This is a genomic window from Siphonobacter aquaeclarae, from assembly GCF_900103285.1.
Taxonomy (GTDB): Bacteria; Bacteroidota; Bacteroidia; order Cytophagales; family Spirosomataceae; genus Siphonobacter; species Siphonobacter aquaeclarae.
This window is the reverse complement of sequence record NZ_FNGS01000004.1, coordinates 1-230,686: the sequence shown is the minus strand read 5'-3', so window position 1 is coordinate 230,686 and position 230,686 is coordinate 1. Positions and strand designations below refer to the sequence as shown.

At 54.8% G+C, this 230,686-nt stretch carries 174 protein-coding genes and 3 tRNA genes (1 of these 177 cut by a window edge); 93 read left to right on the top strand and 84 right to left on the bottom strand.

Translation table 11 applies throughout. The features are described 5' to 3' along the window. Positions 1 to 103, bottom strand: partial view of a LutC/YkgG family protein gene (locus BLR09_RS11340; RefSeq protein WP_093202856.1) — the beginning only. The gene continues 485 nt to the left of window position 1, outside the view; the window shows 103 of its 588 coding nt (coding positions 1-103); it begins with the start codon at positions 101 to 103; its stop codon lies off the left edge, out of view. A 5-nt stretch (positions 104 to 108) separates the two neighbouring features. Further along, a complete protein-coding gene (locus BLR09_RS11335) occupies positions 109 to 1,488 on the bottom strand; it encodes a lactate utilization protein B (protein ID WP_093201883.1) in 1,380 nt (459 codons plus the stop codon). Between the two features lie 562 nt (positions 1,489 to 2,050). On the opposite strand from BLR09_RS11335, the gene BLR09_RS11330 reads away from it, so the two are divergent. Beyond that, positions 2,051 to 2,431 carry a hypothetical protein gene (locus BLR09_RS11330; RefSeq protein WP_093201881.1) on the top strand — a complete coding sequence of 127 codons (381 nt, stop codon included), beginning with the start codon at positions 2,051 to 2,053 and terminating at the stop codon, positions 2,429 to 2,431. 135 nt (positions 2,432 to 2,566) lie between these two features. On the opposite strand, the gene BLR09_RS11325 is transcribed toward BLR09_RS11330, so the two are convergent. The 5 genes from BLR09_RS11325 to BLR09_RS11305 form a co-directional block, all read right to left on the bottom strand. Further along, positions 2,567 to 3,301 (bottom strand): (Fe-S)-binding protein, encoded by a 735-nt coding sequence (locus BLR09_RS11325; protein WP_093201878.1) that lies wholly within the window; start codon positions 3,299 to 3,301, stop codon positions 2,567 to 2,569. Between the two features lie 54 nt (positions 3,302 to 3,355). Next, on the bottom strand, positions 3,356 to 4,735 hold the full coding sequence (locus tag BLR09_RS11320; protein WP_093201876.1) for an FGGY-family carbohydrate kinase: 1,380 nt from the start codon (positions 4,733 to 4,735) through the stop codon (positions 3,356 to 3,358). A gap of 57 nt (positions 4,736 to 4,792) precedes the next feature. Beyond that, a complete protein-coding gene (locus BLR09_RS11315; RefSeq protein ID WP_093201873.1) occupies positions 4,793 to 6,070 on the bottom strand; it encodes a sugar isomerase in 1,278 nt (425 codons plus the stop codon). 215 nt (positions 6,071 to 6,285) lie between these two features. After that, complete coding sequence (locus BLR09_RS11310; RefSeq protein WP_093201870.1) at positions 6,286 to 8,391, bottom strand: bifunctional aldolase/short-chain dehydrogenase; 2,106 nt, start codon at positions 8,389 to 8,391, stop codon at positions 6,286 to 6,288. Between the two features lie 89 nt (positions 8,392 to 8,480). Continuing rightward, on the bottom strand, positions 8,481 to 8,810 hold the full coding sequence (locus BLR09_RS11305; RefSeq protein WP_143011077.1) for a hypothetical protein: 330 nt from the start codon (positions 8,808 to 8,810) through the stop codon (positions 8,481 to 8,483). Positions 8,811 to 9,006: 196 nt separating this feature from the next. Here BLR09_RS11305 and BLR09_RS11300 point away from each other — a divergent pair, with 196 nt between their 5' ends. Further along, complete coding sequence (locus BLR09_RS11300) at positions 9,007 to 10,047, top strand: GntR family transcriptional regulator (protein ID WP_245689909.1); 1,041 nt, start codon at positions 9,007 to 9,009, stop codon at positions 10,045 to 10,047. On the opposite strand, the gene rhaT is transcribed toward BLR09_RS11300, so the two are convergent. The 6 genes from rhaT to pdxA all read right to left on the bottom strand — a co-directional run bounded on the left by rhaT (position 10,048) and on the right by pdxA (position 17,009). Next, positions 10,048 to 11,106 (bottom strand): L-rhamnose/proton symporter RhaT, encoded by a 1,059-nt coding sequence (gene rhaT / locus BLR09_RS11295; RefSeq protein ID WP_093201865.1) that lies wholly within the window; start codon positions 11,104 to 11,106, stop codon positions 10,048 to 10,050. It lies immediately after the preceding gene. 389 nt (positions 11,107 to 11,495) lie between these two features. Next, positions 11,496 to 12,674 (bottom strand): acetyl-CoA C-acyltransferase, encoded by a 1,179-nt coding sequence (locus BLR09_RS11290; protein ID WP_093201863.1) that lies wholly within the window; start codon positions 12,672 to 12,674, stop codon positions 11,496 to 11,498. Between the two features lie 110 nt (positions 12,675 to 12,784). Continuing rightward, positions 12,785 to 13,723 carry a GNAT family N-acetyltransferase gene (locus tag BLR09_RS11285; protein ID WP_093201860.1) on the bottom strand — a complete coding sequence of 313 codons (939 nt, stop codon included), beginning with the start codon at positions 13,721 to 13,723 and terminating at the stop codon, positions 12,785 to 12,787. Then, the gene (locus BLR09_RS11280) at positions 13,720 to 14,337 is read right to left on the bottom strand and encodes a DNA-3-methyladenine glycosylase (RefSeq protein ID WP_093201858.1); all 618 of its coding nucleotides are present in this window, start codon (positions 14,335 to 14,337) and stop codon (positions 13,720 to 13,722) included. The genes BLR09_RS11285 and BLR09_RS11280 overlap by 4 nt, the downstream gene beginning before the upstream one ends. 38 nt (positions 14,338 to 14,375) lie before the next feature. Beyond that, complete coding sequence (locus BLR09_RS11275; RefSeq protein WP_093201855.1) at positions 14,376 to 15,254, bottom strand: YicC/YloC family endoribonuclease; 879 nt, start codon at positions 15,252 to 15,254, stop codon at positions 14,376 to 14,378. Between the two features lie 12 nt (positions 15,255 to 15,266). Continuing rightward, positions 15,267 to 17,009, bottom strand: coding sequence for a 4-hydroxythreonine-4-phosphate dehydrogenase PdxA (gene pdxA, locus BLR09_RS11270; protein ID WP_093201851.1), 1,743 nt, complete (start codon positions 17,007 to 17,009; stop codon positions 15,267 to 15,269). Between the two features lie 260 nt (positions 17,010 to 17,269). On the opposite strand from pdxA, the gene BLR09_RS11265 reads away from it, so the two are divergent. The 4 genes from BLR09_RS11265 (at position 17,270) to glgB (ending at position 25,233) form a co-directional block, all read left to right on the top strand. Continuing rightward, positions 17,270 to 18,214, top strand: coding sequence for an NAD(P)-dependent oxidoreductase (locus BLR09_RS11265; protein WP_093201849.1), 945 nt, complete (start codon positions 17,270 to 17,272; stop codon positions 18,212 to 18,214). Positions 18,215 to 18,249: 35 nt separating this feature from the next. Next, a complete protein-coding gene (locus BLR09_RS11260; RefSeq protein WP_093201846.1) occupies positions 18,250 to 20,697 on the top strand; it encodes an endonuclease MutS2 in 2,448 nt (815 codons plus the stop codon). A gap of 298 nt (positions 20,698 to 20,995) precedes the next feature. Next, on the top strand, positions 20,996 to 22,849 hold the full coding sequence (locus tag BLR09_RS11255) for a GEVED domain-containing protein (protein WP_093201844.1): 1,854 nt from the start codon (positions 20,996 to 20,998) through the stop codon (positions 22,847 to 22,849). 401 nt (positions 22,850 to 23,250) lie between these two features. Then, positions 23,251 to 25,233, top strand: a complete 1,983-nt coding sequence (gene glgB / locus BLR09_RS11250; RefSeq protein WP_093201841.1) for a 1,4-alpha-glucan branching protein GlgB — start codon at positions 23,251 to 23,253, stop codon at positions 25,231 to 25,233. Between the two features lie 306 nt (positions 25,234 to 25,539). Here the strand turns inward: glgB and BLR09_RS11245 are convergent, their stop codons facing one another. Together BLR09_RS11245 and BLR09_RS11240 are read right to left on the bottom strand one after the other, a co-directional pair. Continuing rightward, complete coding sequence (locus BLR09_RS11245) at positions 25,540 to 26,988, bottom strand: RagB/SusD family nutrient uptake outer membrane protein (RefSeq protein WP_093201838.1); 1,449 nt, start codon at positions 26,986 to 26,988, stop codon at positions 25,540 to 25,542. 12 nt (positions 26,989 to 27,000) lie between these two features. Further along, entirely contained in the window at positions 27,001 to 29,928 is a 2,928-nt protein-coding gene (locus tag BLR09_RS11240; protein ID WP_093201836.1) for a SusC/RagA family TonB-linked outer membrane protein, read from the bottom strand. A gap of 669 nt (positions 29,929 to 30,597) precedes the next feature. On the opposite strand from BLR09_RS11240, the gene panD reads away from it, so the two are divergent. The 5 genes from panD to BLR09_RS25505 all read left to right on the top strand — a co-directional run bounded on the left by panD (position 30,598) and on the right by BLR09_RS25505 (position 33,572). Continuing rightward, on the top strand, positions 30,598 to 30,948 hold the full coding sequence (gene panD / locus BLR09_RS11235) for an aspartate 1-decarboxylase (protein WP_093202850.1): 351 nt from the start codon (positions 30,598 to 30,600) through the stop codon (positions 30,946 to 30,948). A gap of 76 nt (positions 30,949 to 31,024) precedes the next feature. Continuing rightward, the gene (locus tag BLR09_RS11230; RefSeq protein WP_093201833.1) at positions 31,025 to 32,011 is read left to right on the top strand and encodes a lysylphosphatidylglycerol synthase transmembrane domain-containing protein; all 987 of its coding nucleotides are present in this window, start codon (positions 31,025 to 31,027) and stop codon (positions 32,009 to 32,011) included. Beyond that, the gene (gene rfaE2 / locus BLR09_RS11225; protein WP_093201831.1) at positions 32,008 to 32,490 is read left to right on the top strand and encodes a D-glycero-beta-D-manno-heptose 1-phosphate adenylyltransferase; all 483 of its coding nucleotides are present in this window, start codon (positions 32,008 to 32,010) and stop codon (positions 32,488 to 32,490) included. Before BLR09_RS11230 ends, rfaE2 begins: the two co-directional genes overlap by 4 nt. A 22-nt stretch (positions 32,491 to 32,512) precedes the next feature. Next, positions 32,513 to 33,199, top strand: coding sequence for a zinc metallopeptidase (locus tag BLR09_RS11220; protein ID WP_093201828.1), 687 nt, complete (start codon positions 32,513 to 32,515; stop codon positions 33,197 to 33,199). A 226-nt stretch (positions 33,200 to 33,425) separates the two neighbouring features. Beyond that, a complete protein-coding gene (locus BLR09_RS25505; RefSeq protein WP_176785521.1) occupies positions 33,426 to 33,572 on the top strand; it encodes a hypothetical protein in 147 nt (48 codons plus the stop codon). A 135-nt stretch (positions 33,573 to 33,707) separates the two neighbouring features. Here BLR09_RS25505 and BLR09_RS11215 read toward each other — a convergent pair whose 3' ends face one another. Both BLR09_RS11215 and BLR09_RS11210 read right to left on the bottom strand, forming a co-directional pair. Beyond that, positions 33,708 to 34,148: a Rid family detoxifying hydrolase gene (locus BLR09_RS11215; RefSeq protein ID WP_093201826.1), complete on the bottom strand. Its 441-nt coding sequence runs from the start codon at positions 34,146 to 34,148 to the stop codon at positions 33,708 to 33,710. Positions 34,149 to 34,151: 3 nt separating this feature from the next. After that, on the bottom strand, positions 34,152 to 35,750 hold the full coding sequence (locus tag BLR09_RS11210) for an amino acid permease (RefSeq protein WP_093201823.1): 1,599 nt from the start codon (positions 35,748 to 35,750) through the stop codon (positions 34,152 to 34,154). 290 nt (positions 35,751 to 36,040) lie between these two features. Here BLR09_RS11210 and BLR09_RS11205 point away from each other — a divergent pair, with 290 nt between their 5' ends. From BLR09_RS11205 to BLR09_RS11190, 3 genes are all read left to right on the top strand, one after another. Beyond that, complete coding sequence (locus tag BLR09_RS11205) at positions 36,041 to 36,751, top strand: ATP-binding cassette domain-containing protein (protein WP_093202848.1); 711 nt, start codon at positions 36,041 to 36,043, stop codon at positions 36,749 to 36,751. A 514-nt stretch (positions 36,752 to 37,265) separates the two neighbouring features. After that, entirely contained in the window at positions 37,266 to 40,439 is a 3,174-nt protein-coding gene (locus BLR09_RS11195; protein WP_093201817.1) for a SusC/RagA family TonB-linked outer membrane protein, read from the top strand. Between the two features lie 11 nt (positions 40,440 to 40,450). Beyond that, positions 40,451 to 41,893 (top strand): SusD/RagB family nutrient-binding outer membrane lipoprotein, encoded by a 1,443-nt coding sequence (locus BLR09_RS11190; protein WP_093201814.1) that lies wholly within the window; start codon positions 40,451 to 40,453, stop codon positions 41,891 to 41,893. A gap of 121 nt (positions 41,894 to 42,014) precedes the next feature. On the opposite strand, the gene panC is transcribed toward BLR09_RS11190, so the two are convergent. Further along, positions 42,015 to 42,854 (bottom strand): pantoate--beta-alanine ligase, encoded by an 840-nt coding sequence (gene panC / locus BLR09_RS11185; RefSeq protein ID WP_093201811.1) that lies wholly within the window; start codon positions 42,852 to 42,854, stop codon positions 42,015 to 42,017. 218 nt (positions 42,855 to 43,072) lie between these two features. Between panC and BLR09_RS11180 the strand changes: the two genes are divergently transcribed. The 4 genes from BLR09_RS11180 to BLR09_RS11165 all read left to right on the top strand — a co-directional run bounded on the left by BLR09_RS11180 (position 43,073) and on the right by BLR09_RS11165 (position 49,036). Next, positions 43,073 to 43,882: a glycogen/starch synthase gene (locus tag BLR09_RS11180; protein WP_093201809.1), complete on the top strand. Its 810-nt coding sequence runs from the start codon at positions 43,073 to 43,075 to the stop codon at positions 43,880 to 43,882. Between the two features lie 346 nt (positions 43,883 to 44,228). Further along, positions 44,229 to 45,845, top strand: a complete 1,617-nt coding sequence (locus tag BLR09_RS11175; protein WP_093201806.1) for a M20/M25/M40 family metallo-hydrolase — start codon at positions 44,229 to 44,231, stop codon at positions 45,843 to 45,845. 58 nt (positions 45,846 to 45,903) lie between these two features. Further along, positions 45,904 to 47,343: a hypothetical protein gene (locus BLR09_RS11170; RefSeq protein ID WP_093201804.1), complete on the top strand. Its 1,440-nt coding sequence runs from the start codon at positions 45,904 to 45,906 to the stop codon at positions 47,341 to 47,343. Between the two features lie 73 nt (positions 47,344 to 47,416). Further along, entirely contained in the window at positions 47,417 to 49,036 is a 1,620-nt protein-coding gene (locus BLR09_RS11165) for a Na+/H+ antiporter (protein ID WP_093201801.1), read from the top strand. Positions 49,037 to 49,297: 261 nt separating this feature from the next. Here the strand turns inward: BLR09_RS11165 and BLR09_RS11160 are convergent, their stop codons facing one another. Further along, complete coding sequence (locus BLR09_RS11160; RefSeq protein ID WP_093202845.1) at positions 49,298 to 51,844, bottom strand: TonB-dependent receptor; 2,547 nt, start codon at positions 51,842 to 51,844, stop codon at positions 49,298 to 49,300. 209 nt (positions 51,845 to 52,053) lie between these two features. On the opposite strand from BLR09_RS11160, the gene BLR09_RS11155 reads away from it, so the two are divergent. From BLR09_RS11155 to BLR09_RS11135, 5 genes are all read left to right on the top strand, one after another. Beyond that, the gene (locus BLR09_RS11155) at positions 52,054 to 52,740 is read left to right on the top strand and encodes a response regulator transcription factor (protein ID WP_093201799.1); all 687 of its coding nucleotides are present in this window, start codon (positions 52,054 to 52,056) and stop codon (positions 52,738 to 52,740) included. Further along, entirely contained in the window at positions 52,730 to 54,073 is a 1,344-nt protein-coding gene (locus tag BLR09_RS11150; RefSeq protein WP_093201796.1) for a sensor histidine kinase, read from the top strand. The genes BLR09_RS11155 and BLR09_RS11150 overlap by 11 nt, the downstream gene beginning before the upstream one ends. Positions 54,074 to 54,187: 114 nt before the next feature. Continuing rightward, positions 54,188 to 55,366, top strand: coding sequence for an efflux RND transporter periplasmic adaptor subunit (locus BLR09_RS11145; protein ID WP_093201794.1), 1,179 nt, complete (start codon positions 54,188 to 54,190; stop codon positions 55,364 to 55,366). A 51-nt stretch (positions 55,367 to 55,417) separates the two neighbouring features. Then, positions 55,418 to 58,573, top strand: a complete 3,156-nt coding sequence (locus BLR09_RS11140) for an efflux RND transporter permease subunit (protein WP_093201792.1) — start codon at positions 55,418 to 55,420, stop codon at positions 58,571 to 58,573. Between the two features lie 24 nt (positions 58,574 to 58,597). Then, on the top strand, positions 58,598 to 59,986 hold the full coding sequence (locus BLR09_RS11135) for an efflux transporter outer membrane subunit (protein ID WP_093201789.1): 1,389 nt from the start codon (positions 58,598 to 58,600) through the stop codon (positions 59,984 to 59,986). Between the two features lie 160 nt (positions 59,987 to 60,146). On the opposite strand, the gene BLR09_RS11130 is transcribed toward BLR09_RS11135, so the two are convergent. Further along, positions 60,147 to 60,923, bottom strand: a complete 777-nt coding sequence (locus BLR09_RS11130; RefSeq protein ID WP_093201787.1) for a penicillin-binding transpeptidase domain-containing protein — start codon at positions 60,921 to 60,923, stop codon at positions 60,147 to 60,149. A gap of 130 nt (positions 60,924 to 61,053) precedes the next feature. On the opposite strand from BLR09_RS11130, the gene BLR09_RS11125 reads away from it, so the two are divergent. From BLR09_RS11125 to BLR09_RS11100, 6 genes are all read left to right on the top strand, one after another. Continuing rightward, on the top strand, positions 61,054 to 63,024 hold the full coding sequence (locus BLR09_RS11125) for a patatin-like phospholipase family protein (protein ID WP_093201785.1): 1,971 nt from the start codon (positions 61,054 to 61,056) through the stop codon (positions 63,022 to 63,024). Between the two features lie 122 nt (positions 63,025 to 63,146). Next, the gene (locus tag BLR09_RS11120) at positions 63,147 to 63,818 is read left to right on the top strand and encodes a DUF4386 domain-containing protein (RefSeq protein WP_093201783.1); all 672 of its coding nucleotides are present in this window, start codon (positions 63,147 to 63,149) and stop codon (positions 63,816 to 63,818) included. A 65-nt stretch (positions 63,819 to 63,883) separates the two neighbouring features. Then, complete coding sequence (locus BLR09_RS11115; protein ID WP_317039216.1) at positions 63,884 to 64,438, top strand: RNA polymerase sigma factor; 555 nt, start codon at positions 63,884 to 63,886, stop codon at positions 64,436 to 64,438. Next, positions 64,428 to 65,204, top strand: coding sequence for a HEAT repeat domain-containing protein (locus BLR09_RS11110; RefSeq protein ID WP_093201780.1), 777 nt, complete (start codon positions 64,428 to 64,430; stop codon positions 65,202 to 65,204). The genes BLR09_RS11115 and BLR09_RS11110 overlap by 11 nt, the downstream gene beginning before the upstream one ends. 23 nt (positions 65,205 to 65,227) lie before the next feature. After that, on the top strand, positions 65,228 to 66,082 hold the full coding sequence (locus BLR09_RS11105; RefSeq protein ID WP_093201778.1) for a DUF4097 family beta strand repeat-containing protein: 855 nt from the start codon (positions 65,228 to 65,230) through the stop codon (positions 66,080 to 66,082). Next, entirely contained in the window at positions 66,079 to 66,891 is an 813-nt protein-coding gene (locus BLR09_RS11100) for a DUF4097 family beta strand repeat-containing protein (RefSeq protein ID WP_093201776.1), read from the top strand. The genes BLR09_RS11105 and BLR09_RS11100 overlap by 4 nt, the downstream gene beginning before the upstream one ends. A gap of 58 nt (positions 66,892 to 66,949) precedes the next feature. Here the strand turns inward: BLR09_RS11100 and BLR09_RS11095 are convergent, their stop codons facing one another. The 4 genes from BLR09_RS11095 to BLR09_RS11080 form a co-directional block, all read right to left on the bottom strand. Then, entirely contained in the window at positions 66,950 to 67,702 is a 753-nt protein-coding gene (locus tag BLR09_RS11095; protein ID WP_093201775.1) for a LytR/AlgR family response regulator transcription factor, read from the bottom strand. Continuing rightward, the gene (locus BLR09_RS11090; protein ID WP_093201772.1) at positions 67,699 to 68,802 is read right to left on the bottom strand and encodes a sensor histidine kinase; all 1,104 of its coding nucleotides are present in this window, start codon (positions 68,800 to 68,802) and stop codon (positions 67,699 to 67,701) included. The genes BLR09_RS11095 and BLR09_RS11090 overlap by 4 nt, the downstream gene beginning before the upstream one ends. Positions 68,803 to 68,944: 142 nt before the next feature. Beyond that, the gene (locus BLR09_RS11085; protein WP_093201770.1) at positions 68,945 to 70,144 is read right to left on the bottom strand and encodes a PepSY-associated TM helix domain-containing protein; all 1,200 of its coding nucleotides are present in this window, start codon (positions 70,142 to 70,144) and stop codon (positions 68,945 to 68,947) included. Positions 70,145 to 70,490: 346 nt separating this feature from the next. Beyond that, positions 70,491 to 70,904, bottom strand: a complete 414-nt coding sequence (locus tag BLR09_RS11080) for a DoxX family protein (protein WP_093201767.1) — start codon at positions 70,902 to 70,904, stop codon at positions 70,491 to 70,493. A 415-nt stretch (positions 70,905 to 71,319) separates the two neighbouring features. Here BLR09_RS11080 and BLR09_RS11075 point away from each other — a divergent pair, with 415 nt between their 5' ends. The 6 genes from BLR09_RS11075 to BLR09_RS11050 all read left to right on the top strand — a co-directional run bounded on the left by BLR09_RS11075 (position 71,320) and on the right by BLR09_RS11050 (position 83,113). Continuing rightward, complete coding sequence (locus tag BLR09_RS11075) at positions 71,320 to 74,511, top strand: SusC/RagA family TonB-linked outer membrane protein (protein ID WP_093201765.1); 3,192 nt, start codon at positions 71,320 to 71,322, stop codon at positions 74,509 to 74,511. A gap of 97 nt (positions 74,512 to 74,608) precedes the next feature. After that, positions 74,609 to 76,036 (top strand): SusD/RagB family nutrient-binding outer membrane lipoprotein, encoded by a 1,428-nt coding sequence (locus BLR09_RS11070; RefSeq protein ID WP_093201762.1) that lies wholly within the window; start codon positions 74,609 to 74,611, stop codon positions 76,034 to 76,036. Between the two features lie 343 nt (positions 76,037 to 76,379). Then, a complete protein-coding gene (locus tag BLR09_RS11065; RefSeq protein WP_093201759.1) occupies positions 76,380 to 77,222 on the top strand; it encodes a hypothetical protein in 843 nt (280 codons plus the stop codon). Positions 77,223 to 77,383: 161 nt separating this feature from the next. Beyond that, complete coding sequence (locus BLR09_RS11060) at positions 77,384 to 80,680, top strand: SusC/RagA family TonB-linked outer membrane protein (protein WP_093201757.1); 3,297 nt, start codon at positions 77,384 to 77,386, stop codon at positions 80,678 to 80,680. Between the two features lie 18 nt (positions 80,681 to 80,698). Further along, positions 80,699 to 82,231 (top strand): RagB/SusD family nutrient uptake outer membrane protein, encoded by a 1,533-nt coding sequence (locus BLR09_RS11055; RefSeq protein ID WP_093201754.1) that lies wholly within the window; start codon positions 80,699 to 80,701, stop codon positions 82,229 to 82,231. 243 nt (positions 82,232 to 82,474) lie between these two features. Then, the gene (locus BLR09_RS11050) at positions 82,475 to 83,113 is read left to right on the top strand and encodes an MgtC/SapB family protein (protein WP_093201751.1); all 639 of its coding nucleotides are present in this window, start codon (positions 82,475 to 82,477) and stop codon (positions 83,111 to 83,113) included. Positions 83,114 to 83,119: 6 nt separating this feature from the next. On the opposite strand, the gene BLR09_RS11045 is transcribed toward BLR09_RS11050, so the two are convergent. After that, entirely contained in the window at positions 83,120 to 84,610 is a 1,491-nt protein-coding gene (locus BLR09_RS11045; protein ID WP_093201749.1) for a TlpA family protein disulfide reductase, read from the bottom strand. Positions 84,611 to 84,847: 237 nt separating this feature from the next. On the opposite strand from BLR09_RS11045, the gene BLR09_RS11040 reads away from it, so the two are divergent. Further along, on the top strand, positions 84,848 to 85,639 hold the full coding sequence (locus tag BLR09_RS11040; RefSeq protein ID WP_093201746.1) for a proline and serine-rich protein 1 family protein: 792 nt from the start codon (positions 84,848 to 84,850) through the stop codon (positions 85,637 to 85,639). Between the two features lie 63 nt (positions 85,640 to 85,702). Here BLR09_RS11040 and BLR09_RS11035 read toward each other — a convergent pair whose 3' ends face one another. The 4 genes from BLR09_RS11035 to BLR09_RS11020 form a co-directional block, all read right to left on the bottom strand. Further along, the gene (locus tag BLR09_RS11035) at positions 85,703 to 87,247 is read right to left on the bottom strand and encodes a P-loop NTPase family protein (protein WP_093201744.1); all 1,545 of its coding nucleotides are present in this window, start codon (positions 87,245 to 87,247) and stop codon (positions 85,703 to 85,705) included. A 67-nt stretch (positions 87,248 to 87,314) separates the two neighbouring features. Continuing rightward, the gene (locus BLR09_RS11030) at positions 87,315 to 87,704 is read right to left on the bottom strand and encodes a type II toxin-antitoxin system death-on-curing family toxin (RefSeq protein ID WP_093201742.1); all 390 of its coding nucleotides are present in this window, start codon (positions 87,702 to 87,704) and stop codon (positions 87,315 to 87,317) included. 2 nt (positions 87,705 to 87,706) lie between these two features. Then, a complete protein-coding gene (locus BLR09_RS11025; protein WP_093201740.1) occupies positions 87,707 to 87,904 on the bottom strand; it encodes a hypothetical protein in 198 nt (65 codons plus the stop codon). A gap of 33 nt (positions 87,905 to 87,937) precedes the next feature. Further along, entirely contained in the window at positions 87,938 to 89,047 is a 1,110-nt protein-coding gene (locus BLR09_RS11020) for a vWA domain-containing protein (RefSeq protein ID WP_093201737.1), read from the bottom strand. 254 nt (positions 89,048 to 89,301) lie between these two features. Between BLR09_RS11020 and BLR09_RS11015 the strand changes: the two genes are divergently transcribed. From BLR09_RS11015 to BLR09_RS11000, 4 genes are all read left to right on the top strand, one after another. After that, on the top strand, positions 89,302 to 90,534 hold the full coding sequence (locus BLR09_RS11015) for an alanine dehydrogenase (RefSeq protein ID WP_093201735.1): 1,233 nt from the start codon (positions 89,302 to 89,304) through the stop codon (positions 90,532 to 90,534). Positions 90,535 to 90,554: 20 nt separating this feature from the next. Next, positions 90,555 to 90,956: a hypothetical protein gene (locus BLR09_RS11010; protein WP_093201732.1), complete on the top strand. Its 402-nt coding sequence runs from the start codon at positions 90,555 to 90,557 to the stop codon at positions 90,954 to 90,956. 1 nt (position 90,957) lies between these two features. Then, positions 90,958 to 91,410 (top strand): class I SAM-dependent methyltransferase, encoded by a 453-nt coding sequence (locus BLR09_RS11005; RefSeq protein WP_093201730.1) that lies wholly within the window; start codon positions 90,958 to 90,960, stop codon positions 91,408 to 91,410. 84 nt (positions 91,411 to 91,494) lie between these two features. Then, positions 91,495 to 92,544 carry a saccharopine dehydrogenase family protein gene (locus BLR09_RS11000; protein ID WP_093201727.1) on the top strand — a complete coding sequence of 350 codons (1,050 nt, stop codon included), beginning with the start codon at positions 91,495 to 91,497 and terminating at the stop codon, positions 92,542 to 92,544. A 1-nt stretch (position 92,545) separates the two neighbouring features. Here the strand turns inward: BLR09_RS11000 and BLR09_RS10995 are convergent, their stop codons facing one another. Further along, entirely contained in the window at positions 92,546 to 93,688 is a 1,143-nt protein-coding gene (locus BLR09_RS10995; protein WP_093201725.1) for an aminotransferase class V-fold PLP-dependent enzyme, read from the bottom strand. A 267-nt stretch (positions 93,689 to 93,955) separates the two neighbouring features. On the opposite strand from BLR09_RS10995, the gene gyrB reads away from it, so the two are divergent. From gyrB to BLR09_RS10975, 4 genes are all read left to right on the top strand, one after another. Further along, positions 93,956 to 95,935, top strand: coding sequence for a DNA topoisomerase (ATP-hydrolyzing) subunit B (gene gyrB, locus BLR09_RS10990; RefSeq protein ID WP_093201722.1), 1,980 nt, complete (start codon positions 93,956 to 93,958; stop codon positions 95,933 to 95,935). A gap of 60 nt (positions 95,936 to 95,995) precedes the next feature. After that, positions 95,996 to 96,217 carry a hypothetical protein gene (locus BLR09_RS10985; RefSeq protein ID WP_093201719.1) on the top strand — a complete coding sequence of 74 codons (222 nt, stop codon included), beginning with the start codon at positions 95,996 to 95,998 and terminating at the stop codon, positions 96,215 to 96,217. 167 nt (positions 96,218 to 96,384) lie between these two features. Continuing rightward, positions 96,385 to 98,523, top strand: coding sequence for a polyphosphate kinase 1 (gene ppk1 / locus BLR09_RS10980; RefSeq protein ID WP_093201717.1), 2,139 nt, complete (start codon positions 96,385 to 96,387; stop codon positions 98,521 to 98,523). A 47-nt stretch (positions 98,524 to 98,570) separates the two neighbouring features. Further along, positions 98,571 to 99,086, top strand: a complete 516-nt coding sequence (locus tag BLR09_RS10975) for a hypothetical protein (protein ID WP_093201714.1) — start codon at positions 98,571 to 98,573, stop codon at positions 99,084 to 99,086. 134 nt (positions 99,087 to 99,220) lie between these two features. On the opposite strand, the gene BLR09_RS10970 is transcribed toward BLR09_RS10975, so the two are convergent. Then, positions 99,221 to 100,054, bottom strand: a complete 834-nt coding sequence (locus BLR09_RS10970; RefSeq protein ID WP_093201711.1) for a hypothetical protein — start codon at positions 100,052 to 100,054, stop codon at positions 99,221 to 99,223. A gap of 181 nt (positions 100,055 to 100,235) precedes the next feature. Between BLR09_RS10970 and BLR09_RS10965 the strand changes: the two genes are divergently transcribed. The 5 genes from BLR09_RS10965 (at position 100,236) to BLR09_RS10950 (ending at position 103,208) form a co-directional block, all read left to right on the top strand. Next, the gene (locus tag BLR09_RS10965; RefSeq protein WP_093201709.1) at positions 100,236 to 101,477 is read left to right on the top strand and encodes a NupC/NupG family nucleoside CNT transporter; all 1,242 of its coding nucleotides are present in this window, start codon (positions 100,236 to 100,238) and stop codon (positions 101,475 to 101,477) included. 1 nt (position 101,478) lies between these two features. After that, positions 101,479 to 102,009, top strand: a complete 531-nt coding sequence (locus BLR09_RS10960) for a class I SAM-dependent methyltransferase (RefSeq protein WP_093201706.1) — start codon at positions 101,479 to 101,481, stop codon at positions 102,007 to 102,009. A gap of 1 nt (position 102,010) precedes the next feature. Further along, positions 102,011 to 102,445: a GNAT family N-acetyltransferase gene (locus BLR09_RS10955; protein WP_093201704.1), complete on the top strand. Its 435-nt coding sequence runs from the start codon at positions 102,011 to 102,013 to the stop codon at positions 102,443 to 102,445. 39 nt (positions 102,446 to 102,484) lie between these two features. Next, positions 102,485 to 102,613 (top strand): hypothetical protein, encoded by a 129-nt coding sequence (locus BLR09_RS25860; protein ID WP_262507478.1) that lies wholly within the window; start codon positions 102,485 to 102,487, stop codon positions 102,611 to 102,613. A gap of 187 nt (positions 102,614 to 102,800) precedes the next feature. Then, positions 102,801 to 103,208 carry a helix-turn-helix domain-containing protein gene (locus tag BLR09_RS10950; RefSeq protein ID WP_093201701.1) on the top strand — a complete coding sequence of 136 codons (408 nt, stop codon included), beginning with the start codon at positions 102,801 to 102,803 and terminating at the stop codon, positions 103,206 to 103,208. Between the two features lie 56 nt (positions 103,209 to 103,264). Here the strand turns inward: BLR09_RS10950 and sppA are convergent, their stop codons facing one another. The 6 genes from sppA to BLR09_RS10920 all read right to left on the bottom strand — a co-directional run bounded on the left by sppA (position 103,265) and on the right by BLR09_RS10920 (position 110,081). Further along, the gene (gene sppA, locus BLR09_RS10945; protein WP_093201699.1) at positions 103,265 to 105,034 is read right to left on the bottom strand and encodes a signal peptide peptidase SppA; all 1,770 of its coding nucleotides are present in this window, start codon (positions 105,032 to 105,034) and stop codon (positions 103,265 to 103,267) included. 151 nt (positions 105,035 to 105,185) lie between these two features. Next, positions 105,186 to 105,812 carry an inorganic pyrophosphatase gene (locus BLR09_RS10940; RefSeq protein WP_093201696.1) on the bottom strand — a complete coding sequence of 209 codons (627 nt, stop codon included), beginning with the start codon at positions 105,810 to 105,812 and terminating at the stop codon, positions 105,186 to 105,188. Between the two features lie 59 nt (positions 105,813 to 105,871). Then, on the bottom strand, positions 105,872 to 106,879 hold the full coding sequence (locus BLR09_RS10935) for a glycosyltransferase family 2 protein (RefSeq protein ID WP_093202840.1): 1,008 nt from the start codon (positions 106,877 to 106,879) through the stop codon (positions 105,872 to 105,874). 51 nt (positions 106,880 to 106,930) lie between these two features. After that, complete coding sequence (locus BLR09_RS10930; RefSeq protein WP_093202838.1) at positions 106,931 to 107,593, bottom strand: tRNA1(Val) (adenine(37)-N6)-methyltransferase; 663 nt, start codon at positions 107,591 to 107,593, stop codon at positions 106,931 to 106,933. Positions 107,594 to 107,662: 69 nt separating this feature from the next. Next, entirely contained in the window at positions 107,663 to 108,295 is a 633-nt protein-coding gene (locus BLR09_RS10925) for a ribonuclease H1 domain-containing protein (RefSeq protein WP_093201694.1), read from the bottom strand. A 25-nt stretch (positions 108,296 to 108,320) separates the two neighbouring features. Then, positions 108,321 to 110,081 carry an ABC transporter ATP-binding protein gene (locus tag BLR09_RS10920; RefSeq protein WP_093201691.1) on the bottom strand — a complete coding sequence of 587 codons (1,761 nt, stop codon included), beginning with the start codon at positions 110,079 to 110,081 and terminating at the stop codon, positions 108,321 to 108,323. Positions 110,082 to 110,239: 158 nt separating this feature from the next. Between BLR09_RS10920 and BLR09_RS10915 the strand changes: the two genes are divergently transcribed. The 4 genes from BLR09_RS10915 (at position 110,240) to BLR09_RS10900 (ending at position 113,987) form a co-directional block, all read left to right on the top strand. After that, positions 110,240 to 111,466, top strand: a complete 1,227-nt coding sequence (locus BLR09_RS10915) for a cation:proton antiporter domain-containing protein (protein WP_093201688.1) — start codon at positions 110,240 to 110,242, stop codon at positions 111,464 to 111,466. A 13-nt stretch (positions 111,467 to 111,479) separates the two neighbouring features. Further along, positions 111,480 to 112,058: a DUF4126 domain-containing protein gene (locus tag BLR09_RS10910; RefSeq protein ID WP_093201685.1), complete on the top strand. Its 579-nt coding sequence runs from the start codon at positions 111,480 to 111,482 to the stop codon at positions 112,056 to 112,058. Positions 112,059 to 112,134: 76 nt separating this feature from the next. Next, entirely contained in the window at positions 112,135 to 112,971 is an 837-nt protein-coding gene (gene purU / locus BLR09_RS10905; RefSeq protein ID WP_093201683.1) for a formyltetrahydrofolate deformylase, read from the top strand. Next, positions 112,968 to 113,987 (top strand): threonine aldolase family protein, encoded by a 1,020-nt coding sequence (locus tag BLR09_RS10900; protein ID WP_093201680.1) that lies wholly within the window; start codon positions 112,968 to 112,970, stop codon positions 113,985 to 113,987. The genes purU and BLR09_RS10900 overlap by 4 nt, the downstream gene beginning before the upstream one ends. Positions 113,988 to 114,064: 77 nt before the next feature. Here BLR09_RS10900 and BLR09_RS10895 read toward each other — a convergent pair whose 3' ends face one another. The 16 genes from BLR09_RS10895 to BLR09_RS10820 all read right to left on the bottom strand — a co-directional run bounded on the left by BLR09_RS10895 (position 114,065) and on the right by BLR09_RS10820 (position 144,842). Next, a complete protein-coding gene (locus BLR09_RS10895) occupies positions 114,065 to 115,144 on the bottom strand; it encodes a formylglycine-generating enzyme family protein (RefSeq protein WP_093201677.1) in 1,080 nt (359 codons plus the stop codon). Positions 115,145 to 115,150: 6 nt separating this feature from the next. Further along, positions 115,151 to 116,677: a sulfatase family protein gene (locus BLR09_RS10890; protein ID WP_093201675.1), complete on the bottom strand. Its 1,527-nt coding sequence runs from the start codon at positions 116,675 to 116,677 to the stop codon at positions 115,151 to 115,153. A gap of 66 nt (positions 116,678 to 116,743) precedes the next feature. Further along, positions 116,744 to 118,207 (bottom strand): RagB/SusD family nutrient uptake outer membrane protein, encoded by a 1,464-nt coding sequence (locus BLR09_RS10885; RefSeq protein ID WP_093201673.1) that lies wholly within the window; start codon positions 118,205 to 118,207, stop codon positions 116,744 to 116,746. Between the two features lie 20 nt (positions 118,208 to 118,227). Further along, a complete protein-coding gene (locus BLR09_RS10880) occupies positions 118,228 to 121,281 on the bottom strand; it encodes a SusC/RagA family TonB-linked outer membrane protein (RefSeq protein WP_093201670.1) in 3,054 nt (1,017 codons plus the stop codon). A 681-nt stretch (positions 121,282 to 121,962) separates the two neighbouring features. Then, on the bottom strand, positions 121,963 to 124,380 hold the full coding sequence (locus tag BLR09_RS10875; protein WP_093201667.1) for an ABC transporter permease: 2,418 nt from the start codon (positions 124,378 to 124,380) through the stop codon (positions 121,963 to 121,965). A gap of 25 nt (positions 124,381 to 124,405) precedes the next feature. Beyond that, entirely contained in the window at positions 124,406 to 126,823 is a 2,418-nt protein-coding gene (locus BLR09_RS10870) for an ABC transporter permease (protein WP_093201665.1), read from the bottom strand. Positions 126,824 to 126,886: 63 nt separating this feature from the next. Then, complete coding sequence (locus BLR09_RS10865; protein ID WP_093201662.1) at positions 126,887 to 127,177, bottom strand: hypothetical protein; 291 nt, start codon at positions 127,175 to 127,177, stop codon at positions 126,887 to 126,889. 320 nt (positions 127,178 to 127,497) lie between these two features. Then, complete coding sequence (locus BLR09_RS10860) at positions 127,498 to 129,942, bottom strand: ABC transporter permease (protein WP_093201660.1); 2,445 nt, start codon at positions 129,940 to 129,942, stop codon at positions 127,498 to 127,500. A 144-nt stretch (positions 129,943 to 130,086) separates the two neighbouring features. Next, a complete protein-coding gene (locus BLR09_RS10855; protein WP_093201657.1) occupies positions 130,087 to 132,444 on the bottom strand; it encodes an ABC transporter permease in 2,358 nt (785 codons plus the stop codon). A 1-nt stretch (position 132,445) separates the two neighbouring features. Then, positions 132,446 to 134,782 carry an ABC transporter permease gene (locus BLR09_RS10850; protein ID WP_093201654.1) on the bottom strand — a complete coding sequence of 779 codons (2,337 nt, stop codon included), beginning with the start codon at positions 134,780 to 134,782 and terminating at the stop codon, positions 132,446 to 132,448. A gap of 1 nt (position 134,783) precedes the next feature. After that, positions 134,784 to 137,222, bottom strand: coding sequence for an ABC transporter permease (locus BLR09_RS10845; protein ID WP_093201652.1), 2,439 nt, complete (start codon positions 137,220 to 137,222; stop codon positions 134,784 to 134,786). A gap of 48 nt (positions 137,223 to 137,270) precedes the next feature. After that, complete coding sequence (locus BLR09_RS10840) at positions 137,271 to 139,679, bottom strand: ABC transporter permease (protein WP_176785520.1); 2,409 nt, start codon at positions 139,677 to 139,679, stop codon at positions 137,271 to 137,273. 58 nt (positions 139,680 to 139,737) lie between these two features. Continuing rightward, positions 139,738 to 142,110 (bottom strand): ABC transporter permease, encoded by a 2,373-nt coding sequence (locus BLR09_RS10835; RefSeq protein WP_093201646.1) that lies wholly within the window; start codon positions 142,108 to 142,110, stop codon positions 139,738 to 139,740. 87 nt (positions 142,111 to 142,197) lie between these two features. Beyond that, positions 142,198 to 142,887 carry an ABC transporter ATP-binding protein gene (locus tag BLR09_RS10830; RefSeq protein WP_093201644.1) on the bottom strand — a complete coding sequence of 230 codons (690 nt, stop codon included), beginning with the start codon at positions 142,885 to 142,887 and terminating at the stop codon, positions 142,198 to 142,200. Positions 142,888 to 142,932: 45 nt separating this feature from the next. Continuing rightward, positions 142,933 to 144,198 (bottom strand): efflux RND transporter periplasmic adaptor subunit, encoded by a 1,266-nt coding sequence (locus tag BLR09_RS10825; protein ID WP_093201641.1) that lies wholly within the window; start codon positions 144,196 to 144,198, stop codon positions 142,933 to 142,935. 113 nt (positions 144,199 to 144,311) lie between these two features. After that, the gene (locus tag BLR09_RS10820) at positions 144,312 to 144,842 is read right to left on the bottom strand and encodes an RNA polymerase sigma factor (protein ID WP_093201638.1); all 531 of its coding nucleotides are present in this window, start codon (positions 144,840 to 144,842) and stop codon (positions 144,312 to 144,314) included. Between the two features lie 366 nt (positions 144,843 to 145,208). Here BLR09_RS10820 and BLR09_RS10815 point away from each other — a divergent pair, with 366 nt between their 5' ends. After that, entirely contained in the window at positions 145,209 to 146,603 is a 1,395-nt protein-coding gene (locus BLR09_RS10815; RefSeq protein WP_093201636.1) for a sigma-54-dependent transcriptional regulator, read from the top strand. Between the two features lie 209 nt (positions 146,604 to 146,812). Continuing rightward, entirely contained in the window at positions 146,813 to 148,150 is a 1,338-nt protein-coding gene (locus tag BLR09_RS10810) for a sensor histidine kinase (protein ID WP_093201633.1), read from the top strand. Here BLR09_RS10810 and BLR09_RS10805 read toward each other — a convergent pair whose 3' ends face one another. Then, a complete protein-coding gene (locus BLR09_RS10805; RefSeq protein ID WP_093201630.1) occupies positions 148,151 to 148,762 on the bottom strand; it encodes a trimeric intracellular cation channel family protein in 612 nt (203 codons plus the stop codon). A 166-nt stretch (positions 148,763 to 148,928) separates the two neighbouring features. Between BLR09_RS10805 and BLR09_RS10800 the strand changes: the two genes are divergently transcribed. The 5 genes from BLR09_RS10800 (at position 148,929) to BLR09_RS10775 (ending at position 154,741) form a co-directional block, all read left to right on the top strand. After that, the gene (locus BLR09_RS10800) at positions 148,929 to 149,921 is read left to right on the top strand and encodes a YheT family hydrolase (RefSeq protein ID WP_317039215.1); all 993 of its coding nucleotides are present in this window, start codon (positions 148,929 to 148,931) and stop codon (positions 149,919 to 149,921) included. A 146-nt stretch (positions 149,922 to 150,067) separates the two neighbouring features. Continuing rightward, positions 150,068 to 151,972 (top strand): phosphoglycerate dehydrogenase, encoded by a 1,905-nt coding sequence (serA, locus tag BLR09_RS10795; protein ID WP_093201628.1) that lies wholly within the window; start codon positions 150,068 to 150,070, stop codon positions 151,970 to 151,972. 128 nt (positions 151,973 to 152,100) lie between these two features. Next, the gene (locus BLR09_RS10790; protein ID WP_093201625.1) at positions 152,101 to 153,225 is read left to right on the top strand and encodes an aminotransferase class V-fold PLP-dependent enzyme; all 1,125 of its coding nucleotides are present in this window, start codon (positions 152,101 to 152,103) and stop codon (positions 153,223 to 153,225) included. Positions 153,226 to 153,279: 54 nt separating this feature from the next. Beyond that, a complete protein-coding gene (locus BLR09_RS10785) occupies positions 153,280 to 154,251 on the top strand; it encodes a Gfo/Idh/MocA family protein (protein WP_093201622.1) in 972 nt (323 codons plus the stop codon). Between the two features lie 416 nt (positions 154,252 to 154,667). Next, positions 154,668 to 154,741: transfer RNA gene (locus BLR09_RS10775), tRNA-Asp, on the top strand. 144 nt (positions 154,742 to 154,885) lie between these two features. On the opposite strand, the gene BLR09_RS10770 is transcribed toward BLR09_RS10775, so the two are convergent. Together BLR09_RS10770 and BLR09_RS10765 are read right to left on the bottom strand one after the other, a co-directional pair. Continuing rightward, positions 154,886 to 156,118: an alpha/beta fold hydrolase gene (locus tag BLR09_RS10770; RefSeq protein ID WP_093201617.1), complete on the bottom strand. Its 1,233-nt coding sequence runs from the start codon at positions 156,116 to 156,118 to the stop codon at positions 154,886 to 154,888. A 300-nt stretch (positions 156,119 to 156,418) separates the two neighbouring features. Further along, complete coding sequence (locus BLR09_RS10765) at positions 156,419 to 156,616, bottom strand: hypothetical protein (RefSeq protein ID WP_093201614.1); 198 nt, start codon at positions 156,614 to 156,616, stop codon at positions 156,419 to 156,421. 136 nt (positions 156,617 to 156,752) lie between these two features. Here BLR09_RS10765 and BLR09_RS10760 point away from each other — a divergent pair, with 136 nt between their 5' ends. The 6 genes from BLR09_RS10760 to BLR09_RS10735 all read left to right on the top strand — a co-directional run bounded on the left by BLR09_RS10760 (position 156,753) and on the right by BLR09_RS10735 (position 159,133). Next, positions 156,753 to 156,977 (top strand): helix-turn-helix domain-containing protein, encoded by a 225-nt coding sequence (locus BLR09_RS10760; protein ID WP_093202833.1) that lies wholly within the window; start codon positions 156,753 to 156,755, stop codon positions 156,975 to 156,977. 16 nt (positions 156,978 to 156,993) lie between these two features. Further along, positions 156,994 to 157,200, top strand: coding sequence for a helix-turn-helix transcriptional regulator (locus BLR09_RS10755; RefSeq protein WP_245689908.1), 207 nt, complete (start codon positions 156,994 to 156,996; stop codon positions 157,198 to 157,200). A gap of 304 nt (positions 157,201 to 157,504) precedes the next feature. Then, positions 157,505 to 157,813, top strand: a complete 309-nt coding sequence (locus tag BLR09_RS25305; protein WP_218126645.1) for a hypothetical protein — start codon at positions 157,505 to 157,507, stop codon at positions 157,811 to 157,813. A 30-nt stretch (positions 157,814 to 157,843) separates the two neighbouring features. Next, positions 157,844 to 158,368 (top strand): DUF6705 family protein, encoded by a 525-nt coding sequence (locus tag BLR09_RS10745; RefSeq protein WP_093201607.1) that lies wholly within the window; start codon positions 157,844 to 157,846, stop codon positions 158,366 to 158,368. 169 nt (positions 158,369 to 158,537) lie between these two features. Next, on the top strand, positions 158,538 to 158,735 hold the full coding sequence (locus BLR09_RS10740) for a cysteine-rich CWC family protein (protein ID WP_093201604.1): 198 nt from the start codon (positions 158,538 to 158,540) through the stop codon (positions 158,733 to 158,735). Then, entirely contained in the window at positions 158,732 to 159,133 is a 402-nt protein-coding gene (locus BLR09_RS10735; RefSeq protein ID WP_093201602.1) for an acyl-CoA thioesterase, read from the top strand. The genes BLR09_RS10740 and BLR09_RS10735 overlap by 4 nt, the downstream gene beginning before the upstream one ends. A 26-nt stretch (positions 159,134 to 159,159) precedes the next feature. Here BLR09_RS10735 and BLR09_RS10730 read toward each other — a convergent pair whose 3' ends face one another. From BLR09_RS10730 to BLR09_RS10720, 3 genes are all read right to left on the bottom strand, one after another. Then, positions 159,160 to 160,206, bottom strand: a complete 1,047-nt coding sequence (locus tag BLR09_RS10730) for a sialidase family protein (protein WP_245689907.1) — start codon at positions 160,204 to 160,206, stop codon at positions 159,160 to 159,162. Between the two features lie 258 nt (positions 160,207 to 160,464). Then, positions 160,465 to 160,716, bottom strand: a complete 252-nt coding sequence (locus BLR09_RS10725; protein WP_245689906.1) for a VOC family protein — start codon at positions 160,714 to 160,716, stop codon at positions 160,465 to 160,467. A 53-nt stretch (positions 160,717 to 160,769) separates the two neighbouring features. Next, complete coding sequence (locus BLR09_RS10720) at positions 160,770 to 161,639, bottom strand: sugar phosphate isomerase/epimerase family protein (protein ID WP_093201599.1); 870 nt, start codon at positions 161,637 to 161,639, stop codon at positions 160,770 to 160,772. A gap of 117 nt (positions 161,640 to 161,756) precedes the next feature. Here BLR09_RS10720 and BLR09_RS10715 point away from each other — a divergent pair, with 117 nt between their 5' ends. Next, a complete protein-coding gene (locus tag BLR09_RS10715; protein WP_245689905.1) occupies positions 161,757 to 162,944 on the top strand; it encodes an MFS transporter in 1,188 nt (395 codons plus the stop codon). Beyond that, positions 162,941 to 163,690, top strand: a complete 750-nt coding sequence (locus BLR09_RS10710; RefSeq protein WP_093201597.1) for a DeoR/GlpR family DNA-binding transcription regulator — start codon at positions 162,941 to 162,943, stop codon at positions 163,688 to 163,690. The genes BLR09_RS10715 and BLR09_RS10710 overlap by 4 nt, the downstream gene beginning before the upstream one ends. Positions 163,691 to 163,876: 186 nt before the next feature. Here BLR09_RS10710 and BLR09_RS10705 read toward each other — a convergent pair whose 3' ends face one another. After that, on the bottom strand, positions 163,877 to 164,404 hold the full coding sequence (locus tag BLR09_RS10705) for a hypothetical protein (protein ID WP_093201594.1): 528 nt from the start codon (positions 164,402 to 164,404) through the stop codon (positions 163,877 to 163,879). A 399-nt stretch (positions 164,405 to 164,803) separates the two neighbouring features. Here BLR09_RS10705 and BLR09_RS10700 point away from each other — a divergent pair, with 399 nt between their 5' ends. The 5 genes from BLR09_RS10700 to BLR09_RS10680 all read left to right on the top strand — a co-directional run bounded on the left by BLR09_RS10700 (position 164,804) and on the right by BLR09_RS10680 (position 173,187). Beyond that, positions 164,804 to 166,975 (top strand): alpha-galactosidase, encoded by a 2,172-nt coding sequence (locus tag BLR09_RS10700; RefSeq protein WP_093201591.1) that lies wholly within the window; start codon positions 164,804 to 164,806, stop codon positions 166,973 to 166,975. 12 nt (positions 166,976 to 166,987) lie between these two features. Then, positions 166,988 to 170,305: a DUF5107 domain-containing protein gene (locus tag BLR09_RS10695; RefSeq protein WP_093201589.1), complete on the top strand. Its 3,318-nt coding sequence runs from the start codon at positions 166,988 to 166,990 to the stop codon at positions 170,303 to 170,305. Between the two features lie 10 nt (positions 170,306 to 170,315). Beyond that, complete coding sequence (locus BLR09_RS10690; protein ID WP_093201586.1) at positions 170,316 to 171,644, top strand: sugar porter family MFS transporter; 1,329 nt, start codon at positions 170,316 to 170,318, stop codon at positions 171,642 to 171,644. Positions 171,645 to 171,691: 47 nt separating this feature from the next. Then, a complete protein-coding gene (locus BLR09_RS10685) occupies positions 171,692 to 172,594 on the top strand; it encodes an AraC family transcriptional regulator (RefSeq protein WP_093201583.1) in 903 nt (300 codons plus the stop codon). Between the two features lie 149 nt (positions 172,595 to 172,743). Then, positions 172,744 to 173,187 carry a hypothetical protein gene (locus BLR09_RS10680; RefSeq protein WP_093201581.1) on the top strand — a complete coding sequence of 148 codons (444 nt, stop codon included), beginning with the start codon at positions 172,744 to 172,746 and terminating at the stop codon, positions 173,185 to 173,187. Between the two features lie 144 nt (positions 173,188 to 173,331). Here BLR09_RS10680 and BLR09_RS10675 read toward each other — a convergent pair whose 3' ends face one another. From BLR09_RS10675 to BLR09_RS10660, 4 genes are all read right to left on the bottom strand, one after another. Further along, positions 173,332 to 174,864: a RagB/SusD family nutrient uptake outer membrane protein gene (locus BLR09_RS10675; RefSeq protein WP_093201578.1), complete on the bottom strand. Its 1,533-nt coding sequence runs from the start codon at positions 174,862 to 174,864 to the stop codon at positions 173,332 to 173,334. 12 nt (positions 174,865 to 174,876) lie between these two features. Beyond that, a complete protein-coding gene (locus tag BLR09_RS10670) occupies positions 174,877 to 177,912 on the bottom strand; it encodes a SusC/RagA family TonB-linked outer membrane protein (RefSeq protein WP_176785519.1) in 3,036 nt (1,011 codons plus the stop codon). Positions 177,913 to 178,288: 376 nt separating this feature from the next. After that, positions 178,289 to 180,229, bottom strand: coding sequence for a glycoside hydrolase family 97 protein (locus tag BLR09_RS10665; RefSeq protein ID WP_093201573.1), 1,941 nt, complete (start codon positions 180,227 to 180,229; stop codon positions 178,289 to 178,291). Continuing rightward, complete coding sequence (locus tag BLR09_RS10660; protein WP_093201570.1) at positions 180,226 to 181,200, bottom strand: aldose epimerase family protein; 975 nt, start codon at positions 181,198 to 181,200, stop codon at positions 180,226 to 180,228. The genes BLR09_RS10665 and BLR09_RS10660 overlap by 4 nt, the downstream gene beginning before the upstream one ends. Before the next feature lie 268 nt (positions 181,201 to 181,468). Between BLR09_RS10660 and BLR09_RS10655 the strand changes: the two genes are divergently transcribed. Next, positions 181,469 to 184,423, top strand: coding sequence for a CBM35 domain-containing protein (locus BLR09_RS10655; protein WP_093201568.1), 2,955 nt, complete (start codon positions 181,469 to 181,471; stop codon positions 184,421 to 184,423). A 318-nt stretch (positions 184,424 to 184,741) separates the two neighbouring features. Here BLR09_RS10655 and BLR09_RS10650 read toward each other — a convergent pair whose 3' ends face one another. From BLR09_RS10650 to BLR09_RS10625, 6 genes are all read right to left on the bottom strand, one after another. After that, entirely contained in the window at positions 184,742 to 185,167 is a 426-nt protein-coding gene (locus tag BLR09_RS10650) for a DUF2752 domain-containing protein (protein ID WP_093201565.1), read from the bottom strand. An 11-nt stretch (positions 185,168 to 185,178) separates the two neighbouring features. Further along, positions 185,179 to 185,505: a CD225/dispanin family protein gene (locus tag BLR09_RS10645; RefSeq protein WP_093202823.1), complete on the bottom strand. Its 327-nt coding sequence runs from the start codon at positions 185,503 to 185,505 to the stop codon at positions 185,179 to 185,181. Between the two features lie 272 nt (positions 185,506 to 185,777). Further along, positions 185,778 to 186,896, bottom strand: a complete 1,119-nt coding sequence (locus BLR09_RS10640) for a pyridoxal phosphate-dependent aminotransferase (RefSeq protein WP_093201563.1) — start codon at positions 186,894 to 186,896, stop codon at positions 185,778 to 185,780. An 8-nt stretch (positions 186,897 to 186,904) separates the two neighbouring features. Continuing rightward, positions 186,905 to 187,399, bottom strand: a complete 495-nt coding sequence (locus BLR09_RS10635; RefSeq protein ID WP_093201560.1) for a hypothetical protein — start codon at positions 187,397 to 187,399, stop codon at positions 186,905 to 186,907. Between the two features lie 18 nt (positions 187,400 to 187,417). Continuing rightward, a complete protein-coding gene (locus BLR09_RS10630; protein WP_093202820.1) occupies positions 187,418 to 188,896 on the bottom strand; it encodes a SusD/RagB family nutrient-binding outer membrane lipoprotein in 1,479 nt (492 codons plus the stop codon). 44 nt (positions 188,897 to 188,940) lie between these two features. Beyond that, positions 188,941 to 192,159 carry a SusC/RagA family TonB-linked outer membrane protein gene (locus tag BLR09_RS10625; RefSeq protein WP_093201558.1) on the bottom strand — a complete coding sequence of 1,073 codons (3,219 nt, stop codon included), beginning with the start codon at positions 192,157 to 192,159 and terminating at the stop codon, positions 188,941 to 188,943. An 823-nt stretch (positions 192,160 to 192,982) separates the two neighbouring features. On the opposite strand from BLR09_RS10625, the gene BLR09_RS10620 reads away from it, so the two are divergent. Further along, positions 192,983 to 193,447, top strand: coding sequence for a septal ring lytic transglycosylase RlpA family protein (locus BLR09_RS10620; RefSeq protein ID WP_093202818.1), 465 nt, complete (start codon positions 192,983 to 192,985; stop codon positions 193,445 to 193,447). 86 nt (positions 193,448 to 193,533) lie between these two features. After that, positions 193,534 to 193,962, top strand: coding sequence for a hypothetical protein (locus BLR09_RS10615; protein WP_093201555.1), 429 nt, complete (start codon positions 193,534 to 193,536; stop codon positions 193,960 to 193,962). 84 nt (positions 193,963 to 194,046) lie between these two features. Here BLR09_RS10615 and BLR09_RS10610 read toward each other — a convergent pair whose 3' ends face one another. Next, the gene (locus BLR09_RS10610; RefSeq protein ID WP_093201552.1) at positions 194,047 to 194,955 is read right to left on the bottom strand and encodes a porin family protein; all 909 of its coding nucleotides are present in this window, start codon (positions 194,953 to 194,955) and stop codon (positions 194,047 to 194,049) included. A gap of 188 nt (positions 194,956 to 195,143) precedes the next feature. On the opposite strand from BLR09_RS10610, the gene BLR09_RS10605 reads away from it, so the two are divergent. The 4 genes from BLR09_RS10605 to BLR09_RS10590 all read left to right on the top strand — a co-directional run bounded on the left by BLR09_RS10605 (position 195,144) and on the right by BLR09_RS10590 (position 198,084). Then, the gene (locus tag BLR09_RS10605) at positions 195,144 to 196,058 is read left to right on the top strand and encodes a helix-turn-helix domain-containing protein (RefSeq protein ID WP_093201550.1); all 915 of its coding nucleotides are present in this window, start codon (positions 195,144 to 195,146) and stop codon (positions 196,056 to 196,058) included. A gap of 109 nt (positions 196,059 to 196,167) precedes the next feature. Next, complete coding sequence (locus BLR09_RS10600; protein WP_093201547.1) at positions 196,168 to 196,908, top strand: SDR family oxidoreductase; 741 nt, start codon at positions 196,168 to 196,170, stop codon at positions 196,906 to 196,908. Between the two features lie 29 nt (positions 196,909 to 196,937). Further along, positions 196,938 to 197,690 carry an SDR family oxidoreductase gene (locus tag BLR09_RS10595; protein ID WP_093201545.1) on the top strand — a complete coding sequence of 251 codons (753 nt, stop codon included), beginning with the start codon at positions 196,938 to 196,940 and terminating at the stop codon, positions 197,688 to 197,690. A 76-nt stretch (positions 197,691 to 197,766) separates the two neighbouring features. Next, positions 197,767 to 198,084 carry a Cif family virulence factor gene (locus tag BLR09_RS10590; protein WP_093201542.1) on the top strand — a complete coding sequence of 106 codons (318 nt, stop codon included), beginning with the start codon at positions 197,767 to 197,769 and terminating at the stop codon, positions 198,082 to 198,084. A 67-nt stretch (positions 198,085 to 198,151) separates the two neighbouring features. Here the strand turns inward: BLR09_RS10590 and BLR09_RS10585 are convergent, their stop codons facing one another. Further along, a complete protein-coding gene (locus BLR09_RS10585; RefSeq protein ID WP_093201540.1) occupies positions 198,152 to 199,537 on the bottom strand; it encodes a S8 family peptidase in 1,386 nt (461 codons plus the stop codon). A gap of 635 nt (positions 199,538 to 200,172) precedes the next feature. Between BLR09_RS10585 and BLR09_RS10580 the strand changes: the two genes are divergently transcribed. After that, positions 200,173 to 200,739, top strand: a complete 567-nt coding sequence (locus BLR09_RS10580; protein ID WP_093201537.1) for a dihydrofolate reductase family protein — start codon at positions 200,173 to 200,175, stop codon at positions 200,737 to 200,739. Between the two features lie 65 nt (positions 200,740 to 200,804). Here the strand turns inward: BLR09_RS10580 and BLR09_RS10575 are convergent. The 3 genes from BLR09_RS10575 to BLR09_RS10560 form a co-directional block, all read right to left on the bottom strand. Continuing rightward, positions 200,805 to 200,876: transfer RNA gene (locus BLR09_RS10575), tRNA-Glu, on the bottom strand. A 157-nt stretch (positions 200,877 to 201,033) separates the two neighbouring features. After that, positions 201,034 to 201,189 carry a hypothetical protein gene (locus tag BLR09_RS25500; RefSeq protein ID WP_176785518.1) on the bottom strand — a complete coding sequence of 52 codons (156 nt, stop codon included), beginning with the start codon at positions 201,187 to 201,189 and terminating at the stop codon, positions 201,034 to 201,036. Between the two features lie 839 nt (positions 201,190 to 202,028). Beyond that, positions 202,029 to 202,838 (bottom strand): hypothetical protein, encoded by an 810-nt coding sequence (locus BLR09_RS10560; protein WP_093201531.1) that lies wholly within the window; start codon positions 202,836 to 202,838, stop codon positions 202,029 to 202,031. 1,147 nt (positions 202,839 to 203,985) lie between these two features. Here BLR09_RS10560 and BLR09_RS10555 point away from each other — a divergent pair. Continuing rightward, positions 203,986 to 204,624, top strand: coding sequence for a hypothetical protein (locus BLR09_RS10555; protein WP_143011075.1), 639 nt, complete (start codon positions 203,986 to 203,988; stop codon positions 204,622 to 204,624). A 111-nt stretch (positions 204,625 to 204,735) separates the two neighbouring features. Here the strand turns inward: BLR09_RS10555 and BLR09_RS10550 are convergent. From BLR09_RS10550 to BLR09_RS10520, 7 genes are all read right to left on the bottom strand, one after another. Next, positions 204,736 to 204,807: transfer RNA gene (locus BLR09_RS10550), tRNA-Glu, on the bottom strand. 179 nt (positions 204,808 to 204,986) lie between these two features. Next, on the bottom strand, positions 204,987 to 206,429 hold the full coding sequence (locus BLR09_RS10545; protein ID WP_093201526.1) for a c-type cytochrome domain-containing protein: 1,443 nt from the start codon (positions 206,427 to 206,429) through the stop codon (positions 204,987 to 204,989). Between the two features lie 75 nt (positions 206,430 to 206,504). Next, positions 206,505 to 207,509, bottom strand: coding sequence for an NHL repeat-containing protein (locus tag BLR09_RS10540; protein WP_394331405.1), 1,005 nt, complete (start codon positions 207,507 to 207,509; stop codon positions 206,505 to 206,507). A 62-nt stretch (positions 207,510 to 207,571) separates the two neighbouring features. Further along, positions 207,572 to 208,402 carry an SMP-30/gluconolactonase/LRE family protein gene (locus BLR09_RS10535; RefSeq protein WP_093201521.1) on the bottom strand — a complete coding sequence of 277 codons (831 nt, stop codon included), beginning with the start codon at positions 208,400 to 208,402 and terminating at the stop codon, positions 207,572 to 207,574. Between the two features lie 46 nt (positions 208,403 to 208,448). After that, the gene (locus BLR09_RS10530) at positions 208,449 to 209,930 is read right to left on the bottom strand and encodes a DUF1501 domain-containing protein (protein WP_093201518.1); all 1,482 of its coding nucleotides are present in this window, start codon (positions 209,928 to 209,930) and stop codon (positions 208,449 to 208,451) included. A 95-nt stretch (positions 209,931 to 210,025) separates the two neighbouring features. Then, positions 210,026 to 212,785 carry a DUF1553 domain-containing protein gene (locus BLR09_RS10525; protein ID WP_093201516.1) on the bottom strand — a complete coding sequence of 920 codons (2,760 nt, stop codon included), beginning with the start codon at positions 212,783 to 212,785 and terminating at the stop codon, positions 210,026 to 210,028. 193 nt (positions 212,786 to 212,978) lie between these two features. Beyond that, positions 212,979 to 214,226 carry an MFS transporter gene (locus BLR09_RS10520; protein ID WP_093201513.1) on the bottom strand — a complete coding sequence of 416 codons (1,248 nt, stop codon included), beginning with the start codon at positions 214,224 to 214,226 and terminating at the stop codon, positions 212,979 to 212,981. Positions 214,227 to 214,533: 307 nt separating this feature from the next. Here BLR09_RS10520 and BLR09_RS10515 point away from each other — a divergent pair, with 307 nt between their 5' ends. The 7 genes from BLR09_RS10515 to BLR09_RS10485 all read left to right on the top strand — a co-directional run bounded on the left by BLR09_RS10515 (position 214,534) and on the right by BLR09_RS10485 (position 222,070). Continuing rightward, positions 214,534 to 215,670, top strand: coding sequence for a Gfo/Idh/MocA family protein (locus BLR09_RS10515; protein WP_093202815.1), 1,137 nt, complete (start codon positions 214,534 to 214,536; stop codon positions 215,668 to 215,670). Between the two features lie 48 nt (positions 215,671 to 215,718). Next, positions 215,719 to 216,864, top strand: coding sequence for a Gfo/Idh/MocA family protein (locus tag BLR09_RS10510; protein WP_093201510.1), 1,146 nt, complete (start codon positions 215,719 to 215,721; stop codon positions 216,862 to 216,864). Between the two features lie 63 nt (positions 216,865 to 216,927). Next, positions 216,928 to 217,980 carry a sugar phosphate isomerase/epimerase family protein gene (locus BLR09_RS10505; protein ID WP_093201508.1) on the top strand — a complete coding sequence of 351 codons (1,053 nt, stop codon included), beginning with the start codon at positions 216,928 to 216,930 and terminating at the stop codon, positions 217,978 to 217,980. Between the two features lie 95 nt (positions 217,981 to 218,075). Next, positions 218,076 to 218,510, top strand: coding sequence for a hypothetical protein (locus tag BLR09_RS10500; RefSeq protein ID WP_093201505.1), 435 nt, complete (start codon positions 218,076 to 218,078; stop codon positions 218,508 to 218,510). Further along, positions 218,511 to 219,224, top strand: coding sequence for a 3-keto-disaccharide hydrolase (locus BLR09_RS10495; protein ID WP_093201503.1), 714 nt, complete (start codon positions 218,511 to 218,513; stop codon positions 219,222 to 219,224). Between the two features lie 138 nt (positions 219,225 to 219,362). Beyond that, on the top strand, positions 219,363 to 220,250 hold the full coding sequence (locus BLR09_RS10490) for a TIM barrel protein (protein WP_093201500.1): 888 nt from the start codon (positions 219,363 to 219,365) through the stop codon (positions 220,248 to 220,250). A 329-nt stretch (positions 220,251 to 220,579) separates the two neighbouring features. Then, complete coding sequence (locus tag BLR09_RS10485; RefSeq protein ID WP_093201496.1) at positions 220,580 to 222,070, top strand: succinate CoA transferase; 1,491 nt, start codon at positions 220,580 to 220,582, stop codon at positions 222,068 to 222,070. Between the two features lie 24 nt (positions 222,071 to 222,094). Here the strand turns inward: BLR09_RS10485 and BLR09_RS10480 are convergent, their stop codons facing one another. Further along, on the bottom strand, positions 222,095 to 222,439 hold the full coding sequence (locus BLR09_RS10480; protein ID WP_093201494.1) for a transmembrane 220 family protein: 345 nt from the start codon (positions 222,437 to 222,439) through the stop codon (positions 222,095 to 222,097). A 184-nt stretch (positions 222,440 to 222,623) separates the two neighbouring features. Between BLR09_RS10480 and BLR09_RS10475 the strand changes: the two genes are divergently transcribed. The 4 genes from BLR09_RS10475 to BLR09_RS10460 all read left to right on the top strand — a co-directional run bounded on the left by BLR09_RS10475 (position 222,624) and on the right by BLR09_RS10460 (position 229,546). Beyond that, a complete protein-coding gene (locus BLR09_RS10475; protein WP_093201491.1) occupies positions 222,624 to 223,208 on the top strand; it encodes an RNA polymerase sigma factor in 585 nt (194 codons plus the stop codon). A 130-nt stretch (positions 223,209 to 223,338) separates the two neighbouring features. Then, positions 223,339 to 224,352 carry a FecR family protein gene (locus tag BLR09_RS10470; protein ID WP_093201489.1) on the top strand — a complete coding sequence of 338 codons (1,014 nt, stop codon included), beginning with the start codon at positions 223,339 to 223,341 and terminating at the stop codon, positions 224,350 to 224,352. Positions 224,353 to 224,588: 236 nt separating this feature from the next. Continuing rightward, the gene (locus BLR09_RS10465; protein WP_245689903.1) at positions 224,589 to 228,017 is read left to right on the top strand and encodes a TonB-dependent receptor; all 3,429 of its coding nucleotides are present in this window, start codon (positions 224,589 to 224,591) and stop codon (positions 228,015 to 228,017) included. A gap of 17 nt (positions 228,018 to 228,034) precedes the next feature. Further along, a complete protein-coding gene (locus BLR09_RS10460; protein WP_093201486.1) occupies positions 228,035 to 229,546 on the top strand; it encodes a RagB/SusD family nutrient uptake outer membrane protein in 1,512 nt (503 codons plus the stop codon). Positions 229,547 to 229,656: 110 nt separating this feature from the next. Here BLR09_RS10460 and BLR09_RS10455 read toward each other — a convergent pair whose 3' ends face one another. Continuing rightward, complete coding sequence (locus BLR09_RS10455) at positions 229,657 to 230,376, bottom strand: tetratricopeptide repeat protein (RefSeq protein ID WP_093201484.1); 720 nt, start codon at positions 230,374 to 230,376, stop codon at positions 229,657 to 229,659. Positions 230,377 to 230,686 lie beyond the last annotated feature (310 nt).

The following is a 230,686-nucleotide window of genomic DNA, read 5'->3' as shown; positions in this document are numbered from 1 at the left end:
CGAGATCAGGGTACTCGGTACGGAACGTAAACTGATCGGGGAGGGGCATCGCGGCGGGTTTGTTTTGCCGGATAGCGCCCAGAATTTTATCCCTGCTGCTCATTGTATTCATGGATTGGCCCTGTTCTTTTCCCACCACTGCCGGAAGCTCTCTTTGGGAGCTTCGGGAAGCTCGCGGTGTTTACTCCAGGGGTTCAGCGGATTATTACCGGCCCAGGGGGCGATGCGCAATGCCGTTCGGGCCGTATTGAAACTGAGCCGGAACAGCGTCGGGCTGGCCAGTACTTTGGCAGCTACTGACAGGCTGGCTTTCTTCATGCCGCCGACGTACCCTTCTTTGGCGAGTACCTGCCGCCATTTATATAGCTGATCGTGGATATCGATCTTCACCGGGCAGACGTTCGAACAGCTTCCGCACAAGGTACTGGCAAACGGAAGGTCGGCATTCTTGCGCATGTCGAGGTTCGGCGCCAGAATAGATCCGATCGGCCCTGCTACCGCATTATGGTAGCTGTGCCCGCCGCTTCGGCGGTAAACGGGGCAGGTATTCATACATGCACCGCACCGGATACATTTCAGGGAGTTACGGAAGTCTTCGCGACCCAGCTGGGTACTCCGCCCGTTGTCGACAATGACAATGTGCATTTCCTGGCCGGGCCGCGGCTTGTGGAAATGACTGGAATAGGTAGTAATCGGCTGGCCGGTCGCGCTCCGCGCGAGCAGCCGCAGGTATACGCCCAGGTGTTCAGCCTTCGGAATAATCTTCTCAAAGCCCATACAGGCAATGTGCACATCGGCCAGGTGTGCGCCCATATCGGCATTGCCTTCATTGGTACAGACGACAAAGCCTCCGGTTTCGGCAATGGCGAAATTAACGCCGGTCAGGGCTACCCGCCGGGTCAGGAATTTTTCGCGCAGGTGCTGCCGGGCGGCTTCAGTAAGGTACTGCGGGTCTGTCGCGCCTTTTTCGGTGCCGAGGTGCTCGTGAAAGGTTTCGCCGACGTCCGATTTCTTCAGGTGAATGGCCGGGAGAACGATGTGGCTCGGCGGTTCTTTCCGGAGCTGCACGATGCGCTCGCCGAGGTCGGTATCAATGACTTCGACGCCGTTGGCTGAGAGAAAATCGTTCAGGTGACATTCTTCCGTAAGCATCGACTTGGACTTCACCATTTTGTCGACGCTGTGTTTCCGTAGAATAGAGAGGATAATGGCGTTGTGCTCGGCGGCATCAGCAGCCCAGTGAACCGTCACGCCGTTTTCCTGTGCCTTGCGCTCGAACGATTCGAGCAATTCGTCCATGTGCGAGAGGACGTGGAACTTGATACGGGAGGCAGCCTCCCGCAGGTCCTCCCATTCCGGCAACTGGACGGAAGCCCGGTCCCGTTTCTGGCGTACCCACCAGAGGGTTTCATCGTGCCAGTTGACCCGCGGTTCGTCCCGGTTAAATACCTCAGACGCCGCCGCGTGATCCAGTGCAGGGTGACTCATAGCATTTCAGTTAAAGCGACTCGCTGTGTTAAGAGCGGTAATCTGTTCTCCTAACCGCTTTCCGTCTTGAAAAAACAAAAAAGTATCCATCGCTCCGGGCGGTACTCTACCGGTCTGGTATGGATTGGTACTTTCCGGGGAAGCCTTCCGGGCAGTTGACGGGCGGCGAATTTCCCTGAAAAAGGGCCCTTCTTTATGTTATATAGAAGTGGGGCCGGGGCATTCGCTGCTTAAATTCCTGAATGACAGTACTGCTTAAAATTCAACAATTGAACTTTTCCGTGAAAACCTTAAGACTCTGCCGGCCTCTTCAGGTGTACTTTTTAAAAAACTTTAAAAATTACCGTTGTACTTTTTAAACAACTTTCGGTACGCAACACATAACTATTGTACTTTTCTAATTTATGGGTGGCACCGTAAAAGGAATTTTCGGCTCTTAACATTGGGGTAATTGACTCATAATCAAACTGTGTGCAACTTTGCATCATCCAAACGACGAAACGCAACGCGAAAAAGTCAAGTAGGGTTCTTTTGTATTTTTCCCATTTAAAATCATAAAGCGATGAAAAAGTCAATCAACTTTATCCTGGCCCTCGTTACCCTGTTGACGGTAGGTGCTTCTGCAGCTGTTAATTCTGATCCTGCTAAGGAAACCGTAAAGGCTAATCCTTACAACGCGCAACTCGCACAGGACGCTCAACTGCGTTTCCAACTGACGTTCCAAAATCCCGATAAGCAAAAAGTAACGATCGCGATCAAGGACAAGGAAAACGCCACGCTGTTCGCTGAAACGACGACCAACGCCACCTACCTCCGCCTGTTCGACCTGTCGACCCTGGGTGATGGTAAGTACACGTTCGAGGTACAAGGTGCCAAGAACCGCTATACGCAATCATTCGAGATCTCTACGCAAACCAACCGCGTCGTTCTCGCACGTAACTAGTACATCGGTGGTTTTCCGCCAAACCATCCCGCAGAACGTGAGTTTTGCGGGATTTTTTTTGGTTTTCAGTTTTCAGTCTTCGGTTTTCAGTTGGGGTAAACGGATACGTCCGCCTGTCCAACTGAAAACCGAAGACTACTCCGCATTCAATATCTCCGCAATATGCACCACCTTCACCGGGCTTTGCTGCCGGCGGAGGATGCCTTCGAGGTGCATGAGGCAGGAAACGTCGCCGCCGGTGATGTATTCGGCGCCGTGACGTATGTGATCTTCTACACGATCTTTCCCCATTTTAGAGGACACGGCTTCTTCGGCGACAGCAAACGTCCCTCCAAAGCCACAGCATTCGTCTTTCCGGTCGAGTTCCACCAGTTCAATGTCCTGAACCAGGCTCAGCAGCTGGCCCGGCTTGGAAAAGGCCGGTGCATTGAGCTCGCTCATCTGGGAGGTATGCAGGCCGCGCTGCCCGTGGCAGCTCTGGTGGACACCTACGCGGTGCGGAAATCGCGCCGTTAGCTTGTCGACCTTCAATACATCCGTCAGAAATTCCGTCAGTTCGTAGACGCGGTGGCGGATGGTATCGGCTATGCCCTGATTTTCAGGAAAATGCAGGTGGTCCTTGACGTGCAGTACACAGGAGCCGGAAGGGGAAACGATGTAGTCATACCCCCGGAAATTCCGGACGAAATTGGCGTCGCAGCCGGTTGTCAGATGCTGAAAACCGGAGTTGGCCATCGGCTGCCCGCAGCAGGTCTGATCTTTCGGGAAATCCACTTCACAGCCCAGTTTTTCGAGGAGTTCGAGTGTAGCAATGGCTACCCGGGGATAGAACTGGTCAACGTAACAAGGTACAAAAAGGGCAACTTTCATGGCACACGCTCGCCGGGATGAGCCGGCTTCAGAATTGTCGGAAACAGAGACCGGTCAAAGATACACCGCTTTCTTCAGCGTAAACTGGCTGCCGTCGAACGGCTTTTCCTTGTTCCAGGCATCTTCGATGACCAGTGCCGCGCCAAGTGCCGACGCCTGCGCAATCTCCGATGCCATTACTTCGCATTCCGGAAAGGCCATAGCCAGCAGCTGGAGGTAGATTTCGTTTCGGCTGAAGCCTCCGTCTACAAAAATCCGGCGGATGGCGGTATTACCGCGGGCGAGGCGAACCGACGCTACCTGCTGCGCCATCAGGTCGAGCAGAAGCTGGTGATAGGCCTCCTCATAGCTGCTGAAATCGTTCAGGTTTCGTTCCGAAAACGTTGAATCTTCGAGCGAACCCAGTTTGGCTGTATCGGCGGATGCCTGTTTGAACCGGCTCTTCAACGAAAGAAGAATGCTCTCATCAAAAGATACCCGCTTATAGTAGGAAAGTTCCGTCTGAAAATAGTCGGCCAGGTGACGTACCGCCCGTTCGTGCTCGTTGCCGGCAAAGAGGCGCGACGCCTTGACCGGATCACCCCGGAAGCTGAGGTAGCTCAGGCAATCCTGCCGCAGCTCGTGAATCGTCAGGTTTTCGGTACTGAACGGGTTCATGGTGATGCACCAGGTACCCGTCGAAATCAGCAGAAAAGGCTCATGCCCGAACGCATGCAGGTACGGTACCAATGCCGCCGAGCTGTCGTGAATACCGATGCCGACGGGCATCTGCGGCCGGCTAGCCGACGGCGCCGTTACGAACGACGGCAATACCATCTGGCCCAGCGAATGCAAGCCTTCTTCGAATACCCAGCGGTGGTACTTGCGCTGGGCAAAGTCCCATAGCCCGGTATGGCAGCCGACGCTCGTAATCTCTGATACGGCCCGGCGGGTGAATACAAAACTGAGGTACTGCGGCAGGTGGAGGGAATGCTCAATCTGCCAGAAAAGCGGCGATTTCTCATACTTGATCCAGTACAGCTGCATGCCCGAATTGAGCATACCCAGAATGGGCGAAGCCGTTGTCGCCGCCCATTCCAGTTCAGGGCCGTAGTGCGAGTCGAACCGCTGCCGCAACTCCACCGGAAAGGGCTTGAGGTAATTATACAGCGGCGTCACCGGTGTCCCTTCCTTATCTATGTGTACCAGACTGGCGCCATAGCCCGAGAAATTCAGTGCACGGATGGAAAACCGGTCGTCTGCCAGTACTTCTTCAAAGCTGGCCAGCAGCCAGTCTGACAGCCAGGCCAGGTTATCGCCGTGAAATCCGTCGTCATCCGGAATTTCGTCAAACGTTTCCTGCTTTTCGTATACGATGCGGTAGTCCTGATCAAAAAGCAGGAGCTTCTTGTTCGTTTTCCCGATATCGAAGATGGCTGCACACGGAATCGACATAGTGGCTGGAAGTCAGGTGAAGAGGGGAAAGGAACGGGAATCACTCCCGTTCCTGAATTACAATCCTGTCGCGACGGCTTTCAGGCCGCGCGTTTCGATGAGTTTCCGGCGTATCTGCTGCTCCCGGAAAAGACCGAGGGGCGAAATAGCCGCGCCGGCGCGGAGGCGCGCTTCGGCGAGTAATGGCCGCAGGTCGGTCCGGAAAGCGGCCTGCAAAATCTCCTGCGCGGCAGCTACATCGTTGTTTTCCCGGGCGTTTTCGAGTGCCGTTCGGTCTACGAGCAGCGCTTGTGCATATGCCAGTTTGATGGCTTCGACCGACTGGAGCAGGTCTTCGAGCGGATCTTTGACGTTGTGTGACGCATCGATCATCCAGCCGAGACCGGTGGCGTGATCGAGACCGCGGGCGTCCATTCCGTCAGCCAATTCATTGAAAATCAGGAATAGCTGATACGGTTTGATACTGCCGGCTGTGAGGTCGTCGTCTCCGTATTTCGAGTCGTTGAAATGGAACCCGCCGAGTTTTCCTTCCATGAGCAATAGCGAAACGATCTGCTCAATGTTGGCATTCGGGAGGTGGTGCCCCAGGTCAACCAGCGTATAGGCCTTCGGACCGAGTTTGGAGGCGTACAGGTACGACTGGCCCCAATCGCCCACCGTCGTCGAATAGAAATTCGGCTCAAATGCCTTGTATTCGACGAAGATTTTCCAGTCGGCCGGCAGGGCGGCATAGATTTCCCGAAGACCGTCCAGCGTCCGCTCAAAAGCCTTCCGGAAGCTGAGCTGACCGGGGAAGCTGGATCCGTCGGACAGCCAGACCGTCAGCGATTTGGAGCCGAGGGCTTCCCCGTGACGGATGACGTCGATATTATGCTCCACGGCCTGTTTCCGGACGCGGGCATCGGTATGTTGCAGGGAGCCAAATTTGTAGCTATGCGCCTGTCCGGCCTGGTCCTGAAAGGTATTCGAGTTCATCGCATCGAATACCAGACCGTGGCTGGCGGCGAGTTGCTTGATCGCTTCGCCATCGGACGGGATATCCCAGGGAATATGCAGGGAAATAGCGCCGCTGGATTTGTTCAGGGCATGGAGAAGGCCTACATCGGCGATTTTCTCCTCGAGGCTCCGGGGCTCGCCGCCGCCTGCAAACCGGCCGAAGCGGGTACCGCCCGTTCCCAGCGCCCAGCTCGGAATGGCAATCTGAAAGTCAATCAGGCGGGCGAGGATACGCTCCGCAGTCTCCGAACCCAGCTCTTCTGCGAGAAAGGTAAACTTCCGCTGGTGAGCCGCTTCGTGCTGCGCGTTATGGTGGGATAGTTGATAGGGTTCGATCATCGGAAATCAGTTTACTGTTTTCGGGTAACGGTTTTCGGTTTGCAGTTTACCGTTTTCAGTTTTCGGAATACAGGAAAGTCGTTTCAGAAATGACAGCGAAGTCTCTGTGCAACCCTGTTTTATCTTGAAACTGAAAACCAGTTTACCGATTTCGGTTGACAGGGCTGCTGGATTCCAACAAACTGAAAACAGAAAACGGTAAACCGAAAACCGGCTTACCGATAAAATCCCATCGCAACCCCGCCATCCACGTTCAGCGCGTTGCCGGTGGATTTATTGAGGAGGCCGCCGACGAACGCGAAACAGGCGTTGGCAATGTCGTCGGGGAGGATGACTTCATTGAGGAGTGTGCGCTTGGCGTAGTAAAATGGCAGTTCTTCCACCGTAATGCCATAGGCCTTGGCGCGTCCTTCGGCCCAGGCGCCGGCCCATATCTTGGAATCGGCGATGACGGCATCCGGATTAACCATGTTGACGCGGATTTTTTCCGGTCCGACTTCCGCAGCCAGCAAACGGGTACCATGCGCCTGTGCTGATTTGGCGGAGCCATAGCCCAGGTTATTCGGCCCGCTGACAACGGCATTTTTCGAAACAATATTCAGGATATCTCCACCGATGCCCTGCTTCCGCATGACCTCTACCGCCGCCTGGGAAACCAGGAACTGACCTTTCACGAGAATATCGAACAGCAGGTCCCAGTCTTTCTCCGTGTGATCGGCGATGGGCTTGGAAATGGAAATACCGGCGTTGTTCACGACAATATCCACCCCGCCAAAGGCCAGCGCGCAGGCGTCAAATGCCTTCGCGATGGATTCTGCCGAGGTAACATCCAGCAGTTCGGACGACGAGGCATCCTTGCCATATGCTTTCAGGAATTCTTCCCTGGCGCCGGCAAGGCGGTCTGCATCGTTGTCGTTCAGGAATACCACGGCGCCTTCGGCCTGGAATTTCCTGGCAATAGCCTTGCCGATACCGCCCGCCGAACCCGTAATCAGCGCGATTTTGCCGGAAAGAGGCTTCGGCTTCGGCATGCGTTGCAGCTTGGCTTCTTCGAGGAGCCAGTACTCGATGTCAAACGCTTCCTGGCGGGGAAGCGAAGTGTACTCGGAAATGGCTTCCGCGCCACGCATTACGTTGATGGCGTTGATGTAAAACTCGGCGGCAACGCGCGCGGTCTGCTTGTCTTTCGCAAACGTAAACATACCGACGCCGGGCCAGAGTATGACGACCGGATTCGGGTCGCGCATGGCCGGACTGTTGGCACGCTTGCAGGTCTGGTAGTACTCGGTGTACATCGCCCGGTAGGCTTCGAAGGCCGGGGCGAGGGTTTCTTTCAGGGCTTTCGGGTCAGACAGGTCGGCGTCCGGAGCAAGCTCCAGTACCAGCGGCTGGATTTTGGTCCGGAGGAAGTGGTCGGGGCAGGAGGTACCCAGCGGAGCCAGCTTGTCGAGGTCATGGGAGTTGATAAACTGCAGTACCCGCTCATCGTCGGTAAAATGCCCGATCATCTGCACATAGCTCGAGCAGAACCCGCGGAGTACCGGTGCGAGGCGGGAGGCCCGGGCGGCGCGGTTGTCGATTGACAGAATACGTTGTCCCCCGAAAACAGGGCCTTTTTTACCATAATTTTCTTCGAGGTACTCGGCGCAGCGCTCAATAACCTCGAGGGTATTGACATAGCTTTCGTAAGCCGTGTCGCCCCAGGTAAAGAGGCCGTGACTGCCCAGGAAGATTCCGCGGATACCGGGATTTTCGGCCAGGCAGCGTTCCAGTTGCAGGCCCAGGTCAAAGCCCGGACGTTGCCAGGGTACCCAGCCGAGGGTACCGCCGAAGAGTTCTTTCACGATCTGCTCGCCGTCTTTCGCCGCGGCGATGGCAATGGCGGCGTCCGGGTGGAGGTGATCGACGTGGTTGAAGGGAAGAAACGCGTGAAGCGGTGTATCGATAGACGGCGCCTTGGAATCGAGGTCATAGATGCAGTGGTTGAATAGTTCCACCATTTCATCTTCGAATTCGAGTCCGCGGTACCGGTTTTTGAGCGCGTGAAGGCGGTCGAGGTACAGGGCCGCCAGGCCTGATTTTTTCAGCGTGCCGAGGTCGCCGCCGGAGCCTTTCACCCACATGACGCGCGTCGGCTCTCCGGTCAACGGATCCGGAGCCGCAACTTTACACGATGTATTTCCACCTCCGTAGTTGGTGAGTCGTAAATCCGCTCCCAACAGGTTGGAGCGGTAAATAAGAAGGGCTACTTCGTCGCCCGCCAATTCCGCAGCTTTGGCCTCATCCCAGAGGTAGCTCACGTGTTTGAAAGTCTCAGTCATATTTTCAGGAGAAATAAATCGATGTTGCAAAGCAAAGGCATGAAAAAGTAGCAGCTGTCATGCTCTGTTGGGTTGACCGGCCGGTCTTTTCAACCTGCCGAATTTTGAAACGACAGGTGTCTTCCAAACGTGTAATGGTATTGATTTTCAGCTTTTTTGCTGTCGGACTGAGCCGGTAGTCCGGCTTTCATCTGAAGCTCCGGATCTGTTGTTGTCTTCGGTGAAACAGTAAGGTTCAGGATGGTTTTGCCTTTCGTCTGAAACGATTTTTTTTCGCGGCGCGGCGCATGGCGCTTCACCCGATTGCGCCCTTCTGCCGGCTTCGGCGCCATCCGGCAGGTTTGGAATCCGGGAATACCGGATTCCGGGTAGGTTGGAAGCAAAAAGATACCAGCCCGGGCGGGTTGCTCTGATTTCATAACTGTCAGGTTTTGTTCGCTCAAAAGTCTGTAAATAATCAGGGGCAAGTATCCTGTTCCGTCAGGCCGGAAGGAACGACTCATCCTGAGCGGGTTAGCCTTATTTTTACCGGAATTATCCTCAAAATATCCCATTTTAGAAACGGATTGTCTGGTTTTCTTTGGCTACTTTGCGGGATATACCCGTTTACTCCGCATGATGAAACAGACCGTCCGGCAGGTATTCGAGATCATCCAGATCGACGAATATTCCACTACTCCGAAATACAAGCAGATTGTCAACTCGGTGATTTCCGCCATCGAAAAGGGAGTGGTAAAGAGCAAGCAGGGATTACCCTCGATCAACGAGCTGTCCATGCTCTTCGATATCTCGCGGGATACCGCTGAAAAGGCGTACAACGAGCTGAAAAAACTGGGTATTCTGGGGTCTGTGCCGGGGAAGGGTTTTTACATCGCCAGCGCGAGTTACCGCCAGAAGCGCCGGGTATTTCTGCTTTTCAACAAGCTGAGTCCGCATAAAAAAATCATTTACGATGCCTTTGTGGAAAAGCTCGGTGAAGAAACGGCGATTGATTTTTACGTCTACAACAACAACTTCCGGCTATTCAAAGAACTGATTCAAAACCGGGCCGGGCATTACACGCACTACGCGATCATCGCTCATTTCCTGGAAGGCGGGGAAAATGCGGCCGAGCTGATCCGCCAGTTACCGAAAGACCAGCTGATGATTCTCGACAAGCTTGTTCCCGGTATCGAGGGAGATTATGCCGCGGTTTATCAGGATTTTGAACGGGATATTTTCACCGCGCTGGGCGAGGCGGAAGAGCTGCTTCGGAAGTACAAGATGCTCAAACTGATCTTTCCATCCTATACCTACCATGCCCGCGAAATCCTGATCGGCTTTCAGAAATTCTGCACCGAATACGGGTTTGCCTACAAGATTATTTCGGACGTGCGGCAGGAACCCATGCAGGCGGGAGATGCCTATATCAACCTGATGGAAGACGACCTGGTAGTCCTCGTCAAACAGGCCAAGTCCATCGGTCTGAAAGTAGGGCAGGAGGTCGGAATTATCTCGTACAATGAAAGTCCGCTGAAGGAGATTATTCTGGATGGAATAACGGTACTGTCGACCGATTTCGAAGCAATGGGCCGGAAGGCTGCCGAGCTGATTCTCCGGAATTCCACCGAAAAAATCGCCAACCCCTTCCGGCTCATTGTCCGGAAATCACTTTGATTATTCGCTGAGGTAATTACCGTATCCGACGATCAGTACGGAGAGGATAATCGTGGCTATACCGGTCAGAATGGTCCGGTAAGTGGCCGGTTTTACGCCTTTCCATTCCTTCAGGTACAAGCCCCACAGGTTGGAAATGATGATGATACTGGCCGTATGGAGAATCCAGGAACTCGCGCCGTTACCCAGCTTGCTTTCCCCCATGCCATAGAAGAAAAACTGCAGGAACCAGGTCGTGCCGGCGATCGCTGAAAACAGGTAATTATTGAGCAGCGGGGTTTTCTTATCGACGTAGTTACCAAACGTTTTATTCCGGAAATTGAGCAGCAGCGACCAGATCAGGTTGGTCGTCAGCCCGCCCCAGAGTACGACGACGAAAATTACGTTGTTCTGAAACAGCGGGTTGCAACCTTGCTCCACCGCTACATGGGCCATCGGCTTACCCGCTTCGATACCGAAATTGAAACAGGCGCTGAGAATACCCGACATCGTCGCCACGATGAGGCCTTTCCAGAGGTTGAATTCCTGAATACTGGCTTTCTTTTCTTCTTCTGACAGCTCGCCTTCTTTCATCATACCCGCTTTCCCGCAGATGCAGATCCCGACAACGCAGATCGCAACGCCGAGGAGTACTACCTGCCCACCGGTACTCGCGATCATTTGCGAGATGGTGCCGTGGCTGGCAGAGGTAAACAGGTCCCGGTAAATCGGCGGAATCAACGCGCCGAATACCGAACAAAAGCCCAGTACTACCGACTGACCGAGCGACAGGCCCAGGTACCGGACCGATAGCCCGAAAGTCAGACCGCCGATGCCCCATAGGAGGCCCATCACGTAGGTCCAGAAAAGGGTATCCGAATCTGTCGTCCGGATGATGTGCATGAAATCCGGGATGGTCAGCCAGGCGGCAATATGCGGAGCGATGAGCCAGGAAAACAGCCCGCCGATGATCCAGTAGCTTTCCCAGGCCCAGGCTTTGACCCGTTTGAAGGGGATATAGAAACTGCCGGAAGCGAACCCGCCGACGAAGTGAAAAAAGACACCTAAGAGAGCTTGCATACTGCGCGGATAGAGGGACAGGAAAAGGCCAAATCTAGGAACCGGAGGGGAAAGAGCCCATCCCGTACTGTCCGGGAAAATAGGCTTTTTTAAATGCCGGATAGCATCATTTGAATAGAAAAATGCCACCCGTCAGCGACAGGTGGCATTCCGACGAACCTTCAACCTTTACTTTAATTTAACGCAAAAAACGAGCCTTCCGAACCCGGTAACGATCCGTTGGCGGAAGGGACTCATTCTTAAAACGCCCGGAAAGATAGGGAGGGATATACGGGCGTTCCGGGGAATCGATGGAGGTACACGCTCGTGAGACGAACGGCCCTGAAAAAGAGAAAACCGCTTTCTGTCTTCCGACGGAAAGCGGTTTTTGCAAAAAGAATAAGCCGATATCAGTTCAGCAGCTCATATATGCCGGCTACTCCCTGGCCGCCGCCTACGCAGGCCGTAACCATGCCGTACTTCTGCTTCCGGCGGCGCATTTCGTGGAAAAGCTGAACAGACAGCCGGGCGCCGGTAGATCCCAGCGCATGGCCCAGGGCAATAGCCCCGCCGTTCGGATTGAGAATAGCCGGATCGATGCCCAGCTCGCGTACCACGGCCAGCGACTGAGCGGCGAAGGCTTCGTTGAGCTCCACCTGCTGGATGTCGCCCAGCTTGAGGCCGGCTGCTTTCAATGCCTTGGGTACTGCGGCGACCGGTCCGATACCCATGATACGGGGTTCGACGCCCGCCGTCGCATAGCTCATCATGCGGGCGATGGGCTGAAGACCGAGTTCATTGACCATCCGCTCCGACATCACGATCACAAACGCGGCTCCGTCCGAGGTTTGGGAGGAGTTGCCAGCCGTCACTGTTCCGCCGGCGGCGAAGACGGGTTTCAGCTTGCCGAGTGCTTCCAGGCTGGTATCGGCGCGGGGGCCTTCGTCGGCCGCAACCGTGTACTCACGGGTTTTCTTTTTTCCGCTGGCTGTGTCGAAGTAGGTTTCCTTCACGGCAATCGGGACGATTTCGTCCGCAAAAAGTCCCGTCTGCTGTGCTTTCAGTGCTTTTTGGTGACTGGCGAGCGCAAAGGCATCCTGATCCTCCCGGCTGATGTGGTACTGATTGGCTACCTGCTCGGCGGTGAGGCCCATGCTCAGGTAGTAATCCGCGTGATTTTGTGCGATATCATAATTAAGCGCTGTCTTCCAGCCCATTACAGGCACGAGCGACATGGATTCAGTACCGCCCGCAATCACGCAGTCAGCCCAGCCGGAATGAATCTTCGCCGCCGCGAGGGCGATGGCTTCCAGACCGGAACCGCAGTACCGGTTGATCGTCATGCCCGAAACGGTTTCAGGAAGCGACAACAGCGAAACGTAACGTCCCATCTGCATGCCTTGTTCCGCTTCGGGAACGGCATTGCCGACAATCAGGTCGTCGACCCGCGCCGGATCCAGCTGTGGGACAGTTGAAAGCGCGTGTTTGATAACAGTAGCCGCGAGGTCGTCGGGGCGGGTAAACCGCAGGCCACCTTTGGGCGCCTTTCCGACCGGGCTGCGAAAGCCTGCAACAATGTAAGCGTTCATGGTTTTAGTTTAGAAGTGATGAGAGGGCTTAAAGCCGTAAGTTATAAGCTATAGGCTTTAAGCGAGGGACGAGCTCTATAGCTTAAAGCCTATAGCCTACAGCTTAAAAACTACTGCGTCGTTCCAAGATACATAAATGTGCCCTTTTCCGACTCCGCCGCTCCCAGATTCTTTTTGAAACGGATGAGTCCTTCGTTTCGTTCGCCGCGGTCGGTGGCGATGCCCAGGTCGAGCAGGCCGAAGCCGTTGGCCCGGCACCAGTCGTACACACCGCGGATCAGAAATACGGTTGGGCTGTAGCGGGAATAGTCGCCGTCGTCGGCCAGGTGAAAGGTATATAAGGCATTGCTGTTCAGGCGGATAGTGACGGCAACAGCGATCATGTGCTCCCCGTCAAATACACCGAAGGCATATATGTCTTCCGGAAAATGCTGAAAAAGTCCGGCAAAAAGTCCCGGAAAAAGCGTGATACGATGCCCTTTGCGCTCCCGCGCCCGGATGACAAAGTCCTGCAATATTTCAGGATCGGCCCGGTCAATTTTCCGGAACGCAAAACCCATACGTTCCGCCTTACGCGCTTTCCATCGTTCACCCCGGTGCAGACCATCTTCAAAGGGTGCGTCCGTAACGGGTATATGGTAATTCAAATCTGTATTAGTCAACTGAAAACCAGCTGCCAATAGCGCCTGCCGGATAAAGGGAGAGGTAACAGGTACCAATGCCTCCGGATATTGGGTAATAACGACGGTCGAAAGGTCTTTCAACCGGTCAGTGACGCGCTGTACAAAAGCGATCAGAATTTCAAGAGCAATACCGGCGGCCGCTTCAATACCGCCAAACGTTGCCCGGCGGGGACTAACCGCCCGTTCTTCCGTGATGAAAACGGAAAGCCGGACCAGAATACCTTCCGGAACATGCAGCGTAAACGTCAGTAGCTGATCGCCCGGTTGGCGCTGAACGGCCAGGTGACGGGGTTCATTGAAAAGAAACGGGTCGAAAAGAAGGGGGAATGCCTGGCTTTCCTGTCCTTCGCGGAAATCGAAGGTCATGCGCGTTTACTCACAAAAAGACTGCCGGTTTCATAAAACCGGTACGGCAGGTCGGCTCCCTGGGTAATGCCGATGCGCGTGGTTTGCGTAACCGAATGGTCGGGCAGCGATCCTGCAAGGCAGTACAAAGGTCCGTCCTGGAGATGGCTGAAATTCAAGGATTTATCAATGCCCATCGCATGGACGAGGCTGGCAGGGCCGCGACAGAGGTCGCGTGCTTTAATCGGCGCAGGTGAAAACGGCTTGCCGAATACCTGCTGAATCCGCTGCCGCGCGACGATCCGCCGGGTTTCCATCAACTCCAGGCCTTCGAGCGGCTCCAGTGCGCGGATGAGTACTGCTTCGCCGACGCCTTCCGGCACGGACGTGATGTTGACGCAGTAATATTGTCCGTAAATCTGATACACGTAGACAGTACCCGGAGGCCCGAACATGGGCGCATTACGGGCTGTTTTGCCACGAAAGCCGTGGCAGGCGGGATCATCCCGGAGGTAGGCTTCCGTCTCGACGATGCGCCCCGCTGTTCTGCCATCCGCATGCTCGTGCACCAGCACACAGCCCAGCAGGCTGCGGGCGAAGTCGAGCGTGGGTATGTCATACGCAGTAAGCCGCATCCGGAAATAAAAAGGGAGGTGTTTGCCACCTCCCTGATTTACAAGACGTTTGAGGTCTGTTCCTTGATTTTTTCGAGTTCGTCTTTCATGCCGACGACCAGCCGTTGTATGACGGCGTCGTTGGCTTTCGAACCGATGGTATTGATTTCCCGGCCGATTTCCTGCGCCAGAAAGCCCAGTTTCTTGCCGTTTCCTTCCGTCAGTACTTCCCGGAAATAGTCCAGGTGCGTTTGCAGGCGGACTTTTTCTTCGGAGATATCATATTTCTCGACGTAGTAGACGAGTTCCTGCTCAAAGCGGTTCTTGTCAAAACCTTCTTCGCCGAGGAGATCGGTGATGGACTTAAGCAGTCGCTCGCGGACGGCCGGAATGCGAAGTACGTCCTGTTCGGCTACCTGCTTCAGCCCGTTTTCGATGCGGTTGATGCATTCTCCGAAAATATCGACGAGGACGCCACCCTCCCGTTCCCGGAAATCCTGGCATTCCGCCAAGGCTGTCCGGATGGCCTGAAGGGCGGTTTGCCACTCGGCGTCGGAGGTTTCGGGGACGGTCTCGGTATTCAGGGCATTCGGCCAGCTCATGGCCATTTTGAATATTTCGAGGTCGTCAAACGAATTACTCAGGTGGAAAAAGCTTTCCCGGATATCCTGAAAATACGCTTTTACTAGCGGGCGGTTGACGGACACTGACGCTTCGGCCTGTGCCGTCTTGACCAGAGTCAGGTTGATTTCGATTTTTCCACGCTCCAATTCCGCAGAGAGAAGGTTGCGCAGCTCAATTTCCTTGCTGGACAGGCTTCTCGGAAGGCGGCAAAAGATATCGACTCCCTTGGAGTTGAGCGTTTTGATTTCGGCGGTGACGGACACCCCGTTTGATTCGACGACACCCCGGCCGAAACCGGTCATAGATCTGAGCATACAAATGAAAGGCTATTCCTGGGCCGGCTCATCCGGTTTAGAGGCAGGTGATTCAGTAGTTTTTTCCTCGGAAATACCCATGAGGCCGCGCTGTGCTTCACGCAGGTCGACCAATTCGGGCGACAGCGGCGGTACCGGGCGGGGTTCGTTCCGGTTAGGGCGCTGTTTTTCCCGGCGGGGTTGGTTATTGTCCCGGGGAGCGCCGTCCTCTTTCGGGCGTTCCTGCTGATCACGCGGTTCCCGCGGGGGGCGTTCTTCCCGGGGGGGACGCTCCTGCTGGTTGCGGGGGCCGCGGTCTTCTCTGGGCTGACGCTCGTCTTTCGGGCCACGCTCTTCGCGGGGCGGCCGGTCCTGCTGGTTACGCGGACCGCGTTCTTCGCGGGGTTGGCGTTCTTCCCGCGGACCGCGGTCTTCGCGTTGCTGGCCTTTGGGGCCGCGGTCGTCGCGGCGCGGGGGACGATCTCCCTTTGGTCCGCGCTCCGGCTGCTCCGCTACAGGGGCATCGCCTTCCGGCAGGTCGGTGATGAATGCGGTCTCCGGAATATCGTCCGGTACTTCCGGCAGGGGGATATCTTCGAGGGAAGCTTCGGCCGGTTCGGGAGCGCGTTCCTCGCGTGGCGTCCGTTCAGGGCGTGGGTCGCGGGCGCGTTCCTCGCGTGGCGGACGGTCATCCCGGCGGCCCTGCTTGTCTTCGCGGCCCGGTTTATCGCTGGTTTTTTCGAGGCGGTTGGCTTTCAGGTCTTCCCATTCCTCGCGATTCCGGACAACGTCCAGCGCCGTAAAAATAGCCTGAAGCATGGAGCCCGGGTCGGCAATGTTCTTGCCGGCGATGTCGTAAGCCGTTCCGTGATCGGGGCTGGTCCGGACAGCGGGCAGACCCGCCGTGAAATTCACTCCGTCTTCAAATGCCAGCATCTTGAAAGGCATCAGGCCCTGATCGTGATACATGGCGAGGACGGCGTCAAACTTGCGCCAGCTTCCGGCACCGAAGAAACCGTCGGCAGGAAAGGGTCCGTATACCAGGTGGTTCTTTTTCCGGAATTGCTCGATGACAGGTGTAATGACCTCCTTTTCCTCGTTGCCGAGCAGACCGTCTTCACCGGCATGCGGGTTGAGGCCCAGCACGGCGATCCGGGGTTTCTGAACGCCGAAATCTTCCTGGAGAGACTTGACAATCTGTGTCAGTTTGCGGGAAACGGCGTCCTGATGAATGCCGGAACGGACGCGTCCGAGCGGGACGTGCCCTGTAACAACGCCAATCTTCAGCCGCTCTGATACCATGAACATCAGGTACTCGGTCGACTCAAACCGTTCTGCCAGAAACTCAGTATGTCCCGGAAATTTGAAGGACTCTGACTGGATGGTATGCTTGTTGATCGGAGCGGTAACAAGCGCGGCGATTTTCCCTTCTTTCAGGTCGGTAACCGCCTGCTGAAGGCATTCAAAGGCTGCCTGGCCGGCTTCCGGCGTTACTTTGCCGGGCTCGACGGTCGTCTGGCTGTCGTCAAAACAGGAGATGACATTCACCAGTTTATGATTGACGGCGCCGATGGACGCAATGCCATGCAGCTGCCAGTCTTTCATGTCAAACAAATGCTTGTACCGGTTCAGCACCCGCATCGACCCGTAGATGACCGGGGTGATTTGTTTATTCAGGTGGTTCCCGTGTAAAGCCTTGAGGATCACTTCAGGACCGATGCCGTTGTAATCGCCCAGCGTGATGCCGATAATAGGCTTCTGATGTTGCTCACTCATGGTCGTTCTGCTGCCGGAGAAAACTGGTTCCGGCGAGGGAAATCGGTATAACTTCCGGCTAAGTTACAGCATCGGTCAGGGATTTTGTCGGAAGGCCCTGATTTTTCGGAAATATGCCGGTCTGTAACCGGTTTGCGGCTAACCGTAAGCATACATGCGGTTTTTTTGCAGAAGCTGACGAACTTTGCCGCCTGTTCAGCGGGTTACCCGTCTGACAAGGGAATAAATGCTCCGGCCGCGTACCCGGAGCAAAGGGAAATATGAAACGGATTTTTATCTGCGACGAAATGCACCCCAGCCTCTTCGGTATGCTCGACGAAGCCGGGTTTGAATACAGCTATCAGCCGAAAGCCAGACGGGACGAAATCCTGGCACAGATCGGCGAATACGAAGGCCTGCTCATCCGGAGCAAGACCCTGGTGGACGAGGATTTCCTCGCACACGCGCCACGCCTGGCATTTATCGGCCGGGCAGGCGCCGGGCTCGACCTCATCGACCGCGACGCCTGCGAAGCGCACAATATCCGCCTGTTTGCCGCCAATGCCGGTAACGCCGATGCCGTAGGCGAACATGCTACCGGTATGCTGCTCGCGCTGATGAACCATATCCATACCGCCGACCGGGAGGTACGGGAGAAAATCTGGCGCCGGGAAGCCAACCGCGGTACCGAAATCGGCGGAAAAACCGTCGGCCTGATCGGATACGGCCATAACGGACAGGCCTTTGCACGCCGCCTCAGCGGTTTCGGCGTACAGGTGTTGGCGTACGACAAGTACCGGGATCGCTATTCCGATACCTATGCGCAGGAGGCGACGATGGAAGAGATTTTTGCCGAAGCAGATATCCTCAGCCTCCATATCCCGCTGACGGAAGAAACGGAACACCTTGTCAACACCGCGTTTATCAGCCGGTTTGCGAAGCCGTTTACCCTGATCAACATCTCCCGGGGAGAGATTGTCAGTCTGGCAGATACCCTGGCAGCGCTGCAAAGCGGTGAGGTATCTGGCGCCTGCCTCGATGTCCTCGAGAATGAAAAGCTCCATCAACTGCCCGCCGGCCCCGACGCCGTCTTCGATGCGCTGGCCCAGTTGCCCAACGTCCTCTTTACGCCGCACGTGGCGGGGTGGTCGCACGAGAGCTACATATGTATTAATGAAGTACTGGTCCGGCAGATCGCCCGGGAGTTCGGGAAGGTAAGTCCCTGAACGCCGGCCGCCGGCCCGACCCGCTCAACAGAACCATGCTTTACCCAAAAAACATAGAAGAAAAAATCGGGTTCGACCGTATCCGTCAGTGGCTTAACGAGGCATGCCTCTCGCCGCTGGGACGGTCGTTCGTCGAAAAAATACGTTTCTCAGACCGCCCCGACCTGATCCGGAAGATGACCGGGCAGGTGGCGGAAATGAAAGACATCATCGCCCTCGAACCGGAATTTCCCCAGCAGAATTACATCGACGCAACGGAACAACTGGCCAAGGCACGTATTGAAGGGGCTTTTCTGACAGAAGAGGAATTTTTCGGCCTCAAGCTTTCTCTTCGGACTATTCAAAGTATCGTCCGCTTTTTCGAAGCAAAGGAAGAACCTTCGTTTCCGTATCTGAGAGAGCTGATCGTTCAGGCGTTTCCATCGGAGACGGGTACCAAAAAAGGAGAGGAGCTTTCCGCGCTGCTGAAGGATATTGACCGGATCATTGACGACCGCGGCCGCCTGCGCGACAACGCGTCGCCCGAACTCCAGCATATCCGCCGGGAGCTGATCGCCGAACAGGCCCGCCTTCGGAAAACCCTCGAATCCATGCTCAGAACAGCGGTTTCGAACGGATGGGTACCGGAGGGCGCCTCCATGACAGTCCGGAATGGCCGGATGGTGATTCCCCTCGTCGCCGAACACAAGCGAAAAATCAAAGGCTTTGTCCAGGACGAATCGGATTCGGGGAAGACGGTTTTTCTGGAACCGGCCGACGCCCTGGAAGCCAACAACGAAATCCGTGAACTGGAATCCCGGGAACGCCGCGAAATCATCCGGATTCTGACAGACCTCACCGGCAAAGTTCGTCCTTACGCCGACGAGCTGAAACGTGCCTTTACCTTTCTCGGTCTGGTGGACTTCATCCGGGCCAAAGCCCGCCTGGCTCTTGATCTGGGCGCCAGCGCGCCGTTTTTTGAAGCGAAGCCGCTGGTCGACTGGCGTGAAGCCCGGCACCCGTTGCTCTTTCAGAGCTTCCGCAAGCAAGGGAGATCCGTCGTTCCGCTGAACGTAAAACTGGATGAACCCCGCCGGATTCTCCTCGTTTCCGGGCCGAACGCGGGCGGTAAATCCGTAATGCTCAAGACGATCGGCCTGATTCAGTACATGTTTCAGTGCGGATTGCTGGTGCCGGTAGCCGACCACTCGACGATGGGCCTTTTCCGGAATCTGTTCCTGGATATCGGGGATGAACAAAGCCTGGAAAATGACCTGTCGACGTATTCGTCGCACCTCACGAATATGAAGCACTTTCTGCTTCATGCCGATAAGAAGACGCTTTTCCTGATCGATGAATTCGGAACGGGTACCGAACCCAGCCTGGGTGGCGCCATTGCTGAGAGTATCCTGCAGGAGTTGAATAAATCCGGCGCATATGGCGTCATCAATACGCACTATTCCAACCTGAAGACATTCGCTGACCGGACGGAAGGCCTCGTCAACGGCGCCATGCGGTTTGATGCGGAGCATCTGGAGCCATTATACGAATTGGAAACCGGGAAACCCGGCAGCTCCTTTGCCTTCGAAATCGGGCGGAAAATCGGGCTGCCGAAGGGCGTGCTGGACGCCGCCCGGCAGAAGCTCGACCGGCACCAGGTGAATTTCGAAAAGCTGTCGAAAGAACTTGAAATCGAACGGAAGGTCTTTCAGGACCGTAATAGTCAAAACCTGCAGCGTCAGCAGGAACTGGACCAGCTCACGGCTCAGTACCAGACCCTGAAAACGTATCTCGAAACGGAGAAAAAGCGCCTGCTGAACGAAGCCAAGGTGCAGGCGAAGGAACTTGTTCGGGAGGCGAATGCGAAGATCGAAAACACAATCCGTGAAATCCGGGAGCAGGGCGCTGAGAAGCTCGCTACAAAGGAAATCCGCCAGCAGCTGGTCGACTTTTCCCAGGAAAAACTGAAAGAGGAAAAGATCGAAAAACCCAAACCGGCGAAGAAAGAAGAAGCGGAAATTGAGGTAGTTGGCGGGGAAATTTCCACAGGCTCCCTCGTTCGCGTCAAAGGGCAGTCGACCGTCGGCGAAGTACTCGAAATGAAAGGCAAAGATGCCGTCGTAGCTATCGGCGACCTGCGGACGACCCTCAAAGTCAACCGGCTCGAGAAAGTATCCCGGCGGGAGTTCAAGGCCGCTACCGGCGACGAAAAGCCACGGGCGAAGCTCACCGGCGTAGACTTCAATGAAAAGGCGATTAATTTCTCCTTCAATCTCGATATCCGGGGCAAACGGGGCGAAGAGGCGATGGTGGAAGTCGATCATTTCATGGACGATGCCATCATGCTCGGGTATCCGGAACTGCGGATCGTTCACGGCAAAGGCGACGGTATCCTGCGGCAGCTCATCCGGAACCACCTGCGCGGGTACTCACAGGTAGCAGCGATGACCGACGAACATGCGGATCGGGGCGGCGCCGGTGTGACGGTCGTACGGATGAAGTAATATCTCCTCGTCAGAAAACTTCGGTATTTCCTGAAAACACGAAGAAGCCGGGCAAAAGTCCGGCTTCTTCGTGTTTTCAGGAAACGCAGCCAAATCGATTCCTCCTATATAAAAAGGAGAAGAAAAGTTATCTGGTAATATGATAGTAGTTCATATCTATAAATGAAAATGGCTTTTCTATGTTATTTATTATAAAATGAGTGGTTGTATGTAGTGAATTTTCTCTCCTGTCGTAAGTAATTTGTGATAATTCCGCCGTAGCCTGTGAATTATCCGATCATTACTTCCTTTCATCTCCGTGAGAAAACTTTACTTCTTCGTTGCCGGCTGGCTGGGTATCTGCCAGCCTCTTCTGGCACAATTTCCCACCCTTACTACCTGTAATTTCGAAAGCAGCGCGAGCAGTGTACCGATCAGCGCTGCGAAGACTTCTTCTTTCTCCTTTCAACTTGTTCCGTCGGCGGCTCCGCTGAACATCTATTTCGGGCAGAATGCATCTGCCTCGGCTTCCGGAACGAATGAGTTTGAAGTCGGCGGTGTCAATATCCTGAACAACACCGGCAGCGATGTCGGCAACGTGCTCATTGCCTTGAAAGGCCTGGGTTTCTGGACGCAGAACATTGCTTCCACGCCGTTTCAGTACTTTACCTGGAATCAGGCGACGCAGCGCTGGGAGGGTACCCTTGGATCAGGCCAGCAGGCGCGTTTCGGTATTCTGGATGTAATTGTCAACGGCGTATCGTACACGACTTACGACATCAACCTGATGCCCGTACAGGCGACAGCCGGAGCTTCCGGATACCACCTGGCGGATTTCGACCCGGCCATGAGCGCTTCGTTTACCGACGGCGGCACGGGGACAGTATACACCGCGTCGGCGTCGCTTGCCATGCCGGCTATGGTTCCGGTACTGAACCTGGGCTACCTCGGAAACGGCCAGTCGATTACGGATGTCCGGATACGGATCGGCCTGCAGATCGACGGAAACGCCGATGCCTGGGTGAACTACAACGCCGACGCCGGTGCAGGAGATTACGACTACTATGTCCAGGCAGAAACCGTTTTGATGGGCACCGTATATGACCACGGCGACGCGCCGGCCAGCTATGGCGATGCGGGTCATGGGCCTGTTCTTTGCGGGCCTTCGACCTATCTCGGCGCCACACGGCCGGACTACGAAGTAGCCGTTGCCGGGTCGGCGTCAACCGACGCAGACGATACCAATACGGCAGGTTATGACGACGAGGATATTGTCTTTCCCGACTATATCGCCGGAAATACAACTTACACTGTGTCAGTACCATACGTGAATAATCTGACCGGCGGACAGTCCAATGCGTGGGTTATGGCCTGGGTAGACTGGGACAACGACGGCTCTTTTTCGGATTCGGAAAGGGCTTCCGTTCTGGTAGGTCCCGGCAGCTCGGCTGCAACGCTTCTCTGGACGACTGCTCCGGGTAATTTCGACGGGACGCTTCCGGCATCGGTATCACCGGGAACAAAAACAGTCCGGGTGCGCATCGGACAGGCTTTCAAGTTCATGGAAACCGGCACAGGCCTTGTGCAGGGCGGGGAAGTGGAAGACCTGAAACTTACCGTTACGCCCTCCTCCCTGCCGGTACGGCTGCTGTCGTTCTCGGGTGTCGCAGATGGAGAAAATACCGTTCAGCTATCCTGGACCACTGCCAGTGAGCAAAACAACAGGGGATTTGACGTCATGCGAAGCTATGACGGCCGCGCCTGGGAAACCCTGGGATTCGTAACCTCCCGCGCTGATGGTGGCTTTTCAACCGGAAAACTGACGTACCAGTACCGCGACGGGCAGGTTCTTCAGCCGGTCGCCTATTACCGCCTCCGGCAGGTGGATCTGGATGGGAAATCCGAAAACAGCCCGGTCATCTCCGTAGAAACGGCGAATGGCGCGCAGTACCTGACGGCGCCGAATCCGACGACAGACGCCGTGCGCATCAGCCGGCTGCATGGTGGAGAAAAGATCGTGGTCGCCGATGTACACGGGCGCGTGGTGTGGTCGTCTGTCGCGCAAAAAGAAACCGAAACCGTCCGACTCGGAAACCAGCCGGCGGGCATGTATGTCATCGGAATAGAAACGATCGGCGGTATTCGCCGGTCATTCCGGGTTGTCCGGCAGTGAGAGTATTATCCCGAATAGTCTGATATCCAACCGTCTGGTATGGTTTTTCCGTCGAAGAGGACGATCCGGCTAACGGCCGGCTCCGACCCCGGAAAATACCTGTCATTATCTAGTAAGTTGGATTAGCCGAAAAGAGGAGGTCGCTGACCTCCTTCTTTTTTGGGAAGGAGCAAAGGGTTGGGAAGCAGAGAATATCAGGTGGCGGCGCCTCACTTTTTCCACATTATGGGAAAAAAGCTATTTTGCGAAGGAATTATACTATATTTTTCGGATTGCGTGACCACAGGCAGAGGCGGTGCAGAGATTTCCGGAAGGTTTCGACGGAAAATAGAAAGCGGGCGGTACGCGAACCAAAACAATTCCTTAATTGCAGTTCTCAAACATTTGCTTCTTTTTCGAAAATGGCAGACCGTAAGCCTGTTTCCCAAACCCAGGACGATGCCCCGGAGGGCGCTTCTGCAGCAGTCAACTATCAACCAAAAGCGGTCGAACCATTCAGCCTGTTTACCGAGTTCGATATCCACCTGTTTGCGTCGGGCAAGCATTTCCGGCTTTATGAAAAATTCGGCTCTCATGTCGTGACCCATCAGGGGATTACGGGAACGTACTTCGCCGTCTGGGCGCCGAATGCCAAATACGTGGCGGTAGTCGGAAATTTCAACTACTGGAGCCGCGGCGCCAACCCGCTGTTTGTGCGGCTGGATAGCTCCGGTATCTGGGAAGGCTGGATTCCGAATGTCGGAAACGGCGAAGTGTACAAGTATTTTATCGTTTCCCAATCAGGCGAGGAGCTCGAAAAAGGCGATCCGTATGCGTTGAAGTGGGAAGAGCCGCCGTCGACCGCCAGTGTCGTCTGGGATACCTGGTATGAGTGGAAGGACCAGGAGTGGATGGAAAACCGCCACGCGCACAACAAGCTCAACGCCCCGGTTTCGGTCTACGAAGTACACCTGGGGTCCTGGGTACGTGATCCGGGTAATCCGGAGCGTCGACTGCCGGTATCGGAGTTTGCCGACCGGCTGGTGGAGCACGTCAAACAATGCGGGTTTACGCACGTCGAGTTTATGCCGATCATGCAGCACCCGTATGAGCCGTCGTGGGGCTATCAGATTACCGGCTACTACGCGGCCAATACCAAGTATGGCTCTCCGCAGGACCTGATGCAGCTGTTTGAAAAGCTGCACCAAAACGGTATCGGTGTCCTGCTCGACTGGGTACCGAGCCACTTTCCCGGCGACGCTACCGGCTTGTATCATTTCGACGGTACGCACCTGTTTGAACACGCGGATCCCCGGCAGGGCTATCACCCGGACTGGAAATCCTATATTTTCAATTATGGCCGGAACGAGGTACGCAGCTTCCTGTTGTCCAACGCTGTTTTCTGGCTTGACCGGTACCATGCAGATGGTCTCCGCGTTGACGCGGTGGCATCCATGCTCTACCTCGATTATTCCCGGGAAGAAGGCCAATGGGTACCCAATGCCTACGGTGGCCGGGAAAACCTCGAAGCCATCTCCCTCTTCCGCGAACTCAATGAGATTATTTACCGGGAATATCCGGATACCCAAACCATTGCCGAGGAATCAACGGCGTTTCCGGGGGTATCCCGTCCGGTTTACACCGGCGGTCTTGGCTTCGGTATGAAGTGGATGATGGGCTGGATGAACGATACGCTGAAGTACTTCGAGAAAGATCCCGCGTTCCGGAAGTATCACCAGGACCAGCTGACATTCAGTACGGTATATGCGTTCAGCGAAAACTTTATGCTGCCGTTGTCGCACGATGAGGTTGTTTACGGGAAGAAAGCCCTCGTTTCGAAGATGCCGGGCGATGAATGGCAGCGTTTCGCTAACCTCCGCCTGTTGTATACTTATATGTTTACCCATCCGGGTACGAAACTCCTGTTTATGGGCGGGGAATTCGGGCAGACGTCGGAATGGAATTACCAGGTATCGCTCGACTGGCACCTGCTTCAGTATCCTCCCCACCAGGGCATGAAAGCGTTTGTGAAGCAACTCAACCAGTTGTACCGCACTGAGGCGGCGCTGTTCGACAAGAGCTTCTCGCCCGAAGGTTTTGAGTGGATCGATACCCAGGACAGTGAAAACTCCATCCTGATTTACAGCCGGAAAGGCAACAGCCCGAAGGATACCCTGATCATCGCGCTGAACCTCACGCCCGTTCCGCGGACGAACTACCGGATCGGCGTGCCGATGCAGGGCATGTACACCGAAATCTTCAACTCCGATACCATTGGTTTCTGGGGAACCGGGCAGTACCAGAACGGCACCTACATGACCGACGACAAAGCCTGGCACGGAAAAGCCTACTCCATTGGTATCAGCCTGCCTCCGTTGGCGGGGGTGGTGTTGAAGGTGTGGTGAGGCGGCGGTGGTTTGATGTTTTCAGTTTGGAGTTTAGGGTTTAGAGTTGGGGGCTGGCAGGGATGCCGGCCCCTTTTGCTTTCGGGTATTTACAGTTTTGTTTTTGAGTCGAAGCAAAGATGGTCTGCTGCCAGGTCTTTTGCTTTCGACGCAAACCCAATTACCTGCCGTATAAGGTGTTTGCAATTTTGTTTTCAGAATCGAAGCAAAGACGGTTGCCCGCAAAAAAAGGGCCGGCATCCCTGCCAGCCCCAACTCTAAACCCTAAACTCTAAACTCTAAACTCTAAACTGAAACCCCCAACCCTCACAACGGATTCTGCTTCAAATTCGGATTCAGTACGATTTCAGATTCAGGAATGAGGTGGACGACCTGCTTGTCATTTGCCGGTACCGTCTGTTGCCCGTTCTGGGTGTTGTGGTAGCCGGGGTAGTTCCGGACGAGCGGCAGGTTATTCCGGAAAAGGTCAAAGGCACGGTGGCCTTCAAAGGCCAGTTCCAGGCGACGTTCCTGCAATACTACCTCAAGTACGCTGGCGAGACCTTTCAGGTCTGTAGCAGAGTAAAGGTCGGCGCCGCTCAGACCGGCACGCTTCCGGATGAGGTTGACATCGGCGAGGGCGTCTTCGTTCTGCCCTTTTTTCGCCAGTGCTTCAGCCCGCGTCAGGTACATTTCCGAAAGACGCAGCACTACCGGCGAACTCAGCGTCGCAATACCGCCCTGATTCGAAAACTTCGTGATATACACCTTATTAATACCATTCCGCTTTTCCTGTTCGCCGGTGGACGTCAGTTTTTTGACGAGAAACGAGCGACGCTTGTCGTTGTCGAATTTATTCACCAGGTCCTGGTATGCCTGCGAGGCATATACTTCACCCCAGCCCACACCGCCGGGAGAGGTGTAGTACATCGAGCCGATGGCGCTCCAGCCGCGGTCATCTTTCAGGGTATGTTTGATGGCGAAGATGATTTCCTTGTTGTCTTCGTTGTTAACCGCAAAGAAATCAGGCACTTGTGCCGGCGTAGCCAGCGTATACCTCCCGCTGTTGATGACCTTGTTGGCCTGTTCGATGGCCAGATCGTTCTGGCCCATATACAGATATACGCGGGCGAGCAGGGCGGCTGCGCCTTCCGCGCCGGCATAGCTGCTGTTTTTCTGGACGGTCATCAGCGGCGCTGCCTTTTTCAGCTCCGCGACGATGAAATCGTATACTTCCTTGACCGTAGCGCGTTTGGCGTTGTCGTCGGCCGTGAGATCGGTTTTGATGATAATCCCCGCATTCGCTTCCGGACTCTGGGTATACGGCCGGCCGAAGAGGCGTACGAGGTCAAAGTGGATCATCGCCCGGAGGAAGAGGTTTTCTCCCAGCGCCTGGTCCAGCGCCGCCGAAGTACCCGGCTTGATCGCGTTGATAACCTTGTTGCAGCCGATAACCGCTGCATAAGCCTTCTTGTAGATCTGCAGGGTATTGCCCTGATCGGCAGTGTGGCGGTAGGTATACGTCAGGAAGAGGGGGTCGGTGGTCGTCCCGCTCAGGGTGATGTTGTCGCCCTGATACTCGTTCATGATGTACAGGTTCCGGGTATAGTCGGATTCTTTGATGATGGTATAGTTGCCATCCGTCGCCGCGCGGAGACCGAGTTCCGTTTTCAGAATTTCGGATTCGGGCAGGCCGTCGTACGGGGTCTTCTCGATGCTGCAGGACGCCGCGCCCAGAAGCAGTACGAGGGGAAGGTATTTATGAAAAGGCTTCATACGAAGTACGGATTAAAAGCTGAGTTGAATGCCAAAGACGAATTTCTTGCTGAAGGGATACTTGGTACCCACTTCGCCGCTACCCGGAATGTCCGGGTCAATACCCGAGAAATTGGTGATCGTGAAGAGGTTATCCGCCGATGCTGTCAGACGAATACCGTCCATTTTGGCTTTCTTCACCAGAGCAGACGGCATGTCGTAGCTCAGGCTGACGGTCCGCAGACGGAGGTAGTTGCCGTTTTCGATAAAGCGGGACGACGGCCGCTGCGAGTTATTGTTTCCACCCAAAACATACTTCGGATGTGTAGCGATATCTCCCGCTTTTTCCCAGCGCGTCCAGCCGTTGTGGAGGTTCATGAGGTTGTAGCGGTCATACGCGCCGTCGCTGTCAAACAGCTGGCGATCACCGTTGTAGATCATCGCGCCGGTCTGATACGTGAAGAAGGCGTTCAGCTCCAGGTTTTTCCACGAAAGCACTTCGCGGATGCCGCCGAACAGCTTCGGATTGGCGTTGCTGCCGATAAACTGGAGCGTAGCTTCGTTGTAGTTGGAGGTCGAAGCCGTAGTACCGTCCGCATTGACTTTTTCCCAGAGCGGGTTTCCGTTGGTGGCGTCTACGCCCATCCAGCGCCGCGCATACCAGCTGTTGAGCGGTTTATCCAGCGCAAAGGGGCGAAGACCGTTGGCGACAAACGTCCGGTCGGAGTACAGCTCGGTGACCTTGTTGCGGTTCGTGCCGGCGTTGATGTCCATCGTCCACCTGAAATCCCCTTTGTTTACAATATCAGCCGACAGCGTCACTTCAATCCCCTGGTTACGCACCGCGCCGATGTTTTCGGTGATGAAGGAATAGCCACTCGTGCCCTGCAGCGGGCGGTTGAAGAGCAGGTGGTTGGTGAGGCGATTATACACGTCCACCGTTCCGGACAGTCGCTTCCACAACGTGAAGTCTACGCCGACGTTCGCATTGTTCGATACTTCCCAGGTCAGGTTCGGGTTCTCGATCCGCGACGGGTAGGCCGACGGTACCCCGGCATATTGCTGCGTCAGGTTGTACAGTCCCTGCGCGGCGTAGCTGCTGATGCCGTCGGCGTTTCCGGTGGTACCGTAGCTGGCCCGGAATTTCAAATTGGTCAGCGTTTTACTGTCGATTAGGAAGGGTTCTTTCGACGCGTTCCAGGTCAGACCTACCGCATAAAAGTTGCCATAGCGTTTGTTTCGTCCGAATTTCGACGAGCCATCCCGACGGAAAGACGTCGTAATGAGGTACTTGCCTTCGTAGCCATAATTTGCCTGAAACAGCAGGGATGAGAATGCATTATCGTCTTTTGTCCCGCTTACGCTTTCCGCCTGTGACGTTGCATTCAGGATGTCAAGCCCGGAGAAGATACCCTTGCCGGTTGCACCAATGGATTGATAGTAATACGTCTGGTACTCATAACCCGCCAAACCGGAAATACTGTGTCCGCCCGAAAAATCATGCTGAAAGCGCAACAGGTTGGATGTCAACAGCGTATAGTTGCGGCTGGAGAATTGAGAAAGCCGGCCCTGCACGTCCTTCGCGCTGTTACCCTGCGCATCCTGGCTGGTTTCGCTGGTATAGAAACTGGTTTGGGCCCGGTTGGTAGTCGACAGCGTCAGCCACGGAAGTACTTCATATTCAGCCTTGAAAAGCAGATCTCCACTGTAGGTGTTTTCGCTGAACTTGTCATACTGCTGGTTGTAGATGAAGTTCGCGTTGTCCCGGCCGTACCATTTTTTGGCGCCGGTGATGGGGTTGTACGGCTGCCCGTTGTAGTATGGATCGTCGTAAGGGAGGTAGGTATACGCGCCGTAAAGCGATCCGCCGGTATTGTCGAAGCCGCGGGTGACGGTCCCGGCGCCGTTGAGGGTCAGGTGCAGCTTGTCGTTGACGTCGTGCATGAAGTTAATCCGTCCGCCGAAACGATCCAGTCCTGTTTCTTTCAGAATACCGTCTTCCTTGTAATAATTACCGCTGATAAAGAAGCGGTTAGCGCCGTTTCCGCCGGAAGCGTTCAGTTCGGCCAGTGTATTGGAAGCGGTATGGAAGGCCTTGTCAAACCAGTTGGTGTTAGCATTGTTAGCCGGAGCAGGAAGGAAGTCGTTGACGTTTTGTCCCGGACGGTCCCGCTCAAAGGCCCTTTTCTGGAGGTCATACAGTTGGGCTCCGTTCATGAGTGAAAAATTCCCCAGGCTCAGCATGCCGACGCCCTTGTTGAGGCGCGCCGTGATCCGGGTTTTGCCGGCGGCTCCCTTCCGGGTCGTGACCACGATCACACCGTTGGACGCCCGGGCGCCGTAAAGCGCTGTCGCAGAGGCGTCTTTCAAAACCGTAACCGACTCGATATCACTGGGGTTCGGAATTCCGCCGATGACGCCGTCGACCACATACAACGGGTCAGAGCTCGCCGTCAGCGTACCGATTCCGCGAATGATGATACGCGGTGCACTTCGGGGATCCCCGGAGTTGGTTCCTACCTGCACACCTGCCGCTTTTCCCTGGAGCATCTGGCCGATGCTGTTGGCCGTGACGTCTTTCAGGTTTTTCGGCGTGATGACCTGCGCCGCGCCGGTCATGTTCTGCTGTTTGGTGGAGCTATAACCGAGTACCACTACTTCATCGAGTTCGGTGCTGGATTTTTGAAGGATAATTTCGATTGTCGTGCGGTTGCTCACCGGAACGGTCTGTTTGATAAACCCGATCGACGAGATTTCGAGAATAGCGGAAGGTGCTGCTTTCAGCGTAAAACGCCCTTCGCCGTTGGAGGTGGTTCCGGTCGTGGTGCCTTGAATCACCACGTTGGCGCCCGGAATGGGCTGACCGGCTTCGTCGCGGACGAGTCCCGTGAGGGTCAGCTGCTGGGCATAGCAACAGAAGCCCAGCAACAAGCCAATCAGACTCAGAGAGAAAGATTTCATTGTTTCGGAGTAGATAGTGGATGAAAAGCGAATAGGTATCCCGTTCGGACCGCGCGGCGGTCCGTCAGAGGGTAAACGATAAAGGGAATTCAGGGCCGCGTTCCTGCGAGACAGGACGTTAGAAGCTGATAGTCAGCTCAGATAGGGTCATAATTTCAGCGTTGATAGTGAATGAAAGCAATAGGCAATCAGGCGGACGGGGACGTCTGCGTAGTCGTTGAAAGTATTGATCAGGTTTTGACAAAATGGCGGGAATACCTGTTTCAGGCAGGATTCACCAGCGGGTAAGGGTACTCTGAGCGAACGTTTAGTTTAGTGATGAACGATCTGGACACGGAAACCTCCTCCGCGGCGGGAGGACAAGTAGAAAGCGGAAATTGCGGCGTTCCCGATAATCTGAACGGAAATTACATTCCCCGTACGCTGCAAACAAGGGTTGATACCCGTCGGAAAGAAAGCGGCCTGTATCTTGGCAGATGCGCAAACGTTTGTAAAGGGATGGACAACCGTTTGTGCAAAATGCGTATCCGGGGGCAATTTTTTCCGCCGCCCCGTTGCCTGTGCCGGGTTTCCGCCGGTTTCTGTCTGCCGGAGGTACACAGGGAAGAAAACTTTTCCGAACTTTGCCGGCCCGGAAGTCGTTCCGGGGTTTTGGAAACAGTAATCGACATGTTCCTGACAATCATGAAATCCAAGCTTCACCGTGTCCGCGTGACACAGGCGGAGCTGAATTATGTCGGCAGTATCACCATCGACGAAGACCTGATGGACGCTGCCAACCTCCTTGAGCACGAAAAGGTCCAGGTGGTCAACAACAATAACGGCGAGCGGTTTGAAACGTATGTCATCAAAGGCGAGCGGGGCTCCGGCACCATCTGCCTCAACGGTGCGGCCGCCCGCAGAGCTCAGGTCGGCGACATCGTCATCATCATGGCCTACGCCCTTATGACGCCCGAAGAAGCCAAAGTACATAAGCCTACCGTCGTCTTCCCAGATCACAACAACCGGCTGGTCCTCTGACCCCGCCATACCAACCAGCAGGTGGTTCGGAAACGGACCACCTCTTTTTTATTTTTGCGGGACTGTCTGTTCGTCCATGAAAAAAACCGTTCAATACCTGCTGTTTCTCGGCCTTGCTGCCGGACTTATCTGGTTTGCCGTTCATACCGGTACCATCAACCCTCAGCAACTCTGGAATGACGTTTCCCATGCCGACTTCCGCTGGGTGATTCTGATGGTCGCTCTCACGTTTGTCGCACATGGCAGCCGCGCCGCCCGCTGGCAGATTCTCCTCGAACCGATGGGGTATCACCCGTCTTTTTTACGAACGAACACGGCGGTCTGGCTGGGGTATTTCGCCAATAACCTGGTTCCACGTCTCGGAGAAGTTACCCGTTGCAGTGCGCTGTACAAAAGCGACGAAATACCGATCGAAAAATCACTGGGTACTGTTGTGACGGAGCGAATTTTTGATGTCGTCACGTTGTTCCTCCTGCTGGGTCTGAACCTGTTGCTCGATTTCGACCGGCTCCTCACCTTCATTCAGGGTGCCACGTCGGCTACTCCCCAGGAAGGCAAAGGCGTGCCGGTGCTGATCTGGGTGGTGCTGGCGTTGCTGATTGGCGGCGGGCTGCTCGTCTTTTTTCTCCGGGAGCAACTGCTGCAACTGGCGATTGTCCGGAAGCTGGCGAAAACGGGCAAAGGTCTGCTCGACGGCCTGCTGAGTATCCGCAAACTGCGCCGGCCGGGCCTGTTTCTGTTTTATACGGCGATGATCTGGGGAATGTACTGGGCGATGGGCTATGTCCTGTTTTTCGCGATACCGAAATTTGCGGTGCTGTCGCCCTTGGTGGCGTTGACCGTACTCACTACCGGCGCGCTGGCGATGATTCTGCCTACGCCGGGAGGTGTCGGTTCATTCAATGCGTTTGTGGCTTTTGCGCTTCACTCCATTTATCAAATTCCGGAAACGGACAGCGGAACATTGGCTACCTTTATCCAGAGTTCGCAGATGCTGGCTACGCTGGCTATCGGTTCCCTGTTTTTATTATCCACCTTCCTCGGAAGACGTCGACCTGCATGAATACCGCATCCAAAATAAAATCCCGGACAGAGGCACTGGACGAAATCACGTCCTGGAAAGCCCGCGGAGAGAAAGTAGTTTTTACGAACGGTTGTTTCGATATTGTTCACATGGGGCATGTCGATTACCTTGAAAAGGCCCGCAACCTCGGCGACCGCCTCGTGCTCGGGCTGAATACCGACGCGTCGGTCAGCCGGCTCAAGGGCCCGCTCCGGCCGGTCGTCAACGAAAGTGCCCGCGCCCGGCTTATGGCGGCGCTTTCGTTCGTGGATACTGTCATTTTGTTTGACGAAGACACCCCGAAAGAGCTGATTGAGGCCGTGAAACCTGACATTTTGGTCAAAGGAGACGACTATTCCGTCGAAACGATCGTTGGCTCGGATTTTGTACTGGCCAACGGAGGCGAGGTGAAAACGGTCCCGCTTGTACAGGGTTTTTCGACCACGTCGTTAATAGAAAAGATCAAGAAGAGTTTCTGATCCGAACATAACCACTACCACCATGGCAGGAGCTTATTTAATAGGTTTGATTGTGATGGCTGTCAGCATGTTCATCAGCTGGCGCCTACGCAGTAAGTTCAACGAATATTCCCAGGTAGGGCTTTCCATTGGCCTTTCCGGTAAAGAAATCGCCGAGAAGATGCTCCGTGACAACGGCATCTATGACGTCCGGGTGATCTCGGTGGAAGGGCAACTGACCGACCACTACAATCCGGCCGATAAAACGGTTAACCTCAGCAACGACGTGTATTATGGCCGAAGCGTAGCCGCCGCTGCCGTCGCCGCGCACGAATGCGGGCACGCTGTGCAACATGCGACGGCTTATACCTGGCTGCAGTTCCGGAGTTCGATGGTGCCGTTCCTCAGCATTGCCTCCAGCTGGATGCAGTGGATTATTCTGGCAGGGATTTTCCTGCTCAATACCACGCCCATTCCGCTGGCGATCGGCGTCGCGCTTTTTGCGGTGACGACGGTCTTCAGTTTTGTGACACTTCCTGTTGAATACGACGCTTCCAACCGGGCACTGGCCTGGATTCAGCGTACCGGCGTAGCCAACAACCGCGAATACGACATGGCCGCAGATGCCCTCAAATGGGCCGCGCGCACGTATGTGGTCGCCGCAATCGGCTCGCTGGCCACGCTGCTGTACTACGTGAGTCTGCTGATGGGCGGTCGCCGGAACGACTGATCCGGCTGCCACTTATCTAACGCCTCTCCTGAATACGGAGGGGCTTTTTTTTTGCACCTAATGACCGGCAGATCAGCTTATTGGTATGATTTTTTAACAAAGACTTTACCCTGTTGGAAGAATACTAAACTTTTATACGAATAGTACATTTTTTTTCTTCCTGTGGAACATACCATACGAAAACGCGGTTGCGTTAGTAAGTGAAACACATTTTACCGTGGAAGCCATGAATTATTCTTTTGCCACCCGCCGCTTGCTGATCAAACTTGGTTTGGTCTGGAAGCCCTCTCGCCAGGTCGTCAAAAAGCCGACGCTGCCCAGGAGCGCTTCCGGAGACAAGTTCTTCAACGAATGGAAACTGCTCAACGGCTAGGCCGTTTTGTAGCAACGAAACTGAAAAAAAGCGAGCGGCTGCCCCCATCCGGGGCAGCCGCTCGCTTTTTCTTCTGTGAAGTCTGTGTAGTCTGTGAGAAAAAATCTCTCACAGACTACACAGACTTCACAGACTTTAATATTTCCTTCTGACAGCGATTACGGCTATTTCCACATTTGCGCCAGCCGGCAAATCCGCAACACCCACCGTACTTCTCGCCGGGTATTCTCCCGTAAAATAACTTTCATACAACTTGTTGATCCGGGGAAAGTCCGCCATGTTTTTGACGTAAATCGTCGTGCTTACTATTTCCCGCAGGGTCAGGTTGGCCGCTTTCAGAATGGCCTGTATGTTTTCCATGATCCGGGGTACTTCTGTGTCAATGCCTCCGGCGACGAGCTTCCCGGCTCCCGGAATCAGCCCGATCTGTCCGGAAACATAGACCGTTCCGTTGACGTCAATGGCCTGGCTGTAGGGCCCGATCGGCGCCGGCGCCAGGTCCGATTCGATAACCCGTTTCTGGGCGGTGGCCGCCGTTCCGAACAGGAGGAGGGCAAAGAAAAGCAGTCGCAGCATGGATCAGGAGGCTTTGGCGAGACGGGAATGTTTGTGGCCGTATCCGAAATAAATCACCAGTCCGATGACGAGCCAGGCCGCAAACGCCCCCCAGTTCGAAATACCGAGTTCGGTCATCAGGTACAGATTGGTGAGAATGCCCAGTACAGGCAGCAGGGAGAACTTCAGGCGGAATGCAGCCACCGAAAGCCCCGCCCAGGTAATCCAGAAAACAAAAAGCAGCGGTTTTTCCTCGATGGCAAGAATAAAGTGCCCGCCCTTCAGCGCGAAACCGAAGGCTATCAGAAATCCGAGACCGATGATATACTGCCCGTTGACATACGGTACGCGGAATTTCGAATACTGCGTCAGGCCCTTGTAATCCAGGTACAATACCCCGCTGCATACCAGAATGAAAGCAAAGAATGTTCCTACACTTGTCAGGTCGACAAAGAAGCCCATATCAAAAAACATGGACGGAATAGCTACAACCAGACCCGTCACAATCGTCGCAAACGAAGGGGTATGGTACTTCGGGTGTACTTTGGCGAATTTGGGCCAGAGGAGCCCGTCGCGGCTCATCGTCATCCAGATACGCGGCTGGCCGAGCTGATACACCAGCAGCGCGCTCGTAATCGCGATCACTGCCGACACAGAAATGACACCCGCCACAAAATCAAACCCAACCTTGTGGAAAACATAGGCCAGGGGATCGTCGACATTCAGTTCCTTGTAATGAACCATCCCCGTCAGCACCAGCGTGATTGCTACATACAGCACAGTGCAAATCGCGAGGCAGTAAATCATCGCTTTGGGCAGGTCACGCTGGGGATTGACGCATTCCTCAGCTGTTGTCGAGATCGAATCAAATCCGATAAACGCGAAGAAGACCGCCGCAACACCGCTGAGTACACCGCCTACGCCATTGGGAGCGAAGGGCGACCAGTTTTCCGGCTTCACGTAGAAGACCCCCGCGCCGATGACCAGCAAAATCACCGCCAGTTTCAAGGCTACCAGCAGGTTGGAGGCATTCCGCGATTCCCGGATACCGACGTACACGAGGGCCGTCACCAGGGCTGTGATCAGCCCGGCGGGTAAGTCGCAGATGATGCGGATACCGGCAATGACCGGCGCGGCGGCGCGGACTTCCGGTTTGGCCGAAGCCGGATCAACCGTTAGCCACTCGGGCAGGTGCATGCCGAAACCGGCAAGCATTGATGTAAAGTATTCAGACCAGGAAATGGCCACTACCATATTGGAAACGGCATATTCCAGAATCAGCGCCCAGCCGATAATCCAGGCAAACAATTCACCGAACGAAACGTAGGCATAGGTATAGGCGCTGCCGGACACCGGCACCGTGGAGGCAAACTGCGCATAGCTCAGCGCAGTAAATACACAGGCTATGGCTGTAAAGACGAAAAGAAGAGATACGGCAGGGCCGCCGTCGAAACTGGCGCGGCCGATGGTGCTGAAAATTCCTGCGCCGATGATGGCCGCAATACCGAGGGACGTCAGATCCCGTACTCCGAGTACTTTCGCTAATCCGTGAGACTCGCCGGTGGCGTCGTTGGAGAGGACTTGCGCGATGGATTTTTTACGAAAGAGGGAGTTTTTGGCCACAGGGTATGAGTTTTCGTGAACGACCGAACCGACCGGCCTTGCACCGGAAGCAAAACCTGATTGCCTCAAAAAGGCGGGTTTTCTCCGGGAAGCGGTGGGGAATCGATCCGGTTTGATGAAATGATTGGGTAAAAATAGGGAATCGGCGTGAGGAGTCAACCCGGCCCGTCCTGAAAATAGACAAGCGGGCTTCGCGGTCCAATGTTCGGGCTGGTATGCCGATTTTCGGTTTGTTGGCGTTTATTTTGCGGTCAACAGACTACGAGTCTCCTAAACCCCAGAAGCGCAAGGTGTCGATCATCGTTCGTGAGTTAACCAAGGTGTATGGGCAGCAAAAGGCTGTCGATCAGATCAGTTTTGCCGTCAATCCCGGCGAAATCGTCGGCTTTCTCGGTCCGAACGGCGCCGGTAAATCCACGACGATGAAAATCGCCACGGGGTATCTGCTCCCGACCTCAGGTACGGTCGAAGTAGCCGGATACGACGTAGTGGCGCATTCCCGCGAGGTTCGCAAACGCATCGGATACCTGCCCGAACACAATCCTCTGTACCTCGATTTGTACGTCAAGGAGTTTCTCCGGTTTATCGGCGGACTATATGGCTTGAGCGGACAAACGCTCAGCCGCCGGGTAGACGAGGTCGTCGCACAGGTAGGCCTCGAACCCGAATACCGGAAAAAAATCGGACAGTTATCCAAAGGGTACCGGCAACGCGTAGGCCTTGCGCAGGCATTGATTCATGATCCGGAGGTGCTGATCCTCGATGAGCCGACCACCGGTCTGGATCCCAATCAGCTCGTGGAAATCCGGTCCGTGATCAAATCGATCGGCGCTCAGAAGACCGTCCTGTTTTCGACGCATATCATGCAGGAAGTAGAAGCGATCTGCAGCCGTGCGATCATTCTGAGCAAGGGAACGGTCGTGGCGGATCAGTCGCTGGAGGATCTGCGGAGTACCGGGCAGCCGCTGGAGGCTGTGTTCCGGTCACTCACCAAGGGCTAGCAGCTCTGTGAGACCAAACAGGAAGGCACCGTATGGTGCTTTTTTTTGTATAGTTCAGATGTGAATCTGGTCTTCTTTTTCTGTTATTCAGTATAAATTCTCCTATTTGTCTATTGGTTTTGAATAGTATTTATTGATTTTATCTTAAATTATCATATTGATGATAAAATAAGGTAATGTTAATATTTGGAATATTATTAAATTATTCTGCTTTGTTTGACGAATTTTATACCTAAGTATCTGTATTTCTGGTTATAATATTTTGTATTGTATCGTATTGATAAAATATTCATTTTATTTTCGTTGTGTTTTTGGTAATATTGAATGCTGTTACCGGGCCGGAGCCCGTATTCCGGTCTTTCTTCCCATTTAAAACGAAACGAAAATGACTCTTCAACCGGTAGCCTCCGATTTCCCGTAGGCTGTACTCACCTTCCTTTCTGACAGGTTCTTCCCGCTTTCTTCTCCGAAGCGGGCCGGTCGTGTATTTCATTCACTTAACGGGTTACACATCATGAACAAACTCTTTACACTATTCTTTTTACTGGCAGGTTTCTGGGCGACAGCGCAGGATCGCCCGCTTTCGGGCGTGGTGACGTCGGCCGAGGACGGCCAGCCGCTTCCCGGCGTGTCCATCTCGGTGAAAGGGCAGACGAAGGGCGCTACTACCGACGCCGCCGGCGCGTTCAAGCTGTCTGTTCCATCAGGTAGCGTATTGGTATTCAGCTATGTAGGGTTTACAAGTATGGAAGTGAAGGTGGGAAATGAAAGTACCCTCAATGTGCAGATGGCTGTCAGTGCCAAAAGCCTGACGGAAGTCGTCGTAACGGCCCTCGGCATCGAACGGGACAAAAAAGCATTGGGTTACAGCGTGCAGGAACTTAAAAATTCGGAACTGACGCAAGCCCGCCCGACCAACCTCGTCAACGCGCTTTCCGGTAAAATCGCCGGTATCCAGGTTACCAGTTCTAATGGCCAGCCCGGCGCTTCTTCCCGCATCATGATCCGCGGCGCCAACTCCATCGGCGGAAACAACCAGCCGCTGTTTGTGGTCGACGGTATTCCCATCGACAACGGCAGCTACAATACCGCCGCCAGCGCTTCGGCTACCAATACGAACAACGTGTCGGTCGACTACGGTAACGGCGCCTCTGCCATCAACCCCGACGACATCGACAATATCTCCGTGCTGAAAGGGGCAAATGCCGCTGCGCTGTATGGTTCCCGGGCGGCCAACGGGGTTATCCTCATTACAACAAAGTCAGGAAGGGGATCGAAAGGAGTCGGTATCTCCGTCAACTCCAACATCACCTTCGACAAGCCGTTCCGCCTCCCGGAGTGGCAGAACGGATACGGCCAGGGATTCTCGAAGGTCAATGCAGACGGGACCTATGGAGGGGGCGTATTCGAGTACGTAGACGGAAAAGGCGGCGGTATCAACGACGGGGTCGACGAAAGCTGGGGCCCGAAAATGGACGGCCGCCTCATCGCCCAGTACAACTCGCCGATCGACCCGGCTACCGGCAAGCGTGTGCCTACGCCCTGGATTGCCCATCCTGATAACGTCAAAAACTTCCACCGGACCGGTATGACCACCACCAACAACGTGGCGATCACCGGCGGCAGCGACAAAGGAGACTTCCGCCTGTCATTTACCAACCTGCATCAGGATGGTATGTATCCGAATACCAACTACAAGCGGAAAAACCTGGCTTTCAACGCCAGCTACCACCTGACGCCGAAACTCAACGCCCGGGCGTCGGTCAATTACATCAAGGACGGCTCCGACAACCGCCAGAACCTGAACCTGTACTGGATCTGGTTTGGCCGGCAGGTAGACCTCGCCGATCTCAACCAGGAAGTAGAACCCGGTACTGATCCGAGCCAATGGCCGGTGCAGCGCAACTGGAACTCCAACTACTGGAACAACCCGTATTACGTACTCCGCCACCAGACCTATGGCAACGACAAGGACCGGGTAGTGGGCAATGTGCAAATGACGTATCAGGTGCTGCCGTGGCTGAAGGTAATGGGCCGTTCGGGTACGGATTTCGGGCTGGATCGCCGCATTACCAAACGTGCCAAGGGTGTAGGTCTGGTCAACGGCGAATTTGCTGAAGACAACGTCTATGTCCAGGAAACCAATACAGACTTTCTCGTAACCGGGGATAAGCATTTCGGGGACTTTCAGGCGACAGTAAGCGTCGGCGGAAACCACCGCTACAGCTATTTCCAGCGGGACTACCTCCAGGCGCCGGAACTCAAGATTCCAAACCTGTATAACATCGCCAACTCGGCCGTTCGTCCGAACGTCTACAACCGGAGTACGAAGAAATCGGTCAACTCACTCTATGGATCGGCCTCGTTTTCCTATAGGGATTATTATTACCTGGACGTGACGGCGCGGAACGATTGGTCGTCGACCCTTCCTGCCGGCAACCGGAGCTATTTCTATCCGTCTGTCTCCGGTAGTGCGGTATTGTCGGAAGCGCTTGGTTTTAACAGCGCCACGGTTTCGTACCTGAAAGCCCGCGCAGGCTGGGCACAGGTAGGGAATGATACCGATCCGTATACCACGCAGCAGGTGTATCAGGCGGAAGACGCCTGGGGTTCGGTCACGACATTCTCCGAAAATAACCTGATCTACAACAGCAAACTGAAACCCGAGCAGACGACGGCCTTCGAGGCCGGGATCGAAGCCCGCCTGTTCCGGAACCTGATCAACCTGGAAGTAACCTATTACGACAAGGCTACTTCCAACCAGATTCTCCGCGCCAACGTACCGCTGAGTTCCGGGTACTACAACTCCGTAATTAACGCCGGGAAAATCCGCAACTCCGGTATCGAAGTAGAGCTCTCTGCGACGCCCATCAAACTTGCCAACGGTTTCCGTTGGGATGTAACCCTCAACTATGCCCGCAACCGCTCGGAAGTAGTGGACCTCGGCGGTCTGTCGAACTACCAGATCAATACCGGTTCCCTCCTGCGGAATGTGATCCTGGAAGCGCGCCCCGGCTCGCCGTACGGCAACTTCTACGGTACCTATACCCGCCGCGCGCCGGACGGGCAGATGATTATCGACGCCAGCGGTTATCCGGTGATGTCGTCCGACCGGCGGGTAATCGGCAATATCATGCCGAAATGGACAGGCGGTTTCCAGACGTCGGTATCGTACAAGGGAATTACGCTCAGTACCTTGTTTGACGCACGCTTCGGCGGACAGATTTTCTCCCAGGGGATCAACATCGGCCGGTACACGGGCGTGCTGAAGGAAACGCTTCCGGGCCGGGAGTCGGGAAATATCGTCGCCCCCGGCGTAACCGAAACGAAGAACGCCGACGGCAGCTTCACCTATGCGCCGAATACCAAGGCTGTGTTGCTTCCGGAAAACTACTACCACAACTTCTACAACCGGAACAACAACGAGAACTACATGTTCGACGCTTCCTACGTGAAGTGGCGTGAGCTGCGGGTGAGCTATACCCTGCCGCAGAAATGGTTTGGCCGGACGCCCTTCCGCGGTGTAACGCTCTCGGCAGTAGGCCGCAACCTGGCGCTCCTTTACAAGAACGTCCCGCACATCGATCCGGAAACGAGCTACTACGGCGACGGAAACGTTCAGGGCTTTGAAAACGGCAACCTGCCGTCGGCTCGCAGCATCGGTTTCAACCTGGCTTTCGGCCTTTAACGACAGACAACATGCGACTTCTCCATAAACTTTCCTGTTCGGCGGCGCTTCTTGCCGGGTTGTTCCTGGCGACGGGCTGCGAAAAGAACTTCGACGCCATCAATACCAATCCCAACGATCCGACGGTATTGCCGCCTGAGCTGCTCATGCCCCACGGCATCAAGCTGGCTGTGAATACGACCTGGGGCGGCTCGCTCGGTCAGGACGTAGGCTCCTGCTGGTCGCAGCACTGGGCGCGGATTCAGTACACGGAAATCGACCAGTATAATTTCACGACGGACGTACAGGATTCTCCCTGGCAGGCTTACTACATCGAAGCCAATGCGGATTTCGAAAAGATCATCGACCTGGGCAAGGCCGGCGGCAACGAAAACTACCAGGCCATCGGCCTCATCATGCGGGCGTATACCTTTTCGCAGCTGACGGATATCTATGGCGATATTCCGTATTCCCAGGCGCTTCAGGGAACGAAGGGAACGGTCTATCCGAAGTATGATACACAGAAAGCCGTCTACGCCGGTCTGGTGAAAGACCTCATGACGGCCAGCGATCTCATCACTGCCAAGACCGTCAGCAAGGAGGGCGATATTCTTTTCGCGGGAGATATGACGAAGTGGAAGAAATTCGCCAATACTCTCAGCCTGCGCCTGCTCATCCGCATGCTTGGCAAGGCGGACGCGACGATAGATGCGAAGGCGGAAATCGACCGCATTCTCGGTAATCCGGCAAAGTACCCGGTGATGACGGCCGTTTCGGATAACGCGAAGCTCGTATACCTCACCGACGCGCCCAACAACAACCCGATCAACCAGAACCGGAAAACGCGTGACGATCACCGGGTTTCGAAAACGCTGGTGGATAAGCTGCAGGCGCTGAGCGATCCCCGTCTGGGGGTGTATGCCAATAAGGTGGGTGACAAGTACGTCGGCGTACCGAACGGGCTGTCAAATACCGATGCCGGCGCGCTTGGACTGGCTCAGACGTCGAAAGTAGGGGATTACTTCGTTCAGGCGACGGCCCCCGCCGTGCTGATGACTTTCGCGGAACTGAACTTCATCAAGGCCGAAGCGGCGTTGAAAGGGGTAACATCGGCGGGGACTGCCGCGGCAAACTATGCTGCCGGTATCAAGGCTTCCATGGATCAATATAGCCTGACGCTGCCTGCCGCCTATCCGACGACGCTGCCGGCTGACGCCTCCACGGCGCTGACACAGGTACTGGAGCAGAAATGGCTGGCGCTGTTCGGGCAGGGTATTGAAGCCTGGACGGAGTTCCGGCGGACCGGCGTACCGGCTCTGAAAGCACCGGCGATTAACTACAACGCCGGACAGATCCCGTCCCGCCTGCCGTACCCTTCTTCCGAAGAAAATCTCAACGGTACCAACATGAAAGAAGCCCTCGGCAACATGGGCGGATCGAATAATATGCAGACCAAACTCTGGTGGGCGAAATAACAAAAAGGGCGTTCCGGCCCGGAACGCCCTGTATTTTTTTCTCAGTCAGCTGATCACTTCATCTCAAACAATACACTTCATCTCAGACGATTATGCCCGGTGAAAGCCGGGCTTTTTTTTGTCAGTGAAGAAGGACGTTATCGATCAGCCGGACCTTACCCAGGTGCGCAGCAAGTGTCAGGGCTGCTTCTTGTCCGGGTTGATAGCTTTCGAGGGAAACGAGTCCGGTGGTATCGGCAATGTCGAAGTATTCCAATCGGAATTCAGGCCGGGCGGCGAAGGCCGCTTCGAGCGAGGCTTTGACGTCGTCTACCGGTGTGCCGGCTTTCAGCGATTCCGCGGCGCGTGTCAGCTCCGCATAGAGGAAAGGAGCTGCGGCCCGCTCTTCAGGTGTAAGGTTTCGGTTACGGGACGACATAGCCAGGCCGTCGGCCTCCCGGACCGTCGGAACGATGACCTGCTCTACCGGGAAGCTGAGGTCTTCAATCAGGCGCCGTACCACCAGGCATTGCTGGAGGTCTTTCTGGCCGAAATAAACCCGGTCGGGCGAGACGATGTGCAGGAGTTTGGAAACCACCACGCCGACGCCGCTGAAATGCCCGGGGCGGAAAGCGCCTTCGAGCACCCGCTCCAGCGGCCCGAACTGCATGGTCAGGGCAGGAGGGGTAGGGTACATTTCTTCGACAGACGGAGCGAAGACGGCGTCGCAGCCGACGGTTTCGAGAAGCCTTACGTCGTCTTCCAGTACCCGCGGGTAGCGGGCCAGGTCGTCTGTATTGTTGAACTGAATCGGGTTGACGAAAATACTGCAGACGCAGAGGTCATTGGCGGCGCGGGCGGTGCGGATGAGGGTCAGGTGGCCTTCGTGCAGGGCGCCCATGGTCGGGACAAATCCGACGGATTTTCCGGCGTGCGCCGCCAGGTACGCGCGCAGGTCCTGGATGTGGTTAAAAACGTGCATAGGCAATCAGTCCGGGTGCGTCCAAAGAAGATATAAGTGTTTTGGCGAGATCCCTGATAGAGAGAAACACCCGGGGGCTTTCGAATGGGAAAGTTTTCCGGCAAAATCGTGCAAGTATAGTTTTTTTGAAATTATTTCATGGGAATCGGCTAAATTTTTTATATTTTTGCAACCGATTTTGGAATATCCTTACCCATTCCGTAAACTCTTGATGCCCCATGAGTAAACTCCGGATTTTGTACGTTGCCAGTGAGATCAATCCCTTTTTACAAATCACCGACGTTGCCGAATACGTGCGAAAACTTCCCCAGGCGATGCAGGAGCGGGGAATGGAAATCCGGATCCTTGTACCACGGTTTGGACTGATCAACGAGCGCAAAAACCGCCTCCACGAAGTAGTCCGTCTCTCCGGAATTAACATTTCAGTAGGAGATGACGAAAAACCCCTGGTAATCAAGGTCGCATCCGTTCCCAGCGCCAAGCTGCAGGTGTATTTCATCGACAACGAAGACTATTTCCACCGGAAGTCGGTCTTCTTTGACAAGGATGAGAAGTTCTACGACGACAACGACGAGCGGGCGATCTTCTTCTGTAAAGGCGTGCTGGAAACCGTCCGCAAGCTGGGCTGGTCTCCGGACATCGTCCACTGCAACGACTGGATGACGGCGCTCATTCCCCTGTACCTGAAGACGACCTACCGCAACGACCCGATGTTCAAAGACACAAAGTCGGTGTTTTCGGTCTACAACAATCCCTTCAGCTACAAATTCACGGAAGAGCTGCTCGACAAGGTGAAAGCGATGGACATCAACGATGAGATGTTGCTCAGCCTCAGCTCCCTGGATTACGACGGATTCATCAAAATCGGCGCGCAATACGCCGACGTGGTCGTCAAAGCCGAGGAAGATTACAGCGAAAGCGTGAATCAGATTCTGAATGCCCTTCCCGACAAGAAAGTCGATCTACCCGAAGAGCAGGAACAGATTTCGGATACGTTCTTTTCCCTGTACACTGAACTGATGAGTTAAGAAAGGGATACTCCAGGCAGGAGAGCCCGTCGCATCAGCGGCGGGCTTTTTTTAGTGCTGTAAGCTTTAGGCAGTAAGCTGTAAGCGGAAGCCCGAGCCTGTCTCCCGCAGCCTACTGCCTAAAGCCTATAGCCTACAGCTTTCAGTGCTGTAAGCGATAAGCAGTACGCTGTAAGCGGAAGCCCGAGCCTGTCTCCCGCAGCCTACTGCCTAAAGCCTATAGCTTTTAGTGCTGTAAGCGATAAGCAGTAAGCTGTAAGCGGAAGCCCGAGCCTGTCTCCCGCAGCCTACTGCCTAAAGCGTACTGCCTAAAGCTCTTGTAACCCTACTAACACTATCTCCCTCTATGCGCCGCATTCTCCTGTTTCTGTTCCTTCCTTTCCTGGGTTACAGCCAGGTGCCGGGCGATGTTCTCCGGCACCTCGGCCAGATCGATACCACACGCATTCGCGGCCACGTGGCCTACCTGTCGGACAACCGCCTCCAGGGCCGGAAACCCGGTACGCCGGGGTATCAGATGGCGGTTGATTATGTCACCGGACAATTTGCTGACATGGGGCTTGTACCCGCCGGCGAAAACGGTACCTGGCTGCAGCCGGTATACCTGCGCAAATCCAGACTGAATGCTTCGGATGCCGCAGTAAAGTTTTCGGATGGAACGCAGAAGACGCTCGCTTTTGGCGAAGATGTAATCGTGTATCCCCATCCCGAAAAAAAGGAAATCAGCATAGACGCCCCTCTGGTATTTGTCGGTGCAGGTCTCGATGCGCCGTCCCTGGGCTATGACGACTACAAAAACATAGACGTGAAAGGCAAGGTAGTTATTCTCCTTCGCCGGACGCTCGACCACCTGCCCGCCAATTACAAGCTCCACCTGCAGTACGCCGCAACGCTCCAGGAGTTTGCGGCGAAACATGGCGCGGCCGGGCTCCTGGTCTGTACCTATGCTTCCAACAAAGTATTGTTCAAAGCTTCGGGGACGAATATCCAGCTCAACGGTATCAATGCGGCGTTGTCGAAAGACGGTCGCCGCGTGAGTTGTTCTTCCCATTTCGGCGGACCTATTCAGCTGGCCGGAAGTCTGTCCGTACAGGCGCTGCAGCAGATCATGGATGCCGAAGGGGTTCGCCTGGATAGTCTCTGGCAGGCGCTGGAAAAAGGGCAGTATGTGAGCCGTGCGCTCAAGACCCGGATTCAGGCATCCGTTTCCAGCCGGTTTGAAGACATCGTCAGCTACAACGTTGCAGCGAAACTCGAAGGCTCGGACGCAAAGCGAAAGAAAGAATATGTCATCCATTCCGCACACCTCGACCACCTCGGAATCGGTAAGCCGGTAGCCGGGGATTCGATTTACAACGGCGCGCATGACAATGCCTCGGGTGTTGCCTGCGCCCTGGAAATCGCGCGGATGTATGCAACGCTGAAGAAACGACCGGCACGATCGCTGGTGTTTCTTTTTGTGACAGCGGAAGAAATGGGTCTGCTCGGCTCCGGCTACTTCAACGCGTTTCCGACGGTATCGCCGATTGTTGCGGATGTCAATACCGACATGCCGACGTTACTCACGCCGCTTGAGTCCATCGCGCCGCTGGGCGCCGAACACAGCAGCCTGATGAAAGTGGTGGAGCAGGCGGCCTCGCTGGCGCATTTGCAGGTAGAACCTGACCCGGATCCGGCCGAAGGACGGTTTGTCCGCAGCGATCAGTACAACTTTGTCAAAGCAGGTATTCCGGCGCTTCACATCAAGTACGGCTATGCTAAAGGTACTCCGGGACTTGCCGAGAAGGTAAAAGTCTGGCGGGAAGCACATTACCACAAGCCGTCGGATGAACTGAACGATTCCTTCGTCTGGTCGGCAGCCCAAAAATACGTGGAAGTCAACTTCCTTACCAGCTACCTCATCGCGCAAAACAGCAAGCGCCCTTCCTGGAAAAAAGGCGATCTCTTTGCGGTGAAAAAATAAGCAGGGCCAATAATTCTCTTCCGGGCGACGTTCCGGAAGGGAGTCTTATTCCTTCACTATGAAACGATCCGCCTTCGCCCTGCTCCTGCTGGGGGGACTATGGCCCCGGCTCGACGCCTGCTCGGAAGATACCCGGACGGAGCAGCAGTCCGTTGCCGAAGTCCCGTTCCGGGAAGTAAAAACCATCCGCGTCACCAAACCTTCTCTTGCCGAAATTCCGGACTTTACCATGCCGAAGGGCAGCTTCTGGTCGGGTATGAAGCTCGGCAGCGGACGGTTGAACCTGTCCCGCGACTTTATCCGCAAAGGCAATACCTATTTCCCGATCCGCGACGTGGTGGAAGCCGTGGCAGAGGGGAAAATGTCGAATGCCGAGGCCCTCAGCTTTTTAAAGAGCCTTCCGGCAGGTACCGGCTTTTACGAGATGCTGGGCGATGAAGACCTTAACAAACGGGGAGGAGCGCTGCATGGCCTGTGGACTAACCCTGTGACGGTCAACCCGAAAGACATTGTAACCTTCTTTACCAATCTCTGGAATTCCCGCATTGGTGATTTTCGCCTGGGTACCCCGAAGGTATTGTTCGATCTGGATCTGGAGGGATTTCCTCCGGCGTGGATGAATAATCAGGTACTGGCGGAAGGGGTGCGTCAGTTTCGCCAGCAACATCCGGAAGTCGAATTTGCCATGTACGCGTCAGGGCGGGCCAACCTGTATCCCGGAGGCCCGGGCGGCGTGCAAAACCGCTATGGAAACGTTGGAGGTGATGTACGGCACGAGATTTACGCCAAAGCCGGTTTCACTTATTTCGAAATGATACCTTACGCGCATTTCGAAGAGCCGCTCATCGGCCCTGGTAAGCCCTACGCCGACTTTGCCGACTATGCCCGTAGAAGCAGCCTTCATATCGGCAAAGCCCTGAGCTGGCTGGATGCCCGGGCCAGATTTGCCGGAAAAGGCTACAAAGGCATGAGCTGGATTATGACACGGTACGAAGGCGGCGACTGGAACATGGTAGCACCGCATATCATCGAATCACTACCGCTGTGGTTTCAGGTGACGGGTGCCGGGCGCTCCGGAGGTGGTCTCTGCAATTGGCATCAGGGAGATATTCCGCTCAATGTTTCCGATTTCGCGTTTGAGGCGGGCAAGTGGCGGGTATCCCGTTTCAATCAATTCTGGGAAGATCCTGAAACAGAATACGACATCCGTCCGGAAATTTCGCTGGATGGCGGAAAGACGTGGACGCCGGAAGGCGCTTCGCCCTGGCCCGGCCGGCCGGATGACTGGAGTCCGGCCCGTTTCCGCTGGTTTTACGACGATCCCAAGCCTATCGGCGTTCGTGCCGCCCGGCTGAAAAACCGCCTTATCGTCGTTGCCGCGCACCGGGCAGGACTCGAAGCCGGTGAAAGTCAGACAATCTGGTGCCGCTACGAAGGAAAAGTCTGGAAGCTTGTCATTCCCTACCAGACCGTTGTAGCAGGTACGGTGACACTCTGAGCGGGTTTTCTCCGAAAAAACTTTCCTTCTCCGGCTGAATCGAGTAGTTTCCGAGCCTGACCAAACGACCGCTGTGGAAATACTCGAACCCGTTTTGATACTCATGGCCATTCTGGCCGGGCTGGCAGCCCTTTCTCCACGTCTGCGGGTACCGTATCCGGTGCTGCTGGTGGTGGGAGGGCTGCTGTTCAGTTTTATTCCCGGGCTACCGGACATCCGGCTTGAGCCGGACGTGGTATTCCTCGTATTTCTTCCGCCGCTGCTGTATGAGGCCAGCTGGAAAATCTCCTGGCACGACCTCAAAACCTATCGCCGACCTATATCCCGCCTGGCGATCGGGTTGGTATTTCTGACGACGACAGTTGTGGCGGCAGTCGCCCACTATGTCATTCCCGGCGTGAGCTGGCCGGTGGGGTTTGTACTGGGCGCGATTGTATCTCCGCCGGATGCTGTCGCGGCTACTTCCGCGACCAAGGGCCTCGGCCTGCCGAAACGCGCATCGGCTATTCTGGAAGGAGAAAGCCTGATTAATGACGCCTCGGCATTGATTGCGTACCGGTATGCGGTGGCGGCGGTGGCGAGCGGTACGTTTGTTTTCTGGAAAGCCGGACTGCAGTTTTTACTGGTATCGGTGGGCGGTGCGGCCGCGGGTGTACTTGTCGGGATCGTCTTCGTCAAGGCATTTAAAAAGGTGCAGGGTAATCAAATGGTCGAGGCAAGCCTGAACATTCTCGTACCCTTTATTTCGTATCTCTTTGCGGAACATATCCGGGTATCCGGAGTACTTTCAGTGGTGGCGACGGGACTGTATGTCTCGTGGCGTTCGTCGGAGTTCTTTTCCTATCAGGGTCGTATTCTGACGTCTCATTTCTGGGAACTGATGGGTTTCCTGCTCAATGGTTTTGTATTTATTCTGATTGGTCTGCAACTACCCGTGATCATGGACGCGGCGCCGGACCGCTCGCTCACCCGCTGGATCGGATATGGTCTGCTGGTTAGCGCGGCGGCGATTCTGGTGCGGATGGCGTGGGTATTCCTGATTGCGCACCTGCCGTTCGGAATGAGCTCGCTTAACGGCGAGCCGGTTGCCGACCGCCGGAAGATGCGCCGCGAACTCTTCATTGAAGCCTGGGCGGGTATGCGGGGAGTGGTGTCGCTGGCAACAGCACTGGCTCTGCCGCTGACGCTCCAGAGCGGCCGGCCGTTTCCGCACCGGGAGCTCATCCTGTTTATCACCTTTGTCGTGATTCTGGTGACGCTGGTGTTGCAGGGCCTGTCGCTGCCGTATTTTATCCGTCGCCTGGGTGTGCGGGAGGATCCGGAGAAGATCGCGTCGACAGAACGGCGTTTGCGGTTGCAGATGGCCCGTCATTCCCTGCGGTTTATCGAAACAGAACTGAGTAACAATCTTGATGAACCTGTCGTCCGGCAATTGCGCCAGCGGTTCGAACAGCAGATCAATTACCTGAACGGTTTTCTTCCCGAGAAGAAAGAAGAGTCGAATACGAAGAACATGCGGAAAGCCTTTAAACAGTATCTCTTTGGCGAACTGGAGCTGATTTCAGCCCAGCGGAGCCAGATTGTTTCGCTGCTCAAGGAAGAAAAGTACCCGGAAGAACTGATCCGGAAGATCGAAGGCGAACTGGATCTCTGGAATCTCCAGGTACAGTCCCGCCAGACAGCTGCGAAATAAAAAACGCCTCCGGCATTACCGAAGGCGTTTTCGTATAGTCTACTCAAAAAAATGTGTTGAACCGGGGTCGTGACCCCTTTCCGGAAAGAGGGTACCAGGGAGGATGGCGGAAGGTTACAGTGAGGAGAGGGAATTTTCAGAAATGGCCCACGAAACGCCGAATGAGAAGTGCCGATGGAAGGGTCTTTGCAAAACAAACGGTAAAGGCTTCCGGCATAGCCAGAAGCCTTTGACAAATTAACTCTATTCACTAAAAAAAGCTTATCGGGACCGGCCGCCGCCACTTTGCTGACCACCCTGCTGCTGCTGGTTCTGGTCGCCACCTTCCTTGACGTCGTCGTTGTTGACCGACTTGGTTTTCTTACGGCTTGGTTCCATGCTCATCTTGCCGATTTTGTAGGTAAAGGTGAGCCGGATACCCCGGTTGTACATGTACATGTTGCTGACCTGGGTAAACTGCGGAGAGGTCAGCTCCGTGTGGATGCGAATATTGGAGGTCAGGAAGTTTTCGGCTGCAATACCAATGCTTCCCTTCTTGTTGGCCAGGTCTTTCCGGACACCCACGGAGTAGAAACCGAAGCCGCCCATCCGTCCCTGCAACTGTACCTGAGGTCCTCTCATCATACCAAAGCCCTGGATACCCCATCCGTTTTTGAGCTGAGCGCTGAGCATGCTGCCGAAATCCACGTTTACGCCGGAGTTCTTCGCGTCGATTGAGGTTCCGTCTACACCCGTCGTTTTTCCCTGGAGGGTAGTGTGCAGGATGTTTGAGAACAGGTTCCAGCTAATTTTTGGCGTGAGCGCGATGTTGGCGAAAATATTCGTGCCGAATGCATGCTCGCTTCCGATGTTCTGGTATGTCGTGAGGATAGATCCTGCAAGGGTGTCTATCGGCGTCCGTACCTGTGTAATCAGGTTGTCGGTAAACCGTCCGAAAAACGCCACGTTGAAGAACGTCTTCCCAATGTTTTTACTAAGACCCAGTTCGACGTTGTCTGTCAATTCCGGATTCAGGTACGGGTTACCCATCGAGATATTCTGCGGGTTCGCCGTATTAAAGTTCGGATTGAGTTGCTGAATACCCGGGCGTTGGATACGCCGGTTGTAGGCGAGTTTAAGCGTAGCGCCTTTCAGTTGTTTCGACAGGTTAATACTCGGTACCAGGTTTCCGTAGTTCGGAATGTTGATCTCGGTATGGTTTGCCGTCGCGCTGATGGTCGTATACTCGTACCGCAGACCCGCCTTCAGGGTGTATTTGTTTGCCGTCGTATACGTGTAAGCCGTATACGCGGCGGCAATATTCTGGTTGTAATCGAGGGTACCGGAGGGGTTATTTTCCTGGGGAGAATAGCCGCCCGTCGGGCCTGCGACCAGATACTGATAGTCGCTGTTTACTTTCCGCAGAATGCCTTTTGCTCCGAATTCGATCATCTGGTTTTTCTTGATGGGCGTCTGGTAGTCCGTCTGGAGGGTAAATTCCTGGTTTACGTTGCCGTTCAGGTTACGCTGGCGGCCGGCCAATGACCCGCTTTCGAGGATATTTGCATCGAAATTATTCGTCAGGTCATTGCGGCTGTACAACGTCGAAATACTCCATTCCTGCTGGGGCTTGAACGTGCGAAGGTAATCCACGTTTGCGTCGATGGTATTGGAGTGGTTCTTCGTATCGACGTTCCGATTGGATGCCGATCCCGCGACCGCGTTTGTGTAGATTTGGGTCAGGTAATCCTGCGTCTGGTTCATGTTCCGGAGACCATACCGGACACCGGCCGTCAGGCTCTGGTTCTTCGAAATATCATAGTCGAAACCGAGGTTGTAGCGGCCAAACATGCCGTTGCTGTTACCGGTACCGGTCTGCGAGGTTTTGATGGTATTGCCGTTGACAAGGCTCGTCTGTTCGAGGGATGATTTCGTCGGCGTGTTGTAGTTGGCCCGTCCGAAACCACCCAGGGAGATCCCCATTTTACCTTTCCGGTAGTTGCCGTTGAGGCCGAGCATCGCGCCGCGGTTACCGGCGCCGGTGTCTACGTTCAGGTTAAGCCCCTGAAGGGAATTTTTCTTTGTGATGATGTTGATGATCCCGCCTGAACCTTCTGCGTCATACTTCGCGGAAGGCGAGGTGATAACTTCCACGGTCTGGATCTGGTCGGCCGGAATTTGTTTCAGGGCGTCGGCGACGCTGCTTGCCACGATCGTACTGGGCTTGTTGTTGATCAGCACACGGATGTTGGAACTTCCGCGGAGGGAGACGTTTCCGTCGAGATCCACGGTCAGCATTGGTACTTTCCGCAGGATGTCGGAGGCGTCGCCGCCTTTGGCAGCGATGTCTTTGTCTGCGTTGTAAACCAGGCGGTCGACCTTCTCCTCGATGAGGGCTTTCTGGCCGGTTACGGTCACTTCTTCGAGCGTTTTGGCGGTCGAAACAAGTTTTACCGTTCCCAGGTCGAGTGATTTTCCGTCGGCAACTTCCAGGTTATCAATGGTTTTGGTCTGGAAGCCGAGGAAGGAGATTAACATTTTGTAGGAACCGGCCGGTACTTTGGAAAGGGCAAATTTGCCTTTGTCGTCGGCCGAGGTACCGTCAACCGGCTTTCCGGTTGCTTTGTTGTAAATGGCAACGCTCGCAAACTCCACGGCTTTGCCGGCAGTGGAATCCACGATGATACCGGAAATCCGGCCGGTGCCCTGCGCAACAGAGGCTCCCGCAGGAGCAGTCCCCGAACCCGGGGCGCCTTGCTGAAATTGCGCTTGTGCGCCGAAGGCCAGCAGCAGTAGGAGGAAGGAGAGATATCGCTTCATTGTTTTCATGTCCGTCAGAATGAACGGTACAAAAGTGGCTTCGCCCGACCGGGCCCGGAAACGAATGTTACCGAGTGACGGTTTCGGGTGGACGAATCCCGTGATCCATCCGACGAAATGAAAGGCTCTTTTTCCCCTTCCAACAGATTTTTGACAGAATTGAACCGTTATTTCGTGATTGGCCGGCAGGGGTCCGGTCCTCGTCAACGAAAGAATCCATGAAAATTCTGCTGGTCGAAGACGAAAAGCTGTTGTCCGACAGCATCCGTTCCGCCCTCGTACAGGAAGGTTTTTCGGTCGATACGGCCTTGTCGTTCCGGGAGGCCCGGGACAAGCTGGTGGATAAGATTTACGACGTCGTGGTGCTCGACCTGAACCTGCCCGGCGGGCTCGGATTCGACCTTTTCGGGTATATCCGCGACATGGAATCGCACCCGGGCGTGTTGATTATTTCGGTGCGGGATAGTCTGGACGACAAGCTCCGGGGGCTCAACCTCGGCGCGGATGACTACCTTGTCAAGCCGTTTCACCTGGATGAGCTCACCGCCCGTATCCGGAGTATTATCCGGCGACGGTACCCGACCGACGCGGACGAGCTCGTTTTCTACAACCTTTCCTATGATATGACTTCAGGTCAGGTAAAAGTGAACGGGACCGAAATGCACCTGACACACAGCCAGTCACAGATTTTATACTACCTTTTGATTAATAAGAATCGGACAGTATCGAAGGAATCCCTCTCTGATTATGTGCTGAAAGACGACATTGATATGGTGGATTCCTTTGACTACATCTATACCCATATCAAAAACCTCCGGCAGAAGCTCCGGAAGGAAGGTTCCGAAGTAAGTATTGTGACGGTGTACGGAATGGGGTATTCACTCAAGAAAATGGATGGCAACTAATCAGTACAACAAGCGCTTTATTACCAAAATCCGGAAGGAATATGCCATCGTCCTCCCGGTGATGCTGGTGTTGATCATCCTGTTCAATAACCTGGCGATCGATTTTTACTACAAAGTCATTTACTGGAACCGGTTTCGCAGCGCTGCCGCCGAAGTAGCCGATTATGCCCGCGAGCATCACAGTTTTCCGAACCACCCGGAAGTAACCGTGAAGAAGCTGGCGCCCGGTACGAAATCCTATACCTATTACGGGTATAACTTCCGGGAAATACCCGACCCCGCGCACGAGCCGGGCGTTTTTTCGCGCCTGTTTTTGCGGGACCACCTGCACAACCGGCGGGTGAAGGAGTATGTCACGACGGTTGCCCTGCCCGAAGGCCTGTTTGAAATACGGGTAGCCAAAATTGAGCTCAACGAGCCCGGCGGGCCGGAGCGGGAGGCCGTTCTTTTTGCCGTAGCCTGTTCGCTGGTCCTTTTCCTGTTGCTGAACTGGGGCTTTTTTCAGTTTAACCTCCGGCGGGTATCGTACAACCTCTGGCGGCCGTTCTACAAAAACCTGCGCCGCGTCAATTCCTATCACATCCGCAGTGCGAAGCCCCTGCAATTGGTGGAGACAAATATCCGGGAGTTTGAGCTGTTTAACCATGCCATCCTCGACTTCACCAACAAAACCCAGGCGGCTTACAACCAGTTGCGGGAGTTTACCGAAAACACGGCGCATGAATTGCAAACGCCCCTGAGTATCCTTCTCGCGAAAGTCGAACTGATCCTGAAAAAGAACGACCTCGACGCTGCCAATCGGAAAGAGCTTCTCGAAATCAAGAAGACCATCGTCCGGCTTTCCGGTATTCAGAAGGGCCTGAACCTGCTGTCGCGTATCCGCAGCATTCAGTACGGCGGAAATGTGGAAAAAAAGACGATGCTGATCACCGGCGTGATCCATGACAGTGTTGAGACTTACGAGGAACTGATTGAATACAAGGGTATTACCCTCGAAACGCTGGAAGACGACCCCGAGCCGGTTGCCACCAATGAAGAACTGGTGCGGATACTGGTGGATAATTTGCTTCGCAATGCCGTTCAGCATAATCATACTGACGGGAAAATCCGTATCGCCGTCCAGCCCCGCGGATTTGAAATCGCGAATACCGGCGCCGTGCCGGAATCTCCGGGCGATAATCTTTTTGCCCGCTACCATACCCGCTCGCAGGACAACGGTCGCCTGGGGCTGGGCCTCGCTATTGTGGAGGCGATCTGTGACACCCTGGATTTCAGCTGCCAGTACTATTACCGCGACAATCTTCACTGCATCCGTATCTCCTGGGAACGGTAAGCGTCAGAATCTCGACAGATTCTTTCTGTTGTTTTGGCTCAAACCTGCACGGCAGTCCGGCTTCTGAACCCAACAGAAAAGGCCGTCCGTGCACAAAAGCCATACTCTTCCCTTATGTATTTCTCTCATCGCATTCCGGCCACGTGGGGTTTGTGTGTGTTGTTACTGGCTTCTTCCTGCGGAAAAAATGAAAACAAGCAGCAACAGCAGCAACAGGCAGGCAAGGACCAGCCGAAGGAGTACCCCGTCGTTGTGGTAGCCCGGCACGATACCGAGCTGTATACCGACTACCCGGCTACCCTTCAGGGGCAGCAAAACGTTGAAATCCGCCCGAAAATCGACGGATATGTAGAAAAGATTCTCGTCGACGAAGGAGCGCTCGTCCGCAAGGGCCAGCTCCTCTTCCGCATTCAGGCTCCCCAGTACGAGCAGGAAGTGCGGACAGCCGAAGCCTCCATCAAAATTGCCGAGGCAGAAGTCAACGCCGCCCAGATGCAGGTCAACAAAGTGAAACCGCTCGTACAGAAAGATATTATCAGTCACTACGAGCTGGAATCCGCCGAATACACGCTTCAATCCAAGCAGGCGGCACTTGCGCAGGCGAAGGCTACGCTGGCGAATGCCCGTGTGAACCTCGGCTATACGTCGGTGACCAGTCCGGTAGACGGCGTCATCGGTCTTCTTCCGTACAAACTCGGAAGCCTCGTCAGCAGCAATACAACCCAGCCGCTGACGACCGTCTCGAATATCGGGAACGTCTATGCGTACTTCTCTCTGAACGAAAAGCAACTGCTCGACCTCTTCCGGGACGTAAAAGGCAATACCCTCCAGCAAAAACTGGCGACGCTGCCTAACGTACGCCTCGTACTTGCCGACCGCTCGGTGTATTCCCGTACGGGCCGGGTAGAAACGGCCAGCGGACTCATCAGTACGGAAACCGGTTCCGCCAGTTTCCGGGCGACGTTCCCCAACCCCGACGGATTTCTCCGGAGCGGCAGTACGGGCGCCGTGCGCGTTTCTTCCCACCTGAAAGACGCCCTTATCATCCCGCAGAAAGCGACCTATGAGCTCCAGGGCAAGCGCCTGGTGTACCTCGTCGGAGCCGATAACAAGCTGAAAAGCACGGAAGTAAAGGTGACGCCGACGACCGACGGACAGTCGTTCATCGTACAATCCGGCCTCAAGGACGGCGACAAGATCGTCGTGGAAGGTATTGCGGGCGTACGCGACGGCGCCGAGATCAAGCCGGCGGTAGTGCAGGCCGACAGCGTGCGGAAAATCGACGATAACTAGTCCTCACCTCCGGGAAACATCCGTTTTCCCGGGTTTTCAGGAAGATAGCTCATGTTAAAGAAATTCATCCAGCAGCCGGTATTATCCACGGTGATATCGGTGATCATTGTGATATTGGGGATACTCGGGCTGATTTCGCTGCCCGTCTCCCAATATCCGGAAATTGCGCCGCCGACCGTCCAGGTATCGGCATCTTACACCGGCGCAAACGCCAGCGTTGTGCTCAATTCCGTTGTCGTTCCGCTTGAGGAGCAGATCAACGGGGTGGAGAACATGACGTACATGACCTCTACGGCGGCGAACGACGGCTCGGCCACGATTACCATCTATTTCAAGCTGGGGACCAACCCGGATATGGCGGCGGTAAACGTGCAGAACCGCGTTTCGCGGGCGACGAGCCTCCTGCCTGCGGAAGTAACCCGGGCGGGGGTCATTACGAGCAAGCGGCAGAGTAGTAACGTATTGATTTTTACGCTGTATAGCGAAAATCCGGCGTACGATCAGACGTTTTTGCAGAACTATGCCAACATCAACCTGGTGCCGCAGATCAAGCGGATTACGGGGGTAGGGGATGCCAGTGCATTCGGAACGCGGGATTATTCCATGCGTATCTGGCTCAAGCCCGATGTCATGGCAAACTACGGGTTGATTCCCGACGATATTTCAACAGCGCTTGCCGAGCAGAACATCGAAGCCGCTCCGGGTCAGTTCGGTGAAAACGGCGATCAGTCCTTCCAGTATGTCATCAAATACCCCGGTCGACTGAAGACGCCGGCGGAATTCGAAAACATGATTATCCGGGCGACTGCAGGCGGGCAGGTACTCCGCTTGAAAGACGTAGCCCGTCTCGAACTCGGCGCGCAGAGCTATGCCAGCGTTTCGACTTCGGGCGGGCATCCGTCTGTCGTATTGGCGATTAACCAGACGGCCGGCTCCAACGCCCAGGAGGTTATCGAGAACTCCCTGAAGGTCATTGACGAAGCGTCGAAATCCTTTCCGCCGGGTATCAAATATGCCGAGCTGCTCAATGCCAACGACTTCCTGAACGCCTCCATCGAAAAAGTAATCCACACGCTGGTGGAAGCCTTTATTCTGGTGTTCATCGTTGTGTTTTTGTTTTTACAGGACTTCCGGTCTACCCTCATTCCGGCAATTGCCGTGCCGGTGGCGATTATCGGGACGTTTTTCTTCCTGTATGTCTTCGGATTTACGATCAACCTGCTGACGCTCTTCGCCCTCGTACTCGCGATCGGGATTGTGGTGGATGATGCGATTGTGGTGGTCGAGGCCGTCCATGCCAAGCTCGACATCGGCTATAAATCAGCCCGGAAGGCATCTATCGACGCCATGAGCGAAATCAGCGGCGCGATTGTCTCCATTACCCTCGTCATGGCGGCGGTATTCGTGCCGGTTAGTTTTATCAGCGGGTCGACGGGCGTGTTTTACAAGCAATTCGGTCTGACGCTGGCGGTGTCCATCATCCTCTCGGCGATCAACGCGCTGACGCTCAGTCCGGCGCTGTGTGCATTGTTTCTGAAGCCGCACGACAAAAGTCACGCGTCGAAAAGCTTCCTCCAGCGGTTTTACGCCTCGTTTAACGCCGGCTTTGAGGCTGTAACGGGCAAGTACAAGCGGTCGATCGAGTTTTTGTCGCACCGGAAATGGCTGGCGCTCGCCGGGATCGCCATCTTCGCGCTGATTTTCGGCTGGCTGATGAAGACGACGCCGTCCGGTTTTGTTCCCAACGAAGACCAGGGGACCATCTTCGCGAACATCACGCTGCCTCCGGCTTCCTCACTTGAACGTACGACGGCCATTGCAGACGAAGTAGATAAAATCGCACGGTCGCTGCCTGCTGTCAATATGACCACGCGCATCGCCGGGCGGAGTATCATCTCCGGAGCGGGTAGTTCGTACGCAATGGTTATCATGGAGCTGAAAGACTGGAGTTTACGGAAGGAAGATATCAACGCGGTGATCGGGCAGCTGTTTGCGAAGACGGCGCACCTCAAGGAGGCGCAGATCTTCTTCTTCTCGCCGCCGACGATTCAGGGTTTCGGGACGTCCAACGGGTTTGAATTTCAGTTGCAGGACCGTGCAGGCGGAAGCATCGATGATCTTTTCAAAGTCAATACTACTTTCCTGGAAGCGCTGAACAAGCGGTCGGAGATTCAGTACGCGACGACGTCGTTTAACCCGACCTTCCCGCAGTACCTCATCAACGTAAACGTGGCGCGTACAAAGGAGGCCGGTTTGACGGTCAATTCGGTCCTTAACGCCCTTCAGGGATATTTTGGCGGGGTGTATGCCTCCAACTTCAACCAGTTCGGAAAGCAGTACCGCGTCATGATACAGGCTGATCCGGCATACCGGGCCAATCCGGAGAGCCTCAACGCGATCTATATCCGGAATGCCAACGGAAAAATGGCGCCTATCACGGAGTTCGTGACGATGGAACGGGTATACGGGCCGGAGACGATCTCCCGGTTCAACCTCTTTACCTCGGTATCCATTACCGGTTCTCCCAAGCCGGGCTTCAGTTCCGGGGAGGCGATCAAAGCCATCCAGGAAGTGGCAGCTGAAAAACTGCCGCAGGGGTATGGGTATGAATTCTCGGGTATGACGCGGGAAGAGCTCATCAGCGGCGGGCAGACCGTCTATATCTTCCTGCTCTGTCTGGTGTTTGTGTACTTCCTGTTGAGTGCCCAGTATGAAAGCTATATCCTGCCGTGGGCGGTGTTGTTTTCGCTGCCGGTGGGTTTGGCGGGGACGTTCATATTTGCGAACCTCTTCGACGTCAGCAACAACATCTACCTGCAGATCACGCTGATCATGCTCATCGGGTTGCTGGCGAAAAACGCTATCCTCATTGTGGAGTATGCCGTGGAGCGGAGGCGACGGGGAATGCCCATCGTCCAGGCAGCTATTGAAGGGTCGGTGGCACGTCTGCGCCCGATTCTGATGACCTCCTTTGCCTTTATCCTCGGTCTGGTGCCGCTGATGGTGGCAAGTGGCGCGGGTGCACTTGGAAACCGTTCGATCGGTACCGGGGCCGTCGGCGGGATGCTCATTGGTACGCTGTTCGGGGTATTCGTTATTCCTGTACTGTTTATCCTGTTCCAGACGCTGCACGAAAAGATCAGCGGCCCGCCGAAGGCACATGCTGACGAAGAAATATCTCACTCGGAGCTGATGGCCGGAAACTAGTCCGGCAAAAAGATACGATTCACCATGAATAACATACTGAAACAGGCACTGGGCGCGCTGACGCTCGCCCTGCTCCTGGCCTCCTGTAAAGTGACACAGCCTTATGAGCGTCCGGCTGTCCGGACGCAGGGGCTGTACCGGGATGTTGCGGCGACGGATACGACGTCCCTCGCCGACACGCCCTGGGACCGGCTGTTTCCCGATACCCTTCTGCAACGCCTGATTGCGGAGGGTATCGCCAACAACCTGGACCTGAAAACAGCCATGACCCGCATTCAGGCGGCGGAAGCTAACCTGGCACAGAGTAAGATGGCATTCTTTCCGTCGGTAACGGGTAACGGCGCAACGTCTGTCGCGAAGGTGCCCAATGTACCCAGCGCGGCAACGGGCTTTGCTTCCCGCCAGTATCAGCTCTATGTCAACTCCAGCTGGGAAGCGGATATCTGGGGAAAACTCCGGAGCACAAAGCGCTCGTATGTAGCGGCGCTGCTGCAAAGCGAGTCGTACCGCCGGGCAGTCCAGACCCAGCTTATCGCCAATATTGCCAATGCGTATTACTCCCTGCTGGCCTATGATGCGCAGCTGAAGATCACGCAGCAGAACGTCGATATCTGGATCGAGAATGTCAGTACTATGAAAGAACTGAAGGAAGCGGCGGTAGTTACCGGTGCGGCCGTTGTACAGAGCGAGGCGAGCCGGTATGCCGCTGAAGTGACGATTCCGACGCTGAAACAATCCATCCGGGAAACGGAAAATGCCCTTTCTGTTTTGCTTGGGCGGGTACCCGGACCGATCTCCCGGACCACGATCGAAGCGCAGCAGGTACCGGACAGCCTGACGACGGGCGTGCCGGCACAGTTGCTCAGTCGGCGGCCCGATGTACAGCAGGCGGAATATGGTCTGATCAGTGCATTTGAGCTGACTAACGTGGCGAAAACCTATTTCTATCCGTCGCTCACGCTGACCGCCAACGCCGGGTTTTCGGCAGTAGCCCTCGGAGATCTGTTTAAAAGCGCCTCCATTTTCGGGAACCTGGCGGCTGGGCTGGCGCAGCCGATTTTCAACAAAGGCCTGAATACCCAGCGCCTGAAGGCGGCGCAGGCAACGCAGGAGCAGTCGCTCATCGCGTTTCAGTCGACGCTCCTGACAGCAGGACAGGAGGTATCCAATGCACTTTTTGCGTACCAGACGGCGGGCGACCGAGCGGTATTGCGGACCAGGCAACTGGCCGCTCTCGAAAAATCTGTGGAATACACGAAGGAACTGTTGAAATACAGCTCGGCGAATTACACGGAAGTGCTTGTTGCCCAGCAGAGTATGCTTACGGCTCAGCTGAACAGTGTTGGCGACCGGTTGCAGCAGCTGCAGTCGGTAGTAAACCTGTACCGGGCATTGGGCGGGGGATGGAAGTGATCCTGCGTCTGACAATACCCCCTCCACCGACCCCGAAGGGGTCAAACGTCAATAGCCCCGGGCACCGCCCGGGGCTATTCGTATATAAAACGTCATTCACCCCCGGGCCACGGCCCGGGGCTATTCGGGTTTGACCCCTCCGGGGTCTTTAGGCCGCACATCAAAATCCATTCTCCCCCAATACCTTTCTCGTCACGTCCTTCCGGCAGCGACTGAAATCCGGGTTTTTATCCGTGCGGGGTTTGGTCAGGCGGGTGGCGAAGAAGCAGACATCGCCGTCCTTTTCCACATACCCGATCCACCAGCCGATGTCTTTGCCGTCAATCATCCCCCAGCCGGTTTTGGAGCGGATTACCCGGCCGTCTTTTTCTTCCGTAATCATCACTTTTTTCAGGATGGAAAAGCTGCGTTTGGAGAAGGGTAGCTTTTCTTCGTAGATCTTCACGAGGAGTTCGACCTGGTTGCGCGGTGTAATCTTCAGCGGGCCAAAGTTCCAGAAGTCGCCTTTCTTCACTTCGGCATTCCCGTATCCACAGGCAGTCAGGAACTGGCGGTACCGTTTCGGGCCGATTTTCTTCGCCAGCTCGATGAATACCCATCCTGCCGAAACCTCAAAGGCTTCTTTCACAGACATGTCATGGTAAATATCCGGGCGGTAGCCGTAAATCGTCGTGTCGGTTTTTCCAACCCAGCGGACTACTTCGTTTTCATCCCGGATGACGCCCGTTTCCAGCGCAATCAACAGGTTGATGACTTTGAAAGTGGAGGCCGGCGGCGTCTGTACGCGACTATCCGCGTCGTCGGTAACGACCCATTGCTGGCGCCGGTACTTGTACAGCGTGGTACTGCCGGCAAAACCGCAGCCGGATACGGGAGGAACGGACTGCCCGGACACAAAGCCGGGCAGCAAAAGCAAAAGCAGGGAGAAAAAGCGCATAACGGTTGGTTTGAACTCCTCAAACGCGGTGGCGACTGCCCTTGTTTTGCCGCTTGAGAAAGAATTAGTTAACGGTCAGATTGTCAGGGAGATAATTTGCTATCTTGGAAATCCTGAACCGTTATGCCTTATGCCCGCCTCTACTGAAACGAAAGAACTCCTCCAAAGCCTCCTCAGCGAAGGAGACAAGGTTGTCGAAACCCTTCAGCAAAAAATCCCGACCGATGCGCACGGCCGTATGACGCACAAACGCGTCTCCGACGTGGTCGACAAGGAAGGGTATCAGTACGTCAACCTCGTCCAGCAGGGCGGGGGCGTACTCGGAATAGCCCTCCTGGGCTATACGTATGTCCTCGAACGCATGGGCATCCGCTTCCTGAAGCTCGCCGGTACCAGCGCCGGAGCGATCAACTCGTCTATGCTGGCGTGCGTCCGGCCGGAGTCGGTACATACCTGCAAGTCGCCGGTTATTTTGTATTACCTCGCACAAAAGAACCTGTTTGATCTGGTCGACGGGCACCCCATCGCCCGGACACTCATCCGGAACCTGGTTAAAACCCGGCAGGATGGCGAGCCCGGATACGCTACCCGCCTGGCCGGGTCTGTTCGTTTTCTGCTGCTGGCAAGCCTTCCGCTGATTTTTCTGAGCAGCCTGCTGCTCTGGCAGAACCCGAAAGGAGTAGCGTCGCTGCTGTTCTGGACAGCCGGGGCGTTTGTGATTTCCTGGCTGCTGTATTTGGCTGGGAAGCAACGGAATGCGTACACGTCCGGTGGCGGATTTACGCCCACAGTCCTGTTTTTTCTGGGGACGGCGCTGTTTATCGGAATCGTTTACCTGCTCGGCAGGGTACCTGCGGGCGACAGCCTCCAGCTTTTTCTCGAATTCGCACCGATTGCCGGACTATTTCTATACTCATTATTCCTGATCTTCAGCAAGAAATACTACCGGCCTATCCAGATCGGCTGCTCGGCGGTACTCGCCGTGGTGCTGTACATCGGGTACCTCAACAAGTTTCTGCATGTGACGTTTTTCTTTCGGCACGAGGGCCGGCTCTGGGAACTGCCGACTTACGTGTTTCTGTCGGCGACAGGTATCTCCCTGTTTTTCTTCTTCGTACTGTTTGTAGGGAGTATCGGGTTTTTCCTGCTCATGAAATTCCGGGACAGCCGGTTTGGGATCAACCCCGGCCGGAATTTCCGGGAGTGGATCGCCGGTTTGATGGAAGACGGATCCGTCGATATCTCCCTGGAAGTCAACGGAAAAGAAGTACGCATCGCCAACCCGAAAAACGGTGTCACCAACGTCGCCAGCCTTAACGACTACTGCAAAACGTGGGAAAAAGCCGGTGTCGAGTACCGACCGCCCCAGCATACCCTCTCCGAAGCCGAGCGGAAGGAACTGACGCGGCGGCTCATCGCGTTCGACGAAGCGCACCCCCCGGTTTCGATCATCACCGCCGAAGTCGTTACACAAAACAAGATCGTCTTTCCGCGTATGTGGCCGTTGTTCTGGACGGCGGAAAGCGAGGTCGAACCCGCTGATTTCGTCCGGGCGTCCATGTCGCTTCCGGTGTTTTTCGAAGCGTTTAAGCGCGAGTTTATTCCGCGGCCGGGCCGTATTCCCGACTATTGGGACAAGTTTCTGCACTACCATGGAAATGTCCCGAAAGACGCTGTCTTTCAGGATGGTGGCATACTTTCCAATTTCCCGATCAACCTGTTTTACAATCCCGGACTGGAATCGCCCCGCCTGCCGACGTTCGGCATCCGCCTCAACGACGCCGACGAGCCCGATTCTTCCGTGACCCGGTCGCTCGGCGGGCTGCTCTGGTCTATGTTTAATACCACGCGGTATTATTACGACAAAGACTTCCTCATCTCCAATCCGCATTATGAACTATGCATCGGAAATGTGGACGTGCGCCGCTTCAACTGGATCGATTTCAACATGAAAACGAGCGACAAAATCGCCCTCTTCGCGCAGGGCGCCCGCGCGGCGGCTGCCTTTCTGGAGAATTTCGACTGGGACCAGTATAAAATCGAGCGGTCCCGGTACCGTGCCGGCGACAGCGCCGCTGCCGACCCCGCCGGAACCGAGTAGTACTGCCGTTTGTACGCTCCTCCCGCCGCTCATTCGGAGCAAGGTCGGATCGGCGCCGCTGACCTGCTTACTTTAGAAAAGCCTGACAGTCTCCTGGCTGTCAGGCTTTTCCCTTCATCGCTATGACGCAATCACTACGTACTACTGCCCGCCTTGCCGGGGCACTTTATCTATTGCTCGCTTTGCTGGCCTTTTTTGGCCTCATGTATGTGCCTCAACAGTATTTCGTTAAGGATAATCACGCTGAAACGATGCGGCGACTGCTTGCAAATGAGCAGGTATTCCGGTTCGGTATCTGGACGGACCTCGCCAGCCAGGTCATCTTCGTTTTTCTGGTGCTGGTTTTGTACCGGCTTTTCCGGCCGGTGCAGGAGCATTGGTCGCGCGCGATGGTCGCGCTGGTACTTGTTTCTGTGCCAATTGTATTTGTGAGCGAAGCCTGTAACCTCGCCGCAGTAGCGATTGCGCGGAAGGAACTGCTCGCCGGGCCCGGCGCCCGGGAAGAGTGGGTTTGGCTTTTTCTCCGCCTCTATGACTACGGGATTCTGGTTGCCGAAATTTTCTGGGGATTATGGCTCATTCCATTCGGAGGGTTGATGTACCGCTCCGGATTCATGCCCCGGATTCTCGGTATTTTGTTAATTCTCGGCGGATTGAGTTATGTGCTGGAAAGCTCGAAAGGTATTCTTTTTCCAGGCGTATCTTTTTCATTTCCAAGGATTTACTCCCTGGCGGAAGTCGCCACGATTCTCTGGCTATTGATTCGGGGCACGACAAAAAACGACTCTTTGTAAAAAATTTTCTCCGAAGCTGTAACCTTCCCGATTTTCTCCGGTTTCCACAACCAGAAACGCAAACAATGCCTTTGAACCCGCTGTCGGATAATACGCTCATGATCGCCGTCCGGTCCGGAAACCTGGATCAGATGGGACTGCTCTTCGAGCGGTATAACCGGCCGTTGTTCGGGTTTTGTTACCGCATGACGGGTCACGCGCCGACCAGCGAGGACCTGGTGCAGTCGGTCTTCTACCGGATGCTGAAATACCGGCATACGTTTACGGGAGACGGGGAGTTCCGGACCTGGATGTACCACGTCGCCCGGAATGTCCTGGCCGATCACCACCAGCAAAACCGGCAGCGGTACGACAGCGTCGACGACTGGGCCTCCCGGATCGGGGGCGGAACAGAAGCCGACGAGGCGCTTCACCGGACGCAGGAGCGGGAAATGGTACACGAAGCCCTGCTCAAACTGAAGCCGGACCAGCGGGAGATTCTCATCCTGAGCCGGTTCCAGGAATTGAAGTACGAAGAAATTGCCCGGATCCTGCATACCACCGAAGGCGCCGTGAAAGTGAAGGTCCACCGGGCTATGAACGAATTAAAAAAAGTATTACTGGAAGCCCATGAACTGTGACGCTGCTTCGGAACGCATGCTGGATTGGATCGACGATCGACTGACAGAGTCGGAGCGCGCATCCATGCTGGCACACCTGAACGGCTGCCCGGCCTGCCGGAGCGAGCTGCGGGACCTGGAGCGGGTGCAGCAGCAACTCGGTAGCCTGCCGGTACCGGAGCCGTCGGCAGGTCTGCGCCGGAATTTTTACGAACAACTCGAGACATTCAAGGAAGAGGCCAAACCCCGCCCGGTCCGCAAGTTCTTCCAGACCAATGGTTTCCGCGCGGCAGCAGCCTGCCTGCTGATGGCGGTGGGAATCGGAGTCGGATACTGGCTGTCAGAACGCAGCGCTTCCCGGCAGCAGGTCGACGAGCTGTCAGAACAGGTCCGCGACATGCGCCAGATGATGATGCTGTCCCTGCTTGAAAACCCGTCGGCAACCGAGCGCCTCCGCGCCGTGAGCTATACCCGTGATCTCAACGAGGTAAATGACAAGGTACTCGACGCACTGCTGACGACGCTCAACAACGACCCGAACCCGAACGTACGCCTCGTCACCCTCGAAGCACTCGTGCAGCTGGGAAGCGATCCGCGCGTACGGCAGGGACTGGTAAAAGCGCTGGGCTATCAGGATTCTCCCCTGGTACAGGTGGCACTGGCCGACGCCATGGTCAGGCTCCAGGAAAAACGATCTGTAAAACCTCTCCGCCGGCTTCTCCGCCGCGAGAACCTGAACGACCTGGTCAAAACCAAGATCGAACAAAGTATCAAAGACTTATCCTAGGTTTTTACGCTAACACATTGGTTATGAAACATTTTCTGCTCCCGTTCCTCGCGGGAATCGTGATCGCCTGTACCCCTTCGAAATCGGATGCGCAGCAGCAGGCGAAGGAAACGATCCAAAAGGAATTTGCCGCACCCCGCAGCGGCGTAGTCGCTGTCTACAACATCCACGGCCCTGTGAAGGTAGAAGGATACAACGGTGATAAAGTCGTCATCGAAGTACACAAAATCATCTCCGCCAAAGAAACCAGCGTCCTCGAAGAAGGTAAAAAGGAGCTGCAGGTACGGTTTAGTGAGGAAGGTGACAGCCTCGTCGCCTACATCGCAGAGCCCTTCGATTCCCGCCCGAACCGGAGCAAAAACCGGAATATCCACATTGACTATTCTTTCGAGCTGGAGTATCACCTCAAAGTACCCGCCCGCCTGAATGTGGTCGCGCATACGGTCAACAAGGGTGATATCGAAGTATCGGATGTCTCCGGTAACCTGTCGCTCATCAATGTCAATGGAAATATAAAAGTCCTCCACGCCCGGGGCCTTTCCAACTTCCGGACTATTAATGGCGATGTCACGGCCGACTATCCCGGCCTTCCCCCTGAAAACTCCTCCTATTATACCCTCAACGGAAATATCCGGATCAGCTATCCGGCTGACCTGTCGGCCGATGTGCGGTTCAAGAGCTTCCAGGGTGATTTCTTCACCGACTTCCCCGAAACAGAAGTACTCCCCGCTCAGGCGGAGAAAAACCAGGACCGGAAAGGAGACAAGACTGTCTACCGCCTCAGCAAAAACAGCTCTATCCGGATCGGAAAGGGCGGTCGGGGCCTCCGCTTCGAAACATTTAACGGAAACGTATACCTGAAAAAACAAACATTATGAAATCGGTTGTCTTCCTGTCCGCAGCTTTATTGGTTTCCGCTGCGGCCTATTGTCAGAATGAGTCGAAAGAGCAGATCGTCGTGCCTCTGAGCGACCCGGCCAAACCCGGTACTCTCAAGGTGGAACTGATCAACGGGTCGATCAAAGTGATCGGCTATACCGGAAAGGACGTCGTCATCGAAGCGGTAGCCGGTGCGTCTACCCGGAAAAGCAAACCGGAGGAATCAAACGGTATGAAACGGATTTCTACGGATAATTCCCTGGATCTGTCGGCCGAAGAAAAGAATAACCAGGTAAAGGTGGAATCCGGTACCGTTTTCCGGACGGTAAACCTGACGATCAAGGTTCCCCAGAAGTTTTCCCTTACCCTGAGTACGGTCAACAACGGCAATATCTCGGTGGAAAACGTCAGTGGAGAGCATACAGTAACGAACGTCAACGGCACGATCCAGTTGACCGGCATATCCGGATCGGCGGTAGCCAATACGGTCAACGGCAACCTGACGGCTCAGTTCAATACCATTACGGCAGGTACGCCGATGGCCTTTTCGACGCTCAACGGAAACGTAGACGTGACGTTCCCGGCTACGCTCAAGGCCACGGTAAACCTGAAATCGGATCGGGGGGAAATCTTTACGGATTTTGACGTCGCCATTCAGCGCAAGCCGGTCAAGACCGAGCGTACCGCGAAGGACGGCATGTACCGCGTCAAGCTCGAAGACTCCGTCAGCGGAACCGTCAACGGCGGCGGCGCGGAAATCCTCCTTAAAAACATGCACGGTAACATCTTTCTGCGCAAGGGCAAGTAAAGCCCATGTTGTTTGGTCCGACATCCGGTTCCGTTTTCGGGATCGGATGTTTTGTTTTTTAGCGGCCCAACCAGTTCTTGAAATCAGTAATCCGGTCGCCGCTGACGAAAACTTCCTGCCGCGCAGATGGCCTGAGATCTACCTTCAGTTTGCCGGCGGAATAGGTATGGATGGTATCGATCGCGGGGAAGCCGACGAGAAATTGCCGGTTCAGCCGGAAAAACTGGTTTGGGTCGGTCAGCTGGGTCAGCTTGTCGAGACTATACTCGATGGGGTAGCGGGTACCGTCGCGGGTGACGAGGAAGGTAATCTTCTCTTCCGAAAAGAAATACGCGACGTCCGCGATTTCCACGCTTTTGATACGCGTACCGACCGAGATCATGAACCGGGATTTCAGCCCGCTTTCCTGCGGTTTCTGAATCAGATGAAGGATGGATTTGAGATCGGCAGAAGGGGCGCGGAGGGTCTTAAACTTATCCAGCGCAGCAGTAAGCTCCTCGGGATCAATGGGTTTCAGCAGGTAGTCGACGCTGTTGACCTTGAAAGCCTTAATCATGTACTCATCATACGCCGTAGTGAAAATGACGGGCACGGTCAGCGTCAGCTGATCAAAAATGGAAAAGGCCAGGCCGTCTTCCAGGTGAATATCCATGAAGGCCAGGTCCGGCTGGGGGTGGGTCGAAAACCACTCCACGGCCTCGGCAACCGACGGCAGCTTGGCCAGTACCTGAATGGCCGGGTCGTATTTCCGGAGCAGCCCTTCGAGGCGCTCGGCGGTCAGGTATTCGTCTTCAATAATCAGGACATTCATACGATCAGAGGTATTTGGACGACAAACAGGCCATCTTTTTCGCCGTAGCGGACGTCCCGGTCGGTTAACAAGCGGTAGCGTTCGGTAATATTCCGCAGGCCGATACCGGTGGATGTCTCGGGTTGCAGCCTCGGGCGGAGACTGTTTTCGACGACGAGTGTCCGGTCTTCCAGCCGGATGGTTACTTCCAGCGGCTCGCGGGCCGACATGCTGTTGTGTTTCACCGCGTTTTCGATCAATAGCTGAAGGGTTAGCGGCGCGATGCGGAAGGCCTGCCGCCCGTCTTCGGGTACATCGATGCGGACGTCGAATTTATCGCCGAATCGGATTTTTAACAAAAAGGTATACGATTCGGCAAATTCCAGCTCCGTTTTGAGCGAAACCAGCTCGTTATCCTTTTGTTCGAGGATGTACCGGTAGGATTTCGACAGCTGGGCGATGAATTTTTCGGACAGTTCGGCGTCGACATGTACCACCGAGGAAAGGATACTCAGGCTATTAAAAAGGAAGTGCGGATTAACCTGGTTTTTCAGGGCGACAAACTGTGCCTGGATCGACTCTTTCTCCAGGCGTTCGGAGCGCAGCCGGATTTCCTGCATGCGCTGGGAAGCGCGGATCGCGGCAATGAGGTAAAACGCCGCCAGCATGATCATGACCGAGAAGGCATTGTTGGCGCGGGCCACAAATTCCCAGACTTCGGAGGACTTCCGCGGCGGGGGATTGTGCTGGGGCGGCGAACACCAGAACACAATGTCCATCGCGAAGCTCACCAGCGTATGCAGGGCGAAATTAAAGGCCAGCGCCAATACCAGCGAGGCGCCCAGAGCGGCGAGTTGCGCCGGAAAACTGAATTCGAGCAGGAAATTTTCCCCGAAATACCGGAAAAGCCGTTCCTGAATCCAGTCGGACGCACTCAGCCAGAAAAAGAAAAGCAACCAGGTCGTCAGGCAGAACGGGGCAGCGAAAGGCAGTACCTTCACCACGCCGTGCAGGTCTCTGACCGGTCCCGGGAGAACCGTATAGAGCACGGTCAGTGAATAGATCACTGCCAGGCTCGTAGCCAGATGCCATTTTTGCCGGGAACTCAGGCGATTTGCCATAACACTTCTGCCATTGGGCCCGCAAACGGCGGGCGTCCTTTATTCTGCTGGCAAAAGTCGCGCGGGTACGCGGGCAGGGAAAAAAAGACTCACCGAATGCCGGATTGTACCCGATGAACCGGCGTATCCCCCGATAAACGGATCAGGCATCTTTCAATACCGGACGGCGAAGCGGGCGGGAGCCGGGACGCGCCTGCCCCGGACGGTGAGCGCGGTGTGCGCCGGTAGCCGGCTTTTTCTTCTTCCGCCGGCCCCACCAGATGTAAAAGCCGGTAACGGGCAATGTCGCGCAGATGAGACTGGCGAAAAACGCGAGGATTTTTCCGGGAAGACCGAGGATAGCGCCGACGTGGATGTCGTAGTTCATCCGTTTGATTTTGTCAGCGGTTTCGGCTTTTTCAAAGGTTTCGGAGAAAGACGAAGAAGGTGTGATGTCGGCGAGGGAAGACTGGTCATACGCCCGGATCTGCCGTTTGTAATAGGTGCCCCATTCCGGGTTCTGATCTACCCGGATCACGTCTTTGGGTTTGACAGGAACGGAAAGGCTGATATATCCTTCCTGCAGCTGTGCACCGCCGGTGAGACGCCGCCAGAGCTGGTCTGCCGGTTGGGCGCCTGCCGTCAGGGTGGTGTCAGAAAGGGCAGGCTTGACAACAGGCATGGATTTTCCGCCGGAAGTTACCCAGTACGCAGATTTCGCGAACCATTCAAAGCCCCAGACCAGGCCGGTAAACGCGATAATCAGCGCAATAAACAGGACATAAAAGCCGAGGACATTGTGCAGGTCGTAGTTGACGCGCTTGAAACTGGCTTTCCACTTCACAAAAAAGCTCTTATCCCGGTTGGTCTTATTGAGGTTTTTAGGCCACCAGAGTACAAGCCCCGAAATCAGCAGGATCACAAACACCAGCGTAGCCGACGCGACGACCGGATGGCCGATCTCCGGAGGCAGCCAGAGGTAGTAGTGGCCCTGCAGCACAACCCGGAAAAAATCCCGGTTCATGTCTTTGACTTTCAGGAGTTTACCTGTGTATGGGTCGACGAAGGCCAGGAGGTAGGATTCTTTGTCGAAGTAGGAGACCGTGGCGGAAAGTCCGGCTTTCCGGTACATAACAGCTTTGGCGGCCTTCCCGTTGAAATGCGGCTCCGCAACCTGCCGGAGGCGGGAGGGCGGCAAAAGCGACTCCTGCCGCACTTCCACAAACTGATACGGCTCGGTCCACTCCCGGATTTCCTTTTCAAAGACATACAAACAACCCGTCAGGCTGACGATGACAACGATGAGCCCCGACGCGAGCCCCAGCCAGAGGTGTACCTGACCGATGAGTTTCCTGGCAGTCATGAAAGGAAGAACCGAATGGAGTGTTGTAAATAATTAGACTATTTCTAAATAATGAACAAAAAAAGAGGTGATAGCTGGAATTTGCAAGAGGGGAGGCGGGTCTTTTTTGATAAAAAGCATATTTATCGACCAGAGGGCCCCAAAAAGTTCTGTTAATTCTGTGTTTTCTGTGAGCCCATTTTTTTCTCACAGAAAACACAGAATCAACAGAAAGAGCCGGAATAGATGCGCGCCGCTGCTATCCGATTGAAAGCAGGCAAAAAAAGTCTGTGAAGTCTGTGTCGTCTGTGAGCTAAATTTTTTTCTCACAGACGACACAGACTTCACAGACAAAGAGGGAAAAATACTAAGCGTTGCGGTTCAGTACCCGGTCGAGGCTGTAATCACCCGGGCCGAGGAGCAGAATCGCCACATATGCCGCCAGGTAGTGCGCACCGGCTTCCGCTTCGCCGAAGAAATCCGCACCGTGGGCGACGAAAATGATGACCAGTGACAGGATAATCAGGGGAATCGTGGCCAGTCGGGTAAACAGGCCCAGTACCAGTAAAATCGAGCAGAAAAACTCGGCAAAAATGGCCAGCCCCAGCGAGGTGCCCGTGCCGAGACCCAGGAAGTCGAGGAATTTCGGCTGGTATTGAGCGAAGTTGGTCAGTTTGCCATATCCATGGTTGATCATCAGGATACCGAAGCCCAGACGAAGCACCAATGCCGCAAGATTAACGGAGGTCAGGGTGTACGAGACAGAGAATAATTTACGCATGTGCAGACAGGTTAAAAAATGAAGGGTTTTAAAACGGAAATCGGGAGCATAAAGAGTTTTTCCCGGTAATCGGTTCCCGCTGGCAGGTAGAAAGTCGCCGGCGAATTTTCTTCTGAATTATCTGATTCTTATTTGGCTAAACAAATAGAATGCTGATTGCTAGTTAGTTGCATGCGATATGCGAATCTGTTTTATAATTTTTTTAATAATTCGTTTGGAAGAGGAACAATAATGTTTTTTACTTTGTCTATAGAAATAGTAGTTTAATTCACTTCCCCGAAAACGAATATGCAACACGTGATTTACGCTCTTCTTTGTCCCGCCCGAATGTCCTCGTGACGGTTCTTTCCCCTTCTCACTTTTTGTACATACGAACCTGCCGGCCCAGCCGGTTCCTGATTTCCTTTACTACTCTATGCAACGACTTTTAAAATGGCTGCTACCGGCATTGCTGCTGGTACAGACCGGGACCGCATTCGCTCAGCAGGTGAGCGGTACGATCCGTGCTTCTCAGGACCAGCAACCGCTTGTTGGTGTAACGGTCCTCGTCAAAGGAACGACCCGCGGAACGGTCTCCGGCGCTGACGGACATTACACCGTCCCGGCGAAGGCCGGCGACATACTCCGGTTTTCCTTCATCGGATTCAAGGCCGTGGAAATTCCGGTAGGTGCTGCTACCGTGGTAGACGTAGCTCTCGAAAGCGAAGACGCTGCTCTTCAGGAGGTTGTCGTCACCGCACTCGGTATCACCAAAGAAAAGAAATCGCTGGGTTATGCGGTGCAGGAACTGAAGTCGAAAGACATCTCCGAAGCCCGCGAAGGCAACCTGGTCAACGCCCTCTCCGGGAAAATAGCCGGGGTAAACATCACCAACAGCCAGGGGAATATGGGTTCGTCCCGGATCGTCATCCGCGGGGAAACCTCCATCGCCGGCAATAATCAACCGTTGTTTGTGGTGGATGGTATTCCGGTCGACAATACCCAGCTCGGTATCGGTTCCGGACGTGATTTTGCGAATGCCATTGCCGATGTCAACCCCGATGACATCGAGTCGATCAGCGTCCTGAAAGGTCCCAACGCGGCCGCACTTTATGGTTCCCGCGCTTCCAACGGGGTCATCCTCATCAAAACCAAAAGCGGCAAAAGCGCCGCCCGCAAAGGGCTGGGCGTGACGCTCAACGCTTCCCATACCATTGAAGACCTCCTCGTTTTGCCGGATTACCAGAACGTATTCGGCCAGGGAACGGGCGGACTGTTTTCGTACAAAGACGGAAAAGGCGGCGGTCTGAACGACGGCACCGACGAAAGCTGGGGCCCCCGCATGGATGGCCGCCTGCTGCCGCAGTTTTTCTCGAAAGGAGAGGCGGTGCCCTTCGTCGCGCATCCTGACAACGTCAAGAACTTCTTCGTAAAAGGTCATACAACGAACCTCGGACTCTCTGTAGCCGGTTCGGATGACAAATTTGACTACCGTTTTTCCTTCAATAATTCGAAGCAAACCGGCGTCATTCCGAATACGGGTATTACGAAAAACTCGTTCGCTGTCAACGCTTCTTACCGGCTGAACGACCGGCTGACGATCAATACGAGCGCTAACTTCATCCGCTCCGAGTCAGACAACCTGCCGGGGCTGTCCGGCCGCGGAAACAGCGTGATGCTGCAATTTCTCTGGTTTGGCCGCCAGGTGGATACCGGGCTGCTGCGCAACTACCGCGCCAATGGCGAAAACGACTTCAACTGGAACCACAGCTACTACAGTAACCCGTACCTGCTGTTGTATGAAAATACGACGGGCCAGCGCCGGGACCGCTTCTTCGGAAACGTGAACCTGAACTACCGGATTACGGACTGGCTGTCGGCGACGGTGCGTACCGGAAACGACTTCTACACCGACAAACGCAAGTTCCGGGTATCCTATGGTACCAACGGCACGCCGTATGGCTCCTATACCGAAGACGCGTATGTCGTAAGCGAAAACAACACCGATTTTGCCCTGAATGTCAAGAAGAAACTGAACGAAGACTTTGAACTCGACGGGCTCGTCGGCGGCAACGTCCGGACCAATTTCAACGAACAGAATTACCAGCAGGCGCCCCGCCTGGCAGTAGCGGACCTGTACACGCTCAACAACTCCCGCGATCCGCTGGTATCCTACAATATCTTCAGCAAGCGCCGGATTTACAGTGCGTATGCTTCCGCTCAGCTCGGGTACCGCAACTTCGCGTTTTTGAATGCGACGGCACGGAACGACTGGTCGTCGACCCTCCCCAGAGCCAGCAATTCCTATTTCTACCCGTCTGTCAATGCCAGCGTGGTACTGACCGATGCCCTGAACATCCGGACCAACTGGCTCTCCTTCGCCAAGATCCGCGGGGGCTGGGCTGAGGTAGGGAAAGATACCGACCCGTACCAGCTGGTGAATACCTATCCGTTTAATCAGCCGTTCGGCAGCTATCCGCTGCTGACCGTGAGCGACGTACTCCTGAATACCAACCTCAAGCCGGAAATCACCCGCTCGAGTGAAGTAGGGGTGGAGCTTGCCTTCCTCAAGAGCCGTATCCGCCTGGATGTGAGCTACTACCAGACGGATTCATACAACCAGATTCTCCGGGCAGACGTAAGCCCGTCGACCGGCTACAAGCAGAAACTGCTCAACGCGGGGCATATCAACAACCGCGGTATTGAAGCGCTGGTTAACGCGACGCCTGTGAAGCTGGCAAACGGCTTCCAGTGGGATGTAACGGTCAACTTCTCCCGGAATATCAGCAAGGTAATTGCACTGGATAAAGATGGTTTCCTGAACGACTACAAACTCGCGACCAGCGGCGTAACCACCCTCGCGAGCGTCGGCAAGCGGTATGGTTCTCTTTACGGAACGGCCTACAGCCGGAACGACAAAGGCGAGATCATCGTCGGCGCCAACGGCCTGCCTGTAAAAGACGCAAACCTCCAGACCCTCGGTTACTACACGCCGAAATGGATGGGTGGGATCACCAACTCCTTCAGCTACAAGGGTTTTAACCTGAGTGTTTTGATTGATACGAAGCAGGGTGGTCAACTGTACTCGGCTACGAACGCAACCGGCCGGTATACGGGTGTACTCGCTTCGACCCTGCCCGGTCGTGATGCCGAGCATGGCGGACTTTCCTACTATTACCCCGGCAACAACGCGTCGACAGCACCTGTACAGGTAGCAAACCCGACAGCCGCGACGCCCAACGGCGAGCGCGTGTACCAGGACGGGATGATTTTCAACGGCGTAGCCGCCGACGGTTCTGCCAACAAGGTCATCGTTCCCGCGGAGCGGTACTACAAGGCTGTTTACAGCAACAGCGCCGGTATTCAGGAAGCCAGCGTATTTGACGCTTCCTTCATCAAGCTGCGCGAAGTACGCTTCAGCTATGCCCTGCCCAAAGACTGGGTACGCCGCGTGTACCTCCAGGGTGTGACCGTATCGCTGGTGGGCCGTAACCTGGCATTCCTGCAGAAAAATACGCCCAATATCGACCCCGAAACCGCCTTCAATACCGGCAACGGCCAGGGCCTCGAATCCCTCCAGCTCCCGACAACGAGAAGTTATGGGGTGAATTTGAATGTAAGCTTCTAAAGTGGTTTTCGGTTTTTGGTTTTCTGTTTTCAGTTGGATTTCGCGACACAACTGAAAACAGAAAACCAAAAACCGAAAACCGAAAAAATCCATAGAGATGAAAAAATACCTGCTATACCTCCTCACCCTCTCTGCCGGGCTGACTGCCTGCAAGAGTGAGCTGGAGAACATCAACAAGAACCCGAACGAGACGACGACGGCGCAGCCGGATTACCTGCTGGCGAATGCCATCAAGTCCAATGCCGACCTGATCCTGGGTTCTGACGCGTCGATGGAGACGACGACGCTCTTCATTCAGTACTGGGCGAAGATTCAGTATACGGATGTGGATAAGTACACCACCAGCACGACGAACATCCAGAACGTCTGGACGAACCTGTACTCCCTCGGACTGACCGATTTCAACGAAATCATCAAAATCGGTGAGCAGACGAAGAACCCGAACTACCAGGCTGTTGGTCTGATCCTCAGATCCTGGTCGTTTCAGTTGCTGACTGACCTGTACGGAAACGTTCCCTACAGCCAGGCCCTCCGCATCAACGACTACCTGACGCCTCAGTACGACGCCCAGAAGGATGTGTATGCCGGCGTATTGGCGGACCTGAAAAAAGCAGTAGACCTCATCGACGTCAGCGGGAATAACCCCATCAAGGGCGATATTGTCTACAATGGAAACCTGAGCCGCTGGAAGAAGTTTGCCAACTCCCTGCGCCTGCGTGTAGCGCTGCGTATCGCTGACCGCGATGACGCGACGGCGAAGAGCGTCATCGCCAGCCTGAGCAAAGCGGACCTGATCGCGTCGAACGACGAAACCGCTCAGCTGATTTACCAGTCGTCTCCGAACCAGAACCCCGTTGCCCGCGACCGGGAAACGCGTGACGATTACCGCGTCAGCAAGACGGTTGTGGATAAGCTCGTGCAACTGAATGATCCCCGCCTGCCGGTATTCGCCAATAAAACAGCTGATTATACCCCGCAGGGTTATATCGGTGTGACGAACGGACTGCCGGCGGACTCTGCGGCCCGTCTCGGGTTCTCCAAAACGTCGAAGCTGGGCGATTACTTCACCACGGCGACATCTCCGGCGGTATTCCTGAACTATGCCGAAGTACTCTTCAACCTGGCAGAAGCCGCCCAGCGCGGATACATCCAGGACGATGCGGCGGCTCTGTACAAAGCGGCAGTGACGGCTTCTCTCCAGCAGTTCAGGGTAACAGCCGACGACATCGCGAAGTACCTCGCACAACCGGCTGTGGCATACGACAAGGCCAACTATAAGAAATCGATCGGCGAGCAGAAGTGGCTGGCGCTTTTCGGAGAAAGCCTCGAAGCCTTCGCCGAATGGAGACGCCTCGACTACCCCGAACTCAAGCCCGCCTATGCCGGCGTACTGAACGGAAAGATGCCGGTACGCCTGACCTATCCCGTAGGCGAGCAGGCCCTCAATAACAACAGTTATAAAGCGGCCGTTTCCGCGCAGGGCGCTGATCTGCTGACGACGAAGTTGTGGTTTGATGTGAAGTAAGAAGATATACACGCGATAGGAAGGCCGTCTCCATTATTTGGGACGGCCTTTTCGCATGAGGAAAGGGCATGGGAGTACTAGGCTTGCCTGATGCTTTGTCTGTGTCGTCTGTGAAGTCTGTGAGCGATTATTTCTCACAGACTTCACAGACGACACAGACAAATAGGAAATTAGTCTATTCATCCGCTTCTCTCATTTTAACCGGCTTTACAGGCATTTTACCCCGCCATTAACAGGCAATAGAACTAATTCAAGAACTTCAGGGGACAAACCGCAGGTTAACAATTCGGTAACGCTGGCTTGGTTTTCCGGTAACCTACCCGCATTTTCTTTGCGCCCTGTAATGAAAACGATTCTTTTCTTCCTGCTTCCCGTTGCCTGTCTCGGTCAGGCGAGTATCCGGCGGACGCTGACCGTCGATTCACTCGGCGCCTGCCAGGGCGTTTCTATGCAGAAAGGAAACGTGTATCTCTACGGAGACCGGGAAGTAGGCATGGTACGCGAGTACAACCGGCTGGGCGACAGCTTGGTTTACACCGGCCGGGAAGTGAAATTTTCGATTGATACTACCGACGTGATCGGTCATCCGACGGGTTTCGCGATCCGAGAGGGGTACCCGACCTTCATCGGAAACAGCATCCGGCTGAATAAGGAAGGTACCCGCTGGAAGGCCGTCATCAGTTGCGTCGACTGGCCGGGCCTCTGGAAAATCGGAAAGTTGCAGGGAAACCTGCTGAATACCATTGAAGACGACGCCTGTATTCAGGGTACCCGCCCGGAATACATCGACTACAAAGGCCATGTCTACGTGGCCACGGCCGACTATGGTAACAATGGTAACCAAGTCCGGCTCTATCGTCCCGAAAAACTGAAAAGTGCGAAAAAGACGAGCGAGCCGGGACTGGTATACGCCCGCTTCACCTGCTCACCGTTTGTGCAGAACCTGCACTGGATTCCGGAAAAGCGCCAGTTGGTGCTGGTCCAGAACCAGGTAGAAGGACGGCGCTGGCGCCTGACCTTCCTCGACTTCGACAAGTCAATTGCCGAAGGAAAAGAACACGTCCTCCGCGTAATAGATTTCGATCCGGCGGACGAGCTGGAAGGCTTCGTTCTCCTGCCCGGAGGCAAAGACGGCATTGCCGTGACATCGTCGCGGAAACGGAATGTGCATGTTATTGAGCTGTAGGCTTTAAGCTATAAGCATTGCGCTTCGGTCACCACTGCTTATGGCTTACAGCTTACAGCCTATAGCTTAAAACCCCCTAACCCCGTCAACCCCTCCATACCATATAAATTCCCGTCGCAGGTGCGGCGGGCGGGTCTTTCTTTTTCCCTTTCTCAATCTCCATGCAAAAACGTGTACTGCTCTGCTGGATGGTTCTGGCCTCGGCCGGACTGTCAGCCAAACCCGTTTCCGCTGTTCCGGCCCCGGTGCATCGCCACCAGGCCGACGTTCGCATCACCGGAATAGTCCGGGATGAAGCCAATCAGCCTCTTCAGGGGGTGACGGTCCTCCGGAAAGGCACAACCAAAGGTTCGGTGACGGATGCATCCGGTCGCTATGCCATTGATGCAGAAGCCGGCAATGTGCTGGTGTTTTCCTTTGTCGGTTTCGAAACGAAGGAAATTACCGTCGGCGCCCAGCAGGTGATCGACGTCCAACTGAACGCCGCCGCGCACGACCTCAGCGAAGTCGTCGCCGTCGGCTATTCCACCATGCGGAAAAGCGACGTAACCGGCGCTATTTCCAGCGTCAAGGCGAAAGAACTGAACCTGTCTACGCCGACGGTCGGCCAGGCGCTGGTCGGCAAAGTAGCCGGGGTGCAGGTCTCCCAGGTCAGCGGCGCGCCATATGTCAGCACCAAGATCCGGGTGCGGGGTGTCGGCTCGATCAATGCCAGCTCTGATCCGCTGTATGTGATCGACGGGTATCCGGCCGGTAACGATATTTTCCTGAATCCCAATGATATTGAGTCAATTGACATCCTGAAAGATGCCGCTTCGGCTGCGATTTACGGTTCCCGCGCGGCGGGTGGGGTCGTGCTCATTACCACCAAACGCGGCAAGGAAGGCAAAGGCCGGCTGGACTACGATTTCCAGTATGGGCTTAACCAGCTTTCCAAAAAAGTAGACCTGCTCAACGCCGATCAGTTTGCCCAGCTGGTGATCGACGGACGCAACAATACCTACAAGGACCTCGTCCTCGGAAAAGGCGTAGCCTGGAACGACGGGATGTATTCGGACGACAACGCCACCCGTATCTCCCGCGTTGGCAGCGCCAGTTCGGTCAGTATTCCTACCGAGCTGTATGACTTTGCTTCCCAGAAAATGATCAAGCCGAAGTACAACACCGATTGGCAGGACGAACTCTACCGGTCGGCGTCGGTACAGCGCCACAACCTGACCTTCTCGGGTGGGAAAGACGGCGTTCGTTATCTTGTCAGCGGCGGGTACCTCAACCAGGAGGGGATCATCGTCAGCACCCGTCAGGAGCGGATGAACCTCCGCGCCAATATCGATGCGCAGGTATCGAAAAGGCTGAAAATCGGCGCCAGTCTGGCGTTGACGTCTAATGCTAACCGTGAGGTACAGGAAGGCCGTTTTGACAAGGGACCGATCCTCGGCGCACTCATCTACATGCCGATTTTCAAGGCCCGGAACGAGGACGGATCGCTGTCGAAATTCGAAGCGTCGTCTCAGTCTGCCGCCTATGGTTATCAGACGATTGAGAACCCGGTTGCCCTCGCCACCGAAACGCAGATCCGCCGAAAAGGCCTCCGAAGCTACTACAATGGCAACGCCGCCTATGAACTCATGCCCGGCCTGTTTGCCAAGGTGAACCTGGGTATGCAGACGTACAACGAAAAGTACGACTACTACCTCCCGACAACCCTTTCCAGCGGTACCAACGCCCCCGGATCGCCGCAGGCTATTGCCGCTGCAACGGCTACCGCGCAAACAATCACGCAGGTCGACAAACTGGCCGAGTTCATGCTGACCTATAACAAGCAGTTTGGCAAGCATAACCTCGATGCCCTTGCCGGGTATACCGCGCAGAAGTTTGAAAGCGACCTGATCAGCGTGAGTGCCAAGGGTTTTACGGGTGACCGCATCCCGGAAATCACCGGAAAAGGTGCGGACGCCTCCTTCTTCACGCTCAACTCCGGTTCGGGTAAGGAAGCCTGGACGCTGCTCTCATACCTGGCGCGGGTAGGGTATCATTTTGATGAAAAGTATTTCGCAACGGTATCCTTCCGTCGCGACGGCTCTTCCCGCTTCGGCGCGCTGAACCGCTGGGGGATGTTCCCGTCGGTGTCACTGGGCTGGGCACTGTCGAAAGAATCCTTCTACCACGACTGGCTCGGAGCCGGTTCTTCCGTGAAACTCCGTGCGAGCTGGGGGCTGAGCGGTAACAACAACATCGGGAACTACAACGCGCAGGCCGTGATGTCGAACCCGGGCGGTGTGGTCTTCGGTAACAATACGATTGCGACGGCGATCTGGCCGGGAACCATTCGCGACCCGCGCCTGGGCTGGGAGTCGACCTCGCAGTTTAACTTCGGTACCGATATTGGTCTGCTCAACAACCGTCTGTTCGTCATCGCCAACTACTACATCAGCCGGTCGTACAACCTGCTGTTCAATCAGCCGCTGTCGGCTGTATCCGGTTCCGCCAGTATCCTGACGAACCTCCGTGATTCCAAAGTGGAAAACAAAGGCCTTGACCTCCAGGTAGATGCCCGCGTGATCCAGCAGGGTAGTTTCAAGCTGAACATCAGCGGAAATATCTCGGTCAACCGGAACAAGGTCCTCGACATGGGCGGCGCGAGTACCATCATCACCAACGGCGCCGAGCGTTCGTACCTGACGCACATTACCCAGACTGGTCAGCCCATTGGTATGTTCTACGGTTTCAAAGTGAAAGGCATGGTACGGGAGAAGGACGTGGAAAACCTTGCTATCGACAATGCGAATTACAACTCGGCTACCCAGTCGTTCCCGCAGGGATATGTACTGAAAGGCCCGGCCCGCTCCACGGCTTCCAGCAATACCCTCAAGCCGGGTGACCTGTATTTCGAAGACGTCAACGGAGACGGAGTTGTCAACGATGCCGACAAAACGGTCATCGGCAGCCCGTATCCGAAGTTTACCTATGGTTTTGCGATCAACGCCAGCTATAAAAACTTCGATTTCAGCTCCTCTTTCAACGGCTCGCAGGGCAACCAGGTACTCGACGGCCAGGACTACTACCTCTACAACATGGAAGGCTCGGGCAACCAGTACTCGATCGTGGCGCAGCGCTACCGCTCGGAGGCCGAACCCGGCAACGGCCAGGTATACCGCGCTTCCCGCGGGGGTACTCAGAGCAATAGTACCCGTCTGTCGACCTTCTACCTCCAGGACGGTTCCTACCTCCGCTGTACCAACCTGACCGTAGGCTATACCCTGCCCGGCGGGTTGATCAAGGGGTTGACCAGCGCCCGGGTATATGTAGGTGTGGACAATGTCTTTACGGTCACGAAGTACAAGGGCTATAACCCCGAAGTAGACTACAACAACGGCGCGAACCTGACGCCGGGTGTCGACTACGGCAAGTATCCCCTCGTGCGGGCATATAACGTTGGTGTGAAGTTAAGCTTCTGATTAACAGGTATTCTGGACATGAATAAGAAACTCTTTTATATCGCGGGATTAGCCGCCATGCTTTCGGTGCAGGGCTGCGGAGAGAAATTCCTGGTCGAAAACGACCCGAACTCCATCCCGGCAGGGACATATTTTCAAACGGAGAACGACGTGCTCCTCGCCGTCAACGGTGCATACCAGTCGCTGCGCAGCGGCGACGGCCTCGGTGAAAACTCCGGGCTGTATACCGACGAACGCTCGGACGATACCGGCCGGAATGATAACCAGTCGAACGCCGGCGAACCCTTCCAGTTCAACGACTTTTCCATCCTCCCGAGCAACACGTACCTGAAGCGGCACTGGCTCGCGCTGTACACGACCATCACCCGGTGCAACCAGATCCTGGATAACATCGACAAGGTGAAGTATGCGTCGAACGATACAAAGGCTGTCTACGCTGCCGAAACGAAGTTTTTGCGGGCGATGACCTACTTCCACCTCGTCCGGAAGTGGGGCGATGTACCGCTGGTGACGAAGCAGCTGAATACCATCGAAGAAGTATCCGCCAATACCTTCCGGGAAAAGAAGGAAAAGGTATACGAACTCATCGTCGCCGACCTGAAGGAAGCCGCTGAAAGTCCGCTGCCGAATCACCAGCCCCTTGCGTCCAAAGGCCGGGTATCGAAAGCCGCCGCGCATGCGCTCCTTGGGAAGGTATACCTGACGATGGCGACCACGCTCGACGCCGCCAACCGCGCTGCGAATCTCGCCTCGGCGAAAACCTACCTGACCTCGGCCTATACCATGCGGACGTTCGGGCAGCTGAAGGAGATTCCCTATGCCGACGTATTTAATGTGGATAAGAAGTCGACCAATCCTGAAATCATCTTCCAGATCGTGTATAAGCAGGGAGACATCACCTATTCGTCCAGCATCGCGGCCAACAACCAGGCCAAAGGCGAGACGATCAACTCCCAGAAACCCGGAACGGGCGTTGGCGGAAACGTTACCCCGGACCTCGTGAAGGAGTATGAAGACGGTGATCTGCGGAAGGACTTCTCCATCAAATACGCCAATGACGCGACGGTGAAAGACTACTTCATCACCAAATTCCGCGATGTCAGCGCTGCCGCCGGTACCAATGGCTACGGCGGAAATGACTGGATTCTGCTGCGCTATGCCGACGTCATCCTGATGCTGGCGGAGGTAAACCTGTACCTGGGCGACGACAAAACGGCCATTACCTACCTCAACCAGGTACGGGAGCGCGCTGCCCGCCCGGCATACGAAGCCATGCAGACCGACGCCGTTTACACAAAGAAATTCCCGACGCTGAAGCTCGCTATCCTGCACGAACGCCGCGTGGAGCTGGCCTTCGAACACCAGCGCTGGTTCGATCTGCTGCGTTTCTTTACGACGGACGAACTGACTACTTACATGCAGTCCAAATCCCAGGCGGATTTCGGTACGGCCAAGCTTTCCAACTTCGGAAAGAAAGACCGCTATTACCCGATTCCGTTCGACGAATACAAACTCAACCCGACGAAAATGTATCAGAACGACGGGTACTGAGACGGGCAATAGGCTATAAGCTGTAAGCAATAGGCTTTAAGCTATAGGCAGGGCGATGAGTCTTGCTTATAGCTTAAAGCCTGTTGCTTACAGCTTCTCTGCGCGGATCTCTTCCGATCCGTTGTGCGGGAGCGGGCATTTTGATTACTTTCGGGGCTTTAAGCTGTAGGCAGCAGGAATGCCGTGCCTAAAGCCTACAGCTTATAGCCTAAAGCCTACAAAAGCCTCCGGCCAACGTACCGCATGGACCTCTTTGAAAACAGCATCGCATTACAAATGGGCGTGTCGCTCATCGTGGGGATTACCATCGGCCTCGAGCGGGAACTACGCGGAAAGGCGGCGGGTCTCCGGACGTTTGCCCTGATTTGCATGGGTTCGACCATCTTCACGATTATATCCAAGGAAATCGGATACCCGTCGTCTACCGACCGGATCGCATCCAACATCGTCACCGGTATCGGTTTTCTGGGCGCCGGCGTGATTTTCAAGGAGCAGGACCGGGTAGCCGGGCTGACGACCGCCGCCGCCATCTGGGCGACATCATCACTGGGTATGGCCATCGGAGAGGGGAAATTCTGGCTGTCTGTTCTCGGAACGATTGCGATACTGACGATCCTGGTTGTTTTTCACTACGTCGAAAAAGGCCTCAACCGCCTGCACCTGGCCCGAAGCTACCGGATTGTGTACCAGGATCCTACCGCGCTGGGCGACCTTTGCCACGACCTTTTCAAAAAATACAACCTGTCGAGCAGCCGCGGGCCGCAGTCCCTACACCGGGAATACATCGTCAGCAACTGGAAGGTTCGTGGAAAACGCGCCAATCACGAGGCGTTTATAGCAGAGATGATGAAGGACCCAAAGGTGAGGGAGCTGGGGTATTGAGAGAGTTCAGGGTGTCTGTGTCATCTTCGTAAGCAGCGGCGCCGTTTCAGGGCTTCCGGCGCCCGGAGCGTTGCCAATGGCAAGGTTGCCTTTCTTGTCGAAAATCATATATCGAGGTATGGCAGCAATTTTTTGCTGACGAATGAATCCGGAAAGGTCAGGGTTCAGCACCAGATAACTTGCCTTGTGCGTGTCAAGGCCCTCCTGAACCAGCGCTTTCTGCCATTTGGCCGGGCTGTCGTCCAGCGATAAATACAGGAATACAACGTCTTTTAATTCCTTCCGCAGCGCCGCGGAAGCCGGAAATGCCGCCCGGCATGGTGCACACCAGCTGGCCCAGAAGTCGACGTACACTACCTTTCCCTTGTGCATGTTGAGGATGTCCGCCAGACTGGTTTTTACTCCCGCCGTATTTCGGAGCGTCAGCGACTCCGACGGCACCCGATCCGACTCCAGCGATGCAGAAAACTCTTCGCGGAGGAACGCGACCAGCGTCGGATCGGACGCCAGCCGGCTGAATTTTTCAAAGTACGCCTGGACATCCTGCCTGGAATAGTCTTCGCGGATAGCTCCCAATTCGCGGGCGAGTAATGCGTCTCGGTCTTTCGGAGGAAAAAGCGGAGACGATGCGATCCGGTCGAAGATGACCCGGTTGTCGGGACGGAGGTAACTCTTGTGGATCAACGGAACCGTCGGCACCAGTTTTTCTTCTACAACTGTCGAAACAAACTCCAGGTAGTATTGATCATACGCCCCTGATTGCCAGGGTGTATGTGAGGCCATCCATTGGTAGAGGGTACTGTCCGGAACATCCCCGGCGACTACATCGATCCGGCGCCGTACCTGCGTGATTTTGTCACGGTTGAATGCATAAAGAAACGCCGGAATACGATTGGCCTGGTGAAGGGAGTCGTTTCTCTGTTCCGCAGCAAGCATTTCTTTCCGGGCACGTGTATCGAGCTCCTTCCGTACCTGAAGTACTTCCTGTCGTTTTCTGCGCTCTTTGTCTTCCGGGGTAAATTTGGACCAGTTGGGATGGCGCAGCGTCAGCCGCTTCCTGACGAGCAGATAGGGGTTCCGGTAGACGCCCAGGGCTGAGTACTCACCGGGTGCAACAGGGCCAGCAAATACGCCCGGATAAAAGAGCCCCTGTTTGTTGCGCACAGTCAGCCCCTCCGGAAGATAGGTAATGGTCAGCGTATCCCCTGGCCGGACCGGAAAATCGACGTAATCAAAGTGATTCAACGAATGGGAAAATACTGCCGAACTCCCCTCCGGTGAAAGCGTCAGCGGCGGCCTCGGAGTATCGGCTTTTGATTCGATAGGTCGGGAAGAAGACGAATCATGCCAGGTGATCGGATACGGCATAGGGCCGATCGATTGGTTCGGCGTAATTGAAAAGCGACCGTTAAAGGAGTGCCCGTTGGCAAATCGGATCACCGCTGGTTGTGCTAGTGTGGCGATGGACAACAGGAGCAGGGGGATAACCTTGATCATCGGGTTGCAGGGAATAGATTTTGGTAATAACTAACATCCCTGATTTTTAGTATCTGACCGGTGAAAACAGAACTCCCAAAAAGGTTTGCCGATGACTATCACGACATTATTGACAAATACGGCATTGGCTTTATGTCTGCAGGCGTCTCCACACCGTCGTTTTTTAGCTCTTTTTAACGCCCGAAACTTGGTACGAATCCTACCTTTTTGTTCGTTTGAAGGCAGATATCACATGCTATGAAAACGCCCATTCGATTTGTCCTGTTCGGGCTGGGTTTGCTGACGGCAAACGCGGCTATCGCTGATACTGAATTGTTTATCGAAACGCCGGCCGGAAGCCGGATGACGGTAGTGGTAAACGATCAGTCCATCACCAATGCTACTGGCCGCTTTCGCTTCTTCGACCTGCGACCCGGTCAGGCACAGGTGTTGTTTTACCGGGGAAATTACCTCCTGACCCGTCAGTGGGTCAACCTCCGGCCCGATACCCGGACCATGGCCCTGCTCCACCCGCAATGGGGATTCCGCGTCAGAGGAACGTATCCGCTATACGGCAACAACGGCGGAACGCTGCCCGACTGGCAGAACAGCCCCAATCAGCCGGCGCCGGACGACGATCTGCCATCTTTCCGGAAAGACGATCCGCAGCAAAACAGCCAGCCGGATACCGACGGCCGGTTGCTTCCGGCTAATCCGGACAAGTCTGCCAGCCCGGATACCGGCGGCCGAACTTCCCGCGGAGAAGTCATGAGCGAAGATGAATTCTTTCAGTACCAGGAAGCACTGAAACGTACCGAAGCAGGCAAACGCCTCGATTTTGCGAAGAAAACGTTGCCAAGACAGGGTTTTTCCGTCAAGCAACTGAATACGATTCTGAAGCAGTTTTCTGAAACGCAGGAACGGTTGGAAGTAGCGAAACTGGGGTGGGATTATGTAGACAACCGGTCTGATTTTGAATCGGTGTATGATCAGTTTGCGTTCAAAAGTGATAAGGATGTGCTGAGAGAGTATTGTGACCAACATCCGTGATAGTCTGTGAAGTCTGTGTAGTCTGTGAGCTAAATTTCTCACGGACTACACAGACTTCACAGACTATCTTCTTCTGAAATCTTCGTCATCCTCCTCCTCGTCATCCTCATCTTCCCCAAAGTCCAGACCCGCCATCAGGCTGTCTGTCAGGTCCTTGAACTGAAGCCCCTGGTCGAGCGTCTTTTTGCTCAGCAGCGAAAACTCAGCCATTCCGTGCAGGACAAACTCCATCAGGAAGAGCTTCTCGTCGCCTTCGGCAGAGGGTTGGAACTGTTCGACAAATTCATCCAGCCCGTCAATCGTCAACAGGCGGTTCCGGTAGTCTTTTTCGGTCAAATCACTGAGTAAATCCAGGTGATTTTCACTGAACCAGTCCTGTACCTTTTGATAGGGATTGGCTTTATTCTTAATCTGCTTTTTAAGCTTTTCCGGATCCGGGAAGTAGTTGAGAAACTGGGTTTTAATAGCCTTGCTGACGAGGTTCATCGCCACGATGTACGGCCCTTCCACTTCGCCTTCGTATACCAGTTCCACTTTGCCGGTGATGGCTGGTATGACCCCATACAAATCTGACAGTCGGACGTACGTGCTCGTTTCCCCGTTGAGCAGCGCGCGCCGTTCGGCCGTTGAGATCAGGTTTTCAAAAGCAGAAATAGTCATACGGGCCGAGACGCCGGACTTGGCGTCAACGTATTCGCTGGCCCGCGCTTCAATGGCAATCTGCTCGATGAGGTCTTCCGTCAACTCGTTGATGGTGACGATTTCCTGCCCTTCCTTCACCAGGGCTTCCTGCCGGGTAATACGCTTTCCGATTTCCAGGGATTTCGGATAGTGCGTCAGAATCTGGCTGTCGATCCGGTCTTTCAGCGGCGTTACAATACTGCCCCGGTTGGTGTAATCTTCCGGGTTGGCAGTGAAAACAAACTGAATATCCAGCGGCAGGCGCAGCTTGAAACCCCGGATCTGAATATCTCCTTCCTGCAGGATATTGAACAGGGATACCTGGATACGGGCCTGTAAATCAGGTAATTCGTTGATGACAAAGATACCCCGGTGTGAGCGTGGAATGAGTCCGAAGTGAATTACCCGCTCGTCGGAATAGGGAAGTTTGAGGGTCGCTGCCTTGATCGGGTCGGCATCGCCGATGAGGTCGGCAACGGATACGTCAGGTGTGGCCAGCTTTTCGGTGTAGCGCTCGTCACGGTGCAGCCAGGTAATCGGCGTGTCGTCTCCCTTTTCGGCGATGAGGTCCACGGCATAACGGGATAGCGGCTGAAGCGGATCGTCGTTCAGCTCGGAGCCTTCGACGACGGGAATATACTCATCCAGCAATCCGACCATCAACCGGGCGATGCGGGTTTTGGCCTGTCCCCGGAGACCGAGGAGGTTGATATGGTGGCGGGAGAGAAGTGCCCGTTCCACGTCGGGGATAACGGTGTCTTCGTATCCATACACACCGGGGAAAACCGGCTCTCCTGCACGCAGCCGGGCGATGAGGTTACGGCGCAATTCGTCTTTGACGGACTCGGGCTGATACCCTGCGGCCTTGAGCTGGCCGAGCGTCCGGAGGGTTAGTTTGTCGGAGGAAGAAAGCGTGAAATAGGACATTAATGGTGGTTTTGATGTGGAAAATCAGAAGCGCTATGGGCAACTGAGTAATGCAAGTAGCCAGGATCTATGCTCCTTCAACTGAGAAAATATGAGCTAAGGCCCAGTTTGAAAATTCTTCCCGGTCAAGAAGTCCTGCTGCAAGATCAAGCATAACCTTTTCCTGGTCGGCAATCGGTGCGATGAATTCAAATCCATTTAGTTTCAACAGCAGCAACATCGCGGCGTGCCCGATCCGCTTGTTTCCATCTATAAAAGGATGACTGGTCACAAGATAAAAGCAGAGAGCGACGGCCTGCAATCTGACATCCGGAAATAGCGGTTCTCCGCCAAACGACATAAAAGGCTGGTGGATAGCGCTTTCAAGACTTCGATGGTCCCGAATACCCGTCGCTCCGCCTGATTTTTGGATTACGTAGTCATGAAGCTCAATCAGGTCTCTGATGGTAATTGTCATGACTACGCCAAACGTTTGTAAAGCTCCAGATTCTGATCAACGACCTCTCTCATCAGGCGTTTTTTTCGTTCTTCTGCTGTCTCAAGAAGGCTTGAGATGGTCTTCTGGAGGAGGGCGTCGACAGTAATTCCCTGTTCCTCCGCCTTTAACTCCAGTTGCTGTAATTTTTCTTCTTCGATTGATAGCTGAATCGTCGTCATACAAGTCGTAGATAAGCCAGGTGATGGTCTGATTTACCGCACATTCTTCTTCCGGTTTCGTTCAAAATCTTCGAAAATGAACTCTCCAAGCCCTTTCAGGCTGGAATAATATGCCCGCCCGTTGTTGGTTTCGGTAAACTTCCGGACAAAATCCTGGAGATACGGGTCCCGGGCGATCATGAACGTGGTAATCGGAATCTTCAGCCGCCGGCACTGCGCCGCCAGCGTGAGGGTTTTGTTGAGAATCTTGCGGTCCAGCCCGAAGCTGTTTTTGTAATACCGGATGCCTTCTTTCAGGCATGTCGGCTTGCCGTCGGTGATCATGAAGACCTGCTTGTTCTTGTTTTTCCGGCGTCGCAGCAAGTCCATCGCCAGTTCCAGTCCGGCCACCGTATTGGTGTGATACGGACCGACTTCCAGGTAGGGGAGGTCCTTGACCTGAATCTGCCAGGCGTCGTTACCGAAGACGATGATGTCGAGCGTGTCCTTCGGATACTTCGTCATGATCAGCTCGGAAAGCGCCATTGCGACCTTTTTGGCCGGTGTAATGCGGTCTTCTCCGTACAAAATCATGGAGTGGCTGATGTCGATCATCAGCACAGTACTCGTCTGGGCCTTGTACTCCGTGTCAACGATTTCGAGGTCGTTTTCAGTCATCCGGAATTCACCTATGCCGTTGTTGATCTGGGCGTTCCGGATGGACTCTGTCATCGCGATCTGTTCGAGCGAATCACCAAACTGAAAGGACCGGCGGTCGGAGGTAGCTTCGTCGCCCGTTCCCACATGAGGCGTGCGGTGGTTGCCGCCGGCGCGGGATTTTTTGAGCTTGCCGAAGATTTCGTCGAGCGACTGCCGCCGGATCGACTGCTCGCCTTTGGGTGTCAGAACGACTTCGCCGTCGCCCGGCTGTTCGGTGATATACCCCTTCTGTTTGAGGTCGTCGAAGAAATCCCCGATGCCGTAATTTTCGTCGGTAAGTTTGTACTGTTTGTCCAGCTGAGTGAGCCATGCCATAGCCTGGGAGACATCACCGCTGGTCATCGTCAGCAGCTGGTTGAAGATATCCAGCAGCTGATCGAACTTTGCTTTCTGCGAATCTTGTTCCACGACCGGAACAAATTCAGAAAACCGGTATCCCTTCATAGCAAAATGGTTAAGTCCCTGCCGGGAATTTCTTCCAAGTTAAACACTGTCAACGGGATAACCCCAAACCGGCGGATAGAGTTTGTTTCGCCCGGAAAAGTTGGACAGGCACGTTTCTTGTAAAAGTCTATCTTTGTGTGTCCGGAAGGTCAGTCGCCCGGCTCCCAAACAGGAGATCAGGCACCTGGATTCCCCGCGCAAACATCACCCGAACGCATACTACCAGGTTTAGTTACCTAGTTAACTACCTCATCATGAGTGTCCCGCAAGTGCAGCAGTCCGATTTTGAATCACTGGCCCAGCAGACGCTGTTGTATCCTCAGGAACAACTTGCCCCCGTCAAAAATCAGCGGCACTCGCTGCAGATCGGATTACCCAAGGAGGTGTCTTTTCTGGATAACCGCATCGCTTTAGTGCCCGAAGCGGTTCGCCTGCTGGTACGGAACGGACACCATATCGTCGTGGAAAGCGGAGCCGGAGAAGGCGCGCAGTTCACGGATCATGATTACCGGGAAGCCGGCGCCCGCATCGTGTACTCGCCGGAAGAGGCCTATGCCGCCGACGTGATTCTGAAGGTGGAGCCCGTCACCGAGGCCGAATACCGGTACCTTCGCCGGGGCAGTACCCTGATTTCCGCCCTGACCATTCCCAACCGTACACAGGAGTACTTCAGTGCCCTGAACGAAAAGCAGGTTACGGCCATTGCCTTCGAATTCATCGAAGACAAATCCGGCGCTATGCCCATTATCCGGACCATGAGCGAAATCGCCGGCAGTACCGTCATGATGATCGCTGCTGAATACCTTTCCGGCGTTCACCAGGGTAAGGGAATTATCCTGGGAGGTATTACGGGTGTTCCGCCGACCAAAGTCGTGATCGTCGGAGCCGGAACCGTAGCCGAATACGCTGCCCGTATGGCCCTCGGGCTCGGGGCGCAGGTACAGGTGTTCGACAAGGATATGTACCGCCTGCAGCGCCTGCGTTATGCCGTTGGGCAGCCGATCTATACCAGTGTGATTCATACCGAGCAACTGGCAGATGCCGTCCAGCAGGCCGACGTCGTTATCGGCGCCATGCGCGGGGAAGAAGGCCGCAGCCCGATGATCGTGACGGAAGAAATGGTGACCCGCATGCGCACGAGCTCGGTTATCATCGACGTCTCGATCGATCAGGGCGGAAACGTGGAAACGTCCGAGATGACGACGCACCGGCAGCCTATGTTCCGCAAGCACGGCGTCATTCATTATTGCGTGCCGAATATCGCCAGCCGGGTCGCACATACAGCGTCCATCGCGCTGAGCAACGTATTTACGCCTTTTCTGCTCCAAACCGGTACCCTTGGCGGCATCGAGGAAATGATGTTCGCCAACAAGTGGTTCATGAAAGGCGTTTATTGTCACAACGGGTCGATTACCAATGCGCACATCGCCCGGCTGTTTAACCTGAGATACAAAGACCTGGGATTACTCCTGGCCGCCAGGCGGTAATCTGTCCTACTTTTTTTGTCATGATCGACGAACCCGAAGCACTATCCAATGCCCCGAACTCGCCTGAGCTGAGCGGGAAATACCTCGGCATCATCACGGCTGATTTCGTGAAGGTAGCCGAGTTTATTCAGGAAGCCTCACACCAGATCCGCCGGCGAGGATTTTCGGAATACCCGATTTTCGTGGCCTGCCGTGAACCGCAGACGCTCGGTACCGTACTCATCGCGCGGGGTGAAATGAATCACAACGAATGGTTTTATTCGGCGACTTTTCTCGAAGAATTTCTCCAGCGTGAGATCATCGGAGAAGACGGCGAGGAGATGTTTAAAGAGAACTTTAAAGACCCGGCAGAATTTGCCTGTCTGTTTGTGATCGACTCGGATTTTACCCGTTTTATTTTCGTTCCCTATCCCGAAGATTGACATGGGCTTACTGTCGTTTTTGTTCGGAAAGAAAAAAGGCGGCGCGGTTGCCGGCCTTATCCGGAGCCATGCATCCGGCGGTTCGGTATTGTCGCTGGGACCGGCGGAGAGCTGGTCTGACGTACCCGAACGGAGCTATGGCAACTGGGTGGCGGTAGACCGGTCCTTCCGCGACAGAGACGTCAGCAAACAGGTTCGGACCGTCCGGCAGTCAGTGGATTCCTACGTTCCGGAGCAGTCTTTTTCCCTGGTTATTTTTGATAAGACAGCTCCGGACGAATTGCCGGATCTGCTTCACCGGTTTGAATCCGCGCTGGCGCCCGGCGGTGCGTTTATTGTCTCCCTGTCCGACTCCCGACAGGCCCGCAAGGCCTGGGAAGTGCTCGGCCGCCGCTACCGGACGCTCGACGAAACCGAAAACGGCGACACCGTCACCCGCCTGCTCAGTTTATAGCAAAGACGAAGAAGAAAAGTTGCGTATCATCTGCCGATCGCGGATATTACCGGCCAGTATTCTTCATCGAAACGCTATAAACCTATGAAAAACGTACTCGTGGTGGGGATGGGTAAGGTCGGCTCGCTGGTCGGTATTCTTCTTTCCAATAAGTTTGATGTCACCGGCCTCGACAAAGCCGCTCCTTCGCTGCCGTTCCGAACAGTACAGGGCGACGTCACAGACCTGAGCCTGCTCGAACGCCTTATTCCGGAATTTGACACGGTTGTTTCCTGTCTTCCCTATAATCTCAATCTCCCTATTGCACGCCTGGCTCATCGCTTCGGCAAGCATTATTTTGACCTGACGGAAGACGTCCCGACGACGGCCGCCATCCGCGAAATGGCCGAAACCTCGGCCGGTATCATGGCGCCGCAGTGTGGCCTGGCTCCCGGGTTTATCGGGATTGTGGGCTCGGATCTGGCCAAACGGTTTACCCGCCTCCGGGATATCGAATTGCGCGTCGGAGCCCTGCCACGCTATCCGAACGGCCTGCTGGGGTATTCCTTTACCTGGTCGCCGGCGGGTGTGATCAACGAATACCTCAACGATTGCGAAGTCATCCAGAACGGCGAGCGGAAAATGGTTCCTGCACTCGACGGCCTGGAAGTTATCAACATCGAAGGCCAGGAGTTTGAATCCTTCAGTACTTCCGGCGGCCTCGGAACCATGTGCGAAACCTTCGCCGGAAAGGTCGATACCCTCAACTACAAAACCATCCGCTACCCCGGTCACGCCCGGTTGATGAAGTTTCTGTTGTATGAACTCATCCTCAAAAACCGCCGCGAACTGGCCGAGGAAATCCTGACGGAGGCCAAGCCGCCCGTGCGGGACGACGTCGTGTATGTCTATGCCGTCGTCGAAGGCTACCAGGATACCCACCTTGCGCGGGAGGAGTTTTACCGGGCCTATCACCCCCGTACCATCAACGGCAAGGAATGGCGGGCGATTTCGTGGACAACAGCGGGGTCGATCGCGGCGGTCGTCGAGATGGTAGCCGAAGGAACATTGCCGCAAAAAGGCTTTCTGAAGCAGGAAGAAATTCCGCTCGACGCCTTTTTACAGACGCCGACCGGATCGTTCTTCCGGGACTGATTCAAATCGCTTCTGTCAGTGCCTGCGTCAGCGCCTGGATGTCTTCGGGCGTGTTGTAGACGTGGGGAGCTACGCGCAGGGTCGTGCCCCGGGTGGATATGTATACCCGGTGGCGACCCAGCGCTTCCCGCAGCCGGTCCATTGATAAGGTTGGGTGCTTCAGTCCGAACAGGTGCGCGGCGCGATGTCCGGCTTCTTCTATTTCATAACCCAACGATATCCAGGTATCTGTTTCGGCGCCGACCAGCTCATGGCAATACGATTGCACGCCCTCTGGCGTCCAGGAAAGCAGCAGTTGCAGCCCGGCCTCGAGCATAGGTATCTGGATAAAATTACTCTGCTCGCCCATGGAGTAGCGACTGGCGCCTTCGCGGTATTCGGAGGTATAGTCCATCAGCAGGCGGAAATCCTGCGCGCCTTTCCGGTTGATCCAGGAATATTCGATCGGGTCGCCACCGTCGAACGCCGGGCCGTACCACGCCAGGCCCAGGCTGTAGGCGCTCATGAGCCACTTGTAGCCGGCTACAACGAGGGCATCGGCATGAGCGGCGGCTATATCTACCGGGAAGGCGCCGACGCACTGGGTACCGTCAAGGACGAACAGCGTATCCGTTTCCCGGCAGCGTTTTCCGATGGCGGCGACGTCGAAAAGGAGGCCGTCCGACCAGTTTACCGGCGCGAGTACCACCAGTGCGGTTTCAGCGGAGATGGCTTCCAGAATGCGACGGTTCCATTCCGGTCCGCGGTTTTGTTTGGGATCTGCAATGGTGCGGATCGTCAGTTCTTTCGTCCGGCAGACGTCTTCCCAGGCATAGTAGTCCGATGGAAATTCTCCTTCGATGAGCAGGATATGCTGGCCGGGGTGGGCGCGGAGGTTACGGGCGACTACCGCCATGCCATACGAAACGGAAGGAATAACCGCGACGCGGTCGGCCGTCCCGTTGATCAGCCGGGCAAAAAGCGCCTTGACGCGGTCGACGCCCTCGAAGTAAGCCGACGGAGTAATTTCATACGGGCGGGACTTGCGGAGCAGTCCGGCGATACCGGCTTCCTCTACCGGTTTGGGCAGCGGCGACATACTGGCGCCGTTGAGGTAGTGGACGTCGTCCGGAAGGGAAAAGAGGTGTTTTTGACAGGTAAGCATGGCTGATATCTGGTAAAAATCCGGGTAAACCGGACCGGAAAATAACTATTTGCCTGCCGGTATGCGGAGAACCGGAGGTCTGTCGTTGTGGTGTTCAGGGGGTAAATCCACAAAGCCCGGAAAAAGGTCCGGAAAAGGCGAAGAAATTTGTCATTTTCTTGGAAAAAAAGGCCTGTTTCTGCCCAAAAAATTGTATTTTTACCCAATTTATTTCGGATCTGCAGGCGATGGCCGCGGCTTGTGTAAAGGACTAAAAATCAAGTATATATGACCAACGAAGTTTTGGAAGAAGAAAAGGTCGTGCCGACCCAGAACAACTATGGTGCAGATAATATTCAGGTATTGGAAGGGCTCGAAGCCGTGCGCAAGCGCCCTTCCATGTATATCGGGGATGTAGGAGCGAAGGGTTTGCACCATTTGATCTGGGAAGTAGTAGATAACTCCATTGACGAAGCGCTCGCCGGGTATTGTGATACCATCGGAGTGACGATTAATGTAGACAACTCCATTACGGTAGATGACAACGGCCGGGGTATTCCGACGGGTATGCACTCGAAGGAAAAACGGTCGGCGCTGGAAGTGGTCATGACGGTACTGCACGCGGGGGGTAAGTTTGACAAGGGTTCCTACAAAGTTTCCGGCGGTTTGCACGGGGTAGGGGTATCCTGCGTGAATGCACTGTCTACCGACCTGAAAGTGACGGTTTACCGCGAAGGCCAGATTTTCCAGCAGGAATACAAAATCGGGGTGCCGCAGTATCCGGTTAAGGTAGTCGGCGAAGCCGGCGACCGTACGGGTACGACGGTTCATTTTCAGCCCGATGCGACGATTTTTCAGGTTACCGAGTACAAGTATGAAACCGTTGCGCAGCGTTTGCGTGAGCTGGCCTACCTCAACCGGGGTATCCGGATTACGCTCAAGGATTTGCGTGAAATCGGTGAAGACGGTGTCCCCCGCGGCGAAGAGTTCTTCTCTGAAGGCGGTCTGATCGAGTTTGTCAAGTACCTCGACGGCACCCGGGAACCCCTTCTCCAGGATCCGATCTACATGGAATCGTCTGAAAAGGCATCGATTCCGGTACAGGTATCCATGGTTTACAACAGCTCCTATTCGGAGAACGTCTTCAGCTACGTCAACAACATCAACACCATCGAAGGCGGTACCCACGTAGCCGGTTTCCGGGGTGCGCTGACACGGACGCTGAAAGGCTATGCCGATAAAAACGGCATGCTCGCCAAGGAGAAGATCGAGATTTCCGGGGAAGATTTCCGCGAAGGTCTTACTGCTGTTATTTCGGTGAAAGTCGCTGAGCCCCAGTTTGAAGGCCAGACCAAGACCAAGCTCGGTAACAGCGAAGTAGCCGGCGCGGTGTCGCAGGTCGTGACCGACATGCTCCAGACCTGGCTCGAAGAGCACCCGAAAGAAGCGAAGATCATCGTCGACAAGGTCGTGATTGCGGCCAAAGCGCGTATCGCCGCCCGGAAAGCCCGGGAAGCGGTGCAGCGGAAGACGGTCCTCGGCGGCGGCGGTTTGCCGGGTAAGCTGGCCGACTGTTCTGAATCGGATGCCGAACAATGCGAGCTCTTCCTCGTCGAGGGGGACTCTGCAGGCGGTACCGCCAAGCAGGGACGGAACCGGAACTACCAGGCTATTCTCCCGCTTCGCGGTAAGATTCTCAACGTAGAAAAAGCCCAGGAATACAAGATTTACGAGAACGAGGAAATCAAGAACATGATTACCGCACTCGGGGTACAGTTCGGAAAAGACGGGGACGAGCGCGCGCTCAACCTCGACAAGCTCCGGTACCACAAAGTAATCATCATGACCGATGCCGACGTCGACGGCAGCCACATCCGTACGCTGATCCTGACGTTCTTCTTCCGGTACATGAAAGAGCTTGTGGAGCAGGGATATGTGTTTATTGCGCAGCCCCCGCTCTACCTCGTGAAGAAAGGGCAGCAGCAACGGTACTGCTGGACAGAAGGCCAGCGCGAAGCGGCCGTCCGTGAAATCGGCGGCGAGCGTCCCGACTCGGTCAACGTTCAGCGTTACAAAGGTCTCGGGGAAATGAACGCCGAGCAGCTGTGGGAAACAACCATGAATCCCGAAGCCCGTACGCTTAAACTTGTAACGATTGAAAGTGCTGCCGAGGCAGATCACGTCTTCTCGATGCTCATGGGCGACGAAGTAGCGCCGCGCCGCGAGTTCATCGAAAGAAACGCCAAGTACGCAAACATCGATATCTGACAGGCATCCGGCCGGGAAAGGCGGGTGGAGACACCCGCCTTTTTTCATACCATTCCCGTCATGAAATTCAATTTTAAGACCTACCACATCCGCTCCATCAACGCGGCGGATGACGCGGAGCGGGCGAAGATTAATCAGGAACTGAAAGACCTGTACGCCTCCCTGTCCGACGAAGACAAAGCCATTTTCAACGTCGAACTCCAGACCTTTCTGGTAAAGGAAATGGCCGCCATCAGCTCGGAATACGCTGCCATCAAGTCTCAGCTACCTTCGGACAATTAACAGGCGTCGTATTTAACAAAAGCATAACATAGCCAGACGATTTCACCGTGATAAAATAAGTTTGTTTTGTGTCCAGAAGAAACTCTATCTATCATCGTTTATCGAAAGGCTCGCGATCCTCGGGCCTTTTGTCGTTTTTCCGGCGATTGATTCGTTTTCGTACCCTCATGGAAGATCAGAAACGCCTGGCGCGCAGCCAGGAAAAGGTCACTTCAACCATCGAACAGTCCCCGTATATCAGCCGGGACCTGAGCTGGCTCGCTTTCAACGAACGCGTGCTCGACCAGGCCCGGGATCCGGAACGTAATCTGTTCGACCGTCTGAAGTTCCTGGCTATCACAGCCTCCAACCTCGATGAATTTTTCTCGATCCGCGTCGGAAGCCTTTACAACTACCTCGATTACAAGAAGGAGCGTGTCGATTATTCCGGTTTGCGGGAATGGCCGTTCCGGCAGACATTGTTATCGTCCATTCAGAAATTCCACGAAGACCGCAACCGCATCTTCCGGGAGGACCTGCTGCCGCTTTTCGCGTCGCATGAACTGAGACTGGCCGAATGGGACGACCTCACGGAGGACGAAAAAGCGACCGCCATCCGCCACTTCGACCGCACAATCTACCCCATGCTCACGCCGATGGTATACGATCAGACGCATACCTTCCCGAGCCTGGTGCCGAGGGCGCTGACGTTTGCCGTCGTGACGAAAAACCCGATGGTCACGAAGAAAGACCAGGCGGAAAAAAAGCTGTCGTTCATTCAGATTCCGCAAAACCTGCCGCGGTTTTTCGTGATGGATCGCCCCGACGAGGTAGTCTTCCTGCCGATCGAGGAAATCGTCCGTCACGAAGTACAAAAGCTCTACAGGAATATTGAGATACTGAATGTCAGCTTGTTACGTATCATTCGGAACGGTGATTTTTCGGTGGAAGATATCGACGACGTCGAAGATGACATTGTGGACGAAATCCGGCAGAAGGTCAAGAACCGCCGTCTCGGCCGCGTCGTTAAACTGGCCATCGAAGCCAACTGCTCCGAATGGGTCGTCAGCGTTCTCAAAAAGAAATGGGAGATCGATGACCTGAACGTCTTCTATGCCGACCGGTTTATCGACTTCTCGGCGATGTGGCAGGTAGTCCGGCACCCCGAATTCCGGGATGAATTGCCGAAGATGGCCGCGCCGGTACCGCCGCTGGGTATGCCCCGCGGACCGATCGAGGATATTTTCAGCGTCATCCGGGAGCGGGATATCTTCCTGCACCACCCGTATAACAACTTCGAGTCGGTTATTACCATGCTCGAACAGGCGGCCGAAGATCCGAATGTGCTGAGTATCAAGCTGACGATCTACCGGGTAGCCAAAAACTCCCGCGTGACGGCGGCGCTGCTCAAAGCGGCGGAAAACGGAAAAAACGTAGCGGTACTTTTCGAAGTAAAAGCCCGTTTCGACGAAGAAAATAACATCCGCGAAGCCGAGCGCCTCCAGAAGGCCGGCTGCTTCGTCATCTATGGTATCGGACGGTTCAAGACGCACACAAAACTGCTGCTCATCGTCCGTGCTGAAGGCGAGGGCGTAAAACGTTATGCCCACCTTTCCAGCGGTAACTACAACGAAGACACGGCAAAGCTGTATACCGACGTAGGCCTTCTCACGGCCAATGAAGTATATACCGGAGACGTTTCAGAGTTTTTCAACGTTATTACCGGGCACTCCCTGCCGAGCAGCTATCAGAATCTGATTACGGCGCCGGGAGATATGCGGAATAACATCATCGAGCTGATTCACGCCGAGGCCGAAAACGCCCGCGCCGGAAAACCTGCCGGTATCTGCCTGAAAGTGAACTCGCTGGAAGACCGGGAAATCATCGATGAACTCTACCAGGCCTCGCAGGCCGGCGTACCGGTGAAACTCATCGTGCGCGGTATTTGCTGCCTGCGGCCGGGTCGGGAAGGATTGTCGGAAAACATCAGCGTGCGCTCCATCGTCGGAGACCTGCTGGAGCATACCCGCCTGTTCTATTTCCACAACAACGGCGAGCCGAAGATTTACGGGGGCAGCGCGGATATGATGGTCCGGAGTTTCGATAAACGCATCGAATCCCTGTTTCTGCTGATCAACCCGAAGGTGCAGCAACAGGCTATTCAGATACTGGATTTTAACCTGCGGGACAACGTCAATGCGTATACGTTGAAAGAAGACGGAACCTATCGCAAATGTCCACGGAAAGAGGACGAGGAGCCGTTCAACATCCACCGCCGTTTTTTCGAGGTGACAGAGGCAGACCTGCCCGAGGCATTACTTTTTTAGTCAGACAGGCAGCCAGATCACGGCTGCCTTTTTTTTGAATCACCGGTATGAAACGTATTTTCTTTCTCCTTTGCCTGCTGCCCGCTGTTTCGCAGGCGCAGGATATTCGTTACAGCTATGTCGCCCGTCCTGATTCCGTCCTCAATCTGCTGGTCGGACAGCGGGAGGATCTCTACAAAAAATGGTCGGAAGACCAGCAGGAGCGCAATGCGTTTTTTGGCGGACAGTCGAAAAACGACCTCCGGAACATCATCGCCACGATGGAAAAAATCCTGAAGAAGGACAATGAAATTCTGGCGGAACTCAACCGGATGAAGAATTCGGAAGTAGCCGAGCTGAGACGGAAAAACTCGGACGTCAACCAGCGCGTCAACACCTACCTCGGTGAGAGCGGCGCACTCATGGAAGAAAACCGACAGCTTAAAGACCAGCTCGAGCGCAACCGCCGCCGCCTTGACGACATCGAAGAGCAAAGCCGCCGGCCTTTTCAGATTACGGCGGGGCTGCTGGTGATGTCGTGGGTGGGGTTCTTTTTGGTTTGGAGGAGGGTGAGGAAGGTGTAGGGTTTTCGGTTTGCAGTTTTCTGTTTTCAGTTTTATGCTGGTCGTTCGAATGGATTTCGTAACGATCCAGTACCGGAGAATCGAATACATCGGATCACAAAACTGAAAACAGAAAACTGCAAACTTAAAACCACTTAGTCGACCGCCGCCGCCGAATTCTGATTCACCACCGGCCACTTACCCGGAGTAGGAACGCTGACGCCTTTGGTAGCGCCGCGTACACTGCCGTCCGGACCGAAGTAGTACAGCGGCCAGCCCTTGTAGGTCAGCTGTTTACGACCGAAGACCGTGATCGTGCCGAAATCGGCGGAGTTGAGCGAGGAGGGGATGAATTTGGCATCGTACTCTGCCAGCGGCCACGTCGCGTTGTTGCTGAAATCAGACTTGGTATAGGTGTTCTTGTTCTTTTTGTCAGGCGCGAAGGCATACAAGGTATGGCCGAGGCTGTCGACGAGGTAGGTCGTTTCGCCGGTACCTTCGGTATAGGTACTGGTGTAGTTCTTGCCGTCGTTTCCTTTCAGCTGACCGGTAGCCAGCATGACGGTGAAGTGCGGACGCGCTACATACCAGACGCCGCCTACTTTATCGCCGTCGGTTTTTCCGGCGGCAGCGTCATTCTTGTAGTAATACAGCGGCCAGCCTTTGTAAGCCGTTTGCTTGGTGCCATCGGCACGGGTGATAGTCGTGAAGTCGGCTGTAGACAGACCGGCTCCCAGCTTCAACGTTTCCTTGTAGTAAAGTGGCCATGCGGCGAGGCAGTTTCCATCGCAGACAGAAGTACCCGCTACATCTTTCGTAAAGAAATACAGTGTCTTTCCATCCGCGCCGGTTAATATGTCGCCGAGGGCCGTTTTCGCGACCGCCACGTCAAAGGTCTCAGCCGGCGGCGTGTCGTCAGAATTTTTGCAAGAGGCACAAAAGAGCGCCGCGGCGACCAGGAGGCCGCCCAGTGAAAGGTTGATCCGCATGGGAGTTTCTGTTTGAAGTGATGGTTCAAACGCATACTCGTCGCCGGAGGCAAAAAGGTTGCCTCTGCCTGTAGATTTATTTTGCGGAAGTCATATCCGGAGGCGGGGTATTTGCCGGGGGGACGTAATTCCGTTATTTTCGCAATCATTCATCACACACTTCTCATTTCCCCCTGACCAAATGGAGCGTTTTACCGGATTGATCGGCATTTTTGTTATTCTCGGTATAGCCTTTGCCCTTTCCAATAATAGAAAAGCCATCAATTACCGCACGGTGCTGGTAGGTCTCGGCCTGCAGTTCGGATTGGCCGTTTTTATCCTGAAAACCGAAACCGGGCAGCACCTGTTCGGCGCGATCGGGAACCTGGTCCGGAAGCTGCTCGACAAGGCCAATGAAGGCGCCGAGTTTGTCTTTGGCCCGCTGGTGAAATCTTCCCTGCTGACGTCCGTCTTCGGGGCTGCCGATAACTTCATTTTCTTCTTTCAGATCGTTCCGACGATCATTTTCGTGGCGGTGCTGGTCAACATGCTCTACCACCTCGGCGTGATGCAATGGGTTATTTCCATCCTGGCACGGGGTATGTACTGGCTGATGGGCGTCAGCGGCGCGGAAGCGCTCTCGAACGTATCCAGTGCTTTTGTCGGCCAGGTAGAAGCCCAGATCATGATCAAGCCCTACCTCAAGGATATGACGCGTTCGGAGCTCATGGCATCGATGACGGGGAGCTTCGCCTGTATCGCCGGCGGCGTCATGGCAACCTACATCAAATTGGGTGTTGAAGCTTCGTATCTGCTTGCGGCCAGCCTGATGGCGGCGCCGGGAGCCCTGGTGATTTCGAAGATCATCTTTCCGGAAACAGAGGAATCATCTACGAAAGGCGTCGTCAAACTGGAAGTCAAAAAACACCACGCCAACCTGCTCGATGCCATCGCGGCAGGCGCCAGCGAGGGGTTGAAGGTAGCGTTCAATGTCATCGCGATGCTGATTGGTTTCATCGCCCTGATCGCCCTGGTCGATTCCCTTCTGTGGCGCGTAGGCTTCTATATTTTTCAAATGGATGACCTGAACCTGAACTGGATTCTCGGGAAGGTCTTTTCCGTGTTTGCCTGGTGCATGGGCGTACCGGGGAAAGATATAGAACACGCCGGCGCGCTGATGGGGACGAAGATGGTGGTGAACGAATTCGTCGCCTACCTCGACCTCGTTAAGCTCCGTCCCGGACTGGATCCGAAGACCGTCGCCATTACCAGTTTCGCTCTCTGCGGATTTGCCAATTTCAGCTCCATTGCCATTCAGGTGGGAGGTATCGGAGAGCTGGCGCCCTCTCGGCGGTCGGACCTCGCCAAACTTGGTTTCAAGGCCCTCATTGCCGGTACGCTGGCCAGTTACATGAGCGCCACGATCGCCGGATTACTGCTCTGACATGCTGCCCGCGCTATTCGATTTCAAACCCGGTGAAGTAGTCGCCAGTCTCGGCTGCGGCGGTGGCGCCTGGGAAATCGGGTGGATGTTCCGGACACCGGACCTTACCTGCTATCTCGTCGATACCGATCCGGAGTTGCTCAATCAGGAGGAAGTCGCAGCCGGCATACGCTATTGGGAACGCCAGTACCAGTCCCGGCCGGAGGCCCGGTTCATTCCGGTGACAGGTACCGCGCAGACAGTACCTCTCGATGCGCAGTCCGTAGACAAGGTGCTGATACTGAATGCGCTGCATGAGTTTGATTTTCCGGATAAAATGCTGGCAGAAGTCCGGCGGATTCTGCGGCCCGGTGGGGTTTTGTTCATTGAGGAAGAGGAGGCCCGTTTTCCAGGTGAGCGCCACGAAGGATGCGGCAGGCTCCTGTTTTCATTTCCCGGATTGCAACAGAAAGTAACAGGCTTCGGATTTACTGCAGGCCCTGCCTATGTTTCGGGTGACCGCGCCCACATTCTGATCTTTTACCCCGACTGACATGGACATACGCACGCCTCAAACTCCTGAAGAATGGAAAGCCTATTATCGCCTGCGCTTTGTGGTACTGCGTGAGCCATGGGGGCAGGCGGAGGGTACTGAGGTATTGGCTGACGAAGACCAGGCCATTCATGCTGCCGCCTATAGCGAAGACGGAACAACGCTGGGCGTGGCCCGCCTGCAACGCAAGGGCGGTGATACCGGCCAGGTCCGTTGCGTAGCCGTCTCGGCGGAAGCCCAGGGTAAGGGCGTGGGCAAGGCTCTCATGGCCTGGCTGGAAGAAAGAGCAGTGGAAGAGGGAATGAAAGAGGTCATTCTGGAAGCCCGGGATAATGCGGTGCCTTTTTACCTGTCTATCGGCTACCGGATTCTCGACAAAAGCCATCTGCTTTTTGGCATCATCCAGCATTATACCATGTCGAAAAGACTGGGATAGTGGCATGGTTCTTTTCTGTCACAGGAAAAGACCTGCGCCATGTCCAGACAACATTCTTTCCTCTCGGCTCTGCTGATCCTGATCGTCGGATTACTCGTTGTGACCTGCGCCCAGCCCCTGCGGGCGCAGCATACGCCTGTTTCTTCCCGGCATAGCTCTGTCTGGTAACTGTGTTCATTTGGCGGTATTTTACCGCCGATTATCGAAATTATACTTATCTCTTGCGGTGATTCAATAGGTTTGAAGGCTATTATACTCAAACTTCAGCCTGATCTGCGCCTTGTTTGGTTTACTTTCTGAAAATCAGAACAAATGGTAATCCTCTTGCGTGAAGAAGCATACTATCCGAATCATCATGAGGTATGTGATTTTAACCGAAAGAGAAGAAGTGGAGCTGACGCGCGTTTTCAATACGAGCAACAGCGCCGCCGTACGGCAGCGGATACACTGCCTACTGCTGTCTTCCAAAAAATATCCGACCACCCGGTTGATGGAGCTTTTCGGCGTGACCCGCATCACGATTTACAACTGGTTTAACGACTGGGAAAAGCGACAATACGAAAGCCTCTTGCCGGCTATACGGACGGGGCGGAAGCGAAAGCTGCGTGATATTCCGCTCGAACATTTGCTGCGGCTGGTGGAACGCAACAACCTGGATATGGATAAGTCGATTCAGGAAATAGAAGAGACCTACCAGATCAAGTGCCACCGGCTGACGCTGGTTCGGTTTCTCCGAAAGCACCAGTCTGTACTGGCAGACTGATACAAAACGAAGAAGGCGACCTAACGGGTCGCCTTCTTCGTTTTGTATTGCAATCCTCAGCGAATGATCAGCTCGTACGGCAGGCGGGCCTGAATGCCCTGCATCGTCTGGAGCTTTTTGAGTTTCTGTACGTGGGGAACGAGGTCGCCGAAGGCCGCTTTCATAGCATAGGCTTCCTGTTCATCTTCAGCTTTGTCGAAGAACGACTGGATGAAATCCTTTTTCACCGGGAAACGCAGGCGGTATTCGCCTTCTTTCAGTTTGGCTTCCTTCGCGGCGAGTTCGATGGCTTTTTCGAGACCGCCGAGTTCATCTACCAGGCCGTTTTGCTTGGCTTCCTGTCCGGACCAAACCCGGCCGCCGGCCAGTTCCCGCAGCTTTTCAACCGGCATATTGCGGCCTTTGGCTGCTTTTGTGGTGAAAACATCGTAGAAGCGATCTGTTGACTTCTGGAACTGCGTTTTCTCGAACTCGTCCATTTCCCGGGTGAGGGTAGGGGCGTCAGAGTGGGCGTTGGTCGTGACGCGGTCAAACGTAATGCCTAATTTGTTTTTCGTGAACTCGTCTATCCGGAAAAGGAGGGAAAAAACGCCGATGGAACCGGTGATAGTCGTCGGCTGCGCCACGATTTTATTACACCCCATCGCCAGGTAATACCCGCCGGAAGCGGCATAGTTGGACATCGAAGCGATTACCGGTTTTTGTTCACGCGCGAGCTGAATTTCCCGCCACATTACTTCCGAAGCGAGTCCGGAACCGCCCGGCGAGTTGATCCGCAGCACTATTGCCTTGATATTTTTGTCCTTGCGGGCCTTGCGGATCTCGGCAGCTGTTTTTTCAGAGGCAACCTGATTGTCGCTGTCGTCGTCGCCGTCTACAATCGCGCCTTCGGCAACGATCACGGCAATTTTGTTATCCGAATTGGGACTTTTGATCTGTTTCGGCGCCTTGAGGTAGCTGTCAAGGGAAATAACCTGCAACTTGGCGTCCTTGTCGATTTTCAGGGCCTTGCGCATATCCGCATCGAACTCGTCGTAGTAGCCTACGTTGGTTACAATTTTATTGCGGAGGGCGTCTGCCGGTTCGTCGGCGAGGAGGGAATCGGCGATGGTTTTGAGCCGGGCGACAGGTACTTTCCGGCTTTCAGAGATATCCGTCAGTACCTGATCGTAGATGGAGTGAAGGAAGGAGCCGGTTTGTTTCCGGCTTTCTTCACTCATGTTTTCCCGGATGAAAGGCTCTACCGCGCTCTTGTAGCTGCCGACGCGGAACACGATCGGCCGGATGTCAAGTTTGTCGAGCGTGCCCTTGTAAAATTCATATTCGGCGCTGAGACCGTTGAAATCCACGCCGCCGGCGGGATTTACGTAGATTTTGTCAGCGACAGAAGACAGGTAATAGCCTGATTCACTGTACGTTTCTCCGTAAGAGTAGATAAACTTTCCCGACTTGCGGAAGTCGGCCAGCGCGCTCCGGATTTCCTCGGTTACGGCCCAGCCGCCGCCCGGGTGGTTGGCTGCCAGGTAAATACCTTTGATTTTCGGATCGAGTTTGGCGTTTGCTATTGCCTCTTTTACCTGTACCAGTCCGATGACGGACTGTTTGGCGAACGGCCCGCCGAGCTCCGCCAGCGGATTATCCTTGTTATCGTACTCCGTAAAAGGCTTGTTGAGATCGAGTTTGAGAACGGAATTATCTTCCACCACGACATCTGACCCACGTGATCCGGCAACCGAGGCGATGCCGATCAGCACGAAAACCGCCACCAACGAGAAGAGCAACAACCCCACTATCGTGGCCAGTACATATTTCAAAAACTGCAACATGTTTACGCTTTGGAAAAGGATACAAAATGGTATTGCACCAAAAATAATAAGCCCGTCTTTCAACGGGCTTTAAAATGTCTGAACGGGAACAGGCGAGGATGAAAGGAGATTTCCGGATTCCGAAAGTCCTTTCCGGTCACCGGCCGGCGACTCAGATAGTCGGAACGGCAGTCAGTGAGCGGTAATCCTGCCGGCTTTTCCGGATGACTTCGTGTGCGATATCCCGGCCGTAGACGCTTTCGATTTCGATCACGGCCTTTTCTTCTCCGGGAATATTCTTGTATGTCAGGAAGTAGTGAACCAGTCGGTTGAGAACGCTCTTGGGGCAATCGGCGATGTCTTTCCAGTTGCCGTAGAGGGCATCGTTTTTCAGGACGGCGATGATCTTGTCATCGGCTTCACCCTTGTCGATCAGGCGGATACCGCCGATGGGGATGGCCTGAAGAATGATGTTTCCGTGGGGAATTTCTTTTTCGGTGAGAACGCAGATATCCAACGGATCTCCGTCGCCTTCCGGAATATCCCGACCCGATTGCTCGGTGGCATATCTGGCAATTTCTTCGCCGCAGTAGGTTTGGGGGATGAAGCCGTAAAGGCTCGGCATTGCGTTGGAAAAGAGCTGCGGACGGTCGATTTTCAGGAAGCCTGTCTCTTTATCGATTTCGTACTTGACTGTGTCCGTAGGAACAATTTCAATGAAGGCTGTAACTGCCTCGGGGGCATTTTCCCCAATGGGAACCCCGTGCCAGGGATGTGCGATTTGCATGGAATAACGCATAACTGAACCGATTTAGACGGTTTGATAAACAAAAATGGCTAAAAAGAGACGAGTATCCTTCAAAAAGCCTCGTGTTCTCCGAATCTTCCCACTTTTTCCCCGTTTCCTACCTTTTCGCGGATTTTGTATTCCGTCGTACGTTCGGAATTGGAAGCCATGAGTTCTCCGAGAAATCCGGCGAGAAAAAGCTGAAAGCCGACGACGATCGCCGTCAGCGCGAGAAAGAACTTCGGATCATCGGTGAGGTTACGGAATTTGTGCCCGGCGGAGATGCTGTAAATCTTGTCGATTCCGAGCCACGTAGTCGCGACCAGGCCCAGCAGAAAGGAAATCACGCCGAATGTTCCGAACAGGTGCATGGGTCGCTTCCCGAACCGGTTGACAAATACGATGGTCAGCATATCCAGCAAGCCGTATACAAAGCGCTCCAGTCCGAATTTCGTATGGCCGTATTTCCGGGCGCGGTGCTGAACGACCTTCTCACCGATGCGGGCAAAACCATTCCATTTGGCAAGAATGGGGATATTACGGTGCATTTCTCCGTAAAGACGAACCGATTTGGCCACGGGCGCATCATATGCCTTCAGGCCGCAGTTAAAATCATGCAGCTGCACGCCTGATACCCAACGGGACACGGCGTTGAAGAGTTTGGTCGGTATCGTTTTGGTCAGCGGGTCAAAGCGCTTCTGCTTCCATCCGGAAACCAGGTCGTACCCGTCTTCCGTGATCATCCGGTACAGCTCCGGTATTTCGTCCGGACTATCCTGCAAATCCGCATCCATCGTGATGATGACCTGCCCCTGTGCGGCCTGAAAACCGGTGTACAGGGCGGCCGACTTACCATAGTTCCGGCTGAAACGGATGCCCCGTACGTGGGGATTTTCCGCTGATAGGGAACGGATTACTTTCCATGACTGGTCACTGCTGCCGTCGTCGATCAGCAACACTTCATAGGTAAAATGATGGGTATCCATCACCTGCCGGATCCAGGCGCAGAGCTCCGGAAGGGACTCCTCTTCGTTGTACAGAGGAATGACGACGGACAATTGAAAAAGATAGGGTGGCATTCGTATCTCAGCATGCGCGGAGCCTTTGCTCCGCATGAGCAGCCTTCCTGCTCAGAATATCGTGTAGTAATCCCGTAACAAAGCTACGAATTCCGGCGTGTACTGGTCGTGTTCGTCGCGGACAGATAGTATTTCTTCTGCCGGAGAAGTGCGTAGCTCCTTTTCGACCTCCGTTCTCCGGAACGCCGTCAGCGCCCGGAAAGGCGCTTTGCCGGGGTGATGACGCAGCAGCATACGGCGGGTAGCTGAAAAATCAGGCAGGTGTTTTTCCAGTACCAGCGTTTCATAAACGGGGAGGAGGACGAAAAAAGTGCCGTCTTCCGTCAGCAGGCGGCGTACCTGATCGGCAAGGTCTGCGAGCGAAAGCCGGTCGTCGTGTGCCGACAGGTTCCGGCCCGCATCCGGCGAGCGGAGCGACTGCTGGAAAAACGGCGGGTTCGACAGTATGGCGTCAAAACGTTCTCCCGGATCAAATTGCTGAATCGCCGTATGGTGGATGCGGATACGTCCCGTAAAAGGACTTCCGGCGATGTTTTCCTGTGCCTGCCCGGCTGCCGCGTCGTCGATCTCTACAGAATCGACAGAGGCATGCTCCGCCCGCTGTGCTGCCATCAGCGCCAGCAGGCCGGTGCCGGCTCCGATATCGAGGATACGGCTGGCCGAAGCCACGTCTGCCCACGCCCCGAATACGCAGGCATCCGTACATACCTTCATGGCTGTACGGTCCTGGTAAACAGTAAATTGCTTGAACTGAAAAAACGAGCGGCGTGGCAAGGCTTGGACTTATTTTCGGCCGAAATCAGCCGGGTTTTCTCCCCAGAATTCCGTTTCCCATTTCAGGATGCGGGTCTGCCAGGTGTTTTCCTGCAGCCATCGCTCGGCCCGGTCGATCAGGTCGAACAATACCTCATTCCGGGCTGTTTCGGGGAGTTTGGTATTGGCGCGTTTGTTCCGGACCCAGCTGATGGCGGTGCGTGAATCGGAATAAATCGGCAGCGGACTATTGGCTTTCTGCAGCAGGGCAAGGCCATGAACGATCGCGAGAAACTCGCCGACGTTATTGGTGCCGTCGTCAAAAGGACCCATCCGGAAAATAAGTCGTCCAGACGGATATTCGACCCCCTGATACTCCATGACGCCGGTAGCCGTATTCCAGGCGGCATCCACGGCAAGCGCCGGGGTTACCGGCTTGCCGACTGAAGCCGGCGTCGCCTTGGGTGCAGGCTTTTTCGTTGCCGTCCCGATGTATTTCCGGGGATTTTCCCGAAAAGCCTTTGCCGCTTCTACCTGATCCTCAAACGACTTGTACTGCGCGCCGAGAAACCCGTCGATCTGCGCCTTGGCGTCTTCCCAATTGTCGAAAACGCCCGGCTTGCGACCGGCCCAGACGACGTAGTATTTCTGTTTTTTACCCACGGCGCAAAAATACAAAGGTTCCGGCTTACACCAGCTCCTTGTATTGCATCCGGTGCAGATTGGCATAGTGGCCGTCCCGCTCCAGAAGGGACTCGTGCGTGCCGGATTCTACGATCTGGCCTTTTTCGAGGACAAGAATCTGGTCGGCTTCGCGGATGGTACTCAGGCGGTGCGCGATGACGATGGCCGTACGCCCTTTCATCAGCTTACCGATGGCTTCCTGGATGAGTTCTTCCGTTTCGGTATCGACGGAAGCCGTTGCTTCATCCAGGATCAGGATGCGGGGGTTACGGACGAGTGCGCGGACGAAGGAAATCAGCTGCCGCTGCCCGACCGAGAGCGTCGCGCCCCGCTCCATGACGTTGTAGTCATAGGTACCCGGCAGACGCTGGATGAAGTCATCCGCGCCGACGAGCTTGGCCGCTTCCACCACCTGCGCCCGGGTAATGGACGGGTCGCCGAGCGTAATATTCCGCTCAATGGTATCCGAAAAGAGGAAAACGTCCTGCAATACTACCCCGATCCGGCTGCGGAGCCAGCTCAGTTCGTAGTTGAGCAGGTCGACGTCGTCGATCAGGATATGCCCTTTCTGGATTTCGTAAAAACGACTCAGCAGGTTGATCGTAGACGACTTTCCGGCGCCTGTTGCTCCCACCAGCGCGATGGTTTTTCCGGCTTCTACCTGAAAACTGATATCCCGGAGGACAAATTCCGGCTCGTTATAGGCAAACCAGACGTTCCGGAACTCCACTTTGCCGTGAAGCTCTTCGGGCTGGTAAGTACCTTCGTTCTGCGTGTATTCGTCCGAATCGAGGAGTTTGAGGATGCGGTCGGTGCTGACAACCCCCATCTGGAGGGTATTGAAGCGGTCGGCCAGCATCCGGATTGGCCGGAAAAACAGGTTGATAAACATGATGAAGGCCGTGATCGTACCATAGCTGGTATTCAGCGAAATAACCTCCTTCGCACCGTACCAGACAATCAGGCCGGTAGCCATCGCCGAAATAACTTCCGCTACCGGGTAGTAGATGGAGTAGTAGAGGATCGACCGGATATTGGCCTTGCGGTGGTCGAGGTTGAGTTTGTCGAATTTGTCCTGCTCCAGTTTCTCGGCTCCGAATATCTGCACGATATTCATACCAGTGATGTGTTCCTGAACGAAGGAGTTGAGGTTGGCAACCGCCGTCCGCACTTCAGTAAAGGACTTTTTGACTTTCTCTTTGAAGATATAGGTCGAAATCAGCATCAGCGGAATGGTACTGAGGCTGATGAGGGCCAGGCGCCAGTCGGCATACAGCATCACCCCGATGATCAGGATAAGCTGGAGGATATCGCCGGCAATACTTGCCAAACCTTCCGAAAAGACGTCGGCAAGGGTTTCCACATCGGAAATCGTCCGGGTAACCAGCCGGCCGATGGGCGTATCGTCAAAAAACTTGAGGCGGAGGTAGAGAATTTTCTCGTATAGCTGAACCCGGATATCCCGGATGATGGTCTGCCCGAGCCAGCCCGACAGGTAGCTGCTCGCAAACTGTACGATCCCCTGAAGTACCAGCACGCCCACCATGCAAAGGAGCATGAAGGTCAGCCCGTTGTGATTGCCGGCGGTGACGTCCCGGTCGATGGTATACCGGATCAGCATCGGCATCACAGGCGCCAGCGCGGCCCCGATCAGAATCAGGACTACCAGGCTGACGAACTGGGTGTTATAGGGCCGGATAAACTGGAACAGCCGCCGGATAATTTTCCAGTCGACGATCTTACCGCTAACTTTTTCTTCTGCCACGTTGAGAAAAGATTATTTTCGGTCGAAATTCAGGGAAACCGACCGCTGATTCAGTGTATGCAAGAGACCCGGTCCCGGAAGGATGGGTTCGTTCTCCGAAAGCAAAATTCAGCATCCGTTTCCATGAAAGCACATAACCTGCCTAAAAGTTTCCAAGGATGAATACCAACTGGATTTTGATTGTCAGCAGCAGCCTGATTCTGGTCTCGTATCTCTTCAATTTTATCACGAAGAAAACGAATATTCCGTCGGTACTGCTGCTGCTCGGACTGGGAGTAGGCCTGCGTATTTTCGCTGATTCCCGCGGTTTTCATCTGTCGGCGGTATCGAGTGCGCTGCCCGCGCTCGGAACGGTCGGGCTTATTCTGATCGTCCTCGAAGGGGCGCTGGAACTGGAGCTGGATCGTAAAAAAAGCAAGATTATTTCGCAATCGCTGGCCGCCGCCCTGGGTATTCTGGTAGCGACGGCCTTCACCATGGCGACGCCTCTGGCTATTGCCTTCGGGGATTTTCACCGGGGGCTGCTCAACGCGGTTCCGCTGGCGGTCATCAGCAGCGCCGTGGCCATACCGAGTGTCGCGCACCTGACTGATCCGGCAAAGCGGGAGTTTATCACCTATGAAAGTTCTTTTTCGGATATCCTCGGCGTCATGCTTTTCAATTTTGTGCTGGCGAATGATAACCTGACCGCGGGGTCGGTCGGAGCATTTTTCGGGGAGATTGTTCTGATTCTGGTCATGTGTCTGGTCGGATGCTGCGTGCTGGTCTACCTGATGAGCCGCATTACCCAGCACGTGAAGTTCTTCCTCATCATCGCCCTGCTGATTCTGGTGTACTCGCTGGCGAAGCTCTTTCACCTGTCGCCGCTGCTCCTGATCCTGGCTTTCGGCCTGATGATGAACAACATAGACCTGGTTATTCCGAAATTTCTCCGGAAATACCTCGAACACGAAAAGCTGGACGAGGAGCTACCGGTATTCAAATCCATTACCGCGGAAAGCGCCTTTTTGATCCGTACCTACTTTTTCGTGCTTTTTGGCTTTTCGATCGACATCGCGTCGCTGGTAAATATGAAGGTCTGGCTGATCGGCGGGATCATGGTACTCTGCCTGTATACCATGCGGGCGATGTATCTGAAATGGGTACTCAACCTGCCGCTGGTACCTGAACTATTCATTGCGCCGCGGGGGCTGATTACGGTATTGCTGTATTTTGGTATTCCGTCGACGATGGTACTGCCCGGCTTCAGCGGTGTGCTGCTGTTTACGGTAATTGTCACCAACCTCGTCATGACCGGCGGGCTGATCTATTACGCCCGGCAAACCGGGCAGCGGATTGATCAGCCGGAATTATCGGATACATCGGATTTGCCGCTGGGGCATTAACTTTCAACCAACTATGGAATACATTCTTCCTTTTTGCCTCGGATTAGCGCTGGCGGCCTGCTCGGGCTTCCGCGTGTTTATTCCGCTGCTGACGGCCAATATTGCCTTCCTGACGGGATACCTGACGCCGTCGGCCGGGATGGAATGGCTAGGGGGATGGACGGCCTTTGCCATTCTCGCTTCCGCCACCCTCGCCGAAGTAGTCGGCTACTACTTTCCGTATGTCGATCATTTGCTGGATTCGGTAGCGACGCCGGCTTCGGTCGTTGCCGGCACGCTGCTGATGACGTCCGTACTGCCCTCGTCCGAACCCGCACTCAAATGGGCGCTCGGCCTGATCGTCGGCGGCGGCTCTGCCGGGCTCGTCCAGGCCGGTACCGCGTTGCTGAGGCTAGGGTCTACGGCTACGACGGGCGGATTGGGTAATCCGGTCGTCGCGTCTGCTGAAAACGGACTGGCGACGGTCTTTTCCATCGTTGGGCTGTTCTTCCCGGTATTCATCGCGGTGATCGTGCTGGCGATGCTGTACTTCATCGCTGTACGGCTGTCCCGCCTGCGGAAGCGGAAGAATACCGGTAAATCCATCGGCTAAGGGGCCGCCTACTTGCAGGTCGTTCGGGGATTGCCGTTTTTTGTGGAAAGTTTCACTGTCAAACGGTTTCGCTTCCTTGTCTACCTACATTCTCCGCATTGACTGCCCCGACGAGAAGGGTTTGGTTCATAAAATCACCGGCGTTCTCTACCACCACGAGTTGAATGTCCTCCGAAACGACGAGTTTGTTGACCGTACTTCCGGTCATTTCTTCATGCGTACCGAGTTTTCGGGGGAATGCCAGGAAGAAAAGGTCGTGAACGCCCTGCGGGGAATCCTGCCCGATACGGTAACGATTTCGCTGACGACCGTGCAGCCGAAAAAAGTCGTTTTACTCGCAACCAAGGAGCACCATTGCCTCAGTGATCTGCTCATCCGGAACGCCTATAAAGACCTCAATCTGGACATTCTGGCGGTAGTAGCCAACCACGATACGCTCCGTCCGCTGGTCGAGAAATTCAATATTCCGTTTTTTCTCGTTTCGGCGGAAGGGCTCACCCGGGTGGAGCACGAGGCAGCCGTACTGTCTGTCGTGGAAGGCTATCAGCCTGATTACCTGGTACTGGCGAAGTACATGCGCATCCTGTCGGCTGAGTTTCAGAGCCGTTTTCCCCGTCGTATCATCAACATTCACCATTCCTTCCTGCCGGCGTTTGTCGGCGCCAATCCCTACCGCCAGGCGTTTGAGCGGGGCGTGAAAATCATCGGGGCGACGGCCCACTTTGTCAACGAGCACCTCGACGAAGGGCCGATCATTACGCAGGATGTCATTCCCGTCAATCACTCCAAAACCTGGCAGGAACTGGCAGCAGCCGGCCGCGACGTAGAGAAAATCGCGCTTGCGAAGGCCCTCAAGCTGGTTTTTGAAGACCGCGTTTTCGTGAAGGATAATAAAACTGTCGTATTCGAATGACACCGATTGACCTCCGTTCCGATACCGTCACCCGGCCGACGAAAGGCATGCTTGACGCCATGTTTTCGGCGCCTGTCGGAGACGATGTCTTTCAAGATGACCCGACCGTCAATGCCCTGGAAGAAAAAGCGGCGGCGCTCTTCGGCTACGAAGCCGCGCTTTTCTGCCCCTCCGGCACGATGACCAACCAGATTGCCATCAAGGTACATACCCAGCCGGGCGACGAAGTCATCTGCGACGCGCTGTCGCATATTTACCTGTATGAAGGCGGCGGCATGATGAGCAATTCGCATGTGTCCGCGACACTGCTGACGGGCGATTATGGCCGGATTTCTGCCGAGCAGGTGCAGGATTCCATTAAAGCCGACGACATACATGCGCCGGTTTCCCGACTGGTTTCACTCGAAAATACGGTAAACAAGGGAGGTGGGTGCTACTATGATCTGAAGGAAATAGCGCGCATCAAAGCCGTTTGCATCGAAAACAACCTGAGCCTGCATCTCGACGGCGCCCGTCTCTTCAATGCCCTTGTCGAAACAGGAGAAACGCCGCTGCAGTACGGGCAGGTGTTCGATTCGATCTCGATTTGTTTGTCGAAAGGCCTGGGATGCCCGGTTGGTTCACTGCTGCTGGGTACAAAAACCTTCATCAAACAGGCCCGCCGGGTACGCAAGCGTTTCGGCGGTGGCTGGCGACAGGCCGGATACCTGGCCGGAGCAGGTATCTATGCACTCGATCACCATGTAGCCCGGTTGAAAGAAGATCACCGCCGGGCCAAGGAACTGGAAGGTATTGTCCGGGAAGTGCCGGAGGTGACAGGCGTCCTTCCTGTGTATACCAACATTGTTATTTTCGAACTGGCTGATGGACTGTTGTCCACCGACTACGTAGCCAAACTCGCCGCTGTCGGCATTCGCTGCGCGCCGTTCGGCAAAGACAATGTACGGCTGGTGACGCATTTGGATGTTGATGATGATCAGTTGGCGGAGGTAAGGGCGAGATGGAAGAAGGTATAAATTGCGAGATTCTCGTATAATCTCGCAATTCCACGCATTTAACGGAAGAAGGCGGCCCATCAGCCGCCTTCTTCTTTTTAAATCCCCTTCACACACCTGAATCCCAGGTTATTCGATCCGCTGGAAACTTCTCCCTTGCCGCGGCTTCCGGCCTTGTACCGGATGCAGTACTGATCGCTGCAGAGGAAGGAGCCGCCCCGCTGTACCCGTTTGACGGCCCCGGGCTCCTGCGGGTCATAGCTGTCGTTCGGACCCTTTGGGTTATTCTTCGTGCTTTTGGCGTAATAATCAGGCCGGTAGTAATCGGCGCACCATTCCCATACATTCCCGTCCATGTCGTACAAACCATAGGGATTGGCCGGATAGGTTTTGACCGGCGCGAGCTCGGTAAAGCCATCTTCCTTCGCGTTCCGGTCCGGAAAATGCCCCTGATGGATATTGGCGACCCACTTGCCGTTGGGTTTCAACTGGTCTCCCCAATAATAGGGATGCTTGCCGGTGCGTCCGCCGCGGGCGGCAAATTCCCATTCGGCTTCGGTAGGGAGGCGCTTGCCTGCCCATTTGGCGTAGGCGGCGGCGTCTTCGTAGCATACCTGCACGACCGGTTCGTTGGGTTTTGCAACGGTATTCGGACCTTTCGGATGCCGCCAGTTTGCGCCGGCGACGTATTCCCACCATTGCAGGGGATCGTCGAGCGGAACGGGCTTTGCCGGAGGTGTGAAAACCGCCGAGCCGGGAACGAGCTTATCAGCAGGTACGCCGGGATAATCTGCCGGGTTCAGCTTCCGCTCGGCAACCGTCACATACTTCGTCGCTTTGACAAAGGCAGCGAACTCAGCATTGGTAACTTCGTGCTCGTCCATCCAGAACGGATCTACGTGCACGGTATGTACCGGTTTTGTGTCCTCGAAATCGTCAGAACCCATCGCGAAATCTCCGCCCGGAATACGTACCATACCGTTGACCGAAGCTACCGCACCGGCAGTATCCGCGGCCGGAGCCTCGCTTCGCAGGGCAGCAAACCGGCTGGGAACCTTGCATACGCCGGTTGAGCAGATGGCAGCCGAGTCGACTGCCTCTGCTGTCTGGGGCTTTTTCTCCTGACAGGCCGCGAGGCTTCCCAGAAGCGCAAGGAGGGAAAATGCTCGGATTGTCATGAATCGTTAGTTTTTACCCAGAATTTCAAGGGCTTCCTGATCCTTGTACTGTACCATGAGTTTGCGGAGTTTGTCTTTCAGCTCTGCGGTGATTTTTTCGTATCCTTTCTGCCCGTACAGGTTGTGCAACTGCTGGGGATCTTTCTTCAGATCAAAGAGTTCCCAGGTATTGATTTCCCCGTAAAAATGCACCAACGTAAACTGTTCCGAACGGACGCCGAAGTGCGGGTACACGTGGTGCGGCTGCGGAAACTCGTAATAGTGGTAGTAGGCTTCCTTGCGCCAGGGCGCTTTCTCGCCTTTCAGCAGTGGGAGGAAGGATTCTCCCTGGATTTCTGCCGGAATTTTTGAGCCGGTAATGTTGAGAACGGTCGGCGCCCAGTCGATGTTGCTGACGATCTGGTTGACTTTTGTCCCCGGCTTCACTACGCCCGGATAACGGATCACAAAGGGTGTTTTCAGCGATTCTTCGTAGATAAACCGCTTGTCGAACCAGCCGTGTTCGCCCATGTAAAAGCCCTGATCGGAGGCGTAGATGACAACGGTATTTTTGGCGAGACCGGACTTGTCGAGGTAGTCGAGGAGCTTGCCGATGTTGCGGTCGAGGGAGTTGGCCGTGGAAAGGTAATCTTTCAGGTACCGCTGGAATTTCCACTCTACCAGGGCTTTACCGCTCAGGTTTTTCGCGTCAAATTCCTTGGAAACCTTGCCTTCGTAATACGCTTTGAACGCTTTCTTTTCTTCCGGAGACATCCGGGCGAAGGTACTCCAGCGGCCTTTGGTATCGTAGTCGGCATGTACTTTGAGGTCTTCCTTGAGGCGCATGGTCTTGTCGATGGTCATGTCCTGCTTCGCGGCCGCTTCCCGTCCTTCATAGGTGTCGTAAAAGGTGGACGGAAGGGGGAACGTCACGTTGTCGTATGCGCCGAGGTCCTGCACATCCGGATACCACTCCCGGTGGGTAGCCTTGTGGCCGACGACGAGGAAAAATGGCTTGGACTGATCCCGCTTGGTGAGCCAGTCGAGCGACAGATCCGTGATCACATTCGTCACATACCCCGGATAGCGGACGGTATCGCTTTTTGAATTGACAAAATCAGAGCCATAGTAATGACCATGTCCGGGAAGGACATTCAGGTAGTCAAACCCGTTTGGCAGCGCATTTAGGTGCATTTTCCCGATCCAGGCAGTCTGGTAGCCGTTTTCCTGAAGTTTTTCGGGGAAAACGGGCTGGTTGGTATCAAACTTCTTTTCGTTGAGCTTGTATCCGTTCTGGTGGCTGAACTTCCCGGTCAGGAGCGTAGCCCGGCTCGGTCCGCAGATCGAGTTGGTCACGATATTGTTGTACAGGATGGCGCCCTCGTTGGCGATCCGGTCGATGTTCGGCGTCCGCGCGAGCTTGCTGCCATAGGCGCTGATGGTCTGGTGCGTGTGGTCGTCCGAAAAGATAAAAATCACATTCGGACGGGTCTGCTGGGCGAAAACGGAGCCCACTGTCAGAGCCGAAGCAGCCAGAAAAGGGAATAGCTTCATGGTGGTATACAAAAACAGATTTAGTAAAGATGCCTGACGGGCCGGCCGGCCCGTCAGGCTATTGGTTTAATTCGGATATCCGGGATTCTGGGTCAGATTCGGGTTGACGTCCCGCTCCCGCTGCGGAATCGGGAAGAGGGTATGGTAATCCTGAATGCGGGTATTGCCTTTGGCGCGGAGAAGGCTGACAAGCTTGCCTGTCCTGACGAGGTCAAACCAGCGATGGTCTTCGAAACCGAATTCCCAGCGGCGCTCGTCGAGGACGGCGTCGCGGAAGGTACTTTGAGATAAACCGGCGAGATCCACTGCCGCATCCGCACCCGATTTTCCGTATGCCCGGCGCCGTACCTGATTGATAGCCTGGTAGGCATCGGCCGTCGGACCGCCGATTTCGTTCAACGCTTCTGCATAGGTAAGCAACAGATCCGAATACCGCAAAACGGGGTAGTTCAGGTTGCCTTCTCCGAGCGTCGTAATCGCGGCAGGATCGAAGAATTTGTACCAGTGCGGCCGGAAGGTTGCCGCGCCTGCGCCTGCGTCGTACTTCGTGAAAAACGTACGGTCTCTCCGTAAATCGCCCGCTTTGAAGCTGTCGTAAAATTCCTGGGTAGGTACGTCGGCACTGTTGCCGGCGACGGTACCTCCACCCGGAAGGGCGATCGTCGCCCGGGGCAGGTAAAGCGCCATGCCGAAGCCGTTGCCGGTACCCGTACCTCCCTTGTTCTGGATTGCGAAGATGAACTCTTTGTTGATCTTGTTGGCCGGTGCAAACAGGTCAAAATAGCTGGCAAAGAGGCCATACTGCGCGTCGCCGAGGGCCGCTTTGGCCTTGTCGCGGGCATTGGGGTAGTCTTTCAGGGTGAGGTATACCTTGGCGAGCAGGCCCGTCGCGGCCGTACGGGTAGGCCGGCCGGCTGTAGCTGCGGTGGCCGTAGCGTCCAGGTTTTTCTCTCCGAAGGTAAAATCTTCGACGATTTGCTTGTAAACATCTTCCGCTTTGGCCCGTGGTGCATTTACGTCGCCCAGAGAAGTGGTCTGGTGTACAACCAGCGGCACGTCTCCGAAAAGGCGTACGAGGTTGAAATACAATAGCCCGCGGATAAACCGGGCCTCAGCCAGGAGGCGGTTTTTCTTCGTTTCGTCCGTGAAGGAAATCGCGGGAATCTTGTCGAGCGCCACATTGGCGTTTGCGATTGCTTTGTATAACGCCGTATACAGGGTGTAGATCCGGTCGTTTACGGGGCCGGTGGTGTAATCTTTCAGTGCGAAAATGTAAGAGTTCGCGACACCCTGACCGCATTCGGCATTATCCGTGGGTAGCTCCGCGAGCAGGTAAATGCCGCGGTAGTAGATGTCCCATTGGTTGTTGAGTACGTCGTAGGCCGCCGTGATGGCCGCTTCGGCGTCGGCTTCGGTTTTATAGAAGTTGCCTTCCACCATCAGGGAGTCCGGACTTTCCTTCAGAAAATCCTGGCAGGAGGTCGTCAGCAGACTCAGGGCGAGGAGAGCGGGTATGAATTTCTTCGTCATCGTTCGGTAGCAATAGAAGATCAAAAACGGATTTGAATACCTGCCAGCCAGGTTTTGGCGAGCGGGTAGGCGTCGGAATCGATGCCGCGGAGGATGTTGTTCTGGCCCGACTGGTTCGTCTCCGGATCATAGCCGGTGTAGTTGGTCCACGTCCAGAGGTTTTGACCGGTAACATAGATTTTCGCCGAAGACAAGCCTACTTGTTTGAGCCAGTTTGTCGGAAGGTGGTATCCGAGCGTAGCCGCACCGAGGCGGAGGTAGGAGCCGTCTTCCAGCTGCGCATCCGAGAAGAGGAAGGCCCGGTTGAGGCTTGCCCGCGGAATGGTATTGCTCGGGTTGGTCGGCGTCCAGCGGTCTTTCACACGCGCCGAACTGTTTTTCTGCCCGGTGGGCAGGTCCAGGTCCGCACGGGTACCGTTCAGAATGGTATTTCCATACACCCAGTTGAAGGTTGCGCTGAGTTCGAAGCCTTTGTAGGAGAAATCGTGCGTCATCCCGCCGTAGTGTTTTGGCTGTGCGAAGCCGATGTACTTGCGGTCAGAAGCGTCGATTTTGCCATCGCCGTTGATGTCTTTGTACCGGCGGTCGCCGGCGACAGCCGTCGGCTGCGCACTGCCGGCGATATTATCCCCGCTCTGGAAAATTCCATCGCTCACATACCCATAAAACCCGTTGAGCGCCACGCCCGGCCGGATGATGACCGGATCGGAAATCTTGAGATACCCGTTGATTTCGCCGGTCAGGATCTGGCTGACGGGCCCGAGATCCAGTACTTTATTCCGGTTGGCCGAGATATTGACCGAGGCGTTCCACTTGAAATCTCCCGTCAGAATCGGCGCGGAGAGGCTCAGTTCCAGTCCTTTGTTCTCCATGCTGCCGATGTTGCGGATAGCGGAGGCGAAGCCGGTCGACCAGGGTACGTTGATCCACAGCAGCATGTCGGTGGTTTTCTTGTAATACGCATCGATGGTACCGTTCAGGCGACCGTTGAAGAGAGAAAAATCAAGTCCTACGTCGGTTTGCGCGGTGGTTTCCCATTTCAGGTCTTTGTTCGGAATGTTCGACGGCGCAAAGCCTTTGTAGACTTTATCACCGATGATGTAGCTCATATTCGACAAACCGGCGAGGGATTGGTAGGGGCTGATTTCCTGATTTCCAATCTTCCCGTAGCTGACGCGAAGTTTGAGCTCGTCGAAGGCATTCAGGTTTTTGATGAAATCTTCTTCGGAAAGCTTCCAGGCGACGGAGCCGGACGGGAAGAAGCCATACTTGTTGTTATCTCCGAATTTGGAGGAGCCGTCGGCGCGCCCGGTCAGTGTAACCAGGTAGCGGTTTCGGAAAGAGTAATTGATCCGGCCGATGTAGGAGACCAGGCTCCAGTCCAGCGTATTTGTCGTCGGCGTATTGATAATCGAACCCGAGCCGAGGTTGTCCGCACCGAGCAGGTCGTTTACAAAGCCTGAAGCAGAGGAAGTTACCAGATTTCGTTGAAAATGCTGGGCACTAAAACCGGCCAGGGCCGTCAGACTATGCTGACCGAAGGTTTTGGAATACGTCAGCGTGTTCTCATTCAGCCAGGAAGCGGAGTTCGCCGATGAAACAGTACCCACGCCCTGGAGGCTGTATCCGGCCAGAATGGTACGGGGAGCGTAGTACTTTTCGCGGGTATTGATGACGTCGACGCCTACACTGGTCCGGAAGTCAAGCCCGTCGATGATTTTGTAGTTGGCAAACAGCGTGCCAAGTACCCGGTTGCTGACGCTCTTGTTGGTGAGTTCCAGAGCTGTTGCTACGGGGTTCCCGATGGGGATACCCCGGTCATTTTCAAGCGTATAGGCGCCGCTGCTGTTGCGAACGTTCAGGATAGGAGAGAAGTCCAGAGCCGATACCACTACCCCCTGCGTGCCTTCGCCGCCGCCGGTATTGGTCAGCGCCTGGTTGGCGTTGGTACTCGCGACGGTCAGGTTGGTACCGAATGTCAGGCGGTCGGTTGCTTTTTTCTCAAAATTGAACCGTGCTGAATACCGCTTGAAACCGGAGTTGATGATGACGCCTTTCTGATCGAAGTAGTTGAGAGACAGGGAGTACTTTGTTTTGACGTCTCCGCCGGAAGCGGTCAGCTGGTAGTTGGCAACGGGCGCATCCCGGAAAATCAGGTTTTGCCAGTCGGTACCTTTTCCGAAAGAAGCGATCTGGTCGGGCGTATAAACGGCTTTGCCGTTGGCGTCGTTGACGAGCTGGGCGAACTCGGTGGCGTTCAGGAGAGGAAGTTTCTTCGTGACGCTCTGGACGCCGTAGTAGGCGTTGAAATCAAACTGCGTCGGGCCTTCTTTTCCTTTTTTGGTGGTGATGAGAACGACCCCGTTGGCGCCCCGTGCGCCGTAAATAGCGGCTGCTGAGGCATCTTTCAGTACTTCCACCGACACGATATCGTTCGGGTTGATGAGGGAAAGGGCGTTGAGTTTCGGTCCGACCGTCGCGCCGGCGCCGGCCGAGCTGTTGTCGTTGTACACCGGAAACCCGTCGATGACATACAGCGGCTCGCTGCCGGTATTGACGGAGTTACTGCCCCGTATCCGGATGCTGGTAGCGCCGCCGGGCTGGTTGGAGGTGGTAGTGACCTGCACCCCGGCGGCGCGGCCCCGAAGGCCGTTGTCGAGAGAGGCAATGGGTACCCGCTTGAACTGCGCTTCCGAAATGGACGAAATGGACCCGGTCAGGTCGCTCTTTTTCTGGGTACCGTAGCCGATGACGACAACCTCGTTGAGATCGCTCGTAGATGCCGCGAGGAGCACATCAAGGAGCGTACGACCGCCGGCGGATACTTCCTGGGTCTGATAACCGACGCCGGAAAAGACGAGAACAGCATCGGACGAAGCCTGAATTTCATAGCGCCCGTCGGGCTGGGTGACCGTACCGCGGTTGGTATTTTTTACCCGGACGCTGATGCCGGGCAGGGTATGCTGATCGGAGGAGACGGTTCCCCGGATGGTCTGTGCGAAGCCCGGTACAGAAAGAAAGAGCAAAGCGATGAGCCACCAGGCCGGGCGACCGGCAGGTAAAGGAGTATGCATGTGAAGAAAGGGAATGAAAGTGAGAAAAAGGGTTCAGGCCGGAGGATCACGCCTGCAAGGCCCGGTGCGGGAAGGTCAGCGACAACAGGAAAGAAAAAAACGCGTCATATTCATCAAGGCTCGGTGTGCAATACATCTACCGGTGAAGGCATGATTCTATTTTATCTATAGAATCTGTATGCAAAATAGAGAAAGCAAATTTTAAAAACCAAGTAAACCTATAGAGTAAAGTGAAATTTATCGGCAAGTCACAAAATAGCGTAGACAAAAAAAGGCCGGGAAAGCCCGGCCTTGAGGTGAGGAACGAAAACAGTGCTACGAACGGCGGGATTTCCCATGCTCTTTGCGCAATAGCGGGTGGTTGAGCTCCGTCGAAACCAGCGTGGCGGGTGTGTTGGAAATGGGAAAATACGGCTGCCGGAGGTTTCGACGGGGCTCAACCACCGGGAGAAAAGCTCCGGGCATAGCACTTGCTCATGCCAACTGCGCTCCGGACTTTGCCGAACCCCAGGACTCAAAAACCTATCCTCCCAATTCCCTCATCGGGCTCTCCATCTGATGCTCTCTGCTGCGGTAGGCACAGCCTGCCAATTACAGGGTTCGTAGCAGATGCTACGAACGGCGGGGGGAGAGGTTCGCCGTTGCGAAGGGTAACCCCGTGCCCTCTGCCCCCTGCCATCCCTATTCCGCCTTCAAACTCTTCACCGGATTGACCAGCGCGGCCTTGATCGCCTGGCTGCCGATAGTAAGGATAGCAATGGCCAGCACCAGCAGCCCGGCGCCGGCAAAAATGCCCCAGCCGAGCGAAATACGGTAGGCAAACCCTTCCAGCCACTGCTGCGAGGCATAATAGCCGAGCGGCATCGCCAGAACGCCGGCGATGAGGATCAGCCGGAGGAAGTCGACCGTCACGAGCCGCGCAATCTGCCCGACACCCGCGCCGAGTACTTTCCGGATACCGATTTCCTTGGTGCGCTGTTCGAGGCTGAGAGACGTCAGTCCGAAAAGCCCCAGCAGCGAAATGAGGATCGAAATGGCTGATACATACGTGATGATCTTCCGCCAGCGCGTGTCGTCTCCATAGGCGCTCATCCGGTCGTCCTCCAGAAATGTGTAGGAGAAGGTAGAGTAGGGTGCCGCCTGGTGAAAGGCGCGCTCGATCGCCGGCAGAACGGTATACCCCGGCTTTGCCTGCAGGTATACTCCCGTCATTTTCGCCGGATTACCCAGGTACCAGACCATCGGGCGGATTTTTTCCCGGAGTGAACCCAGGTGGTAGTCTTTCACAACGCCGATGATTTCCTGAGAGACAAGGATATTGCCGTCTCTCAGCCGTTCGATGGATTGTCCGACGACCGGTTGACCCGGTTTGAAATAGGCTTTCACGAACGACTCATTCACCAGAATCTTATTCAGGGAATCCGACGGAACGCCCGCGTCAAAATTCCGCCCGGCTACGATCGGCACTTCGAGCAGCGGCAGGTGGTTCGCGTCGATGTCTTCAAAGTAGATGGATTCATCAATGCGTTTGTGATTGACGTGAAAACCGGAAGCCGATTTCCAGCCACCCGAACGCTGCGATACTTTCTCGACCCCTGGTATCCGGACTACCTTATCCCGGAAAGCAGTGGCATTCCCGCGGCCCCAGGGCATACTGACCCGGAGAATACCTTCAGACCGGTAGCCGGCCGGCGTAGCGGCGATGTAGCGGAACTGACTGTGCAGCACGAACGTGCCGATCAGCAGGAAAATAGCAATGGAAAACTGCACGCATACCAGCGTTTTGCCCAGGAGGTTTTTCCCGCCCAGCCGGAACCGCCCGTACAGCGTATCGACGGGTTTGAAGCGCGAGAGGACCATTGCCGGATAGGCGCCCGCCAGGAAAGAAACCAGCAACAACAGCCCGGCGAAGCCCAATATGGTTTCCGGATTAGCGAGGAAGCTGGTTTTCAGTGTCTTATTCGATAATTCCGAGAAGTAGGGAAGAAGCAGTTCCACCAATCCGAACGCCGGGAAGAACGCCAGCAGCGTCAGCAGGAACGATTCCCCTAGAAACTGGGAAATCAATTGTCCCCGGGTACTTCCGGTTACTTTCCGGATGCCGATTTCCTTGCCCCGGCGGAGCGACCGGGCCAGCGTCAGGTTCACAAAATTCACGCTCGCAATAAACAGGATCAGTCCGGCGATACCCAGGAGGATATAGGAATAGGTTACGTTCGAACCATCCGACAGCCCGTTGCCCATTCCATACCGGTTGTTGAGGTGGATTTCCGGGTACGGCTGGATGTCATAAGCCACCGACTCCTTCATGCCGTAGTCTTTCCGGAGTTTGGCGAGCTGCTCGCCGGCGTATTTCTGGAATACCCGGGGGAACTGCGCCCGTACCTGCGCGGGAGAGGCCTTTTCATGCAGCAGAACAAAGGTATTGAGGTGGCTGCTCATCCAGTCGGTTTCCGACTTGGCCCGTTCTTCGGCGCTGGTCGGCAGGGACTTCGCGAAGGGGATCAGGACGTCGAACCGCAGGGAAGAGTTCATGGGCGACGCCGCTGCCAGGCCGGAGATATAAAACGTCTCGAACTTACCGTCCAGGTCAATTTCGAGGGTTTTACCCAGTACGTCTGTCGTCCCGAACTGACGCATGGCCATTTCATTGGTGATGACGGCCGACGACAGTCCGCTCAGCACTTTCTCCGGGTTTCCTTTCAGCAGGGAGAAGGAAAAACAATGGAAAAAAGTGGAGTCGACGTAGACGACTTTTTCCTTTATTCCTTCTGAACCTTTCTTGACCAGCATATCCCAGCCCTTGACCCGGCAGATGGATTCGATAGCCGGGATCTCCCGCTGAAAACCGGGGCCGTGCGGCGTGCCGGTAATGCTGCTGTGAAATTCCTTTCCGTCGGGAGCTTTGTAGGTCGACACCAGCCGGTACAGCCGGTCTCCTTTTTCATGAAACTGGTCGTACGAAACTTCATCCCGCACAAACAGCAGGATCAGCATCACAACCGTGAGTCCGAGTGTCAGCCCGACAATATTGATCAGCGAAAACACCGGATTTTTGACCAGGTTTCGCCACGCGATTTTCAGGTAGTTCGAAAACATGGGATAAGGTTTAGAGGTTAGGAAATTACTCCGATTTCAAACTCTTAACAGGGTTGACAGACGCCGCCCGGATCGACTGGGAGGCAATCGTAAGCAGCGCAATAGACAGGGCAAGCAGGCCTGCTACTGCATAAATCCACCAGGAAATACCGACGCGGAAGGCAAAACCCTGCAGCCAGTTGTCCATCGCCAGCCAACCGAGCGGGAAGGCCAGCAGTGCCGCGATAATGACCAGCCGGGCGAAATCTTTCGACAAAAGCAACAGGATCTGCGTGATACTCGCCCCGAGTACTTTCCGGATGCCGATCTCCTTGGTCCGTTGCTCAGCGGTAAAGGCCGACAGCCCGAAGAGCCCGAGGCAGGCTATGAAAATCGCCATCAGGGCGAAGGACAGAAAAACAGTACCGATGCGTTGCTCGGACCGGTAAATTCCGTCAAACGCTTCATCCATAAACTTCGGGGCGAAGGGCTGGCCGGGCATCAGCCGGTTCCAGACCTGCTTTACCTGATCGAGCGTCGCCGGGATTTCTCCGGCCCGCAGGCGAAGCGAGGTACTGCCCTGGGGTACTTTCCCCAGCCGGAAGGAGAGTGCGCCGACTTGTTCCCGCAACGATTCATAATTGAAATTGCGGACGACTCCGATGACGGTCAGTTCCCGGGTTTTGCCGGTTTTCCGGTCAGAAATTTCCGCGATATGACTGCCGACGGGCTTTTGGAGACGAAAAAGCCGGACAGCGGATTCGTTGAGAATGACAGCGTTCGAATCCGTCGCCATATCCGCCCGGAAACCGCGGCCGCTCAGCAATTGCATACCCATTGTGCGGAGGTAGTCGGTGTCGATGTCCCAGCTTTGCATCGTCACGGCTTTTTCCTGGTTGATTTCACCTTCGGGGAAGAAGGTATCGTTGCTGCGCCACGACGGTACCGGCAGGTACCCGCCCACCGTGGTACTTTCCACGCCGCTGATGCGGCTCAGCTCTTCCTTCAGCTGTTTGGCGGGAGCGCCGTAGGTGTCGTTGAGAATGACGACCTGCTCCCGGTCGAAACCCACCTGTTTTTCCTGGATAAACCGGAGCTGACGGTAGATCACCAGCGTACACATCACCAGAAAAACCGAGGCAAAAAACTGAAATACCACCAGCGAACTGCGCAGCCGGCCGCTGCGCATACCGGCTGTCAGCTTGCCCTTGAGTACCGCCGCCGGTTGAAACGAAGACAGGTAGAACGCCGGATAGCTTCCCGCCAGCAGTCCCGTGAAGAGGGCAATACCAATCAGGAAAGGGAATACGTAGAAACTCTGCAACAGGCCGAGCGTCAGGTGCTTATCTGCCAGGTTGTTGAACGTCGGCAGCGCCATTTCCACCAGCAGTACGGCGATGGTACAGGCCATCAGGCTGAGGAGGATAGACTCCGTCAGAAACTGCCCGATCAGATCCCGGCTCATCGACCCCAGTACTTTCCGGACTCCTACCTCCCGGGCCCGGTGGGCGGAGCGGGCAGTAGCCAGGTTCATGAAATTGATACAGGCAATGATCAATATGAACAGCGCAATGGCCGAAAAGATATAGACATACTGAATGCTGCCGTTAGGCGAGAGCTCCGCTTCCCGGCCGGAGTGAAGGTGGATATCGGTCAGGGCAATCAGACTATACTTGACAGAATTACCTGCTTTTTCCAGGTCGGCAAAAGTAGCCCCGAGGGTTTTCAGCGCCTGGGGACCGGCATATTTCCGGTATAGCTCATTGAGCTGACGCTCTACTTCTACAGGCGAAGCACCGGGGCGTAACAGAAAGTAGGTCAGGTAGTTATTGCTGAGCCAGTTGTCCGACAGGTTATCCGGATAGTCGGTCATGCTGTAAAAAACATCTGCCCGCAGGTGGGAATTTTCCGGGAAATCAGGCAGCACGCCTGTTACCTGGTAATGCTTCGTGCCGCCGACAAGCAGCGATTTCCCGGTAGCATCCGAAACGCCGAAGTACTTCTTCGCCATTTTTTCGGTGATGACGACCGATCCCGGTTGCGTCAGTGCTTTGGCCGTATTGCCGTGCAGCAGCGGAAGTCCCAGTACCTCAAAAAGGGTAGAGTCTGCATAAACCTGTCGCTCCTGGATTTTTTCCTGGCCTTTCCAGATCATACCCGGCGACTCATCGCGGATACGCGCCATGCGCTCAATCTGCGGGTAGGTCAGCACCGCCGCCGGACCCATCGGTACAGGGGTGGTCGCGTAATGGGCGTCGGCGCCACCGAAACGGATGTCGGCATTCAGGCGAAAGACGCGGTCGGCATTGCCATAGAACCGGTCGAAGCTCAGCTCGTCGATGACGTAAAAGGTAATGAGCAGGCACGAAGCCAGTCCCAAAGCCAACCCCGCCAAATTGATGGCCGAATAGGTCTTGTTCCTCCAGAGGTTCCGGAGGGCGATTTTCAGGTAGTTTCTGAGCATAGGGCAGGGGGCATGGGGCATGGGGCGGAGAGCAGGATTACCCCATGCTCCATGCCCCTGGCCCTATGCCGTTAACATCTCACGTTGCTTGACGAGGTCTTCTTTTTTAACGAACGTAATAGGGACGAAGTCGTCCGACGGAGAGCCGATGTAGTACAACGTCCACTCCTTGTCATACGTGGAGAGCATTTCCCGCAGGCACTCCACCCGGTTGAAGGACGGCGTAGAGCATTCGTCCCAACGAAACAGCTCCACCCGGTAATGCAGGTCCTGCTTCTGCCCGTTGATGACCACGTTGATCTCAATTTCCTGTTTTCCAGGTAGTTGGGGGATGGGTACGGCGATGAATGACATTGGTTTAGGAGATTAGCGGCTTTGGGCTTTAAGCGGTAGGCTATAAGCTATAGGCTATAAGCTTTAAGCGTTAGGCCGGGTTAGCGATATGGTTGGAAGGAAGGGGGCAGCTTACTGCCTATAGCTTACAGCAGCTTAATCCCTGCCTTACTCCTTATTTCTGTTTTCCCCATCATAGGGGAGTGGATATGGCGATGAATGGCATTGGTTTGGGAGATTAACGGGCTTTAGGCTGTAAGCTATAGGCTTTAAGCATTAGGCCGGGTTGACGATACGGCTGGACGAAAGGGCAGCTTACTGCCTAAAGCTTACAGCCCTTCCTACTCCGACTTCAAACTCTTCGACGGATTCACCACGGCGGCTTTGACACTGTGAAAACCGACCGTCGCAAAGGCGATGGTCAGAGCTGCCAGGCCGGCCGCAGCATACATCCACCAGGCGATATCGATGCGGTAGGCGAACGCCTGCAGCCATTTGTCCATGAAATACCAGGCAATCGGACCGGCAATCAGAATCGACAGCAGGACCAGCCGCAGGAAATCTTTCGACAAAAGCACGACGATCTGACTGATCGATGCTCCCAGTACTTTCCGGATACCGATTTCTTTCGTCCGTTGCTGGGCCGCGAGCGCAATCAGTCCGAACAGCCCCAGGCAGGAAATGAATACCGCCAGCCCGGCAAAGTATCCGATGATGCTGCTCAGTCGCTGCTCGGCGTCGTAGGCACGGGACAGGTCCCGGTCCAGAAATTCATATTGAAATACCTTTTGCGGGAAGTTGGTATTCCATTCCCGGCGGATAAAGTCGATGGTCTGCGCCGTATTCTCCGGGCTGATTTTCATCGTGAAGACGTTCAGTATCCGGGGATTGAGGTCCATAACCAGGACATCGATCGGCAGAAAAAGCGATTCCGCATGGAAGTCTTTCACCACGCCGATGATCTTTCCGTGTTTGCCTTCGAGGTTAAACTTCCGGCCGATGGCTTCTGCCGGCGTACCCCATTTGTACCGCTTCACGGCCGTTTCATTCACGATGAAGCCTTCTTTCAGATCGGTGCCATATTTTTCGGAGAAAGGCCGTCCGGCGATTACCTGCAGGCCCATCGCGGGGATGAAGTGGTAGTCGACCGTCATGCTCATCGCAAACAGCTTGTCTTTCCCGGTAAAACCTTCCGGAACAACACCCCGCCGGGTTCCGCCGACGCCGATGCGCTGGTTGGCCAGGGTTACCTCCCGGACCGCCGGGTTCCGCAGCAGGATATTCCGGAACGTTTGCAGGCGGGTAGCGAGGCTGTCGTCCGGCTGATCGAAAATCGCGTTGAGATCCTGGCTCTTGAACGGAACCGTCACCACATGATCCTTAACAAAGCCCAGCTCCTGATTCCGGATGTAGGCCAGCTGCCGGTAGGCAACCAGCGTGCCAATCATCAGCGCCACGGAGGCAGTAAACTGAAACACAAGCAGACTTTGCCGCAGAATACCACCTTTTGCCTTGCCGCTGGAAAACTGCCCCTTCAGTGTTTCGACAGGCTTGAAGCCGGAGATAAAGAAGGCCGGATACAGGCCGGCGAGGACGCCCACCAGCAGAAATAACCCGACCATACCCGCCAGCAAAGGCAGGTCTCCGAAACTACTGCGGAAAGAGAAATCCTTCTGTGTCAGTTCATTGAAGACGGGGAAAAGGGCTTCCGTCAGCAAAATGGAAAAGAGAAACGCCAACAAACTCAGCAAAAGTGATTCGCCCAGAAACTGCCCGATCAGTTGCTTGCGGTCGGCGCCGAGTACCTTCCGCATGCCTACTTCCTTCGCGCGGCGCAGGGAGCGCGCCGTCGCCAGGTTCACGAAATTGATACCGGCGATCAGCAGCGTGATCGCGGCGATGCCGATGAAAATATACACCGTATTCTGATTGCCGACCGGCTCCACTTCCGACATCAGGTCAGACCGGAGGTGAATATCCCCCAGCGGCTGGAGCTTGTATTCAATGTCTTTCGCGAATTCCTTCCAGGCATGCGTCTGCAGAAACTGCGGGAAGCGGGCATTGATCCGGGCAGGATCCTGGCCGGGCTTGAGCAGTACGTAGGTCGACGAATGACTGATGATCCAGTTCTGATGCAGGTTTTCCTTCCCTTCCTTACTCATCGTCGAGAACATGGTCTCGTAATTGGCCATCGCATCGATGTGGATGTGCGAGTTGGCGGGCAGCTCTTCGATCACGCCTGAAACGGTAAGCGGATACTTTCCGCTCATCAGCAGGGTTTTACCGAGTGCCGGGCCGTCTCCGAAAAAGCGTTTGGCCGCCTTGTCTGTCAGCACAACCGAAAAGTTATTGGTGAGCGCTTTGGCCGGATTTCCTTCCAGAAAATGAAAGGAAAACAGCTTCAGCACGTCCGGATCGGCGAAGAAAAAACGCTCCTCTTCAAACCGGACAGGCCCTTCCGGGCGTGTTGCTTCCAGGGATGCGCTGCGGTTGAACAGGCGCGCAACAGCCTCCATTTCAGGGAAGTACGACGTCATCAGCGGAGCGGCAACCGGCGGGATGACGTGCAAACCCTTCGGCATGCCCGCAAATTTCGGAAGGTACGTCACCCGGTACAGCCGGTCGAATTTTTCCTGAAACCGATCGTAACTCAACTCGCTGCGGACAAAAAGCATGATCAGGAAACAACAGGTCATGCCCAATGTCAGTCCGACGACATTGATGAACGAAAAGAACCGGTGCCGCAGCAAATTCCGGAAGGCGATTTTCAGGTAATTGGCGAACATAGCAAGGGAAGGGTCACGTTTTCGGACTGTTCGCAAAAAGCATGCCGCCTGAAAATCAGGAATAGTAATCTACTGAAAAACAGTATGTTGTTTGCAGAAACCTGTCCGGAACCGTACGGTTCTTGTACGATTCCGGACAAAAGACTATTCCGATTTGAGACTCCGGACGGGATTGAGCAGCGCGACGCGCACCGATTGAAAAGATACCGCGCCAAGCGCCACGACCACCGACAGCAGACCCGTCGCCGCAAATACCCATGCCTCAACCGGGACGTGGTATACAAACTCGCTCAGCCAGCGATCGAGGATATACCAGGCTGCCGGCGTCGCGATAACCGCCGCTACGAGGACGAGCTTTACGAAGTCTTTCGACAATAGCAGTAGTATTCCCGGTACGCTGGCGCCCAGTACTTTCCGAATACCGATTTCTTTCGTGCGCTGCACGCAAACGAAGGATACCAGCCCGTACAGGCCCAGGCAGCCGATGAGTATCCCGACGCAGGCGAAGAGCGTCAGAAACCGCGTCATTTTTTCATCGTTCGCATAAAATTCGCCAAGTGACTGATCCAGAAAGGAATAGCGGAATGCATAGTCCGGAAAGCGGCGCTTCCAGGCCTTTTCGACCGTCGCAAGCGTACCGGAAAGATCACGGCCGTCGACCCGCAGGCTGGCCTGCTGGAAATTCCACGGCGCATACCAGATCACGTGCGGCTGAATACCCTGTTTCAGGTCCTGGGAATGGTAGTCTTTCACCACGCCCACAATTGTCCAGGTCCTGTTCCAGAAAGTCAGTGAGCGGCCCAACGCCTGCTCCGGCTGTTTCAATCCCAGCTGCCGGACTGTTTTTTCATTGACGAGGACGACCTGATTGCTATCCGCTGTTGTCAGTCCCCGCCCCGCCAGCAGCGGAATATGGAAGAAAGACAGGTAGTTTGTATCCGTGTGCTGGACCTGGAAAAGCTCCTTTCCGCCCTGTAACAGAGGCGATTCAACGTTGGTCCACCAGTTGTTGGTCGGGCTCGACGGCGTCGACAACCCATAGGTAACTTCCTGAATATGTGGATTGGCCAGCAGTTCCTCCCGCAAACCGGCACGGAGTCCGGGTTTCCGGTCGGGTATTTCGACTGTCAGGATACCTTCCCGGAAAAAGCCCAGGTCTTTCTTCCGGATGTAGTTCAACTGTTGCAGTCCTGCCAGCGTACAGACCACAAGGATTTGCGCGACTGCGAATTGCCCGACAATCAGCGTTTTACGTAGCGAAACCCCGCCGATAGACAGCCGCTGGAACGAACTCCGCAGAATGGCCACCGGTGCTGTACCGGAGGCAAGAAGCGCCGGATACAGGCCTGCCAGCAGGGTAACCCCTACGCCCAGGCAAAGCAGAAAGAGCAGGGTACCGCCGTTCCACACCGGGGCGAGGCGTACTTCCGTGTTCAGCAGCTGATCCGACCAAGACAGCAGCCATTCCGCCAGGAGGCAGCCCAGCAGAATAGAGACAGCCGTCAGCAATCCGGTTTCCACCAGCTGCCGGGCCATCAGGCGACTGCGGCTGCTGCCGAGCAGCTTGCGAATGGCCATTTCCCGGCTTTTTTGCAGGGCCTGAACCGTCGCGAGGTTGATGAAATTGATACAGGCAATCAGTATCAGGAAAATCCCCGTGCTGATCAGCGCATAGATCATCCATTTTGGCAGGTAGTAGCTGAAGGTATCAGCCTGGGAATCAAAGTGTGAGTCGGCAATGGGAATCAGCTCAAACGAGTCATACTGCGTGTCTTTCCGCTGTCGGGTGAAGCGGTTGAGCAGGGTTTCAACGGTCTTCGGGCTTGCTCCTTCTTTCAGGAGGACAAAGCCCTGATGCCCGGAGTCGCCGCCGTCCCAATATCCTTCGTGCTGATACCCGGCGTCCATACGTTTCAGGGTTTCCCGGGAAATGACTATCCCCATCTGAAACTCCGAATTGGCCGGCGCCGCGCGGACAATACCGGATACCGTCAGATCGCGTTCGTTGTTAAACCGGAGCGTTTTTCCGAGGGCATTGCCCCGGAAGAGCCGCTGTGCCGTCCGTTCGTCCAGAACTACCTGATCCGGCCGGGAAAGCGAAGTCTGCGGAGATCCGGATACCCAGCTCATTCCGATCAGTCCGGCGAAAACCGGGTCCGCAAAGTAGCAGCGTTTCTCCAGGAATACCTGCTGTCCGACGCGGATCGTGGCGTTTCCCCGTTTGTAGGCGTTGGCCGCCTTCTCGACGCCGGCGATGCGGGTATTGAGCGCGAGGATAACCCCCTGTGGAATGTGCGAGTTGTATTCGCCGGTTTTCTGATGGCTGCGCAGCCGGTAGAACCGCTCCGCATGCGGCCGGAAGGTATCGAAGCCCGTCTCGAACCGGACGATCCAGAAGACCGTCAGCGCGATTCCTGTCCCAAGCGCAAGGCCGGTGACGTTGATCAGCGAAAAGGTCCTGTTTTTGAGGATACTCCTCCAGGCGGAGCGGAGCTGTTCCATGTTATTCTGATTTCAGGCTTTTGACGGGGTTGACGCGGGCGGCCCGCAAGGTATGGCTGCTGACGGTGACAAACGCAATGGACAGCGCCGCAAAACACCCGGCGAAGACGATCCACCCATCAAGCGGAACACGGTACTGAAACGTTTCGAGCCAGCGGGAAAATGTCCACCATGCCGCCGGCACCGCCAGTACCAGCGCGAAGAATACCAGCCGAAGGAAGTCTCCCGAGAGCAGCAGGACAATCTGCCCGACACCCGCGCCCATGACTTTGCGGATACCGATTTCCTTGGTACGCTGCTCCGTCGAAAAGGCCGCGAGTGCAAAAAGCCCCAGGCAGGAAATAAAGATAGCCATCCCCCCGAAGTACCGGACGAGCATATGTACCTGTAATTCACTTTCATACATCCGCCCGAATTCCTCGTCCACAAAATGATAATCAGCCGGATAATCCGGATTAAACCGCTTCGTAACAGCCTGGATATGCGCCAGCGCCTCCCGGGTTTTGCCGGGCTGTATGCGGACAAAGAGGTACGAAGAATTTTCCGGCAGCCGCACCAGAATCAGCGGTTTGATCGGAGAGTGAAACGATTGCAGGTGGAAGTCCTTCATCACGCCGACAACAGGTCCTTTTCCGTTCCAGAACGAAACCTGCTGACCCACTGCGTCTTTCATGCCCATGAGGCGCGCGGCGGATTCGTTGATGAGGTAGGCGTTGGAGTCGCCGGGCGCGGTGGAAAAGTCGCGGCCCGCGACAAGCGGAATACCCGCCGTCCGGGCAAAATCGGCGCCGGTACAGGCAGCGGAGACAAGTACCTCCCGGCCTGGCTTCCGTCCGGGCCATTCGAGATCGCCGGAATAGCTTTCGATGTTCATCAGCAGCGCCTGCGTCGGGCTGGCCGCAACCACATCCGGCGAGCGGAGTATTTCCTGGCGATAGGTTTCCAGCTTGTCGTAGGTCTGATTTTCCAGCGGAACATACACCAGGTGTGCCTTGTCATACCCCGGCGGCTGATGTTGAATGTAGCTCATCTGGCGGGATACGACTGCGACACCGATCAATAGAAACGTCGAAATCGCGAACTGAAAAACAACGAGCGATTTCCGGAACGACAGCGTTCGCTTTCCGACCGTAAACGTCCCTTTCAATACCCGTGCAGGCAGAAGCGACGACAGAAAAAGAGCCGGATAACTACCCGCCAGCACGCCCGTCACCACCACGATACCGGCAAAAGTGAGCAGGTTTTCGGTTGATACTAAATCAAAGGTTAAGTCCTTGTGAAAGAGGTTGTTGAAAGTCGGAAGGGATAGGTCTGCCAGCAACAGGGCGATTACCGCTGCCAGCGCGCTTGTCAGCACCGATTCACTCAGAAACTGCCGGATCAGCGTAAAGCGGGTTGCGCCGATGGCCTTCCGGACGCCGATTTCCCGCGCCCGCTGCCCCGACCGGGCCGTCGCCAGGTTCATGAAATTGATACAGGCGATGAGCAGAATAAAAACGGCCACGAGGGAAAAAATCCGCACATACGTAATCCGGCCGCCCGTCGGAATGTCTTTTTCATACTTGCCGTAGAGGTACAGGTCGGATACCGGCTGTAGCAAGGCATACGTATCCCCGTCGCCGCCATTGCGGGAAAATACACTCCGGAGTTTCCGGGCAACGAGCGCCCGCTCGGCATCGGGACGCAGGCGTACGTAGGTCCGGAACGACGTATTACCCCAGCGCTTCATCCATTCCTGCTCCTGTACGCGGAAATTCACCACCCAGTCAAACCGGATGGACGAATGCATCGGCACGTTTTCGACAACCGCCCCGACGAGGTAGTCTGTTTTGCGGTCGAGGTTGAGACGTCGCCCAACAGCATTCCAGGTACCGAAATACTTCTCCGCCAGTTTCCGGGAAATGACGATGGTACCGGGAGCGGTGAGCGCCTTTGCCGGATCTCCGGCCAGGGCCGGCAGCCGGAAGACACCGAAGAAATCGTCTGTGACATAAAACCCATCTTCCTTCTGCGCCACAGGACCGGCACTCACGAGGAGCGGAGGTGCATAGCCGATCCGGGCTACGTAAGCCGCTTCCGGAATGTCCTTCTGAATCGCCGGCAGCAACGGACCGGGCGTCATGAAACCGGTTTGGATATCTCCCTGCCGGTTGGTGACGGGCCGGACCAGGTAAAGGTCTTCCTTTTCGGGGTAAAAGGCATCGTAGCGCAACTCGTCTTTCACCCACATCCAGATAATCAGGCTGCAGGAAATACCGAGCGCCAGGCCGGTGAGGTTAATAGCCGTGAAGAGCCTGTTTTTCCACAGGCTTCTCCAGGCGAGTCGGATAGCAAGCATGTTATTCTGATTTCAGGCTTTTAACCGGGTTGACACGGGCGGCCCGCAGCGTCTGACTGCTGATCGTCAGCAAGGCAATAAACAGCGCGACGCACCCGGCGATGGCAAAGAGCCACCAGCTCAGCGATGTCCGGAAGGCGAATTCCTGCAACCAGCTATCCATCGCATACCAGGAAAGCGGTACGGCAACGACAAAAGCGGCGAGTACCAGCTTCAGGAAGTCTTTCGAAAGCAGCGCTACCAGGCTACCGACGCTGGCTCCGAGTACCTTCCGGACGCCGATTTCCTTGACTTTCTGCTCGGCGGTAAAGGCGGCCAGGCCGTACAAACCGAGACTCGCAATCAGAATGGCAATGAAAGTGAAGTATCCGACGACGGTACCCATTTTTTCTTCCGACTGATAGTTCTTCTGAAAATCCTGGTCGAGGAAGCGGTATTCAAACGGTTCGTCGGGGTTGAGGGTTTTCCAGGAGGCTTCCAGCGTTTTCAGAATACCCGACGGTCTATCCGTCCTGACCCGTAATACCATGTAGTTCAGGCCCCACGGCGCCAGTACAAATCCGAAAGGGTTGATAGGCTGCTGCAAACCCATGAAGTGAAAATCCCGGACGACGCCGACGACATAGTACGGAACTTTGCCGTCGCTGCCCTGCCAGTACAGGCGCTGCCCGACGATGTTCTGCGGCGTATAACCCAGCCGGGATACCGCTTCTTCGTTGAGTACCAGCCGCTGCGCCGTATCCGCCGGGAAGCGGGGAGAGAAAAACCGCCCCGCCAGCAGATGGAAGCCCATCGTCTCCAGAAAATCAAAGTTGACGTGGTTCATCTTGACGTTGACGCTCTGCTCGACCGTTCTTCCTTCCCGGAAGAAATTCTGATCTCCCGGCGTGAAAATACCCGGATAACTGCTTGCTGCCGAGGCAGATACAATGCCGGTATTCCGGAGGCTGGCCTGTTTGAGCGCTTCGTAGTGCCCCTGTGCCTGGCTGGTTCGCAGCGGTATGACAAGCTGGTGATCTTTCACGAAACCCAGGTCTTTGTCGCGCAGGTACTGCATCTGCCGCCAGATGACCATCGACCCGACAATCAGCATGATCGACAGCGCAAACTGGAACACCACCAGCGCGCGGCGTAAACGCGCCGCCGACAGCGTATTGCGTCCCTTGCCCTTTAATACCTGTACCGGGTTGAACGACGACAGGTAAAAAGCCGGATAGCTGCCGGCGAGTATACCGGTCAGAAAGGCCAGTCCCACAAAAATGAGGAGCTTGTCGTAGTCCCGCAGGATGGAAACCGAGAGATCAGTACCGGCTACCCGGTTAAACGCCGGCAGGGTGAGTTCCACCAGAAATACCGCAATCAGCAACGCCAGGAAGCTGATAACCATCGATTCTCCCAGAAACTGCCCGATCAGCGATTCCCTGCCCGCGCCCATGACCTTCCGGACGCCGACTTCTGCCGCGCGGCGGCCGGAGCGGGCGGTACTGAGGTTCATGAAGTTGATACACGCGATGAGCAGGGTAAACAGCGCCACCGTCGCGAAAATGTATACATACTGAATACTGCCCCGGATGCCGAACTGCGCGCCGGTATCTGAATACAGGTGAATACGGGGGACAGATTCCAGGTACTGGTTCTTTTTGAAGGCTACGCGCTTCAGGTCTTCGCCCATGTACTTCCGGATAAACGCCGGAAACTTCGCTTCCAGGGCTTTTGCCGAAGCGCCGGGCCGGAGCTTGACGTAGGTGTAAAACATGTTGTTGACGGCGAAATTCCGCACCGACCGGACAAACTCTCCGATATTCCCGCTCGACAGCGACATGATATAGGTATTGTCGAGGTGGGAGAGGCCTTTGGGGCGTACCACGCCCGTTACCTTGAAGTCGATATCTCCGTTGTTGCTGCTGATGCGGACGATCCGGTTCAACGCCGGCGCGTCTCCGTAAAGCCGCCGGGCAATCGCCTCTGTCAGGACGACGGAGTTAGGCTTGTCGAGCGCTTTTGCCGGATTCCCTTCCAGAAAATCATAGGAAAAAACGCGGAAGTAGGTGGAGTCGGCGAGGCATCCTTTCGTTTCGTAAAACGACTGAACAGTCCTGCCGCCTTCCATGCGTTTCAGGATCGCGGCATCTTCGAAAAATGGCACGAATACCCGGGCCATCTCGGCTATTTCAGGAAATTCCTGCTTCAGGGCCGGGCCCACCGGGGCCGCCGCCGTGGGTGACCGGTCGGTCTTCTCCTCCGATACAAATTCGGTCACGAGCCGGTACAGGTCCGACGCATGATCGTGCTGTTTGTCATAGCTCAGCTCCCGCTGCACGTACAGCAGGATGAGCAGGCAGCAGGCCATGCCGACGGCGAGGCCAACGACGTTGATCAGCGAAAAAACCTTGTTTTTCCACAGATTGCGCAGGGCGATGAGGAAGTAGTTTTTGAGCATGGGGCAGAGGGCAGAGGGCATGGAGCACGAGGCCTCTGCCCTCTGCCATTAAACGTCTGTTTTCAAACTTTTTGCCGGATCCATCCGTGCGGCGCGGAGGGTCTGACTGCCAACGGTGAGCAGTGCGACGAGCATGACGACCGCTCCGGACGCTGCAAACAGCCAGGTACTGAGGGAAATACGGTAGGCAAATCCTGCCAGCCACTGATCCATGCACCACCACGCCAGGGGCGAAGCGATGAGGATCGCGATCAGAATCAACTTGACAAAATCTTCGGAGAGCAATACCACGATACTTCCCAGGCTGGCGCCCAGTACTTTCCGGATGCCGATTTCGCGGATGCGCTGCTGGGCGGTGAAGGCCGATAGTCCGAGTAGACCGAGGCAGGCGACGAAAATGGATAATCCGGAGAATACGCTGAAGAGCAGGCGGAATTGTGCATCCTGCTCATACTGTTGCTGGTAAAACTGATCGAGGAAGAAGTAATCCATCGACGACTCCGGAAAGTGCGCGTCCCATAGCTGCTGCACCGCGCGGATGAGCCGGCCGGGGTTTCCGGTATCCACCCGGATCGAATAGTACTCGGTCGGAATCCACCGGTAATCCGGATCCATAAACAGAATGATAGGTGTAAACGGATGGCGGAGCGACCGCTGGTGGTAGTCTCTGATGACGCCGATGACTTCGTTGGGCCGGTTGCCCGTCGTTTCCAGTGCGATTTTCTGGCCGATCGCCTGCTCGGGTGTAGCAAACCCGAATTGTTTCATAGCCGATTCATTCAGAATAAGGCCCTGGGTATCAGCCGGTCGGGACCGGTCAAAGTAATGACCGGCGAGGAGTTGAAGGTCAAACGTCTTTCCGAAATCATAGTCGACCGTCAGCATTTCATACGGTTTATTGGACGACGGTGCCGCCGACCACGGCCGGTTAGCCAGTACCTGCCCGACTTCCCGGCCCGGAACTGCGCCCGATTCACTGACGGAATGGACGCCTGCCAGGCTGCGGAGCTGTTCCTTGAAATGCCGCGTCCGATCGGCATACTGTTCCGTTTTTGCCGGCAGCTTGAGCGACAATACCTGCGTGGTCCGGATGCCGGGGTCTTGTTCCAGCATGAAAGCCATCTGCCGGTATACGACCACCGTTCCGGCGATGAGCAGAATAGCGATGGAGAACTGTGCGACAATCAGGGACTTACGCAAAAACAGATCGGCTGGCGAAAACACATACTTTCCTTTGAGTACCGCCATCGGATTGGCGCGAAGCAGGGCTACGGCAGGGTAGACGGCCGTCAACGCGACACCCGTCAGAAACAGCGCGGCGAATTCAAGAAGCGGCCGTATCTGACCCGGTACGGCCGTCAGATGGAGCGAGGAGGGCAGTACGGAAACTGCCGCTTCCGCCAGCAGAACAGCCAGGCACAGTGCCAGAAGGTGGAGCAGCAGCGATTCAAACAGAAACTGGACAATGAGTTGCTTCCGGGAGGAACCGATGGTCCGCCGGATGCCCATTTCCTTCGCCCGGAACAGGTTGCGTACCGTGGCGAGGTTGCTGTAGTTGATCCAGCTGATGAGCAGGAGAATAATGCCGGTAGCCCACAAAAAACGGACGGATAGACGGCTTCCTTTCGCCTCGATTTCATTCGGAAGGCCGGCATTAAGGTGAATATCTGCCAGCGGAACGAGCCGCACGCCCCAGGTCATATCCCGCAGGGCTTCGGCGGTTTTGTATCGTTGGGAAAGGGCCGGAAACTTGGCTTCGACGGCTTCGGGAGAGGTATTGGGGCTCAGCCGGACAAAGCTGTAGCTCTCGTGCTGGTACCAGAAGTTCCAGGTCCAGGAGGGGGAAGTCCGCCACGACATCAGCATGTCAAACTGCATGCCGGAGTTGACGGGCAGGTCGGCGAAGACGCCCGTTACCTGGCACTTGTAAATGTCGCCGGTCGTACTGATATCCAGTTGTTTACCGATCGGATTGGCACGGCCGAAGTATTTGGCGGCCATCGTTTCGGAAATGACGACGGTGTTGGGTTCATTCAGAAATGTTCGTTTATCCCCCGAAATCACCGGATACGAAAAGAAGCGGAAGAAGTTGGAATCGGCGAAGCAGACGTGATTCTCCCGGAACTTGATGTTTTGGTAGCGGACGATGCGGTTGGAGTTCCGCCAGCTGATCCGGGTGAAATCTTCGACCTCGGGCAGGTGGTTTTTCATGGCCGACGCGTATCCGTTGGAGCTTGTTGCCCAATGATCTGTCGTCGATCCGCCTTTTGAAAAGAGGCTTTCTACACGGTAAATGCGGTCGGCGTGAATCCGGTCATAGCTTTCTTCGAACCGGACATACTGGAGAATAAGCCAGAAACTGGCCATGCCCAGTGCCAGCCCGGTGAGGTTCAATACCGTAAAACTCCGGTGGCGAAGGAGGTTGCGGCAGGCGATCTTGAGGTAGTTGGAGAGCATAGGGCATGGGGCAAAGGGCATGGGGCAAAGGGCCCTCTGCCCCATGCCCCATGCTGAATTACTCGGATTTGAGACTCTTCACCGGATTCGCCGTAGCGGCGCGGAAGGCCTGGGAACTGACCGTCAGGACGGCGACGATCAACGCAAGCAGGCCGGCGGCGGCGAAAATCCACCAGCTGATCGCGATGTGGTAATAGAATTTGCGGAGGTAGTCCTGCAGCGCCCACCACGCAATCGGCGAGGCGATGACAAAGGCGATACCCACCAGCTTGACAAAATCCCGCGAGAGCAGCGTCATGACGCTGAATACGCTGGCGCCCAGTACTTTGCGAATGCCGATTTCCTTTGTGCGCTGCTCGGCGGTGAAGGCCGCGAGGCCCAGCAGTCCGAGGCAGGAAATGAAAATACCGAGTACGGCGAAGACCTCCGCGAGGGTACCGACTACCTGTTCGGAGCGGTACATCCGGCCGTATTCAACGTCGGCAAATTTGTAGTTGAACGGAAACTTCGGATTCAGACGCTTGCAGATTTCTTCAATACCGGCGATGGCTTTTTCGGTCTGGCCGGCTTCGGTCCGGACCATGAGGAGGCCGTCGAGGTTTTTGTCCCACCCGCGGTCGAGCCGCAGAATCAACGGTTTGATCTGTTCGTGAAGCGAATGGAAGTGAAAGTCATCTACCAAACCGACAATTGTACCCTGCCGGCCCCAGAACTTGAGCGGCTGCCCGATGGGATCTTTGTAGCCGATCAGTTTGAGCGCCGCCCGGTTGATGAGGTAGCCGGAAGAGTCGGTGGCGTATTTCGGCGAAAACTCGCGTCCTGCCAATAGTTTGATACCCAGTGTCTTGAGGCCGTTGTAGCCGATACTGGCGTTTTCGAAAAGCGGGCGACTGGATGGATCTTTTCCCGGCCATTCCACACTGATGGTATTGCTGCCGAATTCGCCCGGGGCCTGACCGATGGTACTGACAGAAGCGACACCGGGTTTGCGGGAGAGTTCGGTAATCAGGGTCTCGTATTTTGTGGTCAGCTCGCCTTCCATCGGGACATAGATCAGGTTTTCGCGGTCGTACCCGACGTTTTTAGTCCGGATAAAACTGATCTGCCGGTAAATAATCAGCGTACCCACGATCAGCAGGATCGACAGCGTAAACTGGAATACGACCAGCCCCTGCCGAAAGAGCTTGCTCCCGCGGGAGAATTTCAGTCGCCCTTTCAGTACCCGCGCAGGGTTGAAACCCGAGAGGTAGAAGGCCGGATAGCTGCCTGCCAGGAGGCCCGTCAGCAGGCCGACGGCCAGGAGAATCAGGTAGGTAAACGGATCCGTCAGGGAGAAAGAAAGGTGTTTTTCTGTCAGTTCATTGAAAAACGGCATCAGTATCTCCACCAGACCGATCGCGAACAGGATCGCGAGAAAGGTAATCAGGAAGGACTCGGCGAGAAACTGCCCGATGAGCGATTCCCGCACAGCGCCCATTACTTTCCGAACGCCTACTTCCCGGCTCCGGCGTTCGGAGCGGGCCGTAGCCAGGTTCATGAAATTGATACAGGCAATAAGAAGGATGAATACCGCGACGATACTGAACAGCCGGACATACTCGATCCGCCCGCCGTTCTGAATGCCGCCCCGCCAGTCGTTGTAGAGGTATGATTCGCCTACCCGTTGCAGGAAAAGTTCATTGGGGAATTCTTCCTTGCGGTACTTATTGAGAAATTTCTTGAGGCGTTTTTCGACGGAAGCGATGTTCGCATCCGGCCGTACTTCGAAGAAACACCGCGGGCCGTTGTTCCCCCATTCCTTGATCCAGGGGCTGCGGATGGCGAAATCATCCCAGGAAAGCAGAAAATCATAGGGCTCGGACGCTTCCGAAGGCAAGTCTTCAAATACCGCCGTGACTTTGTAGGGACGGTCGCTGCCGGCTACTTCCACCGTTTTCCCGAACGCGGCAGCCGGGCTGCCGAAATAGCTGTCGGCCAGCTTGCGGGAAATGGCGATACTCTCCGGCGTCTTCAGGGCCGTTTCCGCCGTGCCTTCCAGCAGCGGGATGGAGAACATCTTGAACCAGTCGGCCCCCGCCCAGCGCGCTTTCTGCTTGTTGAACTTGTTTCCAACCGTAAAATTCAGCTCGTTATACCACGTAAAGCCTGCCGCGTAGACAACCTCCGGAAACTTCTTCTTGAGCTCATAGCTGAGCATGCCGGGGGTGTGCGGGCCGGCGTTGGTTTCGCCGTTGAAGGTCTGCCGCTGCATCACACGGTACAGCTGCGGGCCTTTTTCGTGGTAATTATCCATCGAAAGCTCGCTCTTGACCCACAGGCCTATCAGCAGCGCACAGGTAATACCCAGCGCCAGCCCTACGACGTTGATCACGGAGAACACGCCGTTTCTCCAGAGGTTCCGGAAGGCGATTTTGAGGTAGTTGGAGAACATGTTGAGGGGCTTTAGGCTATAAGCTTTAGGCTATAAGCGATAGGCTTGCAGCATACTGCTTACAGCCTAAAGCTTACTGCCTAAAGCCTAAATATGAAACTTCGCATTAATATTCTCCGTCACCACATGCCCGTCAAAGAGGTTGATGACGCGGTGGCTGTAGTTGGCGTCGTGCGGGGAGTGCGTTACCATGATGATGGTGGTACCTTCCTCGTTGAGCTGCTGGAGGAGCTTCATTACCTCTTCTCCGTTGGTGGAGTCGAGGTTACCCGTCGGCTCATCGGCGAGGATCAGCTTCGGTTTCGCGACAACCGCCCGTGCGATGGCCACACGCTGCTGCTGACCGCCTGAAAGCTGCTGGGGAAAGTGGTCTTTCCGGTGCATGATGTTCATGCGGTTGAGAACAACGTCTACCAGTTCCTTGCGCTCCGAGGCCGACTTGCCGAGGTAGAGAAGGGGAAGTTCGACGTTTTCATAAACCGTCAGTTCGTCGATCAGGTTAAAGCTCTGGAAGACAAAGCCGATATTCCCCTTGCGGAGCTTCGCCCGCTGACGCTCGGAGTATTTGGAGATTTCCTCGCCCCAGAAGTGGTATTCTCCTGTCGACGGGTTGTCGAGCATACCGAGGACGTTGAGCAGGGTCGACTTGCCGCAACCCGACGGACCCATGATGGCCACGAACTCACCGTTCGCGATTTCGACGTTTACGTGATCGAGGGCCGTCGTTTCGATTTCTTCGGTCCGGTAGACTTTCTTGAGATTTTTGATCTGAATCATTGGGCGTTGGGATTGAGGTCAAGGCAGGCGCAGGTCCGGCCGGGGTTATTTCGGTTTGGTAGCTTCGTTGAGGTTGAGGACCTGGTTGTCCCCGAAAAATTCATAGCTCGAGGTGATGACCTGCTCGCCGGGTTTCAGGCCTTCCAGGACTTCGTAATAGCTGGGGTTTTTACGTCCAAGCTGGATCGTGCGGCGAACGGCCTTCTGTCCTCCCGGCTCGACTACATACACCCAGTTGCCGCCGGATTGCTGATAGAAACCGCCCGTGGGCAGCAGGGTAGCCTGCTCAGGCTTGCCGAGTTCGAGGCGGATGCGGAGCGTCTGGCCGCGGCGGATATCCTTCGGCGCAGCTTCAGCAAAGAGCATATCCACTTCGAAGCGGCCGTTGGTGACGGTAGGGAACACCTTGTCGACCGTCATGCGGTATTCCTTGCCGTCCAGGTCGGCGAAGCCTTCCAGTCCCTTGATGATACGGGGGAGGTAAAGTTCGTCGATCGGTACCCGGATTTTGAATTTATCGAGGATATCGACCTGCCCGATACGCGTTCCCCGGGTAATGAGCTGCCCGATCTGAAGGTCGGTAGCCGTGGAAAGCTGTCCGGAAATAGGCGCCTTCACGAGGAGGTTGTCGAGCATGGTGCCAACGCCCTGGATACTTTCCCAAATCCGCTTTTCCGACTGGTTCAGCTGGGTATTCTGCTGAATCCGGATGAGGGAATCCTGTACGTAGGAACGCAGGGTGACGGTCCGCCGCCGGCGCTGGTACTGCAATTCCTCCCGCAGATCCTGCTTTTCTTTTTCGGAAAGATACTTCGAGGCCTTGTCGTTCCGGTCGAGCTGCTGCTCCTTGATTTTGACCTGGTAGTCGATTTCGGCAATCGTATTCTGCAGGGTCAGGGTATTCTGCTGGAGTTGCAGGCGGGACGTCCGGGCGTTGTTGAGCTGGTCATACAGCGCCGTTTCCCGCGTGAGTACGTTGAGTTTCAGTTCGGTATTGGACAGTTGAAGGATGACATCTCCGGCCTTTACCATGTCGCCGGATTGTTTGAAGATTTTTTCGATCGACCCGCCTTCAACGGCGTCGAGCTGCACGCTCTGGATGGGAATAACCGTCCCGTTTACCGGAATGAATTCGTTGAAAGCACCCTGGGAAACAGTCGAGACCGTCAGCTTTTCCGTTTCGACGCGGAGCTGGGTGCGGGTATCCCGCAGGAAAATCGCCCAGCAGGCAATCGACACGAGCAGTAATCCGCCGGTGATAACCAGGATACGCTTCTTATTCCAGAACTTTTTTTCAATTTTCTTATCCACGGGTAATAGGGGGTTACGGGTTCTTTTAAGGTTTTCGGTTTTTTGTTTTCGGTTTTCAGTTTTGCTTTCCGGAGACAGAACGGAAAACAGAAAACTGTAAACCGAAAACGGCGTCAGCTCAGTATTTCCCTCAACTTATTCTTCGCCCGCATGTATTGTGTACGGGAAGTAGAGGCAGAAATCTGGAGCATTTCGGCAATTTCGTCGTGACTATAGTCTTCCAGCAGATGCAAGGTCAGGACCGTCCGGAAACCATCCGGGAGGCGCATCATCGCTGCACGGACGCGGGATACTTCCCACTCGTCCGGCTCATGTGCGGGTTCCTGAGCCACTTCGTAGCCTTCTTCTACTTCCGCCCATTTCACCCGGCGCTGGCGCAGACGGTTCAGGGCTTCGTTCACCACAATCTGTTTCAGGTAGGCGCCGACGGTGCTTTCCTGGCGAAAATCGCTCAGCCGCTGGAAAAACTTGACGAAGGCGTCCTGCAGCACGTCTTCGGCTTCAGCGGTGTGGTTGAGAATACGAAAGGCGACGTTGTACATCGACTTGGAATACAGCCGGTAAAGCTCATACTGAGCGGAGCGCTCACCACGCTGGCAGGCTTCCACTAAGGCAGTACGATCTGTTCGGCAAAGCGTTTCCATTTCTTTTCGATGGTTTGACAGGGGACGGAAGCAGGTTTCTGTTTCCGGTTCGGGTCAGCAGGTTCCCGGTGACAATTCTCCGGGAACCCGGCCCGATACTAAACCCTTGCCCCCTCAACTTCCAAACGCGTGCCACATTTTGAAAAACCCTCTCAATTCGCTGGAAATGGCCTTTTTTTAGGAAAAGGTGTACGCCTGCGAACAGGGACTGTACGAATCCGGACAGTTTTTGGTAGCTTTCTACCGGAATCGTTCCGTGGTATGATTTTGGAGAAAGATCTGCCGGATACGCGCTGAACCGGAGGTACTCCGGCCGGTATGCCGACGAATCCCCCTGTTTCCGTACATCCCTATTTTGTTTCGCCCATGGCTCTGACTCCGGCCCGCATTCTGGTAGTTGACGACAACGAAGACCTGCTCAAAGCCGCCCGGCTGCTGCTCAAACAGCACTTTACCCGGGTCGACACCGAGAAAAATCCGGAAAATCTTCCCAATCTCCTCCGTCAGGAAGGGTATGACGTAATCATGCTCGACATGAATTTCACGCATGACGTGACGTCGGGTACCGAGGGGTTTTTCTGGCTCGATAAAATTCTGCAGATCGATCCCGCGGCGATTGTGCTGCTTATTACGGCCTATGGCGATGTTGAAATGGCCGTCCGCGCCGTCAAATCCGGCGCTACCGACTTCATTCTGAAGCCGTGGAGCAATGAAAAACTGCTGGCGACGCTGTTGTCGGCCTTGTCGCTCCGGAAATCCAAGCTCGAAGTGGAGAAGCTCAAGTCCCAGAACGCGATCATTGCGCGGGACCAGCAGGCGCGTTTCGGCGAGATGGTCGGCGTCAGTCCTGCCATGCGGGAGGTATTCGCCACGATTCAGAAGGTAGCCGCGACGGACGCCAACGTGCTGATTCTTGGAGAAAACGGTACCGGAAAGGAGCTCATTGCCCGGTCGCTGCACCAGCATTCCAACCGCGCCCGGCAGGCGTTTATCAGTGTCGACCTGGGCGCGCTGAGCGAAAATCTCTTTGAAAGCGAGCTGTTCGGGCATGTCAAAGGCGCCTTTACCGACGCGCGGGAAGACCGGGCCGGTCGCTTCGAAGCGGCCGACGGCGGTACCCTCTTTCTCGACGAAATCGGGAACCTGTCCATGCCGATGCAGTCCAAGCTGCTGACCGTCCTCCAGAGCCGGCAGGTAACCCGTGTCGGCTCGAACCGGCCGAAATCAGTAGATATCCGTCTCATCTGCGCGACCAATATGCCATTGGCGGAAATGATCGCACGAAACGAATTCCGGCAGGATTTGCTGTACCGGATCAATACCATCGAAGTACGGCTGCCAGCGCTGCGCGAGCGCCCGGAAGATATCGAACTGCTGGCACATCACTACCTGCGCGTTTATACCCAGAAGTACCGGAAACGCATCCGCGACGTCAGCCCGATGGCGATCCAGCGGATGACGAAGTACGGCTGGCCCGGGAACGTCCGGGAGTTGCAGCACGCGATGGAACGGGCGGTTATCCTCTGCGAGCGGGAGACCCTCCAGCCCGAGGATCTGTTCCTGTCCAACGCCCAGAAAACGCCTGAAAAACAGGTAAATGGAGATACCCTGTCCCTGGATCAGTTCAACCTCGACGAACTCGAAAAGGCCATTATCCGTAAAGTACTCAACAAACACAGCGGCAATATCTCCAAAGCCGCCACCGAACTGGGCCTGACGCGGGCGTCGTTGTACCGGAGGTTGGAGAAGTATGGGCTATAGTGTTCGGAAGTTTAGTGTTTGGAGTTTAGGGTTGGGTGGCTGGAGGCGGTTTTCAGTTTTTGGTTTTCTGTTTTCAGTTCTGAGACCTGCCTTCTTTCCTAGTCATCAAACCATCTTGTCTCTTTGGATGAAGCATGCTAAGCCTTAAACGCTCGACGTTCAACAAACTGAAAACCTCAAAACTGAAAACCGAAAACTGATTCCCGCCCATGCGCAACTTCACCTTCCAGATCTATCTCCGGGTGGCCATCATCGTGCTGGTGAGTATCCTTCTGTCGTACCTGTGGTTCAATTCACGGCTGATCGTGACGAAGGGCGTACTCGTGCTGCTGCTGGTATACCTGAGTTTTGACCTCGTCAACTACCTCAAAAAGGCCAACCGGCGGGTGATGGACCTGTTTGAAGCCATTCGCTACGCCGACTTCACCCGCAACTATACCACCCGGTACCTTGGCGGATCGCCGGAATACGACTTTCTGGTTCAGGAAGTCATTGACTCTTACCGGAAAAACCGTTCGGAGAAGGAGGAACTCGTCCGCTACCTCGAGACAATTGTACAGCACCTGAGCGTCGGACTGGTGGTTTTCGGGCACGACGGTCACATTGAAACCGTCAATACCGCCACAAAGCGGCTGCTCAACGTCATCGTACTCCGCAACATCAAAGATCTCCAGGCGGGTACGCCGGCGTTGGTGGAGGCACTGGAAACGGCTTCCTCCGGCGATACCGGGCTGCTGCGCCTTACCCTCGGCGGCGAAGAACGGACCCTGGCCTATGCCGTGACGGAGTTTATCCGGAAAGACCAGAAGCTGAAACTGGTATCGCTCAAGGACATTCAATCCGAGCTGCAAAACCAGGAATTTGACGCCTGGCGCAACCTGACGCGGGTGCTTACCCATGAAATTGTCAACTCTATTACGCCGATTCACTCGCTTTCGGGATCACTCAAAGGACTGATTGAAAGCGAATGGGAAAACGACCACCGGCTGACCGACGAGACTTATTCCGACCTCCTCGACTCACTTTCGGTCATGGAGCGGCGCAGCGAGAGCCTCATGGAGCTGATCGACGCCTACCGCCGGTTCTCCCGCCTGCCCAAGCCCGACTTCAAGGTTGTGCCCGTACAAACGGTACTCAACAACGTCATGAGCCTGTACCGGACCGAAGCCGCCGATAAAGGTATTCCGATGGTCATGCGCGTGGAACCGGAAACGCTGGAAATGACGGCAGATCCCCAACTGATTGAGTTTGTGCTGATTAACCTTACCAAAAATGCCATTCAGGCGATGGAAGGAGTAGCCGAGCCCCGCCTCGAACTCATCGGCCAGTACGACAAGAGTCAACGCGTCATCATTCAGGTCTCGGATACCGGCAAGGGTATTATCCCTGAAGCGATTGACAAGATTTTTGTCCCCTTCTTTTCGACGAAGCAGGGTGGTTCGGGTATCGGCCTGAGCCTTTCCCGGCAGATTATGCTGCAACACAGGGGTATACTGCGGGTGGAATCGGAGCCGGGCGTGAAGACGGTATTTACCCTGCGGTTCTGATTACTCGTAAAAGCGCGGCAGCGACAACTTATAGCGCACCACCAACAGACGGAAAAGGAAGATAAAACCTACAGCCGCGAGCCGTGCCCAGGGTGCAGCAACGGGAAAGGCGTGTAATCCATAGTATAGCAATCCCCCCAGAATGCTCGCTGACGCATAGATTTCCTGGCGGAAGACGACGGGGATATCATTCAGAAAGGTATCCCGCAAAACACCGCCGAAACAGCCCGTCACCGTCCCCAGCGCGACACACAGGCCCGGGTGGATACCGAAGCGGGAAGCCAGCTCCAGTCCGACAATCGTAAACAGCCCCAAACCAAGGGAGTCGAACAGCAGCAGCGGTCGTTCGAGGTGCTTGGTATGCCTCCGCAGTGCCATGGAAACCAGCGTGGCGCCGAGAATCAGCAGAGGAGTCGTGGTAGTCCTGAGCCACATGACCGGCGTATGTCCCAGCAGCAAATCCCGGATGGTACCGCCGCCGACGGACGTAACAAACGCAATAATCAGCACGCCAAAAGGATCCAGGCGTTTCCGCATAGCTGCAAACGACCCCGAAATCGCGAACGCAATCGTCCCGCTGACTTCAATAAAGGAATTGATGTTTTCTTCCATAGAAATAAAAGGTGTGCAAAGGTAGTGTTTAGGGCAATAGGCTTTAGGCAATAAGCTATAAGCTATTGGCCGGCTGTACACGCTGACCAGGTGCTGTTGTAGCCTATGCTTAAAGCCTTTTCCAAAACTATTCTTACCTTTGCCCCCGGTTACTGATTCCCATCTGGTGCTGATTGAACGATCCGATTATCGCCCTCCGCTCTGGCTTCCGGACGGGCATGCGCAGAGCATTTACCCCGCTTTATTTCGCAAAGTGACGGGCGTGAGCTACCTGCGCGAACGGATTTTTACTCCCGACCACGACTTCCTGGACCTGGACTGGTGCGCGGCCTACCCGGCGCAACAACGGCTTGTTATTCTCAGCCACGGGCTGGAAGGCAATTCACAGGCCGGATACATTCTCGGCATGGTCCGCCATCTGCGCCGGCACGGATACGATTGCCTGGCGTGGAATTACCGCAGCTGCTCCGGCGAGATGAACCGGCAACGGCGCTTTTACCACAGCGGAGCGACGGAAGACCTGGACTTGGTCGTCCGCCACGCCATCAGCCGCGGATACACGGAGATTTACCTGGCCGGATTCAGCCTCGGCGCGAATCTGACCCTGAAATATTTAGGCGAGACCGGGGAAAATGCGCCTCCTGAAATCCGGAAAGCCGTCGTCTTCTCCGTACCTTTGCACCTGTCGAGCGGAAGTACCTACCTGGAGCGCTGGCAGGCCTGGATTTATACGGAGCGGTTTAACCGGTCGCTGAAAAGGAAAATCCGGGAAAAAGCCCGCCTCATGCCCGATCTGATCAACGCCGGGCGGATAGACGAGGTCCGTACCATCCGGGATTTCGACAATCTTTACACTTCACAACTACACGGATACAGGGACGCCGAAGATTACTACGAACACAACTCATCGTTGTATTTCGTGGATAAAATCCGCCTGCCAACCCTGATCGTCAACGCGCAGAACGATCCGTTTCTGTCGGACCGATGTTATCCGCTGGAATTCATGAAACAATTGACCTTCGTCGCCTTCGAGTATCCTCTTCAGGGAGGACACTGCGGATTCTATCCCTCAGGGTACCGCGGCGCCGTTTGGTCGGAACAACGGGCGCTCCGCTTCCTGGAATCGGACGAACTCCCCCAACGTAAGAAAGTGTTTTGAGTTTAGGGTTTTTAAGTTGAGAGTTTAGTTATCGGTTTGCCGTTTTGGGTTTTCAGTTGTGACGGAGGATCTGTCCAGTATAGCCCTAAACTCAAAACCCTGAACCCCAAACTAAAAACGCCGAATCCCATCTATTCAGATTGAGTATGTTGACAAAAACCCTGGAACAAACCTACTTCGTCATCGACTTCGATTCGACGTTTACGAAGGTGGAAGGTCTCGACGAACTGGCCGCCATCAGCCTGGCAGGTCAGAAAGACCGCGACGAGGTCGTCGCAAAAATCAAGGACATGACGGATCGGGGCATGGCGGGCGAACTGTCGTTCGAACAGGCCCTTCAGCAGCGGATCGAACTCCTCCGTGCGCACCGCGATCACCTCGAGACACTCGTGGAATTCCTGAGAGGCAAGATTTCGGACTCGTTCAGTCGGAATAAACAGTTTATCAGCGAGTACCGCGACCAGATTTTCATCGTTTCCAGCGGGTTCCGGGAATTCATCCTCCCGATTGTGACGGAGATGGGCGTTCGCGAAGACCATGTTTTTGCCAATACCTTCCGGTTCGGCGAGGATGGTACCATCACCGGATACGACGAAACCAACGTGCTTTCCCAGAACGGCGGCAAAGTACAGTTGCTCCGCCAGCTGAGCCTGCCGGGGGATGTATATGTCATCGGCGACGGGTACACCGACTACGAACTCCGGGAGTCGGGCCTGGCCAACAAATTCTTTGCCTTTACGGAAAACATCGAGCGGCAACGCGTGATCGAGAAAGCCGATCATATTGTTACTTCGCTTGATGACTTCCTGTATATCAATAAATTAAGCCGCAGTCAGTCGTATCCGAAAAGCCGGCTGAAGGTACTCCTGCTCGAAAACGTACACGCCCGGGCTGTGGAGCTGTTCCGCCGGGAAGGATTTCAGGTAGAGCTGCTGAAGGGCGCGCTCGACGAAGACGAACTGATCGAAAAAGTCAAGGACGTTGCCATTCTCGGGATTCGTTCGAAGACGATGGTTACCAAACGGGTACTCGAAAATGCTCCCCGTTTGATGGTTATCGGTGCGTTCTGTATCGGAACCAACCAGATTGATCTGGCGACGGCCGAAGAAAAAGGCGTTGCTGTCTTCAACGCGCCCTATTCCAATACCCGTTCGGTAGTAGAAATGGCGGTGGGCGAGATGATCCTCCTCATGCGCGGCATCTACCAGAAATCGGTGAAGATGCACGAAGGCGAGTGGGACAAGTCGGCCAAAAACTCCAACGAAGTCCGCGGTAAAAAACTCGGCATGATTGGATATGGAAACATCGGTATCCAGCTTTCTGTCGTAGCTGAAGCGCTCGGGATGGAAGTATTGTTCTACGATCTGGTCGAAAAACTGCCGCTTTCCAACGCCCGTCAGTGCCATACCCTGGAAGAATTGTTGCAGGAGTCGGACGTGATTTCCCTCCACGTGGATGGACGGAAATCCAACGCCAATATCATCGGTGAGAAGGAATTCGCGCTGATGAAAGACGGCGTGGTCTTCCTGAACCTGTCCCGCGGGCATGTGGTCGATGTCAAAGCCCTCGCCGCAGCCCTCAAATCAGGCAAGATCCGCGGCGCGGCGGTGGATGTATTCCCGTCTGAGCCTAAGACCAACGATGAAGCCTTTGAAAGCGAACTCAGGGGCCTTCCGAACGTAATCCTGACGCCGCATATCGGCGGAAGTACGGAAGAAGCGCAGGCAAGCATCGGCGAGTTTGTGCCGAATAAACTGCTCAACTACGTGAATACCGGCAGTACGTTCGGCAGTGTGAACTTCCCCGAAGTGACGCTCCCGCCGCTGCACGACGCGCACCGTTTGCTGCATATTCACGCCAACGTTCCGGGCGTGATGTCCAAAATCAACGGCATTTTCGCGAAATACAACGTCAACATTACCGGACAGTACCTCAAGACGTCGGACAAAATCGGCTATGTCATCACCGACATTGCCAAGAACTACTCCAACGAAATGATCCAGGAACTGCGGGATATTGAGCAGACGATTAAGTTTCGGATGCTGTATTAAGAGGGTGTTTTGAGTTTAGGGTTTGAAGTTTAGAGTTATGGGTAGGGAAATGCTTTTACTATGCCAACTCTAAACTTCAAACTCTAAACTTAAAAACTAACTCCCTATACAGGTTCACCCCTTTTACTATGTCTCTTACTTTCTTCACTCCCGGGCCGGCGGAATTGTATCCGACCGTCGCGAACCATATTCAGTCGGCACTCGCTGAGCAGATCGGGTCGATTTCGCACCGTTCTGCGCAGTTCCGGCGTATTTACCAGCATACAGACGAGCAGCTCCGGGCTTTGCTGAATGTCCCGTCTACCCATGCCATCCTGTTTACCGGTTCTGCCACGGAAATCTGGGAACGGATGCTGCAGAACTGCGTGGAATTTGAAAGCTTTCACTGCGTGAACGGATCGTTTTCCCGGAAGTTTTACGATACGGCGGTGGACCTGAAAAAGTTTGCCCACCTCGTCGAAAAACCGCTGGGGCAGGGCTTTGACTATGAGGAATTTTCGAAGGTGACGGAAGGTTCGCCCAAAAAAGCCGAGGAAACCGGAGACAAAATCCGGATTCCGGAGTATGCTGAGCTGGTCTGCCTGACGGCCAACGAAACCTCCACCGGTGTGCAGATGCGGGGCGTGGATATCAACAAGCTGAAGCGCAGCCACCGGTCCAAGCTGTTTTGCGTCGACATGGTGTCTTCAGCTCCCTACCATTCCCTGGATTTCGAAGAAGTGGATTCTGCCTTTTTCTCGGTGCAGAAATCCTTTGGTCTGCCGGCAGGTCTGGGCGTATGGATTGTCAACGAAAAATGCCTTGCGCGGGCCGAACAGCTGAAGAAACAGGAGACGGTGATCGGCTCCTACCACAGCCTGCCCAGTCTCTGGAAAAATTACAAGAATTTTGAAACGCCGGAGACGCCCAACGTCTGGAATATTTACCTCCTTGGGAAAGTCGCCGAAGACATGAACCGCCTCGGTGTGGATCATATCCGGAAAGATACCGATGCCAAGGCCCGGAAGATTTATGATTTTCTGGAAAAGGCCGATGGGTTCGAGCCGTTTGTGAAAAATACCGAACACCGTAGTCCGACGGTCGCCGTCGCCAATACCAAAGAGCCCGCCAAAGAGATTATTGAGCGGGTGAAGGCGCAGGGTATGCTGATCGGCAGCGGATATGGCAAAGCGAAAGATAACCAGCTCCGCATCGCCAACTTCCCGGCGGTGTCGATGGAGCAGGTCGAGCGCCTGCTCGACGCCTTGAAATAAACCGGAACGGGTGGGTGGAAGCTCACCCGTTTTTTATTTTCCTCTCAAACCATCATGAACTGGGGTATTCTTGCACCGGGCCGCATCGCCCGGAAATTCACCGCTGATCTGAAACATGTACCGGGCGCGCGACTGATCGCCGTAGGCTCCCGCAGTCATGAGCGTGCACTGGCTTTTGCCTCCGAATTCGGCGTTCCAAACGCATACGGCAGCTATGCCGAGCTCGTAGCCGATCCGGCCGTAGACGTCATCTACATCGCCTCGCCGCATTCCGAACATTTTGAGCATGTCATGTTGTGCCTGGAGGCCGGTAAGCCCGTTCTCTGTGAAAAGGCGTTTGCTTTCAATACCCGGCAAGTACGGGAGATGACGGCGTTCGCCCGCGAGCAGGGTGTTTTTCTGATGGAAGCGCTCTGGACCCGCCTGAACCCGGGAACGCTGAAAGCACTGGAACTGATTGAAGCGGGGGTGATCGGGGATGTGGTGCACCTGACGGCTGATTTTGGCTTCCGGGCCGACTACAATCCTTCTTCCCGGCTGTTTGACCCCGGCCTGGCCGGCGGATCGCTGTATGACATCGGGCTGTACCCATTGCTGATCAGCAAACTCGTGCTCGGCGTACCGGAAGAGATCCGGGCGGTGGGTACCCTTACCGAAACCGGCGTAGACATGAACTGTTCGATGGCGCTGCGGTTTGCGGGCGGGGCGACGGCTACGTTGTTCTCCACGTTTGCCGCCAAAACCGACACCAGCTGCACGATCTACGGGTCGAAGGGAAAACTCTTCCTCCAGAGCCGTTTTCAGGAAACGACGGGGCTGACGATCATTCCCGAAGACGGAGAGCCGGAGAGCTTATCCGTTGAGCGCATCGGGTTTGGGTATGCTTACGAAGCCCGCCATGTGGAGGAATGCCTCCGCGAAGGGCTGATTGAAAGTGCGCTGCTGCCGCATTCTTTCAGTATCGAACTCATGGAAAGTATGGAGAATGTGAGAAAGCAGATGGGGGTGAGGTATCCGGGGGATTAGGCATGGGGCAGAGGGCAGGGAGCATGGGGTGGTTGGCTGGTGTGGTGACGCGGTCGTCTCTCCCGGGGTGGTTGAGCCCCGTCGAAACCACCCGGCGGAATAGTTTTCCGAAAAAAAAGAAGGCAAATCGATTCACTGCGCAGGTTTCGACCGGGCTCAACCACCGGCTACTGCGGCATGGGGCCTGGAGCAGAGGGCATGGGGAGTTGATCGCTGTCTTACTGCTTAGGGCTTACTGCCTGTGGCTTAAAGCCTTCTCAGTATTTTTCTCGTTCCTAATCCGCTGGTTATCAAAACAAAGTACCTTTTTCAATAAAAAAGCTGAAATTTTGTTCGCCTAACGCTTGCCAAACGGGGTTTGAGGCCCGTATATTTGCAACCCAGTTCGACGGATAAGCCGAGAGAACAAAGGAAACGGTCCGGTAGTTCAGCCGGTTAGAATACCTGCCTGTCACGCAGGGGGTCGCGGGTTCGAGTCCCGTCCGGACCGCAAAAAGCCTGATAACGAGAGTTGTCAGGCTTTTTTGTTGTTTGAGGGTTTTGAGTTGAGAGTTGTTTTCGGTTGACGGTTTTCAGTTTTCGGTTGATGGAGAGAATGAGGGTTGGCCATGTTTGGATGACGCCTATTCGCGCCTTATTTCTGTTTCCAGAAATCTTCCACGGCTTTGATGAAGACGTAAGGGGCTTCGATGGGCGCGTCGTGGGTTTGGCCTTTGAGAATGAGCAACCGTGATCCGGGAATACTGGCGGCGATCAGGCGCGTGTGAGACTCTAGAATCACATCTTTTTCTCCGGCGATGACCAAAACAGGGCAATGGATTTTTGAAAGAGAGGCAGGATCGATATTCGGCTCTGTCAGCATGCAGCGGTTGACCCGTGCTTCCAGTCCGTTCGGATCGGTTTTTTCGAGTTGCCGCAGCCGGAAGCGCATTTCTTTGTTGAGCGAATCGACGATGCCGTCGTTGGAGAGGTTGGCACCCATCGCGACGACACTCTTCACTTTCTCGGGATAATCACGGGCCATCAGGATGCCCGTGATGCCACCGTCACTCCAACCGACAATGTCCACCGGGCCCGTTTGGAGCAGATCGAGCAAGGCACTCATGTCTTTGGCATACAGCTCATAGGTCAGGGTAGTGGTATCGAGGGTGGATTTGCCGTGCCCGCGGGTGTCGACAGCGATGACTTTCCGGTTTTTTGTCCACACGTGAATCTGGTGCTCGAACCGGTGGTGATTTTCCAGCGCACCGTGAAGCAGGAGCACCGGCGCGCCTTCTCCGGAAATCTCGTAATAGATCTTCACACCATTGACGTCGGCGAATTGGCCGGACGGGCTATCCGTCATGCCGTCCGCCATCAAAGATTGTTTGCCAGTGGCGGCTTGCAGATTGGTTACGGAAACCTGTGTGCCTTTGGGCGTATTGCCTAATTGCCAGGGCTTTATATCCGGGCCTTCAAATCCGGTGTTTTCAAGCGGAAGGACATGGGTTCCGGACTTGTCCTGTATTTTCAGCACAATATCATCGTAATAAAACACTGCACGACCGTCGAAAACCGCGCCCACTTCGAGCCGGGTGCAGCGCTTGTCGATCGTGCCGCTGAGGCTCAGTCGGTTCCACTCGTTTTCCCGGAAATGGTCCATCGTGACGCCTCCCTGGGCGCTGCCAACTGATCTGTTGCCGGCATATTCGATGACGGTAAGAGCCGTTCGGGATTCCTCGTCCTCCCGCTCGCCGTAAACCTGCATTTCAAAGGTGAAAGAAGCGCCGGGATAAGCCGATACATCAATCGACTGATAGAAATACGCCGGTTTCATTTGGGCAGCGGCCGGAAGAGAGAGAAAGAAAGCGAGAAGGAAGTGTTTCATGGTTGGAATCGTTACCGGTATCCAAGCTAATGCCGTCGGCTGGTTTTCTCCAATGAATCTCGAAAACAAAGCCTTAAAATCTGTGAACGGTCTGCTGCCTGATTCGTTGGGGAAGGCGCCATCTGGTATGTACAGCGGGAAATGTCGTTGCGCCAGGCGTCAGGAGGCGTGTTTCTTTTTCTCACAGACTACACGGACTTCACAGACGGTGAGATCGCAAAAAATCTTCTGTGTCTTCTGTGCTTTCTGTGAGACACTTTTGTTTTTTTCTCACAGAAAACACAGAAAGCACAGAAATGTTCAGGCTGGTTTGCGGCTGGCTTTGGGATAGGGTTTGACGGGCGTCTGATCGGAGAGTTTCCGCCGGAGCCGTTCGTTGACTTTGGCGATGAGGGTGTTTTGTTCTTTGACGAGGGAGAGGAGGTCCTGAAGGGAGTCGATGTGTTCGAGCTGAACGGCGATGATGCGTTCAAGTTGGGGTTTGGTGTAGTTGAGCATGGTTGGGTTGGATAGAAGATTGTTCCTATAATCGAAACAAATGTACCGAAATTCTGATTAATTAACAAATGGTATTTACTTCTTTTCGGAAAAGATGTCCGGAGTCAATATGTTTAGGTTCAGAAAACCGCAACCCATGACACCCCTCGGTCTCTACCTATCACGCAGATCCATCAACCGTGCCGAAGTATCCCGGCGCACGGGTATCAACAAAACCCGTTTGAGCGAGCTATGCAACAACACCGCCACGCACCTCCGGGCGGACGAGCTATACTTGATCGCATTGGCGATTTCAGCAGATCCCTGTGAGGTATTGCGGGAAGTATGCGGTCATTTGGGGCTTGCTAAGTCAGATGAATAGCTTTTGATTTCTGCAAATGGCTGGTATACCCATCAATCGAATCAAAGAAGTACTAAAAGAGCAGGGGCGTACCCAAACCTGGCTGGCTGAGAGAATTGGTAAGAGCTATGTTGTTGTAACGAACTATTGCAACAACAAAACGCAGCCGAATTTGGAGGTGCTGCGGAGGATGGCGGAAGTACTGGATGTGGATATAAGGGCGTTGCTGTGGGGGACGAGATAGACTCTGGCAAGTTCGTCTGGCCGCCGTCCGTAGCATTCACTACGGACATTTTTAATGGATGGGCTGTGCCTATCGCACACTTATATGAGCAACGCATTTATGATTAATGCGACAGAGGAGGCTTTGGCTAATATCTGTTCCTCTGATGGCCTGACTGCGGAAGACAAAGCCTGCCCGTTAAAAAATTCGTAGCAGGTGCTAGGAATGGCGGGCGACCCGATTTGCTTGTAAGGAAGAGGTATTCCAAAACCCTGCAACTTTGCCTGAAACGCAAGATATTTCCTTCATCCAACCCCTCCAAACCATGCAAATCCCTTTTCGCATCCGCTATCTCCTAGGCTACTACCTCGGAATTGCTTTAATTCCCGCTTTTCTGCTATTACCTACATTCTTCAATCTATCACTTGTGAAAACCCGCTGGCTGGGTATTCCGATCTGGATTGTAATGATAGCATTAACCTGGTTGACGGTGCTGCTGCGGAAGCGGAGTACCTCTGTCCGGACAATTGGTACAACATTGCTTACTGCCGTATTGACGTTTAGCTTTTTTTATTTGCTCTATAGCTTGCTGCTATCAATTGCTACGCGGAAGTTTACCCTGATCGGCTTTTAGTTCAGAAATACTCATTTCACCCCACCCACCATGAAACTCCTCTGCTTCCTCCTGCTCCTCCTCACCATCCCCGCTTCCGCCCAGAAAAAACGCCGTTCCGACAAAACTTCGCTACCGGAACGCGGCAGCCATATCCGCCGCCCCGATAATGCCCTTTTCACCGGCGACTGGCTCTGGACCGAAAACGGAGACTCCATCCGCATTTTCCTGCGTACCGAGACGGTCTATGTGAAGCCTCTGGATATGAAGCTGGATGTGTTGCTGGGCTATTACCGGCATACCCGCGGCGACTCTGTGGTGGCGGATACGTATCAGTACCGGCATACGCCCGAGACAGATCATCACTATACCTTTTACCTGTCTGCTTCCCAGGGAAACCTGAAGGGTACTGTTTCCCGGAAAAACAGCCCCGCCCACGCCCGGATTACCTGCGTGGCGGATGCGTGGCGTCAATCGTTTGTTGTGTACCTGCTTCCGCCGGAGATGTATCTGGCTACGGATGGTTCCCTGCATGAAATCATCCCGAATAAGCTGAGGTTTCGGCGTATCGGGTGATTGGAACAGAATTCCCTTTTTACTTTTATCCTCCAAATCCTTCGTCTCCCCGCTATCTTTACGGGCACATCCTTACGGCTTCTGCTCCGCGGCCGGTTTCCCTCATCCCGCCTTCTCCGAATCGCCCGATTGTACCGGAAACCGCCTTTGGCGCCTGCTTCGCTTTTGCATGGAACATACCTGCCCCCGCTGCCGCAAATTGTTTGACTGCCGGGCCGATCAGATCGGCGTATGCCCCTGTGTGAAAGTGACGCTCACGCCTGAGCAGCAGCGCTTTATACAATCTCAGTACGTGGGCTGCCTCTGCCCGGCGTGCCTGACGGCACTCGGCGCGACGACCGCCCCGGTCTTTTCCCAATCAACATGAATACCGATCAGCCAAGCATCGACGCGCGTATCGCCGCGGCGGAAACCAGCATCTTTAAGGCCGTTTTCCCGAATACGACCAACCACTACGACACGCTCTTCGGTGGGACGGCCATGCAACTGATGGACGAAGTGGCCTTCATCACCGCCACCCGCTTCTCCCGGAAACGGATGGTAACCGTGTCCTCCGACAAAATCAACTTTACACAACCGATCCCGGCCGGCACGATCATCGAGCTCGTCGGCAAGATCGAGCATGTCGGAAATACCAGCCTGCGGGTGGGCGTGGAGATCTTTGTGGAAGAAATGTACGCGGCAGAGCGGCATCGGGCTATTCATGGTTCTTTTACGTTCGTCGCGGTGGATGAACACAAAAAACCGGTGCGGGTGCTGGGTTGAGTATTCAGAATGCCGTGTGACCAACTTCAGTGCAGCGGCAGGACCGCCGTGCTGATGCTCCGTTCGTTTTCCCATACGCAGATGGCCTCGCCCCGGGAGATCGTCACACTCGGTGTTTGTCCGGGGCCGAATTCGGTTGCTTCTCCGAGATCCGTTTGCAGGCGAATGGAGCCGCCCTGCTGGAATGCAGCCACCCAATGCTTCTTGTCGGCCGCGAGTGCGACCTGACGTCCGGGACCGAGCAACGCTTCCGGCTGCCCCGGACGGCAGAGATAGAGCGAACTTTCCCGCCGCCAGGCCGTGAGGAACGATGCCGGTCCGGTCACGGCCAGACCTCCCCCGTCCATCGGGCAGGCATTCAGTTTCCAGGTGCCCAGCCCCAGTTTTTCGGCAGAGGAAAACGACTGTCCCCCGTTCCGGGATTGTGACAGGTACAGATCCCGGGAACCATTGAGCCAATTCCGGAAGAGGACCGCTATGTTGTTTCCTGACGCGGCCACCGAAACCCGGCAGCATTCGCAGACGGTTTCATCCGGCGACTGGTAAATAAGCTGGTTCGGATTCCAGGTGCGTCCGCCGTCGACCGAAAGAGCCCCGACAATTTTGTTGCGCTTATTTCCCCGAAGGTCTAGCCAGGCGGCAAAAAAGCGGTTGTCGGACAGGGCAGTTACAGCCTGAAACCCTTCCCTTCCTATATCCGGCTGATCGTTGATACGGACCGCGTGCGACCACTCCCCGCCGCGCCGGGGCCGCGACCATGCCCACACGTTTCCTGCCTTGTCACTGGCTGTTATAAGCAGTTGCTTGTCGCCGGCAGCAATCTGAGGGCCTCGTGTCGCAATCAGAACGAGCTCTGGCAGTCGCGTCACCGCCAAAGGCTTCGAAAATGTCTTTCCCAGGTCCGCAGAGGAAGCATAAAACAACGTATCCTCCCGACCGAAGACGAGGTGAATCGTGCCACGGCTATCGGCAGTGATTACGGGTAGCTGTCCTTTGCCGAGCAGGGTAACGGAGGAATGCGGCCGGCCGGCTGAAAGAGAAACCGCGATGCCCAGGGTAAGCCAGAAGCGCATGATAGGAGAGGTTAGCGAACGACGGCCCAAGTAAGCGCCGCGAAGGCAGGTTTGCAATCGTGTTTGCCGCGCCAACAACAGGTGGAGAAAATACCATTGCGATTTCACTAAATACTGCCAGGGAGCTGCTATGCCGTGATCTCCACCACATTCCCTTCCGGGTCGAGTGCCACGCTTTCGTAAGTATCGGTCTCCGGTGGTGCGTGGCTCCCCGACAATAGTATGCCCCGTCTGCCCGGAGGCGCTCCGTCCGGGTATTCAGCGCATCTTTGCTATCAACCGACAGGGCAAAGTGGGCGAGGTCCGTTTGGGGTTGGTCATACTTTTTCGGTACGTCAGCCACATCCGGCCGGGCGATCCCAGGCGGCAACCGTCGCCAAACCGAAGGAAATACGACTGCCTCGCGCTGTTCTCGTATTTTTCTCCCGAAACGGCGTCGATATTCCGCTCATAAAAGGTTTTGGCCTGCTCCAGGCTGGTACCCCAGATAGCCAGGTGTTCGATTTTCACAAAAAAAGGAGCGGAGGTCAGCCTCCGCTCCTTAAGGGGTGAGTGTCAGGTGATTATACCGAGAGCGTTTTCATGTATTCCGCGTCGTTTTTCAGGCTTTCCAGCGGAGATTTCGTCGGATATTCTTCCTGCTCCACGATGAAAAGCTTGATACCGGCCTTGCGGGCGTCGCTCAGGGTTTTCTTGAAATCAACAGAGCCTTTGCCGAGGTCGTTTTGTACCGGGCGACCGTTCTCCTTGTTATAATCCTTGATGTGGCAGGCCACATAGCGCTTACCGTACTTTTTGAGGTGCTCGGCCGTGTTGACACCTGCGACGTCGATCCAGCAGAGATCCAGCTCAAAGGATACGTGCTTCGGATCGGTGTTTTCGAGGAGGTACTCCTGCGGGAGCTTGCCTTCGAGGGGGCGGAAGGAGTAATCGTGGTTGTGGTAGCCGAATTTCAGGCCGGCTTTGGCCACTTCTTCGCCGACGCGGTTGAAGTTATCCGCGATTTTCTTCCAGGCATCCCAGGATTTCTGCGCACCGATGTACGGGCAGAACAGGTACGTCAGCCCTGCTCCCTGTGCCATTTCGATCTGCTTTTTCAGTACGTCGTCGCTCTTGGCGGCTGAGCCGAAATCGAAGTGGGTCGAAACCATCTTCACGCCCAGGCCATCGAGGAAAGACTTGGCTTCTTTCGCCTCCATACCCCAGAGAAAACCCTTGGGGCCGGAGTAGCTTTCGAACTGCTGGTATCCCATTTTAGCCAGTTCGGTCATCACGCCTTTCGGATCTTTCGGCAGGATATCCCGTGCACTATACAGCTGTACGCCGAAAGGCTTGATGAGTTTGTGCGGCGCGGCGAAGGCGTCGAGGGAGGTAAAGGCGGCGGCTCCCGCTGCGAGGAGACCAGATTGCTTGAGAAATTCGCGTCGTTGCATGTGAGAAAAATGGAAAGAGTAACCCGGGCTTGATTAAGATTTTTGCAAAGTTTTGCAAATTTGCTGAATATTGCAAAGTCTTGGTCGAATCATCCGGGACACGAAAATAGTGGAAACATGAAAATGACAGCAGAAGGATTGGCATTAGACCTGAAAAAGACCCGGTTTGCGACAGCGGCCTTCTTCCTCGTATGCGGTTTCGGGATCTCGAGCTGGGCACCGATGGTGCCATATGTGAAAGATCGCCTGGGTCTGGACGACAGCCAGGTCGGCCTGCTGCTGCTCTGCCTTGGCGCCGGTGCAATTCTGATGATGCCCGTCACGGGCTGGCTCATCAATCGCGTGGGTTCCCGCCGGGTGATGACCGGCGCGGGCGTGCTCATCGCCCTCTCCCTGCCGTTGCTGCTGGTGATGCACACGGCTCCGCTCATGGCGGTGATGCTGTTTATCTTCGGCGCAGGGGTGGGCAGTATCGACGTGGCCATGAACGCGCACGCCGTGCAGGTACAAAACCTAGCGGGCCGACCGATCATGTCTTCCCTGCACGGGTTGTTCAGCGTCGGCGGACTCTGCGGGCCACTCGCCATCGGTTTCCTGATGAAAACAGGGCTGGATCCGTTGTATGCAGCTTTGTGTGTGTCGGTTTTACTATTGCTGCTGACCTTCAGCCAGGCCGGTTTTCTGATGGATGCGGAGACGGAGCGGACGGTTATGCTACGCTTTTCACCTGATATTCCTTCCGGAAAATCCGGTCGTGTTTCCTGGATGACCGGCTCGGTTTTCTTTCTTGGCGCGATGTGCTTCGCTTCTTTTTTGTCGGAAGGCGCGATTCTGGACTGGAGCGCGCTGTACCTGCGCGACGCAAAAGGTGTGGAAGAGGCTCTCGCGGGCGCCGGTTACGCCGCGTTTTCGATTGCGATGGCAGCGATGCGGCTCGTGGGCGACCGCGTCGTCTCCCGCATGGCGGAGCGCTGGGTGGTAGTCGGCGGAGCGTTTGTTTCCGTACTGGGTTTTGCGCTGATCATCTTCAGTCCGGTATTGTTCGGAAACTTGTCGGGTTTTGTCCTCGTCGGCATCGGCGCGGCCAATATCGTGCCGGTATTCTTTTCGGAAGGCGGGCGACTGCGTAATGTACCGAGCGCCGTCGCGATTCCGGCCATTACAACACTGGGATATACCGGGCAACTCGCCGGGCCGGCACTGCTGGGCTTCATTGCCGAGCATACTTCCCTGGAAGTAGCTTTCGGGTTTACGGCCCTGCTGATGGCGCTGGTGGGTATTTCCTATCTGTTCAAAAAATCATGACGAAAGAAGAACGCTTCGGGTTGATCCTGAAGGAGTTAAAGGCATCGGGGAAGGTATCCTTCGAAGCGGTAGCGTCCCAGTTGCAGGTATCGGAAGATACCGCCCGCCGGGATATCGACGCCCTGAGTAAGAATGGCTTGCTGGTGAAAGTACGCGGCGGAGCGATGGCGCCTTCGGCCAACCCGCTGCTTTTTCAGGACCGGGAAGAACTATTTTCCGACGCCAAGAAAGTCATCGCACTGAAGGCGCTGCAGCAGTTGGCCGGCTGCCGGACGGTATTCATGGACGGAGGAACGACGATGCTGGCGGTTGCGGCAAGTCTCCCGGCAGATACCCGCCTCCGCGTCATTACCCATAACATGGCCCTTGTGCCTGTGTTGGGCGCACATCCGGGAGTGGAGTTGATCGTACTCGGCGGTCAGTACGACCGTGCCACACAAACCAATCTGGGCGTACAAACCTGCCTGGAAGCGGCTCGTTATCAGGCCGATTTATACCTGATGGGCGTCTGCTCCGCTGATCCGGCTGCCGGTATTACGGCGGCTGTGGCAGCAGACGGAGAAGTCAAGAAGGCCGTGCTTGCGTCGTCTCTGAAAACCCTCGCCCTCGTCAACCATGAGAAACTGAATACCGTTGATTTTTTCCGGGTATGTGAGCTCGCGGCGATTGACGGTTTGATTACTGAATTACCCAGCGACGACCCGCGATTGGACGGGTACCGGGCGGGGGGGGTGGAGTTGGTTTGAGCCTGGGGGTTTTCAGTTTGCGGTTTTCTGTTTTCAGTTGGGTGGGCAGACGGGTTTGCTGTTTTTAGGGGTTCATGGAGGATCAGACAATCCCTCGAAAACTGAAAACTGAAAACTGAAAACTGAAAACTGAAAACTGGAAACTGAAAACTGAAAACTGAAAACTGAAAACTGAACCGCCGTTCCTTATTTGATCTTCTTCAGTTCAAAGGATACAGGAAGGACATGACCTTCAATCGGTTTGCTGAGGAAAATTCCCCGTTGATCCGATAGTTGAACCTTCATAATCTTTAAAATCGGATCGTAGTCGATAGTCATCTCCGAAGATTTTCCGAGCGATTCCTCCCGGACAGATCCGCTATACATGCGGGTGTCCGGTTCAGGTCTACTGGGCCCCATTATGATGGTGAAGTCTTTCCCGGTCGGCTTGTCTGAAACTCCGCGCAAAGGGTCGATCCTTTTTCCGTCTCTTTCGTATACATGATTACCGAAGAGGTGTTCAACCCGGATGTTTCCGGCGTGGGTTACCACATCCGTATCGATGTAGAAGGTCAGTTTTTCGTTTCCTTTTGACCATTCCCAAACGCCTTTGAGCGCGCGCTGTGCCGGAAATACGTTGATGGTATCAGTGCGGACGTTCGGTAACGGGGTCTGAGAAAAAACGGCGGTAGTTGTGAGAACAGCAAGCAATAGAAGGGAAGGAAAAAAATGCATGAATAGAGTTGGTTGGTTAGAGAAAAGACGTTTTTCTCTGCTGAATATTTTAAAACCTTTTGAGAATTGTTAATTTCTTCCGGATAGGCTGATGGTGAGTACAATAGCTGCGGCAGGCACAGCCTGCCAAGTAAAAAGTGCGTAGCGGATGCTACGCACGGCGGGAGAGGCCTCAGTCTTTGCGATGAAGCCAGCCCGCTCCCTGGTTAATGCCATACACCGCGATTCCCGTCACACCAACCGAAAACAGAAGACCGAAAACCGAAAACAAAGTACCCATCCTCAACACCAATCCTACCATAAAATAGTCCATCATTCCCATAAAAACCCCCATTTCCGGGACGCCTTTTCCTATTCAATTTTGCCTGTACTTTTTGAAGATTTTGTAACACTATCTTTATGCAGGTATTTCCCGGAAAAAACGTCCGATGGATCGCCCTCGCGGCCGGCTGGCTGCTCGGCAGTACGGCCTTCGCCCAGAACCCGCTCATCCGCGTCGGTACAGAGCATACCCAGCTGGTTCTCAGCGTAGACGGCAAAAAACAACTGACCCAGGTCTATTTCGGTAAGGCGATGACCGCCGCGCCGACGGGCGACGGTACCCCCGCCTATCCCGCCTACGGTACGGATATTTCCGACGCGGCCCTGCGTATCACCCACGCCGACGGCAACCTCACCACCCGCCTGGTCTACTCCCGCCACACCGAAATGGTGGTCGACGCCAACAGCACCCTCACCACTATCTATCTCAAAGACAGCCACTACCCCGACGAAGTCCGGATTTGCTACAAAACCTACCGCAAACAGGACGTTATCGAACAGTGGACGGAGATCGAACACACTGAAAAAAGCGCTATTACCCTGCATAACTACGCATCTGCAGCGCTCGGTTTCCGGTCTGCCCCGTATTTCCTGAGCTATTTCTACGGGGATTGGGCAAATGAATTTAACCTCGTCGAAACAGAACTGACGGAGGGTACGAAGATTGTCGACTCGAAACTCACCGTTCGTTCGAATCAGATGAGTAATCCGTCCTTCCTGTTGTCGGTCAACGGCAAACTACAGGAAGACACCGGCGAGGTCGTCGGCGGTACCCTCGCCTGGCCGGGTAACTGGCAGTTCCGCTTCGAGCTCGACCGCACAAAAAAACTCCAGCTTACCGCCGGCGCCAACCCGTTTGCCGCCGAGTACAAACTCGCGCCGAAGACCGTTTTCAAAACACCCTCTTTCCTCTATACCTGGAGTGACGGCGGCAGCGGAGAAGTATCCCGCCGTTTTCACCGCTGGGCGCGGACGTATGGCCTGCGCGACGGCCAGGCATCCCGCGATATCCTCCTCAATAATTGGGAGGCAACCTACTTCGATTTCGACGAGACGAAGCTGTCGGCTATTATCAAAGACGCCGCCAGCATGGGGTTTGAGCTCTTTCTGCTCGACGACGGCTGGTTTGGGACCAAATACCCCCGCAATAACGACGACGCCGGGTTGGGCGACTGGACCGTCAACCCGAAAAAACTCCCGCATGGCCTGTCTTACCTCGCTGAAGAGTGCCGCAAACGCAACCTGAAATTCGGTATCTGGGTGGAGCCGGAGATGGTGAATCCCAAGAGCGAACTATATGAAAAACACCCGGAATGGGTCCTGACGGCAGCAAACCGTGAGCTGGATCTCCAGCGGAATCAGCTCATTCTCGACCTGACCAACCCGGCTGTCCAGGAGTATGTCTATTCCGTCCTCGAAAAAACCGTTACCGAAAACAAAGGTATCAGCTACCTCAAGTGGGACTGCAACCGCTACCTCACCAACCCCGGATCGAGTTACCTCGGGGCTGACAAACAGTCGCATTTATTTGTGGAGTATTCCCGCGGACTGATGAAGGTACTGGAGCGTTTCCGGAAGAAATTCCCGGACATTACCGCGATGGTCTGCTCCGGCGGCGGCGGGCGGATGGACTACGGCACGATGCCTTATTTTCAGGAATATTGGTCGAGCGATAATACCGATGCCCTCGACCGCATCCGTATCCAATGGGGCGTAACGCACTTCTTCCCGGCCATCGGCCTGGCCTCGCACGTGTCGGTGACGCCGAACCACATCACCGGCCGGGCTACGCCGCTGAAGTTCCGTTTCGACGTCGCCATGTCCGGGAAACTGGGTATGGATCTTCAGCCGGGACAGATGTCTCCCGACGAAAAAGCATTCTCTCAAAAGGCAATTCAGACGTACAAGCAAATCCGCGGAACGGTACTCCACGGAGATTTGTACCGGTTGCAGTCGCCCTACACGCACGACCGCGCCGCTATTTCCTACGTTTCTGAACGGCAGGACAGCGTGGTGGTCTTTCATTACCTGCTGAAAAAAGCGATTTACGGGGATAAATCGACCGTCCGCCTCAAAGGCCTGAAAAAAGACGGCGTCTACAAACTGACTGAGATCAACAAAGGCTCGTTTACCCGCCTGGGCGATTACGAAGGCAAGACCTTCACCGGCGAGTTTCTGATGACGCAGGGCCTGCCTTTTACGCTATACAACGAATTTGAGAGTGCCGCTTTTGTCCTTTCGCTCCAATAAAGAAAATCAATCATGAACGTAACTGCATGGGTCGAAAAAGTCACCCTTCCGACGTACAAAGCCGGTGAGCCGGAGAAAAACCCGATGTTTCTCGAAAAGCGGGTCTACCAGGGCAGCAGCGGAGTCGTATACCCGCATCCGGTCATCGAAAGCCTGTCTGACGAAAAAACAGATGAGGAATATACCGCCGTCTTCCTCGAAAACGACTACCTCAAAATCATGATTCTGCCCGAAATCGGCGGCCGTATTCAGCGGGCGTACGACAAGGTGCAGCAGCGGGATTTTGTCTATTATAATCAGGTGGTGAAGCCGGCGCTCGTCGGGCTGGCCGGGCCGTGGATCTCCGGCGGGATCGAATTCAACTGGCCCCAGCACCACCGGCCGAGTACGTTCAGTCCGGTTGATTTTTCGGTTGAAGAACATGCCGATGGCAGTAAAACCGTCTGGGTGTCCGAAACGGAAATCATGTTCCGGACGAAAGGCATGGCCGGGTTTACCTTGTACCCGGACAAAGCCTACCTCGAAATCCGGGGGCGGCTCTATAACCCCACGCCCTTCTCCCAAACCTTTCTTTGGTGGGCGAATCCGGCGGTGAAGGTCAACGACGATTACCAGTCGGTATTCCCGCCCGATGTATTCGCCGTTTTTGATCACGGAAAACGGGACGTATCCGATTTCCCGATCGCAACCGGAACCTACTACAAAGTCGACTACTCTCCGGGTACCGATATTTCGAGATACAAGAATATTCCGGTACCGACCTCGTACATGGCTATTCGCTCGAAGTACGATTTCATCGGCTGCTATGAGCATGATACCCAGGCCGGTATGCTGCACGTAGCCGATCACCACGTTTCACCGGGTAAAAAACAATGGACCTGGGGAAAAGGGGAGTTCGGCTTTGCCTGGGACCGCAACCTGACCGACGAAGACGGCCCCTACATCGAACTGATGACGGGTATGTTTACCGACAACCAGCCCGATTTTTCCTGGATACAGCCCAACGAAAGCAAGTCGTTCGAGCAGTACTTCATGCCTTATTCCCGCATCGGCGCGGTGAAAAACGCAACGAAGGAGGCGCTTGTGAATGTAGAGGAAGTACCGGAAGGTACTGAGGTAAAAGTCTATGCAACAGCGGTTTATAACGACGCGGTTGTTCACCTGTTCGAGGGAGACAGGACCGTCGCCATCTATACCCGCCGGCTTTCGCCCGCCGATGTTTTCGAAGAGATTTTTCCGGGAAAAGTAACCCGTGTACTTGTTTCAGACGCGGTCGGGCAGGAGCTGGTCAGCTGGGAGCCGGAAGTAACGGATGAACCGAAGGAAATCCCCCCGGCGGCTGTCGCGGCGCTTCCTCCGGCAGAGATTGAGCAGATCGAAGACCTGTACCTCAACGGGTTGCACCTGGAGCAGTACCGCCATGCGACCTTCCGTCCGGAAGATTATTACGAAGAAGGCCTTCGCCGCAGTCCGGACGACGTCCGCTGCAACAACGCGATGGGTCTGCTGCTCCTGCGCCGGGGCCAGTTTGCGAAGGCGCAACCCTACTTCGAAACGGCAGTAAAAACCCTCACCCGACGGAATCCGAACCCGTACGACGGCGAGCCATACTACCTCCTCGGCGTATCCCTGTTCTTTCAGCATCGGTACGACGAAGCATACGACGCATTTTTCAAAGCGACATGGAACGATGCCTGGCAGCACAGCGCTTTCCTCTTCCTCGCACGCATCGCGGCCCGCAAGGGCAAAACGACACAGGCGCTGGCGCTGGCAGAAAAATCCCTGCTGCGGCAGTACCATAGCCTTTCGGTCCGGCACCTGAAAACGGCATTGCTGCGCCGTGCCGGTCGGGTAACTGAAGCGGCTGCGCTGGCAGCGGAATCGGTGACGATAGATCGTTTCAATTTCGGCTGCCTGTTTGAACAATACCTGCTGGAGAAGCAAACCGGGGAATCTGCGGCTACTCAGTTGATTATTTTCAAGGAGCGGATGCGCAACGCCCGGCAAAACTACTTCGAACTTGCGCTGGCCTACGCCCATGCCGGTTTCGCCGAAGAAGCATCTCAGGTATTGGACTTTCTGGACGAAAACCACCCGCTGCCGTACTATTACCGGGGCTGGCTGGCGGTTCAGCGTGGAGACGCGGACACTGCCCGGCAGTACTTCGCCGAAGCCTCCGAACAAGATCCAGCCGCTTGTTTCGCCAACAAACTCGAGGAAATCGAAATCCTCAGGACTGCGCTGGAATGGAATCCGGCAGACGGAAAAGCCGCCGCCTTCCTCGGAAACCTCTGGTACGACAAGCGCCAGTATCCCGAAGCAATAGCCTCCTGGGAGACAGCTGTTCGCCTTTCTCCCGACTATCCCACCCCGTACCGCAACCTGTCGCTGGCTTGTTACAACAAGCTCGGCCGGAAGTACGATGCCGTCGGATACCTCGAAAAGGCCTTTGCCCTCGACCCGACCGACGCCCGCGTACTCATGGAGCTGGATCAGCTCTACAAAGTAATCGGGAAGCCGGCGGAAGAGCGCCTCGCGGTACTCGACCGGTATCCGGCCCTGGTGGCCCGCCGCGATGATCTGTACCTCGAACGCCTGACCCTGCTCAACTCCCTGTTCCGGCACGAAGAAGCGCAAGCCCTGCTCGCGGCCCGGAAATTTCACCCCTGGGAAGGAGGAGAGGGGAAGGTCGTCGGGCAATTCCTCCTCTGCCATATCGAACTGGCGAAACAGGCTATTCTTTCCGGCGATTTCACGCAGGCCCTGGCGCTGCTGAAGGCGACGGAGGTATATCCCGAAAACCTCGGCGAAGGGAAGCTCTTCGGCGCCCGGGAAAACGACATCGACTACCTCCGGGGACTGGCGCTGGCCGGTCTGGGCAAGAATGCAGCAGACAGCTTCCGCCGCGCCACCGCAGGCAGCAGCGAACCGGCCCAGGCCATTTACTACAACGACCAGCAGCCCGACAAGATCGTGTACCAGGCCCTCGCCTGGCGGCAACTGGGTGAGGAGGAGAAGGCCCGGGAAATTTTCGCCCGACTCGTGTCGTTTGCCGAAGCACATGAGGCCGACGAGGTCCGGATCGATTACTTCGCCGTATCATTGCCGGATATGCTGGTGTTTGAGGGTGATCTCAATCTCCGCAACCGCATTCACTGCCTCTACCTGAAGGGCCTCGGTCAGCTGGGGCTGGGCGAAGCGGCCGCCGGAGACGCCACGCTGGCGGAGGTACTGTCGCTCGACCCCCACCACCAGGGAGCGGCCATGCACCGGCGGATGGCGCCGTTTTTCACCCGGCAGCCCGTCGGAGAAGCACGTTTTCAGCTCTGAACCTATTTCTATGCAACCATCCTATAACCGGTCCTATATCCTCGGGATCTCCTTTATCTCCGCGCTGGGCGGGTATTTGTTCGGGTTCGACTTTGCCGTGATCGCCGGGGCGCTGCCCTTTCTGGAGCAGCAGTTTGGCCTCACCGCCTACTGGGAGGGTCTGGCCACGGGAAGCCTGGCCATCGGAGCGATGCTCGGATGTATCGTCGCGGGCCGTATTGCCGACGCCTTCGGGCGTCGGCCGGGGTTACTCGTGGCGGCGTCGATATTCGGTATTTCGTCGCTGGCGATGGCCGTCAGTCCCGGCCGGGACGCCTTCATTTTCTTCCGTTTCATAGCCGGAATCGGCGTGGGCATGGCCTCGATGCTGTCGCCGGTGTACATCGCCGAAATCGCCCCGGCTTCGCTCCGCGGACGGATGGTAGCGATCAACCAGCTGACTGTAGTGACGGGTATCCTCGTCACCAATCTGGTCAACTACGGTTTGCGCAACAACGGGGACGACGCCTGGCGCTGGATGTTCGGGCTGGGAGCGGTACCGTCTCTGCTGTTTGTGATCGGGACGTTTTTTCTTCCCGAAAGTCCCCGCTGGCTGGTGAAAGCTGGAAAAAAGGACCGGGCGGCGGCCGTGCTCGCCAAAATCGGAAACGAATCGTACGTCCGGGAAGGCCTGGAGAAAATCGGCGCATCCATGCACGGGCAGGCGGCGCCGTCGTTTTCGGCGGTGTTCCGGAAGGGCCTGTTTCCGGTGGTACTGACGGGTATTCTGCTCGCCGTTTTTCAGCAGTTGTGCGGGATCAACGTCGTATTCAATTACACGCCGAAAATCTTCGAAAGCATCGGCGTTTCGCAGGACGGGCAGTTGCTCCAGACCATCTTCATCGGCGGTATCAACCTGGTCTTTACGCTGGCGGCGATGGCGCTGGTGGATAAGCTCGGCCGTAAACCCTTGATGCTCATTGGTTCCGGCGGCCTGGCCGTGCTATACCTGATCGTCGTGGCGTTATTGGGGAAAGGATCGGCGGATGTATCCTGGTTTCTTCTGGCGGCCATCGGAGTCTATGCCATGACGCTCGGACCGGTGACGTGGGTGCTGATTTCGGAGATTTTTCCGAATGCGGTACGGGGCGCGGCGTCGACCGTGGCAATTGTGTGCCTCTGGGCGGCGTACTTCGTGCTCGTCTTTACGTTTCCGCTGTTGTTCGAGCGGTTCAAAGACGCTACCTTTTACCTCTATGCGGGTGTTTGCTTTGCCGGGCTGGTTTTCGTTTGGTTCCGGGTGAAGGAAACCAAAGGCAAGACGCTGGAGGAAATGGAAGAAGTATTCAACGTACATTGAAAGGGCAGGCGGGCGGCGAAGCCGCCCGCCTATTCAGGTGAAACGGGATGAAAGACAAGGCAGTACGCAAACGGGAAGGTTTCGAGGGGCAACGACTGATTGTCCTTCCCCGGAAAATCCAGAATGAATTTCTGGTCAACGACCCCATTACGCAGCAAGTATACATTACCGATATCGGGTACTATCCGAAGGCCCGGTTTCACCATGTCGAGCGGGCACAGGGTATTAGTCAGCACATCATTATCTATTGCATTAACGGGCACGGATGGGCCGAAATCGGCAAGAAGAAGATCGAAGTAGCGCCGTCACAATTCATGGCGATTCCGGCGCATACGCCCCATCGCTACGGCTCCGACGCCGACGATCCGTGGACGATTTACTGGATCCATTTCAAAGGACAGATATCCCAGTATATCGTCGACTTAATCCTGAAAAACGCACCGAATTACAAGCCGACACTGGCCTATAATGCCAACCGCATCAAGCTCTTTGACGAGATTTACGACAACCTGGAAAAGGGGTACAGCGACGATACATTGAAGTACGTCAACATGACATTTCAGCATTTTCTGTCGTCCTTGCTCTACGAAGACAAGTTCAACAACCAGGAAGCGGAGCGGGAAAATCATGTCGTCGAACAGACGATTGAACTGATGCAGAAGCGGGTAGGGGAAGTCGTCAGCCTGAACGAATTCGCGGATTTTGCCAACCTTTCCGTCTCCCATTTCTCAGTATTATTCCGGAATAAAACCGGGTACTCGCCCATCGAATACTTCAATCACCTGAAAATCCAGAAAGCCTGCCAGTACCTCACCTTTACGCGGATGAGTATCAAGGAGATGGCCATTCTTCTCGGCATCGAAGATCAGTACTATTTCTCCCGCATGTTCGCCAAACTGATGGATATCCCGCCGACGGAATACCGGAAGCGGAATCAGTTGGTGCCGTAGTGGCTATAGGCTTTAAGCTGTAGGCTTTAGGCCAGGGGTTCGATTTGGAAATGATCCGCCGACCTATCGCTTACAGCATATAGCTTATAGCCTACAGCTTATCCAAAGATATTCACTAGTTTTGGGTCGATACCCTTCCATCCAATCCTATGAATACTATTGCTCCGACGCCCGTTTCGTATTCCTTTTATGTGAAGTTCTTGTGTGTGGGCTGGATCTTTTATACGCTGTTTATTCTCTCCGCTTTTCTTTACTGGGTTTTTACGGGTTTGGATTCCATTCGTTTTGATCCTGTACCTGGATTTCCGGCGTTTTTGTCTCCGTATTTGTATGGCCTTCTCGTTCTTATTATGGTGCTGAAGGCCTATCTCAGCTTCGCAATTTTGAGAGGAGAAGCATGGGCCGTTTCCATAGGTTATTACGATGCCTGGATTACGCTGGCTTATTTTACCGGTCTGTTTTTCTGGCAATTTATAACCCGTATTCCCTACTTCAATCTCCCATACAGTCGCTCCCTCCGGGTCGATTTCCTGTTCTACCTGCCGTATTTTTGGAATGTCCGCAAGGTTTTTCTGGAGAGCATTAAGCTGTAGGCAAGAAGCAATAAGCAAAAGGCGGTTGGCGTAGAGATGCGCCAACCGCCTTTTACTTATCGCCCGTAGACCTCAGCCTCCACTACCTGCAGCCTATTGCCTACTGCTTAAAGCCTACTGCTTACAGCTTATCGCCTACAGCATCTACTGCTGATACCCCGGATTCTGCGCCGACGGCGGAATCTCCTCATTCTGAAGGATTTCCGTCAACGGGATCGGGTACCGCATGTGGAACTCCTGGATGGTATTGCTCTGCGCCGCCCAATTGTTCCGGGCTTTGATGAGGGAGACAAACTTGCCGGAGCGGATGAGGTCCATGCGCCGCCAGCCTTCAAAAGCCAGTTCCCGCATGCGCTCGTCGAGCATCTTCGTCCGGAAATCATCCTGGCTGATACCGGACGCCCATTTCAGGCTGGCGGGTATCGCTCCGCCAAACGCGCGGTTACGTATCTGGTCGTTGACGATGGTAACGGCCTCGCTTGTCCGGTTGAGCTCATTGAGGCACTCGGCATAGCACAGCAGGACGTCCGCGTACCGCAGGTAAAAGATGTTCTTGCCCGAATACCAGAAGCTCATCGTGCCCTGCGTCCGCGGATCTTCGAACTTCTTCACGTGCGGGTCGAGTTCGTCGCCGCCGAAACCGGAAAGCAGCTTCGGCGCCTCGCCTTTGTACGTGAAATCATAGCGGATACTGGCGTCTTTGCGGGTATCGCCGGTTTCCCAGACACCGCCTTTTGTTACGTCGCTGTAGGCATAGGCCGTCGGAACCATGAGGTCATAGCCACCGAAGGAGCAGTTTCCGTCGACCGACGCCAGCGCCCGCGAGCCCATCTGCCACTGCGTCTGGTTGTTGTCAGGGTAGGTGTTGGTAAACTGAAACTCGTAGAGCGACTCGGTCGAGTTGGCTTTCCCCGGATCAAACAGATCTGCATACTTCGGTACCAGGCTGTACTTGCCCGACTGAATCACTTTCTGAAACTGATCGGCAGCCTTTTGGTAGTCCCGGACACCGGCGGCTTGCGGAGCATACAGGTATACTTTCCCGAGCAAAGCCATGGCGGCGTATTTCGTTACGCGGCGCTTATCAGTCTGACTTTCAGGCAAATGGTCCGCGGCAAACTGGAGGTAGCGGACGAGGTAATCATATACCATCGGCAGGGGTTTGCGACCGGTACCCAACTCGGCGATCTTCCCGGCGTCAATTACCGGAATATCACCCCAGTACTGCGTCAGCTCAAAGCATACCGCAGCCCAGATAAAGGAGGCCTCTCCGAGGAGCTGGTTCCGGCGGTTTTCGTCTTCCTTGTTGGTCTGAAGCGCCAGAATAGCCTTGGCAGCTGCCGTTACAATCGGCCAGCGCATGTCCCACTGCTGGGTCAGGGCGTTGTTGCGGGGCGCCAGGAAGCCGTCGTACCGGTCGAGACCCGCCTGATCCGGTTCTGATTTTACCTGAAAGGCGCCCTGCTGGGATTCGTCGCCGCCGAGCTGGAACATAAACCCGCCCCGGTCTTTCCGGGCGTTCCGCCAGCTGGTATACAGTCCCGTGATGAGGGGATCGATGTTTTCAAGTTTGGAAAATACCTGCTCCTGCGTCAGGGCCGTCTGCGGCTCCTGGTTGAGGAAGTCCTGGCACGACATCAGAAATACCAGCGGCAGGAGAAAAATACGTTTTTTCATGGTGGTCTTGTGCTAGAAAGTAACGTTGAGGCCCAGGGTGATCATTTTCGCGTTCGGATAGCCGTCGCCCGTTTCCGGGTCATAGCCCTTGTCTTTCGTGAAAAGAAGCTGGTTGGTGCCGGTCATGTAAAACCGCGTATTGTCGAGACGCAGGGATTGGGATACCTGACGGGGTAGTGTATACGATACAGTGAAGGTCGACAGGCGCAGGAACGATGCATCCTGCAAGCCCAGGTCGGTATCGCCATAGCTGTACCGCGGTACGCCGTAGAGCGCGCGGGGTACGTTGGTGTCGGTATTCTGCGGCGTCCAGCGACGGTTCAGGTCCTGATGGGCTGCGCTGAGTCCCGTCGACGACATCAATCCTTCATAAAATCCGCTCAGGCGCTTCAGCCCGTACGAGTAGTTGAAGAAGAGGTTCAGTCCGATGCCCTTGTAGGTCAGGTCGGTACCGAAACCGCCGTAGAATTTAGGCGTCAGGTTGCCGACTACGTACCGGTCGTCGTCGTTGATGACGCCGTTGCCATCCTTGTCCACCGGAATGATATCGCCCGGATGGACCGTTCTCCCGGCAAAATCGATGTTTTTGATCCGCTCCATGTCGGACTGCTGGGCAATCTTGTCGAATTTGAGGCTGTAGACGCTGTTGAGGGATTCTCCGAGAAACAGGTTGCCCGTCCGTTGAATTTCCACGCCGGTATAGCCGCCCTTGTTGTAAATCGCTTTCGTGCTGCCGTAGAGGCGGGTGATTTTGTTTTTATCGCTCGACAGCATGAAGTTGGCGTTCCACTGGAAGTCTTTCTTCCGGATCAGCGCCGCGCCCAGCGTCAGTTCAATGCCCTTGTTGTTCAGCGCCCCTACGTTCGAAACGGTATTGGTGAAGCCCGTCGTAGTTGGTAACGTCCGTACCATCAGCAGGTTATCGTTGTCGATGTTGAAGTAATCGGCTGTAAGCGTCAGACGGCTGTCGAGCAGGCTCAGGTCTACGCCGACGTTCAGCTGCTTCTGCCGCTCCCAGTGCAGGAACGGGTTGCCGAGGCGGCCGTCCGACACATACGTTACCGAATTGTTGGTATAATTCGGACGGTACAGGCTGGCAAACGCATAGTTCGGAATGTTCTGATTACCAGCGATGCCAAAACCAACGCGCCATTTCAATCGGTTGATAGCCTTGACATTCCAGAACGTTTCCCGGGTCATGTCATATGCCAGCGCCAGCGACGGAAACGCTCCCCATTTGTTGTTAGCTCCGAATTTGGAGGAGCCGTCGTACCGGATGGTAGCTGTAGCGAAATATTTGTCCTTATAGTTATAATCTGCGCGACCGAGGAAGGAAGCCAAAGTAGTTGTGACGAAATCAGACGACAGGGTAGTCTTGTCTTTCGAATAAGCCCCTCCGAGAAATTTGTATCCAAAGTCGTCATTCGGGAAACCGAAGGCATCTACCTGGTTGTAGTCGTACTTGTTGAGCTGAATCGATGTTCCGCCCAGCAACGAGACATAGTGATCTCCGAAGGTCTTGCTGTAGGTAATGGTGTTATCCCATTGGAGGTTGTTATACAGGGTCTTTTTCTGCGATGCCTTGCCGTGGTTACTGTTGCGCTTGTCCTGTCCGGTCGTCATCGGCGTGTACCAGAAAGTCTGCTGGCTGGTGATGTCAAACGAGACCGTCGACCGGATATTCAGGTCCTTTATCGGGTTGATATTGATGTAATTGCTCGACAACAGCCGGTTGGAGAAGTTATCCCCCGTAATCCACAAACTGCGGAGCGGGTTGTAGGCGTCCTGGTTTTGGATGTCGGCGTATTTGAGGTAATAGCCGGTCGTATCGATTTTCAGGAGGGGGTTTGCTCCCGCCGCGACGGAGAAAACGCTTCCGTCGACATACTTTTCCTTCGTATTCGAGAACGTCGTATTGGTACCGATTTTCAGCCAGGGCTTGATATACTGCTCAATATTCGCCCGGCCGCTCAGCCGGCGGTAGTTCGAGTTCTGTACGAGGCCTTTCTGATCGGTGTAGTTGAAGCTGACGAAATAGCTGCCCTTTTCTGTACCGCCCGAGAAATTGAGCGTATGGTTTTGCTGGAAACCCTTCCGCGTCACGGCGTCAAGCCAATCGTACGACTTCCCGGCGCGGTACGCGTCGAGCTCGTACTTCCCGAAGGCGATGGAGCGGTCACTCACCAGCGAATCCGCGATGTACTGATCCCGGTTTCCCTGCGGATTTTTTTCCTGCCAGGCGTTGGCATAGGCGTCGACGCGCAGGTTGAAGAGGTCTTTGCCACCCATCGTCGCCGCCCGTTTGCTGAACTGCTGGACGCCGAACCAGGCGTTGTAGGAAACCTTTCCGACGCCGTTTTTCCCTTTTTTGGTGGTAACGACCACGACGCCGTTGGCCCCGCGCGATCCGTAAATGGCGGTCGAGGCCGCGTCTTTCAGTACATCTACCGACGCGATATCATCCGGGTTGAGCGTATTGAACCCGCCGTCGATGATGACGCCGTCGACCACAAAAATCGGGTTCGTCCCGAACTGAATCGAGTTATTCCCGCGGATTTTAATGCTCGCATCCGATCCCGGCTGGGCATTGGAAACCACGTAGGCTCCGGCGACTTTCCCCTGCAGTGCCTGATTGATGCTGTTGGTAGGCGTCTGGGAAATCCGTGCCGAGTTGATCGAGGAGACAGCACCGGTCAGGTTTTCCCGTTTGACAACGGCTCCTACCACGACGATCTCGTCCAGGCCTTTTGCATTATCTTCTTCCAGGGAAATCGTCAGAAACGTCTGATTTCCCACCGGTACTTCTGCGTCCTTGTATCCCAGCGAATGGACGATCAGTGTGACAGCCCCCGCCGGAGCCTGGAGGGTAAACTCCCCGGCGTCATTGGTGATTGTACCCTTCGTCCGGTCCGATTTCAGGGTGATCTGTGCACCGAAAATCGGCGCCTGCGTTACCTGGTCGGTCACCCGCCCCTTCAGCACGTGCTGGGCAAAGGCGCCGACCGTCGTCAGGCAGAGAAGTATTACCGGTAAAATTCGATTTTTCATCATTCATACAGGTTTGATCATGAGATTCCTTTTTGCTGCGACTCGGCCGGGAGAGCGAAACAGGGCAGCAGAGGACCTGCCGGAGGCGCGACGCCGGCGTGTTAAAACCGGCGCTGGCCAACCGAGCATGTCTTTTGTTTTATTCCGGTATTTAATTGGAATATATCTGCGAAGTTCGGAAGAATCAGAAGGGCCTTAAATGGTCAATCTTATGAACAAGATGGATTATTTTATGCTGACCGGAATCACTGAAAGAGAGAAGGGCAGCCGGAATCCCGACCGCCCTTCTCTCTGTATGCGACTCAACATGTCTGTGAAGTCTGTGTCGTCTGTGAGAAAAATAATCTCTCACAGACTTCACAGACAACACAGACGTTCAAATCGGCTTCAATACCGCCACAGCCCCTCCTCCCGGCGCCAGCGGCAGTTCCAGGCGGGTAGACGCCGTTACCTGAATCGTCTTCCGGACGGCGTGTTCTGCGTTTTCACCGGCATCCGGCGCGTCGGTGTAAACAGCCGCTTCGAAGGTTTTTCCTTTCGGCAGAAACGAGAAATCTACGGTGAGGGCATGCTCCTGCCAGTTACCCAGGGCGCCGAGGTACCAGGTCGTACCTTTCCGCTTGGCCATGACGGCATACTCGCCCAGTTTGGCCTGCAGTACCTTCGTTTCGTCAAAAACAGTGGGTATAGCCGATAAAAACGCCAGGGATTCCGGATTCCGGCGGTACTCTTCCGGCGAATCGCAGAGCATCGCCAGGGGCTGATTAAACAGCGCAAACAGCGCAAGCTCGTGGCATCGGGTACCCTGCGTCATCGGCAATCCCGGATCTACCGGCTTGAATGTCGCTTTCGTCCGGTTGCGCATGGAGCCCGGGGTGTAGTCGAGCGGGCCGGCGGGTACGCGGATGAACGTCGTCAGCAAGTGCTGGTCGGGGTTGGCGGTCAGGTCCCATTTCGAGCACTCGGCGCCGCGAACGGCTTCGTAATTGATGACATTGGGATATTTCCGGTGTAAACCCGTCGGTTTCGGACATCCGTGGAAATCGACCATGAGTTTTCGTTTTGCCGCTTCCCGGGCAATATCGGCCATCCAGCGGGCGGCTTCGGCGTCATCCCGATCAAAAAAATCCACTTTGATACCGGCAGCTCCGAGCGAACGCAGGTAATCCAGGTTACCTGCCAGGTCCTTCAGGAGCGTCGTCGCCACACACCACAGGAAAACGTCTACCTGCCGGTCTTTCCCGTGTTGGATGATACTCCGGATATCCGTTTCGGGCTTTCCTTTTCGGAGATCGTAGACGTCCGACCAGCCCGCATCGATCATCAGGTACTCCAGGTGCTGTTCGGCGGCAAAGTCAATGTAATGTTTGTAGAGCGCGGTGTTCCGGTTTTTCATACCGGAAGGAATCGCAGCGCCCGGGAGCAGGGCGTCGTGCCACCATTCCCAGGCTGCCCTTCCGGGTTTTACCCACGAAAAATCACCGCTCTCCTGCGCGGGCGCCAGGAGGTAGACGAGGGAGTTTTCCAGCAAATCCCGGTCATCTTTCGTCACTGAAATAATGCGCCAGGGATAGGTCCGGGAGCCTGCTGTTTCGGAGAGGAAGCTTCCGCGTTCCTTCACGACCGAAACGAAATTGCCCCAGCTACCCAGCTCTGTTCGTGTCGGATAGGCAGCCCAGGTACCGGCGAGCGTACCGTTTTGCTTCTGAAGGTAAAGCCCGGGATAGTCCTGCACATCCGATTCAGAAATGAGCACCCGGGTGCCGTTTGCCGAAAGCAGGGCGGGAGTAATGGCCTTCTTTCCGTTTTCCATACCGGAAAGGGCCGTATATGTTTTATAAGGTACTTCCCAGGAAGTCCAGGTATCCGTTTCGGGGAAAAATACTTCCGGATCACCGGCAGTGCGGAAGGTAGCCGTTTCCTGCAACACCTTGGTTTTTCCGCCGAAAGCCGTCTCAAAACGCCAGGCGATACCGGCATTGTAGGTACGAAAGACGACGGCGTAGCGATCGGAAAAGGTGAGTATCAGTTCATTGTATTCATTTTTCAGGGAAGGACCATAGGCGGGTCGTACTACCGACCGCTCCTGCCGCATGGAAGACCGGAGCAGCGTTGCGCCGGTTTTTCGTCCTTCAAAAGACATAGAAATAGCCGATGGAAGAACCACCGGCTCCTTACCCAGTTGAACCGAATACCGGATGCTGTCACCCAGCGTAATGCTGACGCGCAGGCGTTTATCGGGTGACGATAGCTGGAAGGGGCGCTCCCGGGCGAAGAGCGTCGCCGGAAGGAGCAGCACAAAAAGAAGGTATTTCATAGGAGAGAAAAGCGAAAGGAAATGGACTGTTCATAGCGTTCGCCGGGCCGGAGTACCGGCGACGGAAACGCCGGCTGATTCGGGCTATCCGGAAAGTATTGGCACTCAAGGCACAGACCGTCGAACGGGCCATACGGCTTGCCGTCGTGGCCCGGTACGGTACTCCCCAGGTACTCGCCGGTGTACACCAGCAGGCCGGGATAGGTGGTGAAGACCTCCAGTTTACGCCCGGTTTCAGGGTGGCTGAGCGTGGCGACGGGCCCCGGTTCATCCGTCAGTACATAACAGGTATTCAGGCTATCCTGGTCCCCGAGGCGGAAGGTACGGGCGGGCAGGGGCGTGAACCTGCCCGTCGGAATATGCCGGCCGTCCGTTTCCAGAAAGGCATCTGCACGCAGCGTCAGTACGTGACCGGCCACCGGCTGACCCAGGCAGAAATAGCTGTGATTGGTCAGGTTGGCGAGGGTAGGCTGGTCGGTCACAGCCGAATACCGGATTTGCAGTTCATGCGCATCTGTCCACGTATACGAAACGGTCAGGGCCAGCGCACCGGGGTAGCCTCCGTCTCCGTCCTCGCTGAGGAGATCGAAATGGACGGTATCTTCTTCCGTACGAGTGATGAAAAATTTTCGGTCAAACCCTTGAAAACCACCGTGATTATGGTTCGGCGCTTCGTTGGCGTCAAGGCGGAAAGAGGTACCGTCCAACGCAAAGGAAGCGTTCCGGATGCGGTTGGCGAAGCGCCCGACGGTCGCCCCGATGTAACAGCTATCCTGCGCATATCCTTCGGCGGAAGGAAATCCCAGTACTACGTGGCCGATACGACCGGTCCGGTCCGGTACACATACCGAAACAACCCGTGCCCCGTAGTTAGTAAGTTCGACGTACGCCCCGCTCCGATTTGTCAGCCGGACACAATCTGCGCGCCGGCCTTCCGCATCTCCCGGAAGGGTGCTCAATATCAACGACATAGAAATTGGGTCTTGCGGAATAACGCCGCCCGATCGTTCGCTCTCCCGGCGTCGTCGGAATGTCAAAACTAGTAAAACATCCTTCGGCCCGAAATGGAAAAAAGAGGGAAATAAATGGACTAAATAACGGTTGATCCGGCAGCCTTTCCGACTCCGGTCAAAAAAGGGTTGATCGTAGAAATGTCCATGTTATTGAAGGCATTGTCCATTTTCGATGGTGGGTTCTTACCCTAGTTTCGCTCGCTCTTATCCTATATTCCTTCTGAAGATGAAAAAACTCTATTCTCTTCCGCGCGGCCGTCTGGCCCTGGCATGTACACTTTTCTGGTTGACGGCCTTCGGCGCGGCCGCCCAGGAGTATGAAGCAGAAAGCGGCACCTATTCCAACGGGGCCGGCCAAAGCAACTGCGCAGCCTGCTCAGGCCAGAAGATGGCCGGAAACCTGGGATCGGGAGCGGTGGATATCGCCGTAAACGTTCCGGCAGCCGGTACCTACAACCTGCTGATCACGTACTGCACGGGTGATCAGCGCACGATCAACGTTACGCCCAACGGAGGCACGCCGGTAGTGATCACCTGCCCGCCGTCGGGTGGCTGGGAAGCGCCTGCTGCTATCCGGACGATGATTACGCTCAACGCCGGCGCCAATACCCTGCGCTTCGATAACGTCTATAGCTACGGGCCCAATATCGACAAGATTACGCTGTCGCCAGCCGCAACGCCCTCCCTGCAAACCATTGCTTTCGGGACCAACAGCCGCATTGAATACGACCTGGCGAACGGCCTGTACGACGTGTATTTCCGGGGAACGAAAATCATCGGCGGAGCGTGGTCGTCCGCCTATTCCAACCAGATTTTCAACAGCAATGCCGGTTATACCGCCCGGTCGTACAGCTCTTCCGCCGTAAACGACGCCTTTGGCAGCGGTACCCGCCACGTGATTACCTCCACCGGTCCGGGCCTGATCGACATGCAACAGGTATTTTACACCTATCCCGGGCGCGAGCAGTATTTCACGGAAGTAGTCCTCAGCGGAAACGGTGCCAACTGCTACAAAATGTCGCCGCTGACGACCAACTACATCAATATTCAGTCGAACGGAGACCGGCGCGGCCTGCTCGTCCCGTATGACAATGACGCCTGGGTTCGGTATGAAGCCAAGGAAATGCGCTACACGACGATCTACAGCGGTGAAGTCACGGCGATTTACGACAACACGAGCCGCAAAGGCGTCGTGATGGGGTCGGTTGAGCACAAGGAATGGAAAACAGGCGTCAACCTCGTTGGTGAAGGACGCGTGGAAAGCTGGTTTGCCTCGGTGATAGCCGGATGGACGAGCCAGAGCCAAACGCGGGACAAGTGCGGGCACGGCTGGGTGAACGTCGGGCAGACGACCTGTAAATCGCCCCGGATTTCGGTTTCGTATGACGACGACTGGCGTACCGGCCTCGAAGAATACGGTCGTTTCAACGCCCTGGCCGAGCCTCGGTACATTGCGAACTGGACCAAAGCCACGCCCTTCTCCTGGAATAGCTGGGGCGCGATCCAGCAAAACATCACCCTCGCCAAAGGAAAGGCTGTAGCTGATTTTATCTCCACCGGTATTCCCGCTTTCCGGAATGGGGACAGTACGGTGTATGTCGACCTCGATTCCTACTGGGATAATCTCACGCCCGGCGGCTGGAGCGGGGATTTTTCCCAGCTGACTGAATTCGCCAATTACTGCAAGTCAAAAGGCTTGAAACCAGGTATTTACTGGGCGCCTTTTGTGGACTGGGGAAAGTACAGCCGGCAGATGGAAGGCTCGACGTATACGTATGATCAGTGCTGGACGAAAGTCAACGGCGGTCCTGTCGAGCTCGACGGCGCATACGCCCTGGATCCCACGCACCCGGGTACGAAAGAGCGCATCGCCTACCTGATCGGCAAGTTCAAGGCCTGTGGATTCGAGATGATCAAGATCGATTTCCTCGGGCATGCGTCGCTCGAAGCGGATTCTTTCTATCAGTCAGGGGTTTACACCGGCATGCAGGCCTACCGGGTCGGGATGGAGTACCTGATTGATCAGCTGGATGGCAAGATGCTTGTCTATGCCGCTATTTCGCCTAACCTCGCTACAGGCCGGTACGCGCACATGCGCCGCATTGCGTGTGATGCCTATTCGGATACCTGGGAGTCGGCCTACACCCTCAACAGTACCAACTACGGCTGGTGGCAGGACCAGATTTACCCGTATATCGACGGCGACCACGTCGTCTTTGGATCGCAGTCGGCCGGAAAGAACCGCCTCCGCCTGGCTTCTTCTATTTTAACGGGAACACTGGTAACCGGAGATGATTATTCCGGAAGCGGACCGTGGATTGCCCGGTCGCAGGACCTGCTCCAGAATGCCGATCTGTTGTTGCTGGCCCGGGACGGTAAGGCTTTCCGCCCCGTTGAAGGAAATACCGGCTGGGACCCAAACGAGCTGTTTGTCAAGACCCTGAATGGCCGTACGTACCTGGCTGTGCTCAATTTCGGCTCGGCGGACAAGGCCTATTCGGTTGACCTGGGTCGCGTCGGGCTCAACGCTTCTGCTTCTTACCAGGCGAGGGAGCTGTTTTCCGGAACGGTACCAGGCGGCCGCGTGGCGGCGGTAACCGGCACGCTGAACGTGACAGTTCCGGCCTCCGATGTCATGCTGTTTGAACTGGCGGAAGGCTCGCTGCCTGTTACCCTGCTGCGGTTCGAAGCCCGGCGCGAAGGGCGGTCTGCCGTGCTGCAATGGTCTACAGCCACGGAAAAAAATGCCGGGTACTTCTCCGTTCAGCACAGCCGCGACGGCCGTACCTGGAAAACAATCGGAAAAGTGTCGGCAAAGGGGGAAAGTACGGTCCGGCAGAGCTATTCCTTTACGGATCAAACGCCCGTTTCCGGCGCGAATTATTACCGGCTAATGACGGTCGACCGCGACCGCACCGCCGAATACAGCCCCGTATCGAGCGTGGTTTTTGACGACCGGAGCGCCTTGTATCCGAACCCGGTGCAGGAGTCGTTCCGTCTCGAAGAAAGCGATTTGTCCTTGATCCGCCAGGTTCGCATCACCGATTTGCAGGGCCGGCTCGTCGCCACTCCCGAACTGAAGAAAGACATTTTTGTCGGCAACCTTCCCCAGGGCGTCTACCTCGTGGAAGTGACCCGGGTGACGGGGGTAGCGGAGGTGTATCGGATGGTGAAGAAGTGATGTGGTGGAGTTTAGAGTTTAGAGTTTGAAGTTTAGGGTTCGTACCTGCCAGCAGAACTATAAACTCGGAGAGCCGGATCAACCAGCGCGCTTAGTCGAGAGGAACCGCCGTGCTCCTGCAATGGAGAACCCCATATGTACGGCAGAGGCCAGTGCAATCAACCCATATTGTTCATCAGACAGGCAGAGAGGACAGTCGGCCCCTGCCAGACAGGGTTCACATTCAGGCTGATAATAGCGGAACGCCAACATTAACGCCATATCTGTGGCGAGTAAGCAGAGAACGATCAGAACGGATTTTGACATGGCTCCCGAAAGTTAGTCAACACCCCCGGCCGGCGCCAGCCAGCTGAACGGTTCCAGCGGAATATTCCGGAAAATCCAGAACAGGCAAATGAGTACAGCGATGCCGAGAATAACGGATTGCTTCCGGTACATAGCCGGATGAAGGGTAGTCCATCGCAGGTGCCGGGCGATATCCAGCACAAACCCGAGCGTAACGTAGGGGATAGCCAGCACCAGCAGCGCATTGTACCGGAAGGCTTCACGGATATGCCCGTGAAGCAGCTGGTGCAGCGCCCGCTGCGCGCCGCAACCCGGGCAGTAAAGTCCGGTGTACTTCCGGAGCAGGCAGGCAGGAAAGAAGGAAACTTCAGCCGGATTGAACCGGTAGTACAAAAAACCGACGGCGAGCACGAGGCCCGCCGCCAGCCAGTAGAGCGTATGTCGGAGTAATGTATTCACAAACTACCAAATCAGAAAGTCGGAGACGTGCCCTTGTTCTGCATGGCTGCCCAGAAAACGGCGCCGTAAAAGATCATGAAGGCAATCCAGCAAAATACGCCGACTGCCAGCGGAATCAACGTCCAGAGCTTGGCTTGTTTTGCATCGGCTTCCGCACCGGCATAATCGCCCAGGTTGTACTTCGCGTCAACCCTCGCCGCATAAATCACCCCGACTACACCCAGGTAATTGCAACAGAATAAGGTAATGAGAATAGCAGGTACCAGCCAGTTATTCGGCTTCGGTGGTATACCGGGATTCAGGCCGGCCGGCGGGGCGATGTAGGGGGTGTCTTCCATGGGGGAGGAGATTGGCGTTTTCGGTTTAGAGTTTACAGTTTTCGGTTTTCGTTTTTCGTTTTTCGGACTGAAAGTCGCTTTTGTCAAATTAAGAAGGAAATCGTGAGAATCATGTTACCAAAGGATAGATTTTCGGCCGCGCCCTCCCTCCACCAACAGAAAACCAAAAACCGAAAACCGAAAACAACAAACCGGATCGCGTCTACCCCCCCCCCCCCAAAAAAAACGCCGCCCCAGCCAAACTGGAACGGCGTACAGACAGGAAGGGTTGGTTAGGCCAGAGACGTGAATGCTTCGCCGAAGACTTTCATTTCGTCGAGCGTGCCCATGGAAACCCGGCACCAGTGCTGGCCCGCGAATTCCCAGTTGCGAACGGCGACACCCATCTGCGCCATCTTTTCCACAAACTGCTTTCCGTCGGTTTTCAGCGGAAAGAGTACGAAGTTGGAAGACGACGGCAGGTAGTCATACCCCTTGTCTTTCAGGAGTTTATATAGGTATTCTTTCGACTCTTTACACTTTGCGACGGAATAGGCGACGAAGTCTTCATCCATGTAACTGGCAATCGCGCCCCGCATCGACGTCGCCGAAATACTCCCGCCGCCGGTACAATACTTGTTGATTTCCCGAAGTACTTCCGGTTGCCCGAGCAGGTACCCGATCCGAAGTCCGGCAAAGCCGTGTACTTTGGAGAAAGTACGGGCGATGAGAACGTTATGGCCCTTTTGAACGAGGTCGGTCATGCTGCTCCCTTTCGGATCGGCGGCATAGTCCATGTAGGCTTCGTCGATGAACAGGGGCTTTTTCATGTCCTCGCAGAACGCCCGCATGGTTGCGGCGTTTTCCAGAATACCTGTCGGGTTATTGGGATTACAAAGGTAGATAAGGGACGTCTTGTCATTGACGGACGCCGCCATGCCTTTGTAATCATAGGTGAAATCTGTTGTCAACGGGGTCTTACGGAAGTCGGCGCCCAATGCCGTAGCCGTACGTAAAAGCTGCATGTAGGTAGGATCTCCGCCGACAATATTGGTACCCAATCCTCCCTTCATCGTGTAGTAAATGCCAGCGGCCATGAGCAACTCGCCGGAGCCGGCGCCGAGGAGTACGTTGGCTTCCGTTACCCCGTTTTCCCGGGCGATCATCTTCTTGAAAGTCGAAATCGAATCCCGCTGGTACATCCACCCGGTCGAAATGGCCTCGGCAATGGCTTTCTGAGCCTTGGGAGATGGTCCATACGGGTTTTCATTCAGGTTCAGGCGCGCCCTGACCGGCAGGCCGGCCAGGTGCGGCAGGCCGATTTCAGCGGCTTCTGCGGTTTTCCAGTAGTCGGCGACGGTTGCGCCTGCGAGGGCCAAAGCCCCGGATTTCAGCCAGTTACGACGGTTCATGAGGAGGTTTATTTGACGGTGACGGCAGAGAGACGGGTGAAATCCTGCTGGTCGTACGTGCCCGACCACGACAGGCTCACGCGCTGGCCCTTGTAGTACTTCAGGTTCGGCGCAGTGTATTTGGGTGTGACGCCCAGCTCGGACCAGGTCTTCGTAATCGTGACGAGACCCTTGGCATCGGTGGTGCCTTCCGAAACCGGACTGCCGTCCCGGAAGGTCAGGCTGATCTTCAGGTTCGGTACCGGAATGGAATCAATGCCCTTGGTATTGTCGAGGATATTGGTCTTGTCGAGCTTCAGGATGCGGGCCCGGAGCGTCACGGGTTTGGTGCTATCGGCTGCGACAGCCGGTTCCGAAGCGAAATCGCTTTGATACGGCGCGTCCAGGATCTGCACGAGGACAGGCGCCACCACCCGCGGAACAAACGGATCGTCTTTTTTCTCACAGGCATACAGCGCGGAAATCAAAGCCAGTACGGAGACAGAAGTCAGTATCTTTTTCATTATCAGTGTATTAACGGCCTACTTTTCAGCCCACCAGAGTTTCGTTTTGAAGTCGTCGGTACCACCGTTGAGCTGGATGCCTTCCTTCATGTTGACGGCGTTGAGGGAGGCTTCCGAACCGGGATAGGGAAGGCGGGTCGGCAGAACGCCGTCGTTCGCAAATACCGAACGGGGATCCCGCGCGGGCAGCACCGGGTAGCCGGTCCGGCGCCATTCTGTCCACGCTTCTACACCCTGAGCAAAAAGGGATATCCATTTCTGATCTAGGATTTTTTCGCGGGTGACGGTCCCGATGCCCGTGAAATACCCGGCCGGCGGCGTGACGCCGTACTGCGCCATCGATGCGCTGACGCCCTTTTCGAAGTAGTCTTTTGCCGCGGTAGCCCCGCCGTCGATATCTCCGTCAATCGCCGCTTCCGCCAGAATCAAATACAGTTCCGAAAGTGTCATGACGAGTTCCGGCGCCTCGGCTTTGGTGAAAGCGGCACCGATTTTCGCGGCGCTCGACAGGTAGGTGGTCGCGATGGCGTCAGGCAGTCCGTTGGGTACGCCGAGCCAGGCACTCCCCTGCTTGATACCGTAGACGTCCAGACGGGGATCGTTGAGCGACAATAGCTTGTCTACCAGGGTTTTGGAAAGGTTCCAGTCGGTACGGCTGCCCCAGATCATCGTTTCGTTCCATTCGTTGTTGGACGGACGGGACGTCGTCGTTTTGAGGCTGGCATTGTCATCGTTGCTTGTGAAAATCGGGTAGGTATCCGGGCTGGCGAGTATCTCCTTCATAATCGCCCGCGACTCTGCCGGTTTTTTCGCGGCCTGCCGGTTGGCCAGGCGCAGGCGGAGGGAATTGGCGAACTTCTTCCATTTCAGGATGCTGCCGTTGTAGACGATATCGCCGGAAATGGCCGGTCCCGTCACAGAGAGCTTTTCATTCGCCGTTTTCAAATCCGCGAGCATCTGCTCGTATACCTTGTCCTGGGAATCGTACTTCGGTGTGAGGATAGGCGTGCCGGTCGAGCCTTTGAGGGCTTCCGAGTATGGAATCGCCCCGAATACGTCGGTCAGGATCATGAATACCCACGTCCGCATCACCAGCGCGACGCCGTAGTAGTTGGCATTCGGCGCAGTACCTTTTTCATCTGTGATGGTCAGTATCCGCTGGAAATTCAATTGCGAATCGTTGAAAAACGACTGCCAGTTATTGAGCATCAGGGCCTGGGAGGCTTCGTAGTTGTCGCCTTCGTTGGAGTAGATGTTCCGGCCGAGATGCTGAATCCAGAGCTCACCGGCGTCGAGGTTCAGCCGCTCGAAGCGGGTATTGCTGCCCCAGTACCGGTCGATCGACTTTTCCAGTCCGTACGTCAGCAGGTACTGGGGAGAGATGGTCGTCGGACTGTTCGGGTCGGTATTCATCGAGTCGAAACTGCCCGTACACCCGCCTGAAAGGGCGGCAATACCTGCGGCGACCAGCCAATTCTTTATCGTAAATGCTTTCATTTTCAGGGAATTAATGTTCTTCATTGATCAGCCGGCTTCCGCCCTCAGAATCCTACACTCAGGTTGAAACCCATGCTCCGGGAGGAGGGAAGCTCCCCGTAGCCGAAGCCCTGGGCATTGCCGCCGTTGGCATCGATTTCCGGATCCGCATGGGGGTGGTTTTTGAAGAGCATCGCGACGTTTCGTCCGACGACCGAAATCTTGGCCGACTGCACCCGGAACTTCTTCAGAAAGCCCGCCGGGATCTGATAGCCGAGGGATACTTCCCGCAGTTTCACATAGCTGGCGTCGAAAATGGCCGCTTCGTGGTAGTTCCGCGGGTTGTTGTAGCCGTAGTACTGATTCGCCGAAACGATGGTGCTGTTGGGCTTGAAGGTGTAGCTTCCGTCCGACTTGAAGACCTGATTCACGCCCTGGCCGATGACGCCTTCTTCCCGGCCGACAGCGGTTTCGGCGTATTGACCGGTCCAGCGGGCGTTGGCAGTTCCTTCGTCATACATATCGCCGCCGATTTTCGCGTCGATAAGAGCCGAGAGTACCACGCCTTTCCAGGAGAACGTATTGGTCAGGCCGCCCATCCAGTCGGGCTGGACGTTTCCGAGGATCTTCTGGGTCGTGGATTTGATCGGAAGACCGTTGGCACCCATCACCAGCTGACCTACATACTTGCCCGAGCCGTCGTAATACGCCGCCGCCGGATTACTGCCCTGCACCCGCTCAAAGCCGTAGCCATACAGGGTGCCATAGGGCTGCCCGGCGCGGGCTTCGAGCGTCAGGCCGCGGCGTTCATTGATAACCAGGTTATTGAGTACGCCGGGAAGGAGCTCGATGACTTTGTTGCGGTTTCGGGAGAAGTTCACCGCCACGTCCCAGGTAAAGCCGTTTTCGAGCTTGATCGGAGTACCTGTCAGGGTGATTTCAATCCCCCGGTTCTGCATTTTTCCGATGTTCTGAATGGCGCTGTTGTAGCCCGTGGCCTTCGACAGCTGCACCGGAATGATCTGATCTTTCGTCAACTGCTCGTAGTAGGTGATGTCAAGGCCAAGTTTTCCACGGAAAAACCGGGCTTCCAGTCCGACTTCCTTGCCGGTTGTGATTTCCGGTTTCAGGCGGTTGTTGGGCTTCTGCGTCGGCTCGAAAAATTCCGGCAGCGAGCCGTTCCAGGAGGTTCCCGGTGTAAACGTCGGGTTGAGGCGGTACGGATCGGTATCATTCCCGACCTGCGCCAGGCTGCCCCGTACTTTCAGGAAGGAAAGGGTGGAGTTTTTGAGCGACGGTACGATGTCAGTCAGTACGGCGCTCAATGCCGCAGAAGGGTAGAAGTAGCTGCGGTTGTCTGACGGGAGGGTAGACGACCAGTCGTTCCGCGCCGTTACGTCGAGGAAGAGCATATTCTGCCAGCCGAGGTTGACGGCTCCGAAGACCGACTGGCTTTCCTTCCGCTCGATCCGGCTCGCCACGGTATTCTGCGTGGCGATGGAGTTGGCGAGGTTATACACGCCGTCGACGACCAGCTGACCCACGTTGGTGTAGTTCCGTTTGTAATAATTGGTGCGGAGCAGCGCGCCGGCCGTGGCATTGACAGAAAAGGATTCCGAGATATCCTTGCGATAGGTAAGCAAAACGTCGGTATTCGTTTCCTGACGACGCAGTACTTCTTCGGAATAGGCGCCGTACGACCGGGAGCCATTCCGGACGCGCTCGAAATTGCCGACGTTGATGGCGGTCTGCGTCCATAAGTCCGTACCCGAACGGAGCATAATGCTCAGATCCGGCAGGATTTTGTATGTCATGGCGATGTTGCCGACGAGCCGGTCCTTCGTATCCGAGCTGGGCGTTTTTTCCTGGAGATAATAGGGATTGGTGAAGAAAGTATGCTGCCAGTTCGGGGGATCGGTGTCGCCGGCTTTCTGGATATGCACGCTGGCATAGTCGCGCCAGTTACGCAGTTTCACCCAGTCGGTTTGCCGGTGCGACCAGATAAATTCCTGTCCGCCGGTATATCCCCGGTTGCCCGAACCGCTCTGGATATACTCTGCCGATACGTTGACGCTCAGCTTCGGCGTGAAATGGTATGCGGCATTCAGTTTATAGTTATTCCGGTGATAATCATTGTAATACATGATGCCCTTCTGGTCCAGGCGGCCGAGGCCCAGGCGGAAGCTGCCCTTGTCGTTTCCGCCGGAGATGGCGATGTTGTTCGACCAGGTCGTTCCCGTTTGCCAGAAGTCCTTGTAGTTGTTGGGGTTAGGGGTCAGCGGCGCGACGTCGGTACCGGTCCACCACTGGCGGACGAGGCGACCGTCCATCGGCGCGCCCCAGCTTTCGTCGGTACCTTCCGTCCCGGTCAGCGGCGCATACGGGCCATAGGCGGCGCGGTACTGCTGGATTTCCTGGGGATTGGTAATGGCTCCGCTCCAGCCGTCGGTATACCAGGTCCGGTACCCGTTACCGCCTCCATAGGTGTTCTGGAAATCCGGAATAATCCACGGACGCTCGAAGGTATAGTTGGTGTTCACTTCGACGCCGATACCCTTCGTACCGGCGCCGTCCTTCGTCGTGATAAGAATGACCCCGTTGGCGGCACGGGATCCGTACAGAGCCGAGGCGGACGGCCCTTTTAACACAGAAATATCCTTGATGTTTTCCGGGTTGATATCCCCGATACCCCCGCCGAGGCGTTTCTGAAACGATTGCTCGATGGGTACCCCGTCGATGACGATGAGAGGCTGGTTGTTATTCGTAATGGAAGAAGCCCCGCGGATCTGAATGGTGGAGCCGGCTCCGGGGCCGGTACCCGCCTGAATCCGGAGGCCGGCCACTTTACCGGAGAGCGCGTTGGCGACGTTCGACGGGCGCACCTCCGACACCGCTTTTCCACCGATGCTCTGCTGAGCATATCCAAGCGCTTTTTTCTCACGCTGGATACCGAGGGCGGTCACGACGACCTCCGTCAGCTGGCTGGCCTCCGGTTTGAGGTATACTTCCAGGGTAGTCTGTGTGGTAATGGCTACTTCCTGTTTGATGTAGCCGATAAACGTGATCACCAGCGTGGCGCCGCCGGCGGGGAGGCTGAGCTTGAATGCGCCCTGGGCATCGGTCGTGGTGCCGATGGCCGTGCCTTTCAGGGAGACGGACGCGCCGGGAAGCCCCACTTTGTCGTCGTCAGATAGTACCCGGCCGGTCAGCAACTGGCTTTGAGCCGTGGCCGTCACCGACCAACCGATCAGGATTGTCAATAACCAGAGTAAACGTCTGTTCATGGGAATAATGGCCAGGGTTTAAGAAATGGGAGACAGCGTACCGGCAGTGCCGGCACAAGACAGGTTTGGAAACGGGTAATGGAAAGGACGCTCCCGCGTATCGGTGAATAGAGTCCGGTCCGTTGACCGGTAAAAAGAAAGCTGCGGGAAAACGTCTGGAAATCACGCACGGCCACAGGTCAGGGGAAGGGCCGCAATCTTCCCGGTGACCTGCGGAACCGTAACGTATCCTGATTGAACGTACTTCCGGAAAGCACGTCAAGCAGTATCGTCTACCATGCCTGTCAGCAACGCCGACCGGCAGTGTATATGAGAATCGTATGAGCGTTCGGAAAGGCCGCCAACGCAGCGACTATACGTTGACTTTGTCTGCGGATGTATGCGATCCGGTACCTGTCCGAAAAACAAGCTTTCCAAGTGCGGCCGTGAAAGCTTGTCTGGTGGAGACGATTGAATTATTTATAGGTACAAGATTATATGTAAAATTTTAAAATACCAAATATATGAGTGTGAAAAATCCTTCATTCGGGATAATATTTTGAGTTTAATTAAAAAATCAGAATTGAAATAATTAATTAGGTAAATATTTTATTTGAATAATTATATGTTTTGTATTTACATAGTTTTTAATGAAAATTTAATATGAACAGGTAAATATTGGATATTTCCAATAAAAGACACGACGGGTGCGGCGGGATACGTTCTCTTTTAGCACCTGAAAAGGAAGCACTTAACGAATCTGCGGGTGATCCGGACGGACGAAAGCTTGGGGATTTCCCGGAATAGTCCGACCTTTGCACCGCTCACCGAATCTCTCGACCGCATGAAAGTGTTACAGATTTCGGCTCTTCTGAGTTGTTTCGCATTCGGGAAGGTTAAGGCTCAGACTGTCGCCGAAGTCAAAGGCCTCGCCTCCTTCTATCATTCCAAGTTCGAAGGAAAGAAAACCGCAGCCGGTGAACGGTTCGATCAGGATTTTCTGACCGCCGCCCATCGGACCTGGCCGTTCAATACCCTGGTAGAAGTCACCAGCACGGATACCAAAAAGTCGATTATTGTCCGGATCAATGACCGCGGGCCTTTTTCCCGGCATCGCCTCATCGACATGTCCGAAACCGGCGCACGCCTGCTGGGCGTCATCGGCAAGGGTGTTGCGCAGGTCAGGCTTCGCATCCTTCGCTGGGGCGGAGCGGCGCCGATTTTGCCGGGTCTTGAACCTGCCGTTTCCTTTTCCCTGGCCGATTCCCTCGTCCGCCGGCCGATGACCCTGCACAAGGCCCGCCATTAGCGAACCGGCCAATAATTTTAATCTGAAAGGCTTCCCAAACTACCGGAGGACATCGTACCTTTCCGGCAGTAAACCCTGCAATTATTATGGAAGAGACGCTTAACCCATTGTCCTGGCTATCAAGCCTGGTCTGGGGAAAATCAGAGGAACCGGACGAAGACAAAGCCATCGTGTACGTGTATCGGGTAGGGGAGAAAAAAGCGTTTTTCCGCCGGTTTAATGTTTGGATCAACGGCGAATACGTGGGCAAGCTGGACAACTGGGGCAGTATGGCCCTGCAGGTTGAAGCAGGTCCCGTTCATATCGAATCGGCAATTGCGGGCCTCACGCTGGTTCCGCGCCTGAAGGAAGAACTGACTCTTGACCTGATGCCCGGCTGCCATTACTACGTCGAGGGCAATCACCGGTCCGGTTTGTGGAGAGGGTCTCTCGGTCTGAGCGAAGTCACCGAACTGACCTTCCGCAAATACCTCAACCGCCTCAAGAAAGTAGGCTGGAGAAATTTGAAAAACTAAAAAAGCCGACCCCGGGTCGGCTTTTTTAGTTTCAGGCAGTTCCGTCGAAAAAGAGCTGCGCCGGTCTGCCGCGCGGAGCATGAATCAGAGTGCGAGAAGGTAGCCCAATGACAGCGTAACAAAAAGGGGCTTCGCCACATCGGACTTATAGAACCCATTACTGAAATCACCCAGACCATAGTGCCCGCGTGCTTCCACAAATACCTGACCGCCGGCCATGTTAAACGCCGCACCGATGCCTCCTGCTGCTGCGTAGCTGGCGCGGTCAGCAAACTTCAGCCCGCTCATGTCTGATTTGTGCGTGGTGCCGTCAACCTTTGTTGAAACACCGAGCAGGTAGCTTCCAACAGGTCCTATGTTGAAGAAAAACTGGGTCTTGTCTCCAAACGAAAAACGGAACAACAGCGGAATATCCAGTGAACTGGTTGACAGGGTCGCTTTGATCGACGGATCAAAAGGATCTTCTCCCTTCATCGCATTCCGGTTGTACAGAATTTCCGGCTGGAAGGCAACCGAGTTGCTCATCGGCAGGACGAAAACCAGGCCCCCGTGAAAGCCGGGCGCAAACCCGGTTTTTACCCCGTCGCCGGCGTTGACTAACGTCGTATAATTCCCCCCTGCTTTCAGGCCGGCGTAGCCCCGTCCGCGGAAAGCAGACGTCGAACCCTTCGGCGAGGGGGTTTTCTTGGCCGCTGCCGGTTGGGCGGCGGGTTTAGTAGCGGATTGCGGCGCAGGCTGAGTCGCGGCCGGCGCGGTTTGGGCGACGACCGTCGCCGGCGCGGGAGCCGGTGGCGTAGCCGAAGCAACAGCCGTTGCCGAGTCGGCTTTGGCTGTTTGGACGACCGGCTTTTTCGTAGTTGCGGCGACCGGTTTCTTCGCTGCCGGCTTTTTCGCGGTGGTGCCGGTTTTGGCTTTTACGGCCGGCTTGGTTGTCTGAGCAGAGGCGGCAGTGATGGCGACCGCCAATACTCCTGCGAGTAGAAACTTTTTCATAAACGTTGAAGGTTTGAACACTGAAATCGGTGCAAAGGTAGGATTGAAGCCGGATGCATGCTTGTAAAATGAGTATACGGTAGGACCGGCTTTTCAAACGGTTGGTCGTCGAAAACGGATAGCGGGGAAACAAACCCGTCTTCCGAATAAAGCAGACCGTTATTTTTACATAATTCCTTCCGAACTGCATGCAAACAATCTCCGCGCAGAACCTGCATGAATTGTATGAAAAACTGGGTGTTCCCGTCGATTTCGTCGACGCTGCATCCGGGTTTACCATTCATTACCTGCAGCAGACGTTCCGGAACCTGCCTTTCCGTTCCGAACCCTTCCGGCCGGATTACTTCAGCTTTCTGTTTATCCGGGAGGCACATGGCAGTTATACCATTGATGACCAAAGGTTTGAAATCCGGCCCGGGACAGTCTATTTCACCAACCCCGGCAACTACCGGATTTTCGAGTGGCAATCCATTCAGGATGTCTGCCTGATTACGTTTAATGAAGGTTTTCTGAAAGAGTATGTACACCCGGAAGTGTACCGGGATTTTTCCTTTCTCCTGACCGAAACCATACGCCCGCAAATACTGAACCCGGATCAGTTCAGAGGGATGGAAGATCTTTACCGGCTGATCTACCGGGAGCACCACGGAGATTCTCCGTTCCGGAACAAAATTGCCGGGAGTTTAATGGTGGCGCTGCTGCTCAAAATCAAGGAATATTTCTTCCGGGATTACAATCCTATTTACGAAGGAAACCGGAGTTCGCAGATCGTAAAAACTTTCAAGCGAAACCTCGAACAGCATTTTCGCGAATTGGTTGGCGGCCAGGCGGAAATACCGTTACGTGTACAGGATTATGCCGACAAACAATCCCTGCATGTCAACTATCTTTCCTCTGTCATCAGCAGTAAAACGGGAAAGTCTGTTTCTGCCTGGATTGCCGACAAAACCATCGCCGAGGCAAAAGTACTGCTGCAAAACCGGGACCTTCCCGTGAAGGAAATAGCTGCCCGTCTTGGCTTTCTGGAAACCCCGCATTTCAGCAATTACTTCCGGAAACATACCGGGATCAGTCCGGCTGCTTACCGCAGCCGGCAGGCCTGAGGCAATACCTGAGATATTTGCAACACCTCCTTTTGTTCGTGTACGTTGAGCGGCGGGGGCGCCGGCGACCTTTGTGTTGTTCTTCCGGACAACATAAAACGAACAGCAAATGAACTCGCTCGCTCAGAAAGTAATCCTCGTAACCGGCGCTTCCCGTGGAATCGGCGCTGCCGTGGCTCAGCACCTCGCCGCAGCCGGCGCGAAGGTAATTGTCAACTATGCCGGTCGCCGGGCAGATGCCGAAGCTACCGTACAATCCATTGTGGAAAAGGGCGGAGAAGCCTTTGCGGTCCGGGCCGACGTCAGCAAACCGGATGAAGTAAAAGTCCTTTTTGATGCTTCTATCGAACGTTTCGGCCGGATTGACGTCCTGATTAATAACGCCGGTATTCTTATTTATAAACTGATCAGGGATACTACCGACGAAGAATTTACCCGCCAGTTTGAAATCAATGTCCGCGGTACGTTCAATACGCTTCGTGAAGCTGCTACGCGACTGGCCGACAACGGCACGATTATCAATTTCTCGTCTTCTACCACGCGCATGATGCTGCCGACTTACGGTACCTATGTCGCGACCAAAGGCGCTGTCGAACAGCTTACCCGGGTATTTGCGAAGGAAGTTGGTGCGCGGGGTATCAATGTGAATGCAGTACTTCCGGGTCCGACCAATACGGAGCTTTTTCTCGTCGGAAAAACACAGGAAACCCTCGATCGCCTCGCTGCGCTGAATGCCTTTAACCGCATCGGCGAACCGGAAGATATTGCCCGGATAGTTGTTTTTCTGGCTGGCGATGATGCCAAATGGATATCGGGCCAGACCATTGGTCTCAACGGCGCAATGGCCTGATTCTTCATCTTTTAATTTCACGCAGCGACATGCAATCCCTTCACAACAAAGTAGCCTTGATTACGGGCTCGGCCCGCGGTTTGGGCAGGGCCATCGCCGAGCGATATGCGGCACTGGGCGCCGATATCGTACTGAACTATTCCCGAGACAAAGCGTCCGCCGAAGAAGCCGAAAAAACGATTCAGGCAATGGGGGTACGGGTGATTTCCATCCGGGCCGACGTCAGCAACGTAGCCGGCATTGAACGCCTTTTCCGCGAAGCGAAAACCGCTTTTGGAAAGATTGATATTGTAGTGGCCAACGCCGGTATTGAAATGGTGGAAACACCCGTGACGCAGTTTACCGAGGAGCAGTTTGACCGCCTGTTTTCAATCAATACGAAAGGCGCTTACTTCACGATGCAGCAGGCGGCGCTCCAGGTAGAAAATAACGGACGGATTATTTACATTGCCTCCAGTACCACGGCTTTTCCCGTTCCCGGAATGGCGGTTTACGGAGGTAGTAAAATCACCCCCCGGTATCTGGTAGATGTTTTGTCAAAGGAGATTGGTTACCGCGGCGTAACAGTCAATTCGATTATCCCGTTTGCCGTGGATCATTCAGGGATTTTTGCGGAGGCCGGAAGCTATCCGGAATTGCGTAAGTCGCTGATAGACAGTTGCCCGATGGGGCGGCTGGCAGAAGTGGAAGACGTAGCCAATATCGCCGAGTTTTTTGCGGGAGAACTGTCGTCCTTTGTCAGCGGACAGCATCTGCTGGTAAACGGAGGCGCAACGCAATAAAGAAATGAGACACATTTTTTTAGTAGTATTGCTGTCCATCGCCGGCCTTGCCGGCTGACAAACACTTCCACCAACTATGGACTATTCTGCAATTACCCATCCCGTTTCCCGGGCAGCCATTGAAGCGTGGCAAAAAGGCGACGCGAAGGCCTGGAATGCACTCTTTGCGCCGAATGCGCAGTTTTTTGACGACGGCAATCCACGTGATCTCCACCGCTTTTCGTCCGAAGCCATCGGTCATGAACGTTTTACCTCCATCGATCGTGTTGAGGACAACGGCCTGTCAATCTACGGTCATTTTCACAGCGACACCTGGGGCGATTTCCGGACGTATTTCAAGTTTCATGTAAACAGGGAAGGAAAGATTGAACGGCTGGAAATCGGGCAGGGGTAATTCAACCGGCACACGAAAAAAGGGAGTAACATTTGACGTTACTCCCTTTTTTCTGAATTCGTCTAACCTAGAAACCCGCAACATTCAATCTTCCGCCGGTTACGCACTTTCCGGAAAGAGACGGCGTTGCGACCACAGCACCGAGAATAGCACTTTTGATCGTTGCCGCCGGGGAGCCCGGGTGGGAGGCAGCGTAGAGGGCCGCTGCGCCGGTGACGTGCGGCGTTGCCATTGACGTGCCGCTGTAGCTCGCATAGCCGGGAACGATTTTTCCCTTGGAGCTGACGGGCACCGTCGAGTAGATTCCTGAACCCGGCGCGCCGAGGTCTACCTGTGTCGCGCCGTAGTTGGAGAAACTGGATAAGCCGCCCGTTGACGTAATCGACGCCACGGCAATGACGTTGGCGACGGGGTAATTTGACGGGTAGTTAGCCGTTGCATCGTTATTGCTGGAGTTGTTTCCTGCCGCTGCGATGAATAGTATACCGGCCTGGTTTGCCCGTGTAATCGCATCCTGGAGCGCCTGTGAAAAGCCGCCGCCGCCCCAGGAATTATTCGTTGCGACGATATTCAATCCCTTGTTTTTGAGGAAGGTAAAGTAGTCGACTGCCTTGATCGCATTCGCGGTGGTACCGCCGCGTCGACCCAGAAATTTCGCGCTGAGAAGTTTGACGTTCCAGCAAATGCCTGCTACGCCGACGCCGTTTCCACCGCGGGCTCCGATGGTACCGGCCACGTGCGTACCGTGATCATCGTCGGCCCCGTCGAAAACCGAGTTGTTATTTCCGTCAAAGTCCCAGCCATATACGTCATCTATATAGCCGTTTCCGTCGTCGTCGACGCCGTTCCCGGCTATTTCATAGGGATTGGTACCGGCATTCGGCGCCAGATCGGGGTGGGTATACATGTATCCCTCATCGATAATACCGACATACACGGTTCCCGAACCGGTGTTACCGGCTGCCCAGGCTTTTGCGGCCTGGGTTCCATAGGCATTGGCGGGTGTGGTGCCGTCGCCATACATGCCCCAAAGCGAGCCATTGGTGAAATACGGGTCGTCAGAAGTTGCCTGGTGCGTATACACGTAGTTGGGTTCGGCATATTCGATTTCACCGAACGCTTTGGTTTTGGCTAATGCTTCCAGCGCGGGAAGAGGCAGGTCAATGAGCCAGACGCCGTCGTTATCGCCGAACTTCTGCATCATTTTGGTAAGGATCTTTTCCTTCAGCTTGCCGCCGAGCTTGGTGAGTATTTCTGCCTTTTTTGAATCGGAGACGGCGCCTTTGAATTTCACCAGTAATTGGTTGGGTACGATCTCTTCCGTCAGGGCGTCGACCCGGCCGGCCGAATGGGGGGTAATTTCTGTCGAAGGGGTGATTTCGTAGGAATGACAGGCAACCAGGGTCGCTGCCACCGCTGCGACCAGGGAAAATTTGGGGAAAAGCGTTTTCATTGTCGTACGATTAAGAAATGGGGCTCGTTGCTGCTTTTGCCGGCAAGGAAGCGCAGGCAAAAAGCGCGTGATAAGGAGGGAAATCACGGCGTTGGCCGTCGAACGATGCGCGACTGCGTGACGCCGCGGAAGAGCGGTCTCTCCGGGCAATGCAGTTCGCTACACAAGGATTGCGCGTAATGTCACCCGGCGGTATCAGGGCGGGCTGACGGGGGAGAAGTGTTGAAGGTGATGCATAGCAAGATCGTTTTGGTTAAGAAAAGGTCGCCGGCATTGCCGATTCGGATGAGGCTGTGTTTTCGGCGGGAACAGAGCCGCCCGGAAGAGGCATATTCAAACGAAAAAGAAGCTGGTTGCCTGCTGGAAAGGTAGTAGAATCGATGGAAAAAGGAAACAGAGCCTGGAGATTTTATAAGTAGAATATCGCAGAGAAAAAGACAGAATATTACCAGTAGATAAACCTGAGATACGTAAGAAAATACCGCATTGGGTATGTGTTACGCACGGACGAGGCTGCCGCTTGAATGATTTACGCAAACAGCCACCCCTTTTGTCGTGTTCGTGCCCGCGCTGTTCGAAGCAGACCGAGGATATTTGTCAAAAGAAAAACCTCCAACACTTTTTAAGCCAGGGATATGAGAAAGCTGAAGTTACAGATGCAAATAACCCTCGACGGTTTTGTAGCAGGACCGGAAGGGCAGGGCGATTGGATTTGGGCAAACGGAATACGGGACGAAGTCCTTTTTCAAAAGATCATCGACATGGCCGATAGCAGTGATACCATTCTGTTGGGGCGAAAAATGACGCCGGGTTTTACGAGCTACTGGGAAAGTGTGGTAGATACCAAGCCCGACAGTGTTGAACTGCCTCTGGCGCGGTTGATGGTCGATACCCGTAAGATTGCGTTCAGCCGGACCCACTCTGAGCTTCCAGGCCGGAACCTGACCGTCGAAAACGGCGATCTCGTGGCAGCGGTACAGGCCCTGAAACAGGAGCCGGGTAAGGATATCCTGGTTTACGGCGGCGCGGGTTTTGTGCGTTCGCTGATCAACGCCGACCTGATCGACGAATACTACCTCATCCGCTGCCCGATTGCGATCGGCGCCGGGATGCCCATTTTCGAAGGCCGGAAACTGCTTAAGCTCGAGAGTTCCACTGCTTACGCGAGCGGCAAGGTAGTCAACAAATACGCGAGGGGATAGGTCTGCTCTCCGCAACGGTAAGAAAGCAAAAAGCCCTGACGCATGCGTCAGGGCTTCGTTTTAAGTAGTCCGTACGGGAATCGAACCCGTGTTTTATCCGTGAAAGGGATACGTCCTAACCCCTAGACGAACGGACCGTTTTTCACAGTGGGAAAGTGTTTTCCGTCTTGCGAGGGTGCAAATATAAGGGATGAAAAAGGGGGTATGCAAGGGGTGGAGGAAAGTTTTTTATGGGGAAGAGGGTAAGGGGTTGAGAGTGAGGATTTTTGTGTATTTGCCCGGCATGCAGAAGCATTATTGAAGCGAGGTATGGCGGTGGTTGATCTGAACGACGGTGTGGAGGTCATCGGTAACGTGATACATTTTAGTGAGGCTGACAGACGGGTAGGAAATAACGCTGTCAGGTTTGCTGAGCGGCTGGTAAAGGCCGGTTGGAAGGTCAATCGCCACGCGTTAGGGCAGCCCTGGACGCATGAGATGGTTCCGCCGCTCTGTGTAAAGGGGAAACGCTCTGGGCATTCCGTTTCAACGGCCACAACTGATCTGTATGGCTGAAGGCATCCAAACAGACAGGGCACCGGACCGTTACCAACTTGTAGGGGTCGGAGTTTAAAAAGGACAAATCCTCCAAACAGGATGCGCGAATCTCGCTATGGGAAGCTACACACATTACGGAAGCCGGCGATCAGATGTGGCAATACCTGCTTAGCGACTATGCCAAACAGGATATGGGCGGATTCTGGGGGTTGGCAGCTGGATGATGGTCTGTTATAAACACAAGTCCCGACCAGCCATAGGCTGGTCGGGACTCCTTAATCATTGATGTTATTTATAATGGCCCGGGTCTCCAACGGTTACATTCCATCGATGATTGCTGCCCTTTTTTGCAGATGCGTTGTAAAACAGCCCGGTTGTGGGTAAGCGAATCTCCAGGTTACAACTGTCCTTTGTGGGAATTTGGAAGGAGAACACCTCAACGATTGGTTGGGGCTCTTTCCAGTTTATCTCAGATCTTTCCGGCGATTTTGGAAGGAACAACGTCGGCCTTCCATTAATCGTTACTTGATATTTTCGATCCGAAATCCGGGACGTCACAAGCATAACAGTATCCTGGTAGTAGATAGGGTTCAACTGCCCCTTTCCTACATCAAAAAGCTGTTGTAGACTTAGTTGGATAACTTCTGACGAATCAGTCTGATTTAATCTGACGTCTTCGCTTCCAGGACTGCTACAGGAAGTGGCTGAGAAAATGCCAGCCATACCCAGAAAAAGTATCGAAAGAATCGTTCTCATTTTTTGTACATCCTCCATGAATATTGATAAGCGTTAGTGGCGTCGACTATTTCTCCAAAGGCAGACTCCTCAAATCCCCAGCCATATTCCCAGGTGTCTTCGTCGACATGTTGTTGGTGACGTGCTTGGTGCACAGATTCATGCAGGATGGTAACGGCCATCAAGAATGAAGTGGCTTGAAACGTGCTTTTAAGGTTTGCTGTTTCGACGCCCAGTACCCAGCTTTTAGCGATGTTGATTACATTAGGATTTTCACTTGCCTTAAAATATCCAAACGACCCGTTCAACTCCTTTATCACGATTTTAGGGCCCTGTCCAAAATTGAGGCGTTGCAAAACTTCATCCTTACTCATTGCTGACCATTTGATCAGTGCATTTAAAACCGCAACATCGTTTTCAACAAAGTAACGAATGTTGCGTACCAAGTTTGCAAACTTCGGATAGGCCTGCTGATCAGCGATATCCATAATAAACATCGGAGAATCTCCCAGATATGGCGATGGTCCCCCGGCTCCGGTTCCATCCTCGTAGTATTTCACGTCGAGTGGGCCGGCACCGGAAGTTGATCCGCCCAGTTTCCCTTCGATATACGTGTCATACGGATCAGGAACACCCGGCCAATAATTTCTTTTGAACTGATAGTAATCGACCTCTGATGCATCTTTCCTTTTAAACGTGTCTTTGCTATACCCGTTTGTTGGCTTTTTCGGAAGAGCCGGGTTGGTCTCCTCTGCTTCTTTTTGACACGCAAAGAAAAGACTGCTGGCAACGAGTGCGAGCACGATTGAATGAACGAAAGTTTTCATTAACTTCGCTTAGGTTTAATTGTGAATAGATTGAACCATTTAGGCCGGTTTCCGATGAGTCCGCAAAACATACTCGGAGACGGCCTTTTTCTTTAAAATTTGCCTAATATCAATATAGTTATCAAAATGCAATCTAGGTATTTGAAAAATACAATTTATTGGTGTAAATTAATTAAATATTCTTTATTTTGTCATATATAAGTATTAGGCAAAAAAACGCAAAAACGAAGATAGTACTCAATTGTTGCGCAGAGGTAACTATAATTATTGATTGGTATCCTGGGCATGACTTCGTGCCTCGCCGGGCGAGTTAATAGAGTGAATTCCAAAACATTTTCTTCTAACTGACTGATTTTGAACGGTGATAACCGGAATTCAGAAAATTTCGGCACGAATTTCTAAGAGTTGAGTACGTGGTACGCACTGATTTTCGCAGGCGTTCGCCTGGCATGAAAATCCAAAAATGTGATTCGGGCCCGCGGAAGTAACTCTGGGCCCGGCTCTTTTCTCCGTAAGGACAGGGCGAGTGTCGCTTCTCGGATGAAGTAATTAAACTCTTTCAGATACGTCAGGATGCCTACCGGAACGACTTTCTAGGGCGCGATAGATGCCGTTTTCGGTCACGTTTGCCACGTGCGGTCGCACGCGCGCGGAACTAGAGGGAAACGCATTCGCATGGAGAGTGTCATTTGGGCGAAAGGTGTTCAAGGCTGAAATTGTTGGAGTTAAGGCCGCAAAAGATTCATTTGTCATCCTGTCGGCCGGCCGGAAATACCCCCTGAGCGCCCGACGATCTCCAACGTCTACGAGAATGCGCAAAGGGAGAACGTCGCTATACTATACGCCGATAACTGCGGCGGAACTACGTGTCTGAAGACAGACTTGGTTGGCTACGCCTTGAGTGGACAGCCCTGTCGCAACTTATCATAAGAGCCAGGATTGTACATACACATCCGATAGGAAGCTATGAGCCGTGCGTTGCCCATGATCAGGTATTTGCCGCTGGAATGGCTAATGGTACGTGGCCTTCCCGGGCACAATTACTTAATGTCCAGCTGTCTTTCGTTAATTACGATTGTGAAGTTACATTTAACGGAAGCGGTAATGTGAGTACTGCAAACAACACTTACAGATGAGACAGATAACGATGATCAAAATGACGTTCCAATGCATGGCGTTTTGCCTGAGCGTTTCCACGCAGGCACAATTTTTGAAAATCAAAGAGCGGGATCTGATGAAAGAGAACAAGTTCATGTTTGAGGCGCTGAGTATCTATGCCGCCGAGTCTGCGCCATTATTCAGTCAGATAGAGACAAAAGACAAAGAGTTTCTTCCTGTTGGGGTAGTCAAGGTGTTGTTCTGGAAAGACGACCAGGGACATGAATTTTGGAAAGCCGGCATTGTATTGGATGATTCATACCGTGATAACTTGCCGTCGTCCTTTACCATTGTTGCCGATCAACGCCTGGTACTGTTTTATCAAGCGGACAAGGGAAAGGAAATTGTCAACGCGGTCGACCCTGAGGCGCTCAAAGAGTATGAGGAATTGGTTTCTGACCGCGTTTATAAACGTATAAAACAGACCGGTTACCGTTACGTCAAATCGCATGATCTGACAACGATGAAATACTCGATCATCAAGGCTTACTACGGCGTTGAAGACCAGAAAAAGAATACCAGTAGCTTCAAATGGCCAAGGACGGCCGTTTTAGGTAATCCGTACCGGATAACCAACTTCGAATTTGATAGCGCCGGAAATACACTCAAAAAGGCAATGGATTATTAGCATTCGAAAACCAGGCAAAGTAAGAGACTTTAGCTTGTCCCGAAGGATCAGAATCCGGGACAATAAAAAACCCCGGATCGGGAGGATCCAGGGTGACAAACTTAATTTTCGTAGTCCGTACGGGAATCGAACCCGTGTTTTATCCGTGAAAGGGATACGTCCTAACCCCTAGACGAACGGACCATTTTTTCGCTATTCGAGGCGTTTTTTGACGCCGTTTCGTTTAACGTGGTGCAAATATAGGAAGTTTGGTGGACGAAACGCAAGTCTGCCGGTTGAAAAAGTTCATTTTCTTTTGAAGATGATGTGAAAAATGCGTTCCGTCCAATTTTTTGACGGGTTAATGCCTGATTCGGTACCGGTCAGGTGGTCTTGGGCTTGTCCTTGTAAATGAGCGTGTCTGACGTCAGTTTCGGCAGGTCATATCCGCCGAAATCCACCTGCGTATGCGGCAGCAGCTTCCGGAGTTTTTCAACACCCGCCGGGGTGAACTGCGTCTGCCAGAGGTACAGCGTCCGGAGCTGTTTGAGCTGCCCGAGCGCCTCTACAGATTGGTCGGAGACTTTTGTGCCAACCAGGTTCAGGTTTTGCAGTTGATGGAGGTCTTTCAGCGAACCGACACCCGCATCCGAGACCGTCGTATGCTCCAGCGAAAGCCGCGTCAGGTTCTTCAACCGGGCCACCGATTTCAGGGCCTGATCGCTCACCTTCGTATCGCCCAATTTCAGCCAGACTATCTGGTCGCTGAGGCCCGTGAGCCAGTCGGCTTGCGCATCGCTGAATTCCGCAGCGTTCACCGTATTCACCGCCAGGAAGTTCGATTCGTTGGCCACAGGTAACACCAATACGTTTTGAGCCGTCAGTTTTTTGATGAGCGACGCGTCTCCGGCCGATACCTTCCCTGCCAGTACCTGCTGCTCGAGATCCGGACCGCTATCTGCCGCACTGCTTCCACCGCCGTACTTCGCCAGAAAAGGTTTTATTTTTTCATCCGCCGGAACGGAGGCTACGACTGCCTTGAAATCCGCCTTTCCATTGGCAATCCACCATTGAACCAGCGCTACTTCTTCGTCCGTCAGCTGCGTTTTGCCTTTCGGAGGCATGTGGTGGTCGTCTTCTTCGGGCAGCAACAGCCGCTTGACGAGCTCGCTCTGATCCGCATGCCCGGGTACCAGTACCTTTCCGTGTTTCCCGCCTTTCAGAAAAAGCTCGATTTCATCCATGCGCAGCTCTCCCTTGATCTTTTTGGCGTTGTGGCATTGCCAGCATTTCTGCTTGAAGATGGGCTCGACCAGGTCGGCGTATACCACTGCTTTGTTGATGTCTGTGATTTTCGGCGCTGCGGCTTGCTGAGCAGGTGCCTCCTTTCCCAGAAGTGCCATAACCGGCTGAGTCAGAAAGTCTTCTCCGTGCGTGAGATTTCCGCCGAAGTGCCCGGCGACAAACAGAAACAGCGCCGTCAGGCTGATAATCCCGGTACGCAACTTGCCAATCCAGGCGACGTTTTCTCCGTTGCGTACCGCCAGCCAGGCCAGTACCGCCAGCACCGCTGTGGCGATGCCCGTATTCTGGTGCAGGGCCAGGGCCTGCTCTTCGTACCCGCCCGACAGCTTCAGGAAATACCCCGCCACGCAGGCAAAAACAGCCGTAACCGCCCCCCAGAAAAGGGTAACCGGTACCGCCGGTTGCAGCGCGGGCGTCCTTCGGGAAAAGAAGTAGAGAAAAACGCCCAGCAGCAGAATTCCGATAGGCAAATGGACAATTAACGGGTGTAGTCTCCCCAGCAGCTCAGCAAAAGCTTCCATGAATAAAGCAGACCGGATGGTCGGGTTTTGAGGTAAAGTAAGGCCTCCGGAACGATCTTCCGGAGGCCGGAACAACTAGACGCGTTGCAATTTGATGGGATAGGTTTTCTTCGAAGCCCACTGCGCGACGTAGACGTTTTCATCTGAATCTACATACACGTCGTGCGGATGCAGGAATGCCGCAAAACTCCGGTCCTTCCGCTGCTCCTGCAGTTGTCCGTTGACATATTCAGGAGCAGAACCGCCCGGGGTCGAAACGACCTTGTCATTTTTGTCCAGAACCTGGAAATAGCCGGAATCGGGGTAGGCATCGGAGGTCGACCGGAATACCGCACCAAAGATATGATCCCCGTGGAGGCGCGGCCGGCAGATGTACGAGCCCGGCAGCGCGATGGTAGCAAGGTACTTGCCGTCGAGCGTAAACCGCTTCAGGCAGTTCCGGCGCCGGTCTGTCACGAGCAGCGTCGGGTTCTTCGCATTCCGCGTATCCACCAGCACGCCGTGGCAGCAGTCAAACTGCTCGGTGAGACTATCGCCCCGCCCGCCGAAATGCCGGATATACTTTCCTTTTGAATCGTATTGGATGATATAATTGGCCCCGTATCCGTCAGCCACATAGATATCCCCGTTTGCCGGGTTGATAGCTGTTTCGGTCGGCACAAACTGATTCGGCGAGTCGTATACCCCCGTTTCCTTCGGGTATTCGATCTTCATCAGTTCCCTGCCTTTGAGGTCCGTTTTGATGATCTGGTGCCGGTTGTTATCGGCAATGAGGAGGAACTGATCCGACTCCTCTCCACCAATTGTGAGCCCGTGCGCGCCGGGGTAGGTAGTCCCCCAGGCTTCCAGAAGCTTGCCGGATTTGTCGTAAATGAGGACGTTGTTTTTCGTCTCATTCGTCAGCAGGATAATCCGCCCCTTGCTGTCTTCTACCAGCTCGTGGCAGTCGTTGACAGGGTTCTTTCCGGCATCGAGAATGCCCCAGCCCGGTACCACCTTGTAACGGTGGGTATTGTGGCCGATAATTTGTTCGTCCTTGCCGTACGAACGGCCGGAGAGCATCATTCCGATAGCAGTCATTCCGGTGGTTTTGAGGAAATTGCGACGATGTTCGTCCATGTAAAAAACAGTTAACAAAAGAGTTAGTGTACCTGATAGGCTACAACGCTGTTGGCGTTGAACGTCGGGATGTACAGGATGCGTTTCTGCGGGTCGAAGCCGATGTCCGCCGTATTCTTTTTCTCTGCCGTCAGGTCCAGTACCTGGGTAAGTTTACCGTCGGCGCTGAGGTGATGCACAATACCTGCCCAGCGGGAGAGGAGAAAGCCATCGCCGAGCGGCTCGATGCCGTCGCCGGAGGGCATACCCTCGGCGAGCTTTTTCAGACTTTTATCAGCGTTGACTTCATAGAATCCGCCCTTGCCGGCATCGAAGACAAAAAGCCGCTTGCCGACCCAGCGGATACCGTTCGGGCGCTGGATTTCCGCATTTTCAAGATAGAGTTCCGCCTTATTGCCCTTGATAACATAAATCCGGCTGGTAGCAGAATCGGTTACATAGATATCTCCGTCCGGACCTACGGCTACGTCGTTCAGGTTTTTGGCCCCTTCCGGCGCAATTTTCCGCAGGATCTTACCCGTGCGAAGGTCAATAACCGCTACTTCCGCCAGGTCGGCTACATATAGTTTCCCTTTTGAAATGCCCATTCCTTTGGGGGCATTCAGGCCGGTAGCCCATTGGGCGGTCTGGACGACGCCGTTCTGCGCCAGCGTTGAAATAAATCCCTTGCCGTCTGCTTCCCAGGGTTTTCCGTCGATGTTGCTGATGTACAGCGACTTCGACGAAGGGTCCCATAATACCGACTCCGGCGTCCGGAGCTGGGTCGTATCCGTTTCCCAGAGCTTTTCAAGGTGTACCTGCGCCTGGCCGGCAAACGGTGCAAGAAGAAGAAGGAGGAATGTCGCTTTTTTCATGTTTTGTTCGGTTCGTTACGAAAAGAGCAAATTAGTGAAATCCCTGTCAGGCAAGGATTTCCCGGATTACTTTTCCGTGAACGTCGGTCAGCCGGAACGGCCGTCCCTGAAATTCATACGTGAGTTTTTCGTGATCAAATCCCAGGCAATGAAGGATCGTTGCCTGGAGGTCATGTACGTGCGTTCGCCCCGAAATCCCGCTGTATCCCATCGGATCGGTTTCACCCCAGGAAAACCCTTCCTTGACACCTCCGCCGGCCAGCCAGACGGTGAAGGCTTCCGTGTGGTGGTCGCGCCCCATGTACGGGTTGGCGCGGCCTTCGCGGTTTTCAGCCATCGGCGTCCGGCCGAATTCGCCGCCCCAGACAACGAGTACTTCGTCGAGCATTCCGCGTTGTTTCAGGTCGAGAAGCAGGGCCGTCATGGCTTTGTCTACCTGCCGGCATTTATTCCGGAGGCCTACTTCCAGCGAGCCGCCGGAGTCGGTTCCGTGCGAATCCCATCCCCAGTCAAACAACTGCACAAAACGCACGCCTTTTTCGACGAGTCTTCTGGATAACAGGATATTACGTGCGAAAGAACCCTGTGCCGGATCTACCCCATACATATCAAGAATATGCTGCGGTTCTTTCGAGACATCCATGATTTCGGGCACCGACATCTGCATCTTGAAGGCCATTTCGTACTGGCTGATGCGGGCAACCGTCTCCGGGTCGTGAAATTCCTGGTAATGCTGCTCGTTGACCTTCGAAATCGCGTCGATGGTCTTTTTCTTCAGGTTCCGGCTGACGCCGTCGGGGTCGGACAGGTACAGTACCGGATCGCCTTCCGTCCGGCATTGAACGCCCTGGTAGACCGAAGGCAGAAACCCGCTGCCCCAGACTGATTTTCCGGCGTCCGGTGCCTTGCCGCCTGAGGCGAGTACCACGAACCCAGGCAGGTTCTGGTTTTCCGTCCCCAACCCGTATGTCACCCAGGAACCCATACTCGGCCGGCCCAGGCGCGCGCTGCCGGTATGCATGAACAGCTGCGCCGGCGCGTGATTGAACTGGTCGGTATGCATCGCCTTCAGGAAAGAGACATTATCGACAACCGACTGAAATTGAGGCAAATAGTCAGATACGTACGCGCCAGATTGCCCGCGCTGGGCAAACTGCCCCTGCGGGCCCAACATCTTCGGTACTCCCCTGATAAAAGCAAACGTTTTGCCTTCCAGAAACGAAGGAGGACATTCCTTGCCGCTGACCTTGATCAGCTCCGGTTTGTAATCAAATAGCTCCAGTTGGCTTGGCGAACCTGCACAGTGGATGTAGATAACCGACTTAGCTTTCCCCGGAAAATGCGGAAACCGGGCCGCCATTGGATTGGCAACAGCTACCGGGTCGTTTTTTGAAGGCGACCAGCAGCCCGCCAGAGACGACATCGCCATCATTCCGAGGCCTGTCGTGCATTGTTTGAGGAAATGGCGGCGCGTATCCGATCGCAGCGTCTCCTCGCGGAGTTCTTCCAAAAGCGATTTGCTGAGCATGAAGCTTTGTGAATAAGTCCTGATTGCCAGGGATATCCCCGCCTGTCCGGCGCTTTTCCCAAAGACGTATCAGGACGTCGTTTTCCTTAGTCGGCTTATTCTTTGACGATAAATTCATCCAGGTTCAACAGGGCGGACGCCACCGTCGTCAGCGCCGCACGTTCTGCCGGTCGGGCGCCATAGCAATCCTGCAGCAGTTCTTTCGCGGCAGCCGGCTTCACCCGGTACTCCGCCAGCGCTTCCTGGTAGAGTTGGAGCAGCACGGCCAGTTTGGCAGACTGGATGTCCCGGATCATGACGGCCCGGTACCCGCTGCGGATCTGTTTTTCGGGGGAAGACTCCTTCGCCATCCGGTAGGAAAGCTGCCGGGCCGCTTCTACCGCCACCGGATCGTTGAGTGTTACCAGCGCCTGGAGGGGCGTATTGGTACGGATGCGACGGGCCAGGCAGACTTCCCGGCTGGCGCCGTCAAACGCCATCATCGATGGATACGGGCTTGTCCGTTTCCAGAATGTATAGACGGCACGACGGTAGCGGTCTTCGCCTTCTGACAACCGCCAGGAATCTCCGTTGTACGGCGATGCCCACACGCCTTCCGGCTGAAAAGGCATAACGCCCGGGCCGTATAGTTTGCCGGAGAGAAGTCCCGAAACGGCCAGCATCTGATCACGGATTTGCTCAGACGAAAGGCGGACACGCGGTCCCCGGGCAAAATACCGGTTCGCCGGGTCCCGCTCCAGCGCTTCGGCCGAGGCTTTCGAATCACGCTGGTAGGCCTGTGTCAGAACGATTTCCTTCAAAAGTCGCTTCACATCCCATTTCCATTCTGTCGAAAACTCCACCGCCAGGTAGTCGAGCAGCTCAGGGTTGGACGGGGTAAATCCCTGTGTACCAAAGTCTTCCAGCGTTTCCACCAGTCCAATGCCAAACAGCTGTTCCCAGAACCGGTTAACGGCCGTTCGTGCCGTAAGCGGATGCTGCGGCGATACCATCCAGCGGGCCAGGCCGAGGCGGTTTCGGGGGGCATCTTTCGGAAGCGGCGGCAGTGAATGCGGTACGTCAGGCTCTACTTTTTTGCCCAATACCAGGCGATTTCCCCGGTCAAAGACGTGAGTTTCCCGTGCCATATCGGCCGGGTTTTCCTGCATAACAGGCGTCGATGGCATACCTGTCCGCAGTAATTCGGCAAACAGGGCCTTGTTTTCGTCATAGCCGGGTTTGCCTTCACCGGGAAAGGGCGCTTGGAACGCAAACCAGTCCCACATAGCAATATTGGCCTCGGGGCGGTCTTTGAGTACTTTATCGGTAGAAGAGACAGAGAAATACAGGTCGTGTACACCCTGCGTCGCGGGGATAGTATATTCGGCAAACCAGCGGCTGGGCTTCACGGTCGTGGTATCCAGGCGGATGCGTGTCAGCAACGGCCCGTCGGGCTTGTCCATCCGGATTTCCCAGAAACTATTCGGCAGAAAGGACTGGAATTTCGTCAGCAGCACTGTTTTACCGGTCAGGTTGACACGGGTAAACCGCGCAGATCCATTTTGCCGCATAGCCAGCCACTTTTCATCGGCCAGCGCACTATTGACGAATTTATCCGCCGTGAGGGAGTTGATATGTGGCTCCCAGGTTTTGAGCAGGCGGATGATACGTGCTTTTTCTTCCGGAGACGCGCTGGTTGTCAGCCAGCCGGTCAGGCGTTTCAGTTTCGCTTCGTTGTCGCCTTCGAAATGCCGCAGGCGGGGGTAGTCGCCATAGGTATCCTCGTCCCGGCTGTTATTAAAGAAGGCCAGGAACTTGTAGTACTCTTCGTGCCGGAAAGGATCATACGGGTGACTATGGCACTGCACGCAGGCGAACGTGGTCGAGTTCAGTACTTCCCAGGTAGTATTCACGCGGTCGAGGACGGCGGCGGTCCGGAACTCTTCGTTATTGGTCCCGCCTTCGTCGTTCGTCATGGTATTCCGGTGGAAGGCGGTCGCCAGCAACTGATCGTCAGTAGGCTGGGGAAGGAGATCTCCCGCCATTTGTTCTACCAGAAACTGATCATAGGGCTTATCGGTATTGAAGGCTTTGATGAGCCAGTCGCGGTAGCGCCAGATATCCCGGCGATCATCCCGCTCATATCCTTTGGAATCGGCGTAGCGGGCGAGGTCCATCCACATCGCCGCCCATTTTTCCCCGAAATGCGGAGAAGCCAGCAGTGAATCGACGGCCTGGGCATAAGCGGCTTCTGTCGGATTTTTGAGATAGGAATCGAGGATTTTGGAAGACGGCGGCAGGCCGGTCAGGTCGAGTGATACCCGCCGGATCAGCACCGTCGGGTCCGCCTGCGGCAAGGACTCGAGTTTCTCTTCTTTCAGTTTCCGGTCGATGAAGCGATCAATCGGCCGGGCTGCTTTTTCTCCGGAAAGAAAATCAAAAATACCGGAGAAGAACGAACCGCCGGGTACTTGAGGTCGCTGCGGGGCGGTATAGGCCCAGTGATTGCCCCATTCCGCACCTTCGTCGATCCACTGCGTGAGGAGATCAATATCTTCCTGTTTGAGTGCAGGGCCTTTGAGTGGCATGCGCTCCTCGGGATCGGTAAGGTGAAGGCGGCGGATGAATTCAGAATTTTTGGCGTCTCCGGGGATAATGGCGGGTTTCCCGGATTCAGTGGGGGCAACAGCTTCTTCCCGGAAGAGCAGACTGAGTCCTCCGGCCCGCTTTACCCCACCGTGACAGGCAATGCAGTTCTTGTTGATGAGGGGTTTGACCTGGGTGTTGAAATCGACCTTGTCGTGCCGGAAGATCGTCAGGTATCCGAGTGCTCCGGCGACCAGCAAACCCGCTCCCATCCAGAGCCTGGTATTCATAGTGTTTAGAGAATAATCAGTAGTTTGTCAACTTTTCGAATAACAAAACTAGGGCTATCGTACGGGTAAAACTGATAGCATTTTTGCTGGAAAAAATACAAAATTGCCTTTATACGAAGCAGGGATAAAACTAACGAAAAAAGCCTGACCAACGGTTGTTAGTCAGGCTTTTAACAGGACGGAGCAGGTCGGCTCAGGACTTCTGGGCAGCGAACGTTTCGTCGGTATGGTGGTGGGGCTTCTTGTTCCGCATGAAGAACCAGAGCGCGCCGAAGGCAACGATCAGGATAGCAGGGAACAGGGCCATGTTGTCGAGAGTAGCCTGACCGGCGGCCAGGTCGGCAGCGTCGCCGGTAAGACCGCGGGCAGCGGCATTTGCCTTTTCGTTATCCAGCCAGCCACCGATAATGGGCTGGAAGATAGACGTCGAGAACATACCCATACCGCCGATGATGGACATCCCGAAGGCGCCGGCTTTCGGAATATACTCGGCGACGAAGCCGATCATCGTCGGCCAGAAATAGCACACGCCAATCGCGAAAACGACGGCAGAGATGTAGACCATCGGGCCGGTAGCCTGGCTCATGAGCACAATACCGATCGTTGCGAAAACGGCTGAACCCCACAGCACGCCTGTCGGGTTGAGGCTGTGAACGAGCGGACCGGCGAAATAGCGGCCAACGGCCATCAGACCCGTTACGAGGGCGAGGATGAGCATCGGGCTGGCGCCGGCTTTACCGAGGATAGGGCCGATCCATTGTTCGGGACCGAATTCGGAAATAGCCGTCAGGGCCATGCAGATCAGCATGAAAATGTACAGCGGAGAGAGCATCGCCTTGATGTTGGTGGCGTTGGACTGGCCTTCTTCTGCCGTGCTTTCCGGGAACTGCTGTCCGAGGAACAGAATACCATAGATAAAGAGGGGAATCAGGATGATGCCCATTTGGAATTGCCAGCCGAGGTTGGCTTTCGTCATGAATTCAGAGACAAGGCTGCCGATCACGATACCACCGGGGAACCACATATGGAAGCGGTTCAGCATTTTGGTGGTCACGTTTCCGTCATACATATCGGCGATCATCGGGTTACAGGCGGCTTCGATAGTACCGTTGCCGAAACCGACGAGGAAAGTAGAAAGAAGGAGGCTCCAGAAACCGTCGGCGAAGATCGTCAGCACAATACCGAGGAGGTGGGTGAAGAATGCTACCCAGGCGATTTTCTTGGGACCGATAATATTATAGAGGGGGCCCCCGATGATCATGGCAATCGGGAATCCTAGAAAGGCCATCTGGTTGACGTATCCGAGCTCCTTTGAGTTGAGCGCGAATTCGGTTCCCAACTGATTGAGAATACCTGCCCGGATCGCAAAGATCATAGCTGTCGTGATAAGCCCGAAGCAGCTGGCGTTGAACAGGCGGGTCCGGTTGATGGACTGGATCATAGCCATTTAGGTTTAGATAAGTTGTTTACAGTGAATGGTTTGGTGAATGCAAGAGGTGCGGTTCTTGCAATTGGCGCGGCTAAAAAACGAAATGCAAGCCATTTTTGCTAGAAAGAATGATCTTTATTCTTGTAAATCTCTTATCGAAGCTGGGGGTCAGGACTTTGCCCGAGTTCTTGCCCTTCCTCATTTGAAAAGTGGGATTTCTTGTCAAACTTTGGCGCCCGTATCGGGTAAGGAACGCAGTTTCCTTCTTTTTCTTCTACATTTCAAACAGACCTCTATACTTATGGCCAGAAAATTGCGCATGGGGATGATCGGCGGCAGTCTGGATGCCTTTATCGGAGCCGTTCATCGTCGCGGCGCCGCTCTTGACGGCGAAATTGAGCTGGTGTGCGGTGCTTTCAGTTCCAACCCGGAAAAATCAAAAGCCACAGGCGAAGCCCTTTACCTTCCGGCTGAACGGGTATACGGCAGCTACGAGGAGATGATCCTGAAAGAAAAGGAGCTTCCGGAAGGAGAACGGATGGATTTCGTGGCCATCGTGACACCCAACCACGTTCACTTTCCCCCGGCCAAAATGGCGCTTGAAAACGGTTTCCACGTCGTACTCGACAAGCCGATCACGCTCAACCGGGCCGAAGCCGAAGAACTGAAGAAAATCTGGGAAAAAACAAACCTCGTTTTCTGCCTGACCCATAACTACACGGCGTATCCGATGGTCAAGGAAGCGCGGCACCTGATCCGCACCGGCGTCATCGGGAAAGTTCGCAAGGTGATCGTCGAATATCCGCAGGGCTGGCTGTACAAGCTTGTCGAAGGCGCAGGAACCAATCGGCAGGCCGACTGGCGCACCGACCCGGCCCGCAGCGGAGCCGCTGGCGGCGTAGGCGACATCGGCACCCACGCCGAAAACCTGGCCGAGTACATTACCGGACTGAAAATCACCGAACTCCTTGCCGACCTGTCCATCTTTGTTGAAGGCCGCCGCCTGGACGACGACGCCAATATGCTCCTCCATTTCGAGAACGGAGCCAAAGGTATTCTGCACAACAGCCAGATTTGCCACGGCGAAGAGAACGACCTCAATATCCGGATTTACGGCGAACTTGGTGGCCTGAAATGGCGCCAGATGGAGCCGAATACCCTGTTGCTCCTCAACCAGGATACCGGAACGAAGGTGATCCGTACCGGCGTCAACGCCGTCTCCCGCGCGGCCCAGGTGCATACCCGGCAACCCGCCGGTCACCCGGAAGGCTACGTCGAAACCTTCGCCAGTCTTTACCGCAATTTTGCCAAAGCCGTCCGCGCCAAAGAGGCCGGCGAGGAGCCGGATCCCGACTTCGACTTCCCCGGAATCGAAGAAGGCGTACGGGGAATGGCCTTCATCGACACCGTCCTGAAATCGAACGCCGATGGCGCCGTCTGGACGAAGTTTGAATAAATCACTCATCCCTTACAAAACGTTACACACAACTCTCCACTCAGTACAATGACGAAAATTAAAGTTGGTGTTGTCGGAACGGGTTTCATCGGTCCTGCGCACATCGAAGCGCTCCGGCGACTGCCGAATGTAGAAGTGGCCGCTCTCTGTGAGGTGACTCCCGAACTCGCCGCTGCCAAGGCCGCACAACTGGGTATTGCCCGTTCCTACACCTTCGACGAACTGCTCAAGCAGGAGGATATTCAGGTCGTGCACATCTGTACGCCCAACTTCCTGCACTACACGCAGTCCAAAGCTGCCCTGCTCGCAGGCAAGCACGTCGTTTGTGAAAAACCCCTGGCAAAAGACCTCCACGAAGCCGAAGAGCTCGTTGAACTTGCTGCCCAGACCGGCCTCGTCAATGCCGTTCACTTCAACCTCCGGTACTACCCGCTCGCCCGCCAGATGAAAGCCATGCGGGAAAACGGCGACCTGGGCGACGTGTACTCCATCATCGGTTCCTACCTGCAGGACTGGCTGTTTTACGAAACCGACTACAACTGGCGTCTGGAGCCGGATAAGTCGGGCGACAGCCGTGCCATCGCCGATATCGGTTCCCACCTGATGGACATCATCGAGTACATCACGGGCCTGAAGACGGTATCCGTCCTCGCCGATTTCAATACCATCCACAAAACCCGTAAGAAGCCTCTGAAACCGGTCGAAACCTATTCCGGTAAAATGCTTCAGCCGGAAGATTATGCGGATGTCCCCATCAATACGGAAGACCACGCCAACGTACTCCTGCGTTTCAACAACGGCAACAAGGGCGTAATCACGGTTTCCCAGGTATCAGCCGGCCGTAAGAACCAGCTCAAACTGGAAATCGCCGGTTCGAAGAAAACCTTCGCCTGGAACTCCGAAGCACCGAACGAACTCTGGCTCGGTAACCGTGACGGCTACAACGAAGTTGTCATGCGGGACCCTTCCCTGGTATATCCCGACGCCCGGTCGATCATTACGTTCCCCGGCGGACACAACGAAGGCTTCCCCGATACGTCGAAACAACTCTTCAAAGAGGTGTATGCGGCGGTGGAAGCTGGTAAGATGCCGGAAAACCCGACCTTCCCGACGTTTGCCGACGGCTACCGGGAGCTCCTGATCTGCGAAAAGATTCTGGAATCGAACCGCAAGCAGGCCTGGGTGGAAGTCTAGCCTATTTCTTTTTCTTTCGGAGGAAGGCCTGGCCTTCCTCTGTTCATTCAACACGGAAATACGATGAAAAACATCAAAGGCCCCGCTATCTTCCTGGCCCAGTTCCTCGGAGATACCGAACCCTTCAATAGCCTTGAAGGCATCGCCGGATACATGCAGAACCTCGGGTACAAAGGTATCCAGATCCCGACCTGGGATCCGCGCATGATCGATCTCAAGACGGCAGCCGAATCCAAAACCTATTGCGACGAGTACAAAGGCAAGCTGGCAGAAATCGGTGTGGAAATTACCGAGCTTTCTACCCACCTCCAGGGTCAGCTGGTAGCCGTACACCCGGCTTATGCCCCGATGTTTGCCGGGTTTGGTCCCGCCGAACTGGCCGATAAACCCGCTGAGCAGCAAGCCTGGGCTACCCAGCAACTGATCTGGGCGGCGAAAGCCAGCCAGAACCTCGGCCTGACTTCCCACGTAACCTTCACCGGTGCGCTGAACTGGCCGTTTATCTACCCCTGGCCGCAGCGCCCCGCAGGACTCGTGGAAACGGGTTTCACCGAACTGGCCAAGCGCTGGACGCCGATTCTCAATGCGTTTGACGAAGCAGGCGTCAACGTCGGTTACGAACTTCACCCCGGTGAAGACGTACATGACGGTGTGACGTTTGAGCTGTTCCTAGATAAGCTCAATAACCACCCCCGCGCCGGGATCAACTACGACCCCAGCCACTTCGTGCTGCAGCAACTCGACTACCTCCAGTTTATCGATTTCTACCACGAGCGGATTTTTGCCTTCCACGTGAAGGACGCCGAATTCAACCCGACCGGTAAGCAGGGTGTTTATGGCGGCTTCCAGGGTTGGGTAGAGCGTGCCGGACGGTTCCGTTCACTCGGCGATGGTCAGGTCGACTTCAGCAGCATCTTCAGCAAGATGGCGCAGTATGACTACGACGGATGGGCCGTTCTCGAATGGGAATGCGCCATCAAACACCCCGAGCAGGGCGCAGCCGAAGGAGCCCCCTTCATCGCGAACCACATGATCCGGGTAACGGAGCGGGCTTTTGACGATTTTGCCAACGTCGGCGCCGACGAGGCATTCAACCGGAAAGTTCTCGGTCTGTAAAATAAGACAGAGAGGCGGGCTGGGAAGCCCGCCTTTTTTGTCTGCTCCCTTCGGAAAAACGTCCTATGTTTGCGGAATAACCCCGAACATGCTGCATGACGACCGATCGGATCGAAGCCCTCGCGGAGGGTTTTCTTGCCTGTACCCTTCCCAAAGAAGAATGGACCCATGAAGCCCACCTGATTGTGGGCCTCTGGCACCTCAACCGCTACCCGTTTTACGAAGCGCTGCTCCGGATGCGCTGCCGGATTATTACCTATAATCAGGCCACCGGAGGCGTCAACTCGGCCGACAGCGGATACCACGAAACACTGACTGAATTCTGGTTGCGACAACTGGCCGAATTCCGTCGATCTGCGGGTGAAGAAAAAAGCCTGGAGCAACAATGCAATCAACTTTTTGCCAGTAGCTTTGCCGACCGCCGGCTTCCATTTGAGTATTATAGCCGGGAGCTTTTATTTTCAGTACGGGCCCGTGCGAAATGGACCGAGCCCGATTTGCAAACATTTCAACTTCTTAATTTCCTCTAGATGAAAAAGACACTCGTTTGTCTGCTGTCTCTGGCTGCCCTGACTTCTTACGCGCAGTCGCCGAACACCCTTTCCAAAAAAGAAAAGAAAACCGGCTTCAAGCTGCTTTTTGACGGAAAGACGACTACGGGCTGGCACAAGTTCAACGGCGAAGGCGTCGGAAATGCATGGGTGATCGAAGACGGAGCCCTCAAACTGGACGCTGCCGCCCGGAAAAGCGGTGCGGTGGCTGGGGATATCGTCACCGACGGCGAGTACGGCGACTTCGAACTGAAATACGAATCCAAAATCGCAGAAAACGGTAACAGCGGCGTGATGTTCCACGTCGTCGAAGCAAAGAAATACCATGCGCCGTACTTCACCGGCCCGGAAATTCAGGTACTCGATAACGAGCGCCACTCCGACAACAAGCTGGAAAACCACCGCGCGGGCAGCCTCTATGACCTCATCCCGGCGAAGCCCCAGAACGCCCACCCGGCCGGTCAGTGGAACTCTACCCGCGTTGTCCTCGAAAAAGGCAAGTTTGCGATCTACCAAAACGATGTCAAAGTCGTTGAAACCGATATGAACTCTCCGGAGTACAAAGAGCTCGTTGCCAAATCGAAATTCAAGGCATGGCCCGACTTCGGCAAAGCGGCCGCAGGCCACTTCTGCCTCCAGGATCATGGCGATACCGTTTGGTTCCGGAATATTAAGGTGCGGGAAATCAAGTAGTTTTCGGTTGACTGTTTTCGGTTTTCAGTTGGAATTGGAGGGGGATTGAACTCAAACCTCTCTCGTCCAAAACTGAAAACTGAAAACCGAAGACAGAAAACCGCCCGCGTAACTCTAAACCCTCAACTCCCAACTCCCATGAACCCCAGTCGTCGTCAGTTTCTCAAATGGAGTGGCGCGGCGGTAGCCGGCTTATCGGTTACGGACCTGCTTGCGGCTCCTGCTTCCAGTATCAGTTTGCAGCTGTATTCAGTGCGGGATGACATGAAGAAGAACCCGATCGAAACCCTGAAAGGCGTTGCCAAAGCCGGTTATAAGCTGGTTGAACATGCCGGGTATACAGACGGAAAGTTCTACGGCATGTCTCCGAAGGAATTCAAGGCGGTTTTGACCAGTCTCGGCCTTTCGATGCCGTCTGGCCATACCGTACTGGCTCCTCAGATGCTTATCGGTGGAAGTTTCTTTAACGATCAGTGGAAAAAGACCGTAGAAGACGCCGCGTTTCTTGGACAGAAATATGTGATCAGTCCCTGGATGCCGGAAGATGTCTACAAAACCCCGGATGATTTGAAGCGGTTTATGGAGACGTTCAACAAGGCGGGCCGTCTTTGTCAGCAGCAGGGGATGAAGTTTGGGTATCACAATCACGAGTTTGAGGTAGGAAAGTTTAAGGACGGGCAGGTTATCTTCGACGTCATGCTGCAGCATACCGACCCCAAACTGGTGACGTTTGAAATGGACGTCGCCTGGATTACTGCGCCGGGCTCTGATCCTGTGGCCTGGTTCAAAAAGTATCCCGGGCGGTTTGAGTTGCTGCACATGAAAGACCTGAAGAAGGATGCCAAAGCGCATCACGGATATGTCAGCACGGAAATCGGCGACGGTATCGTCAGGTTTGCTGATATCCTGAAAAACAGGAAGCTCGCCGGTGCGAAGTACCTGGTCGTCGAGCAGGAAGACTACGGCAGCAAAACCCCGCTGGAATGCATCGGAATTGATTACCAGCGGTTGAGCAAACTGGTTTAGCACTTGGGGCTGGCAGGGATGCCAGCCTTTTTTGTCTTCTGTTTGCGGTTTTTTGTTTTCAGTTGGACGCCGTTGCGGGAGGTATGCCAGGCGGAGTAATGCTACTGATTCGGAGTGGTTATTTTATGGTCCGTAAGAGAATAGTAATAAATCTGGTTATTTACTATACGTGTGACTTTCGTCAATATTCAACAGGAGAGGGTGGGGTACTTTTGCGGCAGCATCAACGAAGCGGGAAGGAGGATTGGAGAGTTTAGGGTTTAGCCTTCGGTTACCCAACGTCAAACCCTAAACTCCAATCTGCTTCCCACACCGAAACTGAAAACACTATGATTGATGAAAGGATACTGCGCCCTGACCTCCTTCGCAAAATCGTGACGGCGGAGCAGGCCGCGCAATTCATACAGGATGGAATGGTAGTTGGTTCGAGCGGGTTTACGAAGGCGGGAGACAGTAAGGCCGTACTACTGGCGCTGGCGGAGCGGGCAAAGCAGGATCCGCTCAAGATCACCCTTATTACCGGCGCCTCGCTCGGACAGGATACCGACGCCGCACTGGCCGGTAGCCACGCGCTCAGTCGCCGGATGCCGTTTCAGGTCGATCCTGTTCTGCGGAAAAGTATCAACAACGGAGAGGTCATGTTTATCGACCATCACCTCTGCGAAACCGTCGAGCAATTGCAGAACCGGCATTTACCCCCGATGGATATTGCCGTAATTGAAGCGACGCTGATTGAAGAAGACGGCAGCCTTGTGCCGACTACCTCCGTCGGGAATTCGGCGCATTTTGCTGCACTGGCGCAGAAAGTAATCGTTGAAGTGAATTTGTCCATGCCGCTTACCCTCTGCGGACTGCATGATATTTTCCTGACGGGCGGGTATCCGAACCGGTCGATTATTCCGATTACCTCTCCCTCTACACGTATTGGCCGGGCATCGATTCCGATTGATCCGGAGAAGATCGTGGCCGTCGTCATCACCGAGATTCACGATAGTCCTGCCCAGATTGTACCACCGGACGAGAAGACGACGGCGATCGCCTCTCACCTGCTGGAATTTTTCAACCATGAAGTTCGGATGGGGCGCCTGAAAGAGTCACTGTTACCCCTGCAGGCGGGAATTGGAAAGGTCGCCAATGCGGTATTGTCAGGTTTTCTGGATAGTTCCTTTCACGATCTTACGATGTACTCGGAAGTATTGCAGGACAGTACCTTCGAATTATTCGACGCCGGTAAGATGACGTTTGCTTCTGCTTCTTCCATCACCGTGTCCGAAGCCTGTTACGCCCGGATCATGAAAGACTTTAACCGGTATAAAAACAAAATCGTCCTCCGGCCGCAGAACATCAGTAATTCACCCGAGGTCATCCGGCGTATGGGCGTCATCGGCATCAATACGGCGATCGAGTTTGATCTGTATGGAAATGTCAATTCCACCCATATCGGCGGCACGAAAATGATGAATGGAATCGGCGGGTCCGGCGACTTTGCCCGGAACGCGTTCCTGAGCATTTTTGTAACCCAGGCGGCTTCAAAGGAGAACACGATTTCGCACGTACTGCCGATGGTATCCCATGTGGATCATACCGAGCATGATGTGGATATTCTCGTCACGGATCAGGGACTGGCCGATTTGCGGGGACTTGCCCCGCGGGAGCGGGCGGATATCATCCTGCAGCACTGTGTACATCCCGAATACCGCGACGCGCTGAAAGACTATTCGGACAGAGCCCGGAAGCGGGGCGGGCATACGCCTCATGTATTGGAAGAAGCATTTTCGTGGCATACCCGACTTGCTGAGCACGGAACCATGAAAGCATAAAAGAGCCGGGGGAGACCCCGGCTTTTATTTTGGGCGGACGAGTATCAGAAGATAGGAGACGGCAACGATTCCCAGGCCGCAGGCCTCCCGCGCCAGTTCCTGGTTCATGGATTTCATGGTCAGGCCTTCGCCTTCGGTGACGAAACCTTCCCAGGCAGTCATCTGCCACCAGGAGGTAAAGGCCCACGCGACTGTCCACAACGTCAGTAATAAAAGCGCTTCACGATTGGCTTTTCCCTGAAACGCACGTAATGAATTATACGCCGCAATGAGGTAAACAGTGATCCACAACAGCGGGTCGGGATCGTTGTATTGCCAGCCTGCGAAAAGCAGGAAGACAAAGACGAGGAGCAGAAAGAGGTATTTCATGACGCTTGACGATTAGGGAGAAAGGCCGTCTTACAGGCAGTTTCGATCACCCGCCGGCAAAGGTACAGGTACGCGAAGATCATTCGGACGGGAATTGGAATTTTGCAATTAAATTTTGTTTGAATTTAATTTTCGTAATTTCGAGTCGTCTTGACCGAGAAAATGCTGGCCTCCGGATGCACGTATGAAGCGTTATTTCGACACCTGCGATGATCAGGAATTGTTTCTTCAGATGAGCCATGATGATGTCCTGGCTTTTGAGGAAATCTATCGCAGGTACGCCGGCCGCCTTGCCAATGCTGCTTATAAGCGTCTTCAGAACAAGGACCTGACGGAGGAAGTCGTTCAGGAGCTTTTTGTCAATATCTGGATGAAGCGCCACCAGATCGTTATCCGCAAAACGGCAGACGTCTACCTTCACACCGCTTTACGCAACCTGGTTATTTCCCATTTCCGGCACCAGTCCCGGCAGGAGGCTTTCGAGGAAGTACGGGAGTGGGATCCATGGTCCAACGAAACGGAAGAGCGCGTCTATTACAACGACATGCACCGCGATTTTGAAGAGACGATCGGTCATCTTCCCGAAAAATGCCGGCAGGTCTTCGATCTGTATCAGCAGGGAAAGAGTATCTCCGAAATTGCCGTGATGCTGGACGTATCACCCAAGACCGTGGAAAGTCATCTGATGAAAGCAAATCAAACCCTGCGCCTGCGGGTAAAGAAATTTGTGGCTTCGCTTGGAAGTATTCTGGTGCTTCTTCCGCTCTGATTATCAATCTTCTGTAAATTATTCTTCCTTTTTTTAAAAAATCTTTCCCGCTCAGCTAAGGAAAGAAGGGGGGCTCTGCGTCTTAGGGAAAATAGGACTTTGGAAGTATATTCTAACAAATAACCGTTGTATGGAGCACCGTGTACCGCCGCCTGACTTGCTGGAACGATACCTTGCCGGGACGTGTACGCCCGAGGAGGTACGTCAGGTTGAGGCCTGGTACGATTCCTATGAGGAAAACGAGGATTTGTTCCATGTACATCCGGAGACAGCCGAGAAAGCCTACCTCTTCCGGCAATGGTGGCGCATCCGGGAGCGTATTGCAACGCTGACGGAAACCGAGGAAGACCGGCCTGTCCGGCGGATGGGCTGGGTTTGGGCCGGCGCGGCAGCAGCCATCGTGCTTCTCATGGGGCTGTTCGTTTACGAATGGCGTGACAAGGCACCGGAAGCCGGTCCGATAGCAGTGACAGAGGTAATCGACGATACCTGGAAAACACTTAACAACGCGACATCGAGCATAGCCGAATACCGTCTTCCGGACGGCAGCACGGTATGGCTCAATCCGAAATCTGTTTTGCGGTATTCGACTGTACAGCGGGCCGACCGACGGGAGGTGGAACTGAAAGGGGAGGCATTTTTTGAAGTAGCCCGGGATCCGGCGCATCCGTTTGTGATCTACACGGGTCAGATGAAAACACAGGTACTCGGAACCAGCTTTAACATCAAAGCGTACGAGAACAGCACGCATTTTGAAGTATCTGTCCTGACCGGAAAAGTATCCGTCAGCAGCCAGGACGAGCGTGAGGCCGTTTTACTGAAGCCGCATCAGCGGGCGATTTTCAACGCGACCGACCGGACGTTTGTCAAGAGTGAAGTACCCAAGGCGACCAAGGCCGAGTTATGGCAACCGACGACCATCAAATTTGAATGGGTGAATCTGGAAGAGATAGCAAAGGCCCTGGAGAAGAATTTCGACGTGGAAATCCGGTTTGAAAACATAAGCCTGAAGAAGTGCTACGTCCGGGCCGATTTTACCGATATGCGGCTGCCGGTAATTCTGGACATTCTCCACAAGAGTACCGATGTGTCCTACCGGTTGAAAGACCGGATCATCACCCTGTCGGGCGCCGGTTGCCCCTGATCTGAACCTGTTTCCTTTCCTTATATCATTTCAACTTCGACACAATTACCTATGCAATCCTTTTTTCATCTCAGAAAAAGCCTATGAAACACCCCAAACATCTCATCTGGTAAAAAAAGAAACAGGAGTGGGGCAAGCACTCCCGTTTCCCGAAAACACCTGCATCCGACGCACGCTTTCACGAACGTGTGCAGGTCTTGTTTTGTCAAAAAGAATGACTCAAACAAAACGAAGGTATGAAAAAATATATAAAAACCCTTGACCTCGCGACTGTCATGCGGGTAACCTTTATTCAATTACTTCTGGCGACGACCTTCTCTTTGGTCACGTATGCCCGGGAAGGAATGGGACAATCCGTTCTGGACCGGAAAATACAATTCTCCGCCAGTCACATGCCGTTGAGGGACGTGCTCTCTCAGCTGGAAAAACGGGCAGAGATACGCTTCATTTACAGCAGTCGTAACGTTCAGAGCGACCTCCGTGTCAGCCTGAACGCAAACAACGATCCGCTGTCTCAGGTGCTGTCACGCCTGCTCGGACCGCTGGGTATCGGCTACGGCGTATACGAGGATCAGGTCATTCTGTCCCGTACGCGTATGGCCGTACCGTTAGCGTCGATTGACGCGGCCCTGCCTAAACTGGGGCATGTCGCTCCGGTGGACATTCGGATTCGCGGGAAAGTGACCGACGCGACGAACGGTACACCTATTCCGGGTACGAGTATCGTCGTAAAGGGTACCAACCGCGGTACGACAACGGACGTAAACGGAGACTTTCAACTGGAAGTACCCGGTGCCGAATCGATTCTGATTGTGAGTTCCGTCGGATATACAAAACAGGAAGTCGCGGTAGGGAGCCAAACGACCCTGGCCATCCAGCTGCGCAGCGATATTCAGGCGCTGGATGAAGTAGTTGTCGTTGGTTATGGTACCGTTAAGAAGTCGGACCTGACGGGTTCTGTCGTCAACATCAAGGGAGAACAACTGATGGACAAGCCGGTACCCAACGTTTCGCAGGCATTGCAGGGTAAGATTGCCGGTGTGGAAGTCAGCGTGAACAGTAATGCGCCCGGTGCGGCGGCAAAAGTGCGTGTCCGCGGTCTGGGTTCCATCAACTCGAATATTGACCCGCTTTACGTAGTGGACGGTGTGATCGGGGTAGACGGTAACTCCATCAACCCGAATGATATTGCTTCGCTGGAAGTACTGAAGGATGCGTCTTCGACGGCGATTTATGGTGCGCGCGGTGCAAACGGCGTTATCATGATCACGACCAAACGTGGCCGCGCAGGCGCGACGCGTGTTACGTATGACGAAAACTGGAACGTCAGTGAGCTGTATCGCCACGTCCGCTCCCTGAATTCAGAGGAGTTTATTAAAGTATATAACGATTCATATGCCAATGGCAGCAAGTTTGACCCGACAGGAGCTACCTGGGCGCCGCCGGTTGCACTGAATCACGACAATTTCCCGCTCCTCTTTGATTCGAACAACAAGCCCCTCTACAATACCAACTGGGAAAAGGAAGTATACAAGCCGGCGCTGTCTCAAAACCACCAGCTCAATATTCAGGGCGGAAACGACAAGACACTCTACAGCCTTTCACTGGGGTATCTCAACCAGAACGGTATCATGATTACGTCCAACTTCAAACGGTACAATGCGCGTTTGACGCTGGACAGCGACGTAAACAAGTGGTTGAAAATCGGTGGTAACGTTTCGGTGATCGCCAGCCGCCAGCGGATGGTATCTGATGGAAACGGCGGGTTGAACGTACCCCGGGCCGTTGCCGAAGAGCTCCCGATTCTCCCGGTGAAATACCCGGACGGAACCTGGGCAGGAAACAACGATATCGCAGGTATGGAAGGGGCTCCCAACCCGGTCAATACCGCTAACAACCGGTATACGATCAACAACTCCCTCCAGGCACTTGGAAATGCGTATGCGCTGGTCCACATTACGAAGGATCTGGATTTCCGGACCGATCTGGGTTACAACCTCAGCGGCCAGAAAAACAACTTCTTTTCTTCTCAGAACCTGCCGCACATTTCAGCGGATCAGGGTGGTATCGCCGGTATCCGCGGGTACTACAACTACTACTGGCAGTCTGAAAACTACCTGACCTGGAACAAGCAGATCAACGATCGTCAGCATCTGACTGCCCTGCTCGGCGCTTCCTGGCAGCAATACAATTCCGAAACGGATTATGTAGAAACCCAGAACTTTATTGACGACGTATTCCAGTGGCATACCCTTGGTTCGGGATCGGTCAAGAGTTCGTCGACTTCCTCGGATTACCGCTGGGCGATGAACTCCTACTATGCCCGTTTGAACTACAGCCTCGATGAGAAATACCTCTTTACGGCTACGGCCCGTTACGACGGTTCATCGAAGTTCGGCGCAAACAACAAGTATGCATTCTTCCCGTCAGTAGGTGCTGCATGGCGTCTTTCGGAAGAAGGTTTCCTGAAAGGCAACAAGACGATCAGTAACCTGAAGGTACGTGCGAGCTATGGTCTCTCCGGGAATCAGGAAATTGGTCAGTATCAGTCTATTGCCCAGATTCAGCCGAATACCACGGTGCTTGGCGGCGCGCTTCAGTCCACGCTTCTTCCGAGCTACCTTGGTAACCCGAACCTGAAGTGGGAAAAGTCACTCCAGTTTGACGCCGGTCTCGAACTTGGCATCAAGGACAATATCAACCTGACGGTCGACTACTACAACCGTGTGACGAAGGACCTGCTTCTCCAGGCGCCCATCCCCTGGTCGGCCGGAGAACGGAACGCCAACGTTTACCAGAACGTAGGATCCGTACGGAACCGCGGTATCGAAGTGGCGCTGAATACGGTGAATATTCAGCGGAAGAACTTCACGTGGACGACCAACTTCATCTTCGCGTCCAACAAAAACACGATTCTGAAGCTGAACAACGGAAACGCGGATATCTTCCCGGGCCCCAACTTCCTCGGCCAGACCAATATCCTTCGCGTAGGTCAGTCAATCGGCTCGCTTTGGGGTATGACCCGCCTCGGAACGTACAGCTCATCGGAAGCGGATCTTGCGGCACAGCATAACCTGAAGCCCGGCGACCGGAAGTATATCTACAATGCCGACGGCAGCAACTATTACAGCATCATCGGTCGCACGACGCCGAAATGGACCGGTACGTTCAGCAGCACCATCAATTTCAAGGGTTTCGACTTCTCGTTTGACATCCGTTTTGTACAGGGACTGAATACGGCTGCAACCTTCAAGCACTCGGTTGAAGACCGGCAGACGATCGCCAACAGCCTTGCGACGGTACTGAACGGCTGGACGCCGAATAACCAGAATACGATGATTTCCCAGGTACGTAACTACAAGTTTGCGCAGGATTCGCACTTTGATACCTGGTGGGTAGAGGATGGCTCGTTCATCCGCGGTCAGAATGTCGTCCTGGGTTACAGCCTGCCGCAGGTAGCGCTGGAAAAGATCAAGGTGAGCCGTCTGCGCGTCTACGCAAGTGTTCAGAACCTGTTTGTCATTACCAAATACTCAGGATATGATCCGGAAGTAGATACGTTCGTTTCGGGCTACGGCGCTAACAGTGCGTTCTCGCAAAACCTTGATTTCTTCTCCTACCCGCGTCCGCGCGTCTGGAACCTGGGTGCAACTATCACTTTTTAACCTGATCTCTGAAAGCGATGAAAGTAGCTAAACATATCGTATTGGCCTCGGCGTTATTGACGCTGGGCGGATGCAAAGATTTTCTGAACGAAACCCCCACGGGCTTTCTCACGCCCTCCTCGAACGTTTCCAGCACGAAGGTGGCCCGTGCCTATGCCAACGCCGGGTATGCCAACCTGCAGGGACTTCTTTCAGGCCAGTCGTCGTCTTACGGCGGGAATACCTGGAACCTGCTGGAGTTTATGACCGGTAAAGCGAACAGCGACCTCGGGCAGACGGGCTTTGTTAACTTCCAGAACCTGGGATATAATAACACTTCCTTCTATGTAGATACCTGGTGGCAACAGATGTACCTCGGTATCGGTGCCTGCAACCTGGCTATTCAGAGTATTCCGACGATCAACGCCGCCGGGCTGACAGATGCGCAGAAAACGAACATGCTGGCAGAAGCCCGTACCCTGCGAGCCCTGTATTACTTCTTCCTGGTGCGGATGTACGGAGCAGTTCCCGCGGTAACGGAAGTGCCGAAGGACCTGAACCTGTTTATTGCCCGTACGCCGGCGAAGGATATCTATGACAAAATCATCATTCCGGATCTCCTTGCTGCGGAAAAGTCAACCCTGCCCTGGCAGGATAACACCGGCAAGGTATCCATGGGAGCGGTTGAGTCCATCCTGGCGGATGTCTACCTGACCTACGCCGGAGCGGCGATCAACGGCGGGCAGCAGTATTATGCCGAGTCGGCCAAGCGTTCGCTGAATGTGATTCAGAATGGCGGATACAAGCTGTTTACCAACTACACCGACATGATCAGTCCGGCGAACAAAAACTCCGGCGAGTTCATTTTCCAGGTGCAGTATGCGGCCAGCGTACCGTCGACAAACCCGCTTACTCCGCTGACGATTCCGAACTATTCCGGTATCTCGAAATACTCGGACGAATACGGTTCGGTATATCCGACGCCCCAGTTCATTCAGTCATTCCCCAAGGGCGACAAGCGTGCGCAGGAGAAACAGTTTTTCTATACGAACTACCCGAGCATCAAGACCGGGCAGACGGTTACGTTCAAAAACACCTATATCTATAAGTGGTTTGACGTGACGGCTGTGACGAACACTGCGAAATCGGATCTCAACTATACCCTGTATCGCCTCGCGGATGTATACCTGATGTATGCGGAAGCGTCGAACAAGGCCGATGGCGCGCCGAACGCGAACGCTGTCAGCTACGTCAACCAGATTCGCGCGCGTGCCAGCCTCGATCCGATTCCGGCGTCAATGAGCCAGGCGGCGTTCGAGCAGGAAGTCTGGTTGCAGCGGTACTTCGAGCTGTGCTTCGAAAACAAAATGTGGTTTGACATGATCCGCACGCGGAAAGTGCACAACGACGTGACGGGCAACTGGGATGATTTCGTTGGCCACAAAACGGTATACGGTGCAACCTTCGCCGAGAAACAACTGCTCTTCCCGGTTCCGAAGCAGGAATCGGACGTGAACCCGAAACTGCTCCCGAATAACCCGGGATTCTAAACAGATTCGCGAAAACAAAACGCCGGCTCCTTTCGGGGTCGGCGTTTTTTATGGCTTTAAGCTGTAGGCTATAAGCTTTAAGCGCTGGCGTACAGTCTATAGCTTACTGCTTATTTACAAAACGCCTCAATCGCATCCTTCGCATCCGCATAACCAAGCTTCTGTGCCTGTTTGAAATGGAGACAGGCTGCTTCCCGGTTTCCTGACATGTTCTGTGCGAGGCCCATGTTGAAGAATGCTTCCGGAAATTTGGCGCGCAGGCCTACTGCCTTTTCATAGTCCAGGATCGCCGCGCCGAAGTCTTTTTGCTCGAGCTTCAGGTTTCCCCGGACGTAGTATGATTCGGGATTGTCATTGTCCAGCTGAATCGCTTTATCAAAATCCGCCGATGCCTGCTGGGGGAGGTGAAGCTGGGCATAGACGAACCCGCGGTTGAGGAAGACCTCCGCTGAATCCGGAGCGAGCTGAGTAGCCTTGCTGAAGTCCCGGATAGCGGCCTCAAAATCATTCTGAGCCAGTTTCAGCTTCGCCCGGTTGAAGAAGGGGAGGTAGACGGCAGAATCCGCCGCTATGGCCTGGTCATAATCCAGCGCCGCATTCTGGTAATCCTTGAGCTGAAAATAGGCGACGCCCCGGGCGTTGAGGGCTTCGGTATTCGACGGATTAGCTTCGACGGCCTTGTTGAGCTCGGCGACGGCCTCTTTCCATTTGTTTTCACGCATGAGCCGGCGGCCTTCTTCCAGGTGTTTCGAAGACGTCTGGCAGCCTGATACCCAGAATAATAAGCCGGAAAGGCATCCGGCAAGAAGAACGCTTTTATACTTTTTCATGCGACAAAGTTACCACGACGCTTGACTTCGGCCTAAATTAATACGATCTTTGCATCGGCAAATCAGACCAGCTCCTGCTGAATCCCCCAGGTCTTGACCGAAGCAAGGGTAGGCGGTTGTAGCGGTTCGTGGTTTGCCTTTTTTTGTTTTCGGACGGTTCGTTCCTTCTTCACACATAGTTTTTCTCACAGAATACGTATACAAAGGATATTGAATGGATGGATGAACACGCTACATCCTCCCGGGAGCGTCTTGTCTCTGTTACTTTTGTCTGTGTATTCTGTGAAGTCTGTGAGACAATAAACCTGAA

Coding starts and splice junctions, on each gene's coding strand:
- BLR09_RS11310 (WP_093201870.1), bottom strand. CDS start 8,391: ATGACTGAGACTTTCAAACACGTGAGCTACCTCTGGGATGAGGCCAAA.
- BLR09_RS10600 (WP_093201547.1), top strand. CDS start 196,168: ATGAACTCGCTCGCTCAGAAAGTAATCCTCGTAACCGGCGCTTCCCGT.
- BLR09_RS10820 (WP_093201638.1), bottom strand. CDS start 144,842: ATGGAAACGCTTTGCCGAACAGATCGTACTGCCTTAGTGGAAGCCTGC.
- BLR09_RS10495 (WP_093201503.1), top strand. CDS start 218,511: ATGAAAAAGACACTCGTTTGTCTGCTGTCTCTGGCTGCCCTGACTTCT.
- panD (WP_093202850.1), top strand. CDS start 30,598: ATGTTCCTGACAATCATGAAATCCAAGCTTCACCGTGTCCGCGTGACA.
- panC (WP_093201811.1), bottom strand. CDS start 42,854: ATGCACGTTTTTAACCACATCCAGGACCTGCGCGCGTACCTGGCGGCG.
- BLR09_RS11285 (WP_093201860.1), bottom strand. CDS start 13,723: ATGACCTTCGATTTCCGCGAAGGACAGGAAAGCCAGGCATTCCCCCTT.
- BLR09_RS11050 (WP_093201751.1), top strand. CDS start 82,475: ATGGACCTCTTTGAAAACAGCATCGCATTACAAATGGGCGTGTCGCTC.
- BLR09_RS10625 (WP_093201558.1), bottom strand. CDS start 192,159: ATGAACAGACGTTTACTCTGGTTATTGACAATCCTGATCGGTTGGTCG.
- BLR09_RS10935 (WP_093202840.1), bottom strand. CDS start 106,879: ATGCCACCCTATCTTTTTCAATTGTCCGTCGTCATTCCTCTGTACAAC.
- BLR09_RS10670 (WP_176785519.1), bottom strand. CDS start 177,912: ATGAAAAATCGAATTTTACCGGTAATACTTCTCTGCCTGACGACGGTC.
- BLR09_RS11160 (WP_093202845.1), bottom strand. CDS start 51,844: ATGAAAACAATGAAGCGATATCTCTCCTTCCTCCTACTGCTGCTGGCC.
- BLR09_RS10635 (WP_093201560.1), bottom strand. CDS start 187,399: ATGAAAAAGATACTGACTTCTGTCTCCGTACTGGCTTTGATTTCCGCG.
- BLR09_RS11300 (WP_245689909.1), top strand. CDS start 9,007: ATGATGAAACAGACCGTCCGGCAGGTATTCGAGATCATCCAGATCGAC.
- BLR09_RS11085 (WP_093201770.1), bottom strand. CDS start 70,144: ATGACTGCCAGGAAACTCATCGGTCAGGTACACCTCTGGCTGGGGCTC.
- BLR09_RS10555 (WP_143011075.1), top strand. CDS start 203,986: ATGATCAAAATGACGTTCCAATGCATGGCGTTTTGCCTGAGCGTTTCC.
- BLR09_RS11155 (WP_093201799.1), top strand. CDS start 52,054: ATGAAAATTCTGCTGGTCGAAGACGAAAAGCTGTTGTCCGACAGCATC.
- BLR09_RS10475 (WP_093201491.1), top strand. CDS start 222,624: ATGAAGCGTTATTTCGACACCTGCGATGATCAGGAATTGTTTCTTCAG.
- BLR09_RS11030 (WP_093201742.1), bottom strand. CDS start 87,704: ATGACAATTACCATCAGAGACCTGATTGAGCTTCATGACTACGTAATC.
- BLR09_RS11140 (WP_093201792.1), top strand. CDS start 55,418: ATGTTAAAGAAATTCATCCAGCAGCCGGTATTATCCACGGTGATATCG.
- BLR09_RS10805 (WP_093201630.1), bottom strand. CDS start 148,762: ATGGAAGAAAACATCAATTCCTTTATTGAAGTCAGCGGGACGATTGCG.
- pdxA (WP_093201851.1), bottom strand. CDS start 17,009: ATGAGTGAGCAACATCAGAAGCCTATTATCGGCATCACGCTGGGCGAT.
- BLR09_RS11305 (WP_143011077.1), bottom strand. CDS start 8,810: ATGAAATCAGAGCAACCCGCCCGGGCTGGTATCTTTTTGCTTCCAACC.
- BLR09_RS10715 (WP_245689905.1), top strand. CDS start 161,757: ATGAAAATGACAGCAGAAGGATTGGCATTAGACCTGAAAAAGACCCGG.
- BLR09_RS10460 (WP_093201486.1), top strand. CDS start 228,035: ATGAAAGTAGCTAAACATATCGTATTGGCCTCGGCGTTATTGACGCTG.
- BLR09_RS11315 (WP_093201873.1), bottom strand. CDS start 6,070: ATGATCGAACCCTATCAACTATCCCACCATAACGCGCAGCACGAAGCG.
- BLR09_RS11000 (WP_093201727.1), top strand. CDS start 91,495: ATGAAAAACGTACTCGTGGTGGGGATGGGTAAGGTCGGCTCGCTGGTC.
- BLR09_RS10745 (WP_093201607.1), top strand. CDS start 157,844: ATGAAACTCCTCTGCTTCCTCCTGCTCCTCCTCACCATCCCCGCTTCC.
- BLR09_RS10850 (WP_093201654.1), bottom strand. CDS start 134,782: ATGCTTGCTATCCGACTCGCCTGGAGAAGCCTGTGGAAAAACAGGCTC.
- BLR09_RS10845 (WP_093201652.1), bottom strand. CDS start 137,222: ATGCTCAAAAACTACTTCCTCATCGCCCTGCGCAATCTGTGGAAAAAC.
- BLR09_RS11170 (WP_093201804.1), top strand. CDS start 45,904: ATGAAACGATCCGCCTTCGCCCTGCTCCTGCTGGGGGGACTATGGCCC.
- BLR09_RS11025 (WP_093201740.1), bottom strand. CDS start 87,904: ATGACGACGATTCAGCTATCAATCGAAGAAGAAAAATTACAGCAACTG.
- BLR09_RS11055 (WP_093201754.1), top strand. CDS start 80,699: ATGAATAAGAAACTCTTTTATATCGCGGGATTAGCCGCCATGCTTTCG.
- BLR09_RS11130 (WP_093201787.1), bottom strand. CDS start 60,923: ATGCGCTTTTTCTCCCTGCTTTTGCTTTTGCTGCCCGGCTTTGTGTCC.
- BLR09_RS10790 (WP_093201625.1), top strand. CDS start 152,101: ATGTCTCTTACTTTCTTCACTCCCGGGCCGGCGGAATTGTATCCGACC.
- BLR09_RS10965 (WP_093201709.1), top strand. CDS start 100,236: ATGGAGCGTTTTACCGGATTGATCGGCATTTTTGTTATTCTCGGTATA.
- BLR09_RS11125 (WP_093201785.1), top strand. CDS start 61,054: ATGCCCGCCTCTACTGAAACGAAAGAACTCCTCCAAAGCCTCCTCAGC.
- BLR09_RS10560 (WP_093201531.1), bottom strand. CDS start 202,838: ATGAAAACTTTCGTTCATTCAATCGTGCTCGCACTCGTTGCCAGCAGT.
- BLR09_RS10610 (WP_093201552.1), bottom strand. CDS start 194,955: ATGAAAAAGTTTCTACTCGCAGGAGTATTGGCGGTCGCCATCACTGCC.
- rfaE2 (WP_093201831.1), top strand. CDS start 32,008: ATGAATACCGCATCCAAAATAAAATCCCGGACAGAGGCACTGGACGAA.
- BLR09_RS10660 (WP_093201570.1), bottom strand. CDS start 181,200: ATGTCGTTGATATTGAGCACCCTTCCGGGAGATGCGGAAGGCCGGCGC.
- BLR09_RS11275 (WP_093201855.1), bottom strand. CDS start 15,254: ATGCTCAGATCTATGACCGGTTTCGGCCGGGGTGTCGTCGAATCAAAC.
- BLR09_RS10915 (WP_093201688.1), top strand. CDS start 110,240: ATGAATACCAACTGGATTTTGATTGTCAGCAGCAGCCTGATTCTGGTC.
- BLR09_RS10500 (WP_093201505.1), top strand. CDS start 218,076: ATGACGACCGATCGGATCGAAGCCCTCGCGGAGGGTTTTCTTGCCTGT.
- gyrB (WP_093201722.1), top strand. CDS start 93,956: ATGACCAACGAAGTTTTGGAAGAAGAAAAGGTCGTGCCGACCCAGAAC.
- BLR09_RS10605 (WP_093201550.1), top strand. CDS start 195,144: ATGCAAACAATCTCCGCGCAGAACCTGCATGAATTGTATGAAAAACTG.
- BLR09_RS10840 (WP_176785520.1), bottom strand. CDS start 139,679: ATGCTCTCCAACTACCTCAAGATCGCCTGCCGCAACCTCCTTCGCCAC.
- BLR09_RS11100 (WP_093201776.1), top strand. CDS start 66,079: ATGAAATCGGTTGTCTTCCTGTCCGCAGCTTTATTGGTTTCCGCTGCG.
- BLR09_RS11090 (WP_093201772.1), bottom strand. CDS start 68,802: ATGGCAAATCGCCTGAGTTCCCGGCAAAAATGGCATCTGGCTACGAGC.
- BLR09_RS10700 (WP_093201591.1), top strand. CDS start 164,804: ATGCAGGTATTTCCCGGAAAAAACGTCCGATGGATCGCCCTCGCGGCC.
- BLR09_RS10860 (WP_093201660.1), bottom strand. CDS start 129,942: ATGTTCGCCAATTACCTGAAAATCGCCTTCCGGAATTTGCTGCGGCAC.
- BLR09_RS10585 (WP_093201540.1), bottom strand. CDS start 199,537: ATGAAAACGCTTTTCCCCAAATTTTCCCTGGTCGCAGCGGTGGCAGCG.
- BLR09_RS10810 (WP_093201633.1), top strand. CDS start 146,813: ATGCGCAACTTCACCTTCCAGATCTATCTCCGGGTGGCCATCATCGTG.
- BLR09_RS10665 (WP_093201573.1), bottom strand. CDS start 180,229: ATGAAATACCTTCTTTTTGTGCTGCTCCTTCCGGCGACGCTCTTCGCC.
- BLR09_RS10835 (WP_093201646.1), bottom strand. CDS start 142,110: ATGTTCTCCAACTACCTCAAAATCGCCTTCCGGAACCTCTGGAGAAAC.
- BLR09_RS25860 (WP_262507478.1), top strand. CDS start 102,485: ATGTCCAGACAACATTCTTTCCTCTCGGCTCTGCTGATCCTGATCGTC.
- BLR09_RS10770 (WP_093201617.1), bottom strand. CDS start 156,118: ATGAAACACTTCCTTCTCGCTTTCTTTCTCTCTCTTCCGGCCGCTGCC.
- BLR09_RS11145 (WP_093201794.1), top strand. CDS start 54,188: ATGTATTTCTCTCATCGCATTCCGGCCACGTGGGGTTTGTGTGTGTTG.
- BLR09_RS11075 (WP_093201765.1), top strand. CDS start 71,320: ATGCAACGACTTTTAAAATGGCTGCTACCGGCATTGCTGCTGGTACAG.
- BLR09_RS11325 (WP_093201878.1), bottom strand. CDS start 3,301: ATGAAAGTTGCCCTTTTTGTACCTTGTTACGTTGACCAGTTCTATCCC.
- BLR09_RS10655 (WP_093201568.1), top strand. CDS start 181,469: ATGAAAAAACTCTATTCTCTTCCGCGCGGCCGTCTGGCCCTGGCATGT.
- BLR09_RS10875 (WP_093201667.1), bottom strand. CDS start 124,380: ATGTTTTCGAACTACCTGAAAATCGCGTGGCGAAACCTGGTCAAAAAT.
- BLR09_RS10470 (WP_093201489.1), top strand. CDS start 223,339: ATGGAGCACCGTGTACCGCCGCCTGACTTGCTGGAACGATACCTTGCC.
- BLR09_RS11135 (WP_093201789.1), top strand. CDS start 58,598: ATGAATAACATACTGAAACAGGCACTGGGCGCGCTGACGCTCGCCCTG.
- BLR09_RS10595 (WP_093201545.1), top strand. CDS start 196,938: ATGCAATCCCTTCACAACAAAGTAGCCTTGATTACGGGCTCGGCCCGC.
- BLR09_RS10985 (WP_093201719.1), top strand. CDS start 95,996: ATGAAATTCAATTTTAAGACCTACCACATCCGCTCCATCAACGCGGCG.
- BLR09_RS10620 (WP_093202818.1), top strand. CDS start 192,983: ATGAAAGTGTTACAGATTTCGGCTCTTCTGAGTTGTTTCGCATTCGGG.
- BLR09_RS10520 (WP_093201513.1), bottom strand. CDS start 214,226: ATGATCCAGTCCATCAACCGGACCCGCCTGTTCAACGCCAGCTGCTTC.
- BLR09_RS10490 (WP_093201500.1), top strand. CDS start 219,363: ATGAACCCCAGTCGTCGTCAGTTTCTCAAATGGAGTGGCGCGGCGGTA.
- BLR09_RS10580 (WP_093201537.1), top strand. CDS start 200,173: ATGAGAAAGCTGAAGTTACAGATGCAAATAACCCTCGACGGTTTTGTA.
- BLR09_RS11150 (WP_093201796.1), top strand. CDS start 52,730: ATGGCAACTAATCAGTACAACAAGCGCTTTATTACCAAAATCCGGAAG.
- BLR09_RS10685 (WP_093201583.1), top strand. CDS start 171,692: ATGAAAGACAAGGCAGTACGCAAACGGGAAGGTTTCGAGGGGCAACGA.
- BLR09_RS11095 (WP_093201775.1), bottom strand. CDS start 67,702: ATGAATGTCCTGATTATTGAAGACGAATACCTGACCGCCGAGCGCCTC.
- BLR09_RS10480 (WP_093201494.1), bottom strand. CDS start 222,439: ATGAAATACCTCTTTCTGCTCCTCGTCTTTGTCTTCCTGCTTTTCGCA.
- rhaT (WP_093201865.1), bottom strand. CDS start 11,106: ATGCAAGCTCTCTTAGGTGTCTTTTTTCACTTCGTCGGCGGGTTCGCT.
- BLR09_RS11020 (WP_093201737.1), bottom strand. CDS start 89,047: ATGAAGGGATACCGGTTTTCTGAATTTGTTCCGGTCGTGGAACAAGAT.
- BLR09_RS11120 (WP_093201783.1), top strand. CDS start 63,147: ATGACGCAATCACTACGTACTACTGCCCGCCTTGCCGGGGCACTTTAT.
- BLR09_RS10530 (WP_093201518.1), bottom strand. CDS start 209,930: ATGCTCAGCAAATCGCTTTTGGAAGAACTCCGCGAGGAGACGCTGCGA.
- BLR09_RS11220 (WP_093201828.1), top strand. CDS start 32,513: ATGGCAGGAGCTTATTTAATAGGTTTGATTGTGATGGCTGTCAGCATG.
- BLR09_RS11230 (WP_093201833.1), top strand. CDS start 31,025: ATGAAAAAAACCGTTCAATACCTGCTGTTTCTCGGCCTTGCTGCCGGA.
- BLR09_RS10535 (WP_093201521.1), bottom strand. CDS start 208,402: ATGAAAAAAGCGACATTCCTCCTTCTTCTTCTTGCACCGTTTGCCGGC.
- BLR09_RS11280 (WP_093201858.1), bottom strand. CDS start 14,337: ATGCGGCTTACTGCGTATGACATACCCACGCTCGACTTCGCCCGCAGC.
- BLR09_RS11215 (WP_093201826.1), bottom strand. CDS start 34,148: ATGCTGCGACTGCTTTTCTTTGCCCTCCTCCTGTTCGGAACGGCGGCC.
- BLR09_RS10455 (WP_093201484.1), bottom strand. CDS start 230,376: ATGAAAAAGTATAAAAGCGTTCTTCTTGCCGGATGCCTTTCCGGCTTA.
- BLR09_RS10675 (WP_093201578.1), bottom strand. CDS start 174,864: ATGAAAAAACGTATTTTTCTCCTGCCGCTGGTATTTCTGATGTCGTGC.
- BLR09_RS25305 (WP_218126645.1), top strand. CDS start 157,505: ATGCAAATCCCTTTTCGCATCCGCTATCTCCTAGGCTACTACCTCGGA.
- BLR09_RS10870 (WP_093201665.1), bottom strand. CDS start 126,823: ATGCTCAGAAACTACCTGAAAATCGCCCTCCGGAACCTCTGGAGGAAC.
- BLR09_RS10910 (WP_093201685.1), top strand. CDS start 111,480: ATGGAATACATTCTTCCTTTTTGCCTCGGATTAGCGCTGGCGGCCTGC.
- BLR09_RS10590 (WP_093201542.1), top strand. CDS start 197,767: ATGGACTATTCTGCAATTACCCATCCCGTTTCCCGGGCAGCCATTGAA.
- BLR09_RS10960 (WP_093201706.1), top strand. CDS start 101,479: ATGCTGCCCGCGCTATTCGATTTCAAACCCGGTGAAGTAGTCGCCAGT.
- BLR09_RS11010 (WP_093201732.1), top strand. CDS start 90,555: ATGATCGACGAACCCGAAGCACTATCCAATGCCCCGAACTCGCCTGAG.
- BLR09_RS10515 (WP_093202815.1), top strand. CDS start 214,534: ATGGGGATGATCGGCGGCAGTCTGGATGCCTTTATCGGAGCCGTTCAT.
- BLR09_RS10720 (WP_093201599.1), bottom strand. CDS start 161,639: ATGCAACGACGCGAATTTCTCAAGCAATCTGGTCTCCTCGCAGCGGGA.
- BLR09_RS10705 (WP_093201594.1), bottom strand. CDS start 164,404: ATGCATTTTTTTCCTTCCCTTCTATTGCTTGCTGTTCTCACAACTACC.
- BLR09_RS11005 (WP_093201730.1), top strand. CDS start 90,958: ATGGGCTTACTGTCGTTTTTGTTCGGAAAGAAAAAAGGCGGCGCGGTT.
- BLR09_RS11265 (WP_093201849.1), top strand. CDS start 17,270: ATGAAACGGATTTTTATCTGCGACGAAATGCACCCCAGCCTCTTCGGT.
- BLR09_RS10510 (WP_093201510.1), top strand. CDS start 215,719: ATGACGAAAATTAAAGTTGGTGTTGTCGGAACGGGTTTCATCGGTCCT.
- BLR09_RS10880 (WP_093201670.1), bottom strand. CDS start 121,281: ATGCATACTCCTTTACCTGCCGGTCGCCCGGCCTGGTGGCTCATCGCT.
- BLR09_RS10630 (WP_093202820.1), bottom strand. CDS start 188,896: ATGAAAGCATTTACGATAAAGAATTGGCTGGTCGCCGCAGGTATTGCC.
- BLR09_RS10545 (WP_093201526.1), bottom strand. CDS start 206,429: ATGGAAGCTTTTGCTGAGCTGCTGGGGAGACTACACCCGTTAATTGTC.
- BLR09_RS11115 (WP_317039216.1), top strand. CDS start 63,884: ATGCCTTTGAACCCGCTGTCGGATAATACGCTCATGATCGCCGTCCGG.
- BLR09_RS10900 (WP_093201680.1), top strand. CDS start 112,968: ATGACACCGATTGACCTCCGTTCCGATACCGTCACCCGGCCGACGAAA.
- BLR09_RS10940 (WP_093201696.1), bottom strand. CDS start 105,812: ATGCGTTATTCCATGCAAATCGCACATCCCTGGCACGGGGTTCCCATT.
- BLR09_RS10695 (WP_093201589.1), top strand. CDS start 166,988: ATGAACGTAACTGCATGGGTCGAAAAAGTCACCCTTCCGACGTACAAA.
- BLR09_RS11035 (WP_093201744.1), bottom strand. CDS start 87,247: ATGTCCTATTTCACGCTTTCTTCCTCCGACAAACTAACCCTCCGGACG.
- BLR09_RS11045 (WP_093201749.1), bottom strand. CDS start 84,610: ATGATCAAGGTTATCCCCCTGCTCCTGTTGTCCATCGCCACACTAGCA.
- BLR09_RS10690 (WP_093201586.1), top strand. CDS start 170,316: ATGCAACCATCCTATAACCGGTCCTATATCCTCGGGATCTCCTTTATC.
- glgB (WP_093201841.1), top strand. CDS start 23,251: ATGGCAGACCGTAAGCCTGTTTCCCAAACCCAGGACGATGCCCCGGAG.
- BLR09_RS10760 (WP_093202833.1), top strand. CDS start 156,753: ATGACACCCCTCGGTCTCTACCTATCACGCAGATCCATCAACCGTGCC.
- BLR09_RS11065 (WP_093201759.1), top strand. CDS start 76,380: ATGAAAACGATTCTTTTCTTCCTGCTTCCCGTTGCCTGTCTCGGTCAG.
- BLR09_RS11320 (WP_093201876.1), bottom strand. CDS start 4,735: ATGTCGATTCCGTGTGCAGCCATCTTCGATATCGGGAAAACGAACAAG.
- BLR09_RS10525 (WP_093201516.1), bottom strand. CDS start 212,785: ATGAATACCAGGCTCTGGATGGGAGCGGGTTTGCTGGTCGCCGGAGCA.
- BLR09_RS10930 (WP_093202838.1), bottom strand. CDS start 107,593: ATGAAGGTATGTACGGATGCCTGCGTATTCGGGGCGTGGGCAGACGTG.
- sppA (WP_093201699.1), bottom strand. CDS start 105,034: ATGTTGCAGTTTTTGAAATATGTACTGGCCACGATAGTGGGGTTGTTG.
- BLR09_RS11190 (WP_093201814.1), top strand. CDS start 40,451: ATGCGACTTCTCCATAAACTTTCCTGTTCGGCGGCGCTTCTTGCCGGG.
- BLR09_RS10730 (WP_245689907.1), bottom strand. CDS start 160,206: ATGCGCTTCTGGCTTACCCTGGGCATCGCGGTTTCTCTTTCAGCCGGC.
- BLR09_RS10785 (WP_093201622.1), top strand. CDS start 153,280: ATGAACTGGGGTATTCTTGCACCGGGCCGCATCGCCCGGAAATTCACC.
- BLR09_RS10995 (WP_093201725.1), bottom strand. CDS start 93,688: ATGCTTACCTGTCAAAAACACCTCTTTTCCCTTCCGGACGACGTCCAC.
- BLR09_RS10975 (WP_093201714.1), top strand. CDS start 98,571: ATGAAACGTATTTTCTTTCTCCTTTGCCTGCTGCCCGCTGTTTCGCAG.
- BLR09_RS11240 (WP_093201836.1), bottom strand. CDS start 29,928: ATGAAATCTTTCTCTCTGAGTCTGATTGGCTTGTTGCTGGGCTTCTGT.
- BLR09_RS10830 (WP_093201644.1), bottom strand. CDS start 142,887: ATGATTCAGATCAAAAATCTCAAGAAAGTCTACCGGACCGAAGAAATC.
- BLR09_RS11260 (WP_093201846.1), top strand. CDS start 18,250: ATGCTTTACCCAAAAAACATAGAAGAAAAAATCGGGTTCGACCGTATC.
- BLR09_RS11110 (WP_093201780.1), top strand. CDS start 64,428: ATGAACTGTGACGCTGCTTCGGAACGCATGCTGGATTGGATCGACGAT.
- BLR09_RS10710 (WP_093201597.1), top strand. CDS start 162,941: ATGACGAAAGAAGAACGCTTCGGGTTGATCCTGAAGGAGTTAAAGGCA.
- BLR09_RS10640 (WP_093201563.1), bottom strand. CDS start 186,896: ATGAACCGTCGTAACTGGCTGAAATCCGGGGCTTTGGCCCTCGCAGGC.
- BLR09_RS10740 (WP_093201604.1), top strand. CDS start 158,538: ATGGAACATACCTGCCCCCGCTGCCGCAAATTGTTTGACTGCCGGGCC.
- BLR09_RS11330 (WP_093201881.1), top strand. CDS start 2,051: ATGAAAAAGTCAATCAACTTTATCCTGGCCCTCGTTACCCTGTTGACG.
- BLR09_RS10505 (WP_093201508.1), top strand. CDS start 216,928: ATGAAAAACATCAAAGGCCCCGCTATCTTCCTGGCCCAGTTCCTCGGA.
- BLR09_RS10865 (WP_093201662.1), bottom strand. CDS start 127,177: ATGTCATTCATCGCCGTACCCATCCCCCAACTACCTGGAAAACAGGAA.
- BLR09_RS11040 (WP_093201746.1), top strand. CDS start 84,848: ATGAAAACGCCCATTCGATTTGTCCTGTTCGGGCTGGGTTTGCTGACG.
- BLR09_RS10755 (WP_245689908.1), top strand. CDS start 156,994: ATGGCTGGTATACCCATCAATCGAATCAAAGAAGTACTAAAAGAGCAG.
- BLR09_RS11245 (WP_093201838.1), bottom strand. CDS start 26,988: ATGAAGCCTTTTCATAAATACCTTCCCCTCGTACTGCTTCTGGGCGCG.
- BLR09_RS11175 (WP_093201806.1), top strand. CDS start 44,229: ATGCGCCGCATTCTCCTGTTTCTGTTCCTTCCTTTCCTGGGTTACAGC.
- BLR09_RS10895 (WP_093201677.1), bottom strand. CDS start 115,144: ATGACAATCCGAGCATTTTCCCTCCTTGCGCTTCTGGGAAGCCTCGCG.
- ppk1 (WP_093201717.1), top strand. CDS start 96,385: ATGGAAGATCAGAAACGCCTGGCGCGCAGCCAGGAAAAGGTCACTTCA.
- BLR09_RS10885 (WP_093201673.1), bottom strand. CDS start 118,207: ATGACGAAGAAATTCATACCCGCTCTCCTCGCCCTGAGTCTGCTGACG.
- BLR09_RS10645 (WP_093202823.1), bottom strand. CDS start 185,505: ATGGAAGACACCCCCTACATCGCCCCGCCGGCCGGCCTGAATCCCGGT.
- BLR09_RS25505 (WP_176785521.1), top strand. CDS start 33,426: ATGAATTATTCTTTTGCCACCCGCCGCTTGCTGATCAAACTTGGTTTG.
- BLR09_RS11335 (WP_093201883.1), bottom strand. CDS start 1,488: ATGAGTCACCCTGCACTGGATCACGCGGCGGCGTCTGAGGTATTTAAC.
- BLR09_RS10970 (WP_093201711.1), bottom strand. CDS start 100,054: ATGCGGATCAACCTTTCACTGGGCGGCCTCCTGGTCGCCGCGGCGCTC.
- BLR09_RS11105 (WP_093201778.1), top strand. CDS start 65,228: ATGAAACATTTTCTGCTCCCGTTCCTCGCGGGAATCGTGATCGCCTGT.
- BLR09_RS10955 (WP_093201704.1), top strand. CDS start 102,011: ATGGACATACGCACGCCTCAAACTCCTGAAGAATGGAAAGCCTATTAT.
- BLR09_RS10680 (WP_093201581.1), top strand. CDS start 172,744: ATGAATACTATTGCTCCGACGCCCGTTTCGTATTCCTTTTATGTGAAG.
- BLR09_RS11180 (WP_093201809.1), top strand. CDS start 43,073: ATGAGTAAACTCCGGATTTTGTACGTTGCCAGTGAGATCAATCCCTTT.
- BLR09_RS10765 (WP_093201614.1), bottom strand. CDS start 156,616: ATGCTCAACTACACCAAACCCCAACTTGAACGCATCATCGCCGTTCAG.
- BLR09_RS10815 (WP_093201636.1), top strand. CDS start 145,209: ATGGCTCTGACTCCGGCCCGCATTCTGGTAGTTGACGACAACGAAGAC.
- BLR09_RS11060 (WP_093201757.1), top strand. CDS start 77,384: ATGCAAAAACGTGTACTGCTCTGCTGGATGGTTCTGGCCTCGGCCGGA.
- BLR09_RS11080 (WP_093201767.1), bottom strand. CDS start 70,904: ATGCGTAAATTATTCTCTGTCTCGTACACCCTGACCTCCGTTAATCTT.
- BLR09_RS10465 (WP_245689903.1), top strand. CDS start 224,589: ATGAAAAAATATATAAAAACCCTTGACCTCGCGACTGTCATGCGGGTA.
- BLR09_RS11290 (WP_093201863.1), bottom strand. CDS start 12,674: ATGAACGCTTACATTGTTGCAGGCTTTCGCAGCCCGGTCGGAAAGGCG.
- BLR09_RS10890 (WP_093201675.1), bottom strand. CDS start 116,677: ATGAAGCTATTCCCTTTTCTGGCTGCTTCGGCTCTGACAGTGGGCTCC.
- BLR09_RS10855 (WP_093201657.1), bottom strand. CDS start 132,444: ATGGAACAGCTCCGCTCCGCCTGGAGGAGTATCCTCAAAAACAGGACC.
- BLR09_RS10950 (WP_093201701.1), top strand. CDS start 102,801: ATGAGGTATGTGATTTTAACCGAAAGAGAAGAAGTGGAGCTGACGCGC.
- BLR09_RS11070 (WP_093201762.1), top strand. CDS start 74,609: ATGAAAAAATACCTGCTATACCTCCTCACCCTCTCTGCCGGGCTGACT.
- BLR09_RS10735 (WP_093201602.1), top strand. CDS start 158,732: ATGAATACCGATCAGCCAAGCATCGACGCGCGTATCGCCGCGGCGGAA.
- BLR09_RS10540 (WP_394331405.1), bottom strand. CDS start 207,509: ATGACTGCTATCGGAATGATGCTCTCCGGCCGTTCGTACGGCAAGGAC.
- BLR09_RS11015 (WP_093201735.1), top strand. CDS start 89,302: ATGAGTGTCCCGCAAGTGCAGCAGTCCGATTTTGAATCACTGGCCCAG.
- BLR09_RS10485 (WP_093201496.1), top strand. CDS start 220,580: ATGATTGATGAAAGGATACTGCGCCCTGACCTCCTTCGCAAAATCGTG.
- BLR09_RS11195 (WP_093201817.1), top strand. CDS start 37,266: ATGAACAAACTCTTTACACTATTCTTTTTACTGGCAGGTTTCTGGGCG.
- BLR09_RS10615 (WP_093201555.1), top strand. CDS start 193,534: ATGGAAGAGACGCTTAACCCATTGTCCTGGCTATCAAGCCTGGTCTGG.
- serA (WP_093201628.1), top strand. CDS start 150,068: ATGTTGACAAAAACCCTGGAACAAACCTACTTCGTCATCGACTTCGAT.